This is a genomic window from Noviherbaspirillum sp. (assembly GCF_035254685.1).
Lineage (GTDB): Bacteria > Pseudomonadota > Gammaproteobacteria > Burkholderiales > Burkholderiaceae_D > Noviherbaspirillum.
In genome coordinates this window covers 1-226,027 of the sequence record NZ_DATFAI010000023.1, presented here as the reverse complement: position 1 = coordinate 226,027, position 226,027 = coordinate 1, and the positions used below count along the sequence as shown (strand labels likewise).

At 60.9% G+C, this 226,027-nt stretch carries 226 protein-coding genes, 4 tRNA genes, 1 other RNA gene and 1 riboswitch (1 of these 232 cut by a window edge); of the genes, 125 read left to right on the top strand and 106 right to left on the bottom strand.

The features are described from left to right. Both VJ698_RS11240 and VJ698_RS11235 read right to left on the bottom strand, forming a co-directional pair. Nucleotides 1-95: the 5' portion of an SDR family oxidoreductase gene (locus VJ698_RS11240; RefSeq protein ID WP_324102841.1), read on the bottom strand. It extends 670 nt beyond the left edge of the window; only the first 95 of its 765 coding nucleotides appear in the window; its start codon is at nt 93-95; its stop codon lies beyond the left edge, outside the window. Nucleotides 96-149: 54 nt separating this feature from the next. Continuing rightward, nucleotides 150-1,436 carry a glycosyltransferase family 1 protein gene (locus tag VJ698_RS11235; protein WP_324102840.1) on the bottom strand — a complete coding sequence of 429 codons (1,287 nt, stop codon included), beginning with the start codon at nt 1,434-1,436 and terminating at the stop codon, nt 150-152. 410 nt (nt 1,437-1,846) lie between these two features. Between VJ698_RS11235 and VJ698_RS11230 the strand changes: the two genes are divergently transcribed. The 4 genes from VJ698_RS11230 to VJ698_RS11215 all read left to right on the top strand — a co-directional run bounded on the left by VJ698_RS11230 (nt 1,847) and on the right by VJ698_RS11215 (nt 4,624). Then, the gene (locus tag VJ698_RS11230) at nt 1,847-2,353 is read left to right on the top strand and encodes a glycine zipper 2TM domain-containing protein (RefSeq protein ID WP_324102839.1); all 507 of its coding nucleotides are present in this window, start codon (nt 1,847-1,849) and stop codon (nt 2,351-2,353) included. 106 nt (nt 2,354-2,459) lie between these two features. Next, nucleotides 2,460-3,284, top strand: a complete 825-nt coding sequence (locus VJ698_RS11225; protein ID WP_324102838.1) for a mechanosensitive ion channel family protein — start codon at nt 2,460-2,462, stop codon at nt 3,282-3,284. Nucleotides 3,285-3,380: 96 nt separating this feature from the next. Continuing rightward, the gene (locus VJ698_RS11220; protein ID WP_324102837.1) at nt 3,381-4,211 is read left to right on the top strand and encodes a hypothetical protein; all 831 of its coding nucleotides are present in this window, start codon (nt 3,381-3,383) and stop codon (nt 4,209-4,211) included. 113 nt (nt 4,212-4,324) lie between these two features. Next, a complete protein-coding gene (locus VJ698_RS11215) occupies nt 4,325-4,624 on the top strand; it encodes a PRC-barrel domain-containing protein (RefSeq protein ID WP_324102836.1) in 300 nt (99 codons plus the stop codon). Here the strand turns inward: VJ698_RS11215 and VJ698_RS11210 are convergent. The 5 genes from VJ698_RS11210 to VJ698_RS11190 all read right to left on the bottom strand — a co-directional run bounded on the left by VJ698_RS11210 (nt 4,609) and on the right by VJ698_RS11190 (nt 10,297). Further along, nucleotides 4,609-5,133, bottom strand: a complete 525-nt coding sequence (locus VJ698_RS11210) for a hypothetical protein (protein ID WP_324102835.1) — start codon at nt 5,131-5,133, stop codon at nt 4,609-4,611. The genes VJ698_RS11215 and VJ698_RS11210 overlap by 16 nt on opposite strands. Nucleotides 5,134-5,152: 19 nt before the next feature. Continuing rightward, nucleotides 5,153-6,103 carry a glycosyltransferase family 4 protein gene (locus tag VJ698_RS11205; protein ID WP_324102834.1) on the bottom strand — a complete coding sequence of 317 codons (951 nt, stop codon included), beginning with the start codon at nt 6,101-6,103 and terminating at the stop codon, nt 5,153-5,155. A gap of 14 nt (nt 6,104-6,117) precedes the next feature. Further along, nucleotides 6,118-7,128: an SPASM domain-containing protein gene (locus VJ698_RS11200; RefSeq protein ID WP_324102833.1), complete on the bottom strand. Its 1,011-nt coding sequence runs from the start codon at nt 7,126-7,128 to the stop codon at nt 6,118-6,120. 14 nt (nt 7,129-7,142) lie between these two features. Beyond that, on the bottom strand, nt 7,143-8,309 hold the full coding sequence (locus tag VJ698_RS11195; protein ID WP_324102832.1) for a glycosyltransferase family 2 protein: 1,167 nt from the start codon (nt 8,307-8,309) through the stop codon (nt 7,143-7,145). Between the two features lie 182 nt (nt 8,310-8,491). Then, the gene (locus VJ698_RS11190; protein ID WP_324102831.1) at nt 8,492-10,297 is read right to left on the bottom strand and encodes an ABC transporter ATP-binding protein/permease; all 1,806 of its coding nucleotides are present in this window, start codon (nt 10,295-10,297) and stop codon (nt 8,492-8,494) included. 436 nt (nt 10,298-10,733) lie between these two features. Between VJ698_RS11190 and VJ698_RS11185 the strand changes: the two genes are divergently transcribed. The 8 genes from VJ698_RS11185 (at nt 10,734) to VJ698_RS11150 (ending at nt 20,832) form a co-directional block, all read left to right on the top strand. After that, on the top strand, nt 10,734-11,771 hold the full coding sequence (locus VJ698_RS11185) for an Hsp20 family protein (protein WP_324102830.1): 1,038 nt from the start codon (nt 10,734-10,736) through the stop codon (nt 11,769-11,771). Nucleotides 11,772-12,106: 335 nt separating this feature from the next. Continuing rightward, a complete protein-coding gene (locus VJ698_RS11180) occupies nt 12,107-13,366 on the top strand; it encodes a cation:proton antiporter (protein ID WP_414691148.1) in 1,260 nt (419 codons plus the stop codon). Nucleotides 13,367-13,383: 17 nt separating this feature from the next. Further along, nucleotides 13,384-13,737 (top strand): PQ-loop repeat-containing protein, encoded by a 354-nt coding sequence (locus VJ698_RS11175; protein ID WP_324102829.1) that lies wholly within the window; start codon nt 13,384-13,386, stop codon nt 13,735-13,737. 236 nt (nt 13,738-13,973) lie between these two features. Beyond that, complete coding sequence (locus tag VJ698_RS11170) at nt 13,974-15,692, top strand: carbamoyltransferase family protein (protein ID WP_324102828.1); 1,719 nt, start codon at nt 13,974-13,976, stop codon at nt 15,690-15,692. After that, nucleotides 15,689-16,831, top strand: coding sequence for a glycosyltransferase family 9 protein (locus VJ698_RS11165; RefSeq protein WP_324102827.1), 1,143 nt, complete (start codon nt 15,689-15,691; stop codon nt 16,829-16,831). The genes VJ698_RS11170 and VJ698_RS11165 overlap by 4 nt, the downstream gene beginning before the upstream one ends. Beyond that, a complete protein-coding gene (locus VJ698_RS11160) occupies nt 16,828-17,859 on the top strand; it encodes a UDP-glucuronic acid decarboxylase family protein (protein ID WP_324102826.1) in 1,032 nt (343 codons plus the stop codon). The genes VJ698_RS11165 and VJ698_RS11160 overlap by 4 nt, the downstream gene beginning before the upstream one ends. Nucleotides 17,860-18,283: 424 nt before the next feature. Beyond that, on the top strand, nt 18,284-19,861 hold the full coding sequence (locus VJ698_RS11155; protein ID WP_324102825.1) for an FAD-dependent oxidoreductase: 1,578 nt from the start codon (nt 18,284-18,286) through the stop codon (nt 19,859-19,861). Between the two features lie 311 nt (nt 19,862-20,172). Further along, nucleotides 20,173-20,832: an alpha/beta hydrolase gene (locus tag VJ698_RS11150; protein ID WP_324102824.1), complete on the top strand. Its 660-nt coding sequence runs from the start codon at nt 20,173-20,175 to the stop codon at nt 20,830-20,832. Between the two features lie 61 nt (nt 20,833-20,893). Here the strand turns inward: VJ698_RS11150 and VJ698_RS11145 are convergent, their stop codons facing one another. The 10 genes from VJ698_RS11145 to VJ698_RS11100 form a co-directional block, all read right to left on the bottom strand. Next, entirely contained in the window at nt 20,894-21,787 is an 894-nt protein-coding gene (locus VJ698_RS11145) for a glycosyltransferase family A protein (RefSeq protein WP_324102823.1), read from the bottom strand. A gap of 46 nt (nt 21,788-21,833) precedes the next feature. Then, nucleotides 21,834-22,748: a radical SAM protein gene (locus VJ698_RS11140; RefSeq protein WP_324102822.1), complete on the bottom strand. Its 915-nt coding sequence runs from the start codon at nt 22,746-22,748 to the stop codon at nt 21,834-21,836. 186 nt (nt 22,749-22,934) lie between these two features. Next, on the bottom strand, nt 22,935-23,234 hold the full coding sequence (locus VJ698_RS11135; RefSeq protein WP_324102821.1) for a 2Fe-2S iron-sulfur cluster-binding protein: 300 nt from the start codon (nt 23,232-23,234) through the stop codon (nt 22,935-22,937). 39 nt (nt 23,235-23,273) lie between these two features. Continuing rightward, the gene (locus tag VJ698_RS11130) at nt 23,274-23,903 is read right to left on the bottom strand and encodes a response regulator transcription factor (RefSeq protein WP_324102820.1); all 630 of its coding nucleotides are present in this window, start codon (nt 23,901-23,903) and stop codon (nt 23,274-23,276) included. Then, nucleotides 23,878-25,899: a PAS domain-containing protein gene (locus VJ698_RS11125; protein ID WP_324102819.1), complete on the bottom strand. Its 2,022-nt coding sequence runs from the start codon at nt 25,897-25,899 to the stop codon at nt 23,878-23,880. The genes VJ698_RS11130 and VJ698_RS11125 overlap by 26 nt, the downstream gene beginning before the upstream one ends. A 206-nt stretch (nt 25,900-26,105) precedes the next feature. Then, nucleotides 26,106-26,909: an N-formylglutamate amidohydrolase gene (locus tag VJ698_RS11120; RefSeq protein ID WP_324102818.1), complete on the bottom strand. Its 804-nt coding sequence runs from the start codon at nt 26,907-26,909 to the stop codon at nt 26,106-26,108. A gap of 4 nt (nt 26,910-26,913) precedes the next feature. Then, entirely contained in the window at nt 26,914-28,176 is a 1,263-nt protein-coding gene (locus VJ698_RS11115; protein WP_324102817.1) for a carboxylate-amine ligase, read from the bottom strand. After that, nucleotides 28,173-29,642 (bottom strand): RimK family protein, encoded by a 1,470-nt coding sequence (locus VJ698_RS11110; RefSeq protein ID WP_324102816.1) that lies wholly within the window; start codon nt 29,640-29,642, stop codon nt 28,173-28,175. The genes VJ698_RS11115 and VJ698_RS11110 overlap by 4 nt, the downstream gene beginning before the upstream one ends. Further along, nucleotides 29,639-30,370, bottom strand: coding sequence for a hypothetical protein (locus VJ698_RS11105; protein ID WP_324102815.1), 732 nt, complete (start codon nt 30,368-30,370; stop codon nt 29,639-29,641). Before VJ698_RS11105 ends, VJ698_RS11110 begins: the two co-directional genes overlap by 4 nt. Continuing rightward, on the bottom strand, nt 30,367-30,564 hold the full coding sequence (locus tag VJ698_RS11100; protein ID WP_324102814.1) for a hypothetical protein: 198 nt from the start codon (nt 30,562-30,564) through the stop codon (nt 30,367-30,369). The genes VJ698_RS11105 and VJ698_RS11100 overlap by 4 nt, the downstream gene beginning before the upstream one ends. A 160-nt stretch (nt 30,565-30,724) precedes the next feature. Here VJ698_RS11100 and VJ698_RS11095 point away from each other — a divergent pair, with 160 nt between their 5' ends. Together VJ698_RS11095 and VJ698_RS11090 are read left to right on the top strand one after the other, a co-directional pair. Next, nucleotides 30,725-31,537: a hypothetical protein gene (locus VJ698_RS11095; protein ID WP_324102813.1), complete on the top strand. Its 813-nt coding sequence runs from the start codon at nt 30,725-30,727 to the stop codon at nt 31,535-31,537. Nucleotides 31,538-31,539: 2 nt separating this feature from the next. Then, complete coding sequence (locus VJ698_RS11090; RefSeq protein WP_324102812.1) at nt 31,540-32,721, top strand: AI-2E family transporter; 1,182 nt, start codon at nt 31,540-31,542, stop codon at nt 32,719-32,721. A gap of 248 nt (nt 32,722-32,969) precedes the next feature. Here the strand turns inward: VJ698_RS11090 and VJ698_RS11085 are convergent, their stop codons facing one another. The 4 genes from VJ698_RS11085 to VJ698_RS11070 all read right to left on the bottom strand — a co-directional run bounded on the left by VJ698_RS11085 (nt 32,970) and on the right by VJ698_RS11070 (nt 34,391). Continuing rightward, nucleotides 32,970-33,107 (bottom strand): entericidin A/B family lipoprotein, encoded by a 138-nt coding sequence (locus VJ698_RS11085; protein WP_324102811.1) that lies wholly within the window; start codon nt 33,105-33,107, stop codon nt 32,970-32,972. 80 nt (nt 33,108-33,187) lie between these two features. After that, nucleotides 33,188-33,595 carry a hypothetical protein gene (locus tag VJ698_RS11080; protein ID WP_324102810.1) on the bottom strand — a complete coding sequence of 136 codons (408 nt, stop codon included), beginning with the start codon at nt 33,593-33,595 and terminating at the stop codon, nt 33,188-33,190. Further along, entirely contained in the window at nt 33,592-33,960 is a 369-nt protein-coding gene (locus VJ698_RS11075; RefSeq protein WP_324102809.1) for a phage holin family protein, read from the bottom strand. Before VJ698_RS11075 ends, VJ698_RS11080 begins: the two co-directional genes overlap by 4 nt. A gap of 113 nt (nt 33,961-34,073) precedes the next feature. Further along, on the bottom strand, nt 34,074-34,391 hold the full coding sequence (locus VJ698_RS11070; RefSeq protein WP_324102808.1) for a glycine zipper domain-containing protein: 318 nt from the start codon (nt 34,389-34,391) through the stop codon (nt 34,074-34,076). Here VJ698_RS11070 and VJ698_RS11065 point away from each other — a divergent pair. After that, nucleotides 34,390-34,548, top strand: coding sequence for a hypothetical protein (locus VJ698_RS11065; protein WP_324102807.1), 159 nt, complete (start codon nt 34,390-34,392; stop codon nt 34,546-34,548). The genes VJ698_RS11070 and VJ698_RS11065 overlap by 2 nt on opposite strands. Before the next feature lie 67 nt (nt 34,549-34,615). Here the strand turns inward: VJ698_RS11065 and VJ698_RS11060 are convergent, their stop codons facing one another. Next, nucleotides 34,616-35,032, bottom strand: a complete 417-nt coding sequence (locus VJ698_RS11060; RefSeq protein ID WP_324102805.1) for a hypothetical protein — start codon at nt 35,030-35,032, stop codon at nt 34,616-34,618. 30 nt (nt 35,033-35,062) lie between these two features. Between VJ698_RS11060 and VJ698_RS11055 the strand changes: the two genes are divergently transcribed. Beyond that, nucleotides 35,063-36,256, top strand: coding sequence for a PilT/PilU family type 4a pilus ATPase (locus VJ698_RS11055; RefSeq protein ID WP_324102804.1), 1,194 nt, complete (start codon nt 35,063-35,065; stop codon nt 36,254-36,256). Between the two features lie 38 nt (nt 36,257-36,294). Here the strand turns inward: VJ698_RS11055 and VJ698_RS11050 are convergent, their stop codons facing one another. Then, nucleotides 36,295-36,609, bottom strand: a complete 315-nt coding sequence (locus VJ698_RS11050; protein WP_324102803.1) for a hypothetical protein — start codon at nt 36,607-36,609, stop codon at nt 36,295-36,297. Nucleotides 36,610-36,627: 18 nt separating this feature from the next. Beyond that, a complete protein-coding gene (locus tag VJ698_RS11045; RefSeq protein WP_324102802.1) occupies nt 36,628-37,332 on the bottom strand; it encodes a Crp/Fnr family transcriptional regulator in 705 nt (234 codons plus the stop codon). 343 nt (nt 37,333-37,675) lie between these two features. Between VJ698_RS11045 and VJ698_RS11040 the strand changes: the two genes are divergently transcribed. Next, nucleotides 37,676-38,104: a cytochrome c gene (locus VJ698_RS11040; protein WP_324102801.1), complete on the top strand. Its 429-nt coding sequence runs from the start codon at nt 37,676-37,678 to the stop codon at nt 38,102-38,104. 64 nt (nt 38,105-38,168) lie between these two features. After that, complete coding sequence (locus VJ698_RS11035) at nt 38,169-38,840, top strand: DUF6639 family protein (RefSeq protein WP_324102800.1); 672 nt, start codon at nt 38,169-38,171, stop codon at nt 38,838-38,840. A gap of 30 nt (nt 38,841-38,870) precedes the next feature. Here VJ698_RS11035 and VJ698_RS11030 read toward each other — a convergent pair whose 3' ends face one another. Continuing rightward, nucleotides 38,871-39,692, bottom strand: a complete 822-nt coding sequence (locus VJ698_RS11030; RefSeq protein WP_324102799.1) for a phosphoribosyltransferase — start codon at nt 39,690-39,692, stop codon at nt 38,871-38,873. 19 nt (nt 39,693-39,711) lie between these two features. After that, a complete protein-coding gene (locus VJ698_RS11025; RefSeq protein ID WP_324102798.1) occupies nt 39,712-40,362 on the bottom strand; it encodes a dienelactone hydrolase family protein in 651 nt (216 codons plus the stop codon). A 184-nt stretch (nt 40,363-40,546) separates the two neighbouring features. Here VJ698_RS11025 and VJ698_RS11020 point away from each other — a divergent pair, with 184 nt between their 5' ends. The 4 genes from VJ698_RS11020 (at nt 40,547) to VJ698_RS11005 (ending at nt 43,583) form a co-directional block, all read left to right on the top strand. Next, complete coding sequence (locus VJ698_RS11020) at nt 40,547-40,876, top strand: hypothetical protein (RefSeq protein ID WP_324102797.1); 330 nt, start codon at nt 40,547-40,549, stop codon at nt 40,874-40,876. Nucleotides 40,877-41,009: 133 nt separating this feature from the next. Then, entirely contained in the window at nt 41,010-41,645 is a 636-nt protein-coding gene (locus VJ698_RS11015) for a DUF4254 domain-containing protein (protein WP_324102796.1), read from the top strand. Continuing rightward, the gene (locus tag VJ698_RS11010; RefSeq protein ID WP_324102795.1) at nt 41,642-42,472 is read left to right on the top strand and encodes a glycosyltransferase family A protein; all 831 of its coding nucleotides are present in this window, start codon (nt 41,642-41,644) and stop codon (nt 42,470-42,472) included. Before VJ698_RS11015 ends, VJ698_RS11010 begins: the two co-directional genes overlap by 4 nt. Beyond that, nucleotides 42,465-43,583 carry a glycosyltransferase family 9 protein gene (locus tag VJ698_RS11005; protein WP_324102794.1) on the top strand — a complete coding sequence of 373 codons (1,119 nt, stop codon included), beginning with the start codon at nt 42,465-42,467 and terminating at the stop codon, nt 43,581-43,583. Before VJ698_RS11010 ends, VJ698_RS11005 begins: the two co-directional genes overlap by 8 nt. On the opposite strand, the gene VJ698_RS11000 is transcribed toward VJ698_RS11005, so the two are convergent. Further along, nucleotides 43,580-44,644, bottom strand: a complete 1,065-nt coding sequence (locus VJ698_RS11000) for a glycosyltransferase family 9 protein (RefSeq protein WP_324102793.1) — start codon at nt 44,642-44,644, stop codon at nt 43,580-43,582. The genes VJ698_RS11005 and VJ698_RS11000 overlap by 4 nt on opposite strands. Nucleotides 44,645-44,808: 164 nt before the next feature. Here VJ698_RS11000 and VJ698_RS10995 point away from each other — a divergent pair, with 164 nt between their 5' ends. The 6 genes from VJ698_RS10995 to VJ698_RS10970 all read left to right on the top strand — a co-directional run bounded on the left by VJ698_RS10995 (nt 44,809) and on the right by VJ698_RS10970 (nt 50,438). After that, nucleotides 44,809-45,474 (top strand): response regulator, encoded by a 666-nt coding sequence (locus VJ698_RS10995; RefSeq protein ID WP_324102792.1) that lies wholly within the window; start codon nt 44,809-44,811, stop codon nt 45,472-45,474. Beyond that, nucleotides 45,474-46,916 carry a sensor histidine kinase N-terminal domain-containing protein gene (locus VJ698_RS10990; protein ID WP_324102791.1) on the top strand — a complete coding sequence of 481 codons (1,443 nt, stop codon included), beginning with the start codon at nt 45,474-45,476 and terminating at the stop codon, nt 46,914-46,916. Before VJ698_RS10995 ends, VJ698_RS10990 begins: the two co-directional genes overlap by 1 nt. A 100-nt stretch (nt 46,917-47,016) precedes the next feature. After that, nucleotides 47,017-47,964, top strand: coding sequence for a tripartite tricarboxylate transporter substrate binding protein (locus VJ698_RS10985; protein WP_324102888.1), 948 nt, complete (start codon nt 47,017-47,019; stop codon nt 47,962-47,964). Then, complete coding sequence (locus VJ698_RS10980; RefSeq protein WP_324102887.1) at nt 47,964-48,428, top strand: tripartite tricarboxylate transporter TctB family protein; 465 nt, start codon at nt 47,964-47,966, stop codon at nt 48,426-48,428. The genes VJ698_RS10985 and VJ698_RS10980 overlap by 1 nt, the downstream gene beginning before the upstream one ends. Next, a complete protein-coding gene (locus VJ698_RS10975) occupies nt 48,428-49,936 on the top strand; it encodes a tripartite tricarboxylate transporter permease (RefSeq protein ID WP_324102790.1) in 1,509 nt (502 codons plus the stop codon). Before VJ698_RS10980 ends, VJ698_RS10975 begins: the two co-directional genes overlap by 1 nt. 340 nt (nt 49,937-50,276) lie before the next feature. Then, nucleotides 50,277-50,438, top strand: a complete 162-nt coding sequence (locus VJ698_RS10970) for a hypothetical protein (RefSeq protein WP_324102789.1) — start codon at nt 50,277-50,279, stop codon at nt 50,436-50,438. 12 nt (nt 50,439-50,450) lie between these two features. Here the strand turns inward: VJ698_RS10970 and VJ698_RS10965 are convergent, their stop codons facing one another. Continuing rightward, on the bottom strand, nt 50,451-50,654 hold the full coding sequence (locus tag VJ698_RS10965; RefSeq protein ID WP_324102788.1) for a hypothetical protein: 204 nt from the start codon (nt 50,652-50,654) through the stop codon (nt 50,451-50,453). Nucleotides 50,655-50,726: 72 nt separating this feature from the next. Between VJ698_RS10965 and VJ698_RS10960 the strand changes: the two genes are divergently transcribed. Together VJ698_RS10960 and VJ698_RS10955 are read left to right on the top strand one after the other, a co-directional pair. Then, a complete protein-coding gene (locus tag VJ698_RS10960) occupies nt 50,727-51,176 on the top strand; it encodes an AAA family ATPase (protein ID WP_324102787.1) in 450 nt (149 codons plus the stop codon). A gap of 23 nt (nt 51,177-51,199) precedes the next feature. Then, a complete protein-coding gene (locus VJ698_RS10955) occupies nt 51,200-52,102 on the top strand; it encodes a lipase family protein (protein WP_324102786.1) in 903 nt (300 codons plus the stop codon). A 47-nt stretch (nt 52,103-52,149) separates the two neighbouring features. Here VJ698_RS10955 and VJ698_RS10950 read toward each other — a convergent pair whose 3' ends face one another. Both VJ698_RS10950 and VJ698_RS10945 read right to left on the bottom strand, forming a co-directional pair. Beyond that, complete coding sequence (locus VJ698_RS10950) at nt 52,150-53,823, bottom strand: MBL fold metallo-hydrolase (protein ID WP_324102785.1); 1,674 nt, start codon at nt 53,821-53,823, stop codon at nt 52,150-52,152. Between the two features lie 12 nt (nt 53,824-53,835). Continuing rightward, entirely contained in the window at nt 53,836-54,003 is a 168-nt protein-coding gene (locus tag VJ698_RS10945; RefSeq protein ID WP_324102784.1) for a hypothetical protein, read from the bottom strand. Here VJ698_RS10945 and VJ698_RS10940 point away from each other — a divergent pair. Both VJ698_RS10940 and VJ698_RS10935 read left to right on the top strand, forming a co-directional pair. Continuing rightward, nucleotides 54,002-54,850: a 3-hydroxybutyryl-CoA dehydrogenase gene (locus tag VJ698_RS10940; protein WP_324102783.1), complete on the top strand. Its 849-nt coding sequence runs from the start codon at nt 54,002-54,004 to the stop codon at nt 54,848-54,850. The two genes, VJ698_RS10945 and VJ698_RS10940, sit on opposite strands and share 2 nt — an antisense overlap. Before the next feature lie 31 nt (nt 54,851-54,881). Beyond that, nucleotides 54,882-56,411, top strand: a complete 1,530-nt coding sequence (locus VJ698_RS10935) for a class I adenylate-forming enzyme family protein (protein ID WP_324102782.1) — start codon at nt 54,882-54,884, stop codon at nt 56,409-56,411. Nucleotide 56,412: 1 nt separating this feature from the next. Here VJ698_RS10935 and VJ698_RS10930 read toward each other — a convergent pair whose 3' ends face one another. Next, nucleotides 56,413-56,622, bottom strand: coding sequence for a DUF3079 domain-containing protein (locus VJ698_RS10930; RefSeq protein ID WP_324102781.1), 210 nt, complete (start codon nt 56,620-56,622; stop codon nt 56,413-56,415). 181 nt (nt 56,623-56,803) lie between these two features. Next, a complete protein-coding gene (locus VJ698_RS10925; RefSeq protein WP_324102780.1) occupies nt 56,804-57,493 on the bottom strand; it encodes a DUF4197 domain-containing protein in 690 nt (229 codons plus the stop codon). A gap of 320 nt (nt 57,494-57,813) precedes the next feature. On the opposite strand from VJ698_RS10925, the gene VJ698_RS10920 reads away from it, so the two are divergent. From VJ698_RS10920 to VJ698_RS10905, 4 genes are all read left to right on the top strand, one after another. Further along, a complete protein-coding gene (locus VJ698_RS10920; protein WP_324102779.1) occupies nt 57,814-58,593 on the top strand; it encodes a class I SAM-dependent methyltransferase in 780 nt (259 codons plus the stop codon). A gap of 295 nt (nt 58,594-58,888) precedes the next feature. Continuing rightward, the gene (locus tag VJ698_RS10915) at nt 58,889-59,215 is read left to right on the top strand and encodes a cupredoxin domain-containing protein (RefSeq protein ID WP_324102778.1); all 327 of its coding nucleotides are present in this window, start codon (nt 58,889-58,891) and stop codon (nt 59,213-59,215) included. Nucleotides 59,216-59,221: 6 nt separating this feature from the next. Beyond that, nucleotides 59,222-60,058 (top strand): FTR1 family iron permease, encoded by an 837-nt coding sequence (locus VJ698_RS10910; RefSeq protein WP_324102777.1) that lies wholly within the window; start codon nt 59,222-59,224, stop codon nt 60,056-60,058. A 5-nt stretch (nt 60,059-60,063) separates the two neighbouring features. Continuing rightward, a complete protein-coding gene (locus VJ698_RS10905) occupies nt 60,064-60,804 on the top strand; it encodes a hypothetical protein (RefSeq protein ID WP_324102776.1) in 741 nt (246 codons plus the stop codon). 72 nt (nt 60,805-60,876) lie between these two features. Here the strand turns inward: VJ698_RS10905 and VJ698_RS10900 are convergent. From VJ698_RS10900 to VJ698_RS10890, 3 genes are all read right to left on the bottom strand, one after another. Continuing rightward, a tRNA-His gene (locus tag VJ698_RS10900) sits at nt 60,877-60,952 on the bottom strand. An 80-nt stretch (nt 60,953-61,032) separates the two neighbouring features. Next, nucleotides 61,033-61,875 carry a glutamate racemase gene (gene murI / locus VJ698_RS10895; protein ID WP_324102775.1) on the bottom strand — a complete coding sequence of 281 codons (843 nt, stop codon included), beginning with the start codon at nt 61,873-61,875 and terminating at the stop codon, nt 61,033-61,035. 56 nt (nt 61,876-61,931) lie between these two features. Continuing rightward, entirely contained in the window at nt 61,932-62,378 is a 447-nt protein-coding gene (locus VJ698_RS10890) for a MarR family winged helix-turn-helix transcriptional regulator (protein ID WP_324102774.1), read from the bottom strand. 267 nt (nt 62,379-62,645) lie between these two features. Here VJ698_RS10890 and VJ698_RS10885 point away from each other — a divergent pair, with 267 nt between their 5' ends. Both VJ698_RS10885 and VJ698_RS10880 read left to right on the top strand, forming a co-directional pair. Beyond that, complete coding sequence (locus VJ698_RS10885; protein WP_324102773.1) at nt 62,646-63,215, top strand: YIP1 family protein; 570 nt, start codon at nt 62,646-62,648, stop codon at nt 63,213-63,215. A gap of 50 nt (nt 63,216-63,265) precedes the next feature. Further along, nucleotides 63,266-63,622 carry a carboxymuconolactone decarboxylase family protein gene (locus tag VJ698_RS10880; RefSeq protein WP_324102772.1) on the top strand — a complete coding sequence of 119 codons (357 nt, stop codon included), beginning with the start codon at nt 63,266-63,268 and terminating at the stop codon, nt 63,620-63,622. Nucleotides 63,623-63,742: 120 nt separating this feature from the next. Here VJ698_RS10880 and VJ698_RS10875 read toward each other — a convergent pair whose 3' ends face one another. Beyond that, on the bottom strand, nt 63,743-65,278 hold the full coding sequence (locus VJ698_RS10875; RefSeq protein WP_324102771.1) for a fumarate hydratase: 1,536 nt from the start codon (nt 65,276-65,278) through the stop codon (nt 63,743-63,745). A gap of 492 nt (nt 65,279-65,770) precedes the next feature. Here VJ698_RS10875 and acs point away from each other — a divergent pair, with 492 nt between their 5' ends. Both acs and VJ698_RS10865 read left to right on the top strand, forming a co-directional pair. Continuing rightward, nucleotides 65,771-67,753, top strand: a complete 1,983-nt coding sequence (gene acs / locus VJ698_RS10870; RefSeq protein WP_324102770.1) for an acetate--CoA ligase — start codon at nt 65,771-65,773, stop codon at nt 67,751-67,753. Nucleotides 67,754-67,910: 157 nt separating this feature from the next. Beyond that, nucleotides 67,911-68,001, top strand: a tRNA-Ser gene (locus VJ698_RS10865). A gap of 119 nt (nt 68,002-68,120) precedes the next feature. On the opposite strand, the gene VJ698_RS10860 is transcribed toward VJ698_RS10865, so the two are convergent. Both VJ698_RS10860 and VJ698_RS10855 read right to left on the bottom strand, forming a co-directional pair. Then, the gene (locus VJ698_RS10860) at nt 68,121-68,363 is read right to left on the bottom strand and encodes a hypothetical protein (protein WP_324102769.1); all 243 of its coding nucleotides are present in this window, start codon (nt 68,361-68,363) and stop codon (nt 68,121-68,123) included. Between the two features lie 56 nt (nt 68,364-68,419). Beyond that, nucleotides 68,420-68,908, bottom strand: coding sequence for a MarR family transcriptional regulator (locus VJ698_RS10855; protein WP_324102768.1), 489 nt, complete (start codon nt 68,906-68,908; stop codon nt 68,420-68,422). Between the two features lie 68 nt (nt 68,909-68,976). On the opposite strand from VJ698_RS10855, the gene VJ698_RS10850 reads away from it, so the two are divergent. After that, nucleotides 68,977-69,441 carry a carboxymuconolactone decarboxylase family protein gene (locus tag VJ698_RS10850; protein WP_324102767.1) on the top strand — a complete coding sequence of 155 codons (465 nt, stop codon included), beginning with the start codon at nt 68,977-68,979 and terminating at the stop codon, nt 69,439-69,441. 214 nt (nt 69,442-69,655) lie between these two features. Here the strand turns inward: VJ698_RS10850 and VJ698_RS10845 are convergent, their stop codons facing one another. Together VJ698_RS10845 and VJ698_RS10840 are read right to left on the bottom strand one after the other, a co-directional pair. Next, the gene (locus VJ698_RS10845) at nt 69,656-71,542 is read right to left on the bottom strand and encodes a diguanylate cyclase (RefSeq protein ID WP_324102766.1); all 1,887 of its coding nucleotides are present in this window, start codon (nt 71,540-71,542) and stop codon (nt 69,656-69,658) included. A 462-nt stretch (nt 71,543-72,004) separates the two neighbouring features. Next, complete coding sequence (locus VJ698_RS10840; RefSeq protein ID WP_324102765.1) at nt 72,005-74,044, bottom strand: methyl-accepting chemotaxis protein; 2,040 nt, start codon at nt 74,042-74,044, stop codon at nt 72,005-72,007. Between the two features lie 709 nt (nt 74,045-74,753). Between VJ698_RS10840 and VJ698_RS24605 the strand changes: the two genes are divergently transcribed. Continuing rightward, nucleotides 74,754-74,885, top strand: a complete 132-nt coding sequence (locus VJ698_RS24605; protein ID WP_414691147.1) for a hypothetical protein — start codon at nt 74,754-74,756, stop codon at nt 74,883-74,885. Between the two features lie 26 nt (nt 74,886-74,911). On the opposite strand, the gene VJ698_RS10830 is transcribed toward VJ698_RS24605, so the two are convergent. Then, nucleotides 74,912-74,987, bottom strand: a tRNA-Asn gene (locus VJ698_RS10830). A 618-nt stretch (nt 74,988-75,605) separates the two neighbouring features. Between VJ698_RS10830 and VJ698_RS10825 the strand changes: the two genes are divergently transcribed. From VJ698_RS10825 to VJ698_RS10815, 3 genes are all read left to right on the top strand, one after another. Further along, the gene (locus VJ698_RS10825; protein ID WP_324102764.1) at nt 75,606-75,851 is read left to right on the top strand and encodes a hypothetical protein; all 246 of its coding nucleotides are present in this window, start codon (nt 75,606-75,608) and stop codon (nt 75,849-75,851) included. Nucleotides 75,852-76,124: 273 nt separating this feature from the next. Further along, nucleotides 76,125-76,286, top strand: a complete 162-nt coding sequence (locus tag VJ698_RS10820) for a hypothetical protein (RefSeq protein ID WP_324102763.1) — start codon at nt 76,125-76,127, stop codon at nt 76,284-76,286. A 7-nt stretch (nt 76,287-76,293) separates the two neighbouring features. Then, complete coding sequence (locus tag VJ698_RS10815) at nt 76,294-76,452, top strand: hypothetical protein (RefSeq protein ID WP_324102762.1); 159 nt, start codon at nt 76,294-76,296, stop codon at nt 76,450-76,452. A gap of 18 nt (nt 76,453-76,470) precedes the next feature. Here VJ698_RS10815 and VJ698_RS10810 read toward each other — a convergent pair whose 3' ends face one another. The 4 genes from VJ698_RS10810 to VJ698_RS10795 all read right to left on the bottom strand — a co-directional run bounded on the left by VJ698_RS10810 (nt 76,471) and on the right by VJ698_RS10795 (nt 79,973). Further along, nucleotides 76,471-76,950, bottom strand: coding sequence for a thermonuclease family protein (locus VJ698_RS10810; protein ID WP_324102761.1), 480 nt, complete (start codon nt 76,948-76,950; stop codon nt 76,471-76,473). A gap of 39 nt (nt 76,951-76,989) precedes the next feature. Next, nucleotides 76,990-77,601 carry a hypothetical protein gene (locus tag VJ698_RS10805; protein WP_324102760.1) on the bottom strand — a complete coding sequence of 204 codons (612 nt, stop codon included), beginning with the start codon at nt 77,599-77,601 and terminating at the stop codon, nt 76,990-76,992. 133 nt (nt 77,602-77,734) lie between these two features. Beyond that, the gene (locus VJ698_RS10800; protein ID WP_324102759.1) at nt 77,735-78,343 is read right to left on the bottom strand and encodes a HAMP domain-containing sensor histidine kinase; all 609 of its coding nucleotides are present in this window, start codon (nt 78,341-78,343) and stop codon (nt 77,735-77,737) included. Nucleotide 78,344: 1 nt separating this feature from the next. Then, a complete protein-coding gene (locus VJ698_RS10795) occupies nt 78,345-79,973 on the bottom strand; it encodes a tetratricopeptide repeat protein (RefSeq protein WP_324102758.1) in 1,629 nt (542 codons plus the stop codon). A gap of 248 nt (nt 79,974-80,221) precedes the next feature. Between VJ698_RS10795 and VJ698_RS10790 the strand changes: the two genes are divergently transcribed. Together VJ698_RS10790 and VJ698_RS10785 are read left to right on the top strand one after the other, a co-directional pair. Further along, nucleotides 80,222-81,205, top strand: coding sequence for an HD-GYP domain-containing protein (locus VJ698_RS10790; RefSeq protein WP_324102757.1), 984 nt, complete (start codon nt 80,222-80,224; stop codon nt 81,203-81,205). A 235-nt stretch (nt 81,206-81,440) separates the two neighbouring features. Next, nucleotides 81,441-82,364, top strand: coding sequence for a hypothetical protein (locus VJ698_RS10785; protein ID WP_324102756.1), 924 nt, complete (start codon nt 81,441-81,443; stop codon nt 82,362-82,364). Between the two features lie 18 nt (nt 82,365-82,382). Here the strand turns inward: VJ698_RS10785 and VJ698_RS10780 are convergent, their stop codons facing one another. Beyond that, nucleotides 82,383-82,583 (bottom strand): hypothetical protein, encoded by a 201-nt coding sequence (locus tag VJ698_RS10780; RefSeq protein ID WP_324102755.1) that lies wholly within the window; start codon nt 82,581-82,583, stop codon nt 82,383-82,385. Between the two features lie 119 nt (nt 82,584-82,702). Here VJ698_RS10780 and VJ698_RS10775 point away from each other — a divergent pair, with 119 nt between their 5' ends. The 3 genes from VJ698_RS10775 to VJ698_RS10765 all read left to right on the top strand — a co-directional run bounded on the left by VJ698_RS10775 (nt 82,703) and on the right by VJ698_RS10765 (nt 84,049). Further along, nucleotides 82,703-83,038 carry a hypothetical protein gene (locus VJ698_RS10775; protein WP_324102754.1) on the top strand — a complete coding sequence of 112 codons (336 nt, stop codon included), beginning with the start codon at nt 82,703-82,705 and terminating at the stop codon, nt 83,036-83,038. Nucleotides 83,039-83,127: 89 nt separating this feature from the next. Continuing rightward, nucleotides 83,128-83,538 carry a hypothetical protein gene (locus VJ698_RS10770; protein ID WP_324102753.1) on the top strand — a complete coding sequence of 137 codons (411 nt, stop codon included), beginning with the start codon at nt 83,128-83,130 and terminating at the stop codon, nt 83,536-83,538. 373 nt (nt 83,539-83,911) lie between these two features. Next, complete coding sequence (locus tag VJ698_RS10765) at nt 83,912-84,049, top strand: hypothetical protein (RefSeq protein WP_324102752.1); 138 nt, start codon at nt 83,912-83,914, stop codon at nt 84,047-84,049. Between the two features lie 15 nt (nt 84,050-84,064). Here VJ698_RS10765 and VJ698_RS10760 read toward each other — a convergent pair whose 3' ends face one another. Then, nucleotides 84,065-84,964, bottom strand: a complete 900-nt coding sequence (locus VJ698_RS10760; RefSeq protein WP_324102751.1) for a YihY/virulence factor BrkB family protein — start codon at nt 84,962-84,964, stop codon at nt 84,065-84,067. A 710-nt stretch (nt 84,965-85,674) separates the two neighbouring features. On the opposite strand from VJ698_RS10760, the gene VJ698_RS10755 reads away from it, so the two are divergent. Next, on the top strand, nt 85,675-86,922 hold the full coding sequence (locus VJ698_RS10755) for a hypothetical protein (RefSeq protein WP_324102750.1): 1,248 nt from the start codon (nt 85,675-85,677) through the stop codon (nt 86,920-86,922). Nucleotides 86,923-87,034: 112 nt separating this feature from the next. On the opposite strand, the gene VJ698_RS10750 is transcribed toward VJ698_RS10755, so the two are convergent. From VJ698_RS10750 to VJ698_RS10730, 5 genes are all read right to left on the bottom strand, one after another. Beyond that, nucleotides 87,035-87,715, bottom strand: a complete 681-nt coding sequence (locus tag VJ698_RS10750) for a surface-adhesin E family protein (RefSeq protein ID WP_324102749.1) — start codon at nt 87,713-87,715, stop codon at nt 87,035-87,037. Between the two features lie 57 nt (nt 87,716-87,772). Beyond that, complete coding sequence (locus VJ698_RS10745) at nt 87,773-89,467, bottom strand: phosphoethanolamine--lipid A transferase (protein ID WP_324102748.1); 1,695 nt, start codon at nt 89,465-89,467, stop codon at nt 87,773-87,775. 99 nt (nt 89,468-89,566) lie between these two features. Then, on the bottom strand, nt 89,567-89,950 hold the full coding sequence (locus tag VJ698_RS10740; protein ID WP_324102747.1) for a hypothetical protein: 384 nt from the start codon (nt 89,948-89,950) through the stop codon (nt 89,567-89,569). 88 nt (nt 89,951-90,038) lie between these two features. Continuing rightward, on the bottom strand, nt 90,039-90,461 hold the full coding sequence (locus tag VJ698_RS24600; protein WP_414691146.1) for a J domain-containing protein: 423 nt from the start codon (nt 90,459-90,461) through the stop codon (nt 90,039-90,041). A gap of 231 nt (nt 90,462-90,692) precedes the next feature. After that, nucleotides 90,693-90,920 carry a hypothetical protein gene (locus tag VJ698_RS10730; protein WP_324102746.1) on the bottom strand — a complete coding sequence of 76 codons (228 nt, stop codon included), beginning with the start codon at nt 90,918-90,920 and terminating at the stop codon, nt 90,693-90,695. A 197-nt stretch (nt 90,921-91,117) separates the two neighbouring features. Between VJ698_RS10730 and VJ698_RS10725 the strand changes: the two genes are divergently transcribed. Next, complete coding sequence (locus VJ698_RS10725; protein ID WP_324102745.1) at nt 91,118-91,351, top strand: hypothetical protein; 234 nt, start codon at nt 91,118-91,120, stop codon at nt 91,349-91,351. 11 nt (nt 91,352-91,362) lie between these two features. On the opposite strand, the gene VJ698_RS10720 is transcribed toward VJ698_RS10725, so the two are convergent. Next, nucleotides 91,363-91,587, bottom strand: coding sequence for a hypothetical protein (locus VJ698_RS10720; protein WP_324102744.1), 225 nt, complete (start codon nt 91,585-91,587; stop codon nt 91,363-91,365). A 359-nt stretch (nt 91,588-91,946) separates the two neighbouring features. Between VJ698_RS10720 and VJ698_RS10715 the strand changes: the two genes are divergently transcribed. Further along, nucleotides 91,947-92,192 (top strand): hypothetical protein, encoded by a 246-nt coding sequence (locus VJ698_RS10715; RefSeq protein ID WP_324102743.1) that lies wholly within the window; start codon nt 91,947-91,949, stop codon nt 92,190-92,192. A 118-nt stretch (nt 92,193-92,310) separates the two neighbouring features. On the opposite strand, the gene VJ698_RS10710 is transcribed toward VJ698_RS10715, so the two are convergent. The 5 genes from VJ698_RS10710 to VJ698_RS10690 form a co-directional block, all read right to left on the bottom strand. Next, nucleotides 92,311-93,423, bottom strand: coding sequence for a mechanosensitive ion channel family protein (locus VJ698_RS10710; RefSeq protein WP_324102742.1), 1,113 nt, complete (start codon nt 93,421-93,423; stop codon nt 92,311-92,313). A gap of 212 nt (nt 93,424-93,635) precedes the next feature. After that, nucleotides 93,636-93,773 carry a hypothetical protein gene (locus VJ698_RS10705; protein WP_324102741.1) on the bottom strand — a complete coding sequence of 46 codons (138 nt, stop codon included), beginning with the start codon at nt 93,771-93,773 and terminating at the stop codon, nt 93,636-93,638. A 545-nt stretch (nt 93,774-94,318) separates the two neighbouring features. After that, nucleotides 94,319-94,654, bottom strand: coding sequence for a hypothetical protein (locus VJ698_RS10700; RefSeq protein WP_324102740.1), 336 nt, complete (start codon nt 94,652-94,654; stop codon nt 94,319-94,321). 189 nt (nt 94,655-94,843) lie between these two features. Beyond that, complete coding sequence (locus VJ698_RS10695) at nt 94,844-95,101, bottom strand: DUF1488 family protein (protein ID WP_324102739.1); 258 nt, start codon at nt 95,099-95,101, stop codon at nt 94,844-94,846. A gap of 127 nt (nt 95,102-95,228) precedes the next feature. Continuing rightward, on the bottom strand, nt 95,229-95,456 hold the full coding sequence (locus tag VJ698_RS10690; RefSeq protein WP_324102738.1) for a hypothetical protein: 228 nt from the start codon (nt 95,454-95,456) through the stop codon (nt 95,229-95,231). A 90-nt stretch (nt 95,457-95,546) separates the two neighbouring features. Between VJ698_RS10690 and VJ698_RS10685 the strand changes: the two genes are divergently transcribed. After that, nucleotides 95,547-95,939 (top strand): hypothetical protein, encoded by a 393-nt coding sequence (locus VJ698_RS10685; RefSeq protein ID WP_324102737.1) that lies wholly within the window; start codon nt 95,547-95,549, stop codon nt 95,937-95,939. Nucleotides 95,940-96,063: 124 nt separating this feature from the next. Here VJ698_RS10685 and VJ698_RS10680 read toward each other — a convergent pair whose 3' ends face one another. Then, nucleotides 96,064-96,471: a hypothetical protein gene (locus VJ698_RS10680; RefSeq protein WP_324102736.1), complete on the bottom strand. Its 408-nt coding sequence runs from the start codon at nt 96,469-96,471 to the stop codon at nt 96,064-96,066. 459 nt (nt 96,472-96,930) lie between these two features. Between VJ698_RS10680 and VJ698_RS10675 the strand changes: the two genes are divergently transcribed. From VJ698_RS10675 to VJ698_RS10665, 3 genes are all read left to right on the top strand, one after another. Continuing rightward, nucleotides 96,931-97,134, top strand: coding sequence for a hypothetical protein (locus VJ698_RS10675; RefSeq protein WP_324102735.1), 204 nt, complete (start codon nt 96,931-96,933; stop codon nt 97,132-97,134). A gap of 221 nt (nt 97,135-97,355) precedes the next feature. Beyond that, complete coding sequence (locus VJ698_RS10670) at nt 97,356-97,586, top strand: hypothetical protein (RefSeq protein WP_324102734.1); 231 nt, start codon at nt 97,356-97,358, stop codon at nt 97,584-97,586. Nucleotides 97,587-97,836: 250 nt separating this feature from the next. Beyond that, nucleotides 97,837-98,340: a glycine zipper 2TM domain-containing protein gene (locus VJ698_RS10665; RefSeq protein ID WP_324102733.1), complete on the top strand. Its 504-nt coding sequence runs from the start codon at nt 97,837-97,839 to the stop codon at nt 98,338-98,340. Nucleotides 98,341-98,453: 113 nt separating this feature from the next. Here VJ698_RS10665 and VJ698_RS10660 read toward each other — a convergent pair whose 3' ends face one another. Further along, a complete protein-coding gene (locus VJ698_RS10660) occupies nt 98,454-99,152 on the bottom strand; it encodes a UPF0149 family protein (protein WP_324102732.1) in 699 nt (232 codons plus the stop codon). 230 nt (nt 99,153-99,382) lie between these two features. Here VJ698_RS10660 and VJ698_RS10655 point away from each other — a divergent pair, with 230 nt between their 5' ends. The 7 genes from VJ698_RS10655 (at nt 99,383) to VJ698_RS10625 (ending at nt 106,918) form a co-directional block, all read left to right on the top strand. Next, on the top strand, nt 99,383-99,802 hold the full coding sequence (locus VJ698_RS10655; protein WP_324102731.1) for a type IV pilin protein: 420 nt from the start codon (nt 99,383-99,385) through the stop codon (nt 99,800-99,802). After that, complete coding sequence (locus VJ698_RS10650) at nt 99,796-100,392, top strand: GspH/FimT family pseudopilin (RefSeq protein ID WP_324102730.1); 597 nt, start codon at nt 99,796-99,798, stop codon at nt 100,390-100,392. Before VJ698_RS10655 ends, VJ698_RS10650 begins: the two co-directional genes overlap by 7 nt. 24 nt (nt 100,393-100,416) lie before the next feature. After that, nucleotides 100,417-100,767 carry a hypothetical protein gene (locus tag VJ698_RS10645; protein ID WP_324102729.1) on the top strand — a complete coding sequence of 117 codons (351 nt, stop codon included), beginning with the start codon at nt 100,417-100,419 and terminating at the stop codon, nt 100,765-100,767. Nucleotides 100,768-100,786: 19 nt separating this feature from the next. Continuing rightward, nucleotides 100,787-101,896 (top strand): PilW family protein, encoded by a 1,110-nt coding sequence (locus VJ698_RS10640; protein ID WP_324102728.1) that lies wholly within the window; start codon nt 100,787-100,789, stop codon nt 101,894-101,896. Beyond that, nucleotides 101,893-102,543, top strand: a complete 651-nt coding sequence (locus VJ698_RS10635) for a hypothetical protein (protein ID WP_324102727.1) — start codon at nt 101,893-101,895, stop codon at nt 102,541-102,543. Before VJ698_RS10640 ends, VJ698_RS10635 begins: the two co-directional genes overlap by 4 nt. A 79-nt stretch (nt 102,544-102,622) precedes the next feature. Continuing rightward, nucleotides 102,623-106,243, top strand: coding sequence for a pilus assembly protein (locus VJ698_RS10630; RefSeq protein WP_324102726.1), 3,621 nt, complete (start codon nt 102,623-102,625; stop codon nt 106,241-106,243). Nucleotides 106,244-106,255: 12 nt separating this feature from the next. Continuing rightward, nucleotides 106,256-106,918, top strand: coding sequence for a hypothetical protein (locus tag VJ698_RS10625; RefSeq protein WP_324102725.1), 663 nt, complete (start codon nt 106,256-106,258; stop codon nt 106,916-106,918). Nucleotides 106,919-107,165: 247 nt separating this feature from the next. On the opposite strand, the gene VJ698_RS10620 is transcribed toward VJ698_RS10625, so the two are convergent. From VJ698_RS10620 to VJ698_RS10595, 6 genes are all read right to left on the bottom strand, one after another. Continuing rightward, on the bottom strand, nt 107,166-110,381 hold the full coding sequence (locus VJ698_RS10620; RefSeq protein ID WP_324102724.1) for a pilus assembly protein: 3,216 nt from the start codon (nt 110,379-110,381) through the stop codon (nt 107,166-107,168). A 75-nt stretch (nt 110,382-110,456) separates the two neighbouring features. Further along, nucleotides 110,457-110,987: a pilus assembly PilX N-terminal domain-containing protein gene (locus tag VJ698_RS10615; RefSeq protein ID WP_324102723.1), complete on the bottom strand. Its 531-nt coding sequence runs from the start codon at nt 110,985-110,987 to the stop codon at nt 110,457-110,459. Next, the gene (locus VJ698_RS10610) at nt 110,984-112,063 is read right to left on the bottom strand and encodes a PilW family protein (protein WP_324102722.1); all 1,080 of its coding nucleotides are present in this window, start codon (nt 112,061-112,063) and stop codon (nt 110,984-110,986) included. Before VJ698_RS10610 ends, VJ698_RS10615 begins: the two co-directional genes overlap by 4 nt. 5 nt (nt 112,064-112,068) lie before the next feature. Beyond that, complete coding sequence (pilV, locus tag VJ698_RS10605) at nt 112,069-112,659, bottom strand: type IV pilus modification protein PilV (RefSeq protein WP_324102721.1); 591 nt, start codon at nt 112,657-112,659, stop codon at nt 112,069-112,071. Further along, a complete protein-coding gene (locus VJ698_RS10600; protein ID WP_324102720.1) occupies nt 112,656-113,159 on the bottom strand; it encodes a GspH/FimT family pseudopilin in 504 nt (167 codons plus the stop codon). The genes pilV (VJ698_RS10605) and VJ698_RS10600 overlap by 4 nt, the downstream gene beginning before the upstream one ends. A gap of 9 nt (nt 113,160-113,168) precedes the next feature. Continuing rightward, complete coding sequence (locus tag VJ698_RS10595) at nt 113,169-113,609, bottom strand: type IV pilin protein (protein ID WP_324102719.1); 441 nt, start codon at nt 113,607-113,609, stop codon at nt 113,169-113,171. 218 nt (nt 113,610-113,827) lie between these two features. Here VJ698_RS10595 and VJ698_RS10590 point away from each other — a divergent pair, with 218 nt between their 5' ends. Beyond that, nucleotides 113,828-114,820 carry a serine/threonine protein kinase gene (locus tag VJ698_RS10590; RefSeq protein ID WP_324102718.1) on the top strand — a complete coding sequence of 331 codons (993 nt, stop codon included), beginning with the start codon at nt 113,828-113,830 and terminating at the stop codon, nt 114,818-114,820. Between the two features lie 133 nt (nt 114,821-114,953). On the opposite strand, the gene VJ698_RS10585 is transcribed toward VJ698_RS10590, so the two are convergent. After that, entirely contained in the window at nt 114,954-115,292 is a 339-nt protein-coding gene (locus VJ698_RS10585; RefSeq protein ID WP_324102717.1) for a hypothetical protein, read from the bottom strand. A 50-nt stretch (nt 115,293-115,342) separates the two neighbouring features. Further along, nucleotides 115,343-115,789 (bottom strand): Lrp/AsnC family transcriptional regulator, encoded by a 447-nt coding sequence (locus tag VJ698_RS10580; protein ID WP_324102886.1) that lies wholly within the window; start codon nt 115,787-115,789, stop codon nt 115,343-115,345. A 143-nt stretch (nt 115,790-115,932) separates the two neighbouring features. Here VJ698_RS10580 and VJ698_RS10575 point away from each other — a divergent pair, with 143 nt between their 5' ends. From VJ698_RS10575 to VJ698_RS10545, 7 genes are all read left to right on the top strand, one after another. Next, nucleotides 115,933-117,024, top strand: coding sequence for a saccharopine dehydrogenase family protein (locus tag VJ698_RS10575; protein ID WP_324102716.1), 1,092 nt, complete (start codon nt 115,933-115,935; stop codon nt 117,022-117,024). A gap of 14 nt (nt 117,025-117,038) precedes the next feature. Next, on the top strand, nt 117,039-118,544 hold the full coding sequence (locus VJ698_RS10570; protein WP_324102715.1) for an aldehyde dehydrogenase family protein: 1,506 nt from the start codon (nt 117,039-117,041) through the stop codon (nt 118,542-118,544). A gap of 258 nt (nt 118,545-118,802) precedes the next feature. Further along, nucleotides 118,803-119,834: an arginine N-succinyltransferase gene (locus VJ698_RS10565; protein ID WP_324102714.1), complete on the top strand. Its 1,032-nt coding sequence runs from the start codon at nt 118,803-118,805 to the stop codon at nt 119,832-119,834. A gap of 8 nt (nt 119,835-119,842) precedes the next feature. Beyond that, nucleotides 119,843-120,877 (top strand): arginine N-succinyltransferase, encoded by a 1,035-nt coding sequence (astA, locus tag VJ698_RS10560; protein ID WP_324102713.1) that lies wholly within the window; start codon nt 119,843-119,845, stop codon nt 120,875-120,877. Continuing rightward, nucleotides 120,870-122,333 carry a succinylglutamate-semialdehyde dehydrogenase gene (gene astD, locus VJ698_RS10555; protein WP_324102712.1) on the top strand — a complete coding sequence of 488 codons (1,464 nt, stop codon included), beginning with the start codon at nt 120,870-120,872 and terminating at the stop codon, nt 122,331-122,333. Before astA ends, astD begins: the two co-directional genes overlap by 8 nt. A gap of 12 nt (nt 122,334-122,345) precedes the next feature. Next, the gene (gene astB, locus VJ698_RS10550; protein WP_324102711.1) at nt 122,346-123,692 is read left to right on the top strand and encodes an N-succinylarginine dihydrolase; all 1,347 of its coding nucleotides are present in this window, start codon (nt 122,346-122,348) and stop codon (nt 123,690-123,692) included. Continuing rightward, nucleotides 123,692-124,684, top strand: coding sequence for a succinylglutamate desuccinylase (locus tag VJ698_RS10545; RefSeq protein ID WP_324102710.1), 993 nt, complete (start codon nt 123,692-123,694; stop codon nt 124,682-124,684). The genes astB and VJ698_RS10545 overlap by 1 nt, the downstream gene beginning before the upstream one ends. Before the next feature lie 15 nt (nt 124,685-124,699). Here VJ698_RS10545 and VJ698_RS10540 read toward each other — a convergent pair whose 3' ends face one another. Together VJ698_RS10540 and VJ698_RS10535 are read right to left on the bottom strand one after the other, a co-directional pair. Then, nucleotides 124,700-125,089: a response regulator gene (locus VJ698_RS10540; RefSeq protein WP_324102709.1), complete on the bottom strand. Its 390-nt coding sequence runs from the start codon at nt 125,087-125,089 to the stop codon at nt 124,700-124,702. Nucleotides 125,090-125,098: 9 nt separating this feature from the next. Further along, nucleotides 125,099-127,021, bottom strand: a complete 1,923-nt coding sequence (locus tag VJ698_RS10535; protein WP_324102708.1) for a response regulator — start codon at nt 127,019-127,021, stop codon at nt 125,099-125,101. Between the two features lie 364 nt (nt 127,022-127,385). On the opposite strand from VJ698_RS10535, the gene VJ698_RS10530 reads away from it, so the two are divergent. The 9 genes from VJ698_RS10530 (at nt 127,386) to VJ698_RS10490 (ending at nt 139,128) form a co-directional block, all read left to right on the top strand. Then, complete coding sequence (locus tag VJ698_RS10530; protein ID WP_324102707.1) at nt 127,386-131,660, top strand: hypothetical protein; 4,275 nt, start codon at nt 127,386-127,388, stop codon at nt 131,658-131,660. Between the two features lie 269 nt (nt 131,661-131,929). Continuing rightward, nucleotides 131,930-133,027, top strand: a complete 1,098-nt coding sequence (locus VJ698_RS10525) for a L,D-transpeptidase Cds6 family protein (protein WP_324102706.1) — start codon at nt 131,930-131,932, stop codon at nt 133,025-133,027. Beyond that, entirely contained in the window at nt 133,027-134,337 is a 1,311-nt protein-coding gene (locus tag VJ698_RS10520; RefSeq protein WP_324102705.1) for a L,D-transpeptidase family protein, read from the top strand. The genes VJ698_RS10525 and VJ698_RS10520 overlap by 1 nt, the downstream gene beginning before the upstream one ends. 416 nt (nt 134,338-134,753) lie before the next feature. Further along, nucleotides 134,754-135,827, top strand: a complete 1,074-nt coding sequence (locus tag VJ698_RS10515) for a hypothetical protein (RefSeq protein ID WP_324102704.1) — start codon at nt 134,754-134,756, stop codon at nt 135,825-135,827. 293 nt (nt 135,828-136,120) lie between these two features. After that, nucleotides 136,121-136,375 (top strand): AbrB/MazE/SpoVT family DNA-binding domain-containing protein, encoded by a 255-nt coding sequence (locus tag VJ698_RS10510; RefSeq protein WP_324102703.1) that lies wholly within the window; start codon nt 136,121-136,123, stop codon nt 136,373-136,375. Further along, nucleotides 136,369-136,689: a type II toxin-antitoxin system PemK/MazF family toxin gene (locus VJ698_RS10505; protein ID WP_324102702.1), complete on the top strand. Its 321-nt coding sequence runs from the start codon at nt 136,369-136,371 to the stop codon at nt 136,687-136,689. Before VJ698_RS10510 ends, VJ698_RS10505 begins: the two co-directional genes overlap by 7 nt. Nucleotides 136,690-136,706: 17 nt before the next feature. Further along, nucleotides 136,707-137,021, top strand: coding sequence for a flagellar transcriptional regulator FlhD (gene flhD, locus VJ698_RS10500; protein WP_324102701.1), 315 nt, complete (start codon nt 136,707-136,709; stop codon nt 137,019-137,021). 139 nt (nt 137,022-137,160) lie between these two features. Further along, nucleotides 137,161-138,207: a hypothetical protein gene (locus VJ698_RS10495; protein WP_324102700.1), complete on the top strand. Its 1,047-nt coding sequence runs from the start codon at nt 137,161-137,163 to the stop codon at nt 138,205-138,207. A 552-nt stretch (nt 138,208-138,759) separates the two neighbouring features. Continuing rightward, nucleotides 138,760-139,128 carry an SPW repeat protein gene (locus tag VJ698_RS10490; protein ID WP_324102699.1) on the top strand — a complete coding sequence of 123 codons (369 nt, stop codon included), beginning with the start codon at nt 138,760-138,762 and terminating at the stop codon, nt 139,126-139,128. A 133-nt stretch (nt 139,129-139,261) separates the two neighbouring features. Here the strand turns inward: VJ698_RS10490 and VJ698_RS10485 are convergent, their stop codons facing one another. The 10 genes from VJ698_RS10485 to VJ698_RS10440 all read right to left on the bottom strand — a co-directional run bounded on the left by VJ698_RS10485 (nt 139,262) and on the right by VJ698_RS10440 (nt 145,834). Beyond that, nucleotides 139,262-139,462: a DUF2905 domain-containing protein gene (locus tag VJ698_RS10485; RefSeq protein ID WP_324102698.1), complete on the bottom strand. Its 201-nt coding sequence runs from the start codon at nt 139,460-139,462 to the stop codon at nt 139,262-139,264. Between the two features lie 200 nt (nt 139,463-139,662). After that, nucleotides 139,663-139,738 (bottom strand) — tRNA-Lys (locus VJ698_RS10480). 170 nt (nt 139,739-139,908) lie between these two features. Further along, nucleotides 139,909-140,646: a tol-pal system protein YbgF gene (gene ybgF / locus VJ698_RS10475; RefSeq protein WP_324102697.1), complete on the bottom strand. Its 738-nt coding sequence runs from the start codon at nt 140,644-140,646 to the stop codon at nt 139,909-139,911. A gap of 2 nt (nt 140,647-140,648) precedes the next feature. After that, nucleotides 140,649-141,176 (bottom strand): peptidoglycan-associated lipoprotein Pal, encoded by a 528-nt coding sequence (gene pal / locus VJ698_RS10470; RefSeq protein WP_324102696.1) that lies wholly within the window; start codon nt 141,174-141,176, stop codon nt 140,649-140,651. Nucleotides 141,177-141,213: 37 nt separating this feature from the next. Next, on the bottom strand, nt 141,214-142,485 hold the full coding sequence (tolB, locus tag VJ698_RS10465) for a Tol-Pal system beta propeller repeat protein TolB (protein WP_324102695.1): 1,272 nt from the start codon (nt 142,483-142,485) through the stop codon (nt 141,214-141,216). A gap of 3 nt (nt 142,486-142,488) precedes the next feature. After that, nucleotides 142,489-143,433: a cell envelope integrity protein TolA gene (gene tolA / locus VJ698_RS10460; RefSeq protein ID WP_324102694.1), complete on the bottom strand. Its 945-nt coding sequence runs from the start codon at nt 143,431-143,433 to the stop codon at nt 142,489-142,491. Then, the gene (locus VJ698_RS10455) at nt 143,430-143,864 is read right to left on the bottom strand and encodes an ExbD/TolR family protein (protein ID WP_324102693.1); all 435 of its coding nucleotides are present in this window, start codon (nt 143,862-143,864) and stop codon (nt 143,430-143,432) included. Before VJ698_RS10455 ends, tolA begins: the two co-directional genes overlap by 4 nt. Continuing rightward, nucleotides 143,864-144,565 (bottom strand): protein TolQ, encoded by a 702-nt coding sequence (gene tolQ / locus VJ698_RS10450; protein WP_324102692.1) that lies wholly within the window; start codon nt 144,563-144,565, stop codon nt 143,864-143,866. The genes VJ698_RS10455 and tolQ overlap by 1 nt, the downstream gene beginning before the upstream one ends. Nucleotides 144,566-144,648: 83 nt before the next feature. Next, nucleotides 144,649-145,068, bottom strand: a complete 420-nt coding sequence (ybgC, locus tag VJ698_RS10445; protein WP_324102691.1) for a tol-pal system-associated acyl-CoA thioesterase — start codon at nt 145,066-145,068, stop codon at nt 144,649-144,651. A 19-nt stretch (nt 145,069-145,087) separates the two neighbouring features. Further along, nucleotides 145,088-145,834, bottom strand: coding sequence for an SDR family NAD(P)-dependent oxidoreductase (locus VJ698_RS10440; RefSeq protein ID WP_324102690.1), 747 nt, complete (start codon nt 145,832-145,834; stop codon nt 145,088-145,090). A 149-nt stretch (nt 145,835-145,983) separates the two neighbouring features. Next, a riboswitch (ZMP/ZTP riboswitch) is annotated at nt 145,984-146,090 on the top strand. Nucleotides 146,091-146,182: 92 nt separating this feature from the next. Between VJ698_RS10440 and glyA the strand changes: the two genes are divergently transcribed. The 13 genes from glyA to VJ698_RS10375 all read left to right on the top strand — a co-directional run bounded on the left by glyA (nt 146,183) and on the right by VJ698_RS10375 (nt 156,928). Then, a complete protein-coding gene (glyA, locus tag VJ698_RS10435) occupies nt 146,183-147,427 on the top strand; it encodes a serine hydroxymethyltransferase (RefSeq protein WP_324102689.1) in 1,245 nt (414 codons plus the stop codon). Nucleotides 147,428-147,608: 181 nt separating this feature from the next. Further along, nucleotides 147,609-148,079 (top strand): transcriptional regulator NrdR, encoded by a 471-nt coding sequence (nrdR, locus tag VJ698_RS10430; protein ID WP_324102688.1) that lies wholly within the window; start codon nt 147,609-147,611, stop codon nt 148,077-148,079. Between the two features lie 106 nt (nt 148,080-148,185). Continuing rightward, on the top strand, nt 148,186-148,773 hold the full coding sequence (gene pilV / locus VJ698_RS10425) for a type IV pilus modification protein PilV (RefSeq protein ID WP_324102687.1): 588 nt from the start codon (nt 148,186-148,188) through the stop codon (nt 148,771-148,773). Beyond that, complete coding sequence (locus VJ698_RS10420) at nt 148,770-149,759, top strand: PilW family protein (protein ID WP_324102686.1); 990 nt, start codon at nt 148,770-148,772, stop codon at nt 149,757-149,759. Before pilV (VJ698_RS10425) ends, VJ698_RS10420 begins: the two co-directional genes overlap by 4 nt. A 77-nt stretch (nt 149,760-149,836) precedes the next feature. Further along, on the top strand, nt 149,837-150,478 hold the full coding sequence (locus tag VJ698_RS10415; protein ID WP_324102685.1) for a pilus assembly PilX family protein: 642 nt from the start codon (nt 149,837-149,839) through the stop codon (nt 150,476-150,478). Continuing rightward, complete coding sequence (locus VJ698_RS10410) at nt 150,432-150,941, top strand: type IV pilin protein (RefSeq protein WP_324102885.1); 510 nt, start codon at nt 150,432-150,434, stop codon at nt 150,939-150,941. Before VJ698_RS10415 ends, VJ698_RS10410 begins: the two co-directional genes overlap by 47 nt. Nucleotide 150,942: 1 nt before the next feature. Next, complete coding sequence (locus tag VJ698_RS10405; RefSeq protein WP_324102683.1) at nt 150,943-151,497, top strand: GspH/FimT family pseudopilin; 555 nt, start codon at nt 150,943-150,945, stop codon at nt 151,495-151,497. 87 nt (nt 151,498-151,584) lie between these two features. Further along, complete coding sequence (ribD, locus tag VJ698_RS10400; RefSeq protein WP_324102682.1) at nt 151,585-152,676, top strand: bifunctional diaminohydroxyphosphoribosylaminopyrimidine deaminase/5-amino-6-(5-phosphoribosylamino)uracil reductase RibD; 1,092 nt, start codon at nt 151,585-151,587, stop codon at nt 152,674-152,676. Nucleotides 152,677-152,688: 12 nt separating this feature from the next. Further along, nucleotides 152,689-153,303 (top strand): riboflavin synthase, encoded by a 615-nt coding sequence (locus VJ698_RS10395; RefSeq protein WP_324102681.1) that lies wholly within the window; start codon nt 152,689-152,691, stop codon nt 153,301-153,303. A gap of 212 nt (nt 153,304-153,515) precedes the next feature. Next, nucleotides 153,516-154,631 (top strand): bifunctional 3,4-dihydroxy-2-butanone-4-phosphate synthase/GTP cyclohydrolase II, encoded by a 1,116-nt coding sequence (gene ribBA, locus VJ698_RS10390; RefSeq protein ID WP_324102680.1) that lies wholly within the window; start codon nt 153,516-153,518, stop codon nt 154,629-154,631. Between the two features lie 133 nt (nt 154,632-154,764). Further along, nucleotides 154,765-155,250 (top strand): 6,7-dimethyl-8-ribityllumazine synthase, encoded by a 486-nt coding sequence (ribH, locus tag VJ698_RS10385; RefSeq protein WP_324102679.1) that lies wholly within the window; start codon nt 154,765-154,767, stop codon nt 155,248-155,250. A 3-nt stretch (nt 155,251-155,253) separates the two neighbouring features. Continuing rightward, nucleotides 155,254-155,730 carry a transcription antitermination factor NusB gene (gene nusB, locus VJ698_RS10380; RefSeq protein ID WP_324102678.1) on the top strand — a complete coding sequence of 159 codons (477 nt, stop codon included), beginning with the start codon at nt 155,254-155,256 and terminating at the stop codon, nt 155,728-155,730. Between the two features lie 28 nt (nt 155,731-155,758). Beyond that, entirely contained in the window at nt 155,759-156,928 is a 1,170-nt protein-coding gene (locus VJ698_RS10375; RefSeq protein ID WP_324102884.1) for a pyridoxal phosphate-dependent aminotransferase, read from the top strand. 79 nt (nt 156,929-157,007) lie between these two features. Here the strand turns inward: VJ698_RS10375 and VJ698_RS10370 are convergent, their stop codons facing one another. After that, nucleotides 157,008-157,946, bottom strand: a complete 939-nt coding sequence (locus VJ698_RS10370; RefSeq protein ID WP_324102677.1) for a transglycosylase SLT domain-containing protein — start codon at nt 157,944-157,946, stop codon at nt 157,008-157,010. A 471-nt stretch (nt 157,947-158,417) separates the two neighbouring features. Between VJ698_RS10370 and ubiD the strand changes: the two genes are divergently transcribed. From ubiD to VJ698_RS10320, 10 genes are all read left to right on the top strand, one after another. Continuing rightward, the gene (ubiD, locus tag VJ698_RS10365) at nt 158,418-159,902 is read left to right on the top strand and encodes a 4-hydroxy-3-polyprenylbenzoate decarboxylase (RefSeq protein WP_324102676.1); all 1,485 of its coding nucleotides are present in this window, start codon (nt 158,418-158,420) and stop codon (nt 159,900-159,902) included. A gap of 71 nt (nt 159,903-159,973) precedes the next feature. Beyond that, nucleotides 159,974-160,072: signal recognition particle sRNA small type (gene ffs, locus VJ698_RS10360), an RNA gene on the top strand. 182 nt (nt 160,073-160,254) lie between these two features. After that, nucleotides 160,255-162,177 carry a DNA polymerase III subunit gamma/tau gene (gene dnaX / locus VJ698_RS10355; protein WP_324102675.1) on the top strand — a complete coding sequence of 641 codons (1,923 nt, stop codon included), beginning with the start codon at nt 160,255-160,257 and terminating at the stop codon, nt 162,175-162,177. A 21-nt stretch (nt 162,178-162,198) separates the two neighbouring features. Beyond that, entirely contained in the window at nt 162,199-162,525 is a 327-nt protein-coding gene (locus VJ698_RS10350; RefSeq protein WP_324102674.1) for a YbaB/EbfC family nucleoid-associated protein, read from the top strand. Nucleotides 162,526-162,609: 84 nt separating this feature from the next. After that, nucleotides 162,610-163,206, top strand: a complete 597-nt coding sequence (gene recR, locus VJ698_RS10345; RefSeq protein WP_324102673.1) for a recombination mediator RecR — start codon at nt 162,610-162,612, stop codon at nt 163,204-163,206. 9 nt (nt 163,207-163,215) lie between these two features. Further along, entirely contained in the window at nt 163,216-163,905 is a 690-nt protein-coding gene (locus tag VJ698_RS10340; protein WP_324102672.1) for a hypothetical protein, read from the top strand. Next, complete coding sequence (locus tag VJ698_RS10335; protein ID WP_324102671.1) at nt 163,902-165,146, top strand: CaiB/BaiF CoA-transferase family protein; 1,245 nt, start codon at nt 163,902-163,904, stop codon at nt 165,144-165,146. The genes VJ698_RS10340 and VJ698_RS10335 overlap by 4 nt, the downstream gene beginning before the upstream one ends. 8 nt (nt 165,147-165,154) lie before the next feature. Continuing rightward, complete coding sequence (locus VJ698_RS10330) at nt 165,155-166,195, top strand: ABC transporter substrate-binding protein (protein ID WP_324102670.1); 1,041 nt, start codon at nt 165,155-165,157, stop codon at nt 166,193-166,195. 27 nt (nt 166,196-166,222) lie between these two features. Further along, nucleotides 166,223-167,032: an ABC transporter ATP-binding protein gene (locus VJ698_RS10325; protein ID WP_324102669.1), complete on the top strand. Its 810-nt coding sequence runs from the start codon at nt 166,223-166,225 to the stop codon at nt 167,030-167,032. A gap of 17 nt (nt 167,033-167,049) precedes the next feature. Further along, nucleotides 167,050-167,901, top strand: coding sequence for an ABC transporter permease (locus tag VJ698_RS10320; RefSeq protein WP_324102668.1), 852 nt, complete (start codon nt 167,050-167,052; stop codon nt 167,899-167,901). A 3-nt stretch (nt 167,902-167,904) separates the two neighbouring features. Here VJ698_RS10320 and VJ698_RS10315 read toward each other — a convergent pair whose 3' ends face one another. Beyond that, complete coding sequence (locus tag VJ698_RS10315; protein WP_324102667.1) at nt 167,905-169,389, bottom strand: PLP-dependent aminotransferase family protein; 1,485 nt, start codon at nt 169,387-169,389, stop codon at nt 167,905-167,907. Between the two features lie 108 nt (nt 169,390-169,497). Here VJ698_RS10315 and VJ698_RS10310 point away from each other — a divergent pair, with 108 nt between their 5' ends. The 3 genes from VJ698_RS10310 to VJ698_RS10300 are packed head-to-tail and all read left to right on the top strand — an operon-like array spanning nt 169,498 to nt 171,050. Next, nucleotides 169,498-169,899: a GNAT family N-acetyltransferase gene (locus VJ698_RS10310; protein ID WP_324102666.1), complete on the top strand. Its 402-nt coding sequence runs from the start codon at nt 169,498-169,500 to the stop codon at nt 169,897-169,899. Between the two features lie 22 nt (nt 169,900-169,921). Beyond that, nucleotides 169,922-170,389, top strand: a complete 468-nt coding sequence (locus VJ698_RS10305; protein WP_324102665.1) for an OsmC family protein — start codon at nt 169,922-169,924, stop codon at nt 170,387-170,389. 10 nt (nt 170,390-170,399) lie between these two features. Next, nucleotides 170,400-171,050, top strand: a complete 651-nt coding sequence (locus VJ698_RS10300; protein ID WP_324102664.1) for an FMN-binding negative transcriptional regulator — start codon at nt 170,400-170,402, stop codon at nt 171,048-171,050. Between the two features lie 97 nt (nt 171,051-171,147). On the opposite strand, the gene tal is transcribed toward VJ698_RS10300, so the two are convergent. From tal to pgi, 4 genes are all read right to left on the bottom strand, one after another. Continuing rightward, nucleotides 171,148-172,083, bottom strand: a complete 936-nt coding sequence (tal, locus tag VJ698_RS10295; protein ID WP_324102663.1) for a transaldolase — start codon at nt 172,081-172,083, stop codon at nt 171,148-171,150. A gap of 84 nt (nt 172,084-172,167) precedes the next feature. Further along, nucleotides 172,168-173,037, bottom strand: a complete 870-nt coding sequence (locus tag VJ698_RS10290) for a MurR/RpiR family transcriptional regulator (protein WP_324102662.1) — start codon at nt 173,035-173,037, stop codon at nt 172,168-172,170. A 42-nt stretch (nt 173,038-173,079) separates the two neighbouring features. Continuing rightward, nucleotides 173,080-174,552: a glucose-6-phosphate dehydrogenase gene (zwf, locus tag VJ698_RS10285; protein ID WP_324102661.1), complete on the bottom strand. Its 1,473-nt coding sequence runs from the start codon at nt 174,550-174,552 to the stop codon at nt 173,080-173,082. Between the two features lie 91 nt (nt 174,553-174,643). Further along, complete coding sequence (gene pgi, locus VJ698_RS10280) at nt 174,644-176,293, bottom strand: glucose-6-phosphate isomerase (RefSeq protein ID WP_324102660.1); 1,650 nt, start codon at nt 176,291-176,293, stop codon at nt 174,644-174,646. Between the two features lie 243 nt (nt 176,294-176,536). Here pgi and edd point away from each other — a divergent pair, with 243 nt between their 5' ends. Further along, nucleotides 176,537-178,453 (top strand): phosphogluconate dehydratase, encoded by a 1,917-nt coding sequence (edd, locus tag VJ698_RS10275; protein WP_324102659.1) that lies wholly within the window; start codon nt 176,537-176,539, stop codon nt 178,451-178,453. Between the two features lie 13 nt (nt 178,454-178,466). Continuing rightward, nucleotides 178,467-179,090, top strand: coding sequence for a bifunctional 4-hydroxy-2-oxoglutarate aldolase/2-dehydro-3-deoxy-phosphogluconate aldolase (gene eda / locus VJ698_RS10270; RefSeq protein ID WP_324102658.1), 624 nt, complete (start codon nt 178,467-178,469; stop codon nt 179,088-179,090). A gap of 2 nt (nt 179,091-179,092) precedes the next feature. Here the strand turns inward: eda and VJ698_RS10265 are convergent, their stop codons facing one another. Genes VJ698_RS10265 through VJ698_RS10255 form a run of 3 tightly spaced genes read right to left on the bottom strand, consistent with a single transcriptional unit; the run spans nt 179,093 to nt 181,039 of the window. Next, a complete protein-coding gene (locus VJ698_RS10265) occupies nt 179,093-180,049 on the bottom strand; it encodes a diguanylate cyclase (RefSeq protein ID WP_324102657.1) in 957 nt (318 codons plus the stop codon). A 13-nt stretch (nt 180,050-180,062) separates the two neighbouring features. After that, nucleotides 180,063-180,677, bottom strand: coding sequence for a chemotaxis protein CheX (locus VJ698_RS10260; RefSeq protein ID WP_324102656.1), 615 nt, complete (start codon nt 180,675-180,677; stop codon nt 180,063-180,065). Continuing rightward, on the bottom strand, nt 180,677-181,039 hold the full coding sequence (locus tag VJ698_RS10255) for a response regulator transcription factor (protein ID WP_324102655.1): 363 nt from the start codon (nt 181,037-181,039) through the stop codon (nt 180,677-180,679). Before VJ698_RS10255 ends, VJ698_RS10260 begins: the two co-directional genes overlap by 1 nt. A gap of 153 nt (nt 181,040-181,192) precedes the next feature. On the opposite strand from VJ698_RS10255, the gene rpiA reads away from it, so the two are divergent. Continuing rightward, entirely contained in the window at nt 181,193-181,864 is a 672-nt protein-coding gene (gene rpiA / locus VJ698_RS10250) for a ribose-5-phosphate isomerase RpiA (RefSeq protein ID WP_324102654.1), read from the top strand. Nucleotides 181,865-182,014: 150 nt separating this feature from the next. Here the strand turns inward: rpiA and VJ698_RS10245 are convergent, their stop codons facing one another. Together VJ698_RS10245 and argA are read right to left on the bottom strand one after the other, a co-directional pair. Further along, nucleotides 182,015-182,287: an oxidative damage protection protein gene (locus VJ698_RS10245; RefSeq protein WP_324102653.1), complete on the bottom strand. Its 273-nt coding sequence runs from the start codon at nt 182,285-182,287 to the stop codon at nt 182,015-182,017. A gap of 55 nt (nt 182,288-182,342) precedes the next feature. After that, nucleotides 182,343-183,653, bottom strand: coding sequence for an amino-acid N-acetyltransferase (gene argA / locus VJ698_RS10240; RefSeq protein ID WP_324102652.1), 1,311 nt, complete (start codon nt 183,651-183,653; stop codon nt 182,343-182,345). Between the two features lie 132 nt (nt 183,654-183,785). Here argA and hrpA point away from each other — a divergent pair, with 132 nt between their 5' ends. From hrpA to VJ698_RS10220, 4 genes are all read left to right on the top strand, one after another. Beyond that, a complete protein-coding gene (hrpA, locus tag VJ698_RS10235) occupies nt 183,786-187,655 on the top strand; it encodes an ATP-dependent RNA helicase HrpA (RefSeq protein ID WP_324102651.1) in 3,870 nt (1,289 codons plus the stop codon). Nucleotides 187,656-187,841: 186 nt separating this feature from the next. Then, the gene (locus VJ698_RS10230) at nt 187,842-189,158 is read left to right on the top strand and encodes an NAD(P)/FAD-dependent oxidoreductase (protein WP_324102650.1); all 1,317 of its coding nucleotides are present in this window, start codon (nt 187,842-187,844) and stop codon (nt 189,156-189,158) included. 171 nt (nt 189,159-189,329) lie between these two features. Next, nucleotides 189,330-189,896 (top strand): dCTP deaminase, encoded by a 567-nt coding sequence (dcd, locus tag VJ698_RS10225; protein ID WP_324102649.1) that lies wholly within the window; start codon nt 189,330-189,332, stop codon nt 189,894-189,896. A 98-nt stretch (nt 189,897-189,994) separates the two neighbouring features. Further along, nucleotides 189,995-190,915 (top strand): glutaminase, encoded by a 921-nt coding sequence (locus tag VJ698_RS10220; protein ID WP_324102647.1) that lies wholly within the window; start codon nt 189,995-189,997, stop codon nt 190,913-190,915. 559 nt (nt 190,916-191,474) lie between these two features. On the opposite strand, the gene VJ698_RS10215 is transcribed toward VJ698_RS10220, so the two are convergent. The 10 genes from VJ698_RS10215 to VJ698_RS10170 form a co-directional block, all read right to left on the bottom strand. Then, nucleotides 191,475-193,724: an arginine/lysine/ornithine decarboxylase gene (locus VJ698_RS10215; RefSeq protein ID WP_324102646.1), complete on the bottom strand. Its 2,250-nt coding sequence runs from the start codon at nt 193,722-193,724 to the stop codon at nt 191,475-191,477. A gap of 255 nt (nt 193,725-193,979) precedes the next feature. Continuing rightward, nucleotides 193,980-195,329 (bottom strand): erythromycin esterase family protein, encoded by a 1,350-nt coding sequence (locus VJ698_RS10210; protein ID WP_324102645.1) that lies wholly within the window; start codon nt 195,327-195,329, stop codon nt 193,980-193,982. A gap of 84 nt (nt 195,330-195,413) precedes the next feature. After that, a complete protein-coding gene (locus VJ698_RS10205; protein WP_324102644.1) occupies nt 195,414-196,613 on the bottom strand; it encodes an SRPBCC family protein in 1,200 nt (399 codons plus the stop codon). Between the two features lie 567 nt (nt 196,614-197,180). Then, nucleotides 197,181-197,750, bottom strand: coding sequence for a DUF4337 domain-containing protein (locus tag VJ698_RS10200; RefSeq protein ID WP_324102643.1), 570 nt, complete (start codon nt 197,748-197,750; stop codon nt 197,181-197,183). An 8-nt stretch (nt 197,751-197,758) separates the two neighbouring features. Then, nucleotides 197,759-198,241 carry a dihydrofolate reductase gene (locus tag VJ698_RS10195; protein WP_324102642.1) on the bottom strand — a complete coding sequence of 161 codons (483 nt, stop codon included), beginning with the start codon at nt 198,239-198,241 and terminating at the stop codon, nt 197,759-197,761. Beyond that, entirely contained in the window at nt 198,241-199,035 is a 795-nt protein-coding gene (locus tag VJ698_RS10190; protein ID WP_324102641.1) for a thymidylate synthase, read from the bottom strand. The genes VJ698_RS10195 and VJ698_RS10190 overlap by 1 nt, the downstream gene beginning before the upstream one ends. 44 nt (nt 199,036-199,079) lie before the next feature. Further along, complete coding sequence (locus tag VJ698_RS10185) at nt 199,080-200,885, bottom strand: ABC transporter transmembrane domain-containing protein (RefSeq protein ID WP_324102640.1); 1,806 nt, start codon at nt 200,883-200,885, stop codon at nt 199,080-199,082. Beyond that, nucleotides 200,882-201,985 (bottom strand): carotenoid 1,2-hydratase, encoded by a 1,104-nt coding sequence (locus VJ698_RS10180; RefSeq protein ID WP_324102883.1) that lies wholly within the window; start codon nt 201,983-201,985, stop codon nt 200,882-200,884. Before VJ698_RS10180 ends, VJ698_RS10185 begins: the two co-directional genes overlap by 4 nt. 2 nt (nt 201,986-201,987) lie before the next feature. Then, the gene (locus VJ698_RS10175) at nt 201,988-204,528 is read right to left on the bottom strand and encodes an FtsX-like permease family protein (protein ID WP_324102639.1); all 2,541 of its coding nucleotides are present in this window, start codon (nt 204,526-204,528) and stop codon (nt 201,988-201,990) included. Further along, the gene (locus VJ698_RS10170; RefSeq protein ID WP_324102638.1) at nt 204,525-205,187 is read right to left on the bottom strand and encodes an ABC transporter ATP-binding protein; all 663 of its coding nucleotides are present in this window, start codon (nt 205,185-205,187) and stop codon (nt 204,525-204,527) included. Before VJ698_RS10170 ends, VJ698_RS10175 begins: the two co-directional genes overlap by 4 nt. Nucleotides 205,188-205,395: 208 nt before the next feature. On the opposite strand from VJ698_RS10170, the gene egtD reads away from it, so the two are divergent. After that, the gene (gene egtD, locus VJ698_RS10165; RefSeq protein WP_324102637.1) at nt 205,396-206,349 is read left to right on the top strand and encodes an L-histidine N(alpha)-methyltransferase; all 954 of its coding nucleotides are present in this window, start codon (nt 205,396-205,398) and stop codon (nt 206,347-206,349) included. A gap of 20 nt (nt 206,350-206,369) precedes the next feature. Beyond that, a complete protein-coding gene (gene egtB, locus VJ698_RS10160; RefSeq protein ID WP_324102635.1) occupies nt 206,370-207,611 on the top strand; it encodes an ergothioneine biosynthesis protein EgtB in 1,242 nt (413 codons plus the stop codon). A 12-nt stretch (nt 207,612-207,623) separates the two neighbouring features. Here the strand turns inward: egtB and VJ698_RS10155 are convergent, their stop codons facing one another. Then, nucleotides 207,624-208,073: a GNAT family N-acetyltransferase gene (locus tag VJ698_RS10155; protein ID WP_324102634.1), complete on the bottom strand. Its 450-nt coding sequence runs from the start codon at nt 208,071-208,073 to the stop codon at nt 207,624-207,626. A gap of 123 nt (nt 208,074-208,196) precedes the next feature. On the opposite strand from VJ698_RS10155, the gene senA reads away from it, so the two are divergent. Beyond that, entirely contained in the window at nt 208,197-209,384 is a 1,188-nt protein-coding gene (gene senA / locus VJ698_RS10150) for a selenoneine synthase SenA (protein ID WP_324102633.1), read from the top strand. A 115-nt stretch (nt 209,385-209,499) separates the two neighbouring features. Here the strand turns inward: senA and VJ698_RS10145 are convergent, their stop codons facing one another. Continuing rightward, nucleotides 209,500-210,903 carry a DEAD/DEAH box helicase gene (locus VJ698_RS10145; RefSeq protein WP_324102632.1) on the bottom strand — a complete coding sequence of 468 codons (1,404 nt, stop codon included), beginning with the start codon at nt 210,901-210,903 and terminating at the stop codon, nt 209,500-209,502. A gap of 326 nt (nt 210,904-211,229) precedes the next feature. Continuing rightward, entirely contained in the window at nt 211,230-212,012 is a 783-nt protein-coding gene (gene fabI, locus VJ698_RS10140; RefSeq protein WP_324102631.1) for an enoyl-ACP reductase FabI, read from the bottom strand. A gap of 355 nt (nt 212,013-212,367) precedes the next feature. Between fabI and VJ698_RS10135 the strand changes: the two genes are divergently transcribed. From VJ698_RS10135 to VJ698_RS10120, 4 genes are read left to right on the top strand one after another with little or no spacing between them, the layout of a single operon-like run. Beyond that, a complete protein-coding gene (locus VJ698_RS10135; RefSeq protein WP_324102630.1) occupies nt 212,368-214,170 on the top strand; it encodes an extracellular solute-binding protein in 1,803 nt (600 codons plus the stop codon). A gap of 10 nt (nt 214,171-214,180) precedes the next feature. Next, nucleotides 214,181-215,245: a microcin C ABC transporter permease YejB gene (locus tag VJ698_RS10130; RefSeq protein WP_324102629.1), complete on the top strand. Its 1,065-nt coding sequence runs from the start codon at nt 214,181-214,183 to the stop codon at nt 215,243-215,245. Beyond that, a complete protein-coding gene (locus tag VJ698_RS10125; protein WP_324102628.1) occupies nt 215,242-216,285 on the top strand; it encodes an ABC transporter permease in 1,044 nt (347 codons plus the stop codon). Before VJ698_RS10130 ends, VJ698_RS10125 begins: the two co-directional genes overlap by 4 nt. Next, a complete protein-coding gene (locus tag VJ698_RS10120) occupies nt 216,282-217,862 on the top strand; it encodes an ABC transporter ATP-binding protein (protein WP_324102627.1) in 1,581 nt (526 codons plus the stop codon). Before VJ698_RS10125 ends, VJ698_RS10120 begins: the two co-directional genes overlap by 4 nt. A gap of 43 nt (nt 217,863-217,905) precedes the next feature. Here the strand turns inward: VJ698_RS10120 and VJ698_RS10115 are convergent, their stop codons facing one another. Both VJ698_RS10115 and gloB read right to left on the bottom strand, forming a co-directional pair. Continuing rightward, nucleotides 217,906-219,396, bottom strand: a complete 1,491-nt coding sequence (locus VJ698_RS10115; protein ID WP_324102626.1) for a transglycosylase SLT domain-containing protein — start codon at nt 219,394-219,396, stop codon at nt 217,906-217,908. A 124-nt stretch (nt 219,397-219,520) separates the two neighbouring features. Beyond that, nucleotides 219,521-220,294, bottom strand: a complete 774-nt coding sequence (gene gloB, locus VJ698_RS10110; protein ID WP_324102625.1) for a hydroxyacylglutathione hydrolase — start codon at nt 220,292-220,294, stop codon at nt 219,521-219,523. Between the two features lie 3 nt (nt 220,295-220,297). Here gloB and VJ698_RS10105 point away from each other — a divergent pair, with 3 nt between their 5' ends. The 4 genes from VJ698_RS10105 (at nt 220,298) to VJ698_RS10090 (ending at nt 225,866) form a co-directional block, all read left to right on the top strand. Then, nucleotides 220,298-221,074: a class I SAM-dependent methyltransferase gene (locus tag VJ698_RS10105; RefSeq protein ID WP_324102624.1), complete on the top strand. Its 777-nt coding sequence runs from the start codon at nt 220,298-220,300 to the stop codon at nt 221,072-221,074. Nucleotides 221,075-221,076: 2 nt separating this feature from the next. Then, nucleotides 221,077-221,511 (top strand): ribonuclease HI, encoded by a 435-nt coding sequence (gene rnhA, locus VJ698_RS10100; protein WP_324102623.1) that lies wholly within the window; start codon nt 221,077-221,079, stop codon nt 221,509-221,511. 92 nt (nt 221,512-221,603) lie between these two features. Beyond that, a complete protein-coding gene (locus VJ698_RS10095; RefSeq protein ID WP_324102622.1) occupies nt 221,604-222,761 on the top strand; it encodes an efflux RND transporter periplasmic adaptor subunit in 1,158 nt (385 codons plus the stop codon). Nucleotides 222,762-222,773: 12 nt separating this feature from the next. After that, the gene (locus VJ698_RS10090; RefSeq protein WP_324102621.1) at nt 222,774-225,866 is read left to right on the top strand and encodes an efflux RND transporter permease subunit; all 3,093 of its coding nucleotides are present in this window, start codon (nt 222,774-222,776) and stop codon (nt 225,864-225,866) included. Nucleotides 225,867-226,027 lie beyond the last annotated feature (161 nt).

The following is a 226,027-nucleotide window of genomic DNA, read 5'->3' as shown; positions in this document are numbered from 1 at the left end:
CCGCTGGCGCCGCCCGTCACCAGCACAGTCCTGTTCGCGAACAGGTGCGCTTCGGCGGGGTTGGCTGCGTAGCTGGATACGTTTGCGTTGTTCAATTCCCTCTCCTTGAAAGTTGGCTGCAAGACTGGATGTCGATGCCTGTCGCTCGATCAGCTGCGAAGGCCGAGCTCAGCCGATGCCGTGCGCGGCATCGGCATGTAACGATCGGCCGGCTCCAGCACGCTCTCGTACACAGCGGCAATGCTGCTGGCGACGTTGCGCCAGGTGAAGTGCTGGTAGGCCCGCCGCATGCCGGACCAGCCCATGCGCTGCGCCAGGTGGGGATGACGGTGCAGCCAGGACAGGCGTTCGGCCAGTGCTTCGGGATCATTGGGCGGCACGAGGTAGCCGGTCTCGCCATCGACCACCGTGGTCTTGATGCCGCCCACGGCGGTGCCGACCACCGGCGTGCCGCATGCCATCGCTTCCACGGGCGTGATGCCGAAGGGTTCATACCACGGTGTGGTGACGAAGACATTGGCCGCACTGTAGTAATAGCGCAGCTGGTCGCGCTGGCGCTGTCCGGTGAAAGTGATGCACTGCTCGACGCCGGTTTCCTGCGCGAGCTTCATCAGCCGGCCCAGTTCCGGCGTGGCGACAGGATCCGGCTTGTCGCCGTTGCCACCCACCACAAGCAGGCGCACCGGCACCTGGTACTGGTGGTGCAGGATCGCGATGGCGCGAACGACATTGTCGACACCCTTGCGGGGCACCATGCGCCCGAGCTGCAGCACGATGAACTCGTCGCGGTCCAGGCCGAGGTGCTGGCGTGCGTCGATCGTGGTCGGCCAGAATTCATCCGGATCGAAGCCGCAGGGCACGACATCGATGCGATCGCTCGGCGCGCCGTAATGCTCTTCCATGTCGCGCCGGTCCTGGGGACATTCGGCAATCACGCGGTCTGCATCGTGCATCAGCCGTTCTTCGATGGCGAACCGGATATCGGGAAATGCATCGGCTTCCTTCTGACACAGGCGACGCACGCGGCCGAGCGCATGGAAGGTCATGACGAAAGGAATGCCCAGCGTGGACTTTATCTGCTGCGCAACCATGCCCGACATGAAGAAGTTGGCATGCACGATGTCGTAGCGGAGTTTTTGACGGCGCGCAAAGCGGATCACGAAGCGGCCGAACTGCTCCATATAGGGAAGCATCGCTTCCTTCGGAATGAACTCCGGCGGGCCGGCCGGAACATGAACCACACGCACACCGGGCAGCCAGTTCACGGTGGGCGCCAACTCCTCCGCATCGCGCCGGGTAAAGATATCGACGAGATAGCCGAGGCGTGCAAGTTGCTTGGCAATCTGCCCGACATAGACATTCTGGCCGCCGCTGTCGACGCTGCCGATGTGTGCGAGGGGCGAAGCATGTTCGCTGATGAGAGCAATTTTTCGCATGGTTTCTCGAGTTGTTGAAATGTTCACAGCGCTGTTTGGCTCACAAAGCAAACCATGTACCCGCTGCATGTTTCCTGCACTGGGCCAAGGGCAAGCTTGATGCGGCGCATGCCATCTCGTGGAGATGGCTGGCAGCAGTGCAGTAGTGCGGTGGGCAGGAAAAATCGTGGGTAAGAAATACAGCGCGATGTAAAAACTGCGCCGGCCAATGTAGAAAGGTGCGTGCACAAAGAATAAGCACTGCACAAGAGGTGCATGCGGGCAGTGTTCGACGCGAAAAATTTCCACCTGGCTTGGCATGGGAACTGCATGCCGGCACCACACGGAGTCGGCATCGATGCGGCATTCCTCCGCCTGTTGGTGCCGGGCAGACTTGCAGGCGCTTCGGCGCCCTCAACAAGGAGATCATCATGTGGACCAGGAAAATGAAATCTGCGGAATTTGCGAAATCAGTGTTAATCGGCGCAACAACGCTGGCGCTCGCCGCATGCGGCAGCCAGCCGATGTCATCGAGCAGTTCATCCGTTCCGGTGACGACCACCAGCAGTTCCGTTCCGGTCACCTCGACCACGAGCAGCGCTTCCGGCTATGGCGTGGTGCAGGCGATCGACGTCGTGCCGCGCGAGCAGGCGGGCGTCGGTGTGGGCACAGTGGCGGGCGCGATTGTCGGCGGCGTGCTCGGCAACCAGGTCGGCAGTGGACGCGGCCGGACTGCTGCTACTGTTGCAGGTGCGGCCGGTGGTGCGCTGGCCGGCAACACGATCGAGAAAAACGCGCAGGCAGGGCAGGTATACCGGGTAGCGGTGCGCATGGATAACGGTTCGGTGCAAACCCTCACGCAGGACGTAGCGCCGGGCGTGCAGGTCGGCGAACGGGTCCGGCTGGAAAACGGCGTGATCGTCGAACGCTTCCGCTGACGGCAACGCGTCTCATCATGCACGGCGCGCAGGGATATCCTGAGCGCCGTCATTCCTTGCGCAGCGTGTCGGACATCTCACCGCGCATTCCGCATTCGAACGACAAATGCTTCCTGACCTCAACGACCTGAAGCAATGGGGCGACGTGCTGCGGCCGATGTTGCGCGTTGTCCTTATCTGGCTGCTTGCGTGGCTGGCGCTTGCCATGATCCGCAAACTGCTGCGTGCGCTGCGCAGGCATATCGTCACCCGTGGCGACATGCATGGCGAAATGCACGATATGCGCCGCCTCGAAACGCTGATGAATGTGTTTCGCTATACCGCCAACGTGGTGCTGGTCGGCATGGCGTTCATGCTGACGCTGGGCGAGATCGGCATTTCGATCACGCCCATCCTCGCGACTGCCGGCGTGGCTGGCATCGCCATTGGCTTCGGCGCGCAGAGCCTCGTCAAGGATTTCTTTACCGGCCTGTTCCTGCTGATCGAAAACCAGATCAGCGAAGGCGACATGATCGACGCGGCCGGCAAGAGCGGCCTTGTGGAAAGGGTCACCTTGCGCCATGTGCGCATGCGCGACTATGACGGCAGCGTGCATTTCATTCCCAATAGCATGATCACCACAGTCACCAACCGCAGCAGGGGTTATGTGTATGCGGTCATCGACATCAGCGTGCGGCGCCAGGAAAACCTGGAACGGGTGTTCGGCATGATGAACGGCATCTGCGAAGACATGCGGCACAACTCCGCCTTTGGCCAGGACATCCTCGGTGACCTCGACACGGTGGGCGTCGAAAAGGTGGAAGACGCGAACATCGGCTTGCGTTGCCGCATGAAGGTACGGCCGGGCGCGCAGTGGCGAATACGCCGCGAATTCCTGCGCCGCATGAAGGGCGCGCTCGATGCGCAGGAGAAGGTGCAATCCGCCGCTTGAGCGGCGGCGGCGCGGGCATGGATGTTGCGTTTTTTGCGGAATGAGAATGGCTACGCGACGTCGCGCGCCGAACCGGATTTTCGAGGAGCAATGGCAATGGCAATCAACGATACCCCCACGGCGCAAGGCGATACCGTGTATCACATCGACACCGGCAGCGGCTATCTGCTGCGGCGCCCGTTGTTTCCTGCGATCCGCTGGGGCGCGGTGCTGGCCGGCGTGGTAGTTGGTGTTTCCGTGCAGCTGGCGCTGACGCTGCTCGGCATCGCCACCGGGCTGTCGGCCACCGAGTTGACGGAAGGTGAAACCCTCGGTACCGGGCCATTGATCTGGGCCGGAGTCAGCATGCTGATTTCGGCCTTTGTCGGCGGCTATGTGGCGGCGCGCATGTCGGGGCTCAAGCGCAGGGCGGATGGCGTGCTGCATGGTGCGGTGTCATGGGCGGTAACGACGCTTCTGTTCGCTGTGCTCGCGACCTCTGTCGGCGGCTCGCTGGTGAGCGGCGTCTTCAACAACATGAGCCAGCTTGCGCGGGCAGGCGCCGCGGGAGCGAGCGGGTCGCCGGTGGAGGCAATGATGCGCGCGCAGGGCATGCGCATGGATCCGGCGGCGATGCGACAACTCATGGAATACCTGCGCGCCGGCCAGCGCGACCAGGCCGTGCAACTGCTGATGGCCACCATGAACATGGAACAGGGACGGGCCGAGGCCATGGTCGACCAGGCATTGATCCTCATGGGATCCCCGGGGAGCGCGTCGCCGCAGGGAAGGCAGACGGCTGAAGGCGCGATACAGAATGCGGGCACCGCGGCATGGGTCGTCTTCTTTGCGGTGGCGCTGGCACTCGCCATCGGCATCGGCGGCGGCGCACTCGGTGCACGTGGATCGCGCCGGGTGAGCTGGGGCGCGTCGTCTCCGCAAACCTGACCGGAATGAACGGCGCTATGACGGCGCTATGACGGCGCTTTGATGGCGCCTGGATGGTGCCTCTACGGCGCTTCGAATCATGCAAGACTTTCAGCGGAGAACCAGAGCCTGTCATGCAACATACCGTTAGCGGCCGCAGTCGTGGCGGCCCACGCAGCTCACGACCATCGCGCTTCCTGCGGCTCATGGCGCATGAATCCAGCACTGCCGGACTCCTGCATGGATGCCCGGTGGTGACGGCCATCGGTGACCGCATAGGAACTGTCGACCATCTGATGGTCGATGTGACAACGCATCAGTTGCGTTATGTGGTGCTGGCGCGCAGGAGAAACAGCGCGAGCATTGCCATCCCCTGGCATGCGCTGTATTTTGATGCGGCACTCAGCCGCCTGGTGTTTTATTCCATGTACTGATTGTCAGGCCCTTGCTTCGGCTGCAGGAACAGGTTGCGCTTGCGCTCGCCGGCGATGGCTGCCTTGGCCAGCGCGCGCAGGCACATGGCGACCGTGCCGGCAAAGGCTTCGTCATACCAGGGATTGGCGCCGCTCACGGCAACGACGATGCCGTCGACCACCACGCTTCCCCATAGCACCGTATCGTTTTCCACCAGCAGGTAAGGGCGCAGCTCCTGCACCAGGTGGCTGTCCATGCCGGCACGCCACGCTACGCGCGCCTTGGCGCGTGCGAAGGCGGCATAATCCGCATCCCACTTGCTGCGATCGCCGATGGCGTGCTCGTACAGGATGGCTTCCTCGAAGGAACTGCACGACGGTGTGCGCAAGGGATCCATCACCACGATATACAGAAAGCCGCTTTCGCCGACTTCCTTCAGTGTCATGGCCGACTCGATCATCGGCAGGCTGAGCCCGACGGCCTTTTCCGCTGCGTGGCGGTCGATGAAGTAGCTTCCGTTCGATGGCATGTCTTCCTCCTGATGCCTGTCATAGCCCGGTGACAAGGCGGAATGCCCTGTCCCAGTCCTGCACGAAACGCTCGATGCCGAAGCGTTCCATTGCCCGCCGCCGCGCCTGTTCGCCCAGTTGCCTTGCCAGCCCGGGGTCGGCAAGCAGCGCCTGCATATGCGCGATCAGCGCGGATACATCGGTGTTGACGTAACCGGAAACACCATCGTCGATGACGGTGGCCATCTCCGTGGTGGCGAGCGCGACGAGTGGCATGCCGATCATCATGGCCTCGATGACAGCCAGGCCGAGGCTGGTGTAGCGGATCGGGTTGAAGAAGAAACGGTATTGCGCGGCGAAGGCGGGCAACTGCGCGTGCAGCACTTCGCCGAGGCCGCCGGCTTCCTGCGCGCCCATGCCGACCAGGTCGAGCGGCACGCTTTCGCGGGCCTGCGCGAAGATGTCGCCGCCGAGGCGTCGCCCGCGGCGCGCGATGTTGTTGATCACGACCAGCCCGCGCGCCAGGTCGCCGCGATACGACACACCTTTCGGCACAATTACGCCGTGCTCGATGACGCGCGACGGCGTGCGCCCGTTGTCCCACATCAGCGCATTGAAGTGGGTCACATGCACCAGCAACATCGACGGATCGTCCACCGGGTGATGCATGTCGGTCGGATGCTCGCGTGGCGGATCGTGTTCCAGGTAGATCTTAGGCAAGCGGCGCTGGGCTTCGCTCAGATAGAGATGCTGGTCATGCAGGTACTGGTCGTCGTCCTGGAACAGGATGCAGTCGAAGGCCGCATCCTTCGCTTCGGCAACCGGCAGGTCGATGACGTTGTCGCCCCACGGCATGTGGCCGCAGCGCCCGCCGTAGCCGGGCGGTCGGTCGGGCTTGGACAGCACATAGAAATCATGCGGTGCCTGCGTCAGGTAATAGAGGTAGCTGCCATGCGTATGCCAGGTGAGGATTTTCAGTCGTCTCTGCATAGGGTGGGCCGGATTCAGAAGGTACCGTCATAGAGGGCGCAACTGCGGCACACCTCGGGCGGCGTGGCAGATGCGAGCTGTGTACGGAATGCCGCATAGGCCTGATTGTTCCAGACCGTTTCGACCCCGTCTTGAGCCATGTCACCGAAGTGGATGCGGTCCGGCGTGCCGACCATGCAGCACGGCATCGCCTTGCCGTCGTGACTGATGTAAGCGCCGCGCCACGGCCAGTCGCAACGTTGCCGGCCGGGTGTGCCGGGCGGATGCTTGCGCGGCGACAGGTTCGGCAGGCGCAGCGTTACGCCGAGCGCCTCTGCCCGCGTTCGCGCCGCGTGGAAGTAATGCTCCACCGCGTCCCGCGCTTCATTCATCAATGATTGCCGCTCGATGAAGGCGCGCATCGGCGCGTATTGCCCGGGCAGGGTGGATTCCCCGAAATCATGGCAGAGATGCTGCACGAACAGGCTGCCCACACCTTCGTTGTGCGCCAGTTCGACGAGGTCCGGCAGTTCCGGCAGGTTGCGGCGCATGGCCACCGCTACGAGGCACAGGCGAGGGAGTTCGCTGCGCAGGCGCTGCTTCGCGTGTACCACGCGGCGCAGGTTGCGCAGCACGCGTGCGAAGCGGGAACGCACGCGGATTTCCTGGTAGGTCGCGGCCGTCGCACCGTCCAGCGATACATGCAGCGTGTTGAGCCCGCTCCTGACGCAGGCTTCCGCACCCGTCTCGCTCATGACCGTCATGTTCGTGTTGGTCGAGACCTCGATCCCGCGGTCCGCGGCGTAACGGACCATGTCGAAGAAGCGTGGATGCAGCAAGGGTTCGCCCAGGCCCTGCAACTGCAATTCCGTCATCTGCGGGAACTGGTTCACCAGCCTGCAGAACAGGTCAAAGTCCATGTAGGCGCGCGGCTGCCCGGGCCCGCCTTCATTGCGGAACTGGATGGGGCACATGCGGCAGCGCAGGTTGCACTGGCCGACCGGCTCGATCTGCACGAAATGCGGCAGGTCCGTGGTGTCCGCCATGTTCGCCACGTCTGTCATAGCAGGCCCGCGCGGTACCTGATCGCGCCGACGGCCCGCCAGTACACGGCCAGCGGCGGGATCAGCACCGACGTCACGATCATTTCCGCGATGTGCGCCGGTGACTTGGAAGTCTTCCACAAGCGCTTTGCGCAGAAGCGCGCAGTCATGACGAACCAGACCAGTCCGGCGGCCAACGCAGTCAAGCCGGATCCCGCGAGCAGCGCCACGCTGCAGACCAGCAGGGCGCCGACGGTCACATAGAAATCCCAGCGCGGCTTCTGGCGGATCTTGCGGCGGTACAGGCGCGGATGCTTCTTGTACAGCAGGGCATCGAACTGCACCTTCTTCACCTGTTTCAGGCTCACGCCCCAGCCGGCAGGACGGATCGGATGCATCATCACGGCGCGCGGCTCGCGCCGGATGTTGGCGCGGTAGTCGATCAGGCGGAAATGCAGGTCGGAGTCCTCGCGCCAGGCGAAGCGGAAGCGTTCATCGAAGCCGCCGATGTCCTCCAGCACGCGCTTGCGGCAGAAGCAGTTGGCCGTGACGAACTCCGCTGTTTCCAGGTTCTTCGCATCGAGTTCGTAATCGGTTGGCGTGCCGTTCATCGGCATCACGACTCGGCCGCACACGACATGCACATTGTCGTCGAAGGCACGCACGCCGTTGTTCAGCCAGTCGCTCCGCGCAATCGTGTCGTCGTCGGTGAAGGCAATGATGGGCGCGCGCGCCGCCCGCCACCCGTGGTTGCGTGCGGCAGCAGGGCCATGCGGGCCCATGGAGGGGATGTAGACGATCTGCGGGCCGTTGCCGGCGGTATGGGCCGACCATCCGGCCACCACGTGGCGCGTCTCCTCGCTTGACGCGTCGATACTCGCGCCGTCATCAACGATGATGATCTCGAAGCGTGCCGGATCGAAGCGCTGCAGCACGAGGCTGGCGATACAGCGGCTCAGGAGCTGCGGCCGGCCACGCGTGGGAACGACAATGGACACCGCCAGTTCAACAGGTGTCTGCGTCGTGTTGCGCGCGTCGCTCCTGTCGGCGCTGCGTACGGATGGCGGGGCGTGACGATCGCGAGAACGGCGGCGCGTTGCCGTTCCGCCTTCATTCTGTGGGCGGTTTTCGCTGTCGGCGCTGATGGTTCTCCGGTTTCGGTTGAATGCAAGTATTTTCGTCATGGATACTGTCCCGAGAGAGTCCTGGTCCGATTCACTGCCAGACGAATCACCTGACGTGCATCGCCCCGGGGTTTTTCTGTTGGGCGACGAGGACGCGATGCAATTCCCGTTCCAATGCCTCGGCTTGAGGACCGTCAAACCGGTTTCATTGCGGCAGCGCCGGGCGGCTGGCGCGTGCCGGATCAGCGCACCATTTCCCGTTCCACTTTCTGGTCGTCTGCCTCCGCGCGCTGCTGCAGCTTCCAGAGGCGCGCGTAGGCGCCGTCCTGCTGCACGAGCAAGTCGTGCGTGCCGCGCTCGATGATGCGGCCCTTGTGCATGACCAGGATTTCCGTTGCATCGACCACAGTCGACAGGCGGTGCGCGATGACCAGCGTGGTGCGGTTCTTTGCCAGCTTGTCGAGCTCGCGCTGGATGGCGCGTTCCGATTGGGTGTCGAGCGCGGAGGTGGCTTCATCGAAGATCAGCATCGGGGGATTTTTCAGGATGGCGCGCGCCAGCGCGATGCGCTGCTTCTCGCCGCCGGACAGCTTCACGCCGCGCTCGCCGACCTGCGTTTCGTATTTCTGCGGCAGCGATTCGATCAGGTCGTGTATATACGCAGCCTTGGCCGCGGCGACGATGTCTTCCATGGTGGCACCGGTACGGCCGTAGGCGATGTTGTACGCGATGGTGTCGTTGAACAGCAGCGTTTCCTGCGGCACCACACCGATTGCTTCGCGCAGGCTGCGGGTATTGACGCTGCGGATGTCCTGGCTGTCCACCCGTATACAGCCGCCGCCGACGTCATAGAAACGCAGCAGCAGCCGCGCCAGCGTCGACTTGCCCGAGCCGCTGCCGCCTACCACGGCGACGGTGCCGCCAGGCGGTATTCGAAAGCTGATGCCGTGCAGGATGGGCCGCGCGGGTTCGTAGGCGAAGGTTACGTTGTCGAACACCACTTCGCCGCGTGTCACCCGCAGGTCCGGCAGGCCGGGCGGCTCGTCGATCTCCGGTTTCTCGCGCAGGAGCTGGAACAGCTTCTCGGCATTCACGGTGGCATCGCGCGCTTCGCGATAGACGAAGCCGAGCGTGTTGAGCGGCAGGCAGATCTGGATCACGTAAGCATTGATCAGGATGAGGTCGCCGACCGTCATGTGCCGCGACAGCACGTCCTGCCCGGCGAGCAGCATGACGGCGGCCACGCCCAGGGCGATGATGGCGCTCTGTCCCACGTGCAGGATGAACAGTGCCTTCTGGTTGGCCACCACCGCGTCGGCCCAATGGTTCATGATGTGCTGGAAGCGGCTGGTCTCGACGTTTTCGTTGGTGAAGTATTTCACCGCGTCGTAATTGATCAGGCTGTCGGCCAGCAGGCTTTTCGCATTCGAATCGAGGCGGTTGACGCGCCGCTGGTAGATGGCGCGCTTGGCGGTGAAGATCAGCGTGAAACCGGTATAAACCATGAACGATACGGCAAGGATGACGGTGTACCAGAAGCTGTAGCGCGCCGTCATGATGGCGATCACCATGCCAATCTCGAGCAGTGTGGGCACGATGGTGAACAGGCCGACGCTGAGCAGGAAGGCGATGCCGGTGGTGCCGCGGTCGATGTCGGGCAGCAGCCCGCCGAGCCGGCGCGAAGAGTGAAAGCGCGCTCCGAGTTCGTGCAGGTGTGAAAAGGTGTTCTGCGCATAGGTCGCGACGGTGTATTGCGTCACGCGCGAAAACGCGAGATCGCGCAATTCATTGAACAGCGTGCTGGCAAAGCGCAGCGCAGCATAGCCGGCGAGCAGGCTGGCTGGCAGCACCAGGATCTGTTCGGGGCGCGACAGTTCGTCGACGATGCGCTTCAACGCCATCGGAACGAACACCACGGCGACTTTGGCAAGGATCAGGAACAGCATGGACAGCACGATGCGCCAGCGGAAGTTCGATACCAGCTGCCACAATTCCCGCGTGATCCTGCTTCGTCCTTTCGTTTGTTGGATCGCTTCACGCATAGTCATCAAAGCCCTTTTTTGTCATGTCCGGAGAATTATTTGACGCGCTGTAATCTTTACAAGCTGCCCGTGCAAAATGTGCCGGATTGCGCGCCGGGCAAGCAACGGTAAACCCTGTGCAGGCATCTTTGCATGCACGTTTGAAGATCGGCTCCCCGATGTCTATCCTGATCGGCAGGGCGCCTTGAGGTCGCATGCGCAACGGTGCTGCAGTGGTATGAAAGTTGCACTCGCTCGTCCGCCCCATATCGCCGCTTGCTGGCAATTCGTGTGCAGCAAGAGCTCGTTAGCACTATTTATTCCACGACGTTTTGCATCATGGTTTCCGCCGATTTTTCCCGCCGCAGCGAGACCGCGGGAAAGCCTGCCTGTGACTGCGCATTGGCGGCACCGCCCGTCCCTGATGCAAGACCGTGCACCATGGAAAAAAAGGAGATCCGTTATGGCAAGAATCGAACGATCGGTCGAGGTCAATGTGCCGCCGCGCACCGCGTACGACCAGTTGATGCAGTTCGAGCATTACCCGCGCTTCCTGGATGATGTGAAGGAAGTTCGCCAGGTCGACGATACGCACCTGCACTGGCACGTTCGTTCCGGCAATACCGAGCTGGAATGGGATGCGGAAATCACGCAGCAGGTACCGGAGCGCTGCATCGCGTGGCGCAACATCAACGGGCCGCGCTATGAAGGCAAGGTGGAGCTGCACGAAGACCGCCCCGGTTGCACGCGCGTGACGCTGACCATGGAGTGCGACCCGAAGCAGCAGGTGCTGGCGCAGCATGGCGATGCCGGGGCCATGATCCTGCAGCGCGCGGAACACGAACTGGGCCGCTTCAAGAAGTTCATGGAGCAGCTCGAACAGCAGAGCGGTGGGACCGGCGGAAAGGCAGCCGCGCAGGCTGGCCGCGGCGTCGAGGAGCGCAAGCCGGAACAGCGCGGACAGGTGGCGGGCGCGCGCGGAGGCCAGGTGCAGCAGGGCGAAAGAAAGCCGGAGCAGATGCAGGCGTGGCTGCCCGATCTGTTCCAGGTGTGGGATGGTCCCTTCACCGTGATGCGGCGCATGTCGCAGGATATGGACCGCCTCTTCGAACGCTTCATGAATGCGCCCGCGCTGGCAGAGAAGGTTGTCCCCGCAGCCGGCACGACATGGTCGCCGCCCGTGGAAACCGCGCAGCGTGAAAACCGCTTCATCGTATGTGCCGAACTGGCCGGTGTGAAGCGGGATGACCTGCTGGTGGAGATCAGCAGCAACCGTCTCACCATCGAAGGCGAACGCCATCCGGAAGCACCGCATGCGCCGCAGGAGTATCGCCGCTCCGAACGCGCCTATGGCCATTTCTACCGGGTGATCGACCTGCCTCCCGGCGCCAACACCGACGCCGCATCGGCGTCTATGCAGGATGGTGTGCTGGAAGTGACGGTGCCGATCGAGCGTGAACGGGTGCACGGGCGCAGGCTGGAAATTCAGACGCCGCATTAGCGCAGCTTTGGTGTCGACCATTGAATGGCTCTTTTCTCTCGCGGCCTATGCCCACATTTTTTCAATACCTTGAATTGATCGCGTGCGGCAAGCGCGTTCGGTTTGGCCATGTCCCTTCCTCGTCATCCCCGGGCAGTCGGGGGACCGCCCCGCGGGAGCGACGAGGCAGAGGCAAGACAAGGTCAACAACCTGCACCCGCACCCAAATGCAAGTTGCAAAAACAGGTGGTTGCGGTGCAAGGAGAAGGCACCACGCTGTGAGCACGGCCTTCGGAGATGAATAAATCGAAACGGTAACGATCTGGTACCTGATCATTGGCGCGCTGCTGTTGCTGATGGGCTTGCTGGGCACGACCTGGCAGCACCTGCCGCTCAGCCCTGCGATGCTGTACCTGTCGATCGGCTTCGTGCTCGGGCCGTCCGGCCTGTCGCTGGTCGCGCTCGACCCTTACCGCAATGCTTCGCTGCTGACGCTGCTGACGGAAATCGCGCTGCTGATTTCGCTGTTCACGGTCGGGCTCAAGCTGCGCGTACCGCTGAGCGACCGCATCTGGCGCCTGCCGCTGCGCCTCGGCATCCTGGGCATGATCGTGACCGCGGCCCTGATTGCGGCTGCGGGACACTGGCTGCTCGGCCTGCCGCTTGGTTTCGCCGTGCTGCTGGGCGCGATCCTGTCGCCGACCGACCCGGTGCTGGCCTCCGACGTGCAGATCAAGGATGTCGGGGATCGCGACCGCCTGCGTTTCAGCCTCAGCGGCGAGGGCGGGCTCAACGACGGCACGGCCTATCCCGCAGTGATGCTCGGCCTGTACCTGCTCGGCGTGCCGGAAGGGCGCGACTATGGTGAGCCGTCTGCGATCCTGCACGCGCTCTGGGGACTCGCCGCCGGTTTCCTGAGCGGCTGGCTGATCGCCCGTGCCACCGTCAGCCTGGTGCTCACCCTGCGCAAGCGCTATCACCAGGCGCTGGGCATGGAAGAATTCCTAGCACTTGGGCTCATTGCGGTGTCCTACGGCGTGGCGCACCTGATCCATGGCGTTGGCTTCATCGCGGTATTCGCGGCTGGTGTGGCGATGCGGCGCATCGAGCACAAGGCGAGCGGGCCGGCGCAACCGGCGCAGGTGATCGGCGCCGTTTCGGCAGGGAACGAGCCTGCGGTCGCGACGGATCCCGGCAAAGGCCCCGCATACATGGCGGAAACAGTGCTTGGGTTCAACCAGCAGCTGGAACACATCGCCGAGTTCGTGATGGTTTTGCTGCTCGGCATCCTGCTGTCGGCAGCGGGCTTCTCGCTGGAAGGGGCGTTGCTGGCGGCGGTGGTCCTGCTGATGGTGCGACCAGCGGCAGTGGCCGTATCGCTGCTGCGCGCCCGTGTCAGCAGGCCGCAACGCTGGCTTATGGCGTGGTTCGGCATTCGCGGCATCGGGTCGCTCTATTACCTGGTGTTCGCGCTCCAGTATGAATGGCCGATGGCCGACAAGGAAAGGCTGGTGTCGATTGTCCTGACGACGGTCACGATCTCAGTGCTGCTGCACGGCATCTCGGCCACGCCTTTGATGGATCATTACCACAGGCGGACGCGCCGACCATCCTGATTGCGAAAGGCACAAACATGACAAGCGACGTGGTTGGCTGGATCAGCGCCGCCATCCTGGTGACAACCATCTCGCGCCAGGTCTATACCCAGTGGCGCACGCAAAGCATCGCGGGCGTGTCGAAATGGCTGTTCGTCGGGCAGCTCGTGGCGTCGATGGGATTCACGCTCTATAGCTGGCTCGTCGATAACTGGGTATTCGTCTTCGCCAATTTCTTCATCTTCCTGACTGCCGTTGCGGGGGAATGCATCTACCTGCGCAACAAACGTCTGACGGAGCGCAGGGAGCGTGCCGATGAAAAGACGCAAGATACGCAAGATACGCAAGATACGGATGCGCGCCATCCGGCCAGGGGCGGCGCCGGCAGGTAAAAACGTCAAGTACCTGCGCAGAATTACAAGGTGATGCATTTGTTACGCGCTGCGGGGCTGCCGCTGCAAAAACGCGCCATGGCCCGCCAGAAAAGAGGTTCCAGAAAATGCGGCCGCGCGGGTATATCGATTGCTAGAAGCAAGGAGAGCAAGGAGAGCAAGGAGGCATGCCTGCAGCCCCTGCTGCGCTTGTCGCCGGCAGCGACCCATCAAGGCAGCATCACTCTGGAGGAAACGTGTATACGCTCGGAATCAACGCCGCCTACCACGACTGTTCTGCCTGTCTCGTGCGCGACGGCGTCGTGCTCGCCGCCGCCGAGGAGGAGCGTTTCACGCGCATCAAGCACGGCAAGCGTCCCGTTCCTTTCACCACCTGGCAGCTTCCTTACCACGCCATCGATTATTGCCTCAAGGAAGGCGGCATTGCGCTGCGCGAGCTTGAGCATGTTGCCTATTCGTACGATCCGTCCTTGCTGCTCGGCACGCATCATGGCGAAACAAACATCACCTTGCCACTGGAGCCATCGGCGCAGCCTTCGAATGAATGGCTTTCGCCTTGGGACCCGTTGTTCCTGTCGTACATCGTCAATGCGCCGCGACAGCTCGCGGGCGGCGCGCCGCATCACCTGAAGAAGCGCTTCCAGGGTGTGCGGCACGATGCCCCGTATGCCTGGCATTTCGTCGAACATCATCTCGCGCATGAAGCAAGCGCCTTCCTTGCCGCACCCTTCGATGAATGCGCGGTGCTGACCATGGACGGGCGCGGCGAAGCGGCGACCACCAGCTACGGCCTCTACCAGGACCGCCGTTACCGGCGCATCGGCCAGGTCAACCTGCCGCACTCGCTCGGCCTGCTCTACGAGTCGATCACCGATTACCTCGGCTTCCTGCACTCGTCCGACGAATACAAGGTCATGGCGCTGGCGTCCTTCGGCAAACCGTCGTATGCGCCGCAATTGCGCGATGTCGTGCGCTATGCCGGCGACGGCGCGGTGCAAGTGCATCCGGCGGATTGGGAAGCATTGTTCGGCCCGCGGCGCGAGCGCGGCGCGGAGTTCACCCAGCGCCATTGGGACATCGCGTCTTCCTTGCAGGTGGTGCTGGAAGAGACGGTGCTGCAGATGGTGGACTGGCTGCATGCGCAGACGGGTGCGGAGAATCTGTGCATGGCGGGTGGTGTCGCGCTCAATTGCGTGATGAATGCGAAGGTCCGCGACCAGGGGCCGTTCAAGCGGGTATGGGTGCAGCCGGCCGCCGGCGACGCCGGCACGGCGCTCGGTGCGGCGCTGTGGATCGACAGCCTGCAACGCAATGCCGGCAAGCGCGCCTGGCAGATGGACCACGCTTTCCTCGGTCCGGCCTACGATGACGGCGAGATCGAACAGTTCCTGCGGCAGTGCAAGCTGCGCTATCGGCGCGCCGGCAACCTGTCCGCGGAGGTGGCCGACCTGCTCATGCAGGACAAGGTGATCGGCTGGTTCCAGGGTCGCATGGAGTTCGGCCCGCGCGCGCTTGGCGCACGCTCCATCCTTGCCTCGCCGCTCGATGCATCGATGCAGCAGCGTCTCAACCAGATCAAGGACCGCGAGGACTTCCGGCCGGTCGCGCCGGTGGTGCTGGAAGAGGAGGCGGCCAACTGGTTCGTCAATGGCGGCGTGTCGCCGTTCATGGTGTTCGTCTATGACGTGCGGCCGGACAAGGTGGACCGGATTCCGGCGGTGCGCCACGTGGACGGCACGGCACGCATCCAGACCATCAACCGCGCGCAGAATGCGCCGTACTACGACCTGCTGCGCGCCTTCGCCGAACGCAGCGGCGTGCCGGTCCTGATCAATACCTCGTTCAATACGCGCGGCGAGCCAGTGGTCTGCACGCCGCGCGATGCGCTGGAATCCTTCTGCACCACGCCGCTCGACGCCCTGGCGATCGGCTCCTTCATAGTGGAAAAGACATGATGCGCGAAAATGGCATGAGTGACATGGCCGCCTCCTTCCCCGCACGCGTGTTCGGCGCTACGCCGCCGCGCAAGATTGCCGTCTTCCGCGCGCTGCAGCTCGGCGACATGCTATGCGCGGTGCCGGCCCTGCGCGCGCTGCGCGCTGCCGCGCCGCTGGCGGACATCACGTTGATCGGCCTGCCGTGGGCGACTTCCTTCGTCAAGCGCTTCAGCAAGTACATCAACCACCTGCTGGTCTTTCCCGGCTACCCCGGCCTGCCTGAAACGCCGCTGCATCTTCCCGCGGTGCCGAACTTCCTGGCCGAGGCGCATCGTCAGCGCTTTGATTTCGCACTGCAGCTCCACGGTAGCGGCACCATCAGCAATCCGCTCACGATGCTGTTCGGCGCGGAGTGCAGCGCCGGCTTCCATATGCCGGGAGAGTATTGCCCCGACCCGCTGCACTTCCTGCCATGGGACGAGCGCGAGCATGAGATCCTGCGCGGCGTGCGGCTGATGGAGTTCCTCGGCGCACCGGCGCAGGGCACGCATCTCGAATTTCCGCTGGCGGACGCGGACTACCGCGCGCTGCAGCGCAGCCATCTCAGCGTGCCCGCGCCCGGCAGCTATGCCTGCATCCATCCCGGTGCGCGCCTGCCGTCGCGGCGCTGGCCGGCGCAGCGCTTTGCTGAAGTGGCGGACCGCCTTGCGCTGCAGGGCATGAAGGTCGTCCTGACCGGTGCGCCGGACGAGGCGGAGCTGGTGCAGGCGGTACGACAGGCCATGCGCATGCCTGCGCTAGACCTGTGCGGCAAGACCGAGCTCGGCGCGTTGGCCGCGTTGATCGCGCAGGCGCGGCTGGTGATCGCCAACGATACCGGCATCTCGCACGTGGCGGCGGCGGTCGGCACGCCGAGCGTGATCATTTCCTGCGGCTCCGACCCCGGCCGCTGGGCGCCGCTCGACCACGCGCGCCACCACATGCTCAGCGTCGACCTTGCGTGCCGCCCCTGCGGGCACCGCATCTGCCCGACGGCGCATGAATGCGCGGAAGAGGTGAGCGCGGATGCCGTCGCGATGACCGCGGCGCAACTGCTCGAACTCGAGATGCCGCGCATGACAGAGGAGCGTGTTGCAGGCAGTGGAGTGCGCGCATGAAGGAAACGGACAGCAAGCGCATCCTGGTGACCGGCGGCGCCGGATTCCTCGGCTCGCACCTGTGCGAATACCTGCTAGCGCAAGGCCACGACGTGCTGTGCGTGGACAACTTTTATACCGGCAGCAAACGCAACATCACGCACCTGCTGCCGCATCCGCGCTTCGAGCTGCTGCGCCACGATGTGACCTTCCCGCTGTACGTGGAAGTCGATGAAATCTACAACCTCGCATGTCCGGCATCACCCGTGCATTACCAGAACGATCCGGTGCAGACCACCAAGACCAGCGTGCACGGCGCGATCAACATGCTGGGGCTGGCAAAGCGCCTGCGCGCGAAGATCCTGCAGGCATCGACCAGCGAAGTGTACGGTGATCCGCAGGTGCATCCGCAGGCCGAGCATTACTGGGGGCATGTGAACCCGATCGGCGTGCGCTCCTGTTATGACGAAGGCAAGCGCTGCGCGGAAACCCTGTTCATGGATTACCGGCGCCAGCACGGACTGCAAGTCAAGATCGCGCGCATTTTCAATACCTACGGCCCGCGCATGCATCCGAACGACGGCCGCGTCGTGTCGAATTTCATCATGCAGGCGCTGGCCAATGAGCCGATCACGATCTACGGCGACGGATCACAGACCCGTTCCTTCTGTTACGTCGATGACATGATCTCGGCGTTCGACCGCCTGATGGCAACGCCGGAAGGATGTTGCGGACCGGTCAACCTCGGCAATCCCACCGAACACACGATGCTGGAACTGGCCGAACGCATCATCGGCCTGTGCGGCTCGCGCTCGGACATCGTGTTCAAGCCCTTGCCGAGCGACGACCCGGCGCGGCGCCGCCCCGACATCGCGCTGGCACGCAGCCTGCTGGAATGGGAACCGCACATCGCTTTGACGGAGGGGCTGAGCCGGACCATTGCCTGGTTCCGCGAGTTGCGCCCCGTTCTCGTCGAGGAGGAAGCTGCAGCACCCAATGTGCAGGGTCGGCGGGAACGCAGTTTGCGTGCACCGAGCCTGTCTAAGTGATGGGACGAACTTCCGTTCGCCTCGTTGACTGTGTGAGGTGTGATCATGAAGCCAATCAGCGGAAAGCGCGGAGGGTTTCCTGCCGTGTGGAAATCGTCGGTACTGATGGCGAGCGTGTTGCTTCTGCTGTCCGCCTGCGGTGAAGGACACGAACCGAGGCCGCCGACATCGCCGCCGCGCCCGATGACCTCGATGAGCGCGATATCCGGACACGCAACAACTGCGCAGCTAGAACTGTCGGCGCGCCCAGTACGGCCGCCACCGGGACAGATGTAGTTCTTTACTGGTTTCGGCCTCCCAGCGCCGTGATGGGTAGGCTACGGATGTCCACGGAAAACACAGAAAACACGGAAGATATTCTTAGGCGTTTCCGTGTTTTCTGTGTTTTCCGTGGACAAGGCTTTTTTGCAGCCAAGAGAAACCGATGAGCACTGACGATGATGATTTTGGCGGAGGTACGCGTCCGCGCGAGACGATCTGGCAGGCTGGCGCGGATTCGATCGGTTTTTCCGCGCTCGACAGCGCCATTGAGGTGGATGTGGCTATCGTCGGCGGCGGCATCACCGGCATCACGACCGCGGCCCTGCTGGCGCAGGCGGGCCGGCGGGTTGCCGTTCTTGAAGCTGCGCAGGTAGGGTCCGGCACCACCGGGCATTCCACCGGCAACCTGTACGCGCCAGTCGATGGCTTCCTGCACAAGCTGGCGTCAAAATGGGGCGAGGAGACGATGCTGGGGGTTGCCGAATCGCGTCGCGATGCCGTCAACCTGATAGAGAAAAACACGCGTGACTACCGCCTGGCGTGCGACTTCTCGCGACAGCCGTGGGTGCTCTACAGCATGGATGCGTCGGGTGAGGGTGACAGTATCATCGACAAGGAATGCCAGGCAGCACGGAAAGCAGGACTGGAGGCGCGGGTCACGAACGACCTGCCGCTGCCGTTTCACGTCGACAAGGCGCTGGTCGTATCGAACCAGGCGCAGTTCCATCCGCTCAAGTATGTGCGCCAGCTTGCGGCGGCCATCGCGTCGGCGCAGTGCCGGATTTTTGAATCGTCGCCGGTGATCGACTACGACGGCGACTCCGGCACGCTTCATACCGTGGAGCATTCCGTCAAGGCCGCGCACATCGTGCTGGCCACCCATACACCGAAGGGATTCAACACCATCCAGACCGAACTCGGCCCCTACAGGGAATATGCGCTGGCGGCACCGCTTTCCGGTCCGACCCTGCCTGGTGGCATCTTCTGGGGCGTCGGCGCGGAGAAGTATTCCACGCGCATGGTGGAACTGGACGGCAAGCCCTATGTGCTCATGATCGGCGAGCTGCACAAGACCGGGCAGAAGGATGACCCGGAGGCCGCATGGCGCAGGCTGGAAGCGGTGTTGCTGGCGCGCTTCGAGATCGGCGCCGTCGAGTTCCGCTGGTCGGCGCAACAGTACCGGCCGGCCGATGGGCTGCCCTACATCGGCCAGGCCATCGGCTCCGACCGGCTGCTGATCGCCTCCGGCTTCGCGGCGGATGGCCTCACCTACGGCACGCTGGCCGCCATGATCCTGTCCGACCTCGTGCAGGGCAAGGACAACCCGTACGGCGAGCTGTATTCGCCGCGGCGCTTCACGCCGCTCAAGTCCGCTGGCACCTTCCTCAAGGAAAACCTGAACGTGGCGGGCTACTACGTGAAGGACTACATGAAGAGCGCGGAAGTCACACGCCTGGCCGACGTGCCGCGCGGCGAGGGAAGGATCGTCGACATCGCCGGCGACAAGCTGGCCGTCTACCGCGACGAGGCCTACCAGTTGCACGTGGTCTCCCCGGTCTGCACGCATCTCAAGTGCGTGGTGCACTGGAACCAGGCGGAGCGCAGCTGGGACTGTCCCTGCCACGGCAGCCGCTTCTCGATCAACGGTGCAGTGCTGGAAGGCCCGGCGCTGGAACCGCTGCAGCGGCGCGTGATGCCGCCGGGGTCGGAGACAGGTGCTGACCTGCCTCCGGAAACCTGAGCCATGCCGCCATGCCGCATGGCATGGACCTTGCGTCCCCGCGGCAAAGCTTTTTCGCAACCCGTCCCACGGTCGATGAACATTCCTCCTGCGGCGGCGCCGTATTCCGGCGCGCCGTCACGCATGTCTCTCCATCACGCAGGATGCCGGCAGCTCGGCACGCGCATGTCTTTCCTTCGCTGCAATGCAGGCTGTCGTGCCGCGCCGGCAAGGAGCTGCGCCGGCCTGCGGGCGGGTGCCCGAACCAGACGGACCGCCCATTGCGCGTGGTCCGCGCCCGGCGCGAGGTCCGGGTCTTATGGAGATGGATCATGGCGTTAACAGTACACAGCGAGCGGGTCAGGATTCCTGCCGACCGTTGCGACATGGAAGCAGCACTGTGGCTTCCGGACGAACACATCGGCGTCATCCTGTTCGCCAACAGCGGCGTCAGCAATCGCCTCAAGCCGCCCAATGACTATGTGGCAAGCGTCCTGCACGATGCGCGATTCGGCACGCTGTGGCTCGAACTGCTCAGCCCGCAGGAAGCACATGACCGGCATACCCGTAGCGATATCGGCCTGCAGACCGAGCGGCTCGTCGCCGGCTGCGAATGGCTGGGGCGGCATGGAGCGACGGTCAACCTTCCGATCGGCGTGCTGGCCGCCGGCAATGCGGCGGCAGCGGCACTGCAGCTTGCCGCGGAGCGCGTGCGCGGCCTCTGCGCCATCGTGTTGCGAGGCGGCAGGCCGGACCTCGCCAGCCACGGTGCGATCGGCAAGGTCTCGGTGCCGACGCTGATGATCGTCGGCGGCCTCGAGGAGGGCGCGGTTGAGCTGAACAGGAACGCATTCACTGCCTTGCGCTGCAAGAAACGCCTGGAAATCATTCCGGGCGCGACCCATGCGTTCGATGAACCGGGCAGCCTGGAAGTGGCCGCGCGCCTCGCCCGCGGCTGGTTCCTGCAGCACACGCATTGCGCGCGCATCTGAACTCCGGACTCTGAAACTGAACGCCGGCGCAACGTGTAAATCGTTCAGCCTGCAGAAATATTTACATGACGTGGCCGTCGGGATGGCGGCCCCAGCGCGCAGGATTGTCCTGGTGCCGGCGCTGCCACTGCACCATGCCTTCCCAGCGGCCGAGCGCGGTCACGCAGCCATTGGTGAATTCCCGCGTGATGGTGCCGCTGAGCAGGGGGCGCAGCAAGGGCGCGACGAGGCCGCGCGCGATGACATGCATGGGCAGTTCATGCTTTGCATACAGCGCGCCGGTGCCGCGTTCCCTGCGCCGCATTTCATGCCTCGCCACAGGGCCGCTGCCGGCCGGTTTCCATGGGTGATGCACCACGGCGTCCTGAAAAAACGTAATGGATGCGCCGGCATGCAAAGCGCGCATCACCAGGTCCGTCTCCTCGCCTGCGCCGAACCACTGCCCGACACCCAGCCGCGAATCGAAGTTGCCGATGTGAGCGAACAGTTTACGGTTGAAGAACAGCATGAACGAGACCGCCATGCGGTCGCGAAACATGCGTGAGCGGCCGTGCGTCAGGCGCAGCGGAAGGCGCGCCGGTTCATCGCGTTCTGCCCAGCGCGCCATCACGCCGGTGAGCGGATCGGTGCAGTGGAAACAGGGAGCGAGGCGCTCCAGCAGGTCCGGTTCGTACCAGCAATCGTCATCCGGAAATCCGACCCATTCACCCTGCGCCGCGCGAATGCCGATGTTGCGTGCGGTCGAGAGGTTAGGGTGTGCATGCCGCAGATGCTTGACGGCCATGCCCGAGCGTCTTGCCTTGTCGAGAAAGGGCGTGACCCGCTCATCGGCATTCTGGTCGACCACGATGATTTCGAAGTCCCTGAAGTTCTGGATGGCGAGCGACTGGAACAGCCGGCCTAGCTCAGCCGTGCGCTGGTAGGTGCAAAGGATGAGCGACAGGGCAGGTTTCATCACGGCATGCGGGCACCGGATGTGAGAGGCAGCAAGGCGCGGCATGTCAATCCGCCTGCACGGTAGCGCCGCGCCCGCTCCGCGTGTGTCGCTCATGCCGCTTGCGTCCTTCCCAGTCGGCATAGATCTTCACCCACGCCGTCGACTTCGGTTCGTCCAGCAACGGCGTGCGCAGCGACGCCGGAACCATGTGGCCATCCTTGAAGTGGCCGCACAGGCGGCAAAGATCGCGGCTCAAGGCGAGCATGTCGTCCGAATCCAAAGGCAGGGTGGGGTAACCGCGCCGGTTGCCGAGCAGCCGGTCGATACCGCCGGCGACGGCGCACTGGTAGTAGCCGCCGGGCGTGAGCCCCATGCCGCATTCGGTCATGATGGAGCAGCCGTTGGTGTAGTCGGCCGAGCAGAAGGAGGGATCGTCCGCGGGTGCCATGTTGAAGGGGCCGAAGTCGGGCTGCACGTTGCCGTCTTTCGCCGAGTTTTCCACGATGATGTCCGGCGGAATTTTTTTCAGCACCGCCTGCACTGCCTTGCCATAGCCGTTGGTCACGACCGTGATGGCGCACTCCGGCGCAAACTCGCGATAGCTGCGCAGGACATCGATGATGTCGAGAAAGCGCGGGTGCAGCGTCGGTTCGCCGCCAAGCACGCGCACGACGCGCCAGCGCTTGTTGCGGGCGATCGAATCCTTCACGAAACCGGTGATCATGTCGAGCGGCATGTGCGTCTTCTCGGGAGCCTGCGTGATGGAACGGTTGCAGTTCTTGCAGCGCAGGTTGCAGACATAAGTGATGTCGATCTCGATCGCATCGCGGCTGCGCCGGTACTGCGGCCCCAGCATTCGTGTCGCGCCGGGCGTGATGCGGAATTGCCGGTAGCGGCCTTTCAGCGAAAACCACGGGCCGGAAAGGAATGGAACCAGATGCTGAAAAGCGGAGCGTGCCGCGCTGCGGATGGATGCCATATTGTTGTTGTCGACAGGAGATTCAGCCGGAGTGGATCATTCTCGGCAGATCATTGCGCACAGGCCTTGAGAATTGCCAACCTGATTTCATTATTCCCCGTCAACGCTGTTGCCTGCGTCCCAGGAATTGCAGGAGTGCATCAACCGCAAAGCAGATGAGACATTTCCGGTCGACCTGCCGTGCGATCAGGCAAGCTTGAGCGCCGTCGCGCGCGGCACCTCGATGACGACATCCGATTCCGCATGCGCGACACATGGCAGGATCCAGCCGTCGCGTTTTTCTTCCGCACTCAGCCCCGGCCATTCGATGCCATAGCGTACCTTGCCGCTCGTCATGCGGCACATGCAGGCGCGGCAGGTGCCGTTGCGGCACGAAGCCGGCAAGGCGATGCCTGCGGCGCGCGCTGCGGAAAGCAGTGGCACGGATTCGGGTGCGTCGAAACGCCACGTGGAGGGCAGGACGGTGACAACGGGGTGTTTGCGCATTCTTGCAGGGCAGTCATCAAGGAATGCCCTTATCGTATCCTATGGAAGGAGATCGTTCTCGAACGCATACCGGGCAAGCTCCACATTGCTCGCCATGCCCATCTTCTCGAGGATGCGCGTGCGGTAGGTCGTAACGGTATGCGGACTGAGATGAAGCTGCTCGGCGATCCGCACCAGGGTCGCGCCTTCGGCGATGTGGCGCAGGACTTCCAGTTCCCGGTCCGACAGCTGTTCATGCGGCAGCAGGTCCTCGCTGCCGGCCATGTCGACCACCCGTTCGACCAGCTCGGGGCTGAGATGCTTGCCGCCGGCAGCGGCCTTGCGTACCGCGGCGACAAGCATGGGCGCGGGGGAATTCTTCGTCAGATAGCCGGACGCGCCGGCACGCAGGGCGCGCACCGCATAAATGTCTTCCGCATACATGCTCAGCATCAGTACCGCGGCCTTTGGCCTGCGCGCCTTGATCAGCTTGATCAGATCGAGGCCGCTGCGGTCGGGCAGGGCGATGTCGACGATGGCGATGTCAAATTCCAGCCTCTCCGCCAGCAGCAGTGCATCGCGCGCCGTTTCCGCTTCGCCCACGATCGTGATGTCGTCGGCGATGCCCAGCATCAGCCGCACGCCGCTGCGCGCGATCAAATGGTCATCCACTAGCAATACCTGAATCATTTCTGTTCCTTTCCTGGCTTCCGAGAGGCAGCCGCAAGCGCGCGAGGGTCCCCTTGCCTGGCGTGCTGATGAGTTCGAAATCACCGCCGAGATAGCGCGCGCGTTCGTTCATGCCGATGATGCCGAAGCTCTGGCTTTTGCGCGGCAAGGGAGCATTGCCGCCTTTGCCGTTGTCCTCGATTTCAATCACGATCGTGCTGCCGTCGCGCATGGCGCGGATCGACACCCACCACGCCTGCGCATGGCGCAGCACGTTGGTCAATGCTTCCTGCACGATGCGGAAGATCGCGATGCTGCGATCCGGGTCGACCGTGCAGTCGACGAGGTTTTCATCGATCAGGCATTCGCACACGATCTGCGAACGCCGTTCCGTCTGTTGCGCATGCCAGCGCAGCGCTTCCCATACGCCGAGCTGGTCGAGCACGCTGGGGCGCAGCTCAGTGACCACTTCGCGCACGGTCTCGGATGCGCGGTCCACCAGCATCGCAGCGTCCGTCAGCAGCTGGTCGGGTGCGGGAAGCCGGCTTATGCTGACCGACAGGTAAGCCTTGACGCCGGCCAGCACGCTGCCCAGCGCATCATGCACCTCGCGCGCGATACGCTTGCGCTCGTCTTCGCGGATGCGCTCCTGGTGCGCGGCCAGCTCTCGCAGTTCCTGCTGCGAGCGGCGCAGCGCCATCTCGGCATGCTTGTGTTCGGTGATGTCGAGCATCGAGCCGACCGCCTTCACCAGCCATCCTTGCCGGTCGCGGGCGGCCTCGCCGACGCTGATCATGTGGCGGATCGAACCGTCGGGTCGGAGGATGCGGCACTCGAGGCGGAAATCCTTGCCCTCGTCGCGCGCCGCGAGGATCGCCTTCCGGGTCGCATCGCGGTCCTCGGGGTGGATCAGGGCAAGCAGCCTTTCGACGGTGGGCGTGATGGACTGTGGCTCCAGCCCGCAGATGCGGAACAGCTCGTCCGAGCAGTGCATTTCATCGGTCTGCACATCGACTTCCCAGCTGCCGAGATGGCCGAGCTTTTGCGCCACGGTCAGCACATGTTGTGCCTGCCGCAGGTCCGACTCGGCCTGCTCGCGCGCCGCGATGTCGCGCACCAGTTCGTCGTTGGCATGCTGCAGGTCCCTGGTCCGCGTATCGACCAGACGCTGGATGCGCTGCGCGCGGGACACTTGCAGGTGCATCCACAGACCGATCATCACGCTGAACAGCGTGCCGGCAAACAGCGTCAGCTGCGACCCGAGGCCGCCCGGGGCGAGGGCGGCAGGTTGCGCGACGGCGCTGAGATGCCATGTCATGCCCGCAGCCTGGAAATCGCGCGCATAGCCAACCGCAGGATGCTGCAGGATCATCGGCAGCAGTTTCGCAAAGGTGCTGGCGGGCTGGTGGTGCTCGCGGTGGAAATCAAGGTCCTGACCGTCGCTGGGGACATGCACCTGCACGTGAACCTCGAAATCTTCGGTGCCGGGCATTATCGAAGGGCGCAGAGCTGCAGCAAGGAAGCGATCGATATCGACAACGGCGCTGGTGTTGCCGAGCATGGTCCCGGTTCCCCGGATCGGTGTACCGATCCAGGATGGCAGAGTCAGCGTGAAGGTGCGCCGGTGGGAATCATCGCTGCTGCCCGGCGTCGCCTGGTGCGCCCACATGACGGTTGACTGGCTGGCGGGACGCGGCGTTCCGTTGAAGTTCACCTGGCCGCCGCCCCGGATGCGGAATTCGGTATTGAAGGTCCGGATATGCGGATAGCGAGCGAACACCGGCTGCAGGTATTCCTCGAACTCCCGCTGGGTGACCGGGCCGAAGATCTCGATCGTCCAGTCAAGCACCTGCAGTTCATGCACCACATCGTCGAGCTCATGGCGGATGGCCGCGATGTGCGCGTCGGCACGCTGCTCCAGGGTGAAACGCTCGTAAGTTTCCTCGTAGGCCTGGATGCGCAGGGTGAGCATGATGGTCGCGGCCAGGCACCCTGCAAATGCGAGCATCGGCGTCATGGATTTGCAGGCTTTGAGGTTGCGAAGGCGGATCATGTGCGCGGGGCTCAGGTTGCCGGGCCGTTCGTAGTGCCGGCGACCCGGCGGATGTCGGGCCGATGGAACTGCATGCGATGTGGGGCAGGCCATGGAAGGCGTGCGACTTTAGCCACTATCGTTCGGGCACAGGACGATAGTCAATCCCATATTCGGCGTAGGGGTTCGGACTACGTGTTTCTTTCCCGATTTGATGGCGTCGGAGCGGCACGGAATGCAGTATGCCCGCTGCTGCGCCATGATGGTGCAAGGGCTTCCGGTGCCTGTACCAGAGCGTCCTGCAGCGCGGTGATGACGGTCTCGCGCAGGCGGTGCCAGTGCGCGGGCGACTGCCGGACGTGCTTCTGGTTGATTTCCAGCTCGATGCCGAGGTACTCGTTTCCTGTGAACCGACGCCGCAGGTAGACGGTAAAGCCGTCGGCGGTGCCGGTGTAGGGGTAATTCAGGCGGATCTTGAGCGCCTGCGCCGAGCTGCGCAGTGCGGTCCGCCAGCGCTGGCACAGCGCCGCTTCTTCTCGCCGGGACGGATCGTACAGCAGGCCGAGGTCCGCGTTGCGCACCTCTCCGTTGAGCTCCGGGGTGAAGCTGTGGCAGGAGATATGGATCACGCGCATGCCGGAGGCGACCGCCTGCGCGATCTGCGTTTCCGCCTTGGTGCGATAGGGACGGTAATAGCGGCGGAAGATTTCGCGCCGGATGTCCTCCGGCGCGGCCCGGGTCGCTTCCGAATACAGTTGCGGATGGCTGGGCGAACGGTTCAGGTCGATCAGCAGGCGGCTGATGGTGGAGACCAGCAGGGGCGCAGACAGGGCCTTCGCCATTTCCCGCGCCACGCGGATGGCGCCGAGGTCGTAACCGCGGTGCGTGCGCAGCAATTCCTCATGGCCGCGAAAAAAATCGTGATAGCGAGAGGGAATGCGGTTGCCGCCATGCTCGCAGGTCACGAAGAAGAAATCGGATGCCGGCGGGGCCATGGCGTTACCCGGCTTCGACAAACATCGTACCGTCCTCCAGGCAATCGCACAGGCGTCCGTAGACCGCCTGCAGGCGCGACCGTGAAAAGTCACCACCGATGGCGCGCAGTATGCGCCGCGCGAGCGGGCCGTGATCAAGCATGGTCTGCAGCGGCGCGCGCCATTGCTGTGCTTGGGCGTCCTCCATCATGCGCGCCACCAGGAAGCGCCACAGCTCATTCGCCTTGCAGCGTTCGCCGGGAAATCCGAGCAGACGCAGGTAATCGGCATGGTCGATCGGCGTCTGGTCGGCCTCGCGGATGCAATCCTGGAAGATCGCTGCCAGCACGGTGGTCAATATCTCCTGTTGCGCAATCAATGCGTCGTCAGCAGCCTCGTACAGGTGTCGCACCACATCGGTCGTTGCCGCCGCGATGGCAAGATCGGCCTGCGGACATTCCTGCGTGTCGATCACCCGGATCTCGATCGCGTTACGCTCAAAGCGCGCGATCGCGCCGCGCGAGTTCAGCCATTCCTCCTGCAGCACATGGTCCGGGTCGAGGCGCGCGATGTCGCGGTACATCGGCGCGAGGATGTGTTCCTCGTAGGCCATGCGGTGGGTGATGGTCTCGGGCACCACCATGCCGGCGATGGATGGGATCGGGTTCGCATTGTTGCCATAGACATGCATGCGGTAATCCGCCCAGCCGGTGGAATAGCCTTCCGTAATCGGTGAGCTGGCGGCCAGCGCCGGCAGGATGGGCAGCACCAGCCGGATCGCGGCGTGCAGGCGGGCGAATTCGCGGTCGCCGGCGAAGGGCAGGTTGACATGCATGCTCTGCAGGTTGGCCCAACCGTGGCTCCTGCTGTCAAAAATCCGGTCGTAGGCGCGATAGATGGCGTCGTTGTCGTGCGGCCAGACGTGCGTTTCGCTGCGCGGGTCCATCCACGGATGCATCGCGCCCGGCATCAGGCGCGCTCCCATGCCGGCGAGCCTATCATTGACGGCACGCACTTCGGCGAGGAAGGCATCCGGCAGCGGAGCAAGCGAGCTGCACGGTTGCAGGTTCTTGATTTCGATGACATGCATCACGAGTTCGTTCGACCAGCCCAGCGCGCCGCGCCGCACTTCGTTGACGACACGGCGCGTGCCATCCGGGTTGTCGGCCTGCAGCAGGCGGTCGGCGATCGGCATCACCGACAGGCTGTCGCGCTGGACGATCATGTATTCCAGCTCGATACCATAGCCGGTGAAGGCATGGAGCAACGGGGGAGCCGCAGCGTTCATGGCAGGATGCTTCCCTTGCGCTCGTCGATGCGCTTGCGGAACACGCCCATCACTTCGCGGTACAAGGCGTCCGACAGCACGGCATCTTCATTGCCGGCATCGACATTCGGATTGTCGTTGATTTCAATGACATAACACTGCACGCCGACCTGCTTCAGGTCGACGCCGTAGAAGCCGTCGCCCATCAGGTTGGCGGCCTGCACTGCAATCTTCACCACGTCATCCGGCGCCTCGCCGATCGACAGCGCTTCCGTCCTGCCTTCGCTCATGCGATGGTGTTCATGCTTGATGATCTGCCAATGACCGGGCGCCATGTAATATTTGCAGACGAACAGCGGGCGCCGGTCGAGCACGCCGACGCGCCAGTCGAAATCGGTCGGCAGGTATTCCTGCGCCAGTACCAGTTCGGATTCCTTCAACAGGTCGTTGACCTTCAGCAGCAATTCCTGTTCCGACTCGATTTTCAATACACCGGCCGAGAATGCGCCGTCCGGCTGCTTCAGGATGCAGGGCAGGCCGAGCGTGGAAACAATCTCTTCGACATTGCCCTTGTGGACCACCATCGTCTCCGGCGTCGGGATGTGATGCCGGGCAAGCAGCTCGTTGAGGTAGATCTTGTTCGTGCAGCGCAGGATCGAATCGGGGTCGTCGATGACCACCATGCCGGCATCGAGCGCCTGGCGCGAGAGCTGGTAGGTGTAGTGGTCGACGTTGGTGGTGTCGCGGATGAACAGCGCATCGAAGCTGGTGAGGCGACGCGCATCTTTCGGCGTGATCAGTTCCGCATGCATGCCGAGCAGTTCGGCCGCTTCCACGAATTTCTTCAGCGCCTCATCGTTCGACGGCGACTCCTTGCGCTGCGGATCGTGCAGGATGGCCAGCGACGGCTTCTTGCTGGGCGGCGCATCGCTGCGAATCTTCTGTTCCTTCAGGTAATCGATCGCCGCCTGCATCGCACACTGCTGTTGATGCACCGGAATGTCGCGCACGCTGCCCGCGAAGATGCTGCACAGGTGCCAATGCTCGTTGGCACGTTCGAAGCGCGCATGCAGCACCGGTGTGCGCAGCAGTCTGAAGAGCTGTTCGCTCAGGTGCTGGTAATGCTGGTCCACATCGTGACCGAAATAGATGTTCAGGTCGACGACATCATCCGCCGCGCGCGACAAGGTGCATTCGATCAGGTCGCCGAGTTTTTCCGAGATGTCCTGCACCAGCGTCTCGGACTGCAGGTCCTTCATCGCCTGCACGTCCGGCACGGGCTGGTGGCCGCGCGCTTCCGCGAGCAGCGACACGTAGTAACCCTGGCTTTGATAGCGGTAGGTGTTGCAGAGGTTGAAGACTTTGGTGGCGGTATTGGTGTCCCCGTAGGCGGGGTCCATCAGGTAGGTTTGCGCAGGTATCACGGTGATGCCTGGTATGTCGACAGGCCAATCTTGCTGCTGACTGACGACGAAAAGGATGTTCATGGTACTTCCTGTCGCGGCGGGCACCGCGGGTGGATGATCAAAAGATTCGCGTCATGCGTCACGATGCCGAGCAGCACCGCGCAGATAACCCGGTCGACACTCAGCCAGTATTCATGCGTGCTGGCATAGGGATTGAGCTGGTAGGGATCGACCACCAGCACCTTGCGGCGCACCTTGTCATAGCCGGCCATCACCACGAAGTGCCCGGAGGGCAGGCCTCGCACGTCGTCCGGAATGTCGTCCGGGCCGAATTCGCGCGGCACGCGGTAAAGGAAGGTCGAGCTCAGCCCGGTGATGATCGGCAAGCCGCGCCGCAGGATGCTGCGGATCAAGTTGTGCGAGAGGTCCAGCAGGCGCAGGCGTCCGCCGAGGCTAAGGAATTCGAGATAGCCGGTGGTGGCGTGCTGCAGCCGGTAGTCCATCTTGATCTCGCGCTGCCGGCGCAGCCGGTCGGCAATATCCACGCCGTGTCCGAACCAACTCGGATCGAACACTCCGAGGTTGTAGGTGTAGATCGTGGCCTTGTAGCCGCGGCGCAAGGCATCGCAGGCGAGAAACACCGCAAAGGTGCCCCCATGTTCCAGCTTGCCCGTGCGATTGATCACATCGGCAAGCGATTCCTGGTCGCCCCAGTAGCGGTAGAGCGCCTGCAGGCAGGTCGGCCCGCAGGTGGTCTCGTCCGGTTGCGGGAGGATCTTGACGGGCAGCTGCAATATCGGTTGGGTCACGGCAGGGCGCTTGTCTGGAATCGCTTCATGAGAACCAGCACGCGAAGCATTTTCGGTGCCAGTTTCAGGGTAGGCCAGATCGCTCGCAAAGCAAGCATTCCTGGCAACATGAAGCGCGCTTTTATGACCCGGCGCGGCTTGTAAAAGTTTCCAGCCTCGGCAGCGCTTTCGTCATTGCCGGGCTGCTGCTGCATTCTGTCAATGCCGATAGTAGGTGTCCGACACGCAGAATGGCAACGGGCATGGATGATGCATCGGCAGTGGAATGCCATGCAGCGTCCGGCTGCATCGGTTCCGCATGTCCATTGCATTCAGGAACGGACATGCCGGTTCTGGATTCAGGAGGTTTCAACCATGAAAAAGTCTCTTGGCATATTGTTGGCCCTCGGTCTGGGCGCGCCGCTTGCCATGGCGCAGAACCAGCCACCTTCACAGCCGATGACTGTGCCGCCGGGAACGCCGGCGCAGTCCGACCTCGGCATGCCGCCGCAGCCGAGCATCACTTCGCCGTCCACCTCCGGCACCTCGGGCAGCGCGCGCACGACGGAAGAGTCGTCCGGCAGCACCTCGGCGCCTTCGGGAGCATCGAGCGAGTCCGGCTCCACACCCGTCAATCACAACGACAGCACCGACCTTTCCTCGGGCGGATCGAGCCAGATGCAATCCGAGGCCGGCGCAGAACTCCAGCCGGCGCCGCCGCTGGCCGATCGCCTGCAGCCTGTCGTGCAGGGCGATGTCACTTATGTATGCGGCGGCGTCGGAGCGGAAGAGGCGAGCAGCATGAAGCGTCAAGCGAAGAACTATGACCTGATGCTCACCTTCGCCGCGAAGAGCGGCGCCTACCTCGCCGATGTCAATGTCGACATCAAGGACCCGAAAGGCAATTCGGTGCTGCAGGCATCTTGCGATGCACCGATGATGCTGATCGACCTGCCTCATAGCGGCAATTACAAGGTGCACGCGGATGCTGCCGGGTACAAGCTGGACCGGACAGTCCGCGTCGCGGCGGCGAAGCGCAAGGGGCAGCACGTTGCCTCCGCGGTGCTGGTGTGGCCGCAGCAGGTGGCCGAAGCGCAGGGGACGGCGGCCACCTCCACCGGAAGCAGCGGCAATGCCGGTGAAAGCGCGGGCGGGCGCGGCACCGGCAGCACCGACAGCAAGCGTTGAACGTGTCACCTGGCATGGAGCAGCGGCCCGGCGTACTGCGTGCGAAAGACCACCGGGTCGAAGTCCCTGATACCGTGCCGCCGCCTGTGCAGGTGGGAGCCGGCGACGCGAATTCCCCCGGCGCCAGGCAGGCGGCGGGCAACGAGCAGGATTTCAGCGATAGCCAGTTCTTCCGGCGCACTGTGCTGGTCGGCGCGCTGATCGTCGCCACCGGCCTGTTACTGGCGATCATATGGTTCGCCATCGATGTTTTCCTGGTGCTGTTTGCCGGCATCCTGACCGCGGTGCTGCTGCGCGCGCCGACCAACTGGCTGGTGCAGCATACGCCGCTCAGCGAAAAGGTCGCGCTGTCGCTGTCGATTGCAACGCTGGCCTGCCTGATCGGACTGCTGGGCTATCTGTTCGCGGTGCCTATTGCGGAGCAGGTCGGCCAGCTGGTCGATACCTTGCCGCGTGCGATCCTGCGCATGCGGCAATGGGTGCGCCATTACGACTGGGCCAAGCCATTGCAGCCGCTGATCACGGAGCTGGCACACACCCGGTTGGACGGGCAGTTGCTGAGCCGTGCGCGCGGCCTGATCACCTCGACCATGACCGCGCTCGGTGGCGGCCTCGTGGCGCTGTTCCTCGGTATCTACATGGCCGCACAGCCGCGGCTCTACCAACGCGGCTTCATGCACCTGCTGCCACGCAAGGCACGCCCGCGCGCCTACGAAGTGCTGGATGAGATCGGTGTCGTCCTGCGCTGGTGGCTGCTCGGCCGGATGATCACCATGGTCGCCGTCGGCATCGCGGGCGGCATCGGCTTGTGGTGGCTGGACGTGCCGCTAGCCTTCACCCTCGGCGTGCTGAGCGGCCTGCTGGAATTCATTCCCTACATCGGCCCGATCATGGCCTCCGTTCCGCCCTTGCTGGTGGCGTTCAACATCGATGCCGACCTGGCGTTCTATGTGCTGCTGCTCTACGTCGCCATCCAGGCCGCCGAGAATTACCTGCTGACGCCTATCGTCGAGCAGCGCGCGGTGGCCCTGCCACCGGCGCTCGTCATCTTTGCGAGCCTGCTGCTGGCCGCGCTGGCCGGGCCGCTCGGCGTGGTCCTTGCCTCGCCGCTCACGGCCACCGGCATCGTGGCGGTGAGGCTGCTGTATGTGGAGGATGTGGTCGAGCAGCCGGCGTCGCGCTGAGCGCGTTTGTATGCGCCTGTTCACATAAAAGGCGCGTGCGCAGACTGTGGGCGGACGTTTCGCTCTCGGCGCTCATGCAGCACGGGACCACTCGCATCGTCCATCGGCGGGAAGAGAACCAATGATCCCTTGGCGTTCCTGGCGGCTTGGCGAGAGAAATCTTCCCGCGTCACGAATCCTTCCGAAAAAAATAAACAGGCCGGGACATGGCCCGGCCTGTTTGCGCTGTGACGCTCGCTGTGACGCTGTTACTTCGACCTCTCCGCAGCCCCCTGGACTTTTTCGCCGCCGCGTTCGACATCCTTGCCGAAACCCTGCATGGTGTTGCACGCCGCAAGCCCAGCGGAAAACATCAGGAGAACAACCAGGGAAATAAGTTTTTTCATGGATTTTCCTTTCATGGCAGATGGGAAAAACGGGATGCATCCTGTGCCGTGCAATGAACATGCCCGGACAGTGATGCCGGTCACTGCGTGCTGCCCCGTGCCTGGGCGAAGGTTCCTACCAGGGTGAGGACCTTGCCGATCATGTCCGTGGTCGAGTCGCCCGGCGTCGACAGCGTGCCGGCAGCCGCCGCACCCTGCGACACCACGCGCATGATGCGGCGCGGGCCGATCGCCACGACGGCGGCCACGCCCAGCGCGACGAGGAAGGGATGATCCATCACGGTCCGCATCACGGCACTGCGCGGAAAATGTTGTGGCTCATCGACATGGCGATACACCGTCATGCCCTGCATGGTGGGCGGTATGCGCTTCATGTTCGCCGTGTCGAGGTCGGTGCCCTCGATCAGCATGCGGCGATAGGTCTCGCGCCGTGCGTGCATGCGCTCCAGGATCGCTTGTTTTTCCGCTTCGAGAGAACTCAGGCTCATAGGCTGTCCTTGATGACGTCGAGATCGTGCTGCAATTCACTGCGCATGGTCGTGCCCAGCGGCGGCGAGCGGAAATGCTTCAGGCACAGGTTGAACGCGACCCCGGCGATCCCGCCATACAGGAGGACGACGAACCACGCGGCAAGCGTGCGGTATTCGCTGCTCCAGAAACTGATGATGATCGCCAGGCCAAGGAAGACCGTCGCCAGCAGGGTGAACAGGAGGGCGATCGTAAAACCCGCGATGCGGAACGCGATCTGCTGCTCCCGGATCTTGATCTCCACGCGCAGCAAATCCAGGTAATCGCCGATCCGATCCAGCGTGATGATGTATAGCTGCTTGGACTTGTGAAGTGCGGCAAACATGGCGGACTTTCCTATGCGGGTTCAGGGAAATCTTGCAGGTGCAATGCGGCGGCGATGACACCGGCGCAGGAACGCTCGCTGTCATGCCGCCGGCACTACGCGGTACTGAAGGCCTAGCTTCGCTTCAGCAGCAGCCCCAGCAGCAGGCCGGCGCCGGCTGCCACCGCCATCGATTGCATCGGCTTGTCCTTCACATACTCCGTCGTGGTCTCGACGCCGCGATTGATCTGCTGCGAAGCCTGGCTGGCGATGCCCTTGGCCGCATAGCGCAGCGAACTGAACTTCGCCATCAGCTGCGTGTAGGCCTGGCTCAGGTCATCGTCCGACATACCGGAGGCGCGATTGACCAGCGAGTCGAGATCGTTTTTCAGGCTGGACAGGTCAGCGCGCAGGGACGCAGTCGAACGCTGGCTCGAGCTGCCGCCGTACATGGACCTGCTGCTGCCTGAAGACGTGCCTGAGGACATTCCCGAGGACGTACCGGACGAGCTGCCGGTCGACGACCCTGTGCTGGCGCTCGTTGTCCTGTCGCTGCCGTTGCCGGACACGGGGGAAGTGGTATTTGGTTCCATGAATCGCTCCTTATGAGGTTAAACAGGATTGAATGACGATGGCGAAAACGCATGCCATCGTTCTGCCAACTCCGCAATGAATCTCACAACGGCGAACACGCCGAATGCGGGCACGTGTACTGCGTTTGCAGTTCCGCCAGTTGCCGCCGCGACTTGATTGCGAGCATGAAAACCGGCGCAGGTAGCTTGTGCGTCCTGCGGCCTGCTTTTCCGACTGGTAGGGAAGTGCTCTGCAAGGCTTGTGCCAATCGCACCGGCACCCGGAACTGCTTGAAGCAATGGGTAAATTTTCGTTGGGCGTGTAAGCACGTAAAAAAGGCAGCGTTTTTTGTACACGTTGCATGTAATTCTTGCAACGCGGCGACATTGCGCGAATATCGCGAAGGCACGCAAAATCCTTGCGGAATAGTGCCTTGCGGAAACATAATTCCATGCATGGTTTTTCGGGCGGCGCCGGGACCGATGCGCGTGATGGCGCGCATGAGCGAGGGCGCCGCCATCAACAATGCTCCAGCCACAGAAAGGACTATATGTCTTCCAATTTCGGCCCCGATGAAGCACGCACCTACATGCATCAGCTCCTGAAGGTGATGTTCCAGCAGGGCGGCTCGGACCTGTTCATTTCCGCCGATTTCCCGCCCAGCATGAAGCACCAGGGCTCGATGAAACCGCTCAGCCAGCAGAAGCTCAACGGCGACATCACGAAGAAGCTGGCACTGGCGCTGATGAACGACAAGCAGCGGCAGGAATTCGAAACCGAGCTGGAGTGCAATTTCGCGATTTCGCTGCCCAATGTGTGCCGCTTCCGCGTCAACGTCTTCGTGCAGCAGCAGCAGACCGGCATGGTGATCCGCACCATCGCCGCAGAAATCCCCAGCTTCGAAAAGCTGCAGCTGCCGGAGGTGCTCAAGGACGTGATCATGACCAAGCGCGGCCTCGTGCTGGTCGTGGGCGGCACCGGCTCAGGCAAGTCAACCACGCTGGCCGCGATGATCGATCACCGCAATGCCAATTCCTCCGGCCATATCATCACGGTCGAAGATCCGGTCGAGTACGTGCACAAGAACAAGTCCTGCCTCATCACGCATCGTGAAGTGGGCGTCGATACGCTCTCCTGGCACCATGCGCTGAAGAATACGTTGCGCCAGGCGCCCGACGTGATCCTCATCGGCGAAATCCGCGACACCGAGACCATGGAGCATGCCATCGCCTTCGCCGAAACCGGGCACCTCTGTCTCGGCACGCTGCACGCCAACAACGCCAACCAGACCATCGACCGCATCATCAACTTCTTCCCGGAAGAGCGGCGCAACCAGCTGCTCGGCGACCTTTCTTCCAACCTGCGCGCCATCATCTCGCAACGCCTGGTGCGCACCGAGGACGGCAAGGGCCGCCGCGCCGCGATCGAAATCCTGCTCAACACGCCGACCATCGCCGAGCAGATCCTCAAGGGCCAGTTCCATGCCATAAAGGAAACCATGGCCAAGTCGAAAGAGCTTGGCATGCGCACTTTCGACCAAGCCCTGTTCGAGCTCTACAACGCCGGGCACATCAGTTACGACGAAGCGATCCGCAATGCCGACTCCGCGAATGAACTGCGCCTGCAGATCAAGCTGCGCGGCGAGCGCGCGCGGCCGAACGGCGCCGACTCGGGCGGGCTGAACCTGGCGATCGACGAGGAAAAGGACGAGGAAGAGGACGACAAGGAGAACGAGAAGAAGTAGCACAAGGGCCAGGCCTTGCGCCGCGTCAGGCCTGGGCCCTAACGGTTCCGCAGCAGCGGCAGGTGTTGCCCGTCTCTCTCGACCAGCAGTCCGCCGCGCGTCTTGACGATCCGCACTTCACCTTCATCACGGACATGGACGGAGACATGACTGCTGATGCAGAGCTGTGCGACAAGGCGCAGCTGCCCATGCAGCAGCCGATAGTGATCGCCGTTGCGGACGATCTGAATGTCGGGGCTGGTGCAGGACAGGATTTTTTTCGGCGCCTCGCCGGATCGCCGCATGGCTGTGGACGCCGCAGAGGGAGCGGGCAGCAGGCCGGCGGCGTTTACCGCAATGGTATTCAACATCATCGAATGCAAACCTGGGCGTCAGGACGGCTGCAGCGTCTGCATCTTCGCCGAATCCAGCACCTTGATATGACGGCCATGCACTTCGATCATGCCTTGCGCGGTAAACCTCTTGAGCAGGCGCGAAAACGTTTCGCTGGTGATGTCCAGATGCGACGCGATCACCGTCTTGCTGACGCTCAGTTCGATGTCCCGGCTGGACTGGTGTTCGCACTGACGCAGCAGAAAGCCCGCGAGACGCTGCGGCGCGCTGCTGGACGACTGGCGCTGCACATCGAGGATCAGGCTGTGCGTCTGGCGCGCGGCGCAGGTCATCAGCTGTTCGAAGAAGGCGGCATTTTTCCTGGCCAGTTCCATCACCTTTTCTTTCGGCGTGAATACGATCATGGCATCGCAGGTCGTTTCCACCGACGCGCCGAGCGGCTTGTCAAGGAAGGTCTCCGCCAGCCCGAAGCAGCTGTCATGGCCGAGGATGGCCAGCACCTTGTGGGGACCCTGCCTGTTGCCGACATACAGCTTCACCTGGCCGTAAATCACCACATAAACGCCTTTCGCCGGTTCGCCCTGGCGGATCACTTCCTTCTGGCCGTGCAGTCGCAGCGGCAGGGAGCATTCCACGAGCTGGTCGAGACTGCCGGTGTCGAGCGCGCGATAGGGCGAGACATTGGCGAGGATGTTTTTCATCAGCGGTTGTTCGCCGTGCTGGGATGGTAATTCAGTTCTCATTGCATGCAGTCTTCTGAATTGTTGGATCAACTGGCCGGTACACGCCGTGCGTTTCGTGGCGTGGTGGCAAATGTTTAGCATCTTCCGTACCAACGCTTATTCAAGATGCAAGTAATTGATTTTATTGATGATTTAATTTTTTCAATGCCAGGGTTTCCATTTTTCGGAAGGGGTTTTTCCCGCTTCCGGGAAACCGGATTCCGGACTGCCGGCGCGAGCGGGTTCTCGGCGTGAAGACCACTGAGGAACATCAATCTGTCGAATGTGGCGCGCACTATTTTGAAAGTTGACGAGGACATGCAGTACGCATCAAACGGTTCCCAACCAACACCAGGAGCGCAAAATGAAAAACCGGATGAACGCATGCCTGATTGCAGTTTGCATGGCGATGAGTACGGGAGCGGCTTTCGCCCAACAACCGAAGGCCGATATCGGCAAGCAGGAGTACGAGGCGAATTGCGCAAGCTGCCATGGCTTGAGCGGCAAGGGCGATGGCCCGATGGCAGGGCAGTTGCGCACCAGTCCCACGGACTTGACCCAACTGGCGAAGAAGAACCGCGGCGTTCTGCCCGTGTCGCGGCTCTATGAGGTGATCGAGGGTAAAAATGTGCCGAGCCACGGCTCGCGCGAAATGCCGGTGTGGGGCAGGGAATTCCAGATCGAGAACGCGGAATTCTACAAGGAGGCGCGCGGCAGTTATGATGCCGCCGCGCTCGTCCGTGCCCGCATCTTGATGCTGCTTGAATATATCGATCGTATCCAGGCGCGCTAACCCGCTGCAGCCGAGGTGATATCGAAAGGGCTGCGTGCCCGAGTGGGGCCCTATGCTATCGCACATGCACACCGCACTTGGGCGCGCAGCCGCGGCTCTTTTTGTCGTCGCCCTGTTCACGGCCCAGCCCGCGAACGCGCGCAAGCTGAAGTGCCCGGGCTTGCAGGTAGTCGTCGAGTCATCGAGGCTGACGGATGCAGTCCGTTCCTGCCGGGGCGCGCGCAGCGCGGTCAGGTTCCTGACTGCGCAGGGGATGGCCATGCCGCCGAGCATTTCCATCAAGATTGCCGCCCGCCTGCCGGAGGACCTGCCGAGGTCCGCGCTTGGCGCCTACTCGCGCAACGAGAAGCAAATCTACGTTCTCGACTATGCGGAGTTCCGGCGCCGTCACACCACCTTCAAGGTTCCCGCCGACCCGTCGATCTACCAGGCCGTCATATCTCATGAAGTGGCGCACGCAATCGCCTTCCATAACTTCAGGTCGGAACCGACGCTGCTCGGACAGGAGTACATCGCCTTCGTCACCTTCTTCACGACGCTCAGGCCGGCATTGAGACAGGAGATTCTCTGGCGCTATGACTACGATGAGAGCTGGCAGCTGTATGCTGTCATCCTGTATCTGACGGACGCGCTGGAATTCGGCGCCCATGCATACCGGCATTTTCTGCGACAAGAAAACGGCCAGCGCTATCTGCAGAGGATCCTCAACGGCGAGGTCCTGAGCATCGACAACTGAACACCGGCTGCGAAGGAATCAAGCGCGCCGTCACCTGTGCGGATGATCGACCTGCGGCAGCGAGGAATCCGGCGGCCTGCGGTCACGCACCGAGTCTGGCGGAATCGCATCGATCTCAGAACCGGCGCCCAGTTCTTCCACCGGCCCATGCGGCGATTCCTCTTCCGCGGCTTCGCCAAGCCTTTCCTGTGCCGCATAGCCCAGCAGTTCGACGACTTCCTCGTCGCTGGTCTGGTCGAAGTTTTCATAGAACTGGCTGACGGCCCGGAACCATTCCGGCACATACAGGCAGATGCCCTCATCCACGCCGGGAATACGGCGCATGTTTTCCAGCGCGTCGTGCGGCGCGACCGGCACCGCGAATACCAGTTTCGCCGGGCCGGATATCGCCAGCGCAGCGAGCGCCGTCCTCAGCGTGCCGCCGGTGGCAATGCCGTCATCCACCACGATCACGGTGCGGCCCTCGACGCGGACCGGCGGGCGCGCGCCGCAATACAAGGCGCGCCGACGTTCGATTTCCTGCAGCTGCCGTCCGCGTTCCGCTTCGATGTAGCCTTCCGGCGGACGCACCATCTGCACCACATCCTCGTTCAGGATGCACTGCGGATGCTGGCCGTCCACCACCGCACCGAGGCCGAGTTCGGCGTGCCCCGGCGCACCGATCTTGCGCACGATCAGCACGTCGAGATGGGCGTCGAGCGCGCGCGCGACTTCATACGCCACCGGCACGCCGCCGCGCGGCAAGCCGAGCACCACCGGATGCAGGTCCTTCAGATGCATCAGCGACTCGGCCAGCTTCTGCCCCGCATCGTGCCTGTCCTTGAATGGAAAGTGTCCTGAAAACAGCGACATGGTCCTCTCCTTTGCACAGTTACGCCGGGACGAGATGCTTCGCGAACCAGTCGGCCGCAAGCTTGGTCACCTGGTCCAGCGTGCCCGGCTCCTCGAAGAGATGTGTCGCTCCCGGCACGATCACCAGTTGTTTCTCCGCATGCATCTGCTCCATCGCGTCGCGATTGAGTTCGATCACCTGCGTATCCAGTCCGCCGACGATCAGCAAGGTCGGTGCCTTCACCTTGCCCAGCGCGCTGCCCGCGAGGTCCGGACGGCCGCCACGCGAGACGACGGCGGCAATCGCGGCATCGGGATGCGACGCCGCCACCAGCGCAGCGCCGGCGCCGGTGCTCGCGCCGAAATAGCCGATCGGTAATTCACGGAGACCCGCCTGCTGCCTCGCCCAGCGCGTCGCTTCCAGCAAGCGCGCAGCGAGCAGCGGAATGTCGAATACCTTGGCGCGGTTGTCTTCCTCCTCGGGCAGCAGAAGATCGAGCAGCAGCGTCGCCATGCCGGCACGCCGCAAGCCTTCGGCAACCTGATTGTTGCGCGAACTGAAGCGGCCGCTGCCGCTTCCATGCGCAAAGATGACCAGCCCGTTCGGCGCTTCGCTGACGCCAAGCAAGCCTTCCAGATCGTTCGGTGCAATGCGAACAGCTTGCACCTCACCAACATTCGACGCGCTCATGGCCACCTCCCCATATGTCATCGAACTGTATTCAGCTTCAATGTCCAGCTTTATTTACAAGCTATACCCTCGAACACCCCCATGCAAGCTCAATTCTCCTTGCGGAAGCGCATTGCCGGCATGGGAACTATCCGGGATCAAATCGAACGAACTGGACAACGTAAGAACCGTTCAAGGAGCTTGCATGCACGCAAACCAGATCAAGGAACGTTTCAGCGGTGTCGCAAAATCCATCGACAACGCGTCGCTTGCCTGTCAGCTGAGCAATGGAGTGCCCGAGGACCTGCGGGAGCGCATCAATGATCTCGGCAAGGAATCCGAACACACCAGGCAGATCCTCGAGAACGAAAACAACGTGAATCGCATCGCCGAATGCATCGACACACTGGAAAAGCTCGGCGACCGCGCGATACAGACCTGCCGCCAGGACGGCAATGCCGTCGATGAGGAGCTGCAGAAAGCGCTCAGTGACGCGCATGACGCGATTGCGCAATTGAAGCACCAATTGCACTAGCACAGCACCAGGCAGAGACGCAGGGCGCGCCGCGCTGGCAAGGACGAGCTGGACAATCTTGCTGCATCGTCGACAGTCGCTCCCTGCGAAACCGTCAGGATGAACACCAGCATTCTTTAGTCCGGAGAAAACCATGGCAGACAATCTCGATGCAGGGTCCATCATCTCCTTCCATGACGGAAAGCTGGCGGATCCTGGCTGGCCCGGCAGTGCATTGCCAGAAGCGACGAATGACATCTGGCACTGGATCGAGGCCAACCACCGTTTCAACACCTTGCTGTGGAACGAGGAAGACAAGGCGCGGCGCACCGATGTCGATGCGAGCGAAATCGCGGCCAGCAAGCGGCTGATCGACCAGTACAACCAGCGTCGCAACGATGCCATCGAAGCCATTGACGAAGCCATCCTGACGGAACTCGATCCGTTCCTGTCCATGCGTCATTCGGAGGCGCGGCTGAACAGCGAAACCGCTGGTGCAATGATCGACCGCCTGTCCATCCTTTGCCTGAAGATCTTCCACATGCGCGAGCAGACGCTGCGTGTGGATGCAAGCGCGGAGCACATCGCAACCTGCACCGCGAAGCTCAACCGGCTGATCGAGCAGCGCAAGGATCTCGGCGCATGCTTCGACGGGCTGATCGAGGACGCGAGGGAAGGGCGCGCGTACTTCAAGGTCTATCGCCAGTTCAAGATGTACAACGACCCCACGCTCAATCCGTATCTGTACGCGCGGCCCGGCGCGAGCACACAGGCGGGAAGCGCGCAATGACGCGTCCCTGCGAGGTCGATGTCCTGATTCCTACCTGCGGCAGGTCCGCCGCGCTGGCCGTCACGCTGGCATCGCTGTTCTCGCAGGACCACAAGGCGTTCCGCGTCGTCATCTCCGACCAGTCCGAGCCGGACAGCGCGCTCGACAGCGGCGAGGTGCGCGCCCTGATGCGCATACTGCAAGCAAACGGACGCGAGGTGCAATGCCATCGTCACTTGCCGCGTCGCGGCATGGCGGAGCAGCGTGCTTTCCTGCTGTCGCAGGCGGCGTCGCCCTACTGCCTGTTCCTCGACGACGACGTGGTGCTGGAGAACGACATGATCACGCGCCTGCTGCGTCTCATCCGCGCGCAACGTTGCGGCTTCGTGGGCAGCGCGCTGCACGGCCTCAGCTTCGTGGATGACATCCGCCCGCACCAGCAGCACATCGAATTCTGGGAATCGTCCGTCGAGCCGGAGACCGTCGCGCCCGGCAGCCCGGAATGGGAGCGCCACCACCTGCACAGCGCGGCCAACCTGTTCCATGTGCAGGCGCGGCTCGGCCTCGACGGCGAGGCAGCGCGCGCGTATCGCATCGCGTGGATCGGCGGCTGCGTGCTGTTCGACACAGACAAGCTGCGCGCGGCAGGCGGCTTCGATTTCTGGCAGGAGCTGCCGTCGGAACATTGCGGCGAAGATGTGCTGGCGCAGCTGCGGGTCATGCAGCGCTTCGGCGGCTGCGGCATGATCCCGTCCGGCGCCTACCATCTCGAACTGCCGACGACACTGCCGACACGCGAAGTCGATGCGCCGAAGGTGCTGCCGATCTCCGATCCGCAGAATGCATAGGCGCTACCGCCCCATGCTCATCCGCGACCATGCCCTCATTCCCGATGTCAAACGGATTGCTGTACTGCGGCCGAACGCAGTGGGCGACTTCATGTTTGTCCTGCCGGCGCTGCATGCACTCAAGCAGGCGTATCCCGGCGCGCGCCTCACCTACATCGGCAAGCCATGGCATGCACAATTCCTCCAGGACCGGCCAGGGCCGATCGACGATGTCGTCGTGATTCCTCCATGCCCGGGCGTCGGCGCACCGGCCGATGCACAGGTCGATACACAGGACGAGGGCACGGAGCTGCAATCCTTCATCGACAGGATGCAGCGCGAGGAATTCGACCTGGCTTTCCAGGTCTACGGCGGCGGTCGTTATGCGAATCCGTTCACGAAGCGCCTCGGCGCACGTTGCACCATGGGCCTGAAGGCGGAGGATGCCGAGCCGCTCGACCGCTGGATTGCATTCGGCTCGCCTCAGAACCGGCGCCTGCAGTTACTGGAAGTGGCGGGACTGGCGGGTGCGAATACCGTGCGCATCGGCCGCGACCTGGAAGTCACTGCGAGCGACCGCAGGGAGGCGCAGCGCATTCTCCCCGATCCGCTGTCGCGGCCGCTGGTCACACTGCAGCCAGGCGCGAGCGATTCGCGTCGCTGCTGGCCCGCCGCACGTTTTTCCGCGTTGGGCGATGCGCTTGCGGAGACAGGCGCGCTGATCGCTGTCAATGGTACGAAAGCCGAAGCGCCGATCGTGCACGCGGTGATCGACAGCATGCACCATCCCGCCATCGACCTGAGCGGGAAGCTGTCGCTGAACGGCCTGTGCGGATGGATGGAGCGCTCCGCGCTTGTCGTGTCGAACGACACCGGGCCCTTGCATCTCGCGCTCGCGATCGGTACGCCGTGCGTCGGCATCTACTGGCTGACCAATCTGGTCGAGTCGGCGCCGCTGGCGCAACGCATGCACCGCTCGGCCATGTCGGTGCGCATCCACTGCCCGGTATGCGGCGAGGCTAACTTGACGACGCGCTGCCCGCACGATCTGAGCTTCCTCGATACGGTGCCCGCCGAGGAAGTGATCGAAGCGGCGCTGGAATTGCTCCGCCTTTCCCGTCTTCTCCATTAGGCAGGGCTGTCGTGCCCATGCTCGCGCAGCAGCGCGCGCGCATGCTCCACCACGGCATCGACCTGCGCGCCTTCAGGGTCGCGCAGGCAACGGTGCAGGCCCTGATCCAGCGGCGCCCAGCGGCTCATGTCGGCAATGGTGAAGATGACCACGCTCGGCAGGCGCAGGCCGGCGGCGATATGCGACACCCCGGTATCGTTCGAGATAAGCAGCCGGCCCTTGCGCATGAGCGCTGCCATGGCGCCGATCGAAATCGGTGCGGCGGCGTTGACCGCCGGGTTGTGCATGTGCGACGCGACGGCGCTGGTCAGGTCGGCTTCCTGGCCGGAGCCGGTCAACACGATGCGCAAGCTGGATTCATCGGCCAGGCGGTCCGCCACTTCCGCAAAACGCTGCGGCGCCCAGCACTTGTTGCGCAAGCGCGCGCCGGGATGGATGCACAAGTAGCTCCCGGGTTCCAGGCCGTCTGCAATGTCTGCGACGGCGCTGTCGCGCAATTCCGCTTCGTCTGCTGCGGTAACCGGAAACTCCAGGTGGACGCCGGCCGGCGGTGCGCCGATCGCATTCGCAAGGTTCAGCAGTCGCAAGGGCTCCGGGCCGCTGTCCGGATAGCGGACGAAAAATCCATGCGGCGTATTGCTGTCTTCCGTCGCATAACCTGCGACAGCCCTCGCGCCGAAGGCGGCAACGATGCCGTTGCTGATATCGCCGCTGCCGTGCAATTGCAAGGCAAGGTCGAATCCTGATGCGGTCATGACACGGTAGAAATCCAGGACCTGCTCCTTTCGTACCGGCTGTTCGGGAAATTGTGGATGACCGGGGAAGGCAATGAAGTCATCGATGTACGCGTGAAAGCGCGACGCGAACTGCGCTGCCCATGGCAGGCCGACCAGGGTGATGTGCGTGTCGGGCAGCCAGGCCCGCAAGGCGCGCAAGGCCGGCACTGCACACAGCATGTCGCCCAACTGCAAGGCGCGGAATACAGCCAGTTTCCGGATGCCGAGGCGCTGCAATGGCAGCGTGCCTAATTTCGTGCGTGCACAGGTTTCGGAAAGCGCCACAATGCTTCTCCCTCGAGGAAATTGCAGGACGGAATGCCAGCGTTCGATGCGAAAAAAACGTGCAGCTTTCGTGCCTGTTCCTTGGGTGAGCAAGCACAGCACCGAATTGACAGCTGGCAGCCGGCCATGGATGATGCACAGGAACTTGCGCGAAGGAAGGACATATGCGGCTCCTGCTGGCTGAAGATGAAAAAGAGTTGGCGAACTGGCTCTGCCGGGCACTGAAGCAGAACGGCTACATCGTGGATTGGGTGGACGACGGACGGCTGGTCGAGTCCAGCGTACGCCAGGTCAGGTACGACGCGCTGATCCTCGACCTCGGCCTGCCCGGCATGGATGGGCACGCCGTGCTCAGCCATCTGCGCGAGGCTGACGAACGCCTGCCGGTCCTGATCCTGACCGCACAGGATTCCCTGCTGGAGCGCGTCAGCACGCTGAAGATGGGCGCCGATGACTTCATGGCCAAGCCATTTTCGGTGGACGAACTGGAAGCGCGCCTCACCGCGTTGATCCGACGCGCGCGTGGCAGCGAACATCCGCGCATGAGCTGCGGCCCGCTGTCCTACGATGCGCTCAAGCGCCAGTTCACGCTGTACGACGCGCCGCTTGCGCTCTCCAAACGCGAACATGCATTGCTGCACGCGCTGCTCCAGTGCAGCGGCGAGCCGCTTTCCAAGAGGGATATCTACGACAAGGTGTTCGAAGACGACGTCGACGCAGCGCCGGAGGCAGTCGAGGTGCTGATCTATCGCGTGCGCAAGAAGCTGGAAGGCAGCCCCTTGCAGATCGTCACGCTGCGCGGCCTCGGCTATCTGCTGGAATTGCGCTGATGCTGAAAAACCTGCTGCTGCGCTGGAGCCTCAGGCGCACGGTCCTCACGCTGCTGGTGCCGGCGCTGTCCGTCATCGCCGGCGTCGAGCTCTGGGCCGCTTACCGCAGCGCAGTAGACGCAGCCAATTCAGCCTATGACCGTTCGCTGCTCGGTGCCATCAAGGCGATCGACGCCAACATCTCTACCGCATCGGGCGGCGTGGCCGTCGAGATGCCGTACACCATGCTCGAATTCTTCGAGCTGACGGCTTCCGGCCAGGTGTTTTTCCGTGTCGGCACGGAAGACGGCCTGATCGAAGTCGGCAACTCCGACATGCCAAAGCCGGCGAAGCCGCTGAAGACGCGCGTGCCGCAGTTTTACGACGCTGAGTATTTCGGCGACAAGGTGCGCGTCGGCGCCTACGCGCGCGAGCTCGACAAGCCGCTGGGCAATCGCACGCATGAGCGCATCGTTATCCAGGTTGCCGAAACGCTCACCTCGCGCGCGGAATTCATCAGGAAGCTCGTGCTGCAAGCGGCCGGCCGCGACATCCTGCTGCTGGCGGCGGCAGGCGGCCTGCTGGCGATGGTTCTGCACTTCACCCTGCAGCCGCTCAGCCGGCTGCGCGAAGAAGTCGCCGCCCGCTCGCCGCTCGACCTCACCCCGATCGGCACTGCTGCGGTGCCGGTCGATGTGCAGCCGTTGGTGGAAGCCATCAACCAGCATATGGCGCGCAACCAGCAGATCATGGAAGCGCGCCGCCGCTTCGTCGACGATGCCTCGCACCAGTTGCGCACGCCGCTGGCGACGCTGCGCACGCAGCTCGACTATGCGTTGCGCGAGAATGATCCGGCCAATGTAAGACTGGCGCTGGATGCCGTGTCGAAGCAGCTTGACGACGCCACCTACCGCACCAACCAGATGCTCTCGCTGGCGCGCGCCGATGCCGCCGAACTGACGATGTCGACCGTCGACCTGTGCGCGCTGGCAGAGCTGGTGGCGCGCGAAGTCGTGCTGCAGGCGCGTGACAAGCGCATCGACCTCGAATACGACGCGCCGGACGAGCCGGTCTGGATCTCGGGCCATGCCGGCCTGTTGCGCGAAGCGGCCCTGAACCTGCTGCACAACGCGATCCGGTTCGCGCCCGAACGGGGGCATGTCAGTCTGCGCGTGTCCGCCGGCGAGGGGCAGGCCATGCTCGCCGTGACCGACAACGGTCCCGGCATTCCGCCCGACCAGCTGCCGCGCCTGGGGGAGCGCTTCTTCCGCGCCACCAATGCGGTATCGAGCGGTTCCGGCCTCGGGCTGGCGATTGCGCGCGCCGTTGCGGAACGATGCGGCGGCAAGCTTGTTGTTGCCAATGTGGCAAGCGGAACGGGCTGTGTCGTGGTCCTGATGCTGCCCCTGGCATCCGGCGACGACCGACAGCCAATTGACAGGATCGCGTTGCTACAGTCATGAGCACCGCAAGTGCCGGGGTGCCCGCACACCCCCACCGGGAAATAACCATGACGAGGAGAACGCAATGAAAAAAATCCTGTGCCTGGTGGCCCTGACCGCCATGTCCGCCATATCCGCATCCGTCTTCGCCGGCCCGCTCGACAAGACCGAATGCATCGCTGGCGCGAAACCCGGCGGCGGCTTCGACCTGACCTGCAAGCTCGCGCAATCCGCGCTCATGGATGCGCATGTCATCAGAGACCCGATGCGCGTGACCTACATGCCGGGCGGGATAGGCGCGGTCGCCTACAATGCCATCGTCGCGCAGCGTCCGGCCGATGCCAACACCATCGTTGCGTTTTCCGGTGGTTCGCTGCTCAACATTGCGCAAGGCAAGTTCGGCAAATACTCCGAGAGCGACGTGCGCTGGCTGTCGATTGTCGGCGCCGACTATGGCGCGGTGATCGTGCGCAAGGACTCGCCCTACAAGGATCTGAAGGAATTGCTCGCCGCACTGAAGGCCGATCCGTCCAAGGTCGTGTTCGGCGCCGGCGGCACCGTCGGCAGCCAGGACTGGATGAAAGCCGCGCTGACCGCGAGGGCGGCCGGCGTGAGCCACAAGGCGATGCGCTTCGTTGCCTTCGAAGGCGGCGGCGAGGCCATTTCTGCATTGCAGGGCGGCCACGTACAGGTGTACTCGGGCGACGCCTCCGAAGCCGCATCCCAGATCGCCGCCGGCGCCAACATCCGCGTGCTCGCCGTTTTCGCCGACAAGCGCCTGCCGGGTGCGATGGCCAGTGTGCCGACTGCCAAGGAGCAGGGCATCGACGTCGAATGGCCGATCGTGCGCGGCTTCTACATGGGCCCGAAGGTCAGCGATGCCGACTTCAATGCCTGGAGCGATGCCTTCGGCAAGATGATGCGCATGCCGGAGTATGCAAAGCTGCGTGACGACCGCGGCCTGTTCCCGTTCTCGATGACGGGCGCCCAGCTCGACATCTACATCAAGCGCTACACGCAGCAATACCGCAAGCTCGCAGGCGAATTCGGATTGTCCGGAGCGAAATGATGAGCGACCGGATCCTTGGATTGGTGGCGCTGCTGATGGCCGGCGCCATGACCATCGCCGCCTGGGGCTACGCCGCGCCGGTGGAATACGAGCCGGTCGGGCCGCGTGCGTTTCCGCTCGTGCTGGCGCTGCTCATGGCGCTTTGCGGCGCATGGCTCATGGCAAGGCCGGGCACTGAGGCGCTTGCGGGGACACGATTCGCGCGCGGCAGGCAGCTGAGCAGGATCATGCTGTGCGCGGGATCGGTGGTGGCCTATGCCGTGCTGTTCCAGGCGTTCGGCTTCATCATCGCGACGGCGCTGATGGGCGTGCCGGTCGGGCGCTTCTTCGGCGGCACCTGGCGCCAATGCGCGCTGACGGGCATCGGCCTGGGCATCGCGCTGTATGTGCTGTTCGACAGGCTGCTGGACGTGGTCCTGCCGCTGGGCCTGCTCAAGCCGCTCGCGGCGCAGTGGGGGATGTAATGGGAACCTTGTCCTACCTGGCGACAGGATTCGGCGTCGCCCTGCAGCCGGTCAACCTCGCCGTTGCTGCCTTCGGTGCCTTCGTGGGAACGGTGGTCGGCATGCTGCCCGGCCTCGGTCCGATCAATGGCGTGGCCATCCTGCTGCCGCTTGCCTTCGCGCTCAAGCTGCCGCCGGAGACGGCCTTGATCCTGCTGGCGGCGGTGTACATCGGCTGCGAATACGGCGGTCGCATCTCGTCCATCCTGATCAATGTGCCGGGCGACGCCTCGGCCATCATGACCGCGATGGACGGCTATCCGATGGCACGCAAAGGGCTGGGCGGCGTGGCCTTGTCGATCTCGGCGTGGAGCTCCTTCGTCGGCTCGATCATTGCCACCACCGGCCTCGCGATCGCCGCGCCCATCCTCGCAAAATGGGCGCTCGCGTTCGGGCCGGCGGAGTACTTCGCCTTGATGGTCTTTGCTTTCGCCTGCCTCACGGGCCTCATGGGCAACCAGCCGGTCAAGGCGCTGCTGGCAACCCTCATCGGCCTGTCGCTGTCGACCGTTGGCGTGGATGCCAATTCCGGCGTGTATCGCTTCACCTTCGATTCGATCCACCTCGCCGACGGCGTGCAGTTTATCGTCGTCGTGATCGGGCTGTTCTCCATCAGCGAAGTGCTGCTGATGCTGGAGAATGCGCATGGCCCGTCGAGCATTCCCGATACCGGGCGCACGCTGTTCAACCTGCAGGAACTTGCCTACACCTGGTGGGGCACCTTGCGTTCGTCGCTGGTCGGCTTCGTGGTCGGCGTGCTCCCCGGTGCGGGTGCCACCGTCGCCAGCGCCATCACCTACGCGATGGAAAAGCGCCTGACCGACAAGGAAGGCACCTTCGGCGAAGGCGACATCCGCGGCGTGGCGGCACCGGAGGCGGCCAACAACGCGGCGGCCAACGGCTCCTTCGTGCCGATGCTCACGCTCGGTGTGCCGGGATCCGGCACCACCGCCGTGATGATGGGCGCGCTCACGCTCTACAACATCACTCCCGGCCCGGTGCTGTTCGAGCAGCAGCCGGCACTGGTGTGGGGCTTGATCGCGTCCATGTTTGTCGGCAACGTCATGCTGCTGTTCATGAACATTCCGATGGTCGGGCTCTTCACGCGCATGCTCAAGGTGCCGAACTGGGTGCTCGTACCCGGCATCCTTGCAGTCAGCACGGTGGGCGTGTATGCGGTGCATGCCACCACCTTCGACCTGGTACTGATGTCCGCGCTCGGCGTGGGCGGCTACCTGCTGCGCAAGTGCGGCATGCCGATGGCACCGCTGATCCTCGGCTTCGTGCTGGGCGACATGATGGAGCAGAACCTGCGCCGCGCGTTGTCGATCACCAACGGCGAAATCGGCATCCTCTGGCAAAGCCCGATTTCGATCTCGCTGTGGACCGGCGCGGCCATCATGATCGTGATGCCGCTGCTGCTGCGCCTGCGCAAGAAGGGGCGCGAACCCTCTCTCGCTCCGGCATGACATAGTGGCAGCGTTCATCAACGGCGGCAGATTGCTTCAGGCATCTGCTGCCGTTTCATTTCCGGCAACACCTTTCCGTTTCATGCTGGCAATTGATATTCGTCAATTATTGCGGTGTCGATACTGATCGAACGCAACATTACGGCTTTCGGCGAATGCTGTAATCGTCAGGACCAAGCAGGGGAGGGGAACATGGTCAACGCACTGATTTCATTGCTGGGAGTCCTTGCCGCCGGACTGATCACCGGAGTGTTCATCTCGGTGTTGCTGCAGCTGGAAGATATCGACCACACGGAGTAAGGCGCGCATGGGAACAAAATTTTTCAGGACCAGTCCACGCATGACGGCTGAACAACGCGGTGCAAGTGCCGACGTGACGCGCGAAATCCTCAGCCTGCTGGCTGCCGACGCACGCAGGCAGGCTCGCTTCTTCGGATATGCAACAGGCCGCCGCGTGCCGACCGGCGCACCGGGTGCACGGGATGCGCAAGAGAAGCCGTAGGGCTCCAGCGGATTACCAGCCCAGTCCGATCCCGGCGCCTCCGCCTGTATGTCCGCCCCATCGGCCTATGCCGATGCCAAGGTGCACGCCCGGGCCGGGATAGGTAGGGTCATTGTAGACGTCGTTGTTGCCCTGGACCGTTCCATCAGAGGGGCCTGGCGTTGTCGCGCATCCGGCGAGCAATGCCAGCGCGACGGTAAGAAATGCATGCTTCATCAATGCTCCCGCGTGGAAATTCACAGCAGTTAGATGCGTGCGTTTCCCGCCGGTTCGATTAAAAGGCCGCGAATGGACGCAGTCATATTCATTGGCATCCAGGGCTCGGGCAAGTCGACCTTCTATCGCCAGCACTTCTTCGACACCCATCTCCGCATCAGCCTCGACATGCTCAGGACGCGGCATCGCGAACGCCTGTTCGTGGAGGCGTGCATCGCTACAGGCCAACGCTTCGTGGTGGACAACACGAATGTGCTGCGCAGCGAGCGGGCGGAGTATATTCTTCGTGCCCGCGATGCGGGGTTCCACGTCCACGGCTATTTCTTCGAACCGCAGGTGCATCGCGCGATCGCATGGAACGAGCAGCGCACCGGCCAGGCGCGGATCCCACTGAAGGGATTGCTCGGCACGCTGAAGCGCATGGAAAGGCCGAACCTGGAAGAAGGCTTCGACTTTCTCTATCGTGTCGACGTGGATGAGGCGAACGAATTCATCGTCAAGGCATTGATGGCGCCTGCCTGAAGCAGGAAGAAGGAAAATTGCGCATGGACACTTCGGGCCAGGATGAAGTCAACAGATTGCTCGGCACCATCCGCGCGACGATCCGGAAGGTGCCGGCGCATGCCTGGGCGGAACATGCATTCAGCCGCGACAAGGCGCTGGTGTCAGCGCTGTTCTCGCGGCTTGCCTATGCGCACATTCCCCAGTACGAACTTGATAGCAGCAAGGGCGTCAAGATCGTCCCGTCAGAGCTCTATCAACTGGTCTTCGCCGAGCGCATCACGCTGGATATGCGCGCGCTGCTCACGGCATCGGACCTAGGTGGCAGGGTCGATGTCTTCATCGCAAGCAATCGCGGTGCCGTCGCCATCGGCGTGAAAACCGATCTCTTCATCGTCGTGGCGATCCGCGGCACGCGCCTGCTCTACCTGTCCGACTGGGTGATCGATTTTCGCGCAAGGATGATCCACCCCTATGGCGGAGAGAAGGCGCATCTCGGTTTCCACTCGGGGTTCTTCCACACCATCCAGTCCCTGCGCTGGGACATCATTCAGTCGCTGCGGAGCTGGCCGGAGGGGATGCCGGTCATCGTCACCGGCCACTCGCTCGGCGGTGCGATGGCAGCCATTCTGTATGGGATGGAAGAATTTCGCGGCTACTGGCCGCCATCGACGGGACCGCAGTGCTACACCTTCGGCATGCCGCGCTACGGCAATGCGCTTGCCACCTGCATGCAGCCCTATCCGTTCCACACCTATCACCTCAAGGACCCCGTGCCGCGCCTGCCGCCGGCCCTGCTCGGATTCGCAGCCGCAGATCAGCTTGAGTATTGCGTCGACGAGAAACTCGTCCCCGGATGCGCGCCCCGACGGCCATTGCTGCTGAAGGCAAGGCTCGGCGAACATCGCATTGAAGCCTACATCGCGCACATGCAGGAATTCTGTTAGCGCGTCGTCGGGAAGAATGGATGCATGAGAAAGCGAGATGACTCGATTCAATCAGCGGCCGTGCGCCGCCACAGTCCATCACTCTCGACGGCGCGGCCTTCTTCATGCAATTTGATGAGATGCGCGGCCAGCGAACGCGCTGCCATCGCGAAGCGCTCTTTCGGCACGTCGGCATACACAACGGGAAGCAGCTGCTCCTCGGTGGCTGCACGCAAACTGTCGAGTGCGGCCAGCACGATGTTCTCGCGCGCCTGGCGATGCGCCAGCAGGGCATCGATGCGCTCACCCGCGCGGTCCATCAGGAATCCATGCCCCGGCGCGAGCCAGTCCACATCTTCCTGCTGCACCTTGCGCAGCGACGACAGGTACTCGCACATATTGCCATCCGGCGGATTGATCACCACCGTAGACCCTTGCATGATGTGGTCGCCCGTGAAGAGCAGCCGCTCGTCCTCATGTAGATAGCACAAGTGGTTCGACGCATGCCCCGGCGTGTGGATCGCACGGATTGCGCAGCCGCCAACACGGATGCGTTCGCCGTCCCTGAGAATCCGGTCCGGCACGAAGCCCTGGTCCTGGTGATCGAAGGGCGGCGGAGGCATGCCGATCAGTTCCGCACCGGTCCTTTCTTTCAGCAGTCGTGCCGCGGGCGAATGGTCGCCATGCGTGTGAGTGACGAGTATCCATCGGATGCGGCCATGCGCCAGTGCGAGCAGCGCATGCACATGGTCTCCCATTGCGGGACCGGGATCGATCACCGCGATGTCATCACCGGCGCCGAGCAGATAGGTATTGGTGCCCGGCCCGCGCATGAAGTGCGGGTTCGGGCTGGCGATGCGACGCACGGTGGCGGAAAGCTGCGTGACGATGCCCGGCACAATCTCACACGAGGCAGAGCCTGTGCCTTCCGGGTCGATCTTGCCGACTTCTGCGTAAGCGGCATCGCCCGCAATCAGAATCTTCATCCCGTCGCGCGCCTTCGCTGCCCGGGGCATGACCGGACTCACGGCGGCAAGTCCGCGCGTGTGCGCGATCAACGAGGCCGTATCGCGAAAGGCCGCGAGCGACTCCAGCGTCTTGACGGTCGGGAACATCAGCGTCATCGCTCCCGACTGATGGTGCGCGAGCGCATCGGATGGACTGATCCAGAGATGTCCAATGGTTTCGGCGTCGTCATGTGAAGGCATTTGGGCCGATGGCGCGGCGGCGACGAAAAAGCGGGTGTCGAAACGGCGCGCCGCAATCGGCGGCGCGATCCAGTGGCTGAAATAATGCAGTCTGTCGGTGGCAAGGCGGAGCTTGTGCGTACCGCAGACCTCGGCCAGCGTCATCTGCCCGGCGCGCAGCTTCCTGCGGCTGTCCGCGAGTGCACGGGCGAGTTCTCCCGCGCCGGTCGCCAGCAGTTCACCCGCTTCGTCATACGCGAAAAGCAGGCCCGATTCTTCGAAACACTCGCGGACGGCGGCAACCCAGTGTGCGAGTCCGCCGCTCTCCACGTTCAGCGCGCGGCTGGCGCCGGCTTCATCCGGTCCGGCGCAATGCCCCTGCGTCGCTACGAGCATATCGCTTGCATCCAGTGCACCGCCCGGGAAGACATGCGCGCCTTGCGCGAACTTCGCATCATGCGAGCGTTGCAACAGGAGGACCTCGATGCCCTGCGGGCAATCGCGGGCCAGTATCAGTGTCGCTGCGGGGCGTATGACGGGCGGCGTGACGGTCATCGTTGTTTCATCTCAAAGTGGATTCGTTTTGGCGGCATCGGCCGGCGCGGCTGCGTCAATATTATGGCCTGAACTGCGAATGCCGTTCGACGCCGTGCCGTCCATGAACAGAGAGACAACAAAATTGTAGAATGTTGCATCATTCGACCGATCATTCAACGCCATCAGAAGGAGCATCATGAGCATTCAAACCATCGGCATCATCGGCGCCGGACAAATGGGCAGCGGCATCGCGCAGGTCTGCGCGCTGGCGGGCATCAACGTCGTCATGCGCGACATCAGCAACGAAGCGGTGCAGCGCGGCCTCGACGGCATCAAGGCATTGTTCGAGCGTGCCGTCAGCAAGGGAAAGATGAAGGCGGAAGACATGAGCGCCGCGCTCGGGCGCATCAGCGGCACGACCGACCTGAACAAGCTCGCCAAGGCCGAATTCATCATTGAAGCGGCGACGGAAAACCTGGAGCTCAAGCGCAGCATCCTGAAAGAGATCGACGTGCTCGCCAAGCCCGGCACGATCATTGCCACCAACACCTCATCGATTTCCATCACCAAGCTCGCCGCTGCGATGTCGCGTCCGCAGGAATTCGTCGGCATGCACTTCTTCAACCCTGTGCCGGTGATGTCGCTGGTGGAAGTGATCCGCGGCGTGCAGACCAGCGATGAAACTGTTGCCGCGACCGAAGCGCTGGCGAAGAAGACCGGCAAGACGCCGATCCTGGTCAAGAACTCCCCCGGCTTCGTGGTCAACCGCATTCTCGTCCCCATGATCAACGAAGCCGTGTTCGTGCTGCAGGAAGGCATCGCCAGCGCGGAAGAAATCGACGCCGGCATGAAGCTGGGCGCCAACCATCCGATCGGCCCGTTGGCACTGGCCGACCTGATCGGGCTCGACACCTGCCTCGCCGTGATGGAAGTGTTCTATCGCGATTTCAACGATCCGAAATATCGTCCGGCGCCGCTGCTGAAGGAAATGGTCGATGCCGGATTCCTCGGCAGGAAGACCGGGCGCGGCTTCTACCAGTACTGACGATCCGATAACGACAAACAGGAGACGACCCATGAGCCTTGCCCATCTGCTGCTACGGCATGCGCGCGCCACGCCCGAGCGCGCCGCCATCTTCAACGGCACCTCGCTGCACGCCACCTACAGCGAATGGGCGGCACGCAGTGCGGGACTGGCTGCGCGACTGCGCGAAGCCGGCCTCGTCGCCGGCGACCGCGTGCTGGTGTTCATGCACAATCATCCACGCTATCTGGAAGTGCTCTGGGGCGCGTGGTGGGCCGGGCTGGTGGTCGTCCCCGTCAATGCCAAGCTCCACGCCAGGGAAGTGGAGTGGATCATCGACAACGCGCAGATCCGCTTCGGCTTTGTGAGCGAAGACCTTGCGCCGCTTCCGCTGGCCGGGTTGGAGCAGCAGATCAACATAGCGTCCGGCGAAGCCGACGCATGGTTCGCGCCGGCACCCGACATGAACACTGTTCCCGTCACGGAACGTGAAGCCGGCGATGTGGCCTGGCTGTTCTACACCAGCGGCACCACGGGTCGTCCGAAGGGCGTGATGCTCACGCATCGCAACCTGATGACGATGGGCCTGACGTATTTTGTCGATGTGGATGCGGTGGCGCCGGAGGACGCGATCGTCTATGCGGCACCGATGTCGCACGGCGCGGGCCTGTACGCCATTCCGCACCTGATGGCCGGCGCGCGCCACGTGATACCCGCATCCGGCGGTGTCGATCCGGCAGAGCTGTTCGCGCTGGGGCGGCAGATTGGGCCGCTGTCCACTTTCGCTGCGCCTACCATCGTCAAGCGTCTCGTGGACCATGCGGAACAAGCGGGACTGACTCCCGAAGATGCGGCACGCTCCTTCAAGACGATTGTGTACGGCGGCGCACCGATGTATGTGTCCGACATCCAGCGCGCGTTGCGCGTGTTGGGGCCTCGCTTCGTGCAGATCTACGGCCAGGGTGAAACGCCGATGGTCGCGACCGCACTGTCGCGCAGGCATCTGCTGGACACCGCGCATCCGCGCTACCTGGAACGCGTTGCCTCCGTCGGCCTGGCGCAGACGCCAGTGCAGTTGAGGGTGGCCGACGAAGGCGGGCACGACCTACCGGTGGGCGAAGTCGGCGAGGTGCTGGTGAAGGGCGATACGGTGATGGCCGGATACTGGGGCAACGAAGCCGCGACCGCCTCGGCCATCCGCGACGGCTGGCTGTTTACGGGAGATGTCGGCTGTCTCGACGCCGACGGATTTCTCACGCTCAAGGATCGCAGCAAGGACCTGATCATCAGCGGCGGTTCCAACATTTATCCGCGCGAAGTGGAAGAGGTGCTGCTGACGGCGCAAGGTGTTGCGGAGGTGGCGGTGGTCGGGGCGCCCGATCCTGAATGGGGGGAAGTGGTGGTGGCTTTCGTGGTGCCCGCTGCTGGCAGCGCCGTCACGGAGGAGGCGCTCGACCGTCATTGCCTTGAACAGATCGCGCGCTTCAAGCGACCCAAGCGCTATGTCTTGCTCGATCAGCTACCGAAGAACAATTACGGCAAGGTGCTCAAGACCGAGCTGCGCGCGCTGCTGAAATCCTGATTCAGCGATCCGAAGGGTCGGGCGGTGCCTCCGCACCGTCGCTCTCGGCATCGAGCCCCCATTCGAGCCAGTCTTCGCCAAACAGCTCGACCGGATGCTGGGTGCGCTCCGAACCGTTACCGCAGGCCATTGAATCGGCCGGGCAGAACTTGTCGCATCCCCAGCAGATCCGCTCGGGATGCTTGGGGTTCACCGGGAATTTTTTTGCCATGTCGGGACTCCTGCTGCAAACTGCCGGCGCTCCGCGCCCGTCATTGCCTGTCCGGCGGCGATGGCGCTGTGTCGACACCGCTACTTTACCATAAGATGTATTTGTAATGAATCTTTAAATGCATCCATGGTCCCGCATGCTTGTTGGCTGCGACGCGTCTCCCGACATCATTGATGACCTGTTAATGCAGCGCCCCAAACACCTTGCCGATGATCTTGCTGCCCGTGCCGAGCGGATCGCGCCGGATCGCCTTTTCCTCTTCAGCGATCATGGTGTAGAGGCCGTCGAGCGCACGCTGCGTGACATACTCTTCCACGGTCGCCTGTTTCGACCCCATGCCCAGTTTCGATACCTGACCCATCGCGCTGTTGTACTTCGCGGAGAGGTCGGAGCGGTCGGTAATCTTCTTCACCACCGGAAGGAAAGACGTTGTCAGCTGGCTGGACGTCTTCGCACGGAAGAAGTCTGTCACGGAGGTGTCGCCTCCGGTGAGGATCTGTTTTGCATCCGCCACGGACATCGATTTGATCGCATTGAGCAGCATCGGCTTGGCCATCGGCACGGCTGCTTCCGCCGCACGGTTCATTGATACCACCAGGTCGTCGAGCTGTTGCCCGCGTCCGGTCAGCTTCATGACGGGACGCGCCTGCTCGAGGATGGGAGGCAGCTGGATCTTCACTTTTTCATTGTCCAGGAAACCGCCCGGGACGCCGAGCTTCGCAACGGCGGATACCGCGCCTTTCTCCAACGCCGCCTTGAGGCCGCTGGAAGCATCCTGGTTCGAGAGCGCGTCGAGCGGGCCGGCCATGGCGCTTGATGCGGCCAGGCACAGTGAGAAAAGCAGCGATTTCGCCGCCGGGATAATGGACATGGCTGACTCCCTGAATGGAATTGTTGTGGCGCTTTTTCCAGTCTAGATGCTTGAAGAGAGGAATCGACCGGCCGCATCGAAAACTTGAACTGCATCAAATACGAGCCCCGGTTTCTTCACGTGGCAAGATGGCCGCTTCTGTTTCATCAGAAATAAATTGACTGATGTCAACGCTAACCAACGGCGTTACCTGCCATTAATTTTTAGTGCTAGTCTGGATGCAAATTCCATCCGCCTGAGTGATTCGGCAAGGAGGAAATTCGGAGGAGACAAGCCTGTAACGGATTTTCTACTTAGGGAGAAAAATAATGGATGCCTGGATGCTTCATGGATTTTATGTGTTGGCTGCGGTATTGGTGTCGACAGGCCTCTTCTTCTTCGTGGTGACGCGGGGCGCGCTGATCGTGCGCGGCCTCACGCCCGGATCGCAAAGCGAGCGATCGCACGTCTATCCGATCTATTCGAACATGGGCCTGATCAAGATGGTCGACTTCCAGCCGATCATCTCCGCCATCCTGCTGTTCCAGTATCACCGCCTCGTGTCGAAAATCGTGTCCGGACTCAGGCAACAGGACCTGCGCGGCAAGAAAGTGCTGATCACGTCCTGCGCATTCGGCAACGTCATGCCGCGGGTAGTGAAGGCTGCGCTGCAGAGTGGCGCGGAGCGCGTCCTCGTCGCAGACATCATCCCGAATGAACTGGAACACGCCAGGACCAAGCTCGCTCATTTCGGCAACAAGGTGGAGTTCATCGTCGACAATGCCACTGCGATGAAACAGCAGGAAGGCATGGTGGATGCGAATGTCATCTTCTTCCTCTTGCATGAATTGCCGCACCACCTCAAGGGACAGGCACTGAAGGAAGCAGGGCGCATGCTCGCACCGGGCGGAAAGCTCTACCTGGGCGAATTCCATCGGCCGGAACTGCGCGTGCTGCGTGCCCTGAGCTGGACTTACTTCAAGGTGTTCGAGCCGCTCGGACTCGCCTTGTGGAACACGCACGACCCGCTTGCATGCCTTGACGAGATGGGTGGATGGAAGTGCGATCGGAGCACCTACTTCTTCGGCAATTTCCAGATCGTCAGCGCTACCAAACTGTAAGCGCCACACATCACTTCGCCAGGCTGCCAGCCTGGCGAAGCCCGCAGCAGCCGCCAGGGTCAATGCCTCGCTTTCCCGCCCTGTCAGTATCAGTCGCAAGCGTCTTCGCCGGCTTGCTTCTCCGCGCACGGACAGAATAGTTCTGCGCTACACATTCGCGTTTGGCATACGGCATGTTGCAGAAAGAATAAGGCGGGGAAGTTACGCCGCGCTAAGGTTTCTTGCAAAATTCCTTGACACGTAAACGAGAATCGTTATCATCTCAGTTATTGATAACGATTCTCGTTTATAAAGCATGAATATTCGCCACGCCCTCATCGCCGCAGTTCTTGCCATTCCCGTTTTCGTCAACGCCGCCGACAAGGAAGTCACGGTCGTCATCAAGGACCACCGTTTCACGCCTGCTGAGGTGAAGGTGCCGGCAGGGCAGAAGGTAAAGCTCATCGTCGACAACCAGGATGCAACGCCCGAGGAATTTGAGAGCCATGACCTGAATCGCGAAAAAGTGATTCCGGCACGCGCGAAAGGCAGCGTTTTCATCGGCCCGCTCAAGGCCGGCCGCTATTCCTTCTTCGGTGAATTCCACGAAGACACCGCCCAGGGCGTGATCATTGCGGAGTAAGACACCATGTTCGGTTCAGCCATCATCGTTTTTCGCGAGACGCTCGAAGCGGCGCTCCTGATCGGTATCATCGCCGCCTCCACCCGCGGGCTGGAGCGTCGCAACCGCTGGCTCTGCATGGGCATTGCCGGCGGCATCATGGGTTCGCTCGTCGTCGCATGGCTGACCGAATCGATCGCCAACCTGTTCGGCGGCAGCGGCCAGGAAATCTTCTCAGCCGTCGTGCTGGGCATCGCCGTGGTCATGATCGGCTGGCACAACATCTGGATGGCGTCGCACGGCAAGGAAATGGCCATGAAGGCCAGGAACGTCGGAGTCGCCATCCGCAACGGCCAGCAGGAATTGTCGGCCATCGCCATCGCGATTGCATTGACCGTCCTGCGCGAAGGTTCGGAAGCGGCACTGTTTCTGCAGGGCATGCTGGCAAGTGCGTCGGATGGCCCGGGCCTCGTCATGCTGGGCGGTGTGCTTGGCCTTGTGGGCGGGGCAACGATCGGCCTCGTCACCTACATGGGCCTGCTTCGCATTCCGCTGCATCGCTTCTTCTCCGTGACCGGCACGCTACTGCTGCTGCTGGCCGCCGGCCTGGCCAGCCAGATGGCGAAGTTCCTGATCCAGGCCGATCTGTTGCCTCCGCTTGCATCGCCGCTCTGGGATAGCTCTTGGATCCTGCCCGTCAAGTCAACACTCGGTTCGGCCTTGGCGATCCTCCTGGGCTATGAGGACAAGCCGACCGGCATGCAGGCAATCTTCTACTTCACGACGCTCGTCGCCATTTACGCCGGCGCATCGTGGACGCATCGCAACATCGTCAATTCCTCCCACAAACTCAAAACAGCATGAAATCCATGAAGCAACTGATCGGCGCTGCGAGCGCCGTGGCAGCGCTCGTCCTGACGGCGCACAATGCAATCGCCGGCCCGGCAGATTACGTCTATACGCCGACTGTCGAATACGGCGAGCGTGAAATCGACTTCAAGGCCGGCACGGCGAAAAAGACCGACGAGGCACGCGAAAGCGCCGCTTCCATCGGCTTCGGCTACGGCGCGACCGAGTACTGGTTCACCGAACTGTACGCGAAGTACAAGCGCGAGAACGGCAGCGGTACGTTCTTCGACGCGGTCGAATGGGAAAACAAGTTCCAGCTCACCGAAACCGGCAAGTACCCGGTCGACATCGGCTTCATCACCGAGATCGAGCGACCGCAAGACCACAGCGAAGGCTGGGAAGTGAAGTTCGGCCCGCTGTTCCAGACGGACATCGGCAAGACCCAGCTCAACCTCAACATTCTCTTTGAGCGAAACTATCGCGCTGAAGAAGCCAATCCGATGCGCCTCGGCTACCAGTGGCAGGCCAAGTACCGCTGGAAGCCCCAGTTCGAATTCGGTGCTCAAGGTTTCGGTGATGTCGGCAAATGGGACAACTTCGCGCCGCGCGCCGAGCAATCCCACATCTTCGGCCCGGCCGTGTTCGGCAAGATTGCACTGGGCGGACGGCAATTCATCAAGTACAACGCCGCTTACCTGATCGATGCCAACGACGCCAAGCACAGCAACACGTTCCGCACGCAGGTGGAATACGAGTTCTGATTGCCTTGACGGCAAGGCCTGAAATGAAAAATGCCCGGTTCATCGAACCGGGCATTTTTTTATGTGAATCTTTGGGGTGGCCGATGGGACTCGAACCCACGACGACAGGAATCACAATCCTGGACTCTACCAACTGAGCTACGGCCACCATTGATAACTTCGCCCAATAGCGCATCGGGCAAGCCAGTAATTATACAAACTTCAGCGCGAACTGGCAAATGCTCCCATTCACGCACTTGTAGCAATCCGCATCACCTCGGGATGCATGCCGAGCAGGCGCGAGAACGCGTCCGAGAGCGACGTTTCGCTGCCGGTGGTAAATCCCTTGACCGTGCCCGTGCCTTCGATACGCAACAGGCTGCGTTCCGCCAGAAGGCGCATCAGCTGGCGGGCGACCGGTTCGCCGGTATCGACGATGGTGACCGGCGTGGAAGCGATGCGGCCGATAACCTTTTCGATCAGGGGCTGCACGAAAGGGTAGTGCGTGCAGCCAAGGACGAGCGTGTCCGCGCCTTGTGCGATAAGCGGTGCGATATACCCATTCAGCAATTCCGTGGTGGCGGCAGACTGCAGCTCGCCTTTCTCCACCTGGTCGGCGAGGCCGACGCATGCCTGGGGAAGGAAGCGGACATTCGTCGCCTCGCCAATCTGCTGGTGCAGTACGCGGAATTTTTCGCTGGAGAGCGTGCGTGTGGTTGCCAGGACGCCTACCGTGCCGCTTCGGGTCAATGCCGCGGCCGGTTTCAGGCCGGGTTCCACGCCGACCACCGGCAGGGAAGGGTAGCGGGCGCGCAGCGCCTTGATTGCGGCAGCGGTTGCCGTGTTGCACGCCACCACGAGCGCCTTGGCGCGGTGTTCGACCAGGAACGCTGCGATCGCCAGCGAGCGCGTAACGATCTCTTCGACCGGTCTGCCGCCATAGGGCGCAAAGCTGGAGTCAGCGAAATACAGTAGATCCTCGTGCGGCAGGAGGGCACGGATGTGTTTGAGGACGGACAAGCCGCCGATGCCGGAGTCGAAGACGCCGATCGGCGCCTCTGAAGACAATGGAGTGTCGGAGGGATCAGGCATGTAAGGATGGAACGGGGAAGGCGATCAATTGCAGAGATCTGGCAGGCGCACCCGCATCATCCGACAAAATAATCCGAATGCGTCGGCAGATGTTCGAACGGCACCGACAGCACACGCTGTAGCTCGGATACCTGGTCGCGATGCATGTAGGCCAGCCGCTGCAGCATTTCCTCACCCTTGGGCAGCAGGTAGACCTCGACACAGCGCTTGTCTTCCCGCCCGGGGCGACGAGCAACCAGGCCGGCCTTCTCGCAGCGGGATGTGAGCGCCACCACGCCGTGATGGTGCGCCTGCAGCCGCTCGGCGAGTTCCGCAATGGTCGCCCAGTCCCGTCCCGGATAACCTTTGATCTGCAAAAGCAGCAGGTATTGCAATGGGGTAATCCCCTGCGACTGGGTCAGTTCTTCGCTGAATCTGAGGAAGCGCCGTAGCCGGTAGCGAAAATCGGCCAGGGCTTCGTACTCCGGCTTGCCAAGCAGGGTGGAGGGGGCGGAATCGGGCATCAGCAATGGAAGCGTAATGGACTTATAGGACGATGATATACGATCAGCGGCTGTTTTCGGGCAACAATTGAAACTGCCGGTTACATGAGCGCATGAACATCAGTGTGGACTTTTGCTGACTTATATCATAAAGTGATACAAAATTTGTTGACGCACACCGGATTCGGCAAAAGTTTTTCCTGCGTGTACGTCATACTCTCTATTACGCAGCAGACCCGTGCGACGTGAAGAGGCCGTGCATTTCATCGGCAGAAAGGAAGAAGTGAGATGAATTTTCTTAAATTGATGAAAATGCCGTTTTCATTCCATGAGGGCTGGGATCAGGTCGACACCACCCGCGCCTCCATCGTGAAGATATTCCTGCAGCTGGTTCTGCCGCTCTCCATCCTCCCACCTGCGATGCTTCTTTACGCAGGCTCACACCATGCATCCGCTTATCTGCTGGACGCCGCGCCGACGCGCTGGGAAGCCGTGGCAGCCGTGTTCTTCGTCGCGGAGCTGATCACGGTGCCGCTGATGGGCATGCTGCTCAAGCAGATCGCATCGACCTACCAGATTTCTGCCGACACACCGCGCAGCTTCCTGCTGGCAGCAGTCACAGCCGTTCCGTTGTTCCTGTCCAGCCTGGGACTTGCGATCCCGAATCTGTGGGGCATGATCTGTGTGATCGTTGGAGGTTTGCTGCTCGCTGCGAGCGTGCTTTATCACGGCACGGTCTACATCCTGAAGCTGGAAGACCCCAGTGGTGCGGAAGTCCTGAGTGCTGAAGCATTCGCATCCGGCGCGTTGGTCTGGGCTTTGCTGTGCGCATTCGTCCTGGTACCGCTGATGAATTGACGGATATCGCGGCACGTCAGAAAATACTGTCACCGAAAGGAAATCACTTCATGGATCATCCCATGTATCCCGACGTCTCCCGTGAGATCTCGCAGAAGCGGCGCGAACTGGCGCCCGAGATCTACGGAGCGTTCCGCACTTTCAGCCAGCGCGTGTTCGCCGATGGTGCATTGCCTTCCAAAACCAAGGAACTCATCGCAGTCGCGGTCGCGCACGTGACACAGTGCCCGTATTGCATCCACGGGCATACCGACCTCGCGCTGAAGAAAGGCGCGACCGAACAGGAAATCATGGAAGCGATCTGGGTTGCGGCTGAAATGCGTGCCGGTGGAGCGTTCGCACATTCCGCCGTAGCCATCGATACCATGCACCAGGTACAGCATCAGCACGAGACTGAACAGAAATAAGGAAAGATTGCAGGAGGAGGGTTAAGGAGAGGAAGGAGACAGTGAGTAGAGTGAGACGTAAATAAAAAACAGAGGGGGCACGGCAACGTGACCCCCTCGTTGTTTATGCGATGTACATTATCAGCCGGCCGTCACCGGAATCGTGAAATTGTGGGTCGCAATGCGCTCCTGCCATTCCTTCGGTGCGGTGTTGTGCACCGACACGCCATTGGCATCGACCGCGACGGTCACCGGCATGTCCTTCACTTCGAACTCGTAGATCGCTTCCATGCCCAGGTCGCCGAAGCCGACCACCTTCGCGCTCTTGATGGCCTTCGACACCAGGTAGGCCGCACCGCCGACCGCCATCAGGTAGGCCGACTTGTGGTTCTTGATCGACTCGATTGCAACCGGGCCGCGCTCGGCCTTCCCGATCATGGCGATCAGGCCGGTCTTCTCCAGCATCATGTCGGTGAATTTGTCCATGCGGGTCGCCGTTGTCGGGCCGGCGGGGCCGACCACTTCATCGCGCACCGGGTCGACCGGGCCGACGTAGTAGATCACTCGGTTGGTGAAATCCACTGGCAGCTTCTCGCCCTTGGCCAGCATGTCCTGGATGCGCTTATGCGCAGCGTCGCGCCCGGTCAGCATCTTGCCGTTCAGGAGCAGAGTCTGGCCCGGCTTCCACGACGCAACTTCTTCCTTCGTCAGCGTGTCGAGGTTGATGCGCTTGGACTTCTCGGTGTTGGGCGTCCAGTGCACTTCCGGCCACTCGGATAACGACGGCGGGTCGATGTAGGCCGGGCCAGATCCGTCGAGCACGAAATGTGCATGGCGGGTCGCGGCGCAGTTCGGGATCATCGCTACCGGCTTGGAGGCAGCATGCGTCGGATGCATCGCGATCTTCACGTCCAGCACCGTAGTCAGGCCACCCAGGCCCTGTGCTCCGATGCCCAGCGCATTGATCTTGTCGCACAGTTCGATGCGCAGCTCTTCCGTCTTGTTGCGCGGGCCGCGCTGTTTCAGTTCGTACATGTCGATGTCTTCCATCAGCGACTGCTTCGCCATCAGCATCGCCTTCTCGGCGGTGCCGCCGATGCCGATGCCCAGCATGCCGGGCGGGCACCAGCCCGCGCCCATGGCCGGCACAGTCTTCAGCACCCAATCGACCAGCGAGTCGGACGGGTTGAGCATCACGAACTTGGTCTTGTTCTCGGAGCCGCCGCCCTTGGCTGCGACTTGCACTTCCACCGTGTTGCCCGGCACGAGCTCCATGTGGATCACCGCCGGCGAGTTGTCCTTCGTGTTCTTGCGCTCGAACTGCGGATCGTTCACGACCGATGCGCGCAGCACGTTGTTTGGATTGAGATAACCGCGGCGCACGCCTTCATTCACCGCATCGGTGATCGAGCCGGAGAAGCCTTCGAAGCGCACGTCCATGCCGATCTTCAGGAACACATTGACGATGCCGGTGTCCTGGCAGATAGGACGCTTGCCTTCTGCGCACATGCGCGAGTTGGTCAGGATCTGCGCGATCGCATCCTTGGCTGCTGGGCTTTGTTCGGCTTCATACGCACGGGCCAGGTGCTTGATGAAATCCACCGGGTGGTAGTAGCTGATGTACTGCAGCGCGGCGGCGACGGATTCGATCAGATCTTCTTGCTTGATGATGGTCATGATGTCTGCTCAGTGTCAGTGGAAATTCGTGGCGCAGTATGGAACTGGCGCCGTCATTCGGTCGCACATGGCGATTGCCATGGCGGAGAAAGTGGAGGTGATAGACTTGCGCATTCCAGACGCAATGCCCACGGCACGAATGCCGTGACCGGTGGTGCATGCGTCAATGGCGACCAACGGTTCCTGCAAGCCCGCTGCGGGCTGGGGATCGACGGGGTTCGCCTTGCAAAGGTCGGGGTCGTTGGAACGCATGTCGCCGGGAAATTGGACGAAAATCAAACCTTCTCATTTTACACGCGCTGGCATTTTTGCTCCCGGATTTCGAGCGATGCAACAACGGCAAGGCTGCTGCGAATTCTCAACAGTGAAATGCCTGGGCGATTTATACACGGCAGAACGCACAGATACCCATGTCTGTAACCCTTGTGTAAGGCTTGAGTAAGTGAAAAAGCTTACCTTCGCAACAATTCAACGTAAGAGCAGGAGACCACCATGTCTGACATCGAAACCCTGAAACAGGAAAATCGCATCTTCAACCCGCCGGAATCGTTCGTAAAAAATGCCGCAATCTCCGGCATGGAGCAGTACAAGGCAATGTGTACTGCGGCAGAAAACGATTACGAGGGTTTCTGGGCGCAGCTTGCGCGCGAGAACGTGCAGTGGCACAAGCCGTTCACCAAGACCCTGGATGAATCGGAAGCACCGTTCTACAAGTGGTTCGACGATGGCCAGCTCAATGTCTCTTACAACTGCCTCGACCGCAACCTGCAGAATGGCAACGCAAACAAGACCGCCATCATCTTCGAAGCGGATGATGGAAAGGTCACCAAGGTTTCCTACCAGGAGTTGCACGACAAGGTCTGCCAGTTCGCCAACGGTCTGAAGTCCCTCGGCATCAAGAAGGGCGACCGCGTGGTCATCTACATGCCGATGTCGGTCGAAGGTGTCGCTTCGATGCAGGCTTGTGCCCGCATCGGTGCGACCCACTCCGTCGTGTTCGGCGGCTTCTCCGCCAAGTCCCTGCAGGAGCGCATTATCGATGCCGGCGCGGTCGCGGTGATCACCGCCGACGAGCAAGTGCGCGGCGGCAAGCACCTGCCGTTGAAGGCCATCGTCGACGAGGCGATCGGCATGGGCGGCTGCGACACACTCAGGAACGTGATCGTCTACAAGCGCACTGGCGCAAACATCAATTTCGTTGCGGGGCGCGACCTCTGGCTGAGCGACGTCGTCGCCAACCAGGCTGCCACCTGCGAACCGGAATGGGTCGAAGCCGAGCATCCGTTGTTCATCCTCTACACCTCCGGCTCCACTGGCAAGCCGAAGGGTGTGCAGCACTCTTCCGGTGGCTACCTGTTGTGGGCGATGCTCACGATGAAGTGGACCTTCGACATCAAGCCTACCGATGTTTTCTGGTGCACCGCCGACATCGGCTGGGTCACTGGCCATACCTACATCGCCTATGGTCCGCTGGCTGTCGGTGCCACGCAGATCGTGTTCGAAGGCGTGCCGACCTATCCGAACGCTGGCCGCTTCTGGGATATGATCCAGAAGCACAAGACCACCATCTTCTACACCGCGCCGACTGCAATCCGCTCGCTGATCAAGGCCGCCGAAGCGGATCCGGCCATTCATCCGAACAAGTACGACCTGTCCAGCCTGCGCCTGCTGGGTTCCGTGGGCGAGCCGATCAACCCGGAGGCCTGGATGTGGTACTACAAGAACATCGGCCGCGAAAACTGCCCGATCGCCGACACCTTCTGGCAGACCGAGACCGGCGGCCACATGATCACCCCACTGCCGGGGGCGACGCCGATGGTTCCCGGTTCCTGCACACTGCCACTGCCGGGCATCATGACCGCCGTTGTCGATGAAACCGGCCATGACCTGCCATGGGGGCAGGGAGGCATTCTCGTCGTCAAGCGTCCCTGGCCCGCGATGATCCGCACCATCTGGGGCGATCCTGAGCGCTTCAAGAAGAGCTATTTCCCCGAAGAGCTGGGCGGCAAGACCTACCTCGCCGGTGACGGCGCGGTGCGTAACGAAAAGACCGGCTACTTCACCATCACCGGCCGCATCGACGACGTGCTGAACGTCTCCGGCCACCGCATGGGCACGATGGAAATCGAATCTGCGCTGGTGGCGAACCCGATCGTGGCGGAAGCTGCCGTTGTCGGCAAACCGGACGAAACGACAGGCGAATCGATCTGCGCCTTCGTGGTGCTCAAGCGCGCTCGCCCGAACGGCGACGAAGCCAAGCAGATCGCCAAGGAACTGCGCGACTGGGTCGCCAAGGAAATCGGCCCGATCGCCAAACCGAAGGAAATCCGCTTCGGCGACAACCTGCCCAAGACACGTTCCGGCAAGATCATGCGTCGTCTGCTGCGTGTGATCGCCAAGGGCGAGCAGATCACGCAGGACGTATCGACTCTCGAAAATCCGGCCATCCTGGAACAGCTGAAACAGGCGCAATAAGCGCAATCGCCAAGAGAGCGAGGAGACAGGAAACCGGTGCGGCGACAAGCTGCACCGGTTTCTTTTTTGAAACTTTCCCGGAAACTAACTGAAAAGCTGCAACAAGTCGAAAGACTTTGCTATAATCTTTGGCTTCGCGCCAGCGAACCAAAATCTAGGAGAGATGGATGAGTGGTTTAAGTCGCACGCCTGGAAAGCGTGTATAGGTTAATAACCTATCGGGGGTTCGAATCCCCCTCTCTCCGCCAGAACACCGGACGCCCGATTTTCACTGAAAGTCGGGCGTTTTTCTTTGTGCAATCATGATCTTGCATTAAACCTCGGATACCCGGGCATAATTTCACATGTCTTGATTTCCTGGATTTCATCATCCGGCCCGCGAGGAAATGCTGATCGCCGCGCCGCGCACCTGAACATCGATAACATGATGCAACTGAAAAAAGTGCAATGTCCATCTTGCGGCCAATTCGCAGGAGTCCTCTTGGTGTGGGGCGATCCGGACGAACCAACACGCATTGCCGCGCAACGTGGCGAACTGGTGCTTGCCGGTTGCATGATCGAACCCATCGGTGGAGATGTGCCTGACCATGCCTGTCGGGGCTGTTGTCATCGCTGGTCGTCCCTGGATGACATCCCACTTTGAAATGAGGCAGGTGCTGCGTCGATTCACCCTTTCCCCAAGCCGTGCACTGCGACCGAGGCAAGCCAGCGTTTCACCGTTGCCTCTTCCTCCGAGCTCAGGCCCGCAATCAAACCCGCCTCGAGTGCATCAACCCGTCGCTTGCATCGCGCGAGCAGATTCTTGCCGTCCGGCGTCACGCTGATCTGCTGGATCCGTCCGTGGATCTGGTGCGGTGTGCGCTCGATCAGTTCCGCGCGCTCCAGATTGGCGACGATGACGCTGACGGTCTGCGGCGTGAGCATGGACAGGCGCGCAATATCTGCGTTTGAAATTCCAGGGTAGGCGACCAGCATGGTGAGGACGGCGAATTGCGGCGGGGTCACGCCGAATTCCGATAGTGCACGTTCCATCTGCAACCTGAATGCGCCACTTGCCTGCCGCAGCAGATAGCCGATATGTCCTTTCTCGCCACGCTTTCCTTCGCCGGGGTGAGGCACTCCAGCGCTGATCGGGGAGCGGTAAGGTGCGGGCATGATGTCAGAGTTCGAATAACATGTTAGAGTTCTTACATTGCCCTGATTCTAATGCAAAGGAGGTTGGTGTGGCACAGTTTTCGTCCCGTATTGCCTATGCGGATTTCAACCAGATGGCACCGGCCATCCGCACTGCCTTGATTGACCTTGCGAGCGCAGCGGTTGAGGCTGGTATCGAGAAAGATCTGCTCGAGCTGATCAAGCTGCGCGTCTCGCAGATCAATGGCTGTGCGTTTTGCCTGCAATATCACCTGAATATTGCGCGAGGGCTGGATGTGAAGCCAGAGAAGCTGGACCTAGTGGCCGCATGGAGGGATGCAGGTGTTTACTCTGAGCGCGAATGTGCGGCCCTGGCATGGGCAGAACTGGTGACCTGCGTTGCGCAGGAACACATTACGGATGAAGACTTTGCTTCGGTGCGCGCGCAGTTTTCGGAGAAGGAAGTGGTTTTCCTGACCGGCGCGATTTGCGCGATAAACAGCTGGAATCGCTTGTCGGTTGCGTTCCGTTTCCCGCCGCCTCCGCGCGAATAAGACGTCGGGAAACCGTTGGACTTCCCGAAAAAAAACCCGCAAGCCATGTGCTTGCGGGCGACACTTTCATCAGTAGGGAGAGGACTGACAGAGCCACTTTAGCGGACCGGTGGAGGCCTTGGAGCCGTTCTTGCAAGCCCTTACACCGAACACAGTGGGATACATTGCGATACCCATCGACAGGTTCATCGACAGCCGACTGTGTGCCGGTGCGTCACTCTCCGTATTCGACAACTCCGTGCCCCGCCTCGGAATACGCTTGAACCCGATTTCGTCCGCTGTTCTTGGCAACGTACATGGCTTCGTCAGCGTTGGCGATCAGGATGTCGCTGCTTGCCTCGTTCGTCGGTACCAGCGATGACACGCCGATGCTGACGGTAATGGCAATGCGCTGCCCCTCGAATTCAACAGGCAGGTGTTCAATCCTGCGGCGAATTTTTTCTGCGATATGCACCGCGCCGTCCATACCGGTTTGCGGCAGCAGGATGACGAACTCTTCACCACCGTAACGAAACACTTCATCCGTGGCGCGCTGCACCGCCTGCCGCATGGCAGCCGCAACCTGCTTCAGGCAGGCGTCGCCGGCAAGGTGGCCGTAATTGTCATTGACCTTCTTGAAATGATCGATATCCAGCAGGAGGAGGGCCAGCGGCGCTTTCGCACGGATGCTGCGCTGCCACTCCGATGCAATCGTCTTGTCGAAGCAGATACGGTTCTTCACACCGGTCAGCCCGTCGGTATAACTCAGGCCTTTCAGCTGTTCATTCGCATCCGCCAGGCGCTGCAGAGCATGGTCGAGCTCCAGTGTGCGCTGTTTCACGCGCTGCTCGAGCGTTTCGGTGGCCTGGCGCTGGATGCGTTCGTTTTCCGCCTTGAGCAGGCGCATCCGGTGCGCCAGCGCGAAGGACAGGAGGATGACTTCCAGCGCGGAGCCGATCGGCAGGCCGTATTCGCTGATGAATACCTGGGGCAGCATGCCGAAGGTGCGTAGCGTGTAGATGAAGATCGATAGCAGGAGGACCGACCAGGCAACCATGAAGAATCGCGCCTGCCTGACGCCGTTCTTCAGGCTGACCGCGCCGGTGACGAAGATCAGCGCGGCGCCAAGGAAGGCGCCGAATGTGCCTGCCCGGATCGCGACGGTGTAGTCCAGGAACAGCGCGCTCAGCATCACCAGCGCGAAATACCACAGCGCGAAGCGGAATGCCCGGTCGGTCTTCGGCATGTTCTGCCGCAGTTGCAGGAATTCGCGGCTGAACTGGAGGATCGCGAAGAAACCGTAGCCGACGAAAAATGGCGTCGCGATGTTGCCCCACCCCGGATAGTCGGGCCACAGGAGTTCAAAGGCATAGCCGTCGATCGACAGCTGGAACAGGATCCAGGCGCAGATGTAGTTCGCGTAGTACAGGTAGTTGATGTCGCGGATCGACATCCAGATCAGCAGGTTATACAGAAGCATCGCGAGTACGATGCCGTAATAGATGCCCGCGAAGAACTGCTTCTCGTGCTCGTTGGCCAGCAGGCCCTTGGGGCTCCATAGAACGAGAGGAATCTGCATCGAACTCTGGGATTGCACACGCAGATAGATCGTGGTGGGTTGCCACTTCTCGAGAGGAATACGGAAGATGGTGTTCCGATGCTTCACCGGCCGCTCGGCAAACGGTACGGTGTCGCCGCCGCGATAGGATGTCACCGATCCGTCGTGCTTGACGACGTAGAGATCGATGCGGTCGATCACCGTGTACTGGCATTCGAGGAACCAGTGCGTCACCTCCGAATTCAGGTTCTCGAGGTCCGCACGTAACCAGTACACGGACCTGGTAAAGCCGAAATTGAGAGCGTCGGTCCGGCTTGGGGTGAACGCAAACCGTCCGGTATCGTTCCGTATCTCGTCGAACGTGAGTGTGCCGGATCTGTCTTCGAGGAAGCTGAGATGACGGCCGAGCGAATAGCTTTCCGCTTCATCGGACAAGACCAATGTATCGGCACGGGATACAGGTGCTGCCACGCAAACGGCGATCAGCAGGCACCATTGCAGCAGCAGGAACCACGGCGGCGATCTCGAAATCCTGTCCGCCATGCGGACGGCCTTGGTTCTCATGGTGCGGCTATCTCCCTCAAGTGTCATTCCGGAACCGCGATGTCATTCCTGCAAGTCGCTAGCGGACCGGATGCGTGCTTCTTTTTTACCGTCTTTCGGTTTCTTTCACTTTCGCACCGCTTCCGGGATATTGCAACGAGAAACAGTGCAATGTCGCGCAATCCCTTTCCAGCGCCATGGCGAGAAGGGACGATATGCTACAACCTGAACTGCCCGAATCCATCGAATGGGGCCTCTTGGGCCGACATCGCTAGAGGCGCGGCATTCACTTGTGGTGGACGGAGTGGGAGAAGCCGCGAGTCGGGATCGCACAGGACGCGCTAGCGGAAGGCAGCGTCGCTGTGAGCCTGGCGGCAATCGATGCGCCCAAGGAGCCTTGCCCTCGAGTTGCGCTGTTCACGAACGCCTTGCATGGCATCCCGCAGTGCAAGGCAACATGCACAATTTAGTTTTTGACAGGGCCTAAGTGTGCCGAGACTCTCCATCGTTCAGGCGAAACACAGCCACTTCCTGAAGCAATCCAGTACATTGTCGCCTCATGCTTTCGGAAGCAGCGGCTGCCTGGTCAACCAGCGACGCATTGTGATGGGTGACCTGATCCATCTGTGCTACCGCGACATTCACCTGTTCAATGCCTTGGCTCTGCGCGAGTGAGGCACTTGATATTTCTCCGATAAGGTCTGCCACCTTCTCTACGGACGCTACAATACTTTCCATGGTCTGTTGAGCGTGGCTAACCTCCTGCGAACCTAATTGGATTTCTGATACCGAAAAGCTGATCAGGTCCTTGATTTCCTTGGCCGCGGCCGCAGAACGCTGCGCGAGAGTTCTGACTTCTGCAGCCACAACGGCAAAGCCGCGACCCAACTCACCGGCTCGCGCAGCTTCGACGGCGGCATTTAACGCAAGAATGTTTGTCTGGAATGCGATTGTGTCGATGACGGCGGTAATGTCTGTCACGAGCCTGGAGCTGTTGGTAATGCCATTCATGGTAGTGACAACCCGTGCCATGGCATGTCCACCTTGCGAGGCAGTATCACGTGCCTGCTCCACCAGCGTCTTCACGGTGGCAGACCGTTCGGCATTGTTCTGGACAGTCGCAGTGAGCTGCTCAATGCTCCCCGTAGTTTCCCCCAGGTTGGCCGCCTGCTCTTCGGTGCGCGTCGCGAGATCTGCATTACCAGCTGCGATCTGCGATGCTCCGGTGGCGATTGACTCAGCATTCGTGCGGACGCCAGCCACGATGTTGGCCAAGCTTTGCTTCATCGTGTCCAATGCATGCATGAGTTCACCAGTCTCATCAGTAGATTGAGGACGGATTTGGGCCGTGAGATTGCAGGCAGCGATTTGCTTGGCGACGTCGACCGCCTCGCGGAGTGGGCGAACAATTGTTTTCGACAGATACTTTGCAACAATGCCGGCGAATGCGAAGGCCAGCAGGACAGTGCCCACCACCACGTTGCGTATGGTCGCGTACCTCAACTCTGCGGCTTCTGATTCTTCCTTGGCTGTCTTCAGCTTCAAATCTAGCAGCCCGTTGATATCCTTTCGAACTGGCGCAAACGCTGGCTTCATCACGCCATTTTGAATTCGCTGCGCTTCCACGACGTCGTTCTGACGTAGTGCAACGAGGGCAGGGCGAAGACCCGTCTGTACATACAGCTTATAGTCGGTAGTGAACTGTTCTCCCAACTGTTTCTCTGCATCGGTCAGATGGCTTGTCTGATATTCTTTCCATGCTCGGCCGATGACTTTCTCATTTTCTTCATACTGCTGTTGAGCCTGGCGGGTGAGCTCAGGAGTTGGAGAACTCAACACTTCGAGAATGGCATTCTCGTCCCGGCTGAGCAGCCATGTGATCGTATCGAGCTGCCTCATCGCGGCAGTGCGGCTTTCATACATGCTGCGTAAGGTCGCATTGGCGCTGCTCAAGGCGTGCAGGCAGATGACGCTAACGGACATCACTGCAAAGCAGAGCAGGATAAGAACGAGATTGATCTTGGCGGCCACTCGCAGGCGTCCCAGCCGGGCAATGGCTCCGATCAAGCCGGTACGTACTACTTGCCCCTCACGTATGGCAATGCCTCGTGCGCGGCCGTTCCTGAATTTGGCGTAGGTTGCTTCCGCCGCCTGAACTTGCTCTCGTGTCGGAAGCGTCCTGACGGAAGTATATCCAATGATTTTTCCGTTCTCGGAGACCGGGGTTGCATTTGCCTGTACCCAGTAATGGTCGCCGTTTTTGCGGCGATTCTTTACCAAGCCGGTCCATGCGCGACCGGCCTTCAAGGAGCGCCATAAGTCTTCGAATGCGTCCCGCGGCATGTCGGGATGCCGAACGATGTTATGTGGTGAGCCGATCAGTTCGTCTTCCGTGAAGCCGCTTGCCTCAACGAAATCCCGATTGGCATAGGTGATTCTTCCTTTAGTGTCAGTCCTCGAGATGAGCGACTGCCCTGGGCGCAAGAAATATTCTTGCCCCGTAACCGGTTGGTTGTTGCGCACTGAAGCCTCTCCCTGAAAATTCTTTTCTAGCTGCTGCGCTCTTTATTGATGCGCAGCAGTGTCTTTCGGCATTCGATGGCTGGGGATGTTGTATGCCACCAAGACTTGAACAGCCTGGTGGTGTTCCCTCTGTTTCTGACCTGCCGTTTTGTATTTTTTTCGCTTGCGCGTCGTCTTTTTGCTCTCGGTAATCTTCTTGCCGCCACTTCACCGGTTGTCACTAAGGATTACTTGGAATGATATGGCTGCGCGGGATATCGCCGACCGGCTTTACCCGGGCATGACTCGCCCATAGATGGCAGCTTTGCTGGATATCTTCCGTTTAGGGCGCTAAACGCTTTGCAGACAACTGCTTAAAAGTTGCTCAAAAGTTACACTTTACCGATTCTATATATTAATTGTGGCTTGTAAAGCCCAGGCACAAATGCACCAGGCCAAGACAAACAGCACTCCGTGCTGTTGAGCTGTTCCGACTACGATGCGGAACATCGGATTAGCCCAAGGATTGCGGCATTTTTCCCGCACGTATACGTATCCGTGGAAAGCCGATTGGATGGGATGTGGCCAATACCGCTTGGCACAACGCGTTGTAGAAAGCAGGGTTCGGGGATTTTCGTTTCCATGAACTCCGACATACCTGGGCGTCATGGCATCGGCAGGCGGGTACGTCGGTGGATGAACTGAAAGACTTGGGTGGAAAACCCGTTTGATGGTGGATCGCTATGCGAAGTTTGCTACCGAGAATTTGCTGGTGGCAGCATCGCGGATCGAGCAGGGCAAGGGGAAGAACGTGGTGCCGCTGTCACGTTGGTGTCACGTTGCGGAAAGAAAAAAGGCCTAGTCGTTGGACTAAGCCTTTGAATTCTGTGGCTCCCCGACCTGGACTCGAACCAGGGACCTGCGGATTAACAGTCCGTCGCTCTACCGACTGAGCTATCAGGGAAAGGAGGGCGAATTTTAGTGGTTCGCCGTGAAAATGTCTAGAGGGGCAACGAAACCTCCGGGCCGAGAACAGGGCATCCCTTGCAAGACGTGCAATGTTGAGTATATCGCGCAACCGGAGCAGGCCCGCCATTCCGCCAGATATTGACGTCTCGAAATCATCGCCCTATGCTTTTTTCTCAGGGCAAAAACGGCAGGATCGCGCATCGAAAACCGGTCGTGCCTGCCCTCAAATGTCGATCATGGCCGCAATCCATTGGTGGCGGATCTGACGCAGTTCAGTTTGATTGTGATGTACCGGATTGTTTTCAAGTCGCTAGCGCCACGTACCCGGTTGCTGGATGTGCAGTACGGACCGTGGCACCCGACTAGGGTGGCGGCTGAGTATTGGCTCGCTTATTTCAGGTCGCTGGGCCATGCAGCCCACATGTCTATCGAGGGCCGTGTCGGGCAGGGAATCCATGACGATTCGCACCTGACGGATGTGCATGGATAGAACCCGTTTCCGGCGCAAAACTTGATCCTCATCGTTACCCTTCATTCCCGGACGAGATAGTGTAGGCCATGTAAAGATTACCGGCCCCGCTTCTGCCGCGTGGCCACTGTTGAGGAGAAGAACATGTCTCGAATCGTAATGTCGATCGAAGAAATCAACCACCTGATCCGCGAGGAAATGCGCAAGCATGAGAAGTGCGCCCGGGTTTCCCTCAAGACGATCTATTGGCATGAGCCGGATGCATCCGGCTGCAACTGGGATGCGAACATGTTCGAGGGGGACGCAACCGATCCGCTCGAATGCAGGAAGCAGATCATCGATACGGTGAGGGACTTGCGCGCCCGCTACAACATTCCGAATCCGGGGTGAATCGGGCAGCACGTCCGGCGCAAAACGATTGCGCCGGAGCCGGCGAGTCTCTCAGTCGCTGGCGGCGACTAGCGGCGAAGCAGTGTCCGCAGCCAGGAAAGCGCGAGGCAGCGACGCCCGAGACGGATTCTGTTGTGGAGTGATTTTCCCATGATGACCTCCCATGCTGAAGCGCGTTCCAACCGGTTTCATCGCGGTAATGCAACGCCTTTCAGTTCTCATTTTAGAAAGGGCATCCTTACGAGAAGATGACAGCCTGCAGCAGTGGGCGCAATGTTCGTTATCGCATGGCACGTCCTGCGGGAAAAACAACACCTGACGCGCGAAACTGGTGGCATGCGGTTTGCATCGATTGCTGTTGCTCGCAGCGCGCGGCTTATTATTCGCCGCAGAAAAACAGAAGAAACCGCGCATATTTTTCTTTTGTTTTCGTGAGAAACCCATGACCAAGCCAAGCAAAGAACAGATCCGCAAATGGCAGCAGGAACGCATCAAGTCCCATGCGCCGCCACCCGACCCGATGCAAATCAGGCGTGAACTCGGATGGGGTTGCGTCGAACTGCAGGGCCACAAGACGCGGCGCCGCAATACGTTCCGCTGAACCCGCAACGAGGCAGGATCAGCGCGGCCTCGTTGGTGCATCCAGTGCAATACCCCAGACGCCGATGCCTTTCGCACGCGCTATTTTTTCCATTGCGGCGTACTGAAACGGCGCATCCGGCAGCGCAACTGCCCATCCCCTTTGCAGCATCCATTCACTCAGGTCTTCACCGCCAGCCGTGCAGCTTGCGGTGATGCTGCCGTCTGCATTCCTTGCCCTTTCCATGCAGTGCACGAAATCGCCGCCGATCCGGAATTCGAGTGCGAGCGATGCGCGCGTGCCGCAGGGCATGGGGCGGATGAAGGTGGTGCAGGTGTGGTCGGTGGGCGGAACGTAGATGCCGTACAGATGGATCAGATGTCCGTCGACGGTCAGGCTACCGTCCTCGTGCACGAAGGCGAAGCTCGATATCTCCGTTTCCGCCAGGGCAGGGTGACACGGTGCGCTGCCGGCCAGCAGAGCCAGCAAGATCCCTTTGATAGCGGCGCGTGCGTTCACGTGGCGCCTGGTCCGCAGGCACGTGGTGTGGGGCAGGGGTCAGCCATGGGTGCGGATGCTGGCGTCGAGCAGGAATTCTGCGGGGCTGAGGTAGGCTTCGGTCGGATCGACAGATTGCCGCTTCACCTCTCCGTGATGTTCCTTCGCCAGTTCGGGCGCGATGTGTTGTAGCAGGTCGAGCGGAATGGATTCCGCGCAAGCTTCGATCAGTTCAAGCATGTCGGACGGCAAGCGTTTGCCTTCCCGGGCATCGAGCGCCAGAGCAGCGAAGCGTCTGCGCGCCACTTCCATCAACGCTGCCCGCATGCGCGCAGAGGACGCGTTGGAATCCGTCGCCTCGGCGAGGGCAGCGTGGTCGATGACGGGTATTGCGGCTACTCCGGTGCCGGGCCGGGCCAGCTTGAATGGATCGAAATCCGCCTGCAGCAAATAGGCGAGAAAGCGTTCATGGAATTCGCCGTGCACCACCGCATCGATGGCGAGAGCGTGGAAGGAGGGACCGGCGTCCTCGTTGTAGGCATGTGCGCCGCGGCGGGCCAGGGCTTGCAGGAGCGCCCAGTCAAACGCAGCCGGGTCGCGTTCCCAGGTTTCTTGCAGATCCACAAATTCAAGGATCAGCCGGTTGATTTCATCAGAGTCATTGCTGGACATGCTGCCTCCAAAGTGTATTTGGCGCGCCGCACAAGGAAATGTTCCGGGGATGGGGCGATGAGAGGTCCTGTGCGAGGCTTGCCGAAGGGAGTTGGACGGGCCGGCGGGAACGGCGGCAAAGAATGGTTGGTGGTCAGGGCACGCGCAGCCGGAACTCGGCGCCGCCTTCGGGGCGGTTGCCGAGCGATACACTGCCGCACTGATCGCCCTTGCGATGCGCCTGCGCAATGGCGCGGCACAGTTCCATGCCGAGGCCTGTTGACGGTTTTTCTTCCTTGGTGCCGAGTCCGCTTCCGTCGTCGCGGACAGTAAATGCCAGATACCCGGCGTCATCTTTCACGCAACCGATTTCAATGCAGGTACGGGCAAACCGGGTTGCATTCTGCAGCGCCGCTTCCAGTGCGAGTCCGACCAGGTTCTCGTCGAAAAAGCCGAGGATGGGCATGTCGCGCCGGTCGATGGTCACGCGGAGTTCCGGGCGGCCGCCCGCATGCACGCGCAGCAGGCCATTGAGGAAGTCTTCCGGGTTCACCGGTTCGATGCGTGCGTTCAATCCCTGCGAGGATGCCTTGTAGAGCGTGAGGAATCCGATCAGCTTCTCATGCAGCGAGGTGCAGGTCTCATGGGCGAGCAGGGCCTGTTCGCGCGTCGGACTCCGGGTCATGTCCTCCAGCTCGCCTTCAAGCACGCCGAGGGCGTTCTTGATGTCATGGATGATTACGGCGGCGAGCTTGATGTCCATCTCATTCCTTCTTCGCGGTGCGGCTGAGGGTCTCGCGCAGGAAACGGTACATCTTCGTGACGCGCTCGTTGCCCGGCATGAGCGTATCGAGCTTGGACAAGTAGTTGTTGACCTTCGCCACGTAGTCAATGTTGAGGCCTTTCTGGCTCATCCACAGCAGGTGCAATTGCGCTGCCGCGAGCAGCACGCCGGTATTCTCCGGCATCGCAGCCAGCGCTTCGTCCAGCTTGGCCAGCGATTCGTCAAACTGTGCCTTGCGCATCAGTGCATTGGCTTCGGCCACGATCGCGGTGACTTCGCTGAGGGCGTGATCGACGATCTGCCCGGCCATTTCCTCCTTGCCGGTGTCTTTCAGCACCTTGCGCGCGAGCGATACAAGCCGATTGTTTTCATGGTCGGCCATGACCGCTTTCTTCAGGATGCTTGCGCCTTCGTCGTCACGGCCGATCGAAAAAGCTGCCTTGGCAAGCGCCAGCGCGGAGGCATCCGCCTTGGTGGTGTCGACCAGGCTCCTGGCAATGGAATACGCCTTTTCCGCTTCCTCTGCATTGCCCAGGCTGACGTGTGCCTGGGCCTGCACAGCGGCCTGCGTGGCGACGAATGCATTGGACTCGGCAAAGTGCTTGGGTGCGGTGGAGAGGATCTGCAGCGCTTCCTTCGCCTCGCCGGCGTCAACATGCACCTGTGCCAGCGAGAGCATGTCTGAGGGCTGGGCGGTGAGTGAGCCCTTGGTATGGTGCAGCGCCTTGCTGAAGGCGGTCTTTGCCCGTTCCAGGTCGCCGGTGCGGTAGGCGACATCGCCGACCATGCGGCTGCGCCGCGCGGACGGAATGACTTCATAGGACTGGTTCAGGACTTCGAGCGCTTCCTGTTCGTCGCCCTGGCTCTCCGCCACTTTGGCCAGCAGGTCGTACGCCGGGATATATTTGGCATTACTGGCCAGTACTTCTTTCGCTGCCGCCCTGGCATCGTCGAGCTTGCCGGCGATCTGGTGACAGGTCGCAATGCCCAGCCTGGCCCAGACCAGGTCGTCGCGCACCGAAAGCGCCTGCCTGTACACGGTGAGCGCATCTTCCGGCTTGCCCAGTTCGAGCAGGGACGTGGCCTTGATCTTCAGGATGTCGAGTGCGAATTTCGGTGCTGCCTGCAGCATGCGGTCGCATTCCGCCACGGCGCCGAGCGTGTCCTTCAGCTTGAGGCGACCGACGATGGTGCGCAGCGCGTTCTGCTTGTCGAGCAGGCGCTCGATGCGTTCCAGCAGCTTGGCGCCCGTCAGCGGCTTGACCATGTAGGCGTCGGGCTGGAATTCGGCGGCGCTGGCGACGAGATCGTAGGCGGCTTCGGCGGTCACCATGATGAACATGGTGGCGGGCGAGAGCATGTTCTGCGAACGCAGGAATTCCAGCATCTGCTGGCCGTTGGTTTCCTTGTTCAGGTTGTAGTCGCAGACGATGATGTCGTAGGGGGTCTTGCGAATCTGGCTGATCGCCTCATCGGGCGTCCCCGCCTGATCCACCAGGCCAATGCCGAGCTGCCCCAGCTGGTTGCGGATGTTCTGCCGCATCGTCGCCATGTCGTCGACGACGAGCGCTCGAAGATTGGCGAGACGCTGGTTGGTAATCGTGGCCATAAGAAAACATCGGGTTATACGGGCTTCATGATAAGTCTAACGTTATATTGTTGCTAGCTGGAAATATTTTTTATGGCTACCATGATGCCGGTCACCTGTTTGTGGTATTTATTGACGCAGGGATAGTAAAAACCAAATGAGGCGACTGCCGTGAGTCGCGGGCGTTGTCTGTTTGTTATCGCACACAGACATTGCCGGCTGGCTCACCCGAACTGCAGGGCCGGACCACCAAGCAACAGGGGAAGCAAATGATTCAGCAACCCACCCATGAATCAGACATTGAAAGCGGCGGAAAGCATTCAGGAACGCAGTCGATCCTGCGCCTGATCAACGCCGCACACAAGCGCCTTGAACATCTTCTTTTCAACCTCGGCCGCGAGACGGATGTCCAGGCGGGCGTGATCGACATCGCCCGCGCACTGACGCATGCAACCGACCTGAACCCCAACATTGCGCTGGCCTGCATCCTGCTGAACCAAGAGGAGGGCAGCTATGCGGTGCGCCATTGCATCGACAGCGCCGTGGTGTCTCTGCTGGTGGCGCGCGCGTTGCAGAAAGGCCCGGCGGAGACGCTGACGATCATGGCCGCGGCGCTCACGATGAATGTCGGCATGCTGCCGAGCCAGGAACAGTTGCAGAGCCGCCTCAACGCCATTTCCGACCGCGAGCTTGCGCTGATCCACAACCATCCGCAGCAGGGCGTGGAGATGCTTGCGGCGGCGGGCGTTGCCGATCCGGACTGGCTGAGCTATGTGCTGGCGCATCACGAGAACGAGAATGGCAGTGGCTATCCGTTCCGCAAGACCGGCGATGAAATCCCCTTCAATGCAAAGATCATCTCCCTTGCCGATCGCTACTGCGCGCGGGTGTCCTCTCGCAGTTACCGCAAGTCGCTGCTGCCGAACGAGGCGCTGAGCGACATTCTCCTGGCCGACCATGACAGTGTCGATCCGATGCTCACCACCTGCTTTATTGGCGTGCTCGGTATCTATCCGACCGGCGCGATCGTGCGGCTTGCCAACGATGAAATCGGCGTTGTGGCGGGCAAGGGCGGCGGTCCGAATACACCTGTCGTGCACGCACTTATCGGGGCGCAAGGCGCACCGCTGCCCGGCCCGGTCAGGCGCGACACGGCGAATCCGCAATTCGCGGTGCGCGAAATGCTGAGCGAGGAGCGGGCGGGAGTGCGATTCAGCATGCAGCAGGTGTGGGGCGACGAAGCGAGGCCGTAACCACCGCTTGCGCGCATTCCCGTCCCTTCCAGTCATTCCTTTCCCTGGCCCGCTGCGCTCATTGGCAAGTCGCGTAGCGCGCGTCTGCCCTGCATGGCAGGCATGAGAGAAATCAATTCGCTCCATCGCGGCAAGCCGGATGATGGAAACCGCGCGTATGGCGGCCGTCATTCCGTCTTGCGCATGGTGGGCAGCCGGTGATGGCGGGCTGCCCCCGGTTTCCGGGAGATTTGGCATGGCCAGGCAGATCGCATTGCTCACGCTCCATGGCATGGGCGAAACCGTCGACAACTATTACGAAACGCTGCGCAACAAGTTGTTTGCGAAGCTGGATAACACGACGGACAAGCTTTCCTTCCAGGCTGTCAATTACCAGCGCCTGTTGCAGCCCAATGAACAGGAAGTGTGGAACCGGATGGACAAGGGCGACCTGCGCTGGGACGACCTGCGCCGGTTCCTGCTGTTCGGCTTCGCCGATGCGGCCGGGCTGGAAACCAACAAGGAAATGGACGGCTCTGTCTATGAAGGCGCGCAGCTCGACATCGCGCGCAAGCTGTGGGCAGCGCGGCGGGAAATGGGCGGCGACGGGCCTGTTGTCGTCATCGCGCAATCGCTCGGTTGCCAGGTGTTCTCCTGCTACGTCTACGATGCGCAGCGCGAAGCGGCGGGCGAGAAACGGTACGCCGGCATCTGGAAGGACATCGACCGTTTCAGCGAGCAGATCACCGGATCGAGGCAGCCGCTTTCGCCGCAGGAAAAATCCTTCCTGCGCGGCTCGACCCTGGTCGGCCTGCTGACCACAGGATGCAATATCCCGATTTTTGTTGCGGCCCACAAGCGCCTCAGCATTCGTGCCATCGACCGCCCCAACAACCAGTTCAAGTGGCTCAACCTCTTCGACCGGCACGATGCGCTCGGCTGGCCGCTTCGTCCGCCGGAAGGTGGATACGAAAGCCTGGTGGAAGACCGGCAGGTGAATGTCGGCGAGGGCCTGCTTGACTGGCTGAAGAGCTTCACGCCGATGTCGCATACCGCCTACTGGGAGGATGACGACGTGATCGCTGCGCTCGCCAGAATGATCATGCAGGGGCTGCTGCACCCGATCACGACCAGCCCGGTCTTGCCGCCCTCCGGCGCGCCTGCCCCGGATCCGCGTTGAGCGACCTGGCGTGCGGCGTCAAGTGTTGTCGCCACCCTTCACCGGGATGCCAAGGTCAATGCCATCGAGGTCGGTGACTTCACGCAAGGCGATGACATGGCCAACGAAAGGTTCTCTTTCATTCCATCCGTTCTGACGTGCGGGCACCAGCCAATAACCCTGCTCGTCGTGGACGATCCAGTACCGCGGATGGCGTGTGTATTCGTAGAGTGTGACCATTCTTGCCTCATTGCGATCGCAGCATGACAGGCTTGCATCGTCGCATTATTTCATGAAACAAACGCGCTGGAAGTGGCATAATCTGCGGCGTGGAAAATTGCAGTGAATCAAATCCTTCGATGCAAAGCACCAATCCCCCGCGCGCGCCCAGGCGCCACACCTTCTCCCTGCTTGCGACCGTCATCGGCATGCTCGGGTTCATGTCCTCCTTCACCCTGGCTGTGCACATGTTGCTCATGGACGGCAATCCAGGCTTTCTCTTCATCTGGCTGCTCGCCGCAGCCGCGACGCTCGTGTCGATGCGCTTTGACCGCAGGTGGCGTGCGGCGATGGAACGCATCAGCACGTTGAGAGCGCGCGAACTGATCAATCCCCTGCAGCGAAAGTGGAATGATGACGTGGAGGACGTGGTGTTTCGCGACTTACCTTCCGCCGCGCAGACTTCCATTCAGTAATGACCGTCGCGTGACGAAGGGCATTGCCCGCCTGATCCGAGACGCATGTTAGTATCGTTCATGCAAGTCTTCGAACAAAGACGATTACCATGCTTGAGCTGTACAGTCATAGTTCCATCGACATCGCCGTCGACCGCGATACCCTGATCCTTCATGTCAACTGGAAGGGATACCAGAGCATGAACACCGGGACCAGTGGCTGCGAACGCATCCTGGAACTGATGACACGGCACAAGGCATACAAGATCCTCAATGACAATTCCAACGTCAGGGGACTCTGGATGGAAGTCGCCGAATGGGCCGCGAAGGACTGGTTCCCGCGCATGAAGCGGGCAGGCATGCAGCAGTTCGCATGGGTCTACAGTCCGACCAAATTCTCCCAGTTGTCGACCGATGTTGCGCTTGCGCTGATCGATACCAGCGCGCACGGCATCGAAGTCTTCTCCGACACGGCGCAGGCACTCGCCTGGCTTACGCGCTCCGGCCAGCCTTCGTCATAGGCCGTTTGATAAGCGTCATCACCCGGTAATACTGCCCCGCTATCATTCCCTTATCTGCTGTACATGCAACCGATATGCATGACCGCAGCCCGGTGTGTCCTGCCCGAAAACACGGGCAGGCACGCCACCCGCATTTCATTCACCTTCGCTGACATCTGGCCTTCCGTGCTGTCTTCGTGCTGTTCTCATCGCTTCCGCTGTTCTCTTGCATTCGCGCCGATGTTCGCGGCAATCATTCGCGCCGATATTCGCGCCGATATTCGCGGCAGCACCGTTGCTTTTGCGTCAGCTTGTGCCAGTCGTCACATCGGGCGTTCCGTGCCTTTCCTACAATTCTCACCAGGAACAACCCTCTTTTCACAGGGAGATCATCATGGGCAAAACCCTGCATGAGCGTGTCCGCCTCAAAGGGAGATACGCGCTGTTCAGTTTCAGTCGCCTGCGCATGGCCGCGCTGGGCGTGACCACCATCCTTGCACTGGCCGTGGTTGCGATGCAGATGTTCTTCTGAGCGGCGACAGCATGTTCAGCCAGTGTGGAAGGTCGGCGGTGGCCGGTGTGATTCATCTTCCCCGACACGTTCGTATTCGGCAATCACTTGCGCGCCGAACAGTACCAGGGTCGCTGCAACTTCCAGGCTGAGCAGCACCACGATTGCCGTCGTCAGCGATCCGTACACCACATTCACCTGCGATAGCGTGGCGAAATACCATACAAGCACGTGGCGGGTAATTTCCCAGAGCAGGGCGGCAGTGACGCCGCCGAGCAGCGCATGCCGGACCGACAGGCGCCCGACCGGCATCACCATGTACACCGACGTCAGGAGAAGTATCTCGCCGGCCAACCCGAGCAGATAGAGCAGCAAGCCGGAGAAGCCGCGCAATGACCACGTCCTTCCCAGTAAATTGACGCTTTCCTGTCCGATCGTCTGCAGACTTCCTGCAACCAGTGTAACGAGCAGCAGCCCGACGCCGAGTGCGAAGATATAGAAGTACGGCAGCAATGCCGAAATCAGGTAGTGCCGTCTGCGAATGGCCACGCGGTGGAAGAAGATCACCGACATTGCGTTCTCCAGCACCGTGAATGCCAGCGAGCTGAAGAAGAGCATGGTGACGAGCAATACCCATCCGATGATCTCACGGTTTGCCAGAAAGTTCGCCAGTTCCTTGACGATCGCTCTCGATTGCCCGGGCAGCAGCCATTCGAGGTAACGTCCGATGGTCTGCAGGAGTTCAGCCTGGTCGATGAAATGCGACAACGCAATCACTGTGACGATCAGCAGGGGCACGATCGATAGCAGCGCATAGTAGGCCACCGCGCCTGCGAGCAGGAGTCCCTGGTTGGCGCGGAAGCTCTTCAGTGTCCTGAGCGCAAATGCTCCAGGGTCCTTCAGGATTTCACGGGTTCGGTAATCGATGATATGCATGTTGATTCATGTTGGCGGCCCAAGTCCTGAATACACAGTACAAGATTTTTTCCAGGAAAAAGGCTTGTGCTTCCTCAAGTTTCCTTCCGTTGCCGTGTGGTCTTTGCCACAGGTGAACCGCAAGGCTTAACAGTCATCAAGGCCATTGCGCTGACGCACAGGAAAATCTACCAGGCGGAATGAGATAGGGTTCATTTCCGCTTCTTCCCGGGAGCGGTTTTCAGGAAGGCACATCGACATCTTTTCGCTGTCGCTTTCCTGGATGCCGCTCCAGACACCGTTGCGACACCTGTCCAGCCACGATGTTGCAAGCAGACTTGGCCGACCCGAAGCATGTGGATGCATTGCCGAGGCGAGGCGATTGCCAGGTATTGAATAACTGAAAGGTCAGCATGGAAAATTCAATGACACGGAAGCGTCAACGCTCACTGTTTCCCGGAGACGAGACAAAGCCCGTCCTCTTTCATATTAAGCCGATCATCGCCGCCATGATGGCAGCGAGCGTATTGGCGGCATGCGGCGGAGGCGGCGGTTCAGGATCATCGACGACTTCACCGGCGACCAATACCGGGAACAACGGCGGAACCCAGCCGGCTCCGACCCCAAATCCCGCACCAACCCCCGCGCCAACCCCCACACCGGCGCCCACGCCAACACCAGCGCCGACTCCTGCCCCCACACCGACACCGCCGGCGCCGGTCGCCGACGCCATGACCATGTCCTGCGTCGACGGGCCCGAGTATCAATGCAGCGGTGGTAGCATCATCCGTACCGACAACGGTGTTGCGCTGACCCGCTCGGGGGTGCAGGTGTATGGCAAGTCCACCAGCGACCTTGCCACGCCGAATGCCACCCCGACCACGGCCCTCGGCCTGGCTCCCGCATCTGGCGGCGTGGCCGAGTTCAGGCTGGCGAAGGACGCGAACAGCGTCGTATCGAAACCCGTGCTCCTGCTGAGCAACCTCGGACTGAGCTGGGACGGCAAGGTCGAACGTCCGCCGATCATCGAGACCTTCCGCACCACCGCAGGACATGTCCAGCTTGCAGCAAACGGCGCCGTCACCTCGATTGCGCTTCCGCCCAGCTCGGATCTGAGCTTCTACAACTTCGCAACGCTCAAGGGCGCGGCAACCCAGGCGAATTACGCGAACAATGCCTACTTCCCGCGTACTGACCCGTCGCGCTGCCCGGCGGACCTCATTCCATGTCCCACCACGGAAACCACTGGTGTGCAGACGGTGCAGGGTGACTGGCGCACCGGCGGCGGCCAACTGGACTGGATGGTGGCAACCCGCCTGCATGAGGACGGCGACGTGCATGCCGGCGACGGCATCCCGAACTCCACCGGCCCCGGCGTGCCTTTCCCGGGCGGCAAGGGCTACCGCGGCATTGGTGGCTGGACCGAGCAGTACGCCAACCTCGGTACATGGGAGAGCCAGGATACGGTTCTGCTCGAGGAGTGGGCTGCGCTTGGCCAGGAGCACAACAAGAAGCGGCGTGGCCTGGTGTCCTTCGGCGCGGTGACCGATCCGGCGACGGTGCCTACAACCGGCACCGCCACATACAGCGGTATCGTCTACGGCTGGTATGCCTCCAACGGCAAGGAAGAGCCGCCGGTATTCCGTGGTGACGCGACGATTACCGTCGATTTCGCAACACGTCTGGTCACGATCGCCTTCCAGAACACGAAGACCTTTGATGCCGCCGGAAATGCCGTTCCGCTGTCCTTCACGACGACCGCGGCAATGGGCGCGGCCGGCGCGAGCGTGGCCAACTACCTGACCGCACCTGCCGCTGCCGGCGCGCTCACCGGCGGCATCAGCGGCCGCTACTACGGTCCGGTGGTGTCGACGGGGTCGGGTGGGACGGGACCTGCGGAAATCGGTGGTGCGCTGCAGTTGTCGAATGCGAGTACTGGTGCAACGGCGGTCGCCGGCTTTATCGCCCGCAAACGCTGATCGGCGCACCGGCGTAGCCGGAAGCGGATTTCACCACGCTGCATGACGGCGCAATGAGGGAATGGCGGCGGTGAAGGCGCGACGGATGCGCCGGTGACCTGGTGCACACTAATTATGTGCCGTCGGCAGATCTGCGGGCTCGCGCAGACTGCCTTCGTGCAGGCGCTTTCTTGTCGCTGGCGGATTTGTTATCGCCGGCGGATTTATTCTCTCCGGCTGGTTTCTTTTCACCCGCCGGTTTCTTTTCGCCGTCAGCGCTCTTGTCGTTCGCGGCCTGCTTGTCATCGGCGGGCTTCGCCGCTGCCTTCTTGTGCGCAGGTTTGCTGCGCGGCTTCGGAGCGCAGGCAGTATTGATTAGCTGCTCGTCCAGCGAATCGGGCACGGCATCGAACATCTCGATGCCATTCGCCTTGCTTGTCCCCACGATCTCGCCCTTGCCGAAGCGCTCCGCGTAATAGGACGTTTCCGCAACGCCGAGAGTCGCGGATTTGCAGTCGATCACCACGCGTTCCCGCGCCGAGAGGTAGGCGTGTTCCTTCTCGAAGTATTCCGCGTAGGGATATTCGGTATCGCGCCAAACGGCCAGGCGGCCCTTGTCGGCCTTCTTGACATTTTTGTGCAGGAACACCGCCGCATTGTGGCGCTTGCCGAGCTGATGCCAGTTCGCCGTAAGTTCATGCGGGCCTTGTTCATAAAGGCCATTCACCGTGGGCGTGGCGGGAGCTTGTGCGGGGGCGGCGGGGGCATGCAGTGCGAGGCACAGCACGACGCCGCCGGAAAGGAACCTGTTCATGAATGCCTCCCTCCATCGAATGTGCTTGCGCCCCACCGGCGCGCCAGGCGGCGCAGCTTATTGTGAAGCGCTTGTATTGCTTGCCAGGACCGCGTCATGCCGGCATGCAGCGAATATGTCCATGCTGCCCTGGTACATCGCATTCTTCACGCCCATGCCGCCGAGGACGGTATGGTACAGATTGTCATGGCTGAACGGCTTGTCGACAAGAGCGCGCATGCAGGCGCTGTCGAGCGAGAAGCGCCGGCGGTAGCCATCCGACATCCACAGGATGAAGGGCACTTTCTTCTGTTCGACCGGGGCAAACATGTAAGGCGCACCATGCAGGTACAGGCCTTTCTCGCCGAGCGATTCACCATGGTCGGACACGTAGATCAGCACGGTGTCGAAACGGTCCGACAGGGATTTGAGGATGGCGATCTGGCGCGACAGGTTGTAATCGGTATAAACGATAGAGTTGTCGTAGGCGTTGCGGATCTGTTCTTCGGAACACTCTTTCAGCTCGTTGGTATTGCAGACCGGCGTGAAGCGTTCGAAGCGCGCAGGATAGCGCTTCGAATAAGCCGGCCCGTGACTGCCGATCTGGTGGAAGGTGAACACGGTATCGTCATGGATCGCGCGCAGCGACTGCTCCAGCCCCTGCAACATGATCTCGTCGTAGCAGGACTCGCTGTTGCACAGCGCGGCATCATTGTGTCCATCGTAGCTGATCGTCCTGGCGCGGGCGCTGACGCCCTTGCTGCCGGAGTTGTTGTCTCGCCACTCAACGCCGATACCTGCCTTGGCGAGTGCGTCGAGCAGGTTGGTGGTGTGGAGGGCGACCGGGACGGTGAAATGCTCCTGGCCGAGATGCGAGAACATGCAGGGCACGGAAATCGCTGTCGAAGTCCCGCAGGAACTGACATTGTTGAAGTAATACAGGCCGTCGACCTTCGATAGTTCCGGATTGGTCGGCCGGTCATAGCCGCCGAGCTGGAAATTGAGCCCGCGCGCCGTTTCGCCAACGACGAGGAACATCAGCAGCGGCTTGTTGTGCGCGGTCTTCATGAAGCGCGTGGTCGCACCGCGAGTATCGACGAAGGTATTGTCTTGCGCGTTCGGCATCGTGCCGCGCGCGTACTGGATCGCGCCTTGCACCGCGGCGCCGGGGCTGAGCAGGTAGCGCAGGTTCTTGTGTTCACGCGCGAACGAGCTGTAATTCGCAGAGAAGGCGAACAGCATGGCGGCACTCGCTGCCAGTCCGCCGACAAAAAATGCAAGACGCTGCATCACCTGTCGCTTGAACCCGATTTTCTGCAGGCGCACCCGCCATACCAGCAAGGACGGCAGGACGCCGAGTACGGCCACGTACAGGGCGAAGCGGGCATTGAACAGGGCACCCGCCTCGCGCCGATCGGTTTCGAACAGGTTGCGGATCATCTCCTTGTCGATGAACACGCCGTAGGCATCGGCAGAATACGAGGCCATTGCCGCGACCATGAACAGCACTGTCGCCGTCGCCTGCAGCAGGCGCCTGCCGGGAATCAGCAGGAGAAAGGTCGTGTGGAGGAAGAGCAGCACGGCAAACAGCGAAGCCATGAACAGCGTGTCACTGAGCGTGCCATTCCAGAGAGCCGCGCTGGTTTCGCGCCAGAAGCGGAAGTTGTGGAAAACCAGGAAGATTGTGGAAATGACAATCGCCAGCGCGACAGGGGAACGGAATTGAAATTGAAATCTTGTCTTTTCTGCGCCCGGGGCTGTGTCGATCAGCATGCTATAGGAGATGTAGGCGAAGCGGCAAGCTCGCCGTGGGAGTTGCTGGGAAAGCGCGAAGTATACACCGGCCACGGCCTTGCGTCGGGCTAGCGTCCGTTATCGCTTCACGCAGCTGAGATAAAGATAACTGGCAAAGAGCACCGTGATTACGATGCAGGAGAAGGCAAACCCGATCCCCGCGCTCATGCAGGCCAGCGCCGCGCACAGATGGCCGGTGCTTTCCTGCGCTGTCGCCGTCATGCGGTCCGAAAGCAGTTGCATGAGTTGCAAAGTGCAGAGCGCGATGCCGACCCATTTCCAGACATAGAAGGGCAGCACCTTGCGCTGCGCACGGTTGTAGCGGTAATTGGCGATCCTTTGCTCCATGCTCCCTTTGCCGGCATCCCGGAAGATCCATAGTGGAACGGCAAGACGCCAGATATACCGGAGCCGAAGCGAGATCATTTCCCGCAGTCGCCGCAGCGGGTTATTTGCTTTCATGAACCAGTCCCTCCTCCTGCTTAGGCGGGATTCCGGGAAATGTGTTCCCGGAGCGAATGGCGGGCAAGGGCAGGCAGGAGTGGGGGAATCAGGTCTTGCGGAAGAGTTTGCGCGAAAAGTGGTCCAGCATCATGCGCAACTTATGGGCGAGGCGCGAGAAATCGAGCAGCGACTTGTAGCGCGAGCCATGGAAATGGAAAACGGACCGATGCGTTCGGCGAGAACTGTGTCGGTGCGCATGCCTGTGCGAGTGGTGGTGTATTTCACGTGCGGAGGCGTCATCCGCTTCCATCCGCGTGATCCACTCATCGTGCTCCCGGCGCTTGACAGGATCGGAGAGCACTTCATAGGCGACGTTGATGATCTGGATGATGCGCATCGCATTGGCACTGTTGCCGTTGCGGTCCGGATGATGCTTTTGCGACAGTGTCTTGTACGCGGCACGAATCACTTCAGGGGGAGCATCGCGCGCCACCTTCAAATTGTCGTAATGGGTATGGACTCGTGCCATTTGCGGCAATCCGAAAACGTTGGTTTTTATTGGTAGAGTTAGAGTCGCGTGTTGCCCGCTTCGTTCGCATCCGTGCACATCTGTTCATGCATCGGACGTATCGTAAGTCGGCACAAGTGCGTGCATATTGCAATTTATCAAGCGCGCTTGTGAATTTGTTCAGCCTGACACGGAGATGCGGCGCAAGGGCAAGGGTGGCTGGTGACGAGCGATGATGATCGGAGGAAGAATTCAGATCTTGCCAGTCTCGAGGAAGCGGTTGCCGGTGCGCCGCGCAACTTCAAGAGCGTCGTCGTAGTCCGCGATAGCCTGCGCGGATGCATGATGCTTTTCAAGCACGCATCTGAAATCCTGTACTTCGTCATCGAATTCATACACGCTGACGTAGGGATCCCAGCCACCGGGAACCTCATGGGCAATCAGGTGAAGCTGGTACTTTCCGACAGTCTCGATCTGCATGGGGAATCCTTCCGAACGCGTTCAATCCTAGCATTGCATGTCGGCGCTTCATTGACCCGAATCAGGCGATGACAAGCATGGCAAGACAATGTGGCAAAGGGTGCGATTATCGTTAGCCGCCGCGTCGTGTTGCGGAACAAATCCCGGCGGCGCAAGGTCTAGGCAGTTTGAATTTTCGTTTTCCACGGGAAATGCATATGGCCTGTTCCTCCCTGCCCGATGATGAACTGGCAGCGCTCCGCCGCCTGGAAGCCGCTGTGCGTGCATGCGGATTGCCGACGATGATGGTATCCGGGCAGAAGCAGCTTGATGCCTTGGCAAAAGCGCTGAAGGAGGTGGATGATGCGCGCAACAAATCGATCGCGGGAAGTGCGCGACCCGGGTTTTCGCCATGCGCCGAGCAGCAGGGAATGGAAGTGAAGATGGATTGATGGCGGATCGGTCAGCCGCCCGTGTTCCACCAGGCGCCGAGCAGGCCGGTGACATAGGTGGCGATCCCGGTCGTGATGGATACTGCGGCCGCAATCGGGGAGTCTGCCATGATCGCAACGAGTCCGCCGGCAATGACTGCACCGCCAAGCAGCCGTATCAGTTTATATTCCTTCAGCGCGGTTTCCCCCGCGTTGCCTTCGTCACCTTCATCGCCTTCGTGCCTCGGTTCTGTCACCGGATAGCTGCATTCCGGACAGATTTCCGCCATTGCGGGCAAGCGTGCCCCGCATTCGGTACATGCACTCCCTGAAGACTTGCCTCTCCTTGCCCACATTTTGCGTGCCCAGTCCTGCAACGGTTTCCAAAAATTTCAGCAGCGTAATTAGACACCTGCCCCGATGAGCGGCCTAGCCATATATATGGGATATGCAGGTGCGATCACAGAACCGCTCTGCTGAACAAGGAACGCATCTTGCAGGCTTGATGCCAAAGCCGTGCCACTGCTGTAATTCCCGGCACCCGTCTTCATCGCCGTGTAATAAATACACGCCATGATTGGCGTAATTGGCACGTATTGCCGACAGGAGGTCGCACGTGAAAGTAACCGATGACATGGTGCAAGTCGCCGTCAAGAAGGCAGTCGAGGCAGGGCTGTTGCCACGAGATGCACGCCACGACCAGACCAGGTTCTACGATGGCCTGATGGAATTGATTCTGCAGGCAGCATTTGAGCTCGCAGAAGAGGATGAAGGTGAAGTGATGCCGCCGGTTTTCCATTCGCCTGGCATGGCACCGAACTTCATGTTGCCGAACTCTCGGACGCAAGCGCGACGGCCGTGAACTTGCTCACATTTGCTGTGGCCAACTTTGTGGATAACCAGGGGCAAGTATCTTTATCTTTCTGATTTGCAAGCAAAATTTCACATTGATTAAAATCAGGGCAGGCGCCGCAATGCGATCAGGCGCCAGCCGGCTGCGTCATCTCGACCGCCGCCCGGATGTTCGGCAGGAATTCGGGGTATTCGGCTTGAATGAACCGGATCAGGTTCTCGCGCAGGCGGCAGCGCAGGTCCCATGAGCGCGACGCATCGCCGGCGCTGACCAGTACGCGCACCTGCATGGCATGCTGGCCGGCTTCCACCACCTGCACCAGGCACAAGCGTCCATCCCAATCCTGGGCATCCCGACAGATTCGCTCCGCCTCTCTGCGCAAGGGCTCGAGGGGCATGCGGTAATCGACCCACAGCAGGACGGTGCCGAGGATTTCGGAGCTGGTCCTGGTCCAGTTCTGGAACGGGTTTTCGATGAACCACTGCAGCGGAACGATCATCCTGCGCTGGTCCCAGAGGCGCACCACGACGTAGGTTCCGGTGATTTCTTCGATCTGCCCCCATTCGTTCTGCACGATGACCACATCTTGCAGACGGATCGGCTGGGTCAGGGCGATCTGCATGCCGGCGAGGAGATTCCCCAGCACCGGTTTGGCGGCGAAGCCGACCACCAGTCCGGCCACGCCGGCGGAGGCGAGCAGGCTGGTGCCGATCTGGCGCAGGCCCGGCAAGGTCATCAGGGCTGCGCCTGACCCGATGAGGATGATCATCACGATGGCAACGCGACCCAGCACCCGGGTCTGGGTCTGGATGCGACGAGCCTGCAGGTTGTCGGGCGCGTCGGCGGGATTGAGTTCGATGATGGTGTGTGTGATGGCCCGCACGCAGCGCACACCGAGCCATGTCAGGGCGGCGATGAGGCCGAGCGCATCCAGCTGCCGCGCGCCTGCGATTCCGCCGAGCGAGTCCGGTGCATTGCGCAGGATGACCTGAGCGAGAAGAAGGAACACCATCATCCCGCCGGCGCGATGCCCGTACAGCACGAGGCGGCGCGAGAACGGCAGCGGCGCAGTCAGGCGCAGCAGGAGCGCGGTTCCGATGCGATGCGCGACCAGCACCGCGAGCAAGGCGAACAGCAGCTGGATGATGATTCCTATCCAGGGCATGCGGGTCACCAGTACAACCCACGGCATGATGGCGTAAGCGATGGTCGTCAGCCAGTCAGGCAATTGTTCTGTCATCGGATATCGTTGGATGATCCCGAGAGTGCAAAAGCAAGATGCGGAACATCTCGCACCGGACGGCATGCGGCGCACGGAAAGAGCGGCCGACGCGTGCGGCCTGAAGGCCGCCTTCGACGTCCGGGTTCAAAAGCTGCCTTCGCAGCGCGGCAATGCCGGCTGCTTGTGGCAAGCGCGACAGGCGAGGTCGGCTTGTGGCAGGAACGCGGGTCTTATTTCACTTTCTTGCCCCGTGCTTCCGGATTATGGTCGGGCACCGGTTCTTCATCGGGTGTGGGCTTCTTGTCAGGCGTCGGCTCGTCGCCGGGAAGCGGTTCCGTGGGAACCTGATGTTCATCTGACATCGACATCGTTTGCTCCGTTTGATCCATGCGCCGATCGTACTCCGCGCGGGGGCGGGCTCATTGAGGCAAATCATGCACCCCGGCACCCCTGCTGCGATGCCTCAGAAGGCAGGGCGTAGGAAAGATATAAAAGTGGAGAATGACAGGTATTGCAAAAATAAAGCGGATTGATGAGAGCACCTTCGGTATAGTGAAAGCGTCTCCTCCAACTCTCCTTGAATTGGATTGGCCCGCAACCGAAAGGTCTGCGGGCTTTTTTTCGTCTAAAGAAATCGAGATGGCTTCGGCAAGAAGCCATCGTCTGCGGGGAAGAAGGGTAGTTTCCATGGGCAATTCTTGTTCGCAAGGAGAAAGCCCATGGAAATGAATGACTTGCAGAACAATCCACACGCTTATCCACATACTTGACCACAGTTCCTGTGGGTAAGTATCAGCGTATTCCTGCCCTGTAAAAACTGCTCACAGCGCTGGCATGGACCAGGCATGCGAGCAGCTTTGTCCTCCAGATGGCCGGACAGCGCGCTGCCCGGTTCTCGCATGCCATCCGCTGTTCAGGCCGCCGATGAACTGGCAGTGGCGCTCGCCGCGGCCTGGGCCTTCGGCTTGAACTGCTTGTCGCTGATGCGGAATTTCGTGCGACGGTCGCCCATCAGGTGACGCAGGTCCTTGATGCTCAGGTCCGAGACTTCGTGCATGCGGATCAGGAGAGATGCGCCAACCGGAAGCCTCCGATGACGGATCTTGCTGATCAGCGGAGGCGCAACTTCAAGCGCGCGCGAAAGGGCTGCATCGTTTTTCAGGTTCAGCCTTTCGATCAGCGACTCCAGCAAGTTGTTGGGGTCGTATTGATATTGCTCGGATTGGTTTGTCTCTTTAAATTCGTTCATCTGCTGTTCCCCGTTTCTGGTTCAATCTGGATCCTATTCTGATCAATCGTGCGAATGCATTTTTGATAATTCTCAGAGGTGCTTGTTTCCGGCTCCATCGCGAGAGTGTGTGCTTGCCTATCGATGCCCGCAGATGATCTGCTTCGTGTGCGCGCCCACGATGTTCTTGCGACGGAGGTTCGAGTGCGGTCAAACGAAATAGGCAGCGCCGAGGATCAGCGGCGAGCCGCTGACGCCAGCGACCACGAGTCTGCGCGCGACACTGTGGATCTGATCTTCGAATTCGCGATAGGTTTGCATGAAATCCGTCTGGCCGCTGCCTTTCATGCGGCGCAAATGGGCCAGTGCATTCTTCGACACGAGGCATTCGCGGTCGGTGAATCCGACTTCGACGGTAAATGTCACGCCTTCATCGGCGACTTTGGGTTCGGCGATTGTCTTGCTCATTATTTTTCTCCATGGGTTGACTCTGAGGGGGGGCTTGTCTCCTCCTTGATGGTAGTGAGCGATTCATGTGCAGTATTGACGCGGGTCAATTCCATTGAGCGCTGCAATCAAGCTTCGCGCGCCTCGTTCAACGGGGATGCGACTGGAACAGCGTGAGTTCCCATTCGCGCTCCTGCGGCGCATATCGCAAGATGTAGGTGTCGCCGTCGCTCCCCATGACCTTATAGTAGCTGTGGTCGCGCGCAATCCAGCGATCGACGATGGTCGCCACGGCGATGCGTCGCGCGCCGAGCAGGAACGCAACCGGTTCCCTGTCGCCGTGCGGGTCGGCGCGGCTCTCGACATGCAGGATCATGTTCAGTGCTCCGGGATGATGCGGGTAAGGTCATGCTCGCCATTGTTGGGCACGACGATGCGCCATTCGTTCCGGTGGTGGAGGGTGAGCGTGGAAGCTGAAGTGCTTGCGCAAATCCCGATTGTCACCAAGAATGTCTGTCATGCGGCGCGAGAAGACGGCCGGGTATCACATGAGCAGGGAGAACAGACGATGTATCTCGATCATCCAAAAATCAGCGCGACCAACAGCAACACGGAACCTGATCGCATCGAACGGCTGAACCGCGTTTATGGCTACGCGCTTGCGGTCGCGGATTCGTCCGGCAACGGGGACTTTCTCGCCAGGTTGTCGCAGCTGCACGATCACAAGGGCAAGTTGATTGTGGTCTGGTTCTCCGAACCGACGGATGGGGAAAAGGAGTGCTTCGTGAAAGCATGGAGCAGCAAGATCGGCGACGAGAGCACCAACGTGGAGCACGAGATCAGGCCGCCGGCGATCTGACGCGGGCTCCCGGCATCAGGTGCGTCAATGAGTAAATGAAAACCCGCATGCCCCTGGAGACATGCGGGTTTGTTTTTTTGTCGCGTCCACTCGCCGAACGATCATCAGTGCATCAATGCCTGCGTCATTTCGATGCCGGCACCAGCGTGATGACGTTGGCGCTGGAAATCTGGTCCTGGATCTGTTCAATCTCTGCCAGCAGACTCATCAGCGAACGCAACCACGGATAGCGCGTATAGCGCAGGCTCCGATTGTTCGTCTCCAGGTCAGCGATGAATTGCGGCGTGATGATATGCGGATGCCTGGTGCTGCATACGCCGCCATGAATCTGGGCGCGCTTGCCCAGGTACGCCATCGCGCACGCACGCTTGTAGGCCGCGACGCTTCCGTAGCGATCAATGATCGCCTTGTCTTCCTTGCTGCGAGCGATGCATTGCATATAAGCCTTCCAATCACCTTCGCGGATCTCGATGGCCCCCGACTTCGGGCTGATATCGGGAACCACATCTTCTGAATCAAGTACTGCTGACACACTACCTCCCGAGCGTCGCGATATGCGGGGACATTGGCTTCCCCCTGTTGAAGCGGTCTGTTTTGACGCGACGCAAAAGGAAAAAGTTCACTCAGGAAACAGATCAATTTTCCATTGTAGATTCGAACAAGGGTGTACCTTGACGAGATGATGGGCATCGCTTGCATGCGCGGCGGCGAATCAGAAATTGCGGGCTGAATCTGTACCTGATTGTCGGTTAAAAAATGCTCGGCCATGATGCAATATCGATGCGATCGGACACAGTTCCAGGGTGGGCGAATCGCGTTTCTCCAAGCGCGGGGTTTGGCCCGCTGGCGCAAGGCAGCGGGCCTTTTTATGCCGGCCGCAACACTCGTGCGAATTTTTTGCCATACTTTTCAACGCACGGGCGGAACGGACTATACTTCTTCCAGAATTCCCCCGCGATGCCATTGCGGAACTTCATCTTTCGGCTCCATCATGAAGGCAGACCAAACGGATAATCGTACCGACAATGCCAGTGAAGCTGACGGCATGCGGCCACGGAGCATGGCCGACCTCAAGCCGAAGGGCGCGTGCTGGTACTGCAACCAGCCGCTCGACAATGTGCGTCGCTTTTGCAGCAAGGCCTGCGCCGATGATTACCGTATTGAAGAAGAAGCCTTCACCAATCCTCCTCCATAGCATCCGCATGCGCTAGTCTCGTCGTTACGGGCCGGGCGCGTGGCTCGCCTGCTGCTGTCGTGCAACAGAGTTTTAACAAAGCTTGAGCATGGACAATATGCCGCGGCCGATGCTTCGTGTTATCGCAGACTCTTCATGGACGTTCAAGACTAACTTGGTGCAAGGCAGATGGGTGCCTTCATTGAAAAGTTGGTCCGTATGACGGACATCAGGAGCGAAAGATGACCCCGGAAGAAATCGTCACCGATCTCAACACGAAGAATCGGGACATACTCTACGCACGTTCAGACTATCAGCATCTCACGCACGACCAGGTCCTGGCGCTGATGGATTCCGCGGCGATGCGTGGATTCAAACTTGGCAGCAACGTGGCATTGTCGATGGTGAAGGGTGCGTTGCTCGTGCAACTGGCGCGCAGTGTTGGTTCGAGGAAGGACACCTCGGGCGTATAGCGGGTGGCTGCCGGAAAATTGCTGCACATCCGGATTGCGCCGCAATTCCCCGTGTGGTGCGGCCTGCGCGCTTTGGAATGATGACCGGCGCGCTCTTTCGTTTCCCCATCAAACATAAGCATGGGGAGCATTACCCGGTAAGCATTGGATACACTCTATACAATTCGTTACATATCCCTGTACAACTTAAAATATCGCAACACGTTAACGGGGATAGTATTGAGATGTCCTTGTTCTCCGGGAGTAATGAATGAAAACGAAAACGCCTGCGACGCTGCTCGCTTCCCTTGCTTGCCTGTGCAGTTTTCCTGCCGCTTACGCCGCCGATTTCGACGATTATGCGCGCGTGCTGAGCGTGACGCCGCAAGTCGAGCAGGTCAATTATCCGCAACAGGAATGCCATACTGAATACGTGCCGGTGCAGCGTCAGCAGCGCAGCGTTGGCGGCTCGATCCTCGGCGGCCTCGCCGGCGGCATCATCGGCAACCAGGTGGGCGGCGGCAGCGGCCGCAGCGTTGCAACAGCGGCAGGTGCAATTGCTGGCGCCATCGTCGGCGACCGCATGGAAAACAGCGAGACACCCGTGGCGGAATCGCAGCCGGTCAATCGTTGCCGCACCGTCGACAACTGGCAGTCGCGCACAAGCGGCTATGCCGTGACCTACGAGTATCACGGCCACACCTATACCAACGTCATGCCCTACGATCCGGGCGAGAAAATGCGGGTCCGCGTCTCGGTAATGCCGGCGCGCTGAAACCGCCACCAGGCATTGCGTGCCCGCTCATGCGGCGAGTTTCAACGCAGAGCGCCGGTTCGCACCGGCGCTTTTTCCTTTTTGCCTGGCCGAAAAAATTTCCGTGACCGGTGCTACTGAGCGGATTGATCCGCGCCGCAGCATTTCTTGAACTTCTTGCCGCTGCCGCAGGGACAGGGATCGTTACGGCCGACTTTCGCCGCCTCGCGCTGCACCTGCTGCACCGCCGACTTGCGCAGCGGTTTCCAGAAGCGATGGATGTGCGGAATGCCTGCTTCCATTTCCACGGCCAGCTTGTGGCGCTTGAAAGGATCATCCACCAGCGGCATTTCATCTTCCTCGATTTCCTCCGCACCGAGCAGATAGATCGGCTCAACCATCGCGGCGATATTGGAAGACCAGATCGGCTCCCAAGCCTCGGCGCGCAATTCCATCCCTTCCCAGAAGCCCCAGGCCCAGGCCTCTGCATCGAGCAGGGTGCGGCCTTCCACTTCGTGTTCGCAGACCAGCGGCTCGAATTCCTTCGGCGCGACCTCGAAAGTCATCAGGACCTCGTTCATGAATCGGGCGATCAGGGCTGTAATGCGTTCGGCCTCCTTCGGTGACTTGAACTGCGGCCCTTCCTTGCCTTTGGAACCCCACACATGCGGCAACCATTCCGCCATCGGCACTTCTTCCGGGCCGATGGCAAGCGCAGTAAGGAAACCGTGCAGCGAATCCATCGTCATGCCGTCGTCGGCGCAGCGGTCGGAGAGGAGGAACTGGTCGAGTTCTTTGAATTCCTTGTCGGAGAGCGGGTCGTCGAGGTGCATGGGGCAAAGAAGAATGTTTGAAGGCCGGTAGTGTACCGCGCGAGGCCGTCGATGGGGAGCAGGCGAGTTATTGCCGTAAAACAACATTGATGACAGAAGGATTGCCGCTGGGTACCGGAATTGCTCCGTCCGTCGGATTAGGGGGCACATTCCCATCAAATTGATCTACATTAAGTTACATATAAGAAACCAGTTGTTAAAAATTTCTTTTTCAGGGCGGGGAAAGCACCATGCGCAACGGGTTCACGCTGATTGAACTGATGGTTACTGTCGCGATTATTGCCATATTAGCGGCTATTGCGGTGCCTTCTTATCAGAATTATGTTGTATCAGGGAAAATTCCCCAGGCAACCAACAACCTGGCCAGCATGCGGGTGAAGCTGGAGCAATATTTTCAAGACAATCGCACCTACGTTGGCGCCTGCATAGCCGGCACGATTGCGCCGTTGCCTACCGCGGATAACTTTACGTATAGCTGCCCGACCCTCACGGCCACAACCTTCACAGTGCAGGCTGCTGGCAACGGTTCGATGAGCGGCTTCACCTACACAATCGACGAATCAAACAACAAGACCACGACTGCGGTACCGAGCGGCTGGGGTACCGCCCCGATATCGTGCTGGGTGGTTAAGAAGGGCGGTGGATGCTGATCATGTTTCAGCGCGGCGTCACTCTCGTTGAATTGATGATTTCGGTCGCCATTGTTGCGATGCTGCTCGCCATGGGCGTGCCTGCGTTCAGCCTCTGGATTCAGAACACGCAGAACCGCACGGCGGCGGAATCCATCCTCAACGGTTTGCAATTGGCGCGCAATGAGGCGGTAAAGCGGAATACTCTGGTGCGGTTCAATTTGACCGACACTTCCGGGTTGCTGGTTTGGAATGTCGGCTGCGTCAATCCGACGACAGAATGTCCTGCGGTAATCCAGACACGCCCGGCCGAAGAGGGCAGTGTCAACGCACGCGTCGGTATCAGTAATGCGACAAATCCGACGCCAGCGCCGTCGGATTATTTCGCGACACCGATTTCCGCCGGCACCGGAGTGCCGTCCGGTGTCAGCTTCAATTCAATGGGCAGAGTTCCGGACGGGAATATCGGCACCGACATGTTGCGGATTGATGTCACCAATGCGGTGGCAAGCGACGCGCGTAGGTATGTCGTCACGATAGGCCCAGGCGGCGAAATTCGAATGTGCGACCCTTCGCTGGCATTGGCAAGCAATCCGCAAGGTTGCAGTTGACGGGGGCTCGAAATGCAAAGACGCATGCCTAAAGATCAGCGCGGAATGATGCTTCTCGAGGGGCTGATTGCGATCGTGATCTTTTCTCTCGGGATACTGGCGATCGTCGGCATCCAGGCAGCGTCCGTCAGGCATACCACCGATGCGAAATACCGGATGGATGCCAGTTTTCTCGCGAATCAGTCGATCGGGACAATGTGGGGGCAACGTTCGAATCTTGCCAGTTTTGCCGTGACCGACGAATCAGTCGCCGCGCTCCCCAACGGCAAACGAACAATCGCAGTCAATGGCAGCGATGTGACCGTCACAGTGACATGGCAATTGCCTGGTGAGGCTGTGCCGCACAGTTATGCCATCGCCGCCCGCATCAATTAGAAACACAAGGAGTGGCTGCATGAACCCCGTGCGAAATGGTTTCAGTCTGGTGGAGATCATGGTGGGCCTCGCCATGGGCATGATCGCAATGGTCGTCGTCATGCAGGTCTTTGCCGTATTTGAGGGAGGCAAGCGTACGACGACCGGCAGTGCGGACGCTCAGACCAACGGAGCGGTTGCGCTGTACATGATCGAACGTGACACACGGATTGCAGGATGGGGCATGGATGCGCAGGTGTACAGCCAGTGCAATACCACCTATTCCTATTGCGACGGGAGTGCGAGTTGCGGCGGCGTGGCTGGACCGTTGGGCGACTTCGCCACGGCGTCGGTATTGATTCATGACGGCGGCACTGGTGCAGATACCATTACCGCGCAGTACTTTACTGATCCGACGGTGGCAACCTACAAGTTCCCCGGCAGCACAACACTGCGTGGCTCGATGTCCAGTGCAGCCGACAATCTTAACGTGACCAGCTTGTCTGGATGCCAGGTTCCGGACCTCGTGCTCGTGCAGCAGGCTGGCCAGTGCACCGTCATGAAGATCTCGCCACCTGCGGACGATACAGAAAGAAAGACACTTGAGGCGGCGCTCCAACTGAAACATGCCCCCGGCACCGGTGGTGAATACAACCCTCCGGCCGACTACCTGACGGCCAATAGCTGGCCTGTCTACACGACAGGGGCAGTAGTTTCCTGCTTCACCGGCGCAGCCAATGGCCCGTTGTTCCAGCGGACCTATTCAATCAATGCCAATCACCAGCTAACGCTCGGTGGGCAGGTTGTGGCAAATGAGATCGTTGATCTTCAGGCGCAATACGGCATTGCAGCGGCGGGAAGCCAGGATGTGAACGACTGGGTGGCTCCGACCGGCCAGACATGGGGCAATCCGACGTCGACAGACCGCAAGCGGATCAAGGCCGTGCGCATTGCCTTGGTTGCGCGGAGTACTCAGTACGAGAAACCCGTCAACGGGGTGTGCAAGACGACGACGCCGGAAATGGTGGCGGCCTGGTCCTCATGGGCTGGCTTCAATACAGCAAATTATCCGGCCGACTGGCAGTGCTACCGCTACAAGGTGTTTGAAACCGTTGTGCCCTTGCGCAACATCATCATGGGCAATATATGAGCAACCGGACAGATCAACGAGAGGGCTGCAGCATCGCGGGAAAGGGAGTCCGGCTCCAGCGCCAGCGAGGCGTGATCCTGATCGTGGCGCTGATCGTGCTGGTGGCGATGACGCTCGCCAGCATTGCCATGGTGCGTTCAGTCGATACCTCGACCATCATCGCAGGGAACCTCGCATTTAAGCAAAGCGGTGCGGCCGCCGGTGACGCGGCGATTGATGCCGCAGTGGGCTGGCTTACTGCAAACAATGGGCCCACGCTGGAGGCGGACAGCGGTTCTGATGGCTATTACGCGACCAGCCAGGACAGCCTTGACATCACCGGAAACAGAACGCCGGGTGACGCATCCGATGATCTGGACTGGCTGAGTTCTGCCGCAGTCAAGATCCTGGCGCCGGACGGGCTCGGTAACAAGCTTTCTTACGTCATTCATCGCATGTGCAATAGCGCTGGCCCTTTGGCTGCCGGGACCTGCGCCACTGATCAGAGTGCGATGGCCGGAAGCAGCCTCGGCGCAAGCCGGCAAATGATGACCTATCAACCGGGCAGCTGGAATGCTGTGGCGAATCGCGCCTATTACCGTATCACCGTCCGCATCGCGGGTCCCAGAAACAGCGTCAACTTTGTACAGTCAATCGTTTCGCAATAGTAGTGGCTTAACGAGGGGCCTGAAGATGTTTTTCAGGTGGCCCGATGTTTCCACGACGGGCGAAAAGGGGAAGACGATCATGAACTTCATCCACCATTCGAACACCTTGCGGAGTCTGGCGAGGATTGTGTCGGGGCTCCTTCTGGCTGCAGCGGTCGGCGGGGCTGCCGCCGCGGTCACGGACCTGGCAGACGAGCCGCTTGCCAACTCTACTACGACACCGGTGCTTCCCAATATCATGCTCGACTTCGACGCATCGGGCAGTATGGGACTTGACCACATGCCGGACTACATCAGCAAGAATTACAGTGGTTCGAACACATGGTGTCGCGGGCCGAACTCATACAATACGCTGGCCGTGTGCGAGCAAGGCGATCCACCATACTTCGCCAATGCCTTCAATGGTTTGTATTACAACCCGGCGTTCAGGTACAAGCCGCCTGTCAACGCCGATGGAACAAGCAAGACCAGCTACGGTTCGCCCTGGACTAGCGTTGCCAGCGACGGTTACGGCAAGCAGCAAATCGACAATTCAAGCGCATCAAGCACGTCGAGCCCCTGCACCGCACAGAATAGCTGCCCCACCTATTCCAGCAGCGCCACCGTCAATCTCGCCGGCAGTTATCCGGAGCGTGTGTGGTGCAAGTCGTCCAGCGATACGCCGCCGAGCCCCAATTGCATGTCTGCGCTTGACGCCAGTAACAATTACATTTATCCGAACGCCACCTACAAGTACCTCAAACTCCAGTATGGCAATCCGTACTACTACAACGTCAGCGTCGAGTGGTGCAAGACGGCGGATACAACTGCTCCAAACCAGAACTACGGCAAGGCGGGAACCTGCCAGGCGAAGAAGACCACGACCTACAAGTACGTGCGGTTCTACAACTGGTCGCGGGTCGACATCAAGTTGACCACCGTCTTCCCGCCCAAGGCGGCAGGGCGGACCGATTGTGCGGGAGCGGCCTGCACCTATGATGAAGAAATGACCAACTTCGCGAACTGGTTCGCCTGGTACCGTACTCGTCTTCAGATGGCCAAGACTGCCATTGGGCTGGCATTCAAGGACGTCAGGGGTACGCCAAAGACTGGTGCTGCGCTGCTTGCGGATCCAACCGATTCCGATTTCCTCCATGCAAGGATCGGCTTTACGACAATCAGCAATTCGGCCGTTCTGAACATCAGCAACTTCGATACGACTCCGAAAACATCCTTCTATACAAATCTTTACGGCCTGAGTGCAAACAGTGCGACGCCCTTGCGGACATCGTTGAACGAAGTGGGGAAAATGTATTCGGGCGCAAGCCAGGTATTTTCCGACCCCGTCCAGTATTCATGCCAAAAGAACTTCGCAATCCTGATCACCGACGGTTATTGGAACGACAGCTATTCCGGTGTCGGCGATACGGACGGCGCGGCAGGTGTCACGAAACCCTCTTACGACGCGCTCAAGACAGCGAACACGCTTGCGGACGTAGCCTATTACTATTACCACACGGATCTGCGATCGGGCATCTGCACGCTATGTACGGACAATGTCCCTCCCACGGGGACGAACCCGGACGTCGACGATACGGCGCAGCATCAGCACATGACCACGTTTACGGTCGGCATGGGCGTCGACGGAACATTGACCTACCAGAGCGGCTATAAGACCAGCACGTCAGGTGACTACTTTGACATCAAACAGGGGACCAAGAACTGGCCCGCACCTACGTCCAACTCTCAGCAAACGATCGACGATCTGTGGCATGCGGCAGTGAACGGTCGCGGCACCTACTTCAGCGCAAGAGATCCGAACGCGCTGCAGGACGGTTTGGAAAGAGCTCTCGGAAGTATCGACAGCGCCAGCGGAAGTGGTGCTGCAGCCGCGACCAGTAATCTGCAGCCGACGACCGGCGACAACGCCATCTACATCGCCACCTATCGTACTGTTTACTGGGACGGTGAAATGAGCGCGTACACGGTCGACCTCGGCACCGGCGTGATCTCGGCTACACCGACATGGCAGGCCGACTCATTGCTGAAGGCGAAAATCGCGGCTTCCGGAGATAGCGACACGCGCACGATTTATACGGCTGACGGCACGACGCGAATTCTCTTCAAGGTCGGGACCGGCGGGTTGACAGCCGCGCAGCAAGCCTATTTCGACAACACGAAGCTCGGCCAATATGTGGACTGGAGCGATGCGCAGAAATCTGCCGCAACGACTGAATTGCTGGTGAATTACCTGCGCGGCCAGGATCGCAATGAAAACCAGGACAGAGATTTGAGTTACGGCAGCTACCAGCGACTCTACAGGGACCGCGACAAGGTACTCGGCGATATCGTTCATTCTCAGCCGATCTATGTGAAGGCTCCACCGTACAACTTCACCGACGATGGCTACCTTGCCTACAAGACCGCCAACACCAACCGTCAGGCAATGCTCTACTTTGCAGCCAACGACGGCATGCTCCATGCGCTTGATGCATCAAGCGGGCAGGAGAGCTGGGCATATATTCCGCCGCTGGCGCTTCCCGATCTCTGGAGGCTCGCCGACAAGGACTACAGCACCCACCATCGTTTCTATCTCGACGGCCCCCTGGTGATGGCCGATGCCAAGATTAGCGGTGTGTGGAAAACGGTTCTCATCGGCGCTCTCGGGAAAGGCGGCAGAGGATACTACGCACTGGACGTGACGGACCCGGCGAATCCGCAGCCTCTGTGGAATTTTTCAGTAAATAATGAACCCAATATTGGCTACACCTATGGCGTTCCGTTTGTCACAAAACTTGCCGATGGTACATGGGTAGCCTTGGTGACATCTGGTTATAACAACGTGCCGGAAGGCAGCAACTATCCGACGGCCGATGGCGTCGGACGGGTGTTCGTGCTCGACCTCGCCACCGGCAACGTGCTGAAGACCATTTCTACCGGGGCCGGCTCCGTTGCGGCACCAAGCGGCTTGGCGAGGTTGAATGTCAAGGTGAACGACTTTTCCACCGACAATACCGCCATTGGGGCGTACGGCGGTGACTTGCTGGGCAACATGTGGCGATTCAATCTCGATGCAGGAACGGCGACCAAGCTGGTGAGTTTCGGTACGGGCAAGCCCATCATGGCCGGACCGGAAATTGGCGACGTGGATGGAACCAAGGTGATCTTCTTCGGTACCGGACGCTATCTCGGCGAATCGGACTTGGACGACACAAGCGTGCAGTCGATCTACGGCATCAAGGATGACGGCTCGACCACGATCACGAATACGTCGCAGCTCGTGGCGCAAACGCTTTCCGGAACGGGATCTACCCGGAACATCACGAAGAATACAGTTGATTGGGCGACGAAGTTTGGATGGTATGTCGATCTCCCTGATAGCGGCGAACGGATTGCCCTCGACCCGCAACTCTTTTTCGGAACATTGGTCGTTGCCAGCACCGTTCCAACCGCGTCGGAGTGCCAACCCGGAGGCTATAGCTGGTTATACCAGCTGGACTACAGGACAGGCGGCTATATCGGCAATGTGGCCACGGCCGTGGGCGTCAAATACACCTCGCCGACTGTGGGCCTTACGGTCTCCAAGCTGCCGACCGGGACACCGGTGATTTACCCGATCACCGCTGACGGAAAGAAGGCCAGCCCGATCGAACTGCGCCTGGCGCCACCCACGAGCATCGGTGGCGTGAGGAGAGTGATCTGGCGCGAGCTGTTTGACTGATTGCGTCACGCCGTGCGCCAGCATCATTCTGTGGCGTTGTTGTTGTCGCTGACAGCGCATATCGGGGTGGGCTGCCTCATCGTTACGTCGGGAGGAGGCGATGGCAATACGTCGAATCGAGGTGTGCTGCATATGGGGACAATGGTGGCAACGGTCGATTTGGCTGGCACCAATAGGCCCGGGCCTGCCAGTCACGCATCGGCCGGGCGCGTAACGCTGTCGGAGGAGCATGGCGAGGTTCTTGCAGATCGGAGGGTGGTTGGCCTGGAACAGTCGCGGAAAGGGGCCTCGCCTTTGTCTGCGATTCCTGAGCCGCCACAACCGCATTATTTCCACATGCGGGAGCTGACGGAAACGCCACGAGTGGTTCAGGACATTCCAGGTAATTTCGCTGTTGTCATCCCCGAAATCCCGCCACAAGCGGCGATCCTGCGCTTGCTGATCAATGAGGAGGGTGGAATAGACAGGGTCGTGGTTGAGGACTCCGATTTTCCTGAGAAGGTCGAACGACGCCTGGTCGAAGCGTTCTCGCAACTCAGGTTCTCCCCCGGAAAGATAGGACGTATTCCCGTCAGAAGTCAGCTGAAAATCGAAGTCATGCTGGAAAGTCCGCTGCAGCGAGTCGGTAGCCTGCAGCAGGGCGATCTGGCCGGTAGGCGTCCCTCCCCTCAGTAGCAGTCATTTCCAGTCGAGCGTGTCCTGATATTCACATCAAACGGGGCGACGCGAACATCAGGACATACTATTGGCTGCCAGCATCCGCAGGTGTTTCAAAGCCGCTGTAGGGCGATGGGGCAAGCAGACTCTATGGCTGCATCGGATGCAGCACCTCTCGCGCCAAATCCGAAGCGCTCATTTCTGCGTCAACCTGCCGGAGCAACCACAACACGGTATGCTCGCGGCGAGGTTTGGACTGGTTGTGCTATTTCTTGTACCAGTACGTCCGCTTCGTCTTTTTCTGCACATCTGCATCCTTGTAGCAGTTTTCCAATGCCGACTTGCAGGGCACCGTCGAGACCTGCGGCGGCTGTCCTATAGCGGACACGCAGCCGATGCAGAAACCGACTTTCTTGCCGTCGATGCTCACCACGCCGCTGACCGGGGAAGGCGGCAGGCCGCCGCCGTCGAGCGTGGTGCTGGTCTTGGATGCATCGAACAGGCCGAGGCTATAGATTCGTGCGACGCCAAGCGAGGTCGAGCAAGAGTTCGGGTCCGGTGCGAGGGCCTGGTTGGTGCCGAAGTTCGTTACGCCGCCGACGGTGAGTGGCGCATTGACCGATTTCTCGCCGCTGCCGAGGGTAACGTAATAGCCGCGAACGCTGCCGTCGTAGGCGGCGTTGGTGGCATTGAACAGAGAGCCTTCGGTGATCGTGGTTTGTCCGGCACCGTCCTTGCCCGGCTTGGTGTCCTTCAGCATGTACAGGCGGTTGGTCACGCTGTATGAGCCGTTGGAGTATAACGGGTGCTCGCGGTCGCCGGACCCGACAAGCACGGCATCGTAGGAATTGGGCTGCGCGGGGGCGCCGACCGGCACGATGCTGGGCTGGAAGAGGAATTTGCGCGGTGTCGTTCCGCTGCCGCACACGCCGCCGTCACAGCCCAGCGCTGCCAGCTTGGTGACCTGCCATTGGGCCGGCGAGGATCCGCCGGTTGGTTCGAGATCGACGCGCCACACGTTGCCCCCAACGTCGGCGGCGTACAGGCGTTCCACATAGCCGTCGGCGTCGCGGTCCAGCAGGGCAATGTCGGCCGCGATGCTGTAATCCATGCCGGTGACCTGGAGTGTTGCGGAGGCCGCGGGGCCGGCGCTCCAGACAATGTTGCCGGTGACGGCATCCAGGACAAAGATGCCACGGCCCATGGTGTCATCCGTTGGCGGTTCGCTGTCCTGGGAGGTGCTGTAGCCGGCGCCGAAAATCAGCACCGGGTTGGCGTTGCCCTTGACCACTGCGAGGCGCGGACGCGACCAGGTCTGGCCCAGTTCACCCATGCCGGCGTCGCTGTATGACTTCCTCCACAAGACACGCGGACTGGCGGGGGTCGTGACGTCGATGGCGTAGAGGAAGCGTCCTCCGCGCCGCATGGTGAGATAAATGTAGGCGCGCGCAATGCTGCCGTCGGCGTTCAGCTTCTGGTACATGCCGGCCGGGCCGTCCACGAAATAGTCTTTCGGCTGCGGATGCAGATCCGGATCCGTGGTCGCAAGTTTCAGGACTGGCGAGTTGTCGCGCTGGCGCTTGAGCTTGCCGTAGAACTCGGGCAGCACCAGGCCCCACAGCTCGCTGCCGGCGGGTACGCCGCCGATGGCTGTTGTCTGGTTGCCGTTGATGGCGTGGAACACGCCGTCATTGCTGCCGTAATAGACGACGACCGATTCGCTCACGCCACCATAGCTGATCACCACGGGCCGGGAATGCAGCACGTCGCCATGGATGGAGGGACGGACATTGATGCTGCCGCCAGGGCCTTTTTCATCACCCTTGTTGTCCTGTCCGCGCACCCAGTTGATCAGGTTGGTGCGGTCCGTGTCGCTTGACACGCCGAGCATCGCTTGCGTGATCGCGGTATTGCCGGTGGCGAAGGTGTTTGAGCTGTCGGTCAGGTTCGCAATGCAGCTGCTGCCACCGGGGCAATAGGTGTAGAGCCGCCGCGGATTGGTGCTGGAACCTGCTGCGCTGGCGTAGTTGTCGATCAGGTTGTCGATCCGCAGGCGCTGCGCCGCGCCGCCTTTCTCGACGACTTCGCCGTCCGGTGAATCGTAGGCGAGGCCTGCGCCTTGCGGGTTATTTTTCCAGAATCCGCCGGTACTGTCCGGAGAGATGGCGGTGTTCTTGACCGTCCAGAAGCTGACGGCATTGGGCGAGATGAAGCCGGTGCCGGCAGAGCTGATCGCGGATGCGCCGGTGCTGTCGGCCAGGCGCAAGGTATTCGTGCTGGTATCCAGGTTGAACTGGTACTGCTTCAGGTTGCCCACCCAGCGCGGATTGCCATCCTTGTCGGGGCGGAACATGCCCATGTAGATCTGGTTGAGGTAGGTGCCCTGGGTGTTGACGCTCACCGGAAGGCTGGAGGAGGCGAACACACTGTTGACGGCCTGGACTTCGTTCAGGATTTTTGCGAGGGCATCACTCAGGCCGTTATAGTCGTAAGTCGGGAAATACTTTCCGCCGCCGACGTTAGCCATGCTGGTCATTAGCGCCGGAAGATCGGGTACGCATTTGTTGGTCAGCATGCTGACCGTGTAGGTCGTAATGTTACGCTGGCCGCCAAGGGTTCCGCCGAGGTCCACCTGATACATGTATCTCGCCCACTCATCGGCATAGAGACCAGATGTGTCGGTGTGATTTTGAGACTTGAATGCGTAGGTGCCGCAACTCAATGCCGGGCTGACGACAGCAGGACACGTCGCGTTGTAACCATAGGTGCCATAGCATCCCGAAGGAATAGTGATGACAGACTTTAATGCGTCCGAAATTCCAGGAGCGGTGGTCAGCGGTGCGCTGACATTGTTGCCGTCGTTAGGTGTTTTGTCCGCATTGCCGATGAAAACGACGTAGTTCTTCTGGCAAGATTCACCCGTGACTCCAGAGTAGGCCGCTCCTGACAATCCCGTCTTTCCCGCAAAGTATGCCCATGCTTCTTGCATGATGGCGGCCGTGGTTGCGCCATTGGCCTTCATGCTGGCTTGGCCGCTCGTGTCCCACCCTTTGACCCAAGCCTGGAACGCAGCCTTGTTTGCATCGGTCATTGGCGTTAGTGGCTTGACAAGGCAACCACCCGTGTTGCTGCTAGGGCAGCCATAGGTTGCGTTGTAATTGCCGCTATACATCATAAAGCCGATGTTTACTTTGGCACTGCCGTCGTCCTTGGTTTTAAGCGAGGCAAGTACGTTATAGAGCGCGCATTGCTCGAGGCCGGCACCGGTATTGTTGAGTGTGGGAGAAGTGCCATCCACGTATTTGCACGATTCGCCGCTGGCGGAGAAGCTGGCCGCGTTGTCGATGACAATCAGCAGATTCGGCGTCGTCCCCGTATTGTTGCCATCATAAATATCAATATCGTCAGCCCTGCCCGCGAGCGGAGCGAGAAGGAGCGCCGCGAGCAGCCCGGCCCGGAAAAGTGACATGGTTTTTTTCATGGTGATTTCCTCCCCGGCGAGTGCACGCCGTTCGTCTTCCTTGCTTTTAAATCGGTTGAGTGTGGCGTGTACGGATCAGCAGCCCGACATCCGGCCTGCGCGCACCGCAACGCCTTGCACCACTGTCGTCTTGGCGCCGCTGTTACTGTCATTGACGTCGGCCTGGATTTCCCACAGTTGCTTGTTGCATAGCGAGGCTTCAAGCACCTGCTTTTCCGTGCCGCCAGCAACCTGGGTGACGGAGGTCGGGTCGCTGGAACCGAAGCAGGAGCGATCCCTCGGGTCGTCCGGATCCAGTTCCTCCGTCGGCACCGAAGTCGTGTTTCCGCAGACGGGCTGCGAAACATTCACGGTATAGTCGGCTGCGCCCATTGGCACATCGACGGTTTGGGCCACCGGGTTATTGGTGTAATCGGTATCCAGCACCTGTTCGATGGCCTGCTGTGCGGCCGCCGTGACTTCACCTTGCACCTGCATGTTGCCGGTGATGCGCAGGTTGGTGGTGCTGGAACGGATTCCAGACACCACGAGCAGGGTCAGCACGATCAGCATGATCATGGCCACGACCAGCGTTGCGCCGGTTTGGTCGTGTTTCGTCTTCATCATGCCCTCCGTCCGCTCGTGTTGGTGGCGCGTACCACTTCGGTGAAGACGCGCCGCTTGTACGCATCGCTGAACGGCCCGACCGTGCCAGCCGCACCGAGCGTATAGGTCTTCTTGTCGTCGCTATATCCCGCAGTGGGCTCGGTGTTCCGCGCCAGGACATTAAGCTTGACCGTCACGATGTTGCCCCAGTCGGCCGCAGTCATCGCGACGCCGGTGTTGTTGTTGGTTCCCATGGTGTAGTAGTCCGGAGCCCCGTCGCCGTCGGTGTCGATGCCGTAATCAAGCTGCATGTTTTCGATGCCTTCTGCCAACGGTGTAATGCTGAACGAAGCCACGCCGCTCGCGACGGTGAGTTCCAGGCGCTTGAGCGTGGGGACCGGATTGCCGTTGTCATCGCCGCTGCCGGTGCAGGAGGTACCGCTCGCCGGCACGTTGCAGGGGCTGACGAAGTAGATGTGAATTGAATAGCTGCGCAAGGGCGCAGTGCTGTTGTCGCGCTTCTTCAATGTGAACACGCTGGTGTCCGAGCCGTCACCGATCACCTTGTCCATGGTCCTCGATGCGTTCAGGCCCGCCTGCACGTACGGCTGGCCGGGCACGGCGCTCGCGATGGGAATGGTCGCCGTTTCCGCTCGGCGTATCACGAGGATGTCGGTCCCTGCCTTGTGGTCCGCGGTGGAAAGGCAGGCGGTCAAGTCTGTCGGTACCGAGGAGGGGGAATCGTATCCCTGGATCGGAAGGCTGATCGCATTCGCGAGGTCGGCCACGGTCGTGGAGCACGGATCGTACAGGGAGGAGGGGGCGGGGACGTTGTAGAACTCGCCCCAGAAGCCTGCGAGTTCCAGGTCTTCACGCAGCAACTGCGTCGCATAGCGGCCGTTTTCGATCTGCCGGCTGGCCTTGTCCAGTTCGGTGGTGGCGGCGCTTTGCTGCGCGATCAGCGAGGTGATGCCGGCCATCAGCGCGAGGCCGATCGCGATCGAAATCATCAGCTCGATCAGCGACAGGCCGCTCTGCATGCCGGGGCGCGGCGGAGCGTGGCGGCGCTGGAAGGAATTGTGCTTGAAGGTTTTCATGGCAGTCAGTTGAGGGCTGCAATCTTGAGAGTGACACTAACGACGCGCCGCCACCTGTCGTCGTCGCCGTAATTGCCTTTACCGCAGTTCCAGGTGTCCGGCGGGGCGGCAGTCTTGCCGAGGCCTTGCCATGCCACGCTGACCTGATAGACGCTGGTGGTCGCATCGAATGTCACGCAACCACGGGCGCCGTTCATTGCGCCGACATTGGCATGGTTCGCCGTTTCCGCAGCGCCGGTCAGCAGGGTGCTCCATTCGTTCATGTCTTGGACAGCGAGCGCACCCTGGGCCGTTGAACCTGCCGTGCAAGCCGGCGTAGCAGTGGCCGACGTTCCGAGATAGGGCGCGCCAGCGGCGGCATCGGTGGTGAAGGCGTAGCAGCTCGCGACACTGCGATTGGCGTTGATGCGCGCAACCATGTCCTGCAGGAGCACCAGTGCTTGGGCGCGCTGATACGATTCGGCCTCCGAGCGGTGGCCGTGCATCATGGTGCCGGCGAGGCCGAGCAGGCCGATCAGCAATACGGTCAGCGTGACAAGGACTTCAATCATGTTGAAACCGCCTTGCCTGCCCGATGGGTTGATGCGGGTATTCATGAGCAGCTTCCTGTCTTGCTGTTCGGCAGACCGCTCAGCGTGACTTTCACGCAGCGCGTGTGCGAGTTGCCGGTGATCTCGAAGGTCGGGACGGTGGATCCCTGGATCCGCCCGTTGCTTCCATAAGTGACGCTTGTCACGGAGCTGGTGATTGCCAGACCCTTGTAGGCGGCCTGCTTGTTGAGGGTGGTTGTCGTGCCGCCGGCGGTGACGTCTACCGTCCAGCCGTTCTTCCAGTCGCCGGACACAGGCGTTGCGACGACATTGGTATTGCGCTTGATGGCTTCGCTGCGGGCAAGGGTGAGCATGGACGTGACGTCGTGCGAAGCGGTTGTGGCTCCCTGGCTTCCGATGAAGCTCGTGAACGACGGTATGCCGATGCCGAGCAGGATCGCGGAGATCGTCATCGTGACCAGCAACTCCGTCAGCGTGAAGCCGCCGGAGCGCTTGCTGCGTTCCGTGCAGGTGGAGAACATCTTCATGGAACGGAGGGTATTCATGATGTGTCCTTACCAGCAGCCCGTAACGCCGGCCGTTCCTGACACGCCCTTCGTCCCGTCCTGTGCCAGCGTCAGTGTGCCGCAGGCCGTGTCGGCGGAAAGCTGGTTGCCGGTCGGGGTGGCGGTGATGGTGTAGGACGGCGGCGCAGAGGTGGTCGTGATGGTGACGGTGTAATTGCGGCCGACATCCGCCGGAACCGTAAGGAGGTCACTGACGGTCGCGCTGTACTGGCGGCTGTCCAGCAGGAATTGCTCTTCCTTGTTGGCCAGCGACAGCATGTAGCTCTCGGCCGCCGAGCGGTTTGATTTGATGACGTTGCGCGTATAGGACGGATAGGCAATTGCCGCAATGATGCCGATGATGACGACGGCAATCATCAGTTCGATCAGGGTGAATCCCTTGCTCGGTTGCGGTTTGATGACGGGCGCTGTGCTTGTCAGGTTGTTCATTTTATTAGTCGACTGCCTGCGTGAAAGGTGGCTTAAAGGTAACGTCCAAGGTGACCATACCGACATCATGCTCAAAGGATATCAATTCATTTCCTATAGGCAATGATCTGCTGACGACTGGTCGTTTTCCGGATACGAGCGGTCACGCGGCTGGGTGATTTTTGCTGCATTTTTGACACACATTGGGTCAGGGGACTGCGGCGCGTACAATGCGGGGCGTGAATACTTCCTCCATCCATCCCTTTTCCGGCCTGACGCCGGACGTCGTCCTTGCCGCGCTGGAAAGCGTCGGACTGTACAGCGACGGGCGCCTTCTGGCATTGAACAGTTACGAGAACCGGGTCTACCAGATCGGCATGGAGCAGGGGCCGCCGGTAGTGGCCAAGTTCTATCGCCCGGGGCGCTGGAGCGACGCGGCCATTCTGGAAGAACATGCATTCATCCAGGAACTGGCTGATCGCGAAATCCCGGCCGTGCCGGCGTTACCGCTGGGAGGAAAAGGCACGTTGCACTGTGTTGACGGCTATCGTTTTGCCGTCTTTCCAAGGCATGGCGGACGTGCGCCGGAACTGGACGACGCGGCAACCCTCGAGTGGCTGGGCCGTTTCATCGGACGCATCCATGCAGTCGGCATGCTGCAACCGTTCCAGTCACGGCCGGTGCTGGATATCGCGAGCTTTGGCGAGGAGCCGCGCGATTATCTGCTCGCGCATGGTTTCATTTCGGCGGATCTTGTTGAGGCCTATCGCAGCGTGGTTGCGCAGGCGTTGGACGGCGTGCGCCGCTGCTACGATCGTGCGGGTGATGTGCGTTATCTGCGCCTGCATGGCGATTGCCATTGCGGCAATGTGCTATGGACCGATGCCGGCCCGCATTTCGTTGACTTCGACGACAGCCGGATGGGACCGGCGATCCAGGATTTGTGGATGCTGTTGTCCGGCGAACGGACGGACATGGTGCGCCAGCTTTCCGACCTGCTGGCCGGCTACGAGGATTTCTGCGAGTTCGACGCGCGCGAATTGCATCTCGTCGAGGCCTTGCGCACCCTGCGCCTGGTCCATTATTCGGCGTGGCTGGCGCGGCGCTGGGATGACCCCGCGTTTCCCGCAGCCTTCCCCTGGTTCAACACCCAGCGCTACTGGCAGGACCGCATCCTTGAATTGCGCGAGCAGGTTGCGCAGATGGATGAGCCGCCGCTGTGGCCGGCCTGATGGTGCTGAGGAGACCGCGTACGGTCTCTGGATTTGTGTCCACGGAAGACACGGAAAACACGGAAAGAACCGAAATCAAAGAGCTTTTCCGTGTTTTTCGTGTTTTCTGTGGACATCCCAAGCACTGCTGCAGCTACACCTTCTGCGCAGCCGCCGCGCGGGCGTCAAGGTTTTCGATCAGCTTGTCGACGGTCGGCGCGTTGTGCGCGATCACGACTGCATATTCAATTGCTTCGTCGCGCGCGGTTTTCGAAAAATACTTCAGCAGGTAGTCTGCATTTTCCACGCCTGCCTTGCCGCGCACGTCGTCGCGCGCCAGCTTGCGCACGTACCAGACGGCATAGCCGTTCGACTCTTCGCAGCAATAGATCTCGGCCGAGTGGAAAGGCCCGAGCGGATGCGTTTCCGGATCGGTGTGCCAGATGACCTTGCGCCACAGATGGTTCTTCTTGGTTTCGGGGATGGTTTGCATGATGTGCGTTCCTTGGTTGCGTGCATCGAGTCTAGCGAATTCCCGCATGCCTAGATAGGGCTGCGGTCGATGCGACTGGTGAGGATGATCGATGTGGAGGTCTGCCGCACGCCGTCGATGGCACCGATCTGGTCGAGCAGGCGGTCGAGTTCGGCGGTCGACTGACAGCGCAGCGTAAGCATGTAATCGACCGGGCCGCTGACCGCGCACAGGGTTTCCACTTCGGGCATCTTCTGTAGCGTTTTGACAAGGCTCGCGCCCTTGCGCGGATCCATCGCGATGCCGACATAGGCGCGCACCGCCGGTTGATACAGCTCCTGGTTCAGCCGCACGCCGTAGCCCGCGATGATGCCGCGCTTTTCCAGGTTGGCAATGCGTGCAATCGCGGTGGTGCGCGCGATGTCCACCCGCTTGGCGATGGTGGAAACCGGCATGCGCGCGTCGTCCATCAGCAGCGCGAGGATCTTGTTGTCGATGTCATCGAGCGTCGGCTTCATCGTGTTCAGGAACTTGTGCGAAGTGTCGTGCGGATTCGTCAAATTGTATCTGGATAATACATTATGACGACGCTTTGCTCCCTGTTTTCTGACATCGGGCAACTCTAGACTTTTTATATGGCCCAACATGACAGGAGAACACAATGAAAACCAGACTCATCCTCCTCGGGGCCGGCAAGATTGGCGATGCCATCGTCAACCTGCTGTCGCATGCCGGCGATTATCAACTCACTGTGGCTGACCGCGATCCGCAGCGGCTGGCGCATGTGAGAGCGATGGGTTGTCCGGACGTGCGTGTTGTCCAGGCCGACATTGGCGATCCGGATACTGCGGCCGGCCTGATCAAGGGACACGATGTCACCCTGTCCGCCTGTCCCTTTTTCCTGACTCCAGTCATCGCGTCTGCCGCGAAGAAGGTGGGGGCGCATTATTTCGACCTGACGGAAGACGTCGAGAGCACGCGCGTCGTGAAGCGGCTGGCGGAAGACGCAACGACTGCCTTTGTGCCGCAATGCGGGCTTGCGCCCGGCTTCATTTCGATTGTCGCGAATGACGTGGCGAGCCGCTTCGATCGGCTGCGCGACGTGCACATGCGCGTCGGTGCGCTGCCGACTTTTCCGAGCAATGCGCTGAAGTACAACCTGACCTGGAGCACCGACGGCCTGATCAACGAATACTGCAACCTGTGCGAAGCAATTGTCGACGGGTATCTGCGCGAAGTGCCCGCGCTTGAGGGCATGGAGCATTTCTCGCTGGACGGCATCGACTACGAAGCGTTCAACACCTCGGGCGGCCTCGGCACCCTGTGCGAAAGCCTGGCGGGCAAGGTGCAGAACCTGAACTACAAGACCGTGCGCTATCCGGGGCACCGGGATATCATCAAGATGCTGGTGCGCGACCTGCAGCTCGGGCTGCCGGACCGGCGCGCGATCCTGAAGGAAGTCCTGGAAGCATCGATCCCGATCACCAGGCAGGACGTGGTGCTGGTGTTCGTCAGCGTGTGCGGCATGCGCGACGGCCGGCTCGAACAGGAAACCTACGCGAAGAAGATATACAGTCAGGAAGTCAACGGCGAACGTTTGTCCGCCATCCAGGTCACCACCGCTGCAGGCATCTGTACCATGGTGGACCTGGTGATGCAGGGCAAGCTGCCGAAGGCCGGCCTGGTGCGGCAGGAACAGGCAAGGCTGGCCGATTTCCTGGCCAATCGTTTCGGCCGTTTCTATGCCGCCTGACAAGGAGCATGCATATGGAATCCGTGATCCAATTGTTCAGCGAACTTGGCGTCGATCTGACGCCGTGGCAAGGAAGAAGCTTTCACAGCACCAGCCCGATCAACGGTGAAACGCTGGCCGGGCTGCACGCCGATACGCCCCACCAGATACAGGAAAAGATCGCGCGCGCCGATACGGCCTTCGCGCAGTGGCGCAACATGCCGCCGCCGCGCCGCGGTGAACTGGTTCGCCTCTTCGGCGAAGAGTTGCGCGCGCACAAGGAGGCGCTGGGCAGGCTGGTCACGCTGGAAGCCGGCAAGATCCTGCAGGAAGGGCTGGGCGAAGTGCAGGAGATGATCGACATTTGCGATTTCGCCGTCGGGCTGTCGCGCCAGTTGTACGGACTGACGATTGCCTGCGAGCGGCCCGGACATCGCATGATGGAAACCTGGCATCCGCTCGGCGTCGTTGGCGTGATCTCCGCCTTCAATTTCCCTGTCGCGGTCTGGTCCTGGAATGCCGCGCTCGCCTTCGTGTGCGGCGACAGCGTGGTCTGGAAACCCTCCGAGAAGACTCCGCTCACCGCCATCGCCGTCCAAGGCTTGCTGGGCAAGGCGGTGCAGCGCTTCGGCAGCGATGCACCGCACGGACTATCGGAAGTGATCATCGGCGGCCGTGAAGCGGGAGAGGCGCTGGTCGAGGATGCCCGCGTGCGCCTCGTCAGCGCCACAGGCAGCACGCGCATGGGCCGCGCCGTGGCGCAGGCCTGCGCACAACGCCTCGCACGGACCATCCTTGAACTGGGTGGAAACAACGCGATGATCGTTGCGCCCAGCGCCGACCTCGAACTTGCCACGCGCGCCATCGTGTTTGCGGCGGTAGGTACCGCCGGCCAGCGCTGCACTACCTTGCGCCGTCTGTTCGTGCATGACAGCGTGTACGATGGCCTCGTCACGAAGCTGAGGAAAGTTTATGCATCGCTGCCGATCGGCAATCCACTGGAAAGAGGCACACTGGTCGGCCCGCTGATCGACGGCGCCGCGTGGGACGGCATGCAGAATGCGCTTGCCAGGGCGCGCACGGAAAACGGCACGGTCTTCGGCGGCGAGCGCGTGCCGGTCGCCCGATGCGAGAACGGTTACTACGTGCGTCCCGCGCTGGTGGAGATGCCGACACAGACTGCCGTCATGCATCATGAAACCTTCGCACCGATCCTGTACGTCGTGCGCTATGCGTCGCTGCAGCAGGCAATTGACTGGAACAATGACGTGCCGCAAGGGCTCGCATCGAGCATTTTCACCACGGACCTGCGCGAGGCGGAACTGTTCATCTCTTCCTGCGGCAGCGATTGCGGCATTGCCAACGTCAACATCGGCCCGAGCGGTGCGGAGATCGGCGGTGCGTTCGGTGGCGAGAAAGACACGGGCGGCGGACGCGAATCAGGATCGGATGCATGGAAGGCCTACATGCGGCGTGCCACCAACACGATCAACTACAGCCATGCGCTGCCGCTAGCGCAAGGCATCAACTTCGATTTTTAGCTTCGCAGCCTGGTTGATTGCACAACGGCCAGTAAACGCGCGCACAGTTGCCTTCGCGGTGGATTTGGTGGATAAAGAGAGTCAACCCAACCGGAGCACGGAATGACTGCAATTCAGCGACTTGAAGGACAGGCAATGCCGAATGTTGAGCAGGTGACGGATGCGCAGATCGACGAGGCAGATACGCGACTCCGGCCATCTCGTCCTCGTGCCATCCGACGCATGCGCTGACGCAAACCTGCCTGACCGGAGGATTCCATGTTCATGGTCCGCTCCGTGGCAACAGCCGATATCCCGGCGCTCGAGGCCATGTCCTCGGGGGCCACGCCTGGCGTGCATACCTTGCCGCGCACGCGGGCAACGATCGAGACCGCGGTTGAACGGTCGATGGCATCGTTCGCCGCGCATCCGGAGCATCCCCATGCGGAATCCTATCTGTTCGTGCTGGAGTCGCCTGACGCGGATGCGCTGGCCGGCACGGCCGCCATCGCCGCCACGGCCGGATCGAGCGGTGCATTCTTCGCCTTCCGCAACGATATCCTGAGCCAGGTATCGCGCGACCTTGGCATCAGCCACAATGTTCGCGCGCTCAGCCTGTGCTCCGATTTGACCGGACATTCGCAATTGTCGGGCTTCTACTTGCGCAACCGGCGCACGGCGGGAAACGAGGCGGCCTTGCTCTCGCGCGCGCGGCTGCTATTCGCGGCGCTGGCGCCGCAGCGGTTCAGCGACCGGTTCTTCGTTTCCATGCCTGGCATGACCGATGAGGAAGGCAGGTCGCCTTTCTGGGATGCGCTCGGCCGCAAGTTCTTTCAAATGGATTTCCTGCAGGCGGAGCGCATGATCGAGGGCGCGCGCAACCGCACCGTGATCGTGGAGCTGATGCCGCCGTATCCTGTCTATGTTCCCCTGCTGCCGCCCGAGGCGCAGGCGGTGCTGGGGCAGGTGCACCCCCAGGGCGAGCTGGCGTACCGGGTGCTGACGAGGGAAGGCTTCGAGCCGGATGAATATGTCGACATCTTCGATGGCGGACCGGTGCTGCGCGCACGCCGGAATACGCTGCGCTCCTTCTCGCGTTCCATGTCGCGTACCGTCGTCGAAGATACCGGCAGGACGGGACGTGGGCGGCGCGATGCCTACCTCGTCGCGCCGGTCCGCGAGCATGGCTTCCGCGCGATCGTCGTGGAATGCGCTTCTCCCCGGCAGTCCGAACACATCGGCGTGCCCCTGGAAGCGATGCGCCGCCTCGACGTGGTGCGGGGCGATACCGTCCTGTGCGTGAAATTGTGAGGATGCCGATGCTGGTCGTACGCGCCATCAGGGAACACGATTTCGACGGCCTGCTGGCGCTTGCCGGCATGGTCGGCTCGGGCATGACGACGCTGAAGCCGGACCGCAAGTCTGTCGGCGAACGCGTTGCGCTTGCCTGTGCGTCTTTCGAAGAGCGCATCCCGGTGGCGCAGCGCGATTATGTGTTCGTGATGGAAGATACCGCCGCCGGAAAAGTGGTCGGCGTGTGCGCGATCAAGGGCGCGGTCGGGCTGGATGATCCGTTTTACAACTACCGCATCGGCACGCTGGTGCATTCCAGCAAGGAGCTGAACGTGTTTTCGCGCATGGACACGCTGTACTTGTCCAACGACCTGACCGGATGCGCGGAACTCTGTTCGCTCTTCCTGCATCCCGATTACCGCGTGGGCCACAACGGCAAGCTGCTGTCGAAGAGCCGCTTCATGTTCATCGCGCAATTCCCGCACCTGTTCACCGAAAAACTGATCGCCGAGATGCGCGGCTACCAGACGCCGGCCGGGCGCTCGCCCTTCTGGGACAGCCTCGGCCATCATTTCTTTCAGATGGAATTCGACCGCGCGGATGACCTGACCAGCCTCGGCAAGAAATCTTTTATCGCCGAGCTGATGCCACGCCATCCGCTGTACGTCGCCTATCTGCCGCAGGAAGCGCAGGAAGTGATCGGCCGCGTGCATGTCGACACCGCCCCGGCGCGCCATCTGCTCGAACAGGAAGGCATGCATTACGAAGGCTACGTCGATATCTTCGATGCCGGCCCGGTCCTGCAGGCGCGGGTGAGCGAATTGCGTGCCTTGCGCGAGAGTGCATTGGTGGTGGTGGAAGCTGGCGATGCGGCACCGGATGAAACGGCGTCGCTGGTCTGCAACACCAGCATGCGCGATTTCCGCGTCGTCGCGGCGCAGGCGAGTACAGACGAAGGCTGCATCCACCTGCATCACGCATGGCGACACGCGCTGGACTGCCACGCCGGCGACATCGTACGCAGCATGCCCCTCAATCCAAGAAAGATTCCTCATGCATAGCCATTATGTGAACGGTCAATGGATCGAAGGCGCAGGGCCGCCGCTCGCGGCATTCAACCCTGCCGATGGACTGCAGATATGGGCGGGCAGGGCTGCCACCGCCGATGAAGTCGACGCCGCATGCAAGGCCGCGCGTGCCGCATTCGATGCCTGGGCCATGGCCACGCTCGACGAACGCATTGCGGTGTGCACGCGCTTTCGCGACCTGCTGAAAAAAAACAGCGAGGAACTGGCACGCCTGATCTCGCTGGAAGTCGGCAAGCCGCTGTGGGAAGCGCGCACCGAAGTGAATTCGATGAGCGGCAAGGTTGACATTTCCATCCAGGCCTATCAAGCGCGCACCAGCGAAACGACGACGCGCGTCGCGGACGGCAACGCGGTCCTGCGCCATCGTCCGCACGGCGTGTTCGGCGTGCTCGGCCCGTACAACTTTCCGGGACACCTTCCGAACGGGCATATCGTGCCGGCGCTCATCGCAGGCAATGCCGTCGTCTTCAAGCCGAGCGAATACGCGCCGCAGACCGCCATCCGCACTGCCGAATGGTGGATCGAGGCAGGTCTTCCGGCAGGCGTGCTGAATGTGCTCAACGGCGGGCGTGATACGGGCGCAGCGGTCACGATGCATCCGGAGCTGGACGGCATCCTGTTCACCGGGAGCTACCAGACCGGCGCCATGCTGCACAAGCTGTTTGCCGGGCAGCCAGGGAAAATGCTCGCGCTCGAAATGGGCGGTAACAATCCGCTGGTCGCCTGGGATGTCGGCAACATCGACGCGGCGGTGCATCACATCATCTTTTCCGCCTTCGTCAGCGCGGGCCAGCGTTGCACCTGTGCGCGGCGCCTGATCGTGGAGAATTCCATGCAAGGGCGCGCGCTGATCGAGCGCCTGCGGGAGGTGGCGGGAAAGATCCGCATCGGTAGGTTCGACCAGGATCCGGCGCCGTTCATGGGGCCGGTGATCTCGGAACAGACGGCGAAAAAGCTGATCGCGGCGCAGGACGGCCTCGTTGCGCGCAACGGCATGGTGCTGCTGACCATGCGGCAACTGCAGGCGGGGACGGGCTTCGTTTCGCCTGGCATCGTCGATGTGACCGGCGCGAGCGATGTCCCGGATGAGGAATGGTTCGGCCCCTTGTTGCAGGTGGTGCGCGTGCCGAACTTCGAGGCCGCCCTGCACGTGGCCAATGCAACGGAATACGGCCTTGCCGCCGGCCTGCTCAGCGATGATGAAACCTTGTGGCGGCGTTTCCGGATGCATGCGCGTGCCGGCATCGTCAACTGGAACCGGCCAACGACCGGCGCTGCGAGTACCGCGCCCTTCGGCGGCATCGGCAAGTCGGGCAACCATCGGCCCAGCGCCTGGTACGCCGCCGACTACTGCGCCTATCCGGTGGCATCGATCGAAAACAACGCGCTCGACATGCCCGTCCAACTTTCACCCGGCCTCGTCTTCTGAATGGAGGAATGCATGGCGACTGCACGCGAATACAACTTCGACGGACTGGTCGGCCCGTCGCACAACTATGCCGGGCTATCCTTCGGCAACGTCGCATCGGCCCACAACTTCAAGAGAGTTTCTAATCCGAAGCAGGCCGCGCTGCAAGGCCTGGCCAAGATGCGTGCGCTGGCCGCGCGCGGTTTTGCGCAGGCTGTGCTGCCGCCGCAGTCGCGGCCCAACTTCGGCCTGCTGCGCGCCATCGGCTTCACCGGCAGTGATGCCGAGGTGATCGAACGGTCGGCACGGGAAGCACCGATGTTCCTGGCCTGCGCCTATTCGGCGGCGCCGATGTGGACGGCGAACGCTGCCACCGTCAGTCCCTCGTCTGATACCGCTGACGGACGCGCCCACTTCACCGTGGCCAACCTGAACAACAAGATGCATCGCTCCTTCGAGCATCTCGAAACAGGGCGTGCCCTGCGCGCGATCTTCGCTGACGAAAGGCAATTCGTCGTGCACGACGCGCTTCCGCCCACACCTGCGTTCGGCGATGAAGGCGCCGCCAACCACACCCGCCTGTGCGCGGCGTACGGTTCGCCCGGCGTCGAGATGTTCGTGTACGGCCGCGTCGAATTCGAGCCTGATGCGCCGGCGCCGAAGCATTATCCGGCGCGCCAGACGCTGGAGGCCAGCCAATCCGTCGCCAGGCTGCACGGCCTGCACGAAAACCGAACCTTGTTCATCCAGCAAAACCCCGCGACAATCGATCAGGGCGTGTTTCACAATGACGTCATCGCCGTCGGCAATGGCAATGTGCTGTTCTACCATCAGCAGGCCTTCGCTGACGAAACTGGCGCGCTCGTAAAACTGCGCAAGGCGATGGATGAAGTGCATGCCGGATTGCATGCCATACGCGTCGATGCGGCGGAAGTATCGGTGGCCGACGCGGTATCGACTTATCTCTTCAACAGCCAGCTACTGTCGAAGCCGGATGGCGGCATGGTCTTGGTAGTGCCGCACGAATGCAGGGAAAACCAGGCGGTCGCGTCCTTCCTTGAACGCCTCGTGGCGAGCGGCAGGTCGATCGACGAACTGCTCAGCTTCGACCTGCGCCAGAGCATGCGCAACGGCGGCGGACCGGCCTGCCTGCGCCTGCGGGTGATCCTCGATGACGCTGAAGCGGCGGCGATGCACCAGGGCGTTCTCATGACGGAGCACTTGTATGACAGGCTCGTGGCATGGGTGGAAAAACATTATCGCGACCGCCTTGCGCCGGAAGATCTCGCCGACCCGAAGTTGGCCGTCGACATCCAGACGGCTCTCGATGAACTGACCGGCATCCTGCAATTGCCCGGGCTGTACGATTTCCAGCCCTGATGATGGACCGCGATCTGCAAGGCGCGGTGCGTGCATTGGCAGCCGGCGACATGGCAGATATCGCAGGCTGCTTCGCCGGCCCGGGCCATGCCGTTGAGTCGCCCGCGCGCGGCATTCTGCAAATTCGCGCGAGCGATGGCGGGCAGCATCGTCCGCGCCTGCTGCTCTCGGTCGGCGTGCACGGCGATGAAACCGCGCCGATCGAAATGCTGGCGCACATCCTCCATCACGTTGCTGCCGAGCCGCAGGCACTCGCGGTCGATCTGATGGTCGCTGTAGGCAATCTCGCGGCAATTGCACAGGGCAAGCGCTTCATCGATGTCGATCTGAACCGGCTGTTCCGCGCAGACCGCGGTGAGCTGGGAAAGGCAGCCGAGGCGACGCGCGCGGACGAGCTGATGCGTGCCGCAGCTTCATTCCTTGCCGGCGCGGATGGGGCGACATGGCATCTTGACTTGCATGCCGCGATCCGGCCGTCCTTGTATCCGACCTTCGCGGTCGTTCCTGCAATCGTGGGCGAGCCGCAGCGCGAGATGCTCATGCAATGGCTTGGTGCCGCTGGCATCGGTGCGGCGATCGTGAATCCGGCATCTGCAAGTACATTCAGCGCATTTACTGCCGAGGGATACGGCGCGGGCAGCGCCACGGTTGAATTGGGGCAGATAGGCACGTTGGGGCAGAACGACCTGCGGCCTTTCGATGCAGCGCGGGGAGCGATCGATGCTTTTCTGCGCCGCGGAAAGCTGCCAGTGGCACCAGCGCGGCCGCGCGTATTCCGGGTGGCGCAGGAACTGATCAAGCGCAGCGATGCATTCCGGATGGCGTTTGACGGCGCGACGAAAAATTTTACGCCGATGCAGCCGGGTACGGTGATCGCCATGGACGGCGACACGGTGTATCGCGTCGGGCCGGTGATGGAGTATGTGGTGTTTCCGAATCCCGATGTGCGGGTCGGGCTGCGCGCGGGCTTGATGGTGGTCGAACAGGAGTGATGCGCGCCGAAGCGCTTATGCGCGTTTCAATCGCTGGCAGTTCTCGATGGCTTCCACCACTTTGATGGCGTTGAAGGGTTTGACAACGAATCCGCTGGCGCCCGACTGCAACGCGCTCTGGACATTCTCCAGCGTCGGCAGGGCGCTGATCATGATCACGCCGACTCCCGGCATTTTCTCCCGGATCGCATGAGCCACCTGGTGTCCGTTCATGCGCGGCATGTTGATGTCGAGGAAGACGATATCCGGCTTGTGCGCTTCGCAGAGTTCGATCGCCTTTTCCCCATCGCGTGCTTCGGCCAGGACCTGATGGCCGTGCTCTCGCAGCAGCATGCGCAGCACGTGGCATGTGGTGCTGTCGTCGTCGGCAAGAATGATGTTCAATTCTTTCGCTGGATGGGGCATGTTTTTCCCTCAAGGGAGAAGGGACTGCAGTTTGCTGTTGATGCGATGGTACTCCGTTTCGATAGCATGGATGCGCTGTTCTGCGTCGTCCATGGTGCCGCTCTTCGCACGCATCTCCAGTTCCCTGCACAGGATGGACAGCCGGGTCGCGCCGATCGACGCGCTGCTGCCGCCGAGCGCATGCGCGATCTTGCCCATCCGCGCACGATCATCGCACCCGCATGCCTCGCGCAGGGCAGCGATGCGTGGCGGCGAGTCGTTGCGGTACAGGTTGGTGATCTCACGGAAATTCTCTCCGAACGCGGCATGCATCGCATCGAGTTCGTCCAGGAGCGCCGATGGCTGCGCGCGCGGTGCGTCGACCGAGGCTTGTCCCAGCCAGCGTGCAAGCGTGCCTTTCACTTGCTGCGGGCGGATCGGCTTGGACAGGAAGTCGTCCATGCCGCAGGCGATACATTTCTCCCGCTCATCCTGGCTCGACGACGCCGTCAGTGCCACGACCGGCGTCCTCTTGCTGCTGCCTTGCGATGCGCGGATCATGCGTGTCGCCTGATAGCCGTCCATGCCCGGCATCTCGCAGTCCATCAGTACAAGGTCGTAGTCCGTCGCGCGCAGCTTGTCGACGGCCTGCTGTCCGTCCTCGGCCGTATCGGTTACGCAGCCGAGGGTTTCCAGCATGCGCAGCGCGATCTGCTGGTTGACAGGGTTGTCCTCGGCTAACAGGATGCGCCTTCCGGCGAACGGCAGATTCCGGTTGTCGTGTTGCCCGGGGTGCGTTACCGCGCCGGCACTGATGAATCGTGGTGTCCGTCCCTCCTCAAGCGCAGCACGCAGGCACGACAGGGCGGCATCCAGTTCGGATCGCGGCGCGGATCTGACAAGTAGCGCGGAAAACCCGGACTGCTCCAGGATCTGCTGGTCATGCTGCGCTCGTTCGCTCAGGAGTGCGAGGACCATGTTGGCGTGGGCGCGATCTGCCTTGATCGACGTGCCCAGCAGCTCGCCATCCATGGCGCCGATCCAGCGATCGATCACGGCAAAACGGAACGGGTCTTCTCCTGCGCTGGCGAGCGTGAGTGCATTCAGCGCGTCCATCGCGCCATCGAATGCCTCGACGCGCAAGCCATGTTCGCCCAGGTACTCTTCAAGCGCGTCCCGTTCGACCGAAGGCTCCGCAACGAGCAGGGTGCGCACGCCGCTTGCACGGTTCATGGCAAGCGGAAGCGAAAGGGAAAGGTGGAAGATGGTGCCTTGCTCCGGCGGGTTGCTGATGCTGATACGTCCGCCCAGCAGCTTTGCCAGTTGCACGCACAAAGCCAGTTCGAGTGCGGCAGTGCTGCGCGGCGACGCCGATGCATCCTGGCTCAGCATGGCATTCAGCCGTTCGCCGACTTCGGACAAGGCGTGGGCGTGCACGTCGAAGTGCACTTCGCAGCTGTGCCTTGCGCATTCGGCGCGGGCGCTCACCGTGATCTCGCCTTGTTCAGTGAAGCGGATGGCGCCGTCGACCAGCATCGAGACGAGCTGGCGCAACCTCGCCGGATCGCCTTCCAGGAGCACGGACGGCGGGCAGTCGAGCGTCAGCGTCAACCCCTTGGCGCGGGCCGATGCGATCTTGTGGCTGCACGATGCCTCTATTTCCGTCCGCAGGTCGAATTGCGAATGCGTCAGGGTGAACTGGTTCGCCTCCAGCAGGGACATGTCGACCATGCGTTCGATCATGTCGAGCAGCGTGTCGAGCTTGTTCTGGAGGATGGTCGCATATTGTTGCTGCGACGCGGAGAGGTCGCGTTCGCGGAGCATGGCGAGCATGCCCGCGATGCCGTTCATGGATGCACGAAGGCTGTGGCTGACTTCGGCAAACTGGCGGCTCAAGGCTGGTGCTGCATTGTCGTCCGCAATATCGCTTGGGTGATCCGCAGGTGCTGTCATCGTTCTGGTCTTGTGGGGCGTGCCTTCGCTGACTGCCGCAGCGACGGCGCAACAGGAGAAATCATATCGGGCTTCCGGCAACTGTAGTGCGTTTTGCAAGAATTTGTCTCGTGCCCACATCAAACGAGCCGCAGACATTCCCAGTTTGCGCTCCATTTCATTATCGAAAAGACAATGCATTTCGATCTTTTGCACGCTGTCTGAGCACGGCAGGCGGCGCATATATTCATGAAGTGGCTCGGATTTCCCCCTCTGTTTCGTCGCCGGATTCGCGGGTCGGCCTCTGATAATACACATTAAGAAATTCCGGCCGGAAGCATGACAAGAACAGATGCCGGAGTCGCTCACCAAGCGGGGGTCCAGGATGGAAACGAACGAGGCATTGCGGAACAAGCTCAACTTGCGGGACAAGTCCTTTGATGAGGAGGATATCGACCGTGGGCCTGACATCCAGCCGGCCAAACCGAACGCCAGCGGCGGTGTCGACCTGAAAGCCATCCGCGAAGCGATCGCCCGCGTCGAGGCCGAGGCCAAGGCTACCGTAGCGGCCGAAAACCGGGCCCACGCAGAAGCCCGCGCCCGCGCTCTCGCGGAAGACAAGGCAAAACTCGAAGCGGCTGCTGCAGCAGAGGCGTACCAGAAGGCCAGGGCAGCAGAAGAAGCCATTGAAGCCAGCCGCGAGCGCCTCGAGGCCGAGCGTCAGGCGCGGGAAGCCAGCGAAGCACGGGCCGCAGCCGTCAAGAAGGAAATCGCTGAACTGCGGGCGCGCGCCGTGGCCGAAGCTGAAGCTCAGCGCATGGCGGAAGAGCGGACGCGCGCCGAGCAGGAAGCCCGCAAGCGCGCGGCAGAGCAGATTGTGATGGAATCCGAACTGGCTGCCCGTGCCGCCGCCGCCGCCGAGGAGCTGGCGCAAGAAAACGAGCTGGCGCGCTGGCAGGCGGCGCAGCGCGTGGCCGCCGCCGAGGCTGCCAGGCAGGAAGCCGAAGCCCGTGCCAGGGCCGATGCGCGCATGGTCGAACTCGCGCGCGAACAGGAGCGTCGCGAGCGCGAAGCACGCCAGGCTGCGGAAATGCTGGCCAAGGCACGCGCCGAAGCGATGGATGCCGCCCGCGAGCGCGAGCGTGCCGAAGCCATGGCTTTGCAGGCAGCCTTGAGCCGCGCTCCGGTCGAGGTCCGGGCGCGCGAGGAAGCCCGCGCGCGCGCCCTCGCAGAGCAGGTGAGCGAAGCAGCCGCGGAAGCACGTGCCGAACTCGAGCGCAAGGCCACCGAAGCCTATCAGCTGCGTCTGCAGGCCGATGCCGAACTGCGCGAAGCGGCGACCCGCCGCGAACAGGCGGAATCGCTTGCCGCCACGGCAGCACATGCGCGCCGCGAAGCCGAAGAGCGCATTCGCATCGCAACCGAGGCGCGCATCCAGACCGAGCGCGAGCTGCAGGCATTGGCAATGAGCCGTGTCGAAGCAGAGCACGAGGCGGACATGCAGGCGCGCGCACGCGCCGCCGCAGAAACGCGCGCCGTATGCGAAGCGAAGGAGCGTGCGGAGGCCGAACAGAAGATCGCCGATGCGATGCAGACCCGCGCCGAGGAAGAACAGCGCGCCCGACAACTGGCTGATAAGCGCATCGAGCTGGAACGCGCGGCGGCGAAGATGGCCGCCGAGCAGGCCGAGGCCGAACAGCAGGCCTACGGCCGCGCCGCCGAACATGCTGAACTGCAGCGCCAGGCCGCGGAACTCGCCGCCACCAGGGCACGCGAGGCCGTCGAGCTGGCGCGCGTCGAGCGCGAGCGCGCGGAAGCGGAGCAGCGCGGCGTGGAAGCCTTGCAGGAAAAGCTGCGTGCCGAAGAAGCTGCCCTGGCCGAAGCCGCCGCCCGCGTCAGGGCGGAGCAGCAGCATACCGGGTTGCTGCGCATGCAGGAAGAGGCCGAGCGTGTCGCGCGCATTGCGAAGGAGGAGGAATGCGAAGCGGCGAAGACCGCGCTCGCGAAGGCGATGGAGTGCGCCGACGCGCAGCGTGAGGCAGCGAACGCCGCACTCCTCAAGGCGCGCGAAGCCGTCGAGCTGGCGCGTCTGGAACGCCAGCGAGCCAAGGATGAACAACAGGCGCTCGACACCATGCATCAGAAGGTGCTGGTCGAGCGTCAACGTGCCGAAGCCGCCCAGAAGGTGCTGAAGGCGACGCAAAACAAGCTGGCCGCCGAGCAGGCCGCGCTGGTTGAAGCCGAAGCGCGCGCCAAAGCCGAACTGGAACTCGCCGGGTCGCTGCGCGCGAAGGAAGAATCGGACCGCGCGCTGCGTGCTGCACATGAGGCCGAAGCGACCGCCGTGCGTCACACTGCGGAGCAAGCCGGCGCAGCCGTGGAATTGCAGCGCAAGGCCGCGCACGCAGCCTTGCTGAAGGCGCGCGAAGCAACCGAAGCGGCGCGCGCGGAACGCGAGCGCGCCGAGGCCGAGCAGAAAGCGCTTCAGGCCGAGAAGGCAAGGCGCGAAGCGGAGGAAGCTGCCCGCGTCGAGGCGGAGGCGCGTACCCGTGCCGAACGGGAGCAGGCGGAACTGTTGCGTGCCAGGGAGCGCGAGGAGCTCGCCGCGCGGCAAGCGATCGAGGCAAGGCGCGCCGCCGAGAAGCAGCAAGTGGAAGAGGCTGCCCGGAAAGCCGAGCTGGAGCGCCAGGCCGCGGAGACGGCGGAAGCAAAAGCGCGTGAAGCGGTCGAATTGGCGCGTACCCAGGAGGAGCGCGCGCTTGCGGAACAGCAGGCACTGGAAGCCATCCGGAAGAAACGTTCTGCCGAGGAAACGGCGCGCAGTTACGCCGCCGCGCGGGTGCGTGCCGAAGCCGAACATGCGGAAACGATGCGCGCGCGTGAACGGGCCGAGCAGGCCGCGCGCGATGCCATCGAAGCCCGGCTTGCGGCAGAGAGACAGCAACTTGAGCAGGCTGCGCAGCAGCTTGAACTGGAGCGCAAGGCCGCTGCAGCGGCGGAGGCGAGAGCGCGCGAGGTGGCCGAACTGGCGCGCGTCGAGCAGGAGCGTGCCGCCGCTGAGCAGCGGGCATTGGAAGCAGTCCAGGAGAAGCTAGCTGCCGGGCAGGCGGCAAGGGCAGATGCTGAAGCCCGCGCGCGTGCCGAGCAGGAACATGCCGACACCGCCCGCGCGCGTGCACAGGAAGTGCGCAAGGCGCGTGAGGCGGTGGAATGCCAGCTCGTCGCCGAGAAGGAGCGCATGCAGAAGGCCGCCGAGCGCGCCGAGTTCGAGCGCCAGGCTGCTTATGTCGCGCTGAAAAAGGTGCGCGAGGCCGTTGATCTCGCGAAGGTGGAAAAGGATCGTGTCGCCGCCGAGCGTGCGGCGCTCGATGCCATCCAGGCCAGGCTCGCTTCGGAAAAGCAGCTGCGCGCCGAAGTCGAAGCAAGGGCGGCGGCCGAGAAGGAGCAGGCCGTGGCGCTGAAGGCACGCGAAGAGGCTGAACGCGCCGCACGCGAAGCAAGCGAGAGTGCCTGCGAAGCGGAAAAGGATCTGCTGGAACGGGCTGCGGAAAGAGCAGAGCTGCAACGCAAGACAGCGGAAGTCGCGATTGCGAAGGCGCGCGAGGCAATCGATCTCGCCACCGAGGAGCGTCGTCGTGCAGCGGCCGAGCAGAAATCCCTCGAGGCCGTACAGGAAAAACTGCGCGTTGAGCGCGAGCGCGCCGATGCGGAGCAAAGGGCGCTGACGGCGATCGAAGAAAAACTGGCAGCGGAAAAGAACGCCTGCGCAGACGCCGAGGAGCGTTCGCGCATTGAGCAGGAGCAGGCGCAGGTCACCCGCGCCCGCGAACAAGTGGCGCGCGCGGCACGCCTTGCCGGAGAAGCCCGACTTGCAGCAGAAAAGCAGTTCCTGGAAACTGCTCGCGAACAGGCCGACCTGCAACGCCTTGCCGCCGAATCGGCCGAAGCAAAGGCACGCGAAGCCATTGAGCTGGCACGCCTTGAAAGCGCGCGTGCCAAGGCGGAGCAGCAGGCTCTTGCAGCAATCCAGGAAAAGCGCAAGGCGGAAGAGATCGCGTGCGAACAAGCCGAGCAGCGCGCCAGGGCCGAACGAGAGGCCGCGGACCTCGCCACGACACGCATGGAAGCCGAGGTCGAAGCACGTGCGGCCGAGGAAGCCCGTGTCGCCGCGGAGCGTCGCGCGCTGCGTGCGGCGCACCAGCAGCGGGACTATGCATTGACCAGCGCCGAGCAGGCGGAAGCCTTGCGGGCGAATTTCGAACGCCAGCAGGAAGAGGCGAAGGCGATCGCAGCCGACCTGATCGGACGCATGGCGCAAAAGAGCGATGTGCTGGGTGATTGGCGAGAGCGTGCCGAAACGGTGCTTGCCGAGGCGCCGGTCCCTGCAGCCAAGGGCAATTCAGTCAGGCGACCGCTGGTTGCCCTGTTGGGCGGCGCTGCCTTCTTCGCCGGCGTGGCTACCACTACCGCCTGGAATTTGCAGGACACCCATGCTGTGTCCGAGCAGGTACACGTCTCCGCGCCCGTAACCATTGCCACGGCAGCCCAGGCGGGGACTGTCAACGTTACGCCTCCCTCAGGCTTGCACATGTCTTATCAGCTAAGCATGCCGCAAGCTTCCAGCGAAGGCGCAACGGAAGCGGACTCGGCGAAAGAATGAGACACAGCGCCGGCGTGACTGCGGCTGCCACACGGCCGGGGCCTTGCATCTGCCTCTGGCCGCGCTTGCCGGATTGGTAAGCCGTGCCGAAATAGCGCATTTGGGGCAGTGAGTATAGAATGCTCTGATTTAAAAACCGCCCCGGCGGCCAGTTGCCAAAGGACTGAGCGACGTCTGCCGTTGGCTCCTCGCCCCGCACACCACCTTTTGTACGCCGTTTTTGCTGCCAGATTACACCTATCATTCCCATGACTTTCTTCTCGCGACGCATGACCCATTTCCGTTTGCGCCCAACGTTGAGCAGCGCCATCGCGGTGACGGGCCTGGCGGCAGCCCTGTTTGCCGCGCCCGTGTTTGCGGATGACTACACCGACATCAACAAGCTGATGCGCGCCGGCCAGTACGGGGAAGCGCTGACAAAAGCGGATACGTTCCTGAACAAGAATCCGCGCGATGCGCAGATGCGCTTCCTGAAAGGGGTCATCCTCACCGAGCAGAACAAGTCGACAGAAGCGATTGTCGTCTTTTCCAAGCTGACCGAGGACTATCCGGGGCTGCCGGAGCCTTACAACAACCTCGCCGTACTGTACGCAGCGGCGGGGCAGTACGAGAAGGCGCGCGTCGCACTTGATGCCGCCATCCGCACCAACCCGAGCTATGCGACGGCGTATGAAAACCTGGGTGACGTGCATGCGAAGCTGGCCAGCCAGGCCTATGACAAGGCCCTGCAGCTAGATTCGGGCAATTCTGCCGCCAAGTCGAAACTCACGCTGGTGCGCTCGCTCGTAAGCAACATGAACGGCACGAAGATCGCGGCCGCATCTGCGCCGGCACCCGCAGCCGCTCCTGTGCCAGCTCCCGCACCTGCTCCGGCAGCGAAGGCGCCGGCGGCAACGCCTCCGGTTGCAGCAGCTCCGGCACCTGCACCAGCCAAGCCCGCGCCTGTGGCGAAACACGAAGCACCGAAGCATGAGCTTGCCAAGGCCGAGCCGAAGCCCGAGGCGAAACCTGCACCCAGCGTCAATGTCGAACATGACGAGGTGTTGAAAGTCGTGCATGGCTGGGCCAAGGCCTGGAGTTCGCAGGACGTGAAGACCTACCTGAACTATTACGGCAGCGATTTCCACACGCCAAACGGCCAGTCGCGCAAGGCCTGGGAAGATGACCGCCGTGCACGCATCGTCGGCAAGAGCAATATCAGCGTCAAGGTCGAATCTCCGCAGGTCAGTATCAATGGCAATACGGCAACGGTGAAGTTCCGCCAGCTCTATGTGTCGGACCGCCTGACCGCCAACACCCGCAAGACCCTCGTGCTGGCCAGGCAAGGCGGCAGGTGGCAGATCAAACAGGAGAATACGGGTAGCTGATGTTGCGTTTCAAATCCATCAACCGTCGGGCAACTGGCGCGTCCTGCGGCCGGGCCTTGATTCGGGGATTGTCGTGGCTGCTGGCCGCAAGTGTCTGCGCGTCGCCCCTTGCGGCGCTGGCGAAGTCGCATGCCCACGGCCATCGCCAACCGGCGAAGGCTGCGAAGACGGCGCGGGCGTCAGCGCCCGTCGCGGCTCAGGCCTCTGAAAAGCCGGATCCGGAAGTGCTGCTGGTCGAGGTGTACAAGGAGCTCGGCGCCAACCATTTGCAGCAGGCACTGGCCAAGGCGGATAAGCTGGTCGAGGACTACCCGAATTTTCGTCTCGGGCATCTGATCCGTGGCGATCTGCTCATGATGCAAACCCACAAGGTCACAAGCTTTGGCAACGCCAGCGGACCGGAGGACAAGCTCAGGAACCTGCGCGAAGAGGCGATCGTCCGGCTGAAGTCGCTGCGCGAACGCCCCGATCCGAACCTGCTGCCGCGTCTCGTGCTTCAACTGCGCGAAGACCAGAAGCATGTACTCCTGGTCGATGCCAAACGTTCGCGCCTCTATGTCTATGCGAATGAAGGCGGGCGCCTGAAGTTCGTCAACGACTATTACATCAGCCAGGGCAAGCTCGGCGTCAACAAGCTCAAGGAAGGTGACCAGAAGACGCCGATCGGCATCTACTACATCACCAGCCATCTCTCGGGCGACCGTCTGCCCGATTTCTATGGTTCAGGCGCGTTGCCGATCAACTATCCGAATGAATGGGACAAGGTCAACGGCCGCAGTGGTTCGGGCATTTGGCTGCACGGCACGCCGCCGGACAGCTACAGCCGCCCGCCGCTGTCTTCCGATGGCTGCGTGGTGCTGACCAATCCGGACCTGCACAAGCTGGCGACCTCCGTCGAAATCGGCAAGACGCCGGTGGTGATCGCGGAAAGCGTGGATTTCGTCAGCAAGGCCAAATGGGATAGCGACCGCCATCTTGCGACCCGGTTGATTGATAACTGGCGGCGCGACCTTGAGAGTATGAATCCGAAGCGCATGATGGAAAATTATTCGCGCCAGTTCAAATCCGATCGCGGCGAGGACCTGAATACGTGGCTCGCAAAACATCAGCAGTTCATGAGCGGCGTCAGGGGCGTGTCGATAGCATTGAAGGACGAGACCTTCTTCTTTTACCCCGGCCGCGACAACATGATCGTCAGCACTTTCACACAGGAATCGAAGGTCGGAAAAAGCAGGACTACGATCCGCAAGCGCCAGTACTGGGCCAAGGAAGGTTCGCTGTGGAAAATCGTCTATGAGCTGAACCTCTGACAGTAGAGTGGATCAGGAGAAATCCAGGAACGGCTGCCCGGCGACAGGCAGCCGTTTTCTTTTTGCCCGTTGGAATTTTCTTCTGTCCGGCATCGCGCCGTGATCTCGCTCAAACGCTGCGGCAAGCTTTCGTAACTTTTCCTGTTGAACTAAGTTTTGCCGTCAACGGTCATTCAAAGGCATGTGCATCGAATAACACGCAGGGCACCATGCGATGCCAGGATTGCGGGACAGAAAATGCCGGCTTGGCGAGGATCTGCGTCTCCTGCGGCAAGCCGCTGCCTTTACCGGCCGCCCGAAAGAATTCCAGTCAGCACAACCTTGCACAGTTCGAAGGCAAGGGTGCATACAGCGCGTCGTCTTATTTGCAGTACGGGGTGCGATTGCGCGCATATCAACTCAGGAGGACTCGCCATTTGAGCGCTACCACGCAGCGTACTCACCATGCCGACGCCACTCGCGAACACCTTCAGCATGGCACATCATTCGCCGTCGGAGAGGAGGGTGCGCGGGAACACGGTCAGCAGGCACACATTGGAGAGCGCACCGAGCCGCGCTGGAACGAGACGGCTACCTCGCGGCCTTCACCGCGCGCGGGGCAGGCGCTCGGGCAAGAGCCGTGGCAGATGCCTGTCCAGGATGGCGAGCGAAAACGTCATGCGACGCGTTTCTGGGTGATGGGCGGGATATTCGCGGTCGGTGCCATCGTTGGTCTCGGTGCCGCGCTATGGCTCGATAACAGCCAGACACGGACACGGGCCCCGGATGCCAGCACCATGCCATCGACCGTGAAGCCATCGGCGCAGACAGTGCAGAGCAACCGGCCCCGCATGCGCGGCATCAGCCCCGATGAGCTGCCCTATGACGGTGCGCCGCCGTCGGAACATGCGACGCAGCAGGCTGCTGTGCCTGTACCACCCGCACCGCCGGCGGGTGATAGTGTTCGCATCCCAGCTCCTGTCGCATCCGGCGCCACACCTCCCACGTCTGCCCCCGATGCGGCCCGGCCTGAAGCGCCAGCCGACACGTCGCCCGCGCGGATTGCGGCCGCGCCCGGCAATGATGCCCGCAGCGAGTCGACATCGGGCAGCAGTTCATCACGCCCGAAAGTACACCGCAAGGCTGCCGAGAAAAAGACTGCAAAGACATCGTCGCGGCGGCATCTTGCCCAGGATTCCGTGAAGGACAAGGAGATCGAGCGCATCCGGCAGCAGGCCGAAGAAGAATTAAAAAAAAAGACTAACGCCGGGCATGCTGTGAAAGAAGCACGTGCGGGCAAGGGCAGAGCTGGAGGGTCCGGATCTGCATCCGGCCGCGAGAATCGCTCGGCTTCTCTGGCATCACGTACCGCCACTACACGCGCCATGCTTGCACGATGCGAACGCATCGACGGCCTGATCGATCGGGAAAAGTGCAAGTGGCGCGTCTGCGGTGGCAGATGGGGGCAGCACGGATGCCCGTCTTACGCGGTACACACGCCACTGTATTAAGGCTGTGCAGCGCCTTATTCCCATTTTTCGTACTTCCCCTCTCCGCGATCCGGTGCCATTCTGCCCAGGCTCAACCTCAAGTGTTTTTTGAAGTTTACTTAAAGTGCCGTCTCATCCAGGCAAAACAGGTTTTCCTTCCAAGACTCGCTTACGGCGCACAGTTCACCCGATTTTTCAGCTTTGTAAAAACAATGTAATAACTTAAAAAATCTCGTACCAACATTGTTTGAATAAAAATTTGCCAGCTGGTAATTTTGTTGTACTATGTTAGAACATCAGTTCAGGGACCTTCTATGAAGACTGCAATCCGCAAGATGGGAAATTCGCAAGGGGTGCTGATCCCCAAGCCATTCTTGATGCAGACCGGTCTTGATATCGGTGAAGTCGAGATCGAGGTGGAGAACGACGCCATCGTGATCCGCAAGCCAAGGAAGAAGTCGCGTGAAGGATGGGCGGAGGCGTGCCGGAAGCTGGCGGACAAATCGGCCGAGCTGCCGATCGCATGGCCTCTCATTCCCAACGAAGCGGATAGCGGATTTACATGGTAAAGCGGGCCGACGTATGGCTTGCCGAGTTCGAAAAACCGACCGGCAGCGTGACCCAGAAAAGATGGCCATGCGTGGTCGTCTCGCCGGAGGAGATGGACGAATACCTGTCCACGCTCATCATGGCGCCATTGAGCTCGCATGAACTGCCCGCGCCGTTCCGCATCCCCGTCATATTTATGCAGAAAGAGGGGTTGATCCTGCTGGATCAAATCTGCACCCTCGAGAAGTCGCGGTTGGTGAAGAAGCTGGGAGTCATCAGCGAAGAAACGATGGCCAAGACCCTGGAAGTGCTACAAGAAGTTTTCGCCTATTAACATAAGGACCGTACTCAATGGCTAACGATTATTTGTCTGAAATTCGCGATGTCAATCTGAGCTACCTGATGATTGCCCAGCAGATGATTCGCCATGACCGCGCGGAGGCTATTTTCCGCCTCGGCATCAGCGGCGAAATCGCAGACCTGCTGGCCAGTATGAGTAACGGTCAGGTTCTGAAGATGGCCAGCTGCAATGTGATGCTGTCGCGTTTCCGCTTCAATGACACGGCGATCCTGTCCACGCTGTTGCGCGACAAGTCCGGCGCGACCAGCGCGCCGGTACATGCCTCGATCATCATGGCATCCCAGCCGCCGGAAACAATCACCTGACGATAAGCAGTCATCGTTAAACCTATTGCCATGGTCATCGGATTTGGACGAATGATTTCCGCCCGCTTGCATGGTTTCGCGCAGGCGCGGCTGGCCATGCTTCGCCGCCGCGGCAATGCGGCCATGATGGGCGCGTGACATGCAGGCGCTCGACGTACTCGATACCCCCTTGCGGTGGGAGACGGAACGGCAAAACCGCATTCATCAGGAAGCCCTGGAACTCAAGAAAAAACGGGCGCACAGCAACGACGCCCGCAAGGATATTCATCTGGTCGGCAACGCCGGCCGGACTGGCCAGGACACATCTCTTTCCGCGAATACGTTCGACCCGGCGGTAGTGTCGCCGGAATGGATCGACAAGGTTCGCCAGATTCCCGACATGCGGTCAGCCTTGATCCCAATGGACGAGGGCGTTGACCCCGATGCGTGGAGCAAGCCATTCTCCCTGTGCAAGGCAGACATCGAGCCATGGCTGTCCTTTTACCGCGGCTACCGCGAATCCCGTCTGTTCCTGCAAGGCAGGCGTGCCGGGGGCGATGCGCAGGATGGTTCACAGTTCGATTTCCCGGTACGCGCGCTGCTTGAGCTGAAGCAGGTCAGCCCGAAGATCATCCTTGAGCCGCCCGTGCAGATCAACGGACTGGTCGAGTACCACGATCTCGAAGGAGAGTTGAGCGCCTGCCGCGACGCAGCCCTTGCGAAGGCCCTGTTCAAGGTCGCCAACGAAGTGCACGAGAGCCTTCTCAGGAAAGCCGTCGATAAAGGACGGGAGATGGGCAACCTGCTGTACGACGCCATGATGGGCGAGGGCCACGCGAACTTGATCAGGGCGTGGGAGAAGGTCTACGCACGCAAGCCCACCATCGATGAATTGCACCAGATGCTGACCACAGGGCGCGTCAGGCAATCCGCGAAGCGGATACAGGCGCCGGAGCCAAAAGCTGCCGCGCCTCAGGCCGCGGCAGCGAGGGAGGTCAAGCACGAAGACCAGGAGGATGCAGTCGTCGTCAGCCTGCTCCAGCCGCCGCAAAGCAAGCCGTCGACGGCATTGTCTGCGGACACGGACAAGGAAGCGACTGCCGTCAAAGTCGGAACCGCTGCCTCCAGGAAGCGATCCATCCTCATTCACCTCCTGCAGGCACTGGCCTGCTGTGCTGCGCTCGCGGCCTTGGCATTCGCGCTCTGAACATCACTCTTGCGGCAACGATGAACCTCGCCGCGCAAAAAAGGTCTTCCCGAAAGCCTGCAATGACGACGGCGATATTCGTCGCTTCGCGTTTGCCGGCATGCATGGGCGATGATTTCTCTCGGCCTAAGGAGAGCATCGATGGCGATTCAACAGATCGAAGACAAATGTGCGCTGCCTCGCTGCACCTGCTCGGTGCCGGCAGGACAACGGTATTGCAGTGAAGAATGCCGGCGCGAGCACGCCAACCAGGATGACCAAGGTGAGCAATGTCCCTGCAGTCATGCGGATTGCTCGTCGACCGGTCCCAGCGGCGGCGTCACGCTCTAGTTCGCTTCGCTCCGGATCTCCTGTCCGGACTCGTGGTCGCGGCTGGATCTGCGCTTCCCCATGCGCGTAACCTTCTTGTTCCGGATTTCCCGCTGGAAAGCCACGCGGGACCGGAGCATCGCGGACCATTCTTCTTCCATCGATCCCTCGGCTGGAACAATCCAGGTGTGAGAATTATCTAATCTCATGCACTTCACTCACGCAGGAAAGGAGGCATGAATCATGAACACCAAACGATGGCAAGACTGGCTCAACCTGCTGCTCGGCGCCTGGTTGTTCGTGTCGCCCTGGGTATTGAAATACAGTGCCTCAATGCCGAAAGCGACATGGAACGCATGGATACTCGGCGCGGCCATTGTCGTATTCGCGGCAGTCGCCGTATCCATCCCGAAGGCATGGGAAGAGGCGATCAACATCATTCTCGGCGCATGGGTGGCGATATCGCCGTGGGTGCTTCGCTACACTGCCGAAAAAGATGTGACGACGAACGCAGTCGTCGTCGGATGCGTCGTGCTGGTTCTCGCGATTTGGGCCATGGTGCGCGATCAGGGCTTCCAGCATTGGCGGCACGGAGGCCATACAGCAACGTAGCGTCAATTCCTGATTGTACTGAACATTTGCGCTGTTGGCGCCGCCGGAAATTCCAAATCCCCTTGGGTCAGCGAACCAAGGGGATTTTTCATGTCTGCGTTCATGTCCGTGCGACGGACCGAAGGGGCCGCTTTCAGCGTCGGAAAATCCACAAGAGCAGCGACAGCAGCAGTGAGACAAGGATGCTGGTCACGATGGGAAAATGGAAGCTGAATCCTTCCCGCACGATGTGGATATCGCCGGGCAAGCGGCCGAGCGGGAGCCGTGAAATCCATGGCCAGAACAGCCCGGCCAGCACGAGAAGCACTCCGATGATGACAAGAAAACGTTGCATGGGAAGGCGTATCGAAACGGAATCGTCGGCATGATATTGGACGCCAACGAGCACGCACAATTCCCCCCCCGCTCCAGGCAAGGTACAAGGCAAGGCCGTGACCGCACTCAGGGATAGCTGACTGGGTGGACATGGCGTGATGATGCAAGCCAGGGCCATAAATGAAAACGGCCCCCATCGCTGGGAGCCGTTCTGTTTTCTGGTAGGCCGTGCGTGACTCGAACACGCGACCAACGGATTAAAAGTCCGCTGCTCTACCAACTGAGCTAACGACCCGAAAGACGAAGATTATAAGAAATTTTCCTTCGTTGTGTCAATGCTATAGCGGAGATTATGCGAAGTCATCATCGGCCGCCATGCGCATTCACAAACATCGAGGCAGTCATACGCACCCGAGGGGGGGCAGAAGACCGCTGCAAGTCCACGCCGGCCTCCTGCAACCCATCTCACTTCAAAGCAGCCAGTCGCTCCTTCGCCGTCTGCGCGGATGGCGCGTCCGGATACTTGGCGACAAGCGTTTCCAGCGTCTTCTTTGCAGAAGCCTTGTCCTTCAGTTCCATGTAGCAGCTGGCGATGTTCAGCAGGGCGTCAGCCGCTTTCGGGTTGTCCGGGAAATTCTTGACCACGACCTGCTGTGCTGAAATCGCATTGCGATAATCGCGTTGCGCATAGTAGGTGTTGCCAAGCCAGTATTGCGCGGAGGGCGCAAAACCGGAATTGGGATAACGGCGCAGGAAATCGTAGAAGGACGCCCCGGCGGTCTTGTAGTCGCCGGACTTGAAGGCGGCGAGTGCAGATTCATAAGCACGCTGCTCACCTTGTTCGACGCTCACTTCCTTGCCGTCGATCGTCATCTGCTGCGGCTCCAGCTTGCGCAGGCGGGTGTCGAGGTCGACGTAGAAATCTTTCTGGCGCTTCTGCGTGTTGGCCAGCTCGTTGGTCAGCAGTTCGACCTGTCCGCGCAGCCGGGCGATCTCCTGCTTCAACTGTTCGTTCTGGTTGTTCAGCTCGAAGTTGCCGGACTTGTCGGCCTTGGCGTTGATCTCGCTCTGCATGTTCTTCAGGCGATCGCGGATTTCGAGGATCGCGCGGCGAGCTTCGTCGTCTTCAAACAGAGCGGCTTGCGCCTGCAGCGGACCCAGTGACAATGCGGCCAGGGCGGCCGCGGCAAGGAATTTTTTCATGGTTATTGATAGACCAGGTCAGCGCGGCGGTTCTCGGCCCAGGAAGCTTCATCGCTGCCTGTTGCCTTCGGCTTCTCCTCGCCAAACGAAACCGCTTCCATCTGCGAGTCCGAGACGCCAAGCAGCGACAACGACTTGCGCACGGCTTCGGCACGCTTCTGACCCAACGCGAGATTGTATTCGCGGCCGCCGCGTTCGTCGGTATTGCCCTGGATGACGATCTTGCGGTTCTTGTTGGTTGTCAGGTACTTTGCGTGCGCCTGCATCATGGGCTTGAACTCTTCCTTGACAATGAAACTGTCGAAGTCGAAGTAGACGCTGCGCTTGGCGAGGATACCTTTCGGATCGTTCAGCGGATCGGTGGAGCCGGTGGTGATGGGTGAAACGGTGCGTGCGTCGGCGGACGTGGTCGGAACTGCACCTGAACGTTCTTCGACCTTTGCTTTGTCATCCAGCTTCACGGACGAACTGCAAGCGGCCAGAAACAGCGCGCTCGATAGGGCGATGGCCAGTGTAGTGATGGGGCGCATTTGAATTCTCCTGAGTTAATGTTGCTACAGCGTCATATTATTTCATGAACGGGCCCCAGGTGGGCTCGCGAACGTCGCCTGCCTGGGTCGTCAAGGTCTGCTTGACACGGCCATCGACCGAAACCACCGCGAGCGTGCCGCGTCGGCCGGACTCGGTGGCATACATGATGTACTTGCCATTGGGCGAGAAGCTCGGCGACTCGTCCTTGCTCGTATCCGACAGGCGCAATTCCTGGCCGCTTGCCAGGTCGAGCGCGTAGAGCTGGAAGCGACCTTCACGACGCGAGATGAACGCGAGCGTCTTCCCGTCCGGCGAGATGCGCGGGCTGATGTTGTAACTGCCGTTAAAGGTGACGCGTTGCGCTTGCCCGCCTTGCGCGCTCATGCGATAGATCTGCGGTCCGCCGCTACGGTCGCTGGTGAAATAGATCGACTGCCCGTCGGGGCTGAACTGCGGCTCGGTCTCGATACCGGTGGAGTTGGTCAGTTTGCGCAGGCCTCCGCCGTCGGCATTCACGACGTAGATCTGCGTATAGCCGTCACGCGACAATGCGACGGCGAGTTTGCTGCTGTCGGGTGACCATGCAGGCGCGGAATTGCTGCCGCGGTAATTGGCGACCACTGTTCTGTGGCGGCTGACGAGGTCTTGCACGTACACGACAGGCTTTCTGGATTCGAACGAGACATAGGCCACCTTCGTGCCATCCGGCGACCAGGTTGGAGAAATGATCGGTTCGTTCGAGCGCAGGGCGACCTGCGTGCCTTCGCCGTCCGAGTCGGCGATCTCCAGGCGGTATTCGCGGCCAGCCTTGGTCACGTAGGCGATGCGGGTGGCGAATGCGCCGCGCACACCGAGGAGTTTTTCATAGATGTCGTCGGCGATCCTGTGTGCAGCCACGCGCAGGCGGTCCTGCGCCGCGACCTGGCCGAATCCGGACAGGCTGGAAGACTTCAAGGTGTCGTACAGGCGGTAACGGGCGTCGTAGCGTCCGTCGGCCAGGCGCTGAACGCTGCCCACGGCAAGTGCTTCCGCGCCGCGCGATTTCCATTCATCGAAATTGACTGGTGTCGTTTCCGACATGACGTTGCCCGTGTCGATGATCTTGAAGTATCCGCTGCGCATCAGGTCGGCCTTGACGATGGCACTGATCTGTTGCGGCGCATTGGCTTCATCGGCAAAGCCGGAGATGGCAATGGGAAGCTGGTTCGCGCCAACACCGGAAATCTCCACGCGCAACTGCGCGTGGGCGAGGGTGCCGGCCATCAGTCCGGCGACGGCGATACTGCGTACGAAGAGATTTTTCATCATGACTTATTGGTCTTTCGGTCTATGCGAAATGGTGAGTCTGGAGGGCACCGTGCCTGTTTTTGCATCACGCGGGAAGGGCTGCGACTTCTCGATCGCGCGCAATACCGCATCATCGAAGCCAGGCACGTTCGACGATTTCACCTTTTGCGGCATGCCACGCAACGACCCGTCAGGCAGCAGTTCGACAACATACTCGACAGGCGGATTGCCAGCCAGGTCGAACGGCACGTTGAACACCGTGTTCGACTTGATGCGCGCCGCGATCTTCTGCATATAGCCCGCATCGGCCCGGCCGCCCTGGGATCTTTCCTGTTGGCCCGCTCCGCCACTGCCGGTCACGCCACCGGTAATACGGCGCATGTCCTCTTCGCGCATCTTGGCCAGCATCTTCGCGTCTGCTTCTTCCTGCTTGCGCTTCTTCTCGGCGGCTTCTTTCTTCGCCTTTTCAGCCTTCTCGGCCTTCTGTTTCTCGAGCTGCTTGGCTTCTTCCTGTTCCTTGAGCTTGGCCAGACGTTCTTCTTCGAGCCGCTTCTTTTCCTTCTCTTTGCGCTGTTCTTCTTCCTTGCGCTTCTTGTCTTCCTGTTCCTTGCGCAGTTCCTCTTCGTGGCGCTTCTTCTCTTCCGCCTTGCGTTTCTTCTCCTGCTCCAACGCAATGTCAGGCTTGACCACGGGCGGCTCTTCCACCTTCGGCACAGGCTTTGGTGGCGGAGCCTCCTTCACAACCGGTTTTGGCTCCGGCTCCGGTTCCTTTTGCGGAACAGGCGTCGGGGCCGCCTCGCGCTGGTCGGGGCTCCACACTTCCGCTTCGATGGTTGCCGGCGTATCGTTCTGCCAGCGCACGCCTATCCACAGGAAGGTGAACAGCAGCACATGCATCAATGCCGCAAGGCTGAGTGCGCGCCAGCGCCCGGGCTCCTTGGGGACGGTGTACGGTGTTTCGTCTGTCATTGCTTCGTCGCCAGCCCCACGCGATTGATGCCGAGTTTTTTCGCTTCCGAGATCACCTGGATCACTTCGTCGTACTTGATGTCCTTGTCGGCAGAGATCATCACTGGCAGGTCGGGATTCGATTCATGCAAGGCACCCAGCTTCTGCACCAGCACGCCGCGGCCGCCGACCTTTTCAGGCTGTCCACCGCTCTTTTTGCCGCTGATGCCGATGGTGGCACTGGTGTCCGGCTTGAGGGTGATCTGGATGTAATCCGTTGGTGGTAGCGCGGATTTGCCGGCTGTCGGCAGGTTCACGACGCCAGGATTCGTCATCGGCGTCGCGACCATGAAGATGATCAGTAGCACCAGCATCACGTCGATATACGGGACAACGTTGATTTCGGATTTGAATTTGCGGCCCCGTCCGCCGCGCATCGTGCTGTTCGCCATCAGCGGACCTGCCGTTGCAAGATGTTGGAGAACTCTTCGATGAAGCTCTCGAAGCGGATCGCGAGGCGGTCGATGTCATGTGAGTAGCGGTTGTAGGCAACCACCGCCGGAATGGCAGCGAACAGGCCGATGGCTGTCGCAATCAGGGCTTCGGCAATGCCCGGCGCCACCGCGGCCAGCGTTGCCTGTTGCACGTTGGCGAGGCCACGGAAGGCATTCATGATGCCCCATACCGTGCCGAACAGGCCGACGTACGGCGACACCGAGCCAACCGAGGCAAGGAAGGCCAGGTGCGATTCCAGTCCGTCCATCTCGCGCTGGTAGGCCGCGCGCATGGCGCGCCGGGCACCGTCGATCACACTGCCGGAATCCACGTTGCCCTTGCCCGCAAAAGTTGCCTTGACCTTGATGAATTCACCCATGCCGGATTCGAAAATGCGCTCTAGCGCGCCGCTGTTGCCCGTGCTGCGGCGACGATTCGACGTGGCTTCTTCGTACAGGGCGTTCAGGTTGCCGCCCGACCAGAAAGCGCGTTCGAATTCCTCGGTCTGTGTCTGCGCGCTTCTGATCGCAAACATCTTGCGGAAGATGTAAGACCAGCTCATGACCGAGACGAGCAGCAGCAAGGCCATGACAAGCTGCACAAGGAGAGAGGCGTTGCCGATGAGGGAAATGAAGGATAGGTCTTGTGTGACGGTCATTGGTCGTTAATGTAAAAGCGGTTATGTTCGTAATGCAGCAGCGCACCAGCATGCGGCCGGCGCGATTTCGCAGCGAGGGAAAATTATCCTGTCTTTTTTATCCTGGCCAATACCTCATCCGGTATCGGGCTGGGGCGGAACGTCCGGGTGTCCACGCAGCCGACCCTGATGCGTCCACTGGTGAGCAGATGCCCTTGTGTTCCGTCGACGCGCCAGGCTTCTTGAACAAATTGCACAGAAGCACGTCCGAGCCTTTCGACAACGACGGTGAGTTTCAGTTCATCATCTAATTTCGCCGGAGCATGATAATCCACTGCGGTGCTTTTGACGACGAACATCGTATGATGCTTTTCTGATAATAATCCCTGGTTAATCCCGGCCGCGCGCAGCCACTCGGTGCGCGCGCGCTCAAAGAATTTCAGGTAGTTTGCATAGAAGACCACGCCGCCGGTGTCCGTGTCTTCGTAGTAGACGCGAACGTTCCAGGTGAAATCCGAATTCATCACGATCCAGCCCGCGCTCCTAGCTGCTCCGTTTGACGGCAAACGGTCCGAATGCCTGACAGGTCGGCATCATCTCGATGTAATTGATGTTGACATGTGCGGGCAGCGTCGCAATCCAGTAGGCGGTTTCAGCAATGTCGTCGGCCGTCAGCGGAACCGTGCCTTCATATACTTTCGCGGCTGCGGCATCGTCCTTCAGTCGGACATTCGAGAACTCCGTTCCGCCGCACAGGCCCGGCGCGATGTTTGTCGCCCGCACGCCGGTACCGACCAAGTCGGCACGCAGGTTCAGCGTGAACTGGTCGACGAACGCCTTGGTCGCGCCGTAAACGTTTCCGCCGGGGTAGGGGTAAGCCCCGGCGGTAGATCCGATGTTAATGATGGTTCCGCGCCCGCGAGCCACCATAGCGGGGAGGAGCATGCGCGTCATGGTGACCAGACCCTTGCAATTGGTGTCGATCATGGTCTCCCATTCTTCCAGCGAGGCCTGGTGCGCCGGCGCGATGCCAAGCGCCAGTCCGGCATTGTTGATCAGGACGTCAATTTCCTGCCATTCCGACGGCAGGGCAGCCAATCCACTCGTGATCGATGTCTTGTCGCTCACGTCCATGGCGATCGGAAGCAGCGCGCTTCCCAGCTCCTTTGCCAAATCGTCAAGGCGATCCTTGCGACGACCCGTGGCAATCACCTTATGGCCCGTTTTGACGAATTTGCGGGCCATTTCGGCGCCGAAACCGGATGTTGCGCCGGTAATCAAGACGATCATGATTTATTTCCTTTTACAAAGATGAACGGTTGCCAAAATTGTAGCCGAAAGGAGGCGTTTCGCCTTGATGACCGTTTCTTCAAGGCATTGCGGCTCCGGATTTTCCATCCTTGCTGAAATCAGGTACCTATCTTACAATCTAGCTCCATTTAGTCTCACGTAACTGGCGAAAAAGCCGGGCAGCATTTCCGGCGACAAGGTGGGCATCCACCGGGGAACGTGAGACATTCCACAGCCGTTCGCCTGGGCAGCCCAAATGGAATGCACGACTGAGGCTGCCTGTCATTTCTATCGGCCCTCATTCGATTTTGGCAAACCCACTTTGCAACTTAATCGATTGGAGATTTCATGTTTTCAAAAGACCACACCATCGCTAAAGTCGACCCCGAACTTTGGGCCGCCATCCAGCAGGAAAACAAGCGCCAGCAGGACCACATCGAGCTAATCGCTTCCGAGAACTACACTTCGCCGGCCGTCATGGAAGCACAAGGTTCTCAGCTGACGAACAAGTACGCCGAAGGCTATCCGGGCAAGCGCTATTATGGCGGCTGCGAATATGTCGACATCGCCGAAACGCTGGCAATCAACCGCCTGAAGGAACTGTTCGGCGCGGAAGCTGCGAATGTGCAGCCGAACTCCGGTTCGCAAGCGAACCAGGGCGTGTTCTTCGCTATGCTCAAGCCGGGCGACACCATCATGGGTATGTCGCTGGCCGAAGGCGGTCACCTTACGCACGGCATGGCGCTGAACATGTCCGGCAAATGGTTCAACGTCGTCTCCTATGGCCTCAACGATAAGGAAGAGATCGACTACGACGCGATGGAGCGTCTCGCGCATGAAAAGAAGCCGAAGCTGATCATCGCCGGCGCATCTGCCTATGCGCTGCACATCGACTTCGAGCGATTCGCCAAGGTTGCGAAGGACGTCGGCGCCTACTTCATGGTCGACATGGCACACTACGCTGGCCTGATCGCCGCCGGCGTCTATCCGAATCCGGTGCCGCATGCCGACTTCGTCACCTCCACCACGCACAAATCGTTGCGCGGCCCGCGCGGCGGCGTGATCCTGATGAAGGCCGAACATGAAAAGGCCATCAATTCCGCCATCTTCCCCGGCATCCAGGGGGGGCCGTTGATGCATGTCATTGCCGGCAAGGCAGTCGCATTCAAGGAAGCACTGTCGCCGGAATTCAAGGTGTATCAGCAACAGGTCGTGAAGAACGCGGATGCGTTGGCCAAGACCCTGATCTCGCGCGGCCTGCGCATCGTCTCCGGCCGTACAGAGTCGCATGTGATGCTGGTCGACCTGCGTGCGAAGAAAATCACCGGCAAGGAAGCCGAAGCGATCCTCGGTTCCGCGCACATGACCTGCAACAAGAATGCCATCCCAAATGACCCGGAGAAGCCGTTCGTGACCTCTGGCATCCGTCTCGGCAGCCCCGCGATGACCACACGTGGCTTCAAGGAAGCGGAAGCGATCAAGGTGGGTAATCTGATCGCCGACGTGCTCGACAATCCGCATGATGCGGCGACCATCGAACGCGTGAAAGCGGAAGTCAAGAAGCTGACCGACGAGTTCCCGGTCTACGGCTGATTCCGTCCGCAGCGAGCCGCGTCTCGAAAGAGTCGCGGCTCGCTGGAATGTGGGGTGAAGCCATGTAGAGTGGCTTGAATCGTCCCGTATTCCAAATCGTCGTCACGGTATGGAAAAAGTTTGGCGCGTCGTCAGAAAAATATATAATTGACAACTATCGTTAAACAGAGCAGCTACAAACATGAAATGTCCCTTCTGTCATCATGAAGACACCCAGGTGATCGACACGCGCGTGTCGGAAGAAGGGGACACTATCCGCCGCCGCCGCCGTTGCGCCCACTGCGACAAGCGTTTCACCACCTACGAACGCATCGAACTGACGATGCCCGTCATCGTCAAGAAGAACGGCAGCCGTGCCGAATTTGACCCGGCAAAGCTGCGCGCAAGCCTGATGCTCGCGCTGCGGAAGCGCCCGGTATCCGCTGAAGCGGTCGATGCCGCCATCCATCGTATCGAAGAAAAACTGCTCTCAAGTGGCGCCAGGGAGGTCGTATCCGGCCACATCGGCGAATTGGTCATGCGAGAACTCAAACGCTTGGACAAGATTGCCTATATCCGCTTTGCCTCCGTCTACAAGAGCTTCGAGGATGTGGCGGAATTTCAGGATGCGATCGCTGAAGTCGGTCCCGAAGGCAAAACTCCCGCGAAGTAATTTACCGTAGCGAAAAGGATACTTGCCTTCCTGCGCTTAAAAAGTTGCAGATTTTGCAACATTGATACTCGGACTCGATTCCGCGAACTTTATCGGCACTCAAAACATGAATTGCGATGCGAAGCTTTTTCATAAGGGTTTTTCATTAATTGAAGTGCATATCTCGATCTTCATCCTGTCAATTGGGGTAATTGGTGCCGCAGGCTTGCAACTGGCGGCGTTTCGCGCCGAGCGCCAGGCCGCCATCCAGACGGCTGCGCTTCAACTTGCGACGGAAATCTCGGACGTGGTGCGAGCGATTGGCCGCCGACGTCCGGCAACCGCTGGTTCCAGTCCTGTTACCGGATTGAGTTACCAGTCTGCCTTTGACGGCGATCCGCAAGTGCCGGCAAAGCTGTGCTACTCGGCCAGATGCAACATCGACGAACTCACTGAATTTGAAATTTATGAATGGAAGGCACGTGTGAAAGCATCATTGCCTGGCGGGCGCTTGCTGATATGCCATGACTCCGCGCCGTGGGACAACGGAAAGAAGTCGCTTTCCTGGGCATGCCACGGCGACACGAATGGGCAGGGGCCGCTGGTCGTCAAGCTCGGATGGCAGGCACAAAACCCGGACGGTAGTCCGGCGCGGTCCGAAAACGGCTCGTTTGCACCAGGCCTTGTGATGACCGTTGGCCCAAGCAGGTTATGAACCGGCCCAGCGTTCATCGGCTCCTGAACGTAAGTCAGGATTTCACGCGCCCCGATAGGGGACTGACCCTGGTTGAACTGATGGTGTCGATTGCGCTCGGCCTGATCATTGTCATGGCGACGAGTGCGTTGCTCCTCTCAACAAAAGCCGGCTATCTGCACCAGGACGATGAGGCACGCATACAGGACGCCGGGCGGTTTGCCGTGGATCTCATTGCGCGGTCGTTGCGCACTGCTTCGTTCCGGGACTGGGAATCGACAGAAGCTGCCTCCCGACCGGGACCAGCCGTTTTTGGGCTCGACGCGAGAAGCCTGAGAGGCAGAACGCCCATCATCGATACGCCCGTCGCCAAAGCGATCAATGGCAGCGACGTGCTCGCGATACGATTCTCCGGCGCGGGCTCCGGTGAAAACGGAGATGGAACGATGCTCAATTGCGCGGGCTTCAGCGTATCTGCCGACAGTGCGGCGAATGATGCTGAAGCGTCGCGCGGGTGGAGCATTTTCTATGTCGCCGAAGACACCACTGGCGAATCGGAACTGTATTGCAAGTATCGCGGCGATGATGCGTGGACTTCGCAAGCAGTTGCTCGCGGGGTTGAGTCCTTTCAGGTCCTCTATGGAATCGATACGGATGCCGATGGTTTGCCCGAGCAATTCCTGAACGCGACCGCAATTACCGCTCTCGACAAATCGCTTGGCCTCTCGATCGTGGACGGACGGGATCGCGGTGGCAAGTCGTCCTGGAACAGCGTCGTGGCAGTCAAGTTTGCCCTCCTGATACGCGGTGCCAATAACACGCAAGGCGGGTCCGGTACGACCCAGTACGATCTGTTCGGCAAGGGCTATGCAGACATGCATGCCGCAGCAGATCCCGGAGTGCGGATCAGGGAAGCTTCGCTGCCGGCGTCGGTGAAAGGCCGGCAGCGAAAGATTTTTTCAACAACGATCATGTTGCCTGTTGCCGCCTCGAGAGGCGCAGCATGACTCCGGGCGCTACGATATGCGCGATATATGCTGGCAGGCGATCTCATGCGGCCCGACGACAGTGTGGCGCCGCCCTCGTGGTGACCCTGCTGATGCTGACCGTCGTCATGATGATGGGCATTTCGGCCGCGAATATCGCGCTTCACTCGGAAAAAGCTTCCCGCAACGACCGAGATCGGCAGATCGCCTTCCAGGCGGCTGAAGCGGCCCTCGTTGACGCTGAACTGGATATCCAGGGATCGCCCGATGTGAGGACGACGCGAAGCGTGCTGTTTGACGGCAGGCAGGTAGAGGGATTCACAAAGGAGTGCGGCTTGGGACATGCTGATCTTTACCTCGGGCTATGCACCAGCGACGGCCATGCTGTTCCAGTGTGGCAGGCGGTCGACTTCATGGAATCGGGCTCGCAGTCGCGCTCGGTGCCATATGGCTATTTCACCGGGCAGGACTTCCAGGCGGCGGAAGGATCGCTGCCCGCACGCCTGCCACGTTACATCGTCGAATGGATACCCATGCCGGACGCGGCGCAAGACCCCAATGACATGGACGTCATCCACCTCTACCGTATCACGGCGGTTGGGTTCGGCGTGCGCGACACGACGCAGGTCGCTCTGCAGACGTATTACCGCAAGAACCTTCGGAACCAGAATCAAAGCGGCCGGCTTGGCTGGCGTGAAATGGCCAATTGGGGGGAATTACATGAAGAACCTGTACGATAAGGCGCGGCTGCGCCGGACAGGAAGGACGAATTGCGGATTCACGATCATCGATGTCATGGTCGCGCTCGTCATTGTCGCCATTCTGGGGGTGATCGTGGTCCCCAGCTACCAGGAAGCGGTTCGAAAAGGAAAGAGGGTGGAAGGGCGAACCGCGCTGATGAAACTCCTGCAGCAGGAAGAAGAGTTTTACTCCCAACGTAACAGCTACATCAGGTTTTCCGCCGCATCCACGGAGGAGGATGAAAAGCATTTCAAATGGTATTCAGGGGACACTGCGAAAAGCAGCGCCTACGAGATCAGGGCTGAGCCATGCATGAACGATAGGATTCAGAACTGCGTACAGCTGATCGCGCGCCCTGGTACGGCGAAGGTCGATTCGCGCTTCAAGGATCCCGTCTGCGGCGAGCTGAGTGTCACCAGCACCGGCCTCAGGAACGCAAACAGCCCTGACTGCTGGAGATGAAATGGGGCTTGGATCATGGAAGCAGCGAGCGAATATGAAAGGCGGATTTTCCCTGGTCGAGTTGCTCACGGTGCTCGCCATTGTTGCTGTCACGCTATCCATTGGCGTGCCTGGCTTCTCAGCCTTTCTCAGAAACCAGCAGATTACCTCAGCGACAAATGATTTTCTCGCAGCGATCCGGCTCGCACGATCGGAGGCAATCCAGCGTGGTGCTCGCGTTGATCTGGTCCCTCGGGATCCCGATGGGAGTTGGGCCGGGGGCTGGGTCGTGTTCGTCGACAACAATAATAACCAGAGGCCGGACGCTGGCGAGCGAGTGGTTCTTGCCCATGATGCGGCGCCGAAGGGACTCAGAATCGAGGCAAGACTGACCGATTCAACAGTACAATATCTCGCTTATAACGGCACCGGCCGAAGCCGCACCAATGCGAGCAGCCAGAGAACGCAATTTGGTACATTCACATTCAGGCTGAATGAGCAGGTGCGCAAGATCAAGCTGAATTTTCTTGGCAGTCCGCGTGCATGCAATCCGGCGCGGGAAGGAAGCTCCTGCTAGCGCGGCGGGCAAGGCCGGCAGGGCATTGCAGTGCAATGGTTGCGTGTGCCAATGCATGAACCAAACAACGGATCTCAAACATAACTCGTGGAAATTCATACTGATTCACAGGGCATTGAGCTCGCATTGCAATGGGCGGCAAAAGGGCTTTTCATCACCACTCCCAATCCACGCGTGGGTTGCGTGATTGTGAAGGATGGCCGGATTATCGGTGAAGGCTTTACGCAGCCTGCGGGACAGGCGCATGCCGAAATCCAGGCACTGAATGACGCCGTGAACCGAGGATTTGATGTCCGCGGAGCGACCGTCTACGTTACGCTGGAACCATGCAGTCATTTCGGCAGGACCCCCCCCTGTGCCGATGCGTTGGTGCGTGCCGGTGTGGCAAGGGTGGTTGCCGCAGTGGCAGACCCGAATCCCCTCGTTGCCGGACAAGGTGTGGCGAGGCTGCGCGCGGCTGGGATCGAGGTGGTGTGCGGCATGCTGGAAAACGAGGCGCGGGAAATGAATATCGGGTTCATGTCCCGCATGCAGCGCGGCAAGCCATGGGTCCGGATGAAAGCGGCAGCCAGCCTGGATGGCAAGACTGCATTGCATAACGGCCGTAGCCAGTGGATTACTGGCGAGGCGGCGCGTAACGATGGCCACAGGTGGCGTGCCCGAGCATGTGCCGTACTGACAGGTATCGGCACGGTGCGGGAAGATGATCCGCAGCTTAATGTCAGGGCTATTGAAACGCCGCGCCAGCCGCGCCGCATCGTGATCGATAGCCAGCTCGAGATCAGCCCCGATGCGCGCATCCTTGCCGGCGGCGGAACCTGGATTGCAACGGCGTCCACGAATCCCGAAAAGGAGGCTCGGCTGCGCGAGCGTGGGGCGGAGATCATCCTGCTGCCAAATCCGCGGGGTAAGGTCGACCTGCCTGCGCTGATCCTGGAACTCGGGCGGCGCCAGATCAATGAACTGCACGTCGAGGCTGGCTTCAGGCTGAACGGGTCACTGATTCGCGAGGGTTGCGTCGACGAGTTGCTGCTCTACCTGGCTCCCAGCCTGCTCGGTGACGCGCAAGGCTTGTTCGATCTGCCGGCGCTCGAAAGCCTGGATGGCCGTAAGCAGCTTGCCCTTCATGAAGTCAGGCAAATCGGACAGGATTTGCGTATCCTTGCTCGTTTCATTTGATCGGATTTCACCATGTTTACCGGAATCGTTGCCGCGATCGGCGCCATTACCTCCATCACCCCTTTGGGCAGCCAGCCGGACGCCGGCGTGCGCCTGACCGTTGACGCGGGCGGCCTTTCAATGGCCGACGTATCGCTCGGCGATTCGATTGCGCTCAATGGCGCCTGCATGACCGTTGTAAGCAAGACGGACAAGGGATTCGCTGTCGACGTATCTCGCGAGAGCCTGAATCGTACCGCCGGTCTCGATACGCTGGGCGAAGTGAACCTGGAGAAGGCGCTGACCCTCGCCGACCGGCTCGGCGGCCATCTGGTATCCGGACACGTCGATGGACTCGGGATCGTGCGCAAGTTCGAGCCGGTTGCGGAATCGATGGAGCTGGTTGTCGAAGCGCCGAAGGACCTTGGCAAGTATCTCGCGTACAAGGGATCGATTGTGGTCAATGGCGTGTCATTGACGGTCAATCGTGTGGTCGATACCGCTTCCGGTTGCGAGTTTTCCATTAACCTGATTCCGCACACCGTCGAGGTCACGACCCTGAAGCACCTGAGGCCGGGGACAAAGGTGAACCTGGAAATCGACCTGATCGCGCGTTATGTCGAGCGGATGCTAGGCGCAAAGGACTAGTGCTCAGACACCCGCCAATTTACAGTTCCTGCCAGATACTCGCCGCCAATTGCCCGGCCAAAGGGTAAGCCGAGGTGTGATTGACTGTTAGCAGGGCATTTCATAGGGGTGTAATTCACAAAAAAGCGCAGTGAAGCCCCTAATAGTTTCGCGCCTGAAAGCTTGGGTCGGCGTAAATCCTTTAAAATAGCAGACTACATAGGATCCTAGTCATGGCTATTTCAACAACTCAAGAAATCATTGCCGAGCTGCGCGCGGGCCGCATGGTCATCCTGGTCGATGAAGAAGACCGCGAAAATGAAGGCGACCTTGTTCTCGCTGCGGAATTCGTCACTCCTGAAGCGATCAATTTCATGGCGAAATTCGGGCGCGGCCTCGTTTGCCTGACGTTGACCGAAGAGCGCTGCAACCAGCTCAACCTTCCGATGATGACCCATCGTAACGGGACATCCTACGGCACCAATTTCACGGTTTCGATCGAGGCTGCCGAGGGCGTGACCACAGGTATTTCCGCAGCGGACCGTGCCCGTACCGTCCAGGTCGCGGTAGCGAAGAATGCCAAGCCATCCGATATTGTTCAGCCAGGTCATATTTTCCCCTTGAAGGCTCAAAAGGGCGGGGTGCTGATGCGCGCTGGCCACACCGAGGCAGGCTGCGATTTTGCGGAACTCGCGGGACTGACGCCGGCAGCGGTCATCTGCGAAATCATGAAGGACGACGGAACGATGGCCCGTTTGCCCGACCTGATCGAATTTGCGAAGGAGCATGGCCTGAAGATCGGCACAATTGCCGACCTCATCCACTACCGTAGCCAGACCGAAAGTATCGTCGACCGCATTGCGGAACGCACAATGCATACAGTGCATGGTTCGTTCAGGGCCATTGCCTACCGTGATAAGCCGAGCGGCAGCGCACACCTTGCGTTGGTGCATGGCGATGTCAAACCGGAACTCGAAACTCTCGTTCGCGTTCACCAGCCGGTTTCCATCCTTGACCTGCTGGAAACCCAGGCCACTACGCATTCCTGGAACATGGCTTCGGCAATGGCGGCCGTTAAATCGTCGGATCGCGGCGTGGTGGTCCTGCTCAATTGCGAAGAGTCCGCGGAGCAGATGTTTGCCCAATTCGAGGCGCTGAATTCGCCGGCAGATGTTCGTCCCCAGCCGCGTGCATCGCGCATGGACCTGCGAACCTACGGTATTGGCGCGCAAATCCTGAAGGACTTGGGCGTTGGAAAGATGAAACTGCTGGCCAATCCGCGCAAAATGCCCTCGATGACCGGCTTCAATCTCGAAGTCGTCGGTTACCAGGACAAGCCGGCAGGCTGATTCGCTGCTTTTGCTGACGCAAATAGCTGCTACATTTCTCTAATAACAAACGCGCCGTGCGTCGTCCGGTTTTCCGGAGGACGCATGGAGCACATTTTAACGAGCGAGCGCGATTGCGCATGAAGGAACAACCATGACCGTAGGAACTTACGAAACCAATCTGAGCGGCGAAGGTGTGCGTGTGGGCATCGTGCAATCCCGGTTCAATGAAGACGTTTGCCACGGGCTCCTGTCTTCGTGCCTGGCCGAACTGAAGCACCTCGGCGTGGCAGACGAAGACGTGCTGCATGTTACTGTTCCCGGCGCGCTGGAAATCCCGTTCGCCTTGCAGAAAATGGCTGAGACCCAGCAGTTCGATGCGTTGATCGCCATCGGTGCAGTGATCCGCGGCGAAACCTATCATTTCGAGCTGGTCTCCAACGAATCCGGTGCCGGCATCACGCGCGTCGGGCTGGATTTCGGCATTCCTATCGCCAATGCGGTGCTGACGACGGATACCGATGAACAGGCTGAAGCGCGCATGGCTGAAAAGGGCGCCGACGCTGCGCGCGTGGCGGTCGAGATGGCAAACCTTGCCATTGCGCTGGAAGATCTCGCCGAAGCAACCGAGGAAGAGTAAGTAATGACACAAAAGACTGTTCACGCCAATCCCAACAAAAATCGTACACCGCGCCACCGGGCGCGTGAATTTGCGCTGCAAGGGCTGTATCAGTGGCTGCTGAACAACGAGGATGCCGGCGCAATCGATGCACATATTCGCGAGGCACACGGATTTGACAAGGCCGATGCCGAGCATTTCGATGCGCTCCTGCACGGAGCGATCAGGCAGGCAGCGACGCTCCGCGAAGGGCTGGCGCCCTTGATCGACCGTCCAATCGACCAGTTGTCGCCAGTCGAACATGCGGCCCTCCTGATCGGCGCCTATGAACTCAATAACCATCTGGAAATCCCCTACAAGGTGGTAATTAACGAAGCAGTCGAGCTGACCAAGTCATTCGGTGGGATCGACGGGCACAAGTATGTCAACGGCGTGCTTGACAGGTTTGCGGCTAAGGTGCGCAACGTTGAAGTGGATGGTGCGAAAAGGCGTTCGGAATAACGGCGAGACGTACATCCAGATTGTAAATATGACACCCATTCTCGCTTCGCGACTGGCGAATATAGCGCCGTTCCACGTGATGGAGCTGGCGAAAAGGGCGGCAGAACTCGAGCACCAAGGCCGTTCGATTATCAACATGGGCATCGGCGAGCCTGACTTCACCGCTGCGCAACCCGTGGTCGACGCGGCTGCGCGCGCCATGGCGATCGGTAAACTCCAATACACCTCGGCGCTCGGCATTCCGCCGTTGCGGGAAGCCATTGCGGAACATTACCGTCGCGTGTACGGACTGAATATTGCGCCGTCGCGCATTGTCGTCACAGCCGGCGCATCCGCGGCACTCCTGCTTGCCTGCGCGGCGCTGGTGGAACCGGGTACAGAAGTGCTGATGCCCGACCCATCCTATCCTTGCAATCGCCATTTCGTGGCTGCGTTTGAAGGCGCCGCAAAGCTGATTCCGAGCGGACCGCAGGACCGGTTCCAATTGTCCGACGTCATGGTGCGGGAGCATTGGACACCGGCCACGCGCGGGGTTCTGCTGGCGTCGCCCTCCAATCCAACCGGCACTTCCATTCCGCACGCCGAACTGGCGCGTATCGTCAGCAGCGTGCGCGAGCGGAACGGGTTCACGATTGTCGACGAAATCTACCAGGGGCTGACTTATGACGGGGAGCCGTTTTCTGCCTTGTCGCTGGGCGAGGACGTGATCGTCATCAATAGCTTTTCCAAGTATTTCAACATGACTGGCTGGCGTCTGGGCTGGCTGGTCGTGCCGGAAGAAATGGTGCCGCAGGTGGAAAAGCTGGCGCAAAACCTGTTCATCTGCGCCTCCAGCATCGCCCAGCATGCTGGCGTCGCCTGTTTTTCGCCAGAAGCAATCTCGATTTACGAGGAGCGCAAGGCAGAATTCAGGCGCCGCCGGGATTATATTGTGCCGGCCCTGCGTGAAATCGGCTTCACGGTGCCCGTTACGCCCGACGGAGCCTTCTATGTTTATGCGGATTGCTCGGGGCTTGCGGACGATGCGGATCGGCTGACGATCGATATGCTTAACCAGGCGGGCGTGGTGCTCGTCCCAGGGTTGGACTTCGGCCCGTACACGGCCCGTCAGTACATTCGACTGTCTTATGCGACCTCGATGGAGAACCTGCAAGAGGCGATCACCCGGCTAAAACGGTTTTTCGCAGAAAGACCCTGACGACATCCTCTTATGAGGACCTGCAAAGAAAAAGGAGCCTGCGGGCTCCTTTTTCTTTGGTATGTAATTCAGCGGTGAGTCAGAGCGAAGGGATCTGGTCTGCCTTTGCCAGATGGTCTTCCTGCCCTTCCAGTTTGGCGGATTCCTCAGCCGATTCTGTCTTGCGTTCCAGGCGAGGTTTGCCGGAACTGGCTGATGTCGAGAAAGCCGGTACTTTCTTTCCCATCGCCACTTCTTTCAGGCGGCGATATTCCGCCAGCACCTTTGCGCCATAGCCCGAATCGGAGTCGGACGCGCCCGCTCCGACGTAGAGCTTCAGTCCTGCCTCCACCGAACCGCCACGCGTGACATAGTCTTTGAGGATCAGCGAACCGACGCGGATGTTTGCAACAGGATTCAGCGCCGCCTTCACGCCGCCGAGTTCCGCAAACTTGTCGTGGTGCACTTTGGCCATCACCTGCATCAGGCCTTGTGCGCCGACCGGGCTCTCCGCAAACGGATTGAAGCCGGATTCGATCGCCATGACTGACAGGATGAGCAGCGGGTCAAGCTTGATTTCCTTGGCCGTCATGTAAGCGGCGGATACCAGCATGTTGGTGGCATCAGTCGCGACGCGGTAACGCTTGGACAGCCAGCTCGTCACCCATTGTTGCTGGCGGCTGTTGCCGGTTGCTTCTTCCGTGGCAACTGCCGTTGCTGCATGGCTCGCAGCCGTCGCCTTTGCGGTGGACGGCGCCGGTGCGTCAAGTGCCGCGGTATCTTCCGGTGCTTCGTCGACGGTGTCATCCGCGCTCGCTTCGGCAAACGGCGACAGCTCCTTCAGCTGGTCGGCGATTTCCGGCTTGACGAACATCAGGCCAAGGGCGGCGATGGCGACGATCCCCAGTACAAGCAAGGTGTGGTGCGCGGTCGTAATGAAGCCGCTGACGGTGTCGCGGGCGAAAACCGCCCAGGCGGCCGACTGGCTGGCTGTTTTTCGGGTAACGTCGAATGTTGCCCTGATAAATCGATTTAACATTGAACCTCCTAATCGTCGCGGCATGCGAAGAACCCACTACAAAGCCTTGTAGATTCTTGTGAATGCCGTGAATCGGTCATCGTCTGTTGCCGCACATGGCGCGCGGCCAACAGACGCCGGAATTGTTTGCTTCAAGGCTGATGGCTGCGCAAGGGCGCCGGATCAGCAGCAAACAACTTGTTCGGGGAGAAGGCAGACGCCTTTTGGAAACACTCCTTAAAATGTTATATGGGCCCCGACCCCGTGGATGATGAGGACTTTTGGTGCCGCGCCTTCACTCCCCAGGCGGGCGTCCTCATCGAGTTGGGCAAATTTTAGGGGGCTGTTTATATCAAGTCAATACTATCAAATCGACTTTTTATAACTTTTGAATCTTAATATATCGCTGCACTGCAACAGAAAATCAATAAAATCAACTACTTGGGCTTGCAATTTAAAAATAGAACAAGCGCTGTAACTTTGTGAAAAATCATGAAATATTCCGATCTACGGGATTTTATTTCCCAATTGCAACAATTGGGCGAATTAAAGCATGTCCCTGTGCCGGTTTCACCGTATCTTGAGATGACCGAGATCTGCGACAGGACGCTGCGCGCGGGTGGCCCGGCGCTGCTTTTCGACAGGCCGGCCGGGCATTCCATCCCGGTGTTGGGCAATCTATTCGGCACGACGCGTCGTGTGGCATTGGGAATGGGCGCGGAAGATGTCAGCGAGCTGCGGCGCATCGGTCATGTGCTTGCAACGCTGAAGGAGCCGGAGCCGCCGAAGGGGTTCAAGGACGTCGTCGGCATGAGCTCGATGTTGAAGGCCTTGTGGGATATGGCGCCGAAGGAGCATCGCTCTGCGCCATGCCAGGAGATCGTCTGGGAGGAGAATGATGTCGATCTCGCCCGGCTGCCGATCCAGCATTGCTGGCCAGGCGATGTCGCTCCCCTGATCACATGGGGGCTGGTAGTCACCAAGGGGCCACACAAGAAACGGCAGAACCTCGGCATCTATCGCCAACAGGTGATCGGGCGTAACAAGGTCATCATGCGCTGGTTGGCGCATCGGGGCGGAGCCCTGGATTTTCGGGAGCATTGCATCGTCAACCGCGGCAAGCCGTATCCGATCGCAGTGGCGCTCGGCGCGGATCCCGCCACCATTCTGGGTGCGGTGACTCCGGTGCCGGACACGCTGTCCGAGTATCAGTTCGCGGGTCTCTTGCGCGGCAGCCGAACCGATCTGGTCAAGGCCATCGGCAGTGAATTGCGCGTGCCGGCGTCTGCCGAGATCGTACTGGAGGGACATATCAATCCGGATCCGTCGCACCCGAGCGGCTATGAGCATGCGCTGGAAGGTCCGTACGGCGACCACACTGGTTATTACAATGAGCAGGACTGGTTCCCGGTGTTTACGATCGACCGTATCACGATGCGTCGCGATCCAATCTATCACTCTACGTATACAGGCAAACCGCCGGATGAGCCGGCGATCCTGGGCGTGGCGCTCAACGAAGTGTTTGTGCCTTTGCTGCAGAAGCAATTCCCGGAAATTACCGATTTCTATCTGCCGCCCGAAGGCTGCAGCTACCGGATGGCGCTGGTGCAGATGAAGAAGTCCTATCCGGGACATGCGAAGCGGGTGATGTTCGGTGTCTGGAGCTTCCTGCGCCAGTTCATGTATACGAAGTTCATCGTGGTGGTCGATGAGGACGTCAATGTCCGCGACTGGAAGGAAGTGATCTGGGCCATCACCACACGCGTCGATCCGGCGCGCGATACCACGCTGGTGGAGAATACGCCGATCGATTATCTCGACTTCGCGTCCCCCATCAGCGGCCTTGGCGGCAAAATGGGCATTGACGCCACCAATAAGTGGCCCGGCGAGACACAAAGGGAATGGGGCAGGGCGATTTCGATGAGCGATGAGGTGAAGGCGAAGGTCGACCGCATCTGGCAGGAGCTGGGTATCTGAGGCTTCTGGGATGGGGCGGCGAGCCTGAAATGCACGGGCGGGCCGAACGCTTTGCTGTTAGAATAGCGGTCGGCGGGCCCCTGCGCATTGTGGCATGGTCAACCTGGTCAGGTCGGGAACGAAGCAGCCAAAGCCATTTCCCGCAAGTGCCGCAGACAAGGCTCGCCCCTTTCCCCTCTTTCTCCTCCCTGAATTTTCTGTTGCGCCGGATTGCCAATTCTGTGGCGGGCAGGAACCACATTGCATGATCGATATTTTCCCTTTATCGAACTGCGTATCCGTCATCTATAACTTGCATCATGTCAGGTAAAATGCCGCGTATCGTCAACCGCCGTCGTTAGCCATCGCTACCATGTCCTATCAAGTTCTCGCCCGCAAGTATCGCCCCAGGAGCTTTGAGACGCTCGTCGGGCAGGAGCACGTCGTGCGGGCGTTGACGCACGCGCTGGAGCAGAAACGCCTGCACCACGCCTATCTGTTCACCGGCACGCGCGGCGTGGGCAAGACGACCTTGTCGCGCATCCTGGCGAAGTCGCTCAATTGCGAATCCGGCATTACGGCCACTCCTTGCGGAACCTGCGAGGCGTGCGCAGCGATTGATGCAGGCCGTTTCGTCGATTACATCGAAATGGACGCTGCCTCGAACCGCGGTGTCGACGAGATGGCGCAACTGCTGGAGCAGGCGGTCTACGCCCCGTCCAATGCGCGTTTCAAGGTCTACATGATCGACGAAGTCCACATGCTGACCAACCACGCCTTCAATGCGATGCTGAAGACGCTGGAAGAACCGCCCGAGCATGTGAAGTTCATCCTGGCAACGACTGATCCGCAGAAGATTCCGGTTACCGTGCTGTCGCGTTGCCTGCAGTTCAATTTGAAGCAGATGCCGCCCGGTCATATCGTCGGGCATCTGGATAACATTCTCGGTCAGGAAGGTATCGAGTTCGAGCCGCCGGCATTGCGTTTGCTTGCGCAAGGGGCGCATGGCTCGATGCGCGACGCGCTGTCGCTGACCGATCAAGCCATTGCCTATGCTGCCGGCAAGGTAACGCTGGAGTCCGTGCAGGGCATGCTCGGCGCACTGGACCAGTCCTACCTCATCCGCGTGCTCGATGCATTGGCTGCAAAAGATGGCGCGGGATTGCTTGCCGTGGCTGATGAAATGGCGACGCGCAGCCTGTCCTACAGCGCCGCGTTGCAGGATCTGGGAACCTTGTTGCACCGGATTGCGCTGGCGCAAACCGTGCCAGCCGCGCTGCCGGATGATGTGCCGGAACGGGAAGACATTCTCCGACTGGCGCAATCATTCGACGTGGAAGATGTGCAATTGTTTTACCAGATTGCAGTACATGGACGGAATGAGCTGAGTCTTGCACCGGACGAATATGCCGGCTTTTCGATGACTTTGCTGCGGATGCTGGCTTTCCGCCCGGGGCTGGGCGGTGCCGAAGCACGTCCCGCGATGCCGGCACCGGCGGTTACTGCATCTGCTCCGACTGCCAGGGCTGCTGCCGCAGCGCCCCAGGCTGTGCCTGCTCGTGCCGCCGCTCCCGCTCCGGCGGCACGGCCCAGCGGCGGAATGAGTCCTGCACGCGCGGCATTGGAAGCGGCACGCAATGCAGGCAAGCCGCAAGCTGCGGCGCCGACACCCGCAAGACCGGCACCGGCATCGATTCCGCCATGGGAGAATGAGCCGCCGCCGGCAATCGAACGCGATGCATACGATTCTGCCGAGGCAGGGGCTCAAAAAAAAACTGAACGGCAATCATCCCGGATAGACGGCAGCGAAAGCACGCTGGTGGTGGAAGAGGCGCCGCCCGCAGCCCAGGTTGAAGCCGTCAAGCCAACCGAGCGGCCAAGGCCGATGGCGCTCCTGCCAGTGCCTTCGCTGAACTGGGATGGCAACTGGCCGGCGCTTGCGGCATCCTTGCCCTTGCGCGGCGTGGCACAGCAACTTGCGCAGCAGAGCGAGTTGATGAAGTGCGAAGATGCCGGTGCCGGCGTGCAGATGCACCTTCGCATTCCCATCGAAACCTTGTGCTCGGCAGGCAGCGTCGACAAGCTGGCGGCTGCATTGTCCGAACACTTTACAAAACCGGTGCGAGTCACCACGGAAATCGGGGCAGTGGAACAGACCGCCAATGCCCATGCAACGGCGGAGCGCGAGGCGCGGCTGCGCCAGGCGGAAGAGTGCTTGCAGAGCGATCCCTTCGTGCAGACCTTGATGCGCGAGTTCGGCGCAACCATCGTGCCGGGATCGGTCAAACCCATTTAACCAACGATCAGGAGTATCACCATGATGAAGGGCCAACTGGCCGGGCTGATGAAGCAGGCCCAGGCAATGCAGGACAACATGAAGAAGATGCAGGAGCAGCTAGCGGCGATCGAGGTCGAAGGACAATCCGGCGCGGGCATGGTCAAGGTCGTGATGACCTGCAAGAACGACGTCAAGCGCGTGTCCATCGACCCGTCGCTGCTCGGCGACGACAAGGACATGCTGGAAGACCTCGTGGCCGCCGCGTTCAACGATGCCGTGCGCAAGGCGGAAGCGACGTCTCAGGAAAAAATGGCGGGCATGACCTCTGGCTTGCCCTTGCCGCCGGGCTTCAAGCTGCCGTTCTGATTGGCAATCGGTTTTGTGGCTGCCGCAAGGGAAAAGCGCTTGCGCGGCCGCTCGGCTTCATGCCGGTGACAGAGAAAACAATTGGTGAAAACTCCCTCCAGCCTTGAATTCCTCACGGAAGCTTTGCGTCGCCTTCCCGGCGTGGGGCCGAAGTCAGCGCAGCGCATGGCTTACCACCTGATGCAGCATGATCGCGACGGCGCAGCCATGCTCGGCCGCGCGCTCACGCAGGCGGTGGAGCGCATCCGCCATTGTGCCAAGTGCAATACCTTTACCGAAAACGAGATCTGCGAAACCTGCATGGATACGGCACGCGATGCGAGTTTGCTCTGCGTGGTCGAGACGCCGGCGGACCAGCTGATGATCGAGCAGACGCTGACATACAAGGGCCTGTACTTCGTGCTGATGGGACATCTGTCGCCGCTCGACGGCATCGGGCCGAAGGACATCCATCTCGAAAAATTGATCGCGCGCGCCACCGACGGCGTGGTCAACGAGGTGGTGCTGGCGACCAATTTCACGAATGAAGGGGAGGCGACGGCGCATTACATCAGCGAGACGCTGAAGGCGCGCGGCCTGAAGGTGAGCCGTCTTGCGCGCGGCGTGCCGGTCGGCGGCGAACTTGAATACGTGGATGCAGGAACGATAGCGCGCGCGATGCTGGACCGCCGCTCGACCTGACGCTTTCCTTTGCGGATCGACCCGGCAATGTTTGTCCATACGCCAGAAAACCAGGGTTGGCTCCGCGCCCGATGGCTGGCACTGGTGACGCATCTCGATGCAGACCGGATTGCCGCGGACGCAGCCTGGGATGCGCTGGTCAGGCACTACTCCGAGTCGCATCGCGCCTATCACAATCTCTCCCACATCATGGCCATGCTGCGCCACGCCGATGCTGAGCGTCAGTATATGAGCCAGCCCGAGGTCGTCGAACTGGCGACCTGGTTCCACGACATCATCTACGACACGCATGCGGCCGATAATGAAGCGCGCAGCGCCTCATGGGCACATCATGCGATGCAGGCCATGCGTATCGATGCGTCATTGATCGTGCCGGTCGAGCAGTGCATCCTCGCGACACAGAAACATGAAACATGGCCGAAAGCGAGCGGCGATCTTCATCTGTTTCTGGACCTCGACCTTGCCATACTCGGCAGTTCCCTCGAGACGTATCGACACTACAGCCAGGCGGTTCGTGCCGAATACAGCTGGGTTCCGCTGCAGGCCTATTGTGCGGGCCGCAGTGAGATACTGCGGCGTTTCGTTGCACGCTCCTCGCTGTTTTTCACACCATCGATGCTCGCCCGCTTCGAGGCGCCGGCACGGCATAACATCGCGTGGGAATTAAAAGAATTATCGTCTTTGCAAACAGGGAAATGACAGACAAGACCTCCTCCGGCCCGCTGGCGGGCATCAAGGTACTGGAACTCGGGACGCTGATCGCCGGGCCGTTCTGTTCACGCATTCTTGCCGAGTTCGGCGCCGAAGTGATCAAGATTGAATCGCCCGATGGCGGCGATCCGATCCGGCAGTGGCGCGTACTGAAGGACGGCACTTCGCTCTGGTGGTCGGTTCAGTCGCGCAACAAGAAGAGTGTGACGCTGAACATGAAGGAGCCGCGCGGCCAGGAAATCGCGAGGCGCCTCGCACTGGATGCGGACATCATCATCGAGAACTACCGCCCCGGCGTGCTGGAAAAATGGGGTGTTGGCTACGAAGACCTGAAGAAGGTCAATCCGGCGACCATCATGGTCCGCCTCTCGGGTTACGGCCAGAGCGGGCCGATGAAGGACTTGCCGGGTTTCGGCGCAATCGCGGAATCGATGGGCGGTATGCGTTATGTCTCGGGCCATCCGGACCGGCCGCCCGTGCGCATCGGTATTTCCATCGGCGATTCACTCGCAGCTTTGCACGGCGTGATCGGCGCCATGATGGCCTTGCGCCACCGTGATGTCACAGGCGGGCGCTGGAACGGAAAGACGGGCGCGGCATGTGTTGCGGGGCAGGGGCAGATGGTGGACGTGGCGTTGTATGAAGCGGTCTTCAACATGATGGAGTCGCTGGTGCCGGAATACGACTATGCCGGCGTGGTGCGCGAGCGGACGGGCGGCTCACTGCCGGGCATCGTGCCGTCGAACACATACACGACCAGCGATGGCGAGAACATCGTCATCGCCGGCAATGGCGATGCGATCTTCAAGCGCCTGATGCTTGCCATAGGGCGCGACGACATGGCGAATGATCCGCAGCTGGCACGCAACGATGGGCGGGTGCCGCGCACCGCGGAAATCGATGGCGCGATCCAGGCATGGTGCGACACGCAAACCATTGACAGCGCCTTGTCCATCCTGAAGGCAGCCGATGTCCCGGTGGGGAAGATCTATTCGGTGCGCGACATGCTGAGCGATCCGCAGTTCCTCGCGCGCCGCATGTTCGAGCAGCATGCATTCGGCGACGGCACGCCCATCAAGCTTCCGGCCATCACGCCCAAGCTGTCGGAGACGCCCGGTGAGACGAAATGGCTCGGCCCGGCGCTGGGCGAGCACACCTCTGAAGTCTTGCGCGGTCTGGGGTATGATGATGCGCACATCGCGCAATTAAGACACGATCACGTCATATAGGGGACAGCATGAACAAGAATTTCTGGAAGCAGTTCGCGATCGCGCTAGCGCTTTTCCTGCTCGGTTACCTTACCTTCAACGGCAAGCTGTTCGCGCAGACGCTCGAAAAGCCCAAGGTCTCCATCGCGGTGGGCGGCAAGAACCTGTTTTATTACCTCCCGCTGACGATCGCGGAACAGCTCGGCTACTTCAAGGATGAGGGCCTGCAGGTCGAGATCAGCGATTTTTCCGGCGGCGCCAAGGCGCTACAAGCGCTGGTAGGCGGCAGCGCGGACGTGGTGTCCGGCGCCTACGAACACACCATCAACATGCAGGCGAAGGGGCAGCCGATCGTCGCTTTCGTGCTGCAGGGGCGCGCGCCGCAGATCGTGCTGGCGGCATCGAACAAGACCATGCCGAACTACAAGTCCATTGCCGACCTGAAGGGCAAGAAGATCGGCGTCACCGCGCCGGGGTCGTCGACCAACATGATGGCCAATTTCGTGCTGGCGAAAGGCGGACTGAAACCGACGGATGTGTCTTTCATCGGCGTGGGCACTTCCGCAGGTGCGCTGTCGGCACTGCGTTCCGGCCAGATCGACGCCATCGCCAACCTTGATCCCGTGATCACCATGCTGCAGCAGAAGAACGAGATCAAGGTCATTGCCGATACCCGCACGCTCAAGGATACCAATGCCGTCTTCGGCGGCCCGATGCCGGCTGCCACGCTGTACACAACCGAGGCCTTCCTGAAGAAGAATCCGAATACTGCGCAGGCGCTGACGAATGCGATGGTGCACGCATTGAAATGGCTGCAGAAGGCGGGGCCGTCCGACATTATCAAGGTGGTGCCGGAAAGCTACCTGCTGGGTGACCGCGCGCTGTATATCGATGCGTTCCTGAAGGTGCGGGAAGCGATCTCGCCGGATGGCCTCATGCCCGAGGCCGGTCCGAAGACGGCGCTGAAGACATTGCAGGCTTTCGAACCGCAGCTCGCCGGCAAGAACATCGACCTGTCGAAGACCTACACCAACGAATTCGCGAAGAAGGCGAACGCAAAGTACAAGTAGGACTTTGTACCAAGGCATTCACAGACGATGACTCCTGCGCTTTCGCTCGACAACATCACTTGCACCTTCATCTCACGGGACGACCGTTCGCAGCGCTATACGGCAGTGGCCGATACCTCGCTGCATATCGCTCCCGGCGAATTCGTCTCGGTAGTCGGGCCTACCGGCTGCGGCAAGTCCACCTTGCTCAATGTCGGCGCCGGACTGCTCGTACCTTCATCCGGTAGCGTCAAGGTGTTCGGCGAAACGCTGGAAGGTGTGAATCGCCGCGCGGGCTACATGTTCCAGGCAGAGGCCTTGATGCCGTGGCGGAGCGCACTGCAGAACGTGACTGCCGGCTTGCAGTTCCGCGGCGAAGAGGATGCGAAGGCGCGCGAACTCGGTGAGGAGTGGCTCAAGCGCGTCGGTCTGCAGGGCTTCGGTGATCGTTATCCGCATCAATTGTCAGGTGGCATGCGCAAGCGCGTGGCGCTGGCGCAGACCCTGATTCTCGACCCCGACATCATCCTGATGGATGAACCGTTTTCCGCGCTCGACATCCAGACTCGCCAGTTGATGGAAAACGAAGTGCTGGACTTGTGGAGTGCGAAGAAGAAGGCTGTGCTGTTCATCACGCACGATCTGGATGAAGCGATCGCCATGTCGGACCGTGTGGTTGTGCTGTCGGCGGGACCGAAAACGCATCCTATCGGCGAGTTCAGGATCGACCTGCCGCGCCCGCGCGACGTGGCCGAAATCCGTACTCATCCGCGCTTCGTGGAATTGCATGCCCAGATCTGGAATGTGTTGCGGGAAGAAGTGCTGAAGGGGTATCAGCAGCAGAAGGTGCGGGCATAGTTAATCCATTGCGAGCCATGTGGCGAATCCTTAAACCGAATTACAAGAATCTGCGCGTCTGGCAGGTGCTGGTGCTGGCCGTTTTCTTCGCTGTCTGGCATGTCGCCACGCGCGATCCGCAGGCGGCGTTTTTCTTCGGCGAGCCGATCAAGGTGCTGGTGCGGATCTGGGAATGGTTCACCGTCGGTGCGGGCAGCCTCGAAGTGGGCATGGGCGATTCGACATGGTTCACGTTGAACTTTCCTGCGGAGATCTATCCGCACCTGCTGGTGACGCTTGCGGAGACCCTGCTTGCCTTTGGCATTGGCACCTTGCTTGGCCTCGGTTTCGGGCTGTGGCTGGCGCTATCGCCGCTCGCGTCCGCCATTCTTGACCCCTATATCAAGGCGGCGAACTCGATGCCGCGTGTCATTCTCGCGCCGATCTTCGCCATGTGGTTCGGCCTCGGCATCTGGTCGAAGGTGGCCTTGTCGGTCACGCTGGTGTTCTTCATCGTGTTCTTCAATGTCTATCAGGGCGTGAAGGAAGTCAGCCCGGTGGTGCTCGCCAATGCACGCATGCTGGGCGCCAACCGGCGGCAGCTGCTGCGCCACGTATATTTGCCGTCGGCAATGTCCTGGGTGTTCTCCAGCCTCCACACCTCGGTCGGACTGGCGTTCGTCGGCGCCATCGTCGGTGAGTACCTTGGGTCCGCGCGCGGCGTGGGCTATCTCATCCTCCAGGCCGAAGGAACTTTCGACATCAATACCGTGTTCGCCGGAATTCTCGTGCTGACGGCGTTTGCACTGGTTCTCGACGGCATGGTCGGTGTCATCGAGCGTCGCCTGATGAAATGGCAGCCGAAATCCGGCGAGACCGAAAAGATGTGAATGTCATTTCCCGAGCAGGTCGCGCAGCGCCACCACGCCGCGCCGGATTTCCTTGGCCGGTATCGCCGCAAAACCAAGCAACAGGCCGGAAGCGCGCTCGCCTGCAATGCGATCTTCATCACCTGCGTTATAAAACTGCGACAGTGCGCGCAATTCGATGCCGCGTTCCAATCCAAGGCGCGCGAGCGCCTGATCGCTTCGCCTTGTGCGAAACTGCGCTGGAATATGCAGGCCGGCATCCGCCGGGCCGACATGGAATTCCTCCGGCAGGTGCTTCCCGATCTCGACAAGAAGCGTTGCGCGCCGCTCCGCATAAACGTCCTTCGTGCGCTTGATGTGGCGGCTGAAGTGGCCGTCGGCAATGAAGTCGGCTAGCACCATCTGCGGGCCGATGGCGGTGTGCCGGTCGAGAATCGCCTTGCCTTGCGCGAAGGGTTCGGCCAGCGCCGGCGGCACCACGAGATATCCCAGGCGAAGGCCGGGAAAAAGTACCTTCGACAGCGTGCCCACATAGATCACGCAACCGGCCTTGTCCAGGCTTTGCAGTGAGGCGAGCGGCGGCCCGGTGTACCGGTACTCGCTGTCGTAGTCGTCTTCCACGACCCACATCCGCTTTTCCGCCGCCCATGACAGCAGCTCCAGCCGACGTTGCAGACTCATGGTCACACCCAGTGGCAACTGGTGCGACGGAGTGACATAGACCAGTTTCGCATCCGCATGCATGGCTGCCCCATACGACACCGATATCCCTTCCTCATTCACCGGGATATGGCAAACGCGTGCCTGGGCGGCGCGCAGTGATGCGCTGATCCCGCGGTATCCAGGCTCTTCCACCCAGGCGGCATCGCCAGGCGAGAGCAGCAGGCTGGCAATAAGGAACAACGCCTGCTGCGAGCCGGAGGTAATGATGATCTGTTCCGGTTCGCAGTGCACGCCGCGAGCTGCGCCCAGATAGGCTGCCAGCGCCTCGCGCAAGGGCGGGAAACCGGCCGGAGGGCCGTATCCGAGTTCATGCGGGGTACGCCGCCAGCGTCGTGCCTCCAGCCTCGCCCAGACATCAAAGGGAAAGACGTCCAGCCCTGGCATGCCGATGCGGAAGGCCTTGGGCGTACCTTCGTGGTTGTTGAGCGCAGCCTGCGGGCCGATGAAACACTGGCCGCGCGCGGAGAGCGGGCGCAGCAGGCGGGGTGCCGCCATCGATGCACTCTGCTTTGCCGAGGAGATGCGCAGGTTGGCGCTGACGAAGGTTCCGCGTCCGACGGTGCCGGAAAGGTATCCCTCCGCCATCAGTTGCGAATAGGCGTTCAGGACTGTCTGGCGCGAGATGCCGAGCAGCTGTGCGAGTGCGCGCGTCGGCGGCAGTTGCGTACCTGAACCGATCTTTCCAGCCAGGATGGTCTGCTTGATGGCCTCATAGAGCTGGCGGAACATCGGTACGGGGGCGGCCGGGTCAAGCCGCAAGGTGGCGAGCGATTCGGCGAGATGCATGGGTGTCCCTTACTGGAAATTGGTATTTTAAAAATACCATTTATTGGTGCTTCAAGAAAGCCAAGTCAGACGATATGCTGTTGCCAATTCGATCTGTAAAGGAATGGCATGGAACAGATTTCGTATTGCAGGGACACGCGCATCTCGCCGGAGCAATTGGCCGACGTGTTTCGCCGCTCGGGCATTCGTCGCCCCGTCGAGGACCTGCCTCGCATGGCAGCCATGCTGGCACACGCGAACCTGCTGGTGACTGCATGGGATGGCGAGCGCCTGGTCGGCGTGGCGCGGGCATTGACCGATTTCAGCTATTGCTGCTACCTGTCGGATCTCGCGGTCGATCTGCAATATCAGAAGGGTGGCATCGGCCGGACCTTGGTCGATCAGGTACGCGAGGCGATCGGCGAAAAATCCATGCTGCTCTTGCTCGCGGCACCAGAAGCGATGCAGTATTACCCGAAGATCGGTTTCGAAGCGGTTCCGAACGGCTGGATCATCAAGCGTACCGCATAGGATTTTTTCATCGAGGACAACCATGCATCAATACGAAGCAAGCATTGCCTGGCGCCGCGACGGACAGGCGTTCATCGATAACCGCTACAGTCGAGGTCACGAGTGGCGCTTTGATGGCGGCGCGGTCGTGCCGGCATCCTCTTCGCCGCATGTGGTGCCCTTGCCGATGTCGGTGGAGACGAGTGTCGATCCGGAGGAAGCGCTGGTCGCGGCGGTGTCGAGCTGCCACATGCTGTTCTTCCTGTCGATTGCGGCGAATCGAGGCTTTGTCGTGGACAGCTACGTCGACCATGCTGTCGGCGTGATGGACAAGAGCAGCGAAGGAAAGATCGCCATGACGCGCGTCGCATTGCGCCCGGAGATCGTGTTCGGCGGCGACCGCATTCCGACGCCACGCGAACTCGATGCGATCCACCACACATCGCACGAGCAGTGCTACATCGCGAATTCGATCAAGGCTGAGGTGGTGGTCGAAGCCCCCGGTCGTTGAGGAACCAGCCATGTACATTCCGAAGCAATTCGAGGAAACCCGGCAGGAAGTCCTGCATGGACTGATGAAGGCGCATCCGCTGGCCACGCTTGTTGTAGCGGGAGAATCTGGGCTCGTCGTCAATCACATTCCGCTGCAGGTCTGCGGATCGGAAGGCGAGTTTGGAATCTTGCGTGGGCATATGGCACGCGCCAATCCCATGTGGCGGCAACTGGCGGGAGCCGCCGAAGCCGTTGCGATCTTCCAGGGGCCGGATTCCTACATCACGCCGTCGTGGTATCCGAGCAAGCATGTTGACGGCAAGGCGGTGCCGACCTGGAACTACGCTGTTGTGCATGCTCATGGCCGACCGCGTGTCGTCGAGGATGCTGCGTGGCTTCTGAATCATCTGACGGCGATGACAGATGAACAGGAAAACGGAGAGGCCTTGCCATGGAAGGTGGCCGACGCGCCAAGGGATTTCATCGAACAGATGATGAGCGCGATCGTGGGCATAGAAATTTCCATCGTGCGGCTGGAGGGCAAATGGAAGGTGAGCCAGAATCGTCCGGCGCAAGACCGGGAGGGCGTTGTCGCGGCCTTGCATGAACGGGGCGACGATCGCTCGCTGGCGATGGCGGAACTGGTCGTGCAGTACGGCAGTGCATCCGCCAAACGCTGAGGCATTCAGCAGGACATAGCGCGCGCCACGCGCGCGAGCGCTGGTCCAACTGCACTCGTGCGCATGGCACACGCTACCGGTCTTGGTTTTCCCGGTTTCAGCGCAGGGCTTCCACCATTTTTTCCAGCTTCACCGCATCGGCGCAGAACAGGCGGATGCCTTCCGCCAGTTTCTCGGTGCCCATCGCATCGTCATTCAGCATGAAGCGGAATGTCTTTTCGTCCAGCGTAAGCCTTTGCAGGTTCGCCGTCTGCGCGTCTTCCACGCTGAGCTTGCGGGTGAGCGGCCTTTCACTTTCCGACAGCTTTTGCAGCAGTTCCGGGCTGATGGTGAGCAGGTCGCAACCCGCGAGTTCGGTGATCTGCGAGGTGTTGCGGAAGCTGGCGCCCATCACCTCGGTCTTGTATCCGAACTTGCGGTAATACTGGTAAATCCGTTTCACCGACTGCACACCCGGATCATCTGCACCGGCAAACTCCTGTCCGGTGGACTTCTTGTGCCAGTCATAGATGCGGCCGACGAAAGGCGAGATGAGCTGCACCTGCGCATCGGCGCACGCAATCGCCTGCGGCAACGCGAACAGCAGCGTCATGTTGCAACGGATGCCTTCCTTCTCCAGCACCTGCGCGGCGCGGATGCCTTCCCAGGTTGATGCAATCTTGATCAGCACACGTTCGCGCGGAATGCCGGCGGCTTCGTAGAGCGCGATGAGCGCGCGGCCCTTGTCGATCGTGCCCTGTGTGTCGAATGACAGTCGCGCATCGGTCTCGGTCGATACGCGGCCCGGAACCAGTTTCAGAATCTCCAGGCCGAATGCCACCAGCAACCGGTCAATCACTTCGCCGGTCGATTTGCGCGCATGGTCGCGCACAGCCTTTTCCAGCAGCGGCTTGTACTCGTCCTTCTGCACTGCCTTCAGGATCAGCGAGGGGTTGGTCGTTGCGTCGCGCGGGGCGAACGCCTTCATGGACTGGAAATCGCCGGTGTCGGCGACGATGGTCGTGTACTGCTTGAGTTGTTCGAGCTGGTTCATGGAAAATCCGGCGAAGGGAAAAACAGAGCCGTCAATGATAACCGGATCGATGGGGCATCGGTTAGACATGGCGCAGCAACGCGCTCAGATTTTTGGTGGATGTCTGAGGAAGGAATCGAACTGCATGTCCAGCTTCTGCAGCGCCTTTTGTGCATTCTGCATCTTCTTGCGGAACTCGGGCCCGCCCTGGAGGGCAAGGCCGACGGCGAGGATGTCGATCACGACAAGATGCGCCAGGCGCGCGGATATCGGCGTGTAGGGATCGATGTTGAAGCTCAGGTCGATCGGCACGAGTGCGGTTGCCAGATCGGCCAGTGGCGTGCCGCTCGGCGTCAGGGCGACGATGTCCGCGCCCAGCTTGCGCGCCAGTTGCACGCTGTGCAGGAGCGCGGTGCTGTTGCCGCGCTGGGAAATGGCGACCACTGCGTCACCCTTTTTCATCAGGGCGGCCGAGATGGCGTGGATGTGCGGATCGGAATACGCCACCGTGTGGACGCCGGAGCGGAAGAACTTGTGCTGTGCATCCGCCGCGACAATCCCGGAAGTGCCTTGCCCCCAGAATTCGATCTTGCTGGCGCGTCCGAGGATGTCGAGCGCCTTTTCGATGGCTGCCGGATGCAGGTTGTTGCGCAGGTCAAGCAAGGCATTGATGGAACGCGCGCAGATCTTGTTGACGAGGTCGGCGGCGAGGTCGCCCTGCAGCGGGAGCTCGTCGGATTGCGGCACGGCGAGCGCGAGTGTCTGTGCCAGTTTCAGTTTGAATTCATGCCAGCCGTCATAGCCGAGCGCACGACAGAAGCGCACCACGGTCGGTTCGGACACCTGCGCATTCTTCGCCAGTGCGGTGATGTTTCCGGCCACAGCCAGGTCGGGGTTCTTGAGTACCGCGATGGCGACTTTCTTTTCCGATTTGGACAGCGTGTCGATCTGGGTCTTGATGGAGTCGAGCAGCATGGGTTATGGGAGGTCTTCCGGCAGCATGATTATGGATTTTCTTTATAACTCCGGAAGCGCTTCTTCGCGCCATTGCAGGCCGTCGCGTCCGACCAGCGCGCTGGCGGCGGCCGGTCCCCAGGTGCCGGAGGCATAGGGAAGCGGATCGCCGCCTTCCTGCTCCCAGTAGTCGAGAATGGGCTGTACCCATTCCCAGGCGGCTTCCAGCTCATCGGCACGCATGAACAGCGTGAGCTGGCCACGCAGGACGTCCAGCAGCAGGCGCTCATAGGCTTCCATGCGGGGCATCTTGAAGGTCTCGCGGAAATCCAGTTCCAGTTCCACCGGCCGCAGGCGCATGCCGTCGCCTGGTGTTTTTGCCATCAGGTTGAGCTGCAGGCCTTCCTCCGGCTGCAGCCGGATGATCAGGCTATTCGGCTGGAAGCTGCTGTTGGGCTGCGCGAAGATCGAATGCGGGATGGTCTTGAAGCGCACCACGATCTCGGCGAGCTGGTCGGCCATGCGCTTGCCGGTACGCAGAAAAAAGGGCACGCCTGCCCAGCGCCAGGTATCGATCTCTGCCTTGACCGCGACGAAGGTTTCAGTACGCGAAGCCGGATTGGCTTCCGGCTCCTTGCGATAGCCCGGTACTGCGACACCTTGCACATGGCCAGAGCGGTACTGGCCGCGAATGACGTTCTGCGTCAGCAGGTGCGGCGTGAAGCGCTTGAGCGAGCGCAGCACTTTCAGCTTTTCGTCGCGCACGGCATTCGGCGTCGCCGCCACCGGTGGCTCCATGGCGACGATGCACAATAATTGCAGCAGATGGTTCTGCAGCATGTCGCGCAGCGCGCCAGCCGTTTCGTAGTACTCCATCCGATTGCCGACGCCGAGTTCTTCCGCGATCGTGATCTGCACGTCGGAAATCCATTCGCGCCGCCACAGGGGTTCGAACAGCACATTGCCAAAGCGCAGCGCAAGCAGGTTCTGTACCGTTTCCTTGCCGAGGTAATGGTCGATGCGGAAGATCTGGGATTCGGAGAAATAGCGCCCGACTTCGGCATTGATCTGACGCGCGCTGGTCAGGTCGCGGCCGAGTGGCTTCTCCAGGACGACGCGCGATTCCGGCGTTGCGAGGCCGCATTCCGCGAGGTTCTGGCAGATCTTCGCAAACAGGCTGGGTGGCGTCGCGAGGTAGAAAACGCGGGTGATGGCTTTGTCGTTGCGCAGTGCCTTGGCGAGCGCCGCATAGGTGCTCGCGTCATTGGCATTGAGCGACACATAATCGATGTGCGCGCAGAACGAATCCCAGGCCGCCTGGCTGAACGTTTCCCGGGCAATGTGCGGCTTTGCATTCTCGTTGACGGCCTTCAGGAAATCGTCGCGGGTCCATTCATGGCGCCCCACGCAGATGATGCGTGCCGTGGAGGGCAGGTCGTTGACGCGATTGCGGCTGTAGAGGGCTGGCAATAGCTTGCGCATTGCCAGGTCGCCGCTGCCGCCAAACAAGACCAGATCAAAATCGTGGAGTGCCATGGTGAAAGGATGATTTACATAAACGGGGGCCGGCTCGGTACGAGCTATTCATTGTAGCCGCGTTGCTTCAATTGTCGATGCGCGGAAAGCGCTATTCCGACAAGGCCGCCTTTGCGCGCGCAATCAATCCGTTGGTCGAGCTGTCGTGCGCTTGCGGGCAGGGTGTGCCGGTCAGTTCCGGTTCAATATTTTTCGCCAGCACCTTGCCCAATTCCACGCCCCACTGATCGAAGCTGTTGATGCCCCAGACAGCGCCTTGCACGAACACCTTGTGTTCATACAGCGCGACCAATGCGCCGAGCGTCGCCGGCGCCAGTTCATCCATCAGCACAGTATTGCTCGGGCGGTTTCCCGGGAACACCTTGTGCGGCAACAGCGCTTCAATCTCGTTTTCCGCAAGATGCTGCGGGCGCAGTTCGGCGCGCACTTCGTCTGCATTCTTGCCTCGCATGAACGCTTCCGACTGTGCGAAACAATTGGCCAGGAGTACCGTGTGATGGCCGGACAGGTCATGCATGGGCCTGAGCGCGGCGATGAAATCGACTGGAATGATGTCCGTGCCAAGATGCAGCATCTGGAAATAGGCATGCTGGCCGTTCGTTCCCACATCGCCCCATACCACCGGGCAGGTTTCGAGGGAGAGGAGAGTGCCGTCGATGGCAACGCGCTTGCCGTTGCTTTCCATCTCGAGCTGTTGCAGGTAGGCAGGGAACTGGCTCAGGTCCTGGTGATACGGCGCGATCGAGAGCGAGCTGGTGCCGAAGAAATTGCGGTTCCAGATGCCGATCATGGCCATGATCACTGGCATGTTGCGTTCAAGCGGCGCGGTGCGGAAATGCTGGTCCATGGCATGGCCGCCGCCGAGGAATTCGCTGAAACCGTCGAAACCGATGGCGATTGCAAGCGGCAGGCCGATCGATGACCAGATCGAGTAGCGCCCGCCAACCCAGTCCCAGAAAGGAAACATGTTTTCGGGATCGATGCCGAAGTCCCGCACCGCCGCCTTGTTGGTCGATACGGCGACGAAATGCTTAGGCAGGTCGGCTTCGCTGCGATGGCTGAGGAACCATTCTCGCGCCGACTGCGCGTTCATCATCGTTTCCCTTGTCGTAAAGGTTTTGGAGGCGATAATGAACAGGGTGGTTTCAGGATTCACCTTCGACAGGACAGCGTCGAGGTCGTGCCCGTCGACATTGGAGACGAAGTGCATGGTCAGGCGCGGATGCACGAAAGGCCGCAGCGCGCGGCAGGTCATTTCCGGGCCGAGATCCGAACCGCCGATGCCAATGTTGACGATGTCCATGATGGGACGCCCGGTGGCGCCGAGCCAGTTGCCGTCGCGCACGCGATCGGTGAAAACCCTGATATGGCCGAGGACGGCATGAACCTCCGGGATTACATTCTGTCCATCGACGACAAGCGTTGCGTTGCGCGGCATGCGCAGAGCCGTATGCAGGACGGCGCGGTGTTCGGTGACATTGATCTTTTCGCCGGCAAACATGGCGTCGCGCTTCAGCTCGACACCGCGCTCCCGCGCCAGGTCGAGCAGCAGGCGCATGGTCGTCTCATCGATGCGGTTCTTGGAATAGTCGAGCAGAAGGCCGGCAGCTTCCGCGGAGAAACGCTCAAAGCGGTCCGGTTGCCGGGAAAAGAGCTCTCGCATCTGCCAGTCCCTGGCTTGTGTGAAGTGCGAGGCAAGGGCCTTGAAGGCAACAGCATCGGTGAGATTGATTTCGCGCATGTCGAACATCGGTCCGAAAAGTCAATTTATTCAACTATACAACATTTTTTGGTAAATTCACTACAAATGATTTCACCCGCTCTGCATCTTGTTTGAGCTCGATCAGTAAGCTTTTTCACGGTGATGCTTTCACTCTCTCTTATTCCTGCAAGAAAACCAGCCGGAAGTTTGCGGTAGGGGAGAGCGTGGTGTTGATGTGAATATTTGTAGTAAAATTTCATAAAACCCTTCGAGAGCCGGATCATGCCCCTTCACCCCGCCCTGAATACCGTGACCGCGCGCGTCATAAAGCGCAGTCGTCCCTACCGCGCTACCTATCTCGCACGACTGGAAGCCGCGCGCCTGCAGGGCGTTCAGCGTGGTGCGCTGTCGTGCACCAACCTCGCGCATGGATTCGCCTCTTTCCCGCCCGATGACAAGCTGAAGCTCAAGCAACTGCATGCGCCATCGGTCGCCATTGTTTCGGCGTACAACGACATGTTGTCTGCGCATCAGCCGTTCGAGCGCTTCCCGCACATCATCAAGGAGGCTGCACGCGGAGTCGGCGCGGTTGCCCAGTTCGCTGGCGGCACGCCCGCCATGTGTGACGGCGTCACGCAAGGCCAGCCGGGCATGGAACTCTCGCTGTTCTCACGCGACACCATCGCCATGGCGACGGCAGTCGCGCTGTCGCACAACATGTTCGATGCCGCGCTGTATCTCGGAATCTGCGACAAGATCGTTCCAGGACTGCTGATTGGCGCACTTCACTTCGGCCATCTGCCCGCGGTGTTCGTGCCGGGCGGCCCGATGACGACCGGGCTGGCGAATGCCGAGAAATCGAAGATCCGCCAGTTATACGCGCAAGGCAAGGTCGGTCGCGACGAGTTGCTCGAATCCGAATCGCGCTCCTACCACAGCCCTGGCACCTGCACCTTTTATGGCACAGCCAACAGCAACCAGATGCTGATGGAGGTGATGGGACTGCATTTGCCAGGTGCGGCCTTCATCACGCCGAACACGCCGCTGCGTGATGCACTGACCGCGGCGGCGACACGCCGGGCGGTCGAGATCAGCGCGCAGGGCAAGTCCTATACACCGGTCGGCCATGTCGTGGATGAGAAGGCGATCGTGAATGCCATCGTCGCGCTGCTGGCTACCGGCGGCTCAACCAACCATACGTTGCATCTCGTGGCCATCGCAAAGGCGGCCGGCATCGTGATCGACTGGAATGATTTCGACGAACTGTCGGCAGTCGTGCCGCTGCTGGCGCGCATTTACCCGAACGGCGATGCCGACGTCAATTATTTTCATGCCGCAGGCAGCACCGGTTTTGTGATCCGCGAACTGCTCGATGCGGGCCTGCTGCACGAGGATGTAACGACGATCTTGGGCAAGGGCTTGCGCGCGCACTGCACTCAGCCCTTCCTGCAAGGCGATGCGGTGGTATGGCAGCCGGCACCGCAGGAGAGCGGTGACCGCAGCGTGCTACGTCCGGTCAGCGAACCGTTCTCGCCGGACGGCGGCTTGCGCCTGCTGACCGGGAACCTGGGGCGTTCGGTCATCAAGGTATCCGCGGTCAAGCAGCAGCATCGCGTGGTCGAGGCGCCGGCGATCGTCTTCCATTCACAGGAAGACCTCATGCTGGCGTTCAAGGAGGGCAAGCTGGACCGCGATTTCGTTGCAGTGGTGCGCTACCAGGGACCGCGCGCCAACGGCATGCCCGAGCTGCATGCACTCACGCCCGCGCTGGGCAGCCTGCAGGATGCCGGGCGGCGCGTCGCGCTGGTGACGGACGGGCGCATGTCGGGCGCGTCCGGCAAGGTGCCGGCGGCGATCCATGTCTCACCGGAGGTGCTGGCGGGCGGCCCGCTCGGCAAGGTGCGTGACGGCGACATGATCCGCCTCGACGCCGAGGCAGGCACGTTGCAGGCGCTGGTTGCGGATGCCGAATGGAACGCGCGCGGCACTGAAGCGGCCGATCTCTCGGCCAATCACGTGGGCATGGGACGCGAGTTGTTTGCCATGTTCCGCGCATCGGTCAGTGCTGCCGAGGAAGGCGCTGCAACCTTCGTCCTGCCACCGCCGCTGCATATGCCGGAGGAACAGAACAATCAGCTGGCGGTTCCGCAGGAACAGAACTTTTCCGATGAAGATGTCCTGATCAGCGCCAACAAATAAGGATGCAAAAACCATGAATCTGCTCGACATCATGCGCGCGTCGCCGGTCATACCGGTCATCGCCATCGACAACATCGAACACGCCGTGCCACTGGCGCGCGCCCTTGTCGCCGGCGGCATTCGTGTGCTTGAAGTCACGCTGCGCACGGCCCACGGCCTGCCTGCCATCCGCGCCATGGTGGAGCAGGTGCCGGAAGCGATCGTGGGTGTGGGAACGCTGACCCAGCCGGAGGAATTTGCATCGGCGCGTGACGCGGGCGCGGTGTTCGGCGTGTCGCCCGGATTGACGGCGGCCCTTGTCAGTGGCGCGAAATCGAGCGGGCTGCCGCTGCTGCCTGGTGTGATGACGCCGTCGGAAGTGATGTCGGCACGCGAAGCGGGCTTTCGTCAGCTGAAGCTGTTTCCGGCGGTCCCGGCGGGCGGCATCGGTATGCTCAATGCAATTGCCGGTCCGCTGCCCGACGTGACTTTCTGCCCCACCGGCGGTGTCTCGCAGGATTCGGCCGCGCAATTCCTTGCGTGCAAAAACGTTGCCTGCGTGGGCGGATCATGGCTGACCCCGAAGGATGCGATGCAGGCTGGGGATTGGACGCGGATCACCGCGCTGGCTGCGGCTGCAAGCCGCTTGCGGAGCTGAGATCAGGCCCGGGGCTTGCAGGCGTTCACAACCACGCAATTGCGGCCGGAATGCTTGGCCTGATAGAGGGCGCGGTCAGCTGCGTGGATCAGGTTGCCGGTCTTCGCCGCGGGCTCCGGCATGAGCGTGCTGACGCCGAGGCTAATCGTGACATGGTCGGCGACACCGGAACAGGCATGTGCCAGCGCGAGTGACTCCACTTCGGCGCGCAATGCTTCAGCCACTCGCAAGGCGCCTTCTTCGTTGGTGTTCGGCAGAATGGCCGCGAACTCTTCGCCGCCGTAACGCGATACCAGGTCGTTGGCGCGGACGAGCACGCGCTCGAGCGCCGACGCGATCTGCACCAGACAACCATCACCGCGCTGGTGGCCATAGTTGTCGTTGTAATTCTTGAAGTAATCCACGTCGATCATGATCAGCGAGAGCGGCGTGCTGTTCCGCTTCGCATTCCTGAATTCCTGCTCCAGATGCAGATCGAAACGGCGACGATTGGCGATGCCGGTGAGGCCGTCGACCAGGGACTGCGATTGCAGTTCGACCGCCTGCTCGCGCAATTTCCTCTCCCTGGAAACAGCCATGCTGACATCGGTGATCTGCACCAGGCAATGACGCGGCAGTGCCGGGATATGGAGCGGCATCACATGCACGGCCTGCTGCATGCGCATGCCGGCGGCAGCATCGGCCGGCGTGGAATAAAGCGGGAAGGGAGCCTTGTTCAGCGTCTGCGACAGCAGCGAAGCGAAGTTGTTGCGCAGGGCCTCGCTGATCGCGACATGCGTCCGGCTGTCGATCATGTCGGGAAAGACGTCGGTGAAAGTCTTTCCCAGCACATCGTCGGCCACGATGCGCGAATGCTGCTCGACCCAGTCGTTCCAAAGGATGATACGCTGTTCGGCGTCAAACACGATGATGCCGGTTCGAACGGCCTTGAGGACCCCTTGTAGCAAGTCGAGCTGCATGGCGCGTTCGTCCTCAGGCGGACAGTTTCGCAAGGTAAGCGGTGATATACAGCCGCAGGTCCTGCAGGGCGGGCATGTCGAGCAGGAAGGCCACGTAGCCGTGGATCTGGTGCTTCTCGATTTTGAAGTCGATCTTCAGGGTGAGCACCACGCCATCCCATTCCTTGCCCGATACGCCGAGGATATCCTCGCTGGTACCGACATGGTAGGTCGGCAGCGATCCATGAAGCTCTTTGCCGGAAGCGTTGGCCAGCGTGCCCATGCAGGAATTGAGGATGATGTTGCCGATCTCGCTCATTGCTTCCTGCTCCATCTCGCTCAGTTCCTCGAGCGAGAGGCTCTGCCCGACCATCAGGCGCACGATCTCCAGGCTTTTCTCTTCCGGGAACATCAGGAAGGCTTCGGTATTGAACGCGCCTTCGAAATGCTGCGTGATGGCGCAGATGCGGCGGCCTTCGTCGCTGCCGAGGGTCTTTGCGACCTCGGCGCGACTCTGGAAGGCGATCAACGGCACCGACATGATCACTTCTTCATTCACAATGCGGCTCATTGCCGAGGCGGCCTGGCCTACCCCGAGATTGAAGATCTCAACCAGGGCATCGTGCTGAAGCTCGGTGAGCTGGAACATTACTGGTTTTCCAGAACGGAAATGACTTGGTCGATGCGGGCTTCGGTGATCGGCTTTTCAGCAAACCCGATCCCGAGTGCGCGCGCCTTGTCGCGCGTGGCGTCCTGCACATTGGCCGTCAGCAGGGTAATGCGGGCGGACGGGCGCTTTGCCTGGATTTTTTCGACAGCGGCCAGGCCGCCCATGCCGGGCATGTTGAGGTCGAGGAGGACCAGGTCGGGGGAGAGCGTTTCCAGTTTGTCAATTGCTTCTTCGCCGCTGGCGGCTTCAGCAATAGTCCATTCGGGATGTCTCTGCAGGATGTATTGTCTGGACAGCAGGCGGGATACCCTGCTGTCATCTACCACAAGAACAGTTGTCATCTCAATATCGGTTTTGTCAGTCCATGACGCAATGATGCTCTGGAGTAAGTCTACCACTCGATCGGCCGGCGTCGCGCCATCCGGCAGAGAAAAAGTCTGTTTATGCGCACGTCTCGATTAAAATACCGGCATCCTTTTTCTTTGCAACGCATCATGACCCAAGACGAACTGAAGCAAGCGGTTGCCCGCGCCGCGATCGAATATGTGCCCGCCGGAGAAATCATCGGCGTCGGCACCGGCTCCACGGCAAATTTTTTCATTGATGAACTTGGCAAGATCAGGGACCGCGTCAAGGGTGCGGTCGCTTCGTCCGAGGCCACGGCCGCGCGCCTGAAATCGCATGGCATTCCGGTGCTGGACCTGAACGAGGTGGACTCGATGTCCGTCTACATCGACGGTGCCGACGAGATCAACCCGCAGGGCGACATGATCAAGGGCGGCGGCGCTGCGCTGACGCGCGAGAAGATTGTGGCATCCGTTGCCGGCAAGTTCGTGTGCATCGCCGACGGATCCAAACTGGTGGATGTACTTGGCGCCTTCCCGCTGCCGATCGAAGTCATCCCGATGGCGCAGGCCGCCGTGGCGCGCAAGTTGAAGACCCTCGGCGGCGAACCGCGTCTGCGCGTGAAGGACGGCAAGCCGGCGATCACGGACAACGGTTGCATGATCATCGACCTCGTCGGAATGAAGATTGCCAAGCCCGCCGAGTTGGAAGCGCAGATCAACAACATCCCTGGCGTCGTCACGGTCGGCCTGTTCGCGCAGCGCGGCGCGGATATCGCCTTGCTGGGTACCGCGGAAGGCGTGAAGAAGTTGAACTTCTAAGGATTTGTCCACGGAAAACACAGAAAACACGGAATTCTTGCCCCATTCCTTCCGTGTTTTCTGTGTTTTCCGTGGACCATATTATTGCCCGCACATGGCAAAAAGCCCGCTGAGTAAATGTCAGCGGGCTTTTTTTCAACAGAAGGGCGGTTATTCGTTCGGCGGAACGTAACCCGCTGCCTGATCGGCGCCGGAGCCGAAGAAGTGGTTTTCCATTTGCTGTGCCAGATACTTGCGGGCGCGCGCATCGGCCAGGTTCAGGCGATTCTCATTGACGAGCATGGTCTGGTGCTTGATCCAGCCGGCCCATGCTTCCTTGGAAACGTTTTCGTAAATCCGCTTGCCGAGTTCGCCGGGATACGGCGGGAAATCCAGTCCTTCGGCTTCCTTGTTCAGCTTGATGCAGTGGACCATGCGGGCCATGTTTTCTACTCCTCGTTCGTTCAGGTGAACTGCCTTGCAGGAGAAGGCAGCGTGGTTAAAGTTGCTTGATCAGTACCAGCGACTTGCGTTGCCAGTTGTACATGTGCTGCCGGTTCTTTGGCAAGTCGTCGACCGTGGCATGCATGAAGCCGCGCTTGAGGAACCAGTGTGCGGTGCGGGTCGTCAGCACGAACAGTCTGGTGAAACCTGCAGCGCGCGCCCGATTTTCCATGTGTTTCAGGATACGCTCGCCGTCGCCCTGGCTTTGCACCTCCGGGTTGACGGTCAGACATGCCATTTCGGCCATTTTTTCCGCGGGGAAGGGATACAGCGCGGCGCAGCCGAAAATCACGCCGTCGTGTTCGATCACCGAGAAATACTCGATTTCGCGCTCGATCAGTTCACGGCCGCGCTTGACCAGCGTGCCGTCAGCTTCCAGCGGCTCAATCAATTTGAGGATGCCGCCGACATCTTCAATGGTCGCTTCGCGCAGGGACTCCAGGTTTTCCGTACTGACCATGGTACCCACGCCATCGTGGGTAAAGATTTCCAGCAGCGCCGAGCCATCCATTTCGAACGGAACGATGTGGACGCGCGGCACACCGGAGCGTGACGCCTTCACGCAGTGCTGCAGGTAGAAGGCGCTGTCCGCCGGGAGCTTGCCGCTTTTCAGCAGGGCATCACCCTGGGCAGCGGTAAGTTCGCGCACGTCACGGCCTTCCGCATCGGTCATCAACGGTGTTTCGGTGATGAAAATCAGCTTGTCGGCGCGCAGCGCGGCGGCTGCGGAGACGGCGACATCCTCCATGGTCAAATTGAACGCCTCGCCCGTGGGCGAAAAGCCGAGCGGCGACAGCAGCACCAGTCCACCGGCACTTAATATCGGGTGGATGGTCTCATAAGCGATCTTCCGCGCCACGCCGGTGAATTCCAGATCGACACCATCAATGACGCCGATCGGCCGCGCGGTGACGAAATTGCCTGAAATAATACGTATGGCTGCATGCGCCATGGGGGTATTGGGCAAACCCTGGCTGAATGCCGCTTCGATATCGAGCCTCAATTCGCCGGCCGCTTCCTTCACGCACTCCATCGCCGCTGCATCCGTGATGCGCAGTCCGTTGTGATAGCGCGCCTTCAGGTTGCGCAGCCCGAGCTGCTCTTCGACCTGCGGACGGGAGCCGTGCACGATCACGACCTTGATGCCGAGCGCATGCAACAAAGACAAATCCTGTGCCAGCACGGGCAGCGCGCCTGCCATCACCAGTTCGCCGGGGAAGGCGACCACGAAAGTCTTCCCGCGGAATGCGTGGATGTACGGCGCAACCGAGCGCAGCCATTGAACAAATTGAATTGGGTTTTCCATGACCCGCATTATATACAGTGCGACGTGTATTCACTGCGCAAGCCTGCACCGCAATCCGGGATACTGCCCTCGCACGGCGCATGACCGCGTTCCCGGCCTTGCGCGGCGCCGCTCTGTATAATTCGCCCCGATATGTCAGCATCCGAACAAGCACAAAAGAACCCGCAGAAGCCCCAGCGGCCCCGCCATCCGCAGGGAAAACCCGCTGCACCCGTCGTCCGCAATCCGCTCCCGCCGATCACCTTTCCCGAGGAGCTGCCGGTTTCCGGCAAGCGTCGGGAGATCGCAGACGCCTTGCGCGCCAATCAGGTGGTCATCGTTTGCGGCGAGACAGGCTCCGGCAAGACTACCCAATTGCCCAAGATCTGCCTGGAACTCGGCCGTGGGCAGGCGGGATTGATCGGCCACACCCAGCCGCGCCGCATCGCCGCGTCCTCGACGGCCAAGCGCATCGCGCAGGAGCTCGGTTCGCCGCTGGGCGAGCATGTCGGCTTCAAGGTGCGCTTCACGGATACCCTGTCGGCGGGCGCGTCGGTCAAGCTCATGACCGACGGCATCCTGCTGGCCGAAACCCAGACCGATCCGCTGCTGAAGCAATACGACACCATCATCATCGACGAGGCGCATGAACGCAGCCTGAACATTGATTTCCTGCTCGGTTACCTGAAGCAGCTGCTGCCGAGGCGGCCGGACCTGAAAATCATCATTACTTCGGCAACCATCGATGCCGACCGTTTTGCGCGCCATTTCGCCAGGGGGAACAAGCCTGCGCCGGTGATCGAGGTGTCGGGACGGCTGTATCCGGTGGAGGTGCGCTATCGTCCGGTCGAGCCGAGTGACAAGGGCGAGGCCAGGCCGTCCACCCAAAGGGAGCAGCGCGACCTGATGGATGCGGTCGTCGATGCGGTCGATGAACTGGCCCGCATCGGTTCCGGCGACGTGCTGGTATTCCTGCCTGGCGAACGCGAAATCCGCGACGCCGCTGAAGCGCTGCGCAAGCACCATCCGCCGCATGTTGAAATCCTTCCGCTGTTTGCGCGTCTTTCGGTGCAGGAGCAGGAGCGGGTGTTCAAGCCATCCAATGCGCGCCGCATCGTCCTCGCCACCAACGTGGCCGAGACATCGCTGACGGTACCGGGCATCCGCTACGTCGTCGATGCCGGGCTGGCGCGCGTGAAGCGCTACAGCTATCGCAACAAGGTCGAGCAGTTGCAAGTCGAGTCGATCGCGCAGTCCGCGGCCAACCAGCGCGCCGGCCGCTGCGGCCGTGTCGCCGCTGGCGTGTGCATTCGCCTGTACGAAGAGCGGGATTACCTGCAAAGGCCGAAGTTCACCGATCCCGAGATCCTGCGTTCCTCGCTGGCGGCGGTCATCCTGCGCATGAAATCGCTGCGCCTGACCGACGTCGAGACCTTTCCCTTCATCGAGCCGCCGATGGGGCGCGCAATTGCGGACGGCTACCAGCTGCTGCAGGAACTGGGCGCGGTCGACGACAACAACCAGCTCACGCCGCTCGGCAGGCAACTGGCGAAGCTGCCGCTTGATCCGCGCGTGGGCCGCATGATCCTCGCTGCGCGCGACAACGCTGCGCTGACGGAAGTGCTGATCATTGCCGCCGCGCTGTCCGTGCAGGACCCGCGCGAGCGTCCGCTGGAAGCGCAGGATGCGGCGGACAACGCGCACAGGAAGTTCGCCGACGACAAGTCGGAGTTCCTCGGCTACCTGAAGATCTGGAAATGGTTCGAAGAAGCGATCGAACACAAGAAGTCCAACAAGCAGCTCATGGACAACTGCCGTGCCAACTTCCTGTCGCAGCTGCGCCTGCGCGAATGGCGCGATGTGCACTCGCAACTGCTCACGCTGGTGCGCGAGCAGGGCTGGCGCATGAACGAAACACCGGCGACTTATGAGCAGTTGCATACGGCGCTGCTGACAGGACTGCTGGGCAATGTCGGCTACAAGGCGGAGGATGAGCCGCATTACCTCGGCGCGCGCGGCATCAAGTTCTTCATCTGGCCGGGGTCGCATCTCGCGAAGAAAGCTGGCCGCTGGGTGATGGGGGCGGAACTGGTCGATACCACGCGCCTATATGCACGCTGTATCGCGCAGATCCAGCCGGAGTGGCTGGAGCGTGTCGGTGGCCATCTGTTGAAGAAGTCCTGGGGCGATCCGCGCTGGGAAAAGCGCACCGGGCAGGTATCCGCCTATGAGCGAGCCACGCTGTACGGATTGGTGGTATATAGCCAGCGCCGCATCAACTTCGGTGCGATCAATCCGAAGGAAGCGCGCGAGATCTTCATTCGCAGCGCGCTGGTGAACGGCGAACTCGATACGCGCGCGCCTTTCCTCGCGCATAACCAGAAGCTGGTGCGGGAGATCGAAAACCTCGAACACAAGTCGCGCCGTCTCGACGTGCTGGTCGATGAGGAATTGATCGCGGCGTTCTACGATGAGTTGATCCCACAGGATGTTTACAGCGCGATCACGTTCGAGAAGTGGCTCAAGGAAGCGACGGCGAAGAACCCGAAGCTGCTGCACCTGAACCGCGACGACTTGATGCGCCACGAAGCCGCCGGCGTCACTACCGATCTCTTCCCCAAGGCGATGACAGTGGCCGGCGTGGCGATGTCGCTGACCTATCATTTCGAACCCGGCAGCCCGCGCGACGGCGTGACGCTCACCGTGCCCTTGTATGCCTTGAACCAGGTGTCGGCAGAGCGTTGCGAATGGCTGGTGCCGGGCATGCTGAAGGAAAAGGTGCACCTGCTGCTGAAGTCGCTGCCGCAGAAATTGCGCCGTCACTGCGTGCCGCTGCCGGATTACGCGGCGGGATTCTGCGAGCGCGTGGAATTCGGCAAAGGCAGCCTGATCGATACGCTCATCGCCGATGTGCGCGAGGAAACCGGCGTCACCGTGAAGACCACGGATTTCAAGCTGGAGACGCTGCCCGCACATCATTTCATGAACTTCAAGATCGTCGACGAGCACGGACGGCAGTTGGAGATGGGGCGCAATCTCGCCGGGCTGCAGGCGGAATTTGGCGGACAGGCGCGCGAGAGCTTCCAGCGCATTGCGGAGAAAACCGTCGTTGCTCCTGCGGCAGGTGAAAAGCCTGCGACTGCGGCGGGCGAAACGAAGGCGGCCGTCAGCGAGCACCAGAACCTGACCACCTGGTCCTTCGGCGAGCTGCCCGAGCTGCTGGAAATCCTGCAGGACAAGCAAACGCTGATCGGCTTCCCCGCGCTGGTCGACAAGACCACGCACTGCGACATCGAAGTGTTCGACGATCCGGCGGAAGCGGCACGGGTGCACCGCATCGGCCTGCGCCGCCTGTTCGCGCTGCAGCTGAAGGAACAGCTCAAATATCTCGAGAAGAACATCCCCGGCCTGCAGCAGATGGGCATGCAGTTCATGGCGCTCGGCACGCAGGAAGAGCTGCGCGACCAGACCCTGCAGACTGGGCTGGAGCGCGCTTGCCTGCAGGACCCGCTGCCGAAGAATGCGCAGGAATTCAACCAGCGCAAGGATGAGGGCAAGTCGCGTCTCGGCCTGCTGGTGAATGAAATCGCACGTCTCGCGTCGCAAATTCTTGCAGAGTACTACACGCTTCCCAAGAAGCTGCAGGGTGCGAAGGCATATCCGCAGAGCGTGGCCGACATGCAGTCGCAGGTGCAGGCGTTGATCGGCAAGCGCTTCATCGCTGACAACGACTACACGCAACTGGCGCACTTTCCGCGTTACCTGAAAGCGATCAATGTCCGGTTGGAAAAGCTTCGTGCCGATCCGGCGCGCGACGCACGGTTGATGGCTGAATGGATGCAGGTCGCTGCCCCGTGGCAACGTGCGCAAAAGGACAGGCAGAAGGCGAGCGATCCGAAAATGACCGAATTCCGCTGGCTGCTGGAGGAGTTGCGCGTGTCCCTGTTCGCGCAGGAATTGCGCACGCCAATGCCGGTCTCCGTGAAGCGCCTGCAGAAGGTGTGGGAGTCGATGCAGCGCTAGGAGCGTGTCGCGTCGACTTCTTGCCATGAGGCTCCGGCATTTGTCGCAGATCATGCTGCGCGGTTGACATTGTTCAATTGATAATAGATCCCCCTCGATATAGTGGATTTAGTCATCCATGGGGGAAGAAATGCCAGCAGCCGCCGCACGCCACGATGCCGCCACTCGACGACCCCGGAGGCGCGCATGAGACACGTCATCCTCGGCAACGGCCCGGCCGGTGTCATCGCCGCGGAAACCATCCGCAAGAATGCGCCGCTGGACGATATCGTCCTGATCGGCGACGAAGCTGGCCCTCCCTACGCACGCATGGCAATTCCCAACCTGATTGGCGGGAACATCAGCGAGGCCGGGACGCACCTGCGCCGCGCGAAAGACCATTTTGAGCGGCTGCAGATCGCCCAGGTGTTTGGACGCGCCGTCCATGTCAGCACCCGCACGCGTACTGTCAAGATGGAAGACGGCCGCGTCATCGACTTTGACAAGCTGCTGATCGCCACAGGCGCCAGCCCGCGCGCACCGCTTATCCACGGTATTGAGACACCCGGCGTGCATGCTTGCTGGACGCTGCATGACGCGCGCGCGATCATGGCGCTGGCACAACCGGTCGCTCGCGTCATCCTGATCGGTGCCGGGTTCGTCGGCTGCATCGTGATGGAGGCGCTGGCGGCGCGCGGCGTCAACCTCGCGGTTGTCGAGAAGCGGGACCGGATGCTGCCCAACATGATGGGCAAGGGCGCCGGCGACATGATCCAGCGCTGGTGCGAGAAAAAAGGCATCAAGGTGTTCACCTCGACGCGGGTGACGAGCGTCGACGGCGGAATGGTTGCGGGATCGCCGATGGCGGTTCGCCTGTCCAGTGGTATGGAACTGCATGCGGACCTGGTCGTGCACTCGGCCGGGGCGGTGCCGAACGTCGGTTTCCTGAGAGGCAGCGGCATCCGCTGCCTGCAAGGCGTGGTGGTGGATGCGTCGATGCAGACCAATGTGCCGGGCGTGTATGCCGCCGGCGATTGCGCCGAAGCCTTCGACAGCGTGAGCTGCCGCAGCGTCATTTCCGGTGTCCAGCCGAACGCGGCGGATCAGGCCTATTGCGCCGCCTTGAACATGACCGGCCGGAGCGCCTTCCAGCGTGGATTACGACAGATCGACGTGTTCGATACCATGGGGCTGATTTCCGCTTCCTTCGGCCAGTGGCAGGGCGCGCGCGGCGGGCAGTGGGTGGAAATCGCTGATGAAGCGCACTTCAAGTACATGCGACTGGAATTCAGCCAGGATGTCCTGATCGGCTGCAATACGGTCGGTGTGACCGAGCATGCCAGCATCCTGCGCGGCTTCATCGAGCACCACGTCCACCTGGGGGAATGGAAGGACATCCTGCTGCAGGATCCGACCCGGTTGAAGGATGCCTATCGCGAATGTGTGCAGCAGGAGTTCGTATACCAGGCATCTCCCTTCCACACACCCGGCGCGGCACCGAACGCCATGCGCGAGTCGGCGTAGCCATTTCAACAACCCGCTGCAGCCACTATCTCCTTTGGAATAGTGGCTGCGGGTATGTTTTCGCGTAAAATCGCGGATCAACGCGCATAGCGGTGCCTCCTGGAAGCAGTTCGTCCCCGGACGTGAGCTGATATGCGTCGCCCACGCCTCCTATCAACCTCCGCGAAAACAATGAGCATTAAATCCGACAAGTGGATCCGGCGCATGGCGCAGGAACACGGCATGATCGAACCGTTCGAGCCGGGTCAGGTGCGCCATATCGATGGCCACAAGATCGTCAGCTACGGCACGTCCTCGTATGGCTACGATATCCGCTGCGCCGACGAATTCAAGATTTTCACCAATATCAACAGCACGATTGTCGATCCGAAGAACTTCGACGAAAAATCCTTCGTCGATTTCAAGGGCGACGTCTGCATCATTCCGCCGAATTCCTTCGCCCTTGCGCGCACGGTCGAATACTTCCGCATTCCGCGCAGCGTGCTGACTATCTGCCTCGGCAAATCGACCTACGCGCGCTGCGGGATCATCGTCAACGTGACGCCGTTCGAACCGGAGTGGGAGGGTTATGTGACGCTGGAGTTTTCCAATACGACGCCGTTGCCCGCGAAGATCTATGCCGGCGAAGGCTGCGCGCAAGTGCTGTTCTTCGAAAGCGACGAAGTGTGCGAGACCTCATACAAGGATCGCGGCGGGAAATACCAGGGCCAGCGCGGAGTGACCCTGCCGAAAACCTGAGGTCAGTCGGCGGGACGGAGCAATCCGAATATTCTTCGGATTGATGTGTCATACACTGCATCGAACTACCTCAAGGCACCATTGCGCAAGGCTGTTCGATGCTCCTCGACTACCAATCCATCCTCGATACCATTCATCGCGAAGTCCAGCCCTTACTCAGGGAAGGCAAGGTCGCGGATTACATCCCGGAACTGTCCAAAGTTTCGCCGGGTCGCTTCGGCATGGCAGTGTATTGCCTTGACGGGCGTACCTTCTCGGCAGGCGATGCCGACGTCAAGTTTTCACTGCAGAGCATCACGAAGCTTTTTGCGCTGGCATTGGCATTTTCCCGCGAGGGGGACGTCATCTGGACACGCGTAGGACGCGAGCCATCCGGCAATCCGTTCAACTCGCTGGTGCAACTGGAATACGAGCGCGGGATTCCGCGCAACCCGTTCATCAATGCCGGCGCGCTTGTGATCACCGATATCCTGGCGACGCGTTTTGTCCAGGCGGAGATCGCCGTGCTGCAATTCGTCCGCATGCTCGCCGATGAGCCAGCGATCGACTTCGATCGCATCGTGGCGCAGTCCGAGCAGGATACCGCGCATCGCAACAGCGCGATCGCCTACTTCATGAAGGACTTTGGCAACCTTCACAATCCGGTGGCGTCCGTGATCGGCAGTTATTGCCGCCAGTGCTCGATCACGATGACCTGTGCCGAACTCGCCAAGGCCGGCAGCTTTCTCGCGCAGCACGGCACGATCCCGTGGAGCGGCATGGAGATCCTTGACGCGAGTTCGGCGAAGCGCCTGAATGCCTTGATGCTGACCTGCGGTACCTATGATGCCGCGGGCGATTTCGCCTATCGGGTCGGCCTGCCTGCCAAGAGCGGCGTGGGCGGCGGCATTCTTGCGCTGATGCCAGGCGATGCATCCATCGCCGTCTGGTCTCCCGGCCTGGATGCAACCGGCAATTCCCTGGCCGGCACCTATGCACTGGAACGATTCACTACCCTGACGGCGCGATCCATTTTCTGAAGTTCCGGCCGCGTGCAGGCAAAAAAAATCCCTCTTCCCTTGCGGGAAGAGGGAGGATACGGGGTAGCGTGTTTGCGATACGGCAGTTTGTACTTCACGCACGCTGCCCCCCACCCGAACATCTCCTTGTCGGAGACGCAGCCCACCCTCTGGAGTCTTGAAACGGTTTGATTCGAATCGAACCGGTCGCGCGTCGAACCTCAATTACAAAAGCGAAATCGATGTTATTTTTTGCATCCCGGCATGTAAGGGCACGGAGGCGGAAATTTTCGTTGCGTCCGTCGCTTGCTGCCGTTCGTTGTTATTGTTTAATGATGATGCACGGAAACATTGACGATGAATGTTTCTCAAGTGCGAGAGATGTTGCGAAATGTAAAAATTTTGAACGCAACTTCAATGCCAGCAGGCATGTAGAGAGATTTCTGACGGAAATTGGCAGAGACCGGCGCAAGAAGGGCAGTCGTGCCGACGAAGTGACAATTTTCGGCAGCGCCGGCACCCGGGAGTGGGGGGATGCGGCAACAGGCGGCACAGGGTGTCCTGCGCCGCCTCGTGGAACTTACTTCACGCAGTCGACAAAATAACCGCGCCGGCCATTTACATCCTGCGTGACCAGTCCGTGCACGTCCGTCTCGAAGCCCGGGAACTTCTCGTTGAAGTCTCGGGCGAATTTCAGGTAGTCGACGATGGTCTTGTTGAAACGCTCGCCCGGGATCAGCAGCGGAATGCCCGGCGGGTAGGGCGTCAGCAGGATGGCCGTGACGCGACCTTCCAGTTCGTCGATCGCCACGCGCTCGATCTCGCGGTGTGCCATCTTCGCGAATGCATCCGAGGGTTTCATCGCCGGTTGCATGTCGGACAGGTACATCTCAGTGGTCAGGCGCGCCACGTCGTAGGCCTTGTACATCCCGTGGATACTCTGGCACAAGTCGCGCAGGCCGATGCGCTCGTAGCGCGGATTGGCCGCCGCGAATTCCGGCAGGATGCGCCAGATCGGCTGGTTCTTGTCGAAGTCGTCCTTGAACTGCTGCAGCGCGGTCAGTAGCGTGTTCCAGCGGCCTTTCGTGATGCCGATGGTGAACATGATGAAGAACGAATACAGGCCGGCCTTCTCGACGATGACGCCATGCTCTGCGAGGTACTTGGTGACGATCGAGGCCGGGATACCCGTCTCGCCGAACTTGCCGTCAAGCGACAGGCCCGGCGTGACGATGGTCGCCTTGATCGGGTCGAGCATGTTGAAGCCGGGTGCGAGCTTGCCGAAGCCGTGCCATTCATCTTCGGCGCGGATCATCCAGTCTTCGCGCGATCCGATACCTTCTTCCGCGAAGCTGTCCGGTCCCCAGACCTGGAACCACCAGTCCTGGCCCCATTCCTGGTCGACCTTTCTCATCGCGCGGCGGAAGTCGAGCGCTTCCAGGATGCTTTCCTCAACCAGCGCAGTGCCGCCCGGCGGCTCCATCATGGCCGCAGCCACGTCGCAGGAGGCGATGATCGCGTACTGCGGCGAGGTGGAGGTATGCATTAGGTAGGCTTCGTTGAACATGTCCTGGTCGAGCTTCACCGTCTGGGAATCACGCACGAGGATCTGCGAAGCCTGCGAAAGACCGGCGAGCAGCTTGTGCGTCGACTGCGTCGAGAAGATCAACGATTCCTTCGCGCGCGGGCGGTCCTTGCCGATCGCATGCATGTCCTTGTAGAACTCATGGAAGGTCGCATGCGGCAGCCATGCCTCGTCGAAGTGCAGGGTGTCGATCTTCCCGTCCAGCATTTCCTTGATCGTTTCGACGTTGTAAACGACGCCGTCGTAAGTCGACTGCGTGATGGTCAGGATGCGCGGCTTCTTGTTCTTCGCTTCGCGGGCGAACGGGTTGGCCTCGATCTTCTTCATGATGTTTTCCATCTTGAATTCTTCGAGCGGGATCGGGCCGATGATGCCGAGGTGGTTCCGGGTCGGCATCAGGAACACCGGGATCGCGCCGGTCATGATGATCGAGTGCAGAATCGACTTGTGGCAGTTGCGGTCAACCACGACGATGTCGCCGGGGCCAACGGTCGAATGCCACACCATCTTGTTGGAGGTCGAGGTGCCGTTGGTGACGAAGTAGCAATGGTCGGCATTGAAGATGCGCGCGGCATTGCGCTCGGACGCCGCGACCGGGCCGGTGTGGTCGAGCAGCTGGCCGAGTTCTTCCACCGCGTTGCAGACGTCGGCGCGCAGCATGTTCTCGCCGAAGAACTGATGGAACATCTGACCGATCGGCGACTTCAGGAAGGCTACGCCACCGGAATGGCCGGGGCAGTGCCATGAATAGGAACCGTCCTTGGCGTAATGCACCAGCGCGCGGAAAAAGGGCGGCGCCAGGCTGTCGAGATAGGCGCGCGCTTCGCGGATGATGTGGCGCGCGACGAATTCCGGCGTGTCCTCGAACATGTGAATGAAGCCGTGCAACTCGCGCAGAATGTCGTTCGGGATGTGACGCGAGGTTCGCGTCTCGCCGTAGAGGTAGATCGGAATGTCGGCATTCTTGTGGCGGATCTCTTCCACGAACGCGCGCAGCGATCTGAGGGCAAGCTCGACTTCCGCCGGGCTGCCGCCGCCGAATTCCTCGTCGTCGATGGAAAGAATGAAGGCCGAGGCGCGCGATTGCTGCTGCGCGAACTGCGACAGATCGACATAGCTGGTCACGCCAACGACTTCCATGCCCTCGCTTTCCATTGCCTGCGCGAGTGCGCGGATACCCAGGCCGGACGTGTTCTCGGAGCGGAAATCTTCGTCAATGATGACGATGGGAAAGCGGAATTTCATGAGGTCTCCAAAAGGACAGATAACAGGGAGACGCCTGGGTCAGTCGTGGCAACAACCGCTTGCGCGCCGAAAAAAAGCGAATTTTCGCAGATATGGGGATTACGTGGGGAAAAAACGAGGCTGGAGCGGGCTGATTCGTGCATGGTGTGGCACCTCCCCGCCAGTTGAAGGCTGGCTTTGTAGTATTTTAACAATTTTTATGCGGCAGGCGGGTCGAACGCCACCTGCCGCAGCGTTTGCAGCTTTTCAAACGTTTCATACGCCGACCGGATATGTCTCCGGCGCTTCTCCAGTCTCCCAGTGCGTCCCGCGCTCCAGCGGCTCCACGGCCCGGGTCTCGTCGAAATGAAGGATCGCGTCAAACTGATGCGCCAGGTGGGCGTAGAAATAATGGCTCTGCCGCTCGGTCGCCGGCGCGTAGATCACTCCGATGGCGCGCTCCAGAAGCGCGTTGGACGGCAGCACGTCGGTTTCGATACCGTTCACGCGCAGGGGCAGCAGAAAGCGCGGCAGGCCGGTCCGATGGAAGGCCTCCTCATAACTGCCAGGCAGGCCGGGACGAACCTGCTTCTTCTCGGCCGGACCGTCCCAGTCGGAGGCTGCTGTCACGGTACCCTGGTAGGTCGTGAACCCGATCAGCACCGCATCGTCGTGGTAGCGTTCGCGGGCCAGCTGGCCGACGTTCCATTCGCCCTGGTAGCCGATCTCGGTGGCACGCGCGTCGCCGATATGCGAGTTGTGCTCCCACACCACGATCTTCGCGGGCTTGCCAGGCTTCGACAGATGTCCGTTCAACGCACGCAGGGTGTCGGCCATGTGCAGATCGCGCATGTTCCATGACGAAATCCGACCCTGGAACATGGTGCGGTAGTATTTCTCGGCATTCTTCACCAGTCGCGCATTCTGTTCCGCATAAAAGAACTCGTCGGCGGCGAGCTGGTCGTCCTGGTCGCGGAACTCGAGCGAGCGCGAGCGCAGGTCGTGCAGCTGGGTCAGCACCTGTTCCTCGCAGCTGGGAGACATGCCGAAGCTGGTTGCATAACCGTAGCGCTGACTGTCGCGCTGAAAGTGGTCGAAGCATGCATAGCGAGCGCGGGCACGCTTTCCAGCCTCCGGATCCACCTGGTCGAGATAGCGCAACACTTCGTTCATCGACGTGAACATGCTGTACAGATCGAGTCCGTAGAAACCCACGCGCGTGGCCTGCGGCGGCAAGGCATCGTTGTGCGCCCGCAGCCAGTCGACGAAGGCAAGGACATCGGCATTGCGCCACATCCATGTCGGAAAGCGCTCGAAGCCGGCCAGCGCGCGTTCGCTGCTGGCGTCATCGCCGACACCGCGCACATAGCGATTGACACGATAGGCGTCCGGCCAGTCTGCTTCAACCGCGACTGCGGTGAAACCCTTTTCGAGGATCAGGCGCCTGGTAATTTCGGCACGTTCACAATAAAACTCATGCGTGCCGTGGGACGCTTCGCCCAGCAGCACGAAGTGTGCCTCGCCGACCAGATCCATCAGGGGATCGTAGTCGTTGTGCGATCCATTCAGCAAATGGGCCACCGAGGCGATGGAAACGCTGAGTGGAGAATTGGTAGCGGTTGTCATGACGCATCCGGATCGGAATGATTGGACATGCCTGAAACCGCTTCTCCGTTAAGCGGTTTCAGGCGCGCTTGCCCGCATCCATGTTCAATGGATGCTCGTTGTGCCTGCAGCTCCGGCACGCGACGTGGCTTGTGCGGCATCGCGGGACGGAATGCCGGTTTCGATGAATGACTTCATGCGCATCAGGTCTTCTTCCATCTGGCGCTTCGGATTGCCGTTGAACAGCGAAGCAACGGCGTGCCCGACGGCGCCCGCAGGCGGGCTGTAGGTCATGTGCACACTGACGCGCGTGCCGTTGCTCTCAGGCTCGAAGTGCACCATGCCGGTATGCTGTACGGTCGAATCGGGATCGCTGCGCCATGCGAGGCGCTCGGGACGTTGCGCATCGGTGATGACGGAATCCCATTCGATATGCGTGCCGGCCGGCCCGCTGACGATCCAGTGCGAACGTCCATTGCCAAGGTCGCGCACATCCTGCACATTGGACATGAAGCGCGGGAAGTTCTCGTAGCGTGTCCACATGTCGTACACGTCCTCAGGCGAAGCCTGAATGTAGATCGTCTTGTGCATGTCGACTGACGACTGCCGGCCCGTTTGCATCATCCTGGAGAACGAGCGGTTGCTGATGCCTCGCGCCAGCAGGCCAATGCCGATTGCAGCCGCGGCCGCGCTTGCCGGTGAGCGACGCATCAGTCCAAACAGTCCGAGTGCACTGCCGCCGACCGCAGCCACGGCGCGCAATGCAGGCGGCCAGGTTTCCTGCATGATGGCGGATCCGGCGGCGCGCCGCATCTTGCCCTCGCCCTGCAGGCTGGGAACACCGACAGCGTTGTCATGCACGTCGAGGTAATCCTGCACTTCCTTGACGCCCGCCACCGAGCGCACGCATTCGATCAGCTTGTCCTTTTCATGTGCGAGGACGGGGCCGTGCAGGGTGACGCAGCCGTTCTGCGCGTTCGCCTTGATAGCGCGCGGATGCGTGACCGCGCGGCCGATTTCCTTGCGCACGCGCGCTACCACTGTATCGTCGTCGCTAGTCTCGGAGTGCTGCGAGAACATGCGGCCGGCCTGCGCGCGCAATCCGTGCACGCGATTGTTGAGGTCGCGCGACGCCACATCGATGGCATCGCTCGTCTTTGTTGCCAGGCTGCGCATCTTGTCGGTCGCAAGGGCGCGGCGGCGCCGGCCGCGATCCGGATCGGCGAGATACATCGTCAGTGCGCCCAACGCGGCGCCCGCCACCCAGAATGCCAATGATTGCGTCTTGCTAGATTGCTCATCCATATCCATCTCCTTGTTTCAAGAATTGACGGTGCGTGGCATAAGCCTGTTGCGCGCGGAACGAATCGCATCGTGGCAGGCGTTGCTCACGATTCCTGCATGACGAGACTTCATTAAACGCCGTGATGTTCCCGAAATGATCATCACTTGCATTCGGTGAGGAACGGATTGCCGAGAATTAATCTTGCCGAACGACGGGGTGAAGCCGGAAGCTGTGCAGCGTATCCGACAATAAGGGACGGGTGAAGAGACCGGGCAAAACATGCCTGAAATCAGGCAGGCGCCAGAAGCGGTACCGCAAGTGCCGTTGTTCGCTGCGCCAGCCATGCCGTCCCTTCCATGCCCGTGTTTCAGCAGTTCTTGTGCGCTGAAAATCTGGCAGGCAATCAACAAGTGCGATCAACATCGAATCGGGAAACATCCACTGATTGGACATGACACAGGCGCAAACGTTGCACCCGAACCGCTTTTGAACGCGTCGGATTCACCATTTGAGAGAAAGGGATGGTGAGCGAAGCTTTTCGCTCACTACTAGGGGAGGGCGATGCCTTGCATCAAGGCATCGCCGTTTCAGAAGTGCAGCCAGGCCATGACGCCCAGGACGATGCCGACGCCCGCAACACCGTAAGAGGAGTATTCCAGCCACTTCTTACGCGTCAGCAGGGTGATTGCAGCGAGCGAAATTGCGATCTGTTCGGCGGTCATTGCCTGTGCCCAGCGGTGGTGCTGGTGCATCTGTTCATCCGATTGTTCGTCCCAGTGGTGCGACGTTGCCTCCAGCTTTTCGGCGTCGGACTTGATGTCGGCCTTTTCCTTCTTGTAGCGCTCGACTTCCGCCTTGTATTTTTCGGTGTCGACGCCGGGCAGGCTCATCGCCAGCTCAGCGAGGTTCTGCTTGTTTGACTTGGCCTGGTAGTAGTTCCACTGGTTCGAGGCTTCCGTTTTCTTGATCGCGGCATTGTTCTTGAACAGCGCCGCATTGTTCTGCGTGTCGCCGGCCTGGTAGCCGAAGACTGCGCCGATGGTGGCGAGGATCGCCGTGGTCACCGCGATCTTGTTGGAAAAGCTGTCGCCGCCGTGTGCGGCATGTTCCACGTGATGGTCATGCGGACCATGTACATGAAAACCGTGTCCTGACATGTGGTCTCCTAGATTTTTTCGTATGTGACGAATGCGTAATCGAATCCGTTCGCGTCGGAATGGTGCTGCTCGCGCACGGTTTCCTTCCACTGCGCCGGGTCGATCGACGGGAAAAAGGCATCGCAGTCGAAGCGCTTGCCGATCTCCGTCACGACGAGGCGGTCGGTGCGCGGCAACGCCTCGCCGTAGATCTGCGCGCCACCGATGACGCAGGCGTCTGCGTCGCCAACCAGCGCGATCGCTGCATCGAGCGAGGTGACTGCCTCCACGCCTTCATGCCGCCATTCCGGATTGCGCGTGACGACGATATTGCGTCGGTTCGGCAAGGGGCGGCCAATCGACTCGAAGGTCTTGCGTCCCATGATGACAGGATGGCCTGTCGTCGTGCGCTTGAAGTGCGCCATGTCTTCCGGCAGGCGCCAGGGAAGGGTGTTGTTGATGCCTATGCCACGTTGAGCGTCGGTGGCGACGACGATGGTGAGTGTTGCCATCAAACCGCCACCGGAGCCTTGATGTGCGGATGCGACTGGTAATTCACGATCTCGAAATCCTCGAATCTGTAATCGAAGATCGAATCCGGCTTGCGCTTGATGACCAGTTGCGGCAGCGGGTAGGTCGTGCGCGAGAGCTGTTCCTTGACCTGCTCCATGTGGTTGGAATACAGGTGGCAATCGCCGCCGGTCCAGATGAATTCTCCGGCCTGCAATCCGGTCTGCTCGGCCACCATGTGGGTGAGCAGGGCGTAGGAAGCGATGTTGAATGGCACGCCGAGGAAGATGTCGGCGCTGCGCTGGTAGAGCTGGCAGGACAGCTTGCCGTCGGCCACGTAGAACTGGAAGAACGCATGGCAGGGCGGTAGTTTCATTTGCGGAATGTCGGCCACGTTCCACGCCGAGACGATCATGCGGCGGGAGTCCGGGTTGTTCCTGATCTGGTCCATCACCTGCGCGATCTGGTCGATGTGCTTGCCGTCCGGGGTCGGCCACGAGCGCCATTGGTAGCCGTAGATCGGGCCGAGGTTGCCGTCCGCGTCGGCCCATTCGTCCCAGATCGTGACGCCGTTGTCTTTCAGGTATTTGGTGTTGGTCGAACCGGCGAGGAACCAGATCAGCTCATGGATGATCGACTTCAGGTGCAGCTTCTTCGTGGTCAGCAAAGGGAAGCCTTGCTGCAGGTCGAAGCGCATCTGGTAGCCGAACACCGAGCGGGTGCCGGTGCCGGTGCGGTCGGTTTTTTCGGTGCCATGTTCATGGACATGGCGCATGAAATCGAGATATTGGCGCATGGGTGCTTTCCGTGAGTTGCGCTATTTTAACGGGTAAAGCATGACTAACGTGTGTCTGTTGCAGCACCGTGATCTTGTGAAAACTGCAATTCTGCCAGACTGGCATACAGCCCGCCCTGCGCGGTCAGCGAGGCATGTGTACCGATCTCGACGATCCGGCCATGCTCCATCACGATGATACGGTCGGCCCGCTGCACGGTCGCCAGCCGGTGCGCGATCACCAGGGTGGTGCGCCCCTTCATTGCTACTTCCAGCGCGCCTTGTACCAGCCGTTCGGATTCTGCATCGAGAGCGCTGGTGGCCTCATCGAGCAGCAATAGCGGCGGATTCTTCAGCAAGGCGCGCGCGATGGCAATGCGCTGCCGCTGCCCGCCCGACAGGCGCACGCCGCGCTCGCCAAGGAAGGAGCGGTAACCCTGCGGCAGCTTCTGGATGAATTCATGCGCAGCAGCCAGCTTCGCTGCGGTGATGACTTCCTCGTCGCTGGCATCCGCACGACCATAGCGGATGTTTTCCATCGCATCTGCCGAGAAGACAACCGTGTCCTGCGGCACGATGCCGATGGCGTCGCGCAGGGCATGCAGGTCGAGCGTGCGGATATCGACGTCGTCGAGCAGGATGTCTCCCCGCTGCGGATCATAGAAGCGCAGCAGAAGCTGGAACAGCGTGCTCTTGCCCGCGCCGGACGGTCCGACGATGGCGACATTTTCCCCGGGATGAATGTCGAGTGAAATATCAAGCAGCGCCGGCGAGTGCGGACGGGACGGATAGTGAAAGCTGACGCCATGCAGTGCGAGGGAGGCGCCGTTGACTGCGCGTGGCGGCAGCACCTGTGGCCGGGAAGGCGACCGGATCGGCGAGCTGACCGCGAGCAGTTCCAGCAGGCGCTCGGTCGCGCCGGCGGCGCGCTGTGCTTCACCGATCACTTCGGACAGCGCGCCGATCGCGCCGGCGACGATGGTCGCGTAGAGAATGAACTGCCCGAGTTCGCCGGCCGTCATGCTGCCTCCGATGACCGCTTGCGCGCCGAGCCACAGCACGAATACGTTGGCGCCGAATACCAGCAGGATCGCGACCACCGTCAGCAGCGAGCGCGCCCGGATTCGCTGCAAGGCTGTCGCGAAGGCGCTTTCGACCGAGGTGCTGAAGCGCTGCGATTCCAGCTTTTCGTGAGTGAACGCCTGCACCGTGGGCATCGCATTGAGGATCTCTCCCGCCAGGGCCGACGTGTCGGCGATGCGGTCCTGCGACGCGCGCGAGAGCTTGCGCACGCGCCGCCCGAACAGAACGATGGGCAGCACGACCGCAGCGAGCAATACGATGATGAGCGATGCCAGTTTCGTGCTGGTGACAAACAGCATGACGAGGCCGCCGATGCACAACAGGGCATTGCGCAAGCCCATGGAAATGCTGGTGCCGACCAGTGTCTGGATCAGCGTTGTGTCGGTGGTGAGGCGCGACAGGACTTCACCGGTCTGCGTGGTTTCGAAAAACTGCGGACTTTGCGCTACCACATGGCGATAGATGGCATTTCGCAGATCCGCGGTGACCCGCTCGCCCAGCCACGAGACCATGTAGAAGCGCGCCGCAGTGGCGATCGCGAGCACGCTGGCGACGCCGAACAGCGCGAGGAAATACAGATTGATATGCTTGCCGCCTTTCGTTCCTGCAGTGCCGAAACCCAGGTCGATCATCTGCTTGAATGCGTAGGGAATCGCCAGCGTGGCGCCGGCTGCGACCAGCAGCGCGATTCCGGCCAGCATAAATTCCTTTTTGTAGGGTGCGAGAAAGGGCAGCAGGCCCTTGAGCGTGGCAAGGCTGCCCTTGTAGCGTTCTTTCGGTGCGCTCATAGCTTGAATGGTTTCACGTAGCCGGTCATTTCAAGGTAGCCGCGACCGGCGGGTTTGCCGTCGCGGCTGACGGTCACCGCACCCTCCCAGTAAACCGCGCCGGTCGACTGCCGCGAGTCGAGTTCCTGGTCGTTCTGCAGTGGCGTCAGGTCCCACGTGGCGTTGCCAGTCTCGATGCGGGTGGCGACAGGATAGCGTGCATTGGTGCGTGGCGAGGTCCAGGTCCGCTGCGGCTGGAAACGCACGTTGTCGGCGTCGAATTGCGTCACGTGCCCGGCCGGATCGCGCAGGGCCGCATGTGCCCACATCTTGCTGCCGTCCTTGCCACGGATCTGGAACGCCATCAGGGCTGAGCCGTCATCAAGATTGATGCCGGCCCAGTCCCATCCAGCCGCATCGGGGTCGAGCACCGTGGTCGACCATTCGTGGTCCAGCCAGGCGCTGCCGTGCACTTCCACTGGCTTGCCGTTGCGGCGCGCCGTACCGGCGACCGTGAGCTGCGGCTCGCTGTAGTAATAGCTTGCCTGTTCCGGTTTCGGCCCCTTGCGCGAAAAGCCATGATCGCCCTGGAGCATGGGTTGTTGCGTCGGCGAGAGTGTGAAATTCAATGTGAAGTCACGCGCAGCGACATTGATCAGATAACGACCGTCCGCCTCGCGCGTGAAGTGCCAGTCGCCGAGTTTCACGTCGGTATTGCCCTGCCTGGCGTAAGCGAGGCCGAAGCCTTCGCGCGCAATTTTCTGGTCGTGCAAGAGCTTGCCGAGTGCGGGATCCGACAAGGCGACGTGTGCAATGACGAGCTGCTTCGGCGCGAACCGGCTCGGGTTGGCCTGGTCGTGGTCCGTTGCGGAGCGGAAGAAGGTAACCTGGAAACCGAGCGGCTTGTGGTCCGGCGTTTCCAGCCATCCGGTGACGTACCACCACTCCGTGCGGAAATCCGGATGCGCGCCGAAGTCGCGCGGAAAACTGAGCGGCGTTCCGGGCACGGCTGTGGAAAACCGTGGCGCGTCCGCGGATGCGGGAACGCAGGGGAGCAACAATCCCAGACATGCAATGAGGGTTGCCGTCCAGCGCAACCAGGCAGGCGTGCATTGATTCATCATTACCAGTCCTCCCTGACCGCGCGCACCGCGCTGCCGGACACCGCATATCTTCCGGCGATCAGTGCGGTGATCGCTGCCGAACCCGACAGCAGCGCTGCAATCGGCAGCAGGACGTGCCACGGCATGTGCAGTTCCATCGTCCAGTGGAAGGATTGCGGATTGATCACGAACACCAGGATCAGGCTGATCGCCCCGCCGAGCAGGAAGCCGATGGCAACGCCCAGCAGCGACAGCAATCCGCCCTCGACGGCCAGCATGCCGAGGATCTGTGCGCGCGTCACGCCGATGTGCCGCAGCATGCCGAATTCCTTCGCCCGCGCCAGCGTCTGTGCGGAGAATGTTGCCGCCACGCCGAACAGACCGATCACGATCGCCACCACTTCGAGCAGGTAGGTCACCGCGAAGCTGCGGTCGAAAATCTTCAGCGTGACCGCGCGAATGTCGCCGGGCTGCGCGAATTCGAGCGCGGCGCCGAACGGGAGCCGCCGCAGTTGCGCGATCGCCTGTGCCGCGCTTGTGCCGCGGCGCAGCCACAGTGCGGCATCATTGACCTGCTTGTCGCCCGATATGGCCTGGTAGTCCGACAGCCGCATCTGGATCGCGCCGGACTGCCGCGCATAGTCGCGCCAGACGCCGGCGACGATGAATTCATGAGGATGGCCGGCGATGTCAATTTGCACGCGCGACCCGACGCGATACTGGTACAGGTCCACCATCGCCTCCGATACCCAGACCGGCATCACGCCGGCGGGCAGTTCGCCGGGCGGCAGCGCCTTACCGGTGAGCGGCATGCTCTTGCCGGGATCTTCGACATCGATCGGTTTCGCCATCAGCACCACGGGCGGGCGCGCCGGGTCGAGTACGAGTTGCATCGAGCGCAGGAAATCGACGCGTGCCACGCCCGGAATCGACGCAATCGCGCGTTGGTCCGCAGACGACAGCGAACCGGTATTGCCACCCAGCGCCGAGCGTACATAAAGGTCCGCGGACAGCACGTTCGACAGCCAGTCGTCGACGGACACACGGAAACTGGCGACCATGATCGCCATCGCCACCAGCAGACTGAAGCTCGACAGTACGCCGCCCAGCGCAATCGATGCCTGGTTTGGCGCATTCGCCAGCCGTGCGAGGGTGAGCGTGGGGATCACGTCCGGACGGCGCCCCGCCATGCCGGAAAGCAGGGCGAAGGCGAGCGCCGAAAAGCGCGGCATCAGCCCGATGCCGCCGATCAGCAGCAAGGCGATGGACAGGTAACCGAACAGCGGCAGCTCGAACACTGGCGGCATGCGCGTCAGCAAGGCGCCGGTGGCGAGGCAGGCGAGCGATGGCCAGGGCGACGCGAGCTTCGACAATGCGACATCCTCGCTGCCTGACTTGATCGCCTGCGCCGGCCGGGCGCGCGCCGCTTCCCATGCCGGGCTGGCGCAGCCGAGCAGCGCGGCTGCGGTGCCGAGACAGAAGAAGACCAGCGCGGCCCAAGCCGAGAAATGCACGGTTGGCTGCACACCGGGAAAATAACCCCCGCCCAGGTCGCCGCCGAACAGCCGCAGTGCCGCAGCGGCCAGAACATATCCGCCCACCAGTCCAAGCAGCGAGCCAGTCACGCCGAGGATGGCACCTTCGCGCAAAATCTGTTGCAGTACCTGCCGGCGCGTCATGCCGACCACGCGCAGCAGGGCAAGCTCGCTGCGCCGCCGGAGCACCGACAGGGCCTGCGTGGAAAACACCAGGAATGCACCGGTGAACAGCGCGACCAGCGCCAGCACATTCAGGTTGACACGATAGGCGCGCGACATGTTGTTCGTACGCTCTTCCTGGTCTTCCGTCTCGGTGACCAGGTATTGCGGACGCAGCTCTTTCGCCAGGGCATCCTTGAACGCGACGCGGTCGATGCCCTGTTCGAGTTTGAGGTCGATCCGTGACAGTTCTCCGATCTTGTCAAAGCGCCATTGGGCAGCGCCGATGTCCATCACTGCGATGCGCTGTCCGGGACGCGCCCGGACCGGTCCGCCGGCCACGCGCAGGCTGACTGCCTTCGTGCCAGCACGCAGTTCGAGCCGGTCGCCTTGCTTCACCTGCAGCCACTCCATCGCTGCGGGGGAAAGAAAGATCGCGTCGTCGGCCAGCGTGTCGGACGGCTTGTCTTCCGCCGGCACGCCGATCAGGTCCGGTGCGATGGCCGCAGCGCGAAACACATCGATGCCCAGCACTTTCAGCGGCGTGCGCTGGCCGGGCAGCGCTGCGTCAAGTTCCAGCACGGGGCTGGCCAAGGCCACGCCGCGATGCTGCGCGAGGTGGGGATACAGGGATTCATCAAAGAATGCTTGCACGCTGCGCACCTGCAGGTCGGCTTGTCCGGACAGGCTCTTGATGGCCGCGGAAAACTCGTTGTAGGCAGCGGCGTTGATCAGGTGGATGGCAAATCCCAACGCCACGCCGAGGGCGATCGCGCCCATCGCGATCAGGGCACGCACCGGATGTGCACGCCATTCGCCCAGCGTCAGCCAGCGACCAAGGGGCGTTGCATGACGGCGCTTCATGCGGGCACCACCTCCATCGGACGCAAGCCTTCCTTCGTCAGCAGCAGGACGCGGTCGGCAGTGGCTGCCGCGGCCGGGGAATGGGTAACGAGGATGCCGGAAGCGCCGTTGGCCTTGATCTCGCTGCGCAGGAGATGCAGCACCTCGCGCGCTGTATCGGGATCAAGATTGCCGGTTGGTTCGTCGGCCAGCAGCAGCTTGGGCCTGTGCACCAGGGCACGCGCAATGGCGACGCGCTGCAACTCTCCGCCCGACAACTGGCGCGGGAAATCCTGCTCGCGTCCCTGCAGCCCGACTGCCGTCAGCATCTCTGCGGCGCGCTGCATGTCCCTGCCGTTGAGCAGCAGGGGCAGGGCGACGTTCTGCAGCAGGGTGAGATGCGGCAGCACATGGAATGCCTGGAAAATGAAACCGAATTTCTTGCGCCGCAGCAGGGTTGCCGCATCGTCATCCAGCGCGGACATCGTTACGCCGTCGATGATGATCTCGCCGGAATCCAGCGTGTCGAGGCCGGCGATCAGGTTGAGCAGGGTCGATTTGCCAACGCCGGAATCGCCCATGATGGCGACGTACTCGCCGTCATGGATGACATGGGAAAGATGGGAAAGCACATGGCGGCCATTGGGGTAGGACTTGCTGATATTGCGAAGCTGTAACATCGAGATGCGCTTTCTCGTTGGTAAGGCCGGCCGTCATTCATGGAAAAAAGAGTTCGATGTCCACTTCGGCCTTGTGACGCATCAAGGGACGGTCGATTCACCCGTCTATGATAGCCAAAAAGCCAATCCACCACGCGGCGTTGCCCGGTACGGCATTTTCCCACGTGGAAGCCGGCTGCAGCGACCGCTTTGTCACTGGCGGAACATCTTGCAGAACGGATTCATTCAGATCTATCAGAGGAATGCGGAGGCCATATGCGGAGAGATCGCCGCAGGCCTGCTCGCGCCGAACGCCTGGATTTCGCCAAAATATCTGTACGATGGATTGGGGTCCAAGCTGTTCGCAGCCATCTGTGAACTCCCGGAATATTACCCGACGCGCACTGAGGCGCAGATTCTGGAGCGTTGCTGCTCCGACATTGCACGTTCCACCGGGCGGGGCGCAACACTGATTGACTTGGGCGCGGGCAATTGCGAGAAAGCAGCAAGACTGTTTTCCGCGGTGCAGCCTGCGCACTATGTCCCGATCGACATTTCCGTTGATTTCCTGCGCGACGCGGTGGAGAGCCTGCGCTACCGCTTTCCCCAGATCAGGATGACCGGGCTCGGAATGGATTTTTCGCGTTCGCTGGAGCTGCCGGATGCCGTGCCGCGGGAGAAGCGCCTGTTCTTCTATCCTGGCTCGTCCATCGGCAACTTCATGCCGGAAGAAGCCGCTGCATTCCTGGGCCGTGTTCGTGAAGCCTGCCGTGCCGATGGTGGACTTCTGATCGGCGTCGACCTGCTCAAGCACGAAGAATTGCTGCAGGACGCCTACGATGACGCGATCGGATTGACCGCAGCTTTCAACCTGAACATGCTGCAACACATCAACCATTTGCTGAAGGCAGATTTCAGGCCGCGCGACTGGAGGCACGTGAGCCGTTTCAACGCAGGCGAAAGCCGGATCGAACTGCACCTGGAAGCGCGGCGCGACCTGACCGTCGTCTGGGAGGGCGGCAGCCGGCATTTTGCACAAGGCGAGCGTATCCACACCGAGAACAGCTACAAGTACACCCCTGAAAGATTCCTGCAGCTGCTCGAGCGCGCCGGCTTCGGGCGCGTCAGCAAATGGATCGATCCGCAGGGGTGGTTCATGTTGTGCCACGCGCGCGCCGCGTGAGGCAAACCAGGAGGATATCCATGCCCATCGACGACCTGCTTGCCGAATATCTCCGGGTGCGCGCGGAAACCCTTGCGCTGGCGGAGCTGCTATCGGATGAGGACTCCTGCGTGCAGTCGATGCCGGATGCCAGCCCTGTCAAATGGCATCTCGCGCATACCACCTGGTTCTTCGAGACCTTCATCCTGGAGCGCTTCGAACGCGACTTCCGGCCCTTCCATCCGGCGTTCCGCGTCCTGTTCAATTCCTATTACAACGGCATCGGTGAAAAGCATCCGCGTCCGCAACGCGGCATGCTGACACGGCCTTCGCTGGGCGATGTCCGGGCTTACCGGCACCAGGTCGACGAGCGCATCGCCATGTTGCTGGAGACAGACGATGAACGCGCGGACATTCCGCACTTGCTCGAAATGGGCATGCACCATGAGCAGCAGCACCAGGAGCTGATCCTGACCGACTTCAAGCATCTGCTCTCGATCAATCCCTTGCAACCCGCTTACAGTGCAAGGCCGCTTCCCGTCACGCCTTATGCAGAGCCGCTCGCATGGCGCAAATATGATGCGAGCATCGCCGGGATCGGTCATGCAGGCAGCGGATTCTGCTTTGATAATGAAACGCCGCGGCACCGCCAGTTCGTGGAAGCATTTTCGCTCGCATCGCGCTTGAGCGCGAACGGCGAATATCTCGCTTTCATCGAGGATGGCGGCTATGCGAATCCGTCGCTCTGGCTGTCGGAGGGCTGGGACTGGTTGCGGGCAAACGGTATTGCGCAGCCGATCTACTGGCGGCGCGGCGACGCAGGATGGCAGGAATTTACCCTCCATGGCCTGCAGCCACTGGACCTGAACCGTCCCGTCACGCACGTCTCGTACTTCGAGGCCGATGCTTTCGCGCGATGGAGCGGTGCCCGCCTGCCGACCGAGGCGGAATGGGAACATGCGGCATCCGGCACGGCTGACTTGGGGCAAACAAGCCTGCATCCGAGCGCCCATATCGGTGCGCACACCGGCACGCTGGATGCGCCGTTGTCGCAACTGTTCGGCGAATGCTGGCAATGGACGCAGAGCAGTTACACCCCTTATCCCGGATACCGAGCGGTCGAAGGCGCGATTGGCGAATACAACGGCAAGTTCATGTGCAACCAGTATGTGCTGCGTGGATCGTCCTGCGCCACGCCGCAAGGGCACGCGCGCCTTACCTATCGCAATTTCTTTCCGGCCTCGGCACGCTGGCAGTTTTCCGGGATACGGCTCGCGCGCTAGGGCAGGCCACCCTTAGTCGACGTCGAGGCTGTAATGCAGGAAGGCGTTGTCGCGCTGATACCCCATCGATTCGTATAATTTCTGTGCGGGGTTGTCGTGCGCGGTAGAAAGCACCAGTCGCTTTGCGCCACAGGTGATCGCATGTTCGCGCGCAGCCTCCAGCAATGCCTTCCCGACTCCTTGCCCGCGCGCCTCGGGCGACACGAACAGGTCGTTCAGGATCCAGATCCGCCGCGCGCTGACGGACGAGAACGACGGATACAGTTGCGTGAAGCCGAGCGGCCGTGCCTGTGTGTCTTCCGCAATCAGGATCACGGATTCCTGCAGCGCCAGCCGCTCATGGATGAAGGCGCTTGCCAGCCGCAGGTCCGGAGCCTGGCGGTAGAACTGGCGATAAGCGTCGAACAGGGGCGCAATGATTCCTGCGTCGGCGAGGCCGGCCTGACGAACGTTGATTTCCATATCGGTCATTCCACCATGATGTAGAGAAAGCATGATTGTACGGCGAAGCAGGGCAAGGTCGGCAGGCACGGCTCACGCTTGCATGGCATCGCGTATGATTGGCTTTTGCCAACGCAAATCGCAATGAACTTTTCCTTTCGAACCGCCGCTCCCAATGAATTGGCTGCAGCGCTGCAGGATGCGCGGGATTACACGCTGACGCTGTTTGACTGTTACGCGGCGGTAGCGCTTGACGAATCTGCCAGGGTTCCCGTTCTTCCCTTCATCAATCCGCCATTGTGGGAGTTGGGACATATTTCCTGGTTTGCAGAGTGGTACATCCTGCGCGATGCACAATCGAGCGATCCAGCTGCGGCGCACCGCACTTCCATGCTGACCAAAGGTGATGACTGGTTCGATTCCAACACGGTGCCGCATCGCGCCAGGTGGAAACTGGAACTGCCGAGCGCCGGTGCGCTGAAGACCTACTGCCGCGAAGTGCTCGACCGCGTGCTGGACAAGCTGAGCCGTTCCGGGAACGACCACACAGCGCTGTATCCATATCGGCTCGCGCTTGCCTTCGAGGACATGCGCGGCGAAGTGCTTGCTTGCGGGCTGCAGGCGCTGAATGTGATACTGCCCCGGCCGCTCGCGAACCACGCCATACCGGCATGGGCGCAGGGCGAAATCCGTTTTCCGGGCGGCACCATTGAACTGGGCAGCAGCCGCAATTCGGGCTTTGTATTCGACAATGAAAAATGGATGCATCCCTGTTACGTGCCGCCCTTCACCATGGATTCGACACTGGTATCGCATGCACAGTACAGCGAGTTCGTGGCGGATGGCGGCTACCAGAAGGCGCAGTTCTGGAGCGCCGCCGGGCGCGCGTGGTTGATGGCACAGGACCGATCAGCGCCGCGCGACTGGCTGCGTGACGGACGATACTGGCGTTGTCGCCGTTTCGGAAAGGAGCTTGCGTTGCCGGCCAACGAACCGATGCGTCACATCAGCCTGTTTGAAGCGCAGGCCTACTGCATGTGGGCCGGGCGGCGCCTGCCGACGGAAGCGGAATGGGAATATGCGGCCCTTTCGGGCCATCCGGCATTCCGCTGGGGCGATTTGTGGGAGTGGACCTGCTCGCCGTTCGAGCCCTACCCGGGATTCTCTCCGGATGCCTGGCGCGAGTATTCGCAGCCGCACTTCATGACGGATCAATCGATACGTGGCGCCTCGTTTGCGACACGACTGCGCATCCGTTCACCGAAATTCCGTAATTTCTGCGCACCGGAACGCGAGGATATGTTCATCGGCTTTCGGACTTGTGCTTTGTAAAGCATTTTGTCCACGGAAAACACGGAAGGCACGGAAAAATCTTTTAGAAATTTCCGTGCCTTCCGTGGCTTCCGTGGACAGAGCCTTTCTCAAGGCTGTCTGTGGAGGTTAGCTATCAGCGATCGCCCCACGAGCGTCGACCATTGCCGCTGTCGCCGAAGCGCGAACCCTTGTTGTAGCCGCCGCCTTCCTTGCGCGGCGCGCCCGGCTTGCTGAAGGAGCGTTGGCCCGGCTTGCTGCTATTGCCGCGGTTGTCGCCCGGTTTCCAGCCGCCCGGCTTGCGGTTCGTGCGCGGTGCGGAAGCCGTCTTTTTCGGCTCCAGGCCTTCGATCACATCGACCGGGATCAACTGCTTGGTGAAGCGCTCGATCCGCTTGATGTTGATGTTCTCGGCATGGTTCACCAGCGAAATCGCGAGACCGTTGCGGCCGGCGCGGCCGGTACGGCCGATGCGGTGCACATAGTCTTCCGGGAATTTCGGCAGGTCGTAGTTCACCACGTGGGTGATGCTCGGCACGTCAATACCGCGCGCGGCGACGTCGGTCGCCACCAGCACGCGAACCTGGCCGCGGCGCAGCGCATCCAGCGTCCGGTTGCGCGCACCCTGGTGCATGTCGCCATGCAGGGCAGCAGCGGCAAAGCCAGCGATGTTCAGGCGATCGGCGATCGTGTCAGCATCGCGCTTGGTCGCGGTGAAGACGACGGCCTGGTCAATGGACGAATCGCGCAGCAGATGGTCGAGCAGGCGGTTCTTGTGTGACAGGTCGTCCACGAAGTGCATGCGCTGCTGGATATTCTCATGCTTCGCGCCCGCGCTTGCGATCTGGATCACCAGCGGGTCGCGGGTGATTCGCTTGGCCATGTTGCCGACCACGCCGTCCAGTGTCGCGGAGAACAGCATGGTCTGGCGCGTCTCCGGCGTTGCCGAAACGATCTTCTCGATGTCGTCGATGAAGCCCATGTCCAGCATGCGGTCGGCTTCGTCCAGCACCAGCATTTCCAGTTGCGAGAAGTTGATCTTACCGGATTCCATATGGTCGATCAGGCGACCCGGTGTGGCGACGAGGATTTCCGGATTCTTCGCCAGCAACTGCATTTGCTTCGGATAAGGCATGCCGCCCAGGATCGAAACAGCACGCACGCGGCGCAGATAGGAACCGTATTTGGTGGTTGCCGTGGTGACCTGCATGGCGAGCTCGCGGGTCGGCGTCAGCACCAGCATTTTCGGCTGTGCCGGCTGGAAGCGCGGACGTTCGCCTCGCGAACGGGCAGCCTGGCGTTCCTGGTTGGGAGTCTTTGTGCCCGGCTGAGACTGTTGTTCGGCCAGTGCGAATTTGTGCAATGCCGGCAGCATGAATGCCGCGGTCTTGCCGGAACCTGTCTGCGAAGACACCATCAGGTCGCGGCCTTGCATGGCCGCGGGAACTGCCTGCTCCTGGACAGGAGTTGGTTTGGTGTAGCCGGCATCCGTCAGTGCTTTCAGAATGGACGTGTGCAAGCCTAATGCTTCAAAAGTCATTGTGTTTCTTTCTTAAAATTCAACGCCGCGACCACGCGCATAACGGGTGCGCCGGCGTATTAAAAAGAGGCAACGCCAACCAACGAAACAACTGAGAATTTTTCTGAGAAATTTCGGCACAAAGCTTTGCGCCGGGACGGTGTCTGGAATTCAACACCAAAAGGCGGGATGGCTTTATCGTGTACTGCTAAAGGGTTGCGATGCTGCGTAAATGCACGCCACGTGCGATGCATTGCGGCGCATTATACAGACATATGAGTTCCGCTGCCGATTATTTTTGCGCTGCAAAAGAGCAGGGCGGATGGGTGCCGCCCTGCGGGAGGCCATCACTCTTCCGGTGCGTACATTACGTGCGAGAAGCCCCCGTCGACATAGGTGATCTCGCTAGTGATGCCGGAGGCCAGGTCCGACAGGAGGAACGCTGCGGTATTCCCCACATCCTCGATCGTGATATTACGTCGCAGCGGCGCATGCGCGGCGACGATGCCGAGGAGCTTGCCGAAATCCTTGATGCCGCTTGCAGCGAGCGTCTTGATAGGGCCGGCCGAGATGCCGTTGACGCGGATGCCTTTCGGGCCGAGGGACTCGGCCAGGTAGCGCACGCTGGCTTCCAGCGATGCCTTGGCCAGGCCCATGGTATTGTAGTTCGGTGTTGCGCGGGTGGAACCCATGTAGGTCAGGGTGAGCAGCGAAGAGTTCGGGCGCAGCATCGGCAGCGCGGCTTTGGCCATGGCGGGGAAGCTGTAGGAAGAAATGTCGTGCGCGATGCGGAAGGATTCGCGCGACAGGCCTTCCAGGAAATCGCCGGTGATCGCTTCGCGTGGCGCGAAACCGATGGAGTGCACCAGGCCGTCGAGGTGATCCCAAGACTTGGCGAGATCGGTGAACAATGTGTTGATCTGCTCATCGCTCCCGACGTCGCATTCGAATACCAGTTTGCTACCGAATTCGTCGGCAAATTCGGTGATGCGTTCCTTGAAGCGCTCGCCGACATAGGTAAATGCAAGCTCGGCGCCCTCGCGTTTGCAGGCCTGTGCAATGCCGTAAGCGATGGATCGATTGGACAGCAGTCCGGTGACCAGTATTTTTTTGCCTTGCAGAAACGCCATGAATAACTCCAGGTAAATTTGTGTCGTATTTTATCGCTTAACGGGCTATCGTCTGCCCGCAACGGCCAGAAATGCAGCTAAAGCGCATGTTTCCGCCGTTTTTGCGGCTGATTTCACGAGTTCGCCAAGATTGTAGGGAGACTTCACGCGCAGGGCAACTTTTGCGTTTGCGCAGGAAGCATGATCGGAAAACACTTTTGATGCTAACTGCTGTGATAAAACACGAAATTTCAATTAACGCGCTGCAACTTTCCTCGATTGACCAAAAATTGATCAACGCAATCCATCCCTTTCGGTACAATAGCCCCACTTTTTCCGGCAGCCATGCTGAACGGCCTTTCCCGTAAACCGCCGAATGCGAAAATTTTCTCTACTTTTGCTGCTTGTCAGCAGCCTCCAGTTCACCGGCAGCGCATTCGCCGCCCACGCTTTTTCCATGTACGACACGCCGAAGTATCCGGCGAATTTCACGCATTTCGATTATGTGAATCCTGATGCCCCGCGCGGCGGGGAGTTGTACCTCGCCAATCCCGGCCGGGCCACCAGCTTTGACAAGTTCAATCCGTTTTCGTTGAAGGGCGTCTCTGCAGCCGGCATTTCCGAACTGATGTTCGAGACGCTTGCCACCGGCTCGGCCGATGAAATCGCCACCATGTATGGACTGCTGGCGGACGACATGGAGCTGGCCCCGGACCGGATGTCGATCGTCTTCCGGCTGAATCCGAAGGCAAGGTTCAACAACGGCGATCCGGTAACGGCGGACGACGTCAAGTATTCCTACGACACCGTGCTGGCCAAGGGGGCACCGCAGTTCAAGTCGATCTTTGCAGACGTCAAGCAATGCGTGGTGCTGGATAAGCGCACCGTGCGCTTCGATTTCAAGGCGCTCAACCGGGAGCTGCCGTTGATCGTCGGCACCAGTGTCCCCGTCTTTTCCCGCAAGTGGGGTGCCGGCACCTCCTTCGACAAGATCCAGCTGGAAGCGCCGATTTCCACCGGACCATACCTGATCGAACGCTATGACCTTGGCCGCTCCATCAGCTACACCCGCAACCCGAATTACTGGGGTGATGCGGTGGCGAGCCGGCGCGGCATGTACAACTTCGGCCGCATCATCTATCGATTCTACAAGGACGACGTCGCCCGGCTCGAAGCATTCAAGGCCGGTGAATTCGATGTGAATGTCGAATACACGGCGAAGAACTGGGCGCGAAACTATATCGGCCCGAAATTCAAGAGTGGCGAGATCATCAAGCGCGAACTGCCGCACCACAATGGCGCCGGCATGCAGGGCTTCGTGATGAATCTGCGCCGCCCGCAGTTCCAGGATGTGCGGGTGCGCAGGGCGCTCGGGCTGGCGCTCGATTTCGAGTGGATGAACCGCCAGTTGTTCTATAACCAGTACAAGCGCATCGATTCCTATTTCACCAATACCGAACTGGCGGCGACCGGCATGCCGTCGGCGGACGAACTGAAATTGCTGGAACCCTTGCGCGACAAGCTCGATCCGTCGGTATTCGGCCCGGCGCCGATTCCGCCGAGCACCAATCCTCCGGGTTCGCTGCGCGCCAATCTGCTGCAGGCAAGGGAATTGCTGAAGGAAGCCGGTTGGGAATATCGTGACGGCGCCCTGCGCAACAGCAAGAATGAGCCGTTTACGTTCGAAGTGATCGACAACCAGCCGGCGATGTCGCGCATCATTACCGTCTACTTGCGCAACCTGCAGAAGCTCGGCATCCAGGTAAACCAGCGCGTGGCCGATTTTGCACTGGTGGAAAAGAGGATGGAGCAATTCGATTTCGATATGACGGTGGAACGCTTCCCGGATACCAATAGCCCCGGCAATGAATTGTTCGACCGCTTCAGCTCGGCAGCGGCGGATGAAATCGGTTCCAGCAACTACTGGGGCCTGAAGGACCCCGCTGTTGATCGGCTGATCGCTATCCTGGTCAAGGCGGAAACCCGCAAGGAACTGATTGCCGCGTCGCGCGCACTCGATCGGGTCCTGCTTCACAAATACCTGGTCGTGCCGAACTGGTATTCCTCCACGCATCGCGTGGCCTACCGCAACCGGCTCGGCATGCCGGCGACGCTGCCGCTGTATTACGCTGCCGAGCCCTATGTGATTTCGACCTGGTGGCAGGTGAAGGCGCGATAAGAGGTCAATCATGAACATGTGGTCATACATTGCAAAACGCATCCTGCTGATGATCCCGACCTTGTTCGGGGTGGTCGCGATCACCTTTGCGGTGATCCAGTTCGTGCCCGGCGGGCCGGTCGAGCAGGCCTTGATCGAATTGCGCAAGGGCCAGACAGCGGGCGGCGAGGCATCGGGCGGCGGCGCGGCTTCGGTGTATCGCGGCCGACAGGGCATCGATGCCGAACGGGTGAAGGAGATCAAGGCCTTGTATGGCTTCGACAAGCCGCCCATGGAACGCTTCTGGCTGATGCTGAAAGGCTTTGCCCGATTCGATCTCGGCCAGAGCTTTTATCATCACCAGGATGTGTGGCAACTGGTCAAGTCCAAGCTGCCGGTGTCGATCAGCATCGGCATGTGGACGTTCTTCCTCACTTATCTGATATCGCTGCCCCTCGGGATCGCCAAGGCGGTGAGGGAGGGCTCGCGTTTCGATGTCGCGACCAGCATGGCGGTGCTGGTCGGTTATTCGATTCCGGGTTTCGTTCTCGGCGTATTGCTGCTGGTGCTGTTTGGCGGCGGAAGCTTCCTGCAGTGGTTCCCGCTGCGTAACCTGACCTCGGACGACTGGGATCAGCTCTCGCTGTTCGGCAAGGTGGTCGACTACCTGTGGCACATCACGCTGCCCGTTATTGCATCAGTGGCCGGTTCGTTCGCTGTCATGACCATGCTGACCAAGAACACCTTCCTCGAAGAGATCCGCAAGCAGTATGTGCTGACGGCGCGCGCCAAGGGGCTGAGCGAGAAGGCGGTGCTCTACAAGCATGTGTTCCGCAATGCGCTGATTCCGCTGGTGACGGGATTCCCCGCGGCGTTCATCGGCGCTTTCTTCGCCGGCAGCCTGCTGATCGAAACCCTGTTCTCGCTCGACGGCCTGGGCCTGTTGTCCTACGAGTCGGTGATCCGCCGCGATTATCCGGTGGTGATGGGCACACTCTATCTGTTTACCCTGATTGGCCTGGTCGTGAAACTGATCGGCGATCTGTGTTACGTGTGGGCCGATCCGCGCGTGCAATTCGAAAGCCTGAACCGATGACGACACCTGCAATTGCCCCCTCCGTTTCGCCACGGCGCCGCATCTGGCTGCGTTTCCGGCAGGACCGCCGCGGCTACTGGAGCCTGGTCATTTTCCTCGTGCTGTTCGGCCTGAGCCTGATGGCCGAGGTGATCTCGAACGACAAGCCGCTCGTGGCCCGTTACAACGGCACGATCGTGTTCCCGATGGTGCACACGTACTCGGAGAAGGATTTCGGCGGCGACTTCGATTCGCCGGCTGATTACCTCGATCCCTTCATCCAGAAGCAGTTCATGAAGAAGGGAAACTGGGCGATCTATCCGATCAACCATTACTACTACGACACGCTGAATTATTTCGCCAAGTCGCCCAACCCGGCGCCACCTTCCTCGGAGAACTGGCTGGGGACCGACGACCGCGGGCGCGATGTGTTCGCGCGCCTGCTGTACGGCTTTCGCATATCGGTGGTGTTCGGCCTGGCGCTGACCATCACCGGCGTGATCCTCGGCCTGATCGCGGGTGCGATCCAGGGCTACTTCGCCGGCAAGACTGACCTGTTCTTCCAGCGCTTCATGGAAATCTGGGGCTCGATGCCGGAGCTGTACCTGCTGATCATTTTCGCGTCGATCTTCGAGCCAGGCCTCGGGCTGCTGCTGGTCCTGCTTTCGCTGTTCGGCTGGATGGGGCTGTCGGATTACGTGCGTGCCGATTTCCTGCGCAACCGTAACCTCGAGTACGTGCAGGCGGCAAGAGCGCTCGGCCTATCCGACCGCAAGATCATCTGGCGCCACGTGCTGCCAAACAGCCTGACTCCGGTTGTGACCTTTCTGCCCTTCCGCATGAGCGCCGCCATTCTTTCGCTGACCAGTCTCGACTTCCTCGGGCTGGGCGTGCCGCCGCCGACGCCAAGTCTCGGCGAGTTGCTGGCGCAGGGCAAGAATAATCTCGACGCATGGTGGATCGCGCTGTCGACGTTCTTCGTCCTTACCTTGACCTTGCTGCTGCTGACCAATATTGGCGATGCGCTGCGCAACGCACTGGATGTCCGGAGGAAGGCATGAGCTTGCTGGACGTTCAGAAATTGCGGGTGCAATTCGGTGCAGCCACGGTAGTCAGCGATGTCAGCTTCAGCATCGCGCCGGGCGAAAAATTTGCCCTGGTAGGCGAGTCCGGTTCGGGCAAGACGGTCACTTCGCTGGCTATCCTGCGCCTGAACCAGGACGCGCAATACAGCGGACGCATCCTGTTCGAAGGTGATGACCTGCTCAAGAAGCCGGAAGCGGCGATGCGTTCAGTGCGCGGCAAAGATGTTGCCATGATCTTCCAGGAGCCGATGACGGCGCTCAATCCGCTGTTCACCATCGGCAACCAGATCGCGGAAGTCCTGATGCTGCACGAGGGCATCAGCGCGAAGGCGGCGGCGAAACGTACGATCGATCTGCTGGAGAAAACCGGTATTCCGGAGCCGGCGAGAAGGGCGCTCGCGTTTCCGCACCAGTTGTCCGGTGGGCAGCGGCAGCGCGCGATGATCGCGATGGCGCTCGCCTGCAAGCCGAAGCTGCTGATCGCCGACGAGCCAACCACTGCGCTCGACGTGACGATCCAGGTGCAGATCCTGGAATTGCTGAACCAACTTCAGCGCGAAGAGAACATGGCCGTGCTGATGATCACCCACGACCTGAACCTGGTGCGGCATTTTGCGGACCGTGTCGGCGTGATGGAGCGCGGACACCTGATCGAAACCGCGACCACCGACGAGCTGTTCGCCAATCCGCGTGAGGCCTACACACGCAAGCTGCTGGCAAGTCATCCGCAGCGCGTGGTTGACGAAGTCGATCAACAGTCGGCGTCTTTGCTGACAGCTGAAAAGATGCGGTGCACCTTCTCCATCAAGCAAGGCTGGTTCAAGAAGAAGGAATTTGTCGCCGTCGACAATGTCGATGTGCAGATCAAGCCGCATGAAACGCTCGGCATTGTCGGTGAATCCGGCTCGGGCAAATCGACGCTCGGCATGGCACTGCTGCGCCTGTCATCGGCGCAGGTCGACGGCAGCATCGCTTTCATCGGGCAGCCGATCAGCAAGATGTCGAGCGTGGCGCTGCGCCCCTTGCGCGCGAAGATGCAGGTCGTGTTCCAGGACCCGTTCGCATCGCTGTCGCCGCGCCGCACCATCGAGCAGATCGTCGGCGAGGGGCTGGAACTGCATCAGCCGCAACTGGGACGCGACGGCTTGCGTGAGGCCGTGTCCAAGGGGCTCGTCGAGGTCGGACTGTCACCCGAGATGATGTCGCGTTATCCGCATGAATTCTCCGGCGGGCAGCGGCAACGGATTGCGATCGCGCGTGCCTTGGTGCTGAAGCCGGAGCTGATCCTGCTCGACGAGCCGACATCGTCGCTCGACGTCTCGGTGCAACAGCAGGTGTTGAAGCTACTGGCGGAACTGCAGCGCAAATACGGGATGGCCTATCTTTTCATCAGCCATGACCTCGCAGTGATCCGCGCGATGGCGCACCGCGTGATGGTCATGAAGGACGGGAAGGTGGTGGAAAGCGGTGCGACGGAAGAGGTCTTGTCGAATCCGCGCCAGCCTTATACGCAGCGACTGCGGGCGGCGGCGACGTATTCCACGCTGTCTTGACGGCGCTTGCGCAGGTATTGCCTGCACAAGGCATTGCACGCAATCAGCCGTGCCGTTTCTTGCGCGATGACCCCGCCGTCTTGCGGGCTGGGGCGGGAGCAGCCTTGTGACGGGTCGGCGTACCACGTGCCGCCTGGCGCCTGTTGGATGACGCCTTGTTGGGCAGATTCAGTTCCAGCGTCTGGCCGGCAGCCACCTTGTCATGCTTCAGGTTGTTCCAGCTCCGGATCTGTGAAACGCTGACCTTGTGCCGGCGTGCGATCGATTCGAGCGAATCGCGCTTGCCCACCTTTACGTAGACGCGCCGCGTTTCCGGTACGTCCGGCACCGTGACCATGGTCGCGTTATCCACGAGCTCCGGCGCGATATCCTTCTCCGGCGCATGTTCGGGTTTCGGGACCAGCACAGTGGAACCGGCCTTCAGCAGCATCTTGGGTGGGATATTGTTTGCTTCGCGGATGACTTCCGGCGTGGTGCCAAACTTCTTCGCGATGGTCTCGATACGTTCGCGCGCGCTCGTCACCTTGTGCGCGGTCCACGACGACAGCGCATGCCCCCATTTCGACAGGTTGGCCTTGAACTTCTCGGCATTGCTCTGCGGGAGCAGGATCTGGGTTTCGGAGCTGCCGGCGATCACGGGGCGCTTGAACTGCGGATTGAGCGCCTTGAATTCATCGATCGACAGCTCGGCCAGCTGCGCGGCGACCTTGATGTCGATGTCGCGTGTCTTGCCGATCGTGACGAAGTAGGGCTGGTTCTCGACCTTCGGCAGCACCACGCCGAAATCGGCGGGCGAAGCGATGATGTTCTTCACGGCCTGCAGCTTGGGCACGTAATTGCGCGTCTCCGCCGGCATGTATTGCGACAGGCTGTTGAAGTCGGTCGGCCGGCCCGCTGCCTGCGCCTTGCTGATGGCGCGCTGCACCGAGCCTTCACCCCAGTTGTAGGCGGCGAGGGCAAGCTGCCAGTCGCCGAACATCGAATACAGCTTCTGCAAATAGGTGAGTGCGGCGTCGGTCGATGCGATCACGTTGCGCCGGTCATCCTTGAATACGCTTTGGGTCAGGTTGAAATCGCGGCCGGTGGACGGAATGAACTGCCACATGCCAGCAGCCTTGGCCGTCGAGAGGGCCTGCGGATTGAATGCGGATTCGATGAAGGGCAGCAGTGCCAGTTCGGTCGGCATGCCGCGCTTTTCCAGTTCCTGCACGACATGGAACAAATAGCGCGACGCGCGCGTGGTAGTGCGCTGGATGTAGTCGGGACGCGAGACATACCACTGGACGTGATTTGCCACCAGCGGATTGTCCAGGTCGGGAATGCCGAAGCCTTTCCGGATGCGCGCCCACACGTCCACTTCTTCCATGGCGAGCAACTGCACCAGCGGATCGTTGGGATCATAAGGTTTTTCCAGCGCAGACACCTGCGACCAGGAATTCAGCGGGAGGGAAAGATCGGCAGCTTGTATGGCGAGCGGCGCGCTGAGCAGAAGGATCGCTGCAAACGGAAGTGTTCTTATTTTCAGCGGCTGCATGGGTCCTCGCTTGCTGTGTGATGACGGCGTCAGGCGCCCGGGAATCAAAGGAGTTTACGTAATGGTGTTTTCCTGCGTCAAGGCTTATTGCAAAACATTACGGACCATCGGAGAGCCACGCCGCCTAGCGATAGGAATTTTTCCATTGCCGTAAGGCAGTGAAAACGGCAATAGGTTCCCTGTCAGAAAGATGTCCGGTGGCTAAAAGCCGGTCGGCGATGCCAGGTTCCCGGTAGCGCAGGAACGGGTTCGTCAACTTTTCCAGGCCGATTGTGGATGGCACCGTGGGTCGCCCCTCGTCGCGCTTGGCCTGTTCGTGCTGGATTCGTGTACTTATTGCAAGATTTTCGGGTTCGACTTCATGAGCGAAGCGAAGGTTCGCCAGCGTGTATTCATGCGCGCAGAAGATTTGCGTTTTATCAGGAAGCGCCGCCAGTTTTGCAAGTGAGACAACCATTTGCTCCGGTGTACCCTCGAACAGGCGTCCGCAGCCGCCGGCAAAGAGTGTGTCTCCGCAAAACAGCCAGTCTTGTTCCGATGCAAAATAGGCAATATGGCCGCGCGTGTGGCCCGGCACGTCCAGTACCTCAAGCTTCAGGACTGGCGCGTCGAGTGTGACCGTGTCGCCCTCGCCCAGGGGCTGCGTGACCTGCGGTATGGTTTCATTGCGCGGTCCGAATACCGGAACCTGAAAGTGCCGCAGCAGTTCCGGCACGCCGCCGACATGGTCAGCATGATGATGAGTCAGTAGAATAGCGGCCAGGGAGAGGCGATGTTCCTCGAGCGCGGCCAGGATGGGCGCCGCGTCGCCCGGGTCGACCACGGCGGCACGTTTGCCATCGTGAATCAGCCAAAGGTAATTGTCCTGGAACGCCGGTACTGTCAAAACATTCAACATACGATGGAACGCCTGTCGCCTGAAAAAGCCATTATAGCGCTCGGTCCCTGGCTGGGGACTCCGGCTGGCGCCTACGTCCGCGCGTGGCAGCAGGCGCGGCTCGACATGCTGACGGCCGACATCTTCGGCTTCAATGCCATGCAGATCGGCCTGCCGCAGATCAACGCGCTGCAGGCCAACCGCATGCCCAACAAGTGGCTGACCGACACCCGGTTCCCGCAGCCGGCCAGCGACGGATCGCGCTCACCGATCGTGGTGGTGCATGACTTCGCCGAACTGCCTTTTGCCTCGCAGAGCCTGGACCTGGTGGTGCTGCCGCACGTGCTGGAATTCGCCGACGAACCGCACCAGGTGCTACGCGAAGTCGAGCGGGTGCTCATCCCCGAGGGGCAGGTGATCATCTGCGGATTCAATCCCGCGAGCCTGTGGGGGCTGCGCCAGGTAGCGAGCCGCGTCACCGGCGCCGACTTCCTGCCGCAGAACGGTGAATTCATCAGCCTGCCTCGCCTTAAAGACTGGCTCAAGCTCCTGAACATGGAAGTCAACCGCGGGCATTTCGGTTGCTATGCGCCGCCGTGCGTCACCGAGAAATGGCTGAATCGCTTCACCTTCATGGAAAGGGCGGGCAACCGCTGGTGGCCCTATCTCGGCGCGGTCTATATCGTGCAGGCGATCAAGCGCATCCGCGGCATGCGGTTGATCGGGCCGGCCTGGACCCGCAAGACCGCGACTACGCCGCAAGGCGTTCCCGCCACCAATCGCATTCATAGACACAAATAGGCATGGACAAAGTTGAAATTTATACCGACGGGGCCTGCAAGGGGAATCCCGGTCCGGGCGGCTGGGGCGCGCTCCTGATCGCCGGCGGACACAAGAAGGAAATGTTCGGCGGTGACCCCAAGACCACCAATAACCGCATGGAACTGCAGGCGGTAATTGAAGCCCTGACGGCCCTCAAGCGACCGTGCGAGGTCATCGTTCACACCGACAGCCAGTATGTACAAAAAGGCATCAGCGAATGGATCCATGGCTGGAAGGCACGCGGCTGGAAGACCGCATCGAAGGAGCCGGTCAAGAACGTCGACCTGTGGCAGGCGCTCGACGCCGCCCAGGCCATCCACACTATCCAGTGGCGCTGGGTGAAGGGCCACGCCGGCCATGACGGCAACGAGCGCGCCGACGCACTCGCCAACCTCGGGGTCGCGTCCGTTTCGTAGAAAACAGGTGCTGACTGATTGTGCTACATTCGCCCGTTGGTAACCGACTATCACTGGTCTGCCAGGCACGGATCAACAAGCATTAGAGAAAAATGAACGCACGGAGACTGTTGTACCCCGCTATCGCCGCCATCGGGATCGCGGCATTGGGTTCTTATGCGTATTACGCGGAACGCCAGCCGCAACGGCCGATGGAGCAAACCGCAGGCACCGCGCAGTCATCGCACGGCGCGGGCAGGGTGAAAGGCCAGGGCAGCGTGGTGTCGGTCGATGTGGCGACTGTCGCTACTGTGAAGCTCGTCGACGATGTCAGCGCGGTCGGCAGCATCCGCTCGAACGAATCGGTCGTGATCCGTCCCGAGGTATCGGGGCGCATCAGCAGGCTCAATTTCGGCGATGGCCAGCGGGTCAGGAAAGGACAGCTGCTGGTTGCCTTCGATGCCAGCGTCAACCAGGCCGAAGTGCAGCAGGCGAAGGCCGAACTCGGCATTGCCAGGGCCAACTTCGAACGTAACGTTGACCTGGCCAGGCAGAAGTTCATTTCAGTGCGCGCCAGGGACGAGTCACTGGCCAACGTGCAGGTGCTCGAAGCCAAGCTCGCGCTCGCGGAGGCCCGCCTGTCCAAGATGGAAATCAGGGCGCCGTTCTCGGGCATCGTCGGCATTCGTACCGTGAGCGTCGGCGATTACGTGAAGGACGGCGCTGATCTGATCAACCTGGAAGACATTTCCAGCGTCAAGGTCGACTTCCGCGTGCCGGAGAAATATGCGGACGTGGTGCGCAAAGGGCAACTCATCGAAGTCATGGTCGACGCTTTGCCAGGAAAACCCTTCCGTGCAACGGTCGATGCCATCGATCCGCAGGTAGACAGTTCCGGACGCTCCGCCTTGCTGCGCGGGCGTATCGACAATCCGGAAGGGAGACTCAAGCCCGGCATGTTCGCACGCGTCAGGCTGATCCTCGGCGTACGCGACAATGCGCTGGTGGTGCCCGAAGAAGCCATCGTCCCGCAGGGTAACAAGGCGACGGTGTGGAGGGTCGTCGACGGCAAGGCGGCCCGGACAGAAGTCCGGACAGGCCTGCGGCGCGCTGCCAGGGTGGAAATCACGCAAGGCCTGCAGGCCGGGGACATGGTCGTTACCGCGGAGCAGATTCGCCTCACGCGCGATGGCACGCCGGTGAAAATCGCGCAGGGCGCTCCAGGCGCACGTCCGGTCGAGGCATCCGCCGAGACTGCGCCCAAGAGCTGATCGGAGGTCGGCATGGTCTTGTCCGATATCTGCATCCGCCGCCCTGTGTTCGCGACGGTGATGTCCCTCATCATCGTGCTGATCGGCCTGGTTTCGTACAACCGGCTGGCGGTACGCGAGTATCCGAAAATCGATGAACCGGTTGTGACGGTGACAACCGACTATCCGGGCGCGAGTTCGGAAATCGTCGAGTCGCAGGTCACCAAGCCGATGGAAGACTCGATCGCCGGAATTGACGGCGTCGATGTGCTGACCTCGATCTCTCGCTCCGAGCAGAGCCAGATCACGGTGAAGTTCCGGCTTGAAAAGGATCCCGATTCCGGCGCGAACGACGTGCGCGACCGCGTCTCGCGTGTGCGCGCGAAACTGCCGCAGACGATCCAGGAGCCGGTGATCGCCAAGGTCGAGGCCGATGCCAATCCGATCATCTGGCTGTCATTCTCCAGCGACACCATGTCGCAGCTCGATCTGACCGACATCGCCAACCGCATCGTCAAGCCGCGCCTGCAGCTGCTGCCCGGTGCCGCTGATGTGCGCATTGGCGGCGAGCGCAAGTATGCGATGCGCATCTGGCTCAATCGCGACAAGCTCGCCGCGTACCGCCTGACGCCGGCCGATGTGGAAGACGCCTTGCGCAAGCAGAACATCGAAGTGCCGGCAGGGCGCATCGAGTCGAAACAGCGCGAGTTCTCGGTCGTGTCGCAGACCGATCTCACCACGTCGAAGGAATTCGGGGACATCATAGTGCGAACCGTGAATGGCTATGCCGTCCGGTTGCGCGACGTGGCGAGCGTCGAGATTGCCCCGGCCGCCGAGCGCACCTCGGTCCGTTTCAACGGCAAGAACGCGGTGTCGCTGGGCATCATCCGCCAGGCCACCGCCAATCCGCTGGAGCTCGCCGGGTATGTGAAGGCGGAATTGCCGAAGCTGAATGAAGAGCTGGCTGCCCAAGGTGTGCGGATCGGCATTGCGGTGGACAACACGCTGTTCATCGACCGCTCGATCAAGTCGGTCTACAAGACCATCGGCGAAGCGATCGTGCTGGTCGCGCTGGTGATCTTCGTCTTCCTGCGCTCGTTCCGCGCGTCCATCATCCCGCTGGTCACGATTCCGGTGTCGCTGATCGGCGCATTCGGCCTGATGTCGCTGGCCGGCTTCAGCATCAATACCCTCACGCTGCTTGCGCTGGTGCTTGCGATCGGTCTCGTGGTCGATGATGCGATCGTCGTGCTCGAGAACATCTTCCGTCATATCGAGAACGGCATGAAGCCGTTCGATGCAGCGCTCAAGGGTGCCAAGGAAATCGGCTTTGCTGTCGTCGCGATGACGTTGACCCTTGCGGCGGTGTATGCGCCAGTGGCCTTCACGCCGGGTCGTACTGGACGGCTGTTCGTGGAATTCGCGCTGACGCTGGCCGGCGCGGTGCTGGTATCCGGCTTTGTCGCGCTCACCCTGTCGCCGATGATGTGCTCGGTCCTGCTGCGGCACCAGGCGCGGCATGGCATCGTGTACCGTGCGATCGAAAATGCGCTCGACATGCTGACTGCGGCTTATCGCAAGGTCCTCGCCGGCACGCTGGCCGCGCGCTGGCTGGTGGTCCTCGTCTATGTGGTGGTCATCGGCACGCTGGCATGGCTCGCGACCGGCATGAAAAAGGAGCTGGCGCCGGTGGAGGACCGCGGCACCATCTTCACCGTTTTCACCGGCCCGGACGGCGCATCGCTGGAATACACCGAGAAGTATGCGCGCCGGATGGAAGAGATCGCCGCCGGGATCAAGGAAATCGACCGCGTCTTCATCTTCGCCGGCAATCCCACCGTCGAGCGCGGCAGCGCATCGTTCCGCACCATCGACTGGACCGAGCGCAGTCGCAGCACGCTCGACATGCTCAAGGAAATGCAGCCGAAGATGGCGGCCATTCCCGGCATCCTCGCTTTTCCGAACGCGCCGCCCTCGCTCGGGCAGTCGATCCGCGAGCGCCCGGTGAACCTGGTTGTGCTCTCCAATGCCTCCTATGCAGAATTGCAGAACGTGGCGCAACAGATCGTCGCCGAGGCGAGCAAGAATCCGGGGCTGGTCAATATCGACACCGATCTTCGCCTGAACAAGCCGCAGGTGAACGTCGAGGTCGACCGCGACAAGGCAGCGGATGCCGGCGTCCAGATCGAGACCGTCGGGCGTACCCTGGAGACGATGCTCGGCGGACGCAACGTGACGCGCTTCAAGAAGGATGGCGACCAGTATGACGTGGTGGTGCAGATCCAGAACGGCGAGCGCGATGCGCCGGACGACATCAACAACATCTTCGTGCGTGGCCTCAGCAAGACCGGCGGGCCGGACCAGATGATCCCCTTGTCGAGCCTGCTAAAGGTGCGCGAGACCGTTGCCCCGCGCGAGCTGAACCACTTCGGCCAGCGCCGCGCGGTGATCATTTCCGCAAGCCTCGCGAACGGCTACACCCAGGGCGAAGCCATCGGGTTCATGGAGCAGACGGCGCGCAGTATTCTCAAGCCCGGCTACGCGATCGACCTGTCCGGCTCGTCGCGCGAATACCGCGACTCCAGCGGCAGCCTCGCGCTCACCTTCGTGCTGGCGCTGGCCTTCATCTACCTGGTGCTGGCGGCGCAATTCGAAAGTTTCATCTACCCGTTCATCATCATGCTGACCGTGCCGCTGTCGATGGCGGGCGCGCTGGCGGCACTTAAGTGGGGTGGCGGCACGCTGAACGTGTATAGCCAGATCGGCCTCATCACGCTGGTCGGACTGATCACCAAGCATGGCATTCTGATTGTCGAGTTCACCAACCAGCTGCGCGAGCAGGGCAAGTCGTTGCAGGAGGCAGTGGTGGACGCCGCGGTGCTGCGCCTGCGGCCGATCCTGATGACGACCGGCGCGATGGTGCTGGGCGCCGTTCCGCTGGCGCTGGCCACCGGTGCAGGCGCGGAATCGCGCATGCAGATCGGCTTGGTCATCGTCGGCGGCATGAGCTTTGGTACACTGCTCACCCTGTTCGTCGTCCCGACGTTTTATACTTTCCTTGCCCGCCGGAAGGCGCGTCATCCGGCTTCGGATACTGCGCCGCACCCGGCGGCAACTGCTCACTGACCATGCGACAAATCGTCTTGTTCTATATAGTTAGCATTTCTGTAAACGGTGAGTGAGTGGAGTGAGTGAATGAGTGCCTTCAGAACCAAGATTCCCAATTACAGCAAGGCAAATCTCACCATCTCGTATTTTAATTTGGAAACAGTTTCGTCTTGTGCTGG

Coding starts and splice junctions, on each gene's coding strand:
- VJ698_RS11235 (WP_324102840.1), bottom strand. CDS start 1,436: ATGCGAAAAATTGCTCTCATCAGCGAACATGCTTCGCCCCTCGCACAC.
- VJ698_RS11230 (WP_324102839.1), top strand. CDS start 1,847: ATGTGGACCAGGAAAATGAAATCTGCGGAATTTGCGAAATCAGTGTTA.
- VJ698_RS11225 (WP_324102838.1), top strand. CDS start 2,460: ATGCTTCCTGACCTCAACGACCTGAAGCAATGGGGCGACGTGCTGCGG.
- VJ698_RS11220 (WP_324102837.1), top strand. CDS start 3,381: ATGGCAATCAACGATACCCCCACGGCGCAAGGCGATACCGTGTATCAC.
- VJ698_RS11215 (WP_324102836.1), top strand. CDS start 4,325: ATGCAACATACCGTTAGCGGCCGCAGTCGTGGCGGCCCACGCAGCTCA.
- VJ698_RS11210 (WP_324102835.1), bottom strand. CDS start 5,133: ATGCCATCGAACGGAAGCTACTTCATCGACCGCCACGCAGCGGAAAAG.
- VJ698_RS11205 (WP_324102834.1), bottom strand. CDS start 6,103: ATGCAGAGACGACTGAAAATCCTCACCTGGCATACGCATGGCAGCTAC.
- VJ698_RS11200 (WP_324102833.1), bottom strand. CDS start 7,128: ATGGCGGACACCACGGACCTGCCGCATTTCGTGCAGATCGAGCCGGTC.
- VJ698_RS11195 (WP_324102832.1), bottom strand. CDS start 8,309: ATGACGAAAATACTTGCATTCAACCGAAACCGGAGAACCATCAGCGCC.
- VJ698_RS11190 (WP_324102831.1), bottom strand. CDS start 10,297: ATGACTATGCGTGAAGCGATCCAACAAACGAAAGGACGAAGCAGGATC.
- VJ698_RS11185 (WP_324102830.1), top strand. CDS start 10,734: ATGGCAAGAATCGAACGATCGGTCGAGGTCAATGTGCCGCCGCGCACC.
- VJ698_RS11180 (WP_414691148.1), top strand. CDS start 12,107: ATGGGCTTGCTGGGCACGACCTGGCAGCACCTGCCGCTCAGCCCTGCG.
- VJ698_RS11175 (WP_324102829.1), top strand. CDS start 13,384: ATGACAAGCGACGTGGTTGGCTGGATCAGCGCCGCCATCCTGGTGACA.
- VJ698_RS11165 (WP_324102827.1), top strand. CDS start 15,689: ATGATGCGCGAAAATGGCATGAGTGACATGGCCGCCTCCTTCCCCGCA.
- VJ698_RS11160 (WP_324102826.1), top strand. CDS start 16,828: ATGAAGGAAACGGACAGCAAGCGCATCCTGGTGACCGGCGGCGCCGGA.
- VJ698_RS11155 (WP_324102825.1), top strand. CDS start 18,284: ATGAGCACTGACGATGATGATTTTGGCGGAGGTACGCGTCCGCGCGAG.
- VJ698_RS11150 (WP_324102824.1), top strand. CDS start 20,173: ATGGCGTTAACAGTACACAGCGAGCGGGTCAGGATTCCTGCCGACCGT.
- VJ698_RS11145 (WP_324102823.1), bottom strand. CDS start 21,787: ATGAAACCTGCCCTGTCGCTCATCCTTTGCACCTACCAGCGCACGGCT.
- VJ698_RS11140 (WP_324102822.1), bottom strand. CDS start 22,748: ATGGCATCCATCCGCAGCGCGGCACGCTCCGCTTTTCAGCATCTGGTT.
- VJ698_RS11135 (WP_324102821.1), bottom strand. CDS start 23,234: ATGCGCAAACACCCCGTTGTCACCGTCCTGCCCTCCACGTGGCGTTTC.
- VJ698_RS11130 (WP_324102820.1), bottom strand. CDS start 23,903: ATGATTCAGGTATTGCTAGTGGATGACCATTTGATCGCGCGCAGCGGC.
- VJ698_RS11125 (WP_324102819.1), bottom strand. CDS start 25,899: ATGACGCCGATGCTCGCATTTGCAGGGTGCCTGGCCGCGACCATCATG.
- VJ698_RS11120 (WP_324102818.1), bottom strand. CDS start 26,909: ATGGCCCCGCCGGCATCCGATTTCTTCTTCGTGACCTGCGAGCATGGC.
- VJ698_RS11115 (WP_324102817.1), bottom strand. CDS start 28,176: ATGAACGCTGCGGCTCCCCCGTTGCTCCATGCCTTCACCGGCTATGGT.
- VJ698_RS11110 (WP_324102816.1), bottom strand. CDS start 29,642: ATGAACATCCTTTTCGTCGTCAGTCAGCAGCAAGATTGGCCTGTCGAC.
- VJ698_RS11100 (WP_324102814.1), bottom strand. CDS start 30,564: ATGCAGCAGCAGCCCGGCAATGACGAAAGCGCTGCCGAGGCTGGAAAC.
- VJ698_RS11095 (WP_324102813.1), top strand. CDS start 30,725: ATGAAAAAGTCTCTTGGCATATTGTTGGCCCTCGGTCTGGGCGCGCCG.
- VJ698_RS11085 (WP_324102811.1), bottom strand. CDS start 33,107: ATGAAAAAACTTATTTCCCTGGTTGTTCTCCTGATGTTTTCCGCTGGG.
- VJ698_RS11080 (WP_324102810.1), bottom strand. CDS start 33,595: ATGAGCCTGAGTTCTCTCGAAGCGGAAAAACAAGCGATCCTGGAGCGC.
- VJ698_RS11075 (WP_324102809.1), bottom strand. CDS start 33,960: ATGTTTGCCGCACTTCACAAGTCCAAGCAGCTATACATCATCACGCTG.
- VJ698_RS11065 (WP_324102807.1), top strand. CDS start 34,390: ATGGACCTGCTGCTGCCTGAAGACGTGCCTGAGGACATTCCCGAGGAC.
- VJ698_RS11070 (WP_324102808.1), bottom strand. CDS start 34,391: ATGTACGGCGGCAGCTCGAGCCAGCGTTCGACTGCGTCCCTGCGCGCT.
- VJ698_RS11060 (WP_324102805.1), bottom strand. CDS start 35,032: ATGGCGGCGCCCTCGCTCATGCGCGCCATCACGCGCATCGGTCCCGGC.
- VJ698_RS11055 (WP_324102804.1), top strand. CDS start 35,063: ATGTCTTCCAATTTCGGCCCCGATGAAGCACGCACCTACATGCATCAG.
- VJ698_RS11050 (WP_324102803.1), bottom strand. CDS start 36,609: ATGATGTTGAATACCATTGCGGTAAACGCCGCCGGCCTGCTGCCCGCT.
- VJ698_RS11045 (WP_324102802.1), bottom strand. CDS start 37,332: ATGAGAACTGAATTACCATCCCAGCACGGCGAACAACCGCTGATGAAA.
- VJ698_RS11040 (WP_324102801.1), top strand. CDS start 37,676: ATGAAAAACCGGATGAACGCATGCCTGATTGCAGTTTGCATGGCGATG.
- VJ698_RS11035 (WP_324102800.1), top strand. CDS start 38,169: ATGCACACCGCACTTGGGCGCGCAGCCGCGGCTCTTTTTGTCGTCGCC.
- VJ698_RS11030 (WP_324102799.1), bottom strand. CDS start 39,692: ATGTCGCTGTTTTCAGGACACTTTCCATTCAAGGACAGGCACGATGCG.
- VJ698_RS11025 (WP_324102798.1), bottom strand. CDS start 40,362: ATGAGCGCGTCGAATGTTGGTGAGGTGCAAGCTGTTCGCATTGCACCG.
- VJ698_RS11020 (WP_324102797.1), top strand. CDS start 40,547: ATGCACGCAAACCAGATCAAGGAACGTTTCAGCGGTGTCGCAAAATCC.
- VJ698_RS11015 (WP_324102796.1), top strand. CDS start 41,010: ATGGCAGACAATCTCGATGCAGGGTCCATCATCTCCTTCCATGACGGA.
- VJ698_RS11010 (WP_324102795.1), top strand. CDS start 41,642: ATGACGCGTCCCTGCGAGGTCGATGTCCTGATTCCTACCTGCGGCAGG.
- VJ698_RS11005 (WP_324102794.1), top strand. CDS start 42,465: ATGCATAGGCGCTACCGCCCCATGCTCATCCGCGACCATGCCCTCATT.
- VJ698_RS10995 (WP_324102792.1), top strand. CDS start 44,809: ATGCGGCTCCTGCTGGCTGAAGATGAAAAAGAGTTGGCGAACTGGCTC.
- VJ698_RS10990 (WP_324102791.1), top strand. CDS start 45,474: ATGCTGAAAAACCTGCTGCTGCGCTGGAGCCTCAGGCGCACGGTCCTC.
- VJ698_RS10985 (WP_324102888.1), top strand. CDS start 47,017: ATGTCCGCCATATCCGCATCCGTCTTCGCCGGCCCGCTCGACAAGACC.
- VJ698_RS10980 (WP_324102887.1), top strand. CDS start 47,964: ATGAGCGACCGGATCCTTGGATTGGTGGCGCTGCTGATGGCCGGCGCC.
- VJ698_RS10975 (WP_324102790.1), top strand. CDS start 48,428: ATGGGAACCTTGTCCTACCTGGCGACAGGATTCGGCGTCGCCCTGCAG.
- VJ698_RS10970 (WP_324102789.1), top strand. CDS start 50,277: ATGACGGCTGAACAACGCGGTGCAAGTGCCGACGTGACGCGCGAAATC.
- VJ698_RS10965 (WP_324102788.1), bottom strand. CDS start 50,654: ATGAAGCATGCATTTCTTACCGTCGCGCTGGCATTGCTCGCCGGATGC.
- VJ698_RS10960 (WP_324102787.1), top strand. CDS start 50,727: ATGGACGCAGTCATATTCATTGGCATCCAGGGCTCGGGCAAGTCGACC.
- VJ698_RS10955 (WP_324102786.1), top strand. CDS start 51,200: ATGGACACTTCGGGCCAGGATGAAGTCAACAGATTGCTCGGCACCATC.
- VJ698_RS10950 (WP_324102785.1), bottom strand. CDS start 53,823: ATGACCGTCACGCCGCCCGTCATACGCCCCGCAGCGACACTGATACTG.
- VJ698_RS10940 (WP_324102783.1), top strand. CDS start 54,002: ATGAGCATTCAAACCATCGGCATCATCGGCGCCGGACAAATGGGCAGC.
- VJ698_RS10945 (WP_324102784.1), bottom strand. CDS start 54,003: ATGATGCTCCTTCTGATGGCGTTGAATGATCGGTCGAATGATGCAACA.
- VJ698_RS10935 (WP_324102782.1), top strand. CDS start 54,882: ATGAGCCTTGCCCATCTGCTGCTACGGCATGCGCGCGCCACGCCCGAG.
- VJ698_RS10930 (WP_324102781.1), bottom strand. CDS start 56,622: ATGGCAAAAAAATTCCCGGTGAACCCCAAGCATCCCGAGCGGATCTGC.
- VJ698_RS10925 (WP_324102780.1), bottom strand. CDS start 57,493: ATGTCCATTATCCCGGCGGCGAAATCGCTGCTTTTCTCACTGTGCCTG.
- VJ698_RS10920 (WP_324102779.1), top strand. CDS start 57,814: ATGCTTCATGGATTTTATGTGTTGGCTGCGGTATTGGTGTCGACAGGC.
- VJ698_RS10915 (WP_324102778.1), top strand. CDS start 58,889: ATGAATATTCGCCACGCCCTCATCGCCGCAGTTCTTGCCATTCCCGTT.
- VJ698_RS10910 (WP_324102777.1), top strand. CDS start 59,222: ATGTTCGGTTCAGCCATCATCGTTTTTCGCGAGACGCTCGAAGCGGCG.
- VJ698_RS10905 (WP_324102776.1), top strand. CDS start 60,064: ATGAAGCAACTGATCGGCGCTGCGAGCGCCGTGGCAGCGCTCGTCCTG.
- murI (WP_324102775.1), bottom strand. CDS start 61,875: ATGCCTGATCCCTCCGACACTCCATTGTCTTCAGAGGCGCCGATCGGC.
- VJ698_RS10890 (WP_324102774.1), bottom strand. CDS start 62,378: ATGCCCGATTCCGCCCCCTCCACCCTGCTTGGCAAGCCGGAGTACGAA.
- VJ698_RS10885 (WP_324102773.1), top strand. CDS start 62,646: ATGAATTTTCTTAAATTGATGAAAATGCCGTTTTCATTCCATGAGGGC.
- VJ698_RS10880 (WP_324102772.1), top strand. CDS start 63,266: ATGGATCATCCCATGTATCCCGACGTCTCCCGTGAGATCTCGCAGAAG.
- VJ698_RS10875 (WP_324102771.1), bottom strand. CDS start 65,278: ATGACCATCATCAAGCAAGAAGATCTGATCGAATCCGTCGCCGCCGCG.
- acs (WP_324102770.1), top strand. CDS start 65,771: ATGTCTGACATCGAAACCCTGAAACAGGAAAATCGCATCTTCAACCCG.
- VJ698_RS10860 (WP_324102769.1), bottom strand. CDS start 68,363: ATGACAACAGCCCCGACAGGCATGGTCAGGCACATCTCCACCGATGGG.
- VJ698_RS10855 (WP_324102768.1), bottom strand. CDS start 68,908: ATGCCCGCACCTTACCGCTCCCCGATCAGCGCTGGAGTGCCTCACCCC.
- VJ698_RS10845 (WP_324102766.1), bottom strand. CDS start 71,542: ATGAGAACCAAGGCCGTCCGCATGGCGGACAGGATTTCGAGATCGCCG.
- VJ698_RS24605 (WP_414691147.1), top strand. CDS start 74,754: ATGGTGGATCGCTATGCGAAGTTTGCTACCGAGAATTTGCTGGTGGCA.
- VJ698_RS10825 (WP_324102764.1), top strand. CDS start 75,606: ATGTCTCGAATCGTAATGTCGATCGAAGAAATCAACCACCTGATCCGC.
- VJ698_RS10820 (WP_324102763.1), top strand. CDS start 76,125: ATGTTCGTTATCGCATGGCACGTCCTGCGGGAAAAACAACACCTGACG.
- VJ698_RS10815 (WP_324102762.1), top strand. CDS start 76,294: ATGACCAAGCCAAGCAAAGAACAGATCCGCAAATGGCAGCAGGAACGC.
- VJ698_RS10805 (WP_324102760.1), bottom strand. CDS start 77,601: ATGTCCAGCAATGACTCTGATGAAATCAACCGGCTGATCCTTGAATTT.
- VJ698_RS10800 (WP_324102759.1), bottom strand. CDS start 78,343: ATGGACATCAAGCTCGCCGCCGTAATCATCCATGACATCAAGAACGCC.
- VJ698_RS10795 (WP_324102758.1), bottom strand. CDS start 79,973: ATGGCCACGATTACCAACCAGCGTCTCGCCAATCTTCGAGCGCTCGTC.
- VJ698_RS10790 (WP_324102757.1), top strand. CDS start 80,222: ATGATTCAGCAACCCACCCATGAATCAGACATTGAAAGCGGCGGAAAG.
- VJ698_RS10785 (WP_324102756.1), top strand. CDS start 81,441: ATGGCCAGGCAGATCGCATTGCTCACGCTCCATGGCATGGGCGAAACC.
- VJ698_RS10780 (WP_324102755.1), bottom strand. CDS start 82,583: ATGGTCACACTCTACGAATACACACGCCATCCGCGGTACTGGATCGTC.
- VJ698_RS10775 (WP_324102754.1), top strand. CDS start 82,703: ATGCAAAGCACCAATCCCCCGCGCGCGCCCAGGCGCCACACCTTCTCC.
- VJ698_RS10770 (WP_324102753.1), top strand. CDS start 83,128: ATGCTTGAGCTGTACAGTCATAGTTCCATCGACATCGCCGTCGACCGC.
- VJ698_RS10765 (WP_324102752.1), top strand. CDS start 83,912: ATGGGCAAAACCCTGCATGAGCGTGTCCGCCTCAAAGGGAGATACGCG.
- VJ698_RS10760 (WP_324102751.1), bottom strand. CDS start 84,964: ATGCATATCATCGATTACCGAACCCGTGAAATCCTGAAGGACCCTGGA.
- VJ698_RS10755 (WP_324102750.1), top strand. CDS start 85,675: ATGACCATGTCCTGCGTCGACGGGCCCGAGTATCAATGCAGCGGTGGT.
- VJ698_RS10750 (WP_324102749.1), bottom strand. CDS start 87,715: ATGAACAGGTTCCTTTCCGGCGGCGTCGTGCTGTGCCTCGCACTGCAT.
- VJ698_RS10745 (WP_324102748.1), bottom strand. CDS start 89,467: ATGCTGATCGACACAGCCCCGGGCGCAGAAAAGACAAGATTTCAATTT.
- VJ698_RS10740 (WP_324102747.1), bottom strand. CDS start 89,950: ATGAAAGCAAATAACCCGCTGCGGCGACTGCGGGAAATGATCTCGCTT.
- VJ698_RS24600 (WP_414691146.1), bottom strand. CDS start 90,461: ATGGCACGAGTCCATACCCATTACGACAATTTGAAGGTGGCGCGCGAT.
- VJ698_RS10730 (WP_324102746.1), bottom strand. CDS start 90,920: ATGCAGATCGAGACTGTCGGAAAGTACCAGCTTCACCTGATTGCCCAT.
- VJ698_RS10725 (WP_324102745.1), top strand. CDS start 91,118: ATGGCCTGTTCCTCCCTGCCCGATGATGAACTGGCAGCGCTCCGCCGC.
- VJ698_RS10710 (WP_324102742.1), bottom strand. CDS start 93,423: ATGACAGAACAATTGCCTGACTGGCTGACGACCATCGCTTACGCCATC.
- VJ698_RS10705 (WP_324102741.1), bottom strand. CDS start 93,773: ATGTCGATGTCAGATGAACATCAGGTTCCCACGGAACCGCTTCCCGGC.
- VJ698_RS10700 (WP_324102740.1), bottom strand. CDS start 94,654: ATGAACGAATTTAAAGAGACAAACCAATCCGAGCAATATCAATACGAC.
- VJ698_RS10695 (WP_324102739.1), bottom strand. CDS start 95,101: ATGAGCAAGACAATCGCCGAACCCAAAGTCGCCGATGAAGGCGTGACA.
- VJ698_RS10690 (WP_324102738.1), bottom strand. CDS start 95,456: ATGATCCTGCATGTCGAGAGCCGCGCCGACCCGCACGGCGACAGGGAA.
- VJ698_RS10675 (WP_324102735.1), top strand. CDS start 96,931: ATGAAGGCAGACCAAACGGATAATCGTACCGACAATGCCAGTGAAGCT.
- VJ698_RS10670 (WP_324102734.1), top strand. CDS start 97,356: ATGACCCCGGAAGAAATCGTCACCGATCTCAACACGAAGAATCGGGAC.
- VJ698_RS10665 (WP_324102733.1), top strand. CDS start 97,837: ATGAAAACGAAAACGCCTGCGACGCTGCTCGCTTCCCTTGCTTGCCTG.
- VJ698_RS10660 (WP_324102732.1), bottom strand. CDS start 99,152: ATGCACCTCGACGACCCGCTCTCCGACAAGGAATTCAAAGAACTCGAC.
- VJ698_RS10655 (WP_324102731.1), top strand. CDS start 99,383: ATGCGCAACGGGTTCACGCTGATTGAACTGATGGTTACTGTCGCGATT.
- VJ698_RS10650 (WP_324102730.1), top strand. CDS start 99,796: ATGCTGATCATGTTTCAGCGCGGCGTCACTCTCGTTGAATTGATGATT.
- VJ698_RS10645 (WP_324102729.1), top strand. CDS start 100,417: ATGCCTAAAGATCAGCGCGGAATGATGCTTCTCGAGGGGCTGATTGCG.
- VJ698_RS10640 (WP_324102728.1), top strand. CDS start 100,787: ATGAACCCCGTGCGAAATGGTTTCAGTCTGGTGGAGATCATGGTGGGC.
- VJ698_RS10635 (WP_324102727.1), top strand. CDS start 101,893: ATGAGCAACCGGACAGATCAACGAGAGGGCTGCAGCATCGCGGGAAAG.
- VJ698_RS10630 (WP_324102726.1), top strand. CDS start 102,623: ATGAACTTCATCCACCATTCGAACACCTTGCGGAGTCTGGCGAGGATT.
- VJ698_RS10620 (WP_324102724.1), bottom strand. CDS start 110,381: ATGAAAAAAACCATGTCACTTTTCCGGGCCGGGCTGCTCGCGGCGCTC.
- VJ698_RS10615 (WP_324102723.1), bottom strand. CDS start 110,987: ATGATGAAGACGAAACACGACCAAACCGGCGCAACGCTGGTCGTGGCC.
- VJ698_RS10610 (WP_324102722.1), bottom strand. CDS start 112,063: ATGAAAACCTTCAAGCACAATTCCTTCCAGCGCCGCCACGCTCCGCCG.
- pilV (WP_324102721.1), bottom strand. CDS start 112,659: ATGAATACCCGCATCAACCCATCGGGCAGGCAAGGCGGTTTCAACATG.
- VJ698_RS10600 (WP_324102720.1), bottom strand. CDS start 113,159: ATGAATACCCTCCGTTCCATGAAGATGTTCTCCACCTGCACGGAACGC.
- VJ698_RS10595 (WP_324102719.1), bottom strand. CDS start 113,609: ATGAACAACCTGACAAGCACAGCGCCCGTCATCAAACCGCAACCGAGC.
- VJ698_RS10585 (WP_324102717.1), bottom strand. CDS start 115,292: ATGCAAACCATCCCCGAAACCAAGAAGAACCATCTGTGGCGCAAGGTC.
- VJ698_RS10580 (WP_324102886.1), bottom strand. CDS start 115,789: ATGAAGCCGACGCTCGATGACATCGACAACAAGATCCTCGCGCTGCTG.
- VJ698_RS10575 (WP_324102716.1), top strand. CDS start 115,933: ATGAAAACCAGACTCATCCTCCTCGGGGCCGGCAAGATTGGCGATGCC.
- VJ698_RS10570 (WP_324102715.1), top strand. CDS start 117,039: ATGGAATCCGTGATCCAATTGTTCAGCGAACTTGGCGTCGATCTGACG.
- VJ698_RS10565 (WP_324102714.1), top strand. CDS start 118,803: ATGTTCATGGTCCGCTCCGTGGCAACAGCCGATATCCCGGCGCTCGAG.
- astA (WP_324102713.1), top strand. CDS start 119,843: ATGCTGGTCGTACGCGCCATCAGGGAACACGATTTCGACGGCCTGCTG.
- astD (WP_324102712.1), top strand. CDS start 120,870: ATGCATAGCCATTATGTGAACGGTCAATGGATCGAAGGCGCAGGGCCG.
- astB (WP_324102711.1), top strand. CDS start 122,346: ATGGCGACTGCACGCGAATACAACTTCGACGGACTGGTCGGCCCGTCG.
- VJ698_RS10545 (WP_324102710.1), top strand. CDS start 123,692: ATGATGGACCGCGATCTGCAAGGCGCGGTGCGTGCATTGGCAGCCGGC.
- VJ698_RS10540 (WP_324102709.1), bottom strand. CDS start 125,089: ATGCCCCATCCAGCGAAAGAATTGAACATCATTCTTGCCGACGACGAC.
- VJ698_RS10535 (WP_324102708.1), bottom strand. CDS start 127,021: ATGACAGCACCTGCGGATCACCCAAGCGATATTGCGGACGACAATGCA.
- VJ698_RS10530 (WP_324102707.1), top strand. CDS start 127,386: ATGGAAACGAACGAGGCATTGCGGAACAAGCTCAACTTGCGGGACAAG.
- VJ698_RS10525 (WP_324102706.1), top strand. CDS start 131,930: ATGACCCATTTCCGTTTGCGCCCAACGTTGAGCAGCGCCATCGCGGTG.
- VJ698_RS10520 (WP_324102705.1), top strand. CDS start 133,027: ATGTTGCGTTTCAAATCCATCAACCGTCGGGCAACTGGCGCGTCCTGC.
- VJ698_RS10510 (WP_324102703.1), top strand. CDS start 136,121: ATGAAGACTGCAATCCGCAAGATGGGAAATTCGCAAGGGGTGCTGATC.
- VJ698_RS10505 (WP_324102702.1), top strand. CDS start 136,369: ATGGTAAAGCGGGCCGACGTATGGCTTGCCGAGTTCGAAAAACCGACC.
- flhD (WP_324102701.1), top strand. CDS start 136,707: ATGGCTAACGATTATTTGTCTGAAATTCGCGATGTCAATCTGAGCTAC.
- VJ698_RS10495 (WP_324102700.1), top strand. CDS start 137,161: ATGCAGGCGCTCGACGTACTCGATACCCCCTTGCGGTGGGAGACGGAA.
- VJ698_RS10490 (WP_324102699.1), top strand. CDS start 138,760: ATGAACACCAAACGATGGCAAGACTGGCTCAACCTGCTGCTCGGCGCC.
- VJ698_RS10485 (WP_324102698.1), bottom strand. CDS start 139,462: ATGCAACGTTTTCTTGTCATCATCGGAGTGCTTCTCGTGCTGGCCGGG.
- ybgF (WP_324102697.1), bottom strand. CDS start 140,646: ATGAAAAAATTCCTTGCCGCGGCCGCCCTGGCCGCATTGTCACTGGGT.
- pal (WP_324102696.1), bottom strand. CDS start 141,176: ATGCGCCCCATCACTACACTGGCCATCGCCCTATCGAGCGCGCTGTTT.
- tolB (WP_324102695.1), bottom strand. CDS start 142,485: ATGATGAAAAATCTCTTCGTACGCAGTATCGCCGTCGCCGGACTGATG.
- tolA (WP_324102694.1), bottom strand. CDS start 143,433: ATGACAGACGAAACACCGTACACCGTCCCCAAGGAGCCCGGGCGCTGG.
- VJ698_RS10455 (WP_324102693.1), bottom strand. CDS start 143,864: ATGGCGAACAGCACGATGCGCGGCGGACGGGGCCGCAAATTCAAATCC.
- tolQ (WP_324102692.1), bottom strand. CDS start 144,565: ATGACCGTCACACAAGACCTATCCTTCATTTCCCTCATCGGCAACGCC.
- ybgC (WP_324102691.1), bottom strand. CDS start 145,068: ATGAATTCGGATTTCACCTGGAACGTTCGCGTCTACTACGAAGACACG.
- VJ698_RS10440 (WP_324102690.1), bottom strand. CDS start 145,834: ATGATCGTCTTGATTACCGGCGCAACATCCGGTTTCGGCGCCGAAATG.
- glyA (WP_324102689.1), top strand. CDS start 146,183: ATGTTTTCAAAAGACCACACCATCGCTAAAGTCGACCCCGAACTTTGG.
- nrdR (WP_324102688.1), top strand. CDS start 147,609: ATGAAATGTCCCTTCTGTCATCATGAAGACACCCAGGTGATCGACACG.
- pilV (WP_324102687.1), top strand. CDS start 148,186: ATGAATTGCGATGCGAAGCTTTTTCATAAGGGTTTTTCATTAATTGAA.
- VJ698_RS10420 (WP_324102686.1), top strand. CDS start 148,770: ATGAACCGGCCCAGCGTTCATCGGCTCCTGAACGTAAGTCAGGATTTC.
- VJ698_RS10405 (WP_324102683.1), top strand. CDS start 150,943: ATGGGGCTTGGATCATGGAAGCAGCGAGCGAATATGAAAGGCGGATTT.
- VJ698_RS10395 (WP_324102681.1), top strand. CDS start 152,689: ATGTTTACCGGAATCGTTGCCGCGATCGGCGCCATTACCTCCATCACC.
- ribBA (WP_324102680.1), top strand. CDS start 153,516: ATGGCTATTTCAACAACTCAAGAAATCATTGCCGAGCTGCGCGCGGGC.
- ribH (WP_324102679.1), top strand. CDS start 154,765: ATGACCGTAGGAACTTACGAAACCAATCTGAGCGGCGAAGGTGTGCGT.
- nusB (WP_324102678.1), top strand. CDS start 155,254: ATGACACAAAAGACTGTTCACGCCAATCCCAACAAAAATCGTACACCG.
- VJ698_RS10375 (WP_324102884.1), top strand. CDS start 155,759: ATGACACCCATTCTCGCTTCGCGACTGGCGAATATAGCGCCGTTCCAC.
- VJ698_RS10370 (WP_324102677.1), bottom strand. CDS start 157,946: ATGTTAAATCGATTTATCAGGGCAACATTCGACGTTACCCGAAAAACA.
- ubiD (WP_324102676.1), top strand. CDS start 158,418: ATGAAATATTCCGATCTACGGGATTTTATTTCCCAATTGCAACAATTG.
- dnaX (WP_324102675.1), top strand. CDS start 160,255: ATGTCCTATCAAGTTCTCGCCCGCAAGTATCGCCCCAGGAGCTTTGAG.
- VJ698_RS10350 (WP_324102674.1), top strand. CDS start 162,199: ATGATGAAGGGCCAACTGGCCGGGCTGATGAAGCAGGCCCAGGCAATG.
- VJ698_RS10335 (WP_324102671.1), top strand. CDS start 163,902: ATGACAGACAAGACCTCCTCCGGCCCGCTGGCGGGCATCAAGGTACTG.
- VJ698_RS10330 (WP_324102670.1), top strand. CDS start 165,155: ATGAACAAGAATTTCTGGAAGCAGTTCGCGATCGCGCTAGCGCTTTTC.
- VJ698_RS10325 (WP_324102669.1), top strand. CDS start 166,223: ATGACTCCTGCGCTTTCGCTCGACAACATCACTTGCACCTTCATCTCA.
- VJ698_RS10320 (WP_324102668.1), top strand. CDS start 167,050: ATGTGGCGAATCCTTAAACCGAATTACAAGAATCTGCGCGTCTGGCAG.
- VJ698_RS10315 (WP_324102667.1), bottom strand. CDS start 169,389: ATGCATCTCGCCGAATCGCTCGCCACCTTGCGGCTTGACCCGGCCGCC.
- VJ698_RS10310 (WP_324102666.1), top strand. CDS start 169,498: ATGGAACAGATTTCGTATTGCAGGGACACGCGCATCTCGCCGGAGCAA.
- VJ698_RS10305 (WP_324102665.1), top strand. CDS start 169,922: ATGCATCAATACGAAGCAAGCATTGCCTGGCGCCGCGACGGACAGGCG.
- VJ698_RS10300 (WP_324102664.1), top strand. CDS start 170,400: ATGTACATTCCGAAGCAATTCGAGGAAACCCGGCAGGAAGTCCTGCAT.
- tal (WP_324102663.1), bottom strand. CDS start 172,083: ATGAACCAGCTCGAACAACTCAAGCAGTACACGACCATCGTCGCCGAC.
- VJ698_RS10290 (WP_324102662.1), bottom strand. CDS start 173,037: ATGCTGCTCGACTCCATCAAGACCCAGATCGACACGCTGTCCAAATCG.
- zwf (WP_324102661.1), bottom strand. CDS start 174,552: ATGGCACTCCACGATTTTGATCTGGTCTTGTTTGGCGGCAGCGGCGAC.
- pgi (WP_324102660.1), bottom strand. CDS start 176,293: ATGCGCGAAATCAATCTCACCGATGCTGTTGCCTTCAAGGCCCTTGCC.
- edd (WP_324102659.1), top strand. CDS start 176,537: ATGCCCCTTCACCCCGCCCTGAATACCGTGACCGCGCGCGTCATAAAG.
- eda (WP_324102658.1), top strand. CDS start 178,467: ATGAATCTGCTCGACATCATGCGCGCGTCGCCGGTCATACCGGTCATC.
- VJ698_RS10265 (WP_324102657.1), bottom strand. CDS start 180,049: ATGCAGCTCGACTTGCTACAAGGGGTCCTCAAGGCCGTTCGAACCGGC.
- VJ698_RS10260 (WP_324102656.1), bottom strand. CDS start 180,677: ATGTTCCAGCTCACCGAGCTTCAGCACGATGCCCTGGTTGAGATCTTC.
- VJ698_RS10255 (WP_324102655.1), bottom strand. CDS start 181,039: ATGACAACTGTTCTTGTGGTAGATGACAGCAGGGTATCCCGCCTGCTG.
- rpiA (WP_324102654.1), top strand. CDS start 181,193: ATGACCCAAGACGAACTGAAGCAAGCGGTTGCCCGCGCCGCGATCGAA.
- VJ698_RS10245 (WP_324102653.1), bottom strand. CDS start 182,287: ATGGCCCGCATGGTCCACTGCATCAAGCTGAACAAGGAAGCCGAAGGA.
- argA (WP_324102652.1), bottom strand. CDS start 183,653: ATGGAAAACCCAATTCAATTTGTTCAATGGCTGCGCTCGGTTGCGCCG.
- hrpA (WP_324102651.1), top strand. CDS start 183,786: ATGTCAGCATCCGAACAAGCACAAAAGAACCCGCAGAAGCCCCAGCGG.
- VJ698_RS10230 (WP_324102650.1), top strand. CDS start 187,842: ATGAGACACGTCATCCTCGGCAACGGCCCGGCCGGTGTCATCGCCGCG.
- dcd (WP_324102649.1), top strand. CDS start 189,330: ATGAGCATTAAATCCGACAAGTGGATCCGGCGCATGGCGCAGGAACAC.
- VJ698_RS10220 (WP_324102647.1), top strand. CDS start 189,995: ATGCTCCTCGACTACCAATCCATCCTCGATACCATTCATCGCGAAGTC.
- VJ698_RS10215 (WP_324102646.1), bottom strand. CDS start 193,724: ATGAAATTCCGCTTTCCCATCGTCATCATTGACGAAGATTTCCGCTCC.
- VJ698_RS10210 (WP_324102645.1), bottom strand. CDS start 195,329: ATGACAACCGCTACCAATTCTCCACTCAGCGTTTCCATCGCCTCGGTG.
- VJ698_RS10205 (WP_324102644.1), bottom strand. CDS start 196,613: ATGGATGAGCAATCTAGCAAGACGCAATCATTGGCATTCTGGGTGGCG.
- VJ698_RS10200 (WP_324102643.1), bottom strand. CDS start 197,750: ATGTCAGGACACGGTTTTCATGTACATGGTCCGCATGACCATCACGTG.
- VJ698_RS10195 (WP_324102642.1), bottom strand. CDS start 198,241: ATGGCAACACTCACCATCGTCGTCGCCACCGACGCTCAACGTGGCATA.
- VJ698_RS10190 (WP_324102641.1), bottom strand. CDS start 199,035: ATGCGCCAATATCTCGATTTCATGCGCCATGTCCATGAACATGGCACC.
- VJ698_RS10185 (WP_324102640.1), bottom strand. CDS start 200,885: ATGAGCGCACCGAAAGAACGCTACAAGGGCAGCCTTGCCACGCTCAAG.
- VJ698_RS10180 (WP_324102883.1), bottom strand. CDS start 201,985: ATGAATCAATGCACGCCTGCCTGGTTGCGCTGGACGGCAACCCTCATT.
- VJ698_RS10175 (WP_324102639.1), bottom strand. CDS start 204,528: ATGAAGCGCCGTCATGCAACGCCCCTTGGTCGCTGGCTGACGCTGGGC.
- VJ698_RS10170 (WP_324102638.1), bottom strand. CDS start 205,187: ATGTTACAGCTTCGCAATATCAGCAAGTCCTACCCCAATGGCCGCCAT.
- egtB (WP_324102635.1), top strand. CDS start 206,370: ATGCCCATCGACGACCTGCTTGCCGAATATCTCCGGGTGCGCGCGGAA.
- VJ698_RS10155 (WP_324102634.1), bottom strand. CDS start 208,073: ATGGAAATCAACGTTCGTCAGGCCGGCCTCGCCGACGCAGGAATCATT.
- senA (WP_324102633.1), top strand. CDS start 208,197: ATGAACTTTTCCTTTCGAACCGCCGCTCCCAATGAATTGGCTGCAGCG.
- VJ698_RS10145 (WP_324102632.1), bottom strand. CDS start 210,903: ATGACTTTTGAAGCATTAGGCTTGCACACGTCCATTCTGAAAGCACTG.
- fabI (WP_324102631.1), bottom strand. CDS start 212,012: ATGGCGTTTCTGCAAGGCAAAAAAATACTGGTCACCGGACTGCTGTCC.
- VJ698_RS10135 (WP_324102630.1), top strand. CDS start 212,368: ATGCGAAAATTTTCTCTACTTTTGCTGCTTGTCAGCAGCCTCCAGTTC.
- VJ698_RS10130 (WP_324102629.1), top strand. CDS start 214,181: ATGAACATGTGGTCATACATTGCAAAACGCATCCTGCTGATGATCCCG.
- VJ698_RS10125 (WP_324102628.1), top strand. CDS start 215,242: ATGACGACACCTGCAATTGCCCCCTCCGTTTCGCCACGGCGCCGCATC.
- VJ698_RS10120 (WP_324102627.1), top strand. CDS start 216,282: ATGAGCTTGCTGGACGTTCAGAAATTGCGGGTGCAATTCGGTGCAGCC.
- VJ698_RS10115 (WP_324102626.1), bottom strand. CDS start 219,396: ATGCAGCCGCTGAAAATAAGAACACTTCCGTTTGCAGCGATCCTTCTG.
- gloB (WP_324102625.1), bottom strand. CDS start 220,294: ATGTTGAATGTTTTGACAGTACCGGCGTTCCAGGACAATTACCTTTGG.
- VJ698_RS10105 (WP_324102624.1), top strand. CDS start 220,298: ATGGAACGCCTGTCGCCTGAAAAAGCCATTATAGCGCTCGGTCCCTGG.
- rnhA (WP_324102623.1), top strand. CDS start 221,077: ATGGACAAAGTTGAAATTTATACCGACGGGGCCTGCAAGGGGAATCCC.
- VJ698_RS10095 (WP_324102622.1), top strand. CDS start 221,604: ATGAACGCACGGAGACTGTTGTACCCCGCTATCGCCGCCATCGGGATC.
- VJ698_RS10090 (WP_324102621.1), top strand. CDS start 222,774: ATGGTCTTGTCCGATATCTGCATCCGCCGCCCTGTGTTCGCGACGGTG.